The organism is Kordia antarctica (assembly GCF_009901525.1).
GTDB lineage: Bacteria > Bacteroidota > Bacteroidia > Flavobacteriales > Flavobacteriaceae > Kordia > Kordia antarctica.
The window spans coordinates 57,672-288,357 of sequence record NZ_CP019288.1; the positions used below are offsets into that span (position 1 = coordinate 57,672).

At 33.6% G+C, this 230,686-nt stretch carries 208 protein-coding genes, 1 other RNA gene, 1 pseudogene and 1 riboswitch (1 of these 211 running past the window's edge); of the genes and pseudogenes, 101 read left to right on the forward strand and 109 right to left on the reverse strand.

The genetic code is table 11. The features are described 5' to 3' along the window. On the reverse strand, window positions 1–860 hold the 5' portion of the coding sequence (gene fumC, locus IMCC3317_RS00260; protein ID WP_160127505.1) for a class II fumarate hydratase. The gene continues 538 nt to the left of window position 1, outside the view; 860 of the gene's 1,398 nt are visible here — the first part of the coding sequence; the start codon lies at window positions 858–860; its stop codon lies off the left edge, out of view. Between the two features lie 242 nt (window positions 861–1,102). Here fumC and IMCC3317_RS00265 point away from each other — a divergent pair, with 242 nt between their 5' ends. From IMCC3317_RS00265 to IMCC3317_RS23185, 3 genes are all read left to right on the forward strand, one after another. After that, window positions 1,103–2,470: a metallophosphoesterase gene (locus tag IMCC3317_RS00265; protein ID WP_160127506.1), complete on the forward strand. Its 1,368-nt coding sequence runs from the start codon at window positions 1,103–1,105 to the stop codon at window positions 2,468–2,470. A gap of 149 nt (window positions 2,471–2,619) precedes the next feature. Continuing rightward, a complete protein-coding gene (locus IMCC3317_RS00270) occupies window positions 2,620–3,654 on the forward strand; it encodes a hypothetical protein (protein WP_160127507.1) in 1,035 nt (344 codons plus the stop codon). A 103-nt stretch (window positions 3,655–3,757) separates the two neighbouring features. Beyond that, entirely contained in the window at window positions 3,758–3,922 is a 165-nt protein-coding gene (locus IMCC3317_RS23185; RefSeq protein WP_170293836.1) for a hypothetical protein, read from the forward strand. 91 nt (window positions 3,923–4,013) lie between these two features. Here IMCC3317_RS23185 and IMCC3317_RS00275 read toward each other — a convergent pair whose 3' ends face one another. The 3 genes from IMCC3317_RS00275 to IMCC3317_RS00285 form a co-directional block, all read right to left on the reverse strand. Continuing rightward, entirely contained in the window at window positions 4,014–4,805 is a 792-nt protein-coding gene (locus tag IMCC3317_RS00275) for a type 1 glutamine amidotransferase domain-containing protein (RefSeq protein WP_160127508.1), read from the reverse strand. A 65-nt stretch (window positions 4,806–4,870) separates the two neighbouring features. Further along, window positions 4,871–5,458: a Crp/Fnr family transcriptional regulator gene (locus IMCC3317_RS00280; protein WP_160127509.1), complete on the reverse strand. Its 588-nt coding sequence runs from the start codon at window positions 5,456–5,458 to the stop codon at window positions 4,871–4,873. Window positions 5,459–5,578: 120 nt separating this feature from the next. Continuing rightward, window positions 5,579–5,896 carry a hypothetical protein gene (locus IMCC3317_RS00285; RefSeq protein ID WP_160127510.1) on the reverse strand — a complete coding sequence of 106 codons (318 nt, stop codon included), beginning with the start codon at window positions 5,894–5,896 and terminating at the stop codon, window positions 5,579–5,581. 420 nt (window positions 5,897–6,316) lie between these two features. Between IMCC3317_RS00285 and IMCC3317_RS00290 the strand changes: the two genes are divergently transcribed. Together IMCC3317_RS00290 and IMCC3317_RS00295 are read left to right on the forward strand one after the other, a co-directional pair. Further along, window positions 6,317–7,954: an ABC-F family ATP-binding cassette domain-containing protein gene (locus IMCC3317_RS00290; RefSeq protein ID WP_160127511.1), complete on the forward strand. Its 1,638-nt coding sequence runs from the start codon at window positions 6,317–6,319 to the stop codon at window positions 7,952–7,954. A 115-nt stretch (window positions 7,955–8,069) separates the two neighbouring features. Then, a complete protein-coding gene (locus IMCC3317_RS00295; protein WP_160127512.1) occupies window positions 8,070–8,270 on the forward strand; it encodes a hypothetical protein in 201 nt (66 codons plus the stop codon). A 68-nt stretch (window positions 8,271–8,338) separates the two neighbouring features. Here IMCC3317_RS00295 and IMCC3317_RS00300 read toward each other — a convergent pair whose 3' ends face one another. From IMCC3317_RS00300 to IMCC3317_RS00310, 3 genes are all read right to left on the reverse strand, one after another. Next, window positions 8,339–8,788: a hypothetical protein gene (locus IMCC3317_RS00300; RefSeq protein WP_160127513.1), complete on the reverse strand. Its 450-nt coding sequence runs from the start codon at window positions 8,786–8,788 to the stop codon at window positions 8,339–8,341. A 272-nt stretch (window positions 8,789–9,060) separates the two neighbouring features. Beyond that, window positions 9,061–10,092 carry a FecCD family ABC transporter permease gene (locus IMCC3317_RS00305; RefSeq protein ID WP_160127514.1) on the reverse strand — a complete coding sequence of 344 codons (1,032 nt, stop codon included), beginning with the start codon at window positions 10,090–10,092 and terminating at the stop codon, window positions 9,061–9,063. A gap of 4 nt (window positions 10,093–10,096) precedes the next feature. After that, window positions 10,097–11,272, reverse strand: coding sequence for an ABC transporter substrate-binding protein (locus IMCC3317_RS00310; RefSeq protein ID WP_160127515.1), 1,176 nt, complete (start codon window positions 11,270–11,272; stop codon window positions 10,097–10,099). Between the two features lie 72 nt (window positions 11,273–11,344). Then, window positions 11,345–11,585, forward strand: a riboswitch (cobalamin riboswitch). A 65-nt stretch (window positions 11,586–11,650) separates the two neighbouring features. Here IMCC3317_RS00310 and IMCC3317_RS00315 point away from each other — a divergent pair. Continuing rightward, window positions 11,651–13,513: a TonB-dependent receptor plug domain-containing protein gene (locus IMCC3317_RS00315; protein WP_160127516.1), complete on the forward strand. Its 1,863-nt coding sequence runs from the start codon at window positions 11,651–11,653 to the stop codon at window positions 13,511–13,513. A 117-nt stretch (window positions 13,514–13,630) separates the two neighbouring features. On the opposite strand, the gene IMCC3317_RS00320 is transcribed toward IMCC3317_RS00315, so the two are convergent. Further along, window positions 13,631–15,124 carry a S41 family peptidase gene (locus tag IMCC3317_RS00320; protein WP_160127517.1) on the reverse strand — a complete coding sequence of 498 codons (1,494 nt, stop codon included), beginning with the start codon at window positions 15,122–15,124 and terminating at the stop codon, window positions 13,631–13,633. Between the two features lie 148 nt (window positions 15,125–15,272). On the opposite strand from IMCC3317_RS00320, the gene IMCC3317_RS00325 reads away from it, so the two are divergent. The 4 genes from IMCC3317_RS00325 to IMCC3317_RS00340 all read left to right on the forward strand — a co-directional run bounded on the left by IMCC3317_RS00325 (window position 15,273) and on the right by IMCC3317_RS00340 (window position 17,401). Then, window positions 15,273–15,782, forward strand: a complete 510-nt coding sequence (locus IMCC3317_RS00325) for an RNA polymerase sigma factor (RefSeq protein WP_160127518.1) — start codon at window positions 15,273–15,275, stop codon at window positions 15,780–15,782. Continuing rightward, a complete protein-coding gene (locus IMCC3317_RS00330) occupies window positions 15,769–16,206 on the forward strand; it encodes a hypothetical protein (RefSeq protein WP_160127519.1) in 438 nt (145 codons plus the stop codon). Before IMCC3317_RS00325 ends, IMCC3317_RS00330 begins: the two co-directional genes overlap by 14 nt. Window positions 16,207–16,209: 3 nt before the next feature. Further along, complete coding sequence (locus IMCC3317_RS00335; protein WP_160127520.1) at window positions 16,210–16,758, forward strand: DUF4252 domain-containing protein; 549 nt, start codon at window positions 16,210–16,212, stop codon at window positions 16,756–16,758. Window positions 16,759–16,855: 97 nt separating this feature from the next. Further along, window positions 16,856–17,401, forward strand: a complete 546-nt coding sequence (locus IMCC3317_RS00340) for a DUF4252 domain-containing protein (protein ID WP_160127521.1) — start codon at window positions 16,856–16,858, stop codon at window positions 17,399–17,401. Window positions 17,402–17,459: 58 nt separating this feature from the next. On the opposite strand, the gene IMCC3317_RS00345 is transcribed toward IMCC3317_RS00340, so the two are convergent. The 3 genes from IMCC3317_RS00345 to IMCC3317_RS00355 form a co-directional block, all read right to left on the reverse strand. Beyond that, window positions 17,460–18,002: a hypothetical protein gene (locus tag IMCC3317_RS00345; protein WP_160127522.1), complete on the reverse strand. Its 543-nt coding sequence runs from the start codon at window positions 18,000–18,002 to the stop codon at window positions 17,460–17,462. A gap of 70 nt (window positions 18,003–18,072) precedes the next feature. Next, complete coding sequence (gene purB / locus IMCC3317_RS00350; RefSeq protein ID WP_160127523.1) at window positions 18,073–19,416, reverse strand: adenylosuccinate lyase; 1,344 nt, start codon at window positions 19,414–19,416, stop codon at window positions 18,073–18,075. 59 nt (window positions 19,417–19,475) lie between these two features. Continuing rightward, window positions 19,476–20,045 carry an adenylosuccinate lyase gene (locus IMCC3317_RS00355; RefSeq protein WP_160127524.1) on the reverse strand — a complete coding sequence of 190 codons (570 nt, stop codon included), beginning with the start codon at window positions 20,043–20,045 and terminating at the stop codon, window positions 19,476–19,478. Window positions 20,046–20,078: 33 nt separating this feature from the next. On the opposite strand from IMCC3317_RS00355, the gene IMCC3317_RS00360 reads away from it, so the two are divergent. From IMCC3317_RS00360 to IMCC3317_RS00370, 3 genes are all read left to right on the forward strand, one after another. After that, window positions 20,079–20,558, forward strand: a complete 480-nt coding sequence (locus IMCC3317_RS00360) for a heme-binding domain-containing protein (protein WP_317172563.1) — start codon at window positions 20,079–20,081, stop codon at window positions 20,556–20,558. 380 nt (window positions 20,559–20,938) lie between these two features. Continuing rightward, window positions 20,939–21,250, forward strand: coding sequence for a transposase (locus IMCC3317_RS00365; RefSeq protein WP_160127525.1), 312 nt, complete (start codon window positions 20,939–20,941; stop codon window positions 21,248–21,250). Between the two features lie 11 nt (window positions 21,251–21,261). Then, on the forward strand, window positions 21,262–22,146 hold the full coding sequence (locus IMCC3317_RS00370; protein ID WP_262887060.1) for an IS3 family transposase: 885 nt from the start codon (window positions 21,262–21,264) through the stop codon (window positions 22,144–22,146). Window positions 22,147–22,426: 280 nt separating this feature from the next. On the opposite strand, the gene IMCC3317_RS00375 is transcribed toward IMCC3317_RS00370, so the two are convergent. Next, window positions 22,427–23,113 (reverse strand): SIR2 family NAD-dependent protein deacylase, encoded by a 687-nt coding sequence (locus IMCC3317_RS00375; protein ID WP_160127526.1) that lies wholly within the window; start codon window positions 23,111–23,113, stop codon window positions 22,427–22,429. Beyond that, window positions 23,095–24,282, reverse strand: coding sequence for a tetratricopeptide repeat protein (locus IMCC3317_RS00380; protein WP_160127527.1), 1,188 nt, complete (start codon window positions 24,280–24,282; stop codon window positions 23,095–23,097). The genes IMCC3317_RS00375 and IMCC3317_RS00380 overlap by 19 nt, the downstream gene beginning before the upstream one ends. Window positions 24,283–24,415: 133 nt before the next feature. Here IMCC3317_RS00380 and IMCC3317_RS00385 point away from each other — a divergent pair, with 133 nt between their 5' ends. Beyond that, a complete protein-coding gene (locus IMCC3317_RS00385) occupies window positions 24,416–25,075 on the forward strand; it encodes a TrmH family RNA methyltransferase (protein WP_160127528.1) in 660 nt (219 codons plus the stop codon). Window positions 25,076–25,185: 110 nt separating this feature from the next. On the opposite strand, the gene IMCC3317_RS00390 is transcribed toward IMCC3317_RS00385, so the two are convergent. The 7 genes from IMCC3317_RS00390 to IMCC3317_RS00420 all read right to left on the reverse strand — a co-directional run bounded on the left by IMCC3317_RS00390 (window position 25,186) and on the right by IMCC3317_RS00420 (window position 32,647). Continuing rightward, window positions 25,186–25,644, reverse strand: coding sequence for a DUF1801 domain-containing protein (locus IMCC3317_RS00390; RefSeq protein ID WP_160127529.1), 459 nt, complete (start codon window positions 25,642–25,644; stop codon window positions 25,186–25,188). A gap of 59 nt (window positions 25,645–25,703) precedes the next feature. Then, the gene (locus tag IMCC3317_RS00395) at window positions 25,704–26,114 is read right to left on the reverse strand and encodes a hypothetical protein (protein ID WP_160127530.1); all 411 of its coding nucleotides are present in this window, start codon (window positions 26,112–26,114) and stop codon (window positions 25,704–25,706) included. Continuing rightward, window positions 26,114–27,754, reverse strand: coding sequence for an alpha-amylase family glycosyl hydrolase (locus IMCC3317_RS00400; protein ID WP_160127531.1), 1,641 nt, complete (start codon window positions 27,752–27,754; stop codon window positions 26,114–26,116). The genes IMCC3317_RS00395 and IMCC3317_RS00400 overlap by 1 nt, the downstream gene beginning before the upstream one ends. 380 nt (window positions 27,755–28,134) lie before the next feature. Further along, complete coding sequence (locus IMCC3317_RS00405) at window positions 28,135–28,908, reverse strand: carboxypeptidase-like regulatory domain-containing protein (protein WP_160127532.1); 774 nt, start codon at window positions 28,906–28,908, stop codon at window positions 28,135–28,137. Window positions 28,909–29,022: 114 nt separating this feature from the next. Further along, complete coding sequence (locus IMCC3317_RS00410) at window positions 29,023–30,843, reverse strand: DEAD/DEAH box helicase (RefSeq protein ID WP_160127533.1); 1,821 nt, start codon at window positions 30,841–30,843, stop codon at window positions 29,023–29,025. Between the two features lie 211 nt (window positions 30,844–31,054). Continuing rightward, window positions 31,055–32,059 carry a hypothetical protein gene (locus tag IMCC3317_RS00415; RefSeq protein WP_160127534.1) on the reverse strand — a complete coding sequence of 335 codons (1,005 nt, stop codon included), beginning with the start codon at window positions 32,057–32,059 and terminating at the stop codon, window positions 31,055–31,057. 9 nt (window positions 32,060–32,068) lie between these two features. Further along, window positions 32,069–32,647, reverse strand: coding sequence for a non-canonical purine NTP diphosphatase (locus tag IMCC3317_RS00420; protein WP_160127535.1), 579 nt, complete (start codon window positions 32,645–32,647; stop codon window positions 32,069–32,071). Between the two features lie 118 nt (window positions 32,648–32,765). Here IMCC3317_RS00420 and IMCC3317_RS00425 point away from each other — a divergent pair, with 118 nt between their 5' ends. Beyond that, a complete protein-coding gene (locus IMCC3317_RS00425; protein WP_160127536.1) occupies window positions 32,766–35,018 on the forward strand; it encodes a CocE/NonD family hydrolase in 2,253 nt (750 codons plus the stop codon). Window positions 35,019–35,024: 6 nt separating this feature from the next. On the opposite strand, the gene rlmH is transcribed toward IMCC3317_RS00425, so the two are convergent. Further along, complete coding sequence (rlmH, locus tag IMCC3317_RS00430; RefSeq protein WP_160127537.1) at window positions 35,025–35,498, reverse strand: 23S rRNA (pseudouridine(1915)-N(3))-methyltransferase RlmH; 474 nt, start codon at window positions 35,496–35,498, stop codon at window positions 35,025–35,027. Window positions 35,499–35,687: 189 nt separating this feature from the next. On the opposite strand from rlmH, the gene IMCC3317_RS00435 reads away from it, so the two are divergent. After that, window positions 35,688–35,834 (forward strand): hypothetical protein, encoded by a 147-nt coding sequence (locus tag IMCC3317_RS00435; protein WP_160127538.1) that lies wholly within the window; start codon window positions 35,688–35,690, stop codon window positions 35,832–35,834. A 74-nt stretch (window positions 35,835–35,908) separates the two neighbouring features. Here the strand turns inward: IMCC3317_RS00435 and IMCC3317_RS23190 are convergent, their stop codons facing one another. Then, window positions 35,909–36,265 carry a hypothetical protein gene (locus IMCC3317_RS23190; protein ID WP_170293837.1) on the reverse strand — a complete coding sequence of 119 codons (357 nt, stop codon included), beginning with the start codon at window positions 36,263–36,265 and terminating at the stop codon, window positions 35,909–35,911. A gap of 254 nt (window positions 36,266–36,519) precedes the next feature. Between IMCC3317_RS23190 and IMCC3317_RS00445 the strand changes: the two genes are divergently transcribed. Further along, window positions 36,520–36,702, forward strand: coding sequence for a hypothetical protein (locus IMCC3317_RS00445; RefSeq protein ID WP_160127539.1), 183 nt, complete (start codon window positions 36,520–36,522; stop codon window positions 36,700–36,702). An 88-nt stretch (window positions 36,703–36,790) separates the two neighbouring features. Here IMCC3317_RS00445 and IMCC3317_RS00450 read toward each other — a convergent pair whose 3' ends face one another. The 4 genes from IMCC3317_RS00450 to IMCC3317_RS00465 form a co-directional block, all read right to left on the reverse strand. Continuing rightward, window positions 36,791–37,924 carry a beta-1,3-glucanase family protein gene (locus IMCC3317_RS00450; RefSeq protein WP_160127540.1) on the reverse strand — a complete coding sequence of 378 codons (1,134 nt, stop codon included), beginning with the start codon at window positions 37,922–37,924 and terminating at the stop codon, window positions 36,791–36,793. Between the two features lie 168 nt (window positions 37,925–38,092). Continuing rightward, window positions 38,093–39,646 carry a M28 family peptidase gene (locus IMCC3317_RS00455; protein WP_160127541.1) on the reverse strand — a complete coding sequence of 518 codons (1,554 nt, stop codon included), beginning with the start codon at window positions 39,644–39,646 and terminating at the stop codon, window positions 38,093–38,095. 128 nt (window positions 39,647–39,774) lie between these two features. Continuing rightward, on the reverse strand, window positions 39,775–40,113 hold the full coding sequence (locus IMCC3317_RS00460) for a hypothetical protein (protein ID WP_160127542.1): 339 nt from the start codon (window positions 40,111–40,113) through the stop codon (window positions 39,775–39,777). 25 nt (window positions 40,114–40,138) lie between these two features. Further along, window positions 40,139–40,927: a DUF3108 domain-containing protein gene (locus tag IMCC3317_RS00465; protein ID WP_228054895.1), complete on the reverse strand. Its 789-nt coding sequence runs from the start codon at window positions 40,925–40,927 to the stop codon at window positions 40,139–40,141. A gap of 128 nt (window positions 40,928–41,055) precedes the next feature. On the opposite strand from IMCC3317_RS00465, the gene IMCC3317_RS00470 reads away from it, so the two are divergent. After that, window positions 41,056–41,595 (forward strand): hypothetical protein, encoded by a 540-nt coding sequence (locus tag IMCC3317_RS00470; protein ID WP_160127543.1) that lies wholly within the window; start codon window positions 41,056–41,058, stop codon window positions 41,593–41,595. Window positions 41,596–41,893: 298 nt separating this feature from the next. On the opposite strand, the gene IMCC3317_RS00475 is transcribed toward IMCC3317_RS00470, so the two are convergent. From IMCC3317_RS00475 to IMCC3317_RS00495, 5 genes are all read right to left on the reverse strand, one after another. Then, on the reverse strand, window positions 41,894–42,508 hold the full coding sequence (locus tag IMCC3317_RS00475; RefSeq protein WP_160127544.1) for an IMPACT family protein: 615 nt from the start codon (window positions 42,506–42,508) through the stop codon (window positions 41,894–41,896). A gap of 287 nt (window positions 42,509–42,795) precedes the next feature. Next, the gene (locus tag IMCC3317_RS00480; RefSeq protein WP_160127545.1) at window positions 42,796–43,665 is read right to left on the reverse strand and encodes an EamA family transporter; all 870 of its coding nucleotides are present in this window, start codon (window positions 43,663–43,665) and stop codon (window positions 42,796–42,798) included. After that, entirely contained in the window at window positions 43,662–44,276 is a 615-nt protein-coding gene (locus IMCC3317_RS00485; RefSeq protein ID WP_160127546.1) for an HAD-IA family hydrolase, read from the reverse strand. The genes IMCC3317_RS00480 and IMCC3317_RS00485 overlap by 4 nt, the downstream gene beginning before the upstream one ends. Beyond that, the gene (gene ribD, locus IMCC3317_RS00490) at window positions 44,269–45,291 is read right to left on the reverse strand and encodes a bifunctional diaminohydroxyphosphoribosylaminopyrimidine deaminase/5-amino-6-(5-phosphoribosylamino)uracil reductase RibD (protein ID WP_160127547.1); all 1,023 of its coding nucleotides are present in this window, start codon (window positions 45,289–45,291) and stop codon (window positions 44,269–44,271) included. Before ribD ends, IMCC3317_RS00485 begins: the two co-directional genes overlap by 8 nt. Before the next feature lie 23 nt (window positions 45,292–45,314). Next, window positions 45,315–45,776, reverse strand: a complete 462-nt coding sequence (locus IMCC3317_RS00495) for a hypothetical protein (protein WP_160127548.1) — start codon at window positions 45,774–45,776, stop codon at window positions 45,315–45,317. Window positions 45,777–45,949: 173 nt separating this feature from the next. Here IMCC3317_RS00495 and IMCC3317_RS00500 point away from each other — a divergent pair, with 173 nt between their 5' ends. From IMCC3317_RS00500 to IMCC3317_RS00515, 4 genes are all read left to right on the forward strand, one after another. Then, window positions 45,950–46,525 carry a pentapeptide repeat-containing protein gene (locus IMCC3317_RS00500; protein WP_160127549.1) on the forward strand — a complete coding sequence of 192 codons (576 nt, stop codon included), beginning with the start codon at window positions 45,950–45,952 and terminating at the stop codon, window positions 46,523–46,525. Further along, window positions 46,525–47,001: a GNAT family N-acetyltransferase gene (locus IMCC3317_RS00505; RefSeq protein WP_160127550.1), complete on the forward strand. Its 477-nt coding sequence runs from the start codon at window positions 46,525–46,527 to the stop codon at window positions 46,999–47,001. The genes IMCC3317_RS00500 and IMCC3317_RS00505 overlap by 1 nt, the downstream gene beginning before the upstream one ends. Before the next feature lie 151 nt (window positions 47,002–47,152). Continuing rightward, a complete protein-coding gene (gene prmC / locus IMCC3317_RS00510; protein WP_160127551.1) occupies window positions 47,153–48,037 on the forward strand; it encodes a peptide chain release factor N(5)-glutamine methyltransferase in 885 nt (294 codons plus the stop codon). Window positions 48,038–48,185: 148 nt separating this feature from the next. Further along, window positions 48,186–48,764: an LOG family protein gene (locus IMCC3317_RS00515; protein WP_160127552.1), complete on the forward strand. Its 579-nt coding sequence runs from the start codon at window positions 48,186–48,188 to the stop codon at window positions 48,762–48,764. Window positions 48,765–48,771: 7 nt separating this feature from the next. On the opposite strand, the gene IMCC3317_RS00520 is transcribed toward IMCC3317_RS00515, so the two are convergent. The 8 genes from IMCC3317_RS00520 to IMCC3317_RS00555 form a co-directional block, all read right to left on the reverse strand. After that, a complete protein-coding gene (locus IMCC3317_RS00520; RefSeq protein ID WP_160127553.1) occupies window positions 48,772–49,284 on the reverse strand; it encodes a hypothetical protein in 513 nt (170 codons plus the stop codon). A 49-nt stretch (window positions 49,285–49,333) separates the two neighbouring features. Continuing rightward, window positions 49,334–49,858, reverse strand: coding sequence for a hypothetical protein (locus IMCC3317_RS00525; RefSeq protein ID WP_160127554.1), 525 nt, complete (start codon window positions 49,856–49,858; stop codon window positions 49,334–49,336). Between the two features lie 53 nt (window positions 49,859–49,911). Beyond that, window positions 49,912–50,409, reverse strand: a complete 498-nt coding sequence (locus tag IMCC3317_RS00530) for a hypothetical protein (protein ID WP_160127555.1) — start codon at window positions 50,407–50,409, stop codon at window positions 49,912–49,914. After that, window positions 50,406–52,967, reverse strand: coding sequence for a beta-mannosidase (locus IMCC3317_RS00535; RefSeq protein ID WP_160127556.1), 2,562 nt, complete (start codon window positions 52,965–52,967; stop codon window positions 50,406–50,408). Before IMCC3317_RS00535 ends, IMCC3317_RS00530 begins: the two co-directional genes overlap by 4 nt. Beyond that, entirely contained in the window at window positions 52,964–53,689 is a 726-nt protein-coding gene (locus IMCC3317_RS00540) for a copper homeostasis protein CutC (RefSeq protein ID WP_160127557.1), read from the reverse strand. Before IMCC3317_RS00540 ends, IMCC3317_RS00535 begins: the two co-directional genes overlap by 4 nt. A gap of 244 nt (window positions 53,690–53,933) precedes the next feature. Further along, window positions 53,934–54,710 (reverse strand): hypothetical protein, encoded by a 777-nt coding sequence (locus tag IMCC3317_RS00545; protein ID WP_160127558.1) that lies wholly within the window; start codon window positions 54,708–54,710, stop codon window positions 53,934–53,936. A 783-nt stretch (window positions 54,711–55,493) separates the two neighbouring features. Further along, the gene (locus IMCC3317_RS00550) at window positions 55,494–55,793 is read right to left on the reverse strand and encodes a GIY-YIG nuclease family protein (RefSeq protein WP_160127559.1); all 300 of its coding nucleotides are present in this window, start codon (window positions 55,791–55,793) and stop codon (window positions 55,494–55,496) included. Between the two features lie 524 nt (window positions 55,794–56,317). Then, window positions 56,318–58,600 carry a beta-N-acetylhexosaminidase gene (locus tag IMCC3317_RS00555; RefSeq protein WP_160127560.1) on the reverse strand — a complete coding sequence of 761 codons (2,283 nt, stop codon included), beginning with the start codon at window positions 58,598–58,600 and terminating at the stop codon, window positions 56,318–56,320. A gap of 40 nt (window positions 58,601–58,640) precedes the next feature. On the opposite strand from IMCC3317_RS00555, the gene IMCC3317_RS00560 reads away from it, so the two are divergent. The 5 genes from IMCC3317_RS00560 (at window position 58,641) to IMCC3317_RS00580 (ending at window position 67,044) form a co-directional block, all read left to right on the forward strand. Beyond that, window positions 58,641–61,652 carry a GH92 family glycosyl hydrolase gene (locus tag IMCC3317_RS00560; protein ID WP_160127561.1) on the forward strand — a complete coding sequence of 1,004 codons (3,012 nt, stop codon included), beginning with the start codon at window positions 58,641–58,643 and terminating at the stop codon, window positions 61,650–61,652. Between the two features lie 87 nt (window positions 61,653–61,739). Beyond that, window positions 61,740–62,753, forward strand: a complete 1,014-nt coding sequence (locus IMCC3317_RS00565; RefSeq protein WP_160127562.1) for a N(4)-(beta-N-acetylglucosaminyl)-L-asparaginase — start codon at window positions 61,740–61,742, stop codon at window positions 62,751–62,753. Between the two features lie 208 nt (window positions 62,754–62,961). Further along, window positions 62,962–64,284: a sugar MFS transporter gene (locus IMCC3317_RS00570; RefSeq protein ID WP_160127563.1), complete on the forward strand. Its 1,323-nt coding sequence runs from the start codon at window positions 62,962–62,964 to the stop codon at window positions 64,282–64,284. Between the two features lie 38 nt (window positions 64,285–64,322). Beyond that, window positions 64,323–66,320: an NAD-dependent DNA ligase LigA gene (gene ligA, locus IMCC3317_RS00575; protein WP_160127564.1), complete on the forward strand. Its 1,998-nt coding sequence runs from the start codon at window positions 64,323–64,325 to the stop codon at window positions 66,318–66,320. 4 nt (window positions 66,321–66,324) lie between these two features. After that, window positions 66,325–67,044, forward strand: a complete 720-nt coding sequence (locus tag IMCC3317_RS00580) for a hypothetical protein (RefSeq protein WP_160127565.1) — start codon at window positions 66,325–66,327, stop codon at window positions 67,042–67,044. A 300-nt stretch (window positions 67,045–67,344) separates the two neighbouring features. Here the strand turns inward: IMCC3317_RS00580 and IMCC3317_RS00585 are convergent, their stop codons facing one another. Continuing rightward, window positions 67,345–67,743, reverse strand: coding sequence for a DoxX family membrane protein (locus IMCC3317_RS00585; protein WP_160127566.1), 399 nt, complete (start codon window positions 67,741–67,743; stop codon window positions 67,345–67,347). 120 nt (window positions 67,744–67,863) lie between these two features. Between IMCC3317_RS00585 and IMCC3317_RS00590 the strand changes: the two genes are divergently transcribed. Continuing rightward, window positions 67,864–68,505, forward strand: coding sequence for a lysoplasmalogenase family protein (locus tag IMCC3317_RS00590; protein WP_160127567.1), 642 nt, complete (start codon window positions 67,864–67,866; stop codon window positions 68,503–68,505). A gap of 447 nt (window positions 68,506–68,952) precedes the next feature. Here the strand turns inward: IMCC3317_RS00590 and IMCC3317_RS00595 are convergent, their stop codons facing one another. Together IMCC3317_RS00595 and IMCC3317_RS00600 are read right to left on the reverse strand one after the other, a co-directional pair. Next, on the reverse strand, window positions 68,953–69,873 hold the full coding sequence (locus tag IMCC3317_RS00595; protein ID WP_160127568.1) for a bifunctional metallophosphatase/5'-nucleotidase: 921 nt from the start codon (window positions 69,871–69,873) through the stop codon (window positions 68,953–68,955). Between the two features lie 10 nt (window positions 69,874–69,883). After that, entirely contained in the window at window positions 69,884–70,636 is a 753-nt protein-coding gene (locus IMCC3317_RS00600) for a 5'-nucleotidase C-terminal domain-containing protein (RefSeq protein WP_160127569.1), read from the reverse strand. 282 nt (window positions 70,637–70,918) lie between these two features. Here IMCC3317_RS00600 and IMCC3317_RS00605 point away from each other — a divergent pair, with 282 nt between their 5' ends. The 18 genes from IMCC3317_RS00605 (at window position 70,919) to IMCC3317_RS00690 (ending at window position 96,017) form a co-directional block, all read left to right on the forward strand. Next, the gene (locus IMCC3317_RS00605; RefSeq protein ID WP_160127570.1) at window positions 70,919–71,449 is read left to right on the forward strand and encodes a DUF6913 domain-containing protein; all 531 of its coding nucleotides are present in this window, start codon (window positions 70,919–70,921) and stop codon (window positions 71,447–71,449) included. Between the two features lies 1 nt (window position 71,450). Next, window positions 71,451–72,332 carry a 4-hydroxy-tetrahydrodipicolinate synthase gene (gene dapA, locus IMCC3317_RS00610; RefSeq protein ID WP_160127571.1) on the forward strand — a complete coding sequence of 294 codons (882 nt, stop codon included), beginning with the start codon at window positions 71,451–71,453 and terminating at the stop codon, window positions 72,330–72,332. 444 nt (window positions 72,333–72,776) lie between these two features. Further along, window positions 72,777–73,571, forward strand: a complete 795-nt coding sequence (locus IMCC3317_RS00615) for an outer membrane protein assembly factor BamD (protein ID WP_160127572.1) — start codon at window positions 72,777–72,779, stop codon at window positions 73,569–73,571. 9 nt (window positions 73,572–73,580) lie between these two features. Continuing rightward, window positions 73,581–73,907 carry a DNA-directed RNA polymerase subunit omega gene (locus tag IMCC3317_RS00620; protein WP_160127573.1) on the forward strand — a complete coding sequence of 109 codons (327 nt, stop codon included), beginning with the start codon at window positions 73,581–73,583 and terminating at the stop codon, window positions 73,905–73,907. Window positions 73,908–73,910: 3 nt separating this feature from the next. After that, entirely contained in the window at window positions 73,911–75,122 is a 1,212-nt protein-coding gene (coaBC, locus tag IMCC3317_RS00625) for a bifunctional phosphopantothenoylcysteine decarboxylase/phosphopantothenate--cysteine ligase CoaBC (RefSeq protein WP_160127574.1), read from the forward strand. Then, a complete protein-coding gene (gene porD / locus IMCC3317_RS00630) occupies window positions 75,115–76,005 on the forward strand; it encodes a type IX secretion system protein PorD (RefSeq protein WP_160127575.1) in 891 nt (296 codons plus the stop codon). The genes coaBC and porD overlap by 8 nt, the downstream gene beginning before the upstream one ends. Window positions 76,006–76,074: 69 nt before the next feature. After that, entirely contained in the window at window positions 76,075–77,730 is a 1,656-nt protein-coding gene (recN, locus tag IMCC3317_RS00635; RefSeq protein ID WP_160127576.1) for a DNA repair protein RecN, read from the forward strand. An 83-nt stretch (window positions 77,731–77,813) separates the two neighbouring features. Next, window positions 77,814–78,629 carry an enoyl-ACP reductase FabI gene (locus IMCC3317_RS00640; protein ID WP_160127577.1) on the forward strand — a complete coding sequence of 272 codons (816 nt, stop codon included), beginning with the start codon at window positions 77,814–77,816 and terminating at the stop codon, window positions 78,627–78,629. A 95-nt stretch (window positions 78,630–78,724) separates the two neighbouring features. Further along, window positions 78,725–80,455, forward strand: coding sequence for an FG-GAP-like repeat-containing protein (locus IMCC3317_RS00645; RefSeq protein WP_160127578.1), 1,731 nt, complete (start codon window positions 78,725–78,727; stop codon window positions 80,453–80,455). 156 nt (window positions 80,456–80,611) lie between these two features. Next, complete coding sequence (locus IMCC3317_RS00650; protein ID WP_160127579.1) at window positions 80,612–83,485, forward strand: fibronectin type III domain-containing protein; 2,874 nt, start codon at window positions 80,612–80,614, stop codon at window positions 83,483–83,485. A 39-nt stretch (window positions 83,486–83,524) separates the two neighbouring features. After that, window positions 83,525–83,695 (forward strand): T9SS type A sorting domain-containing protein, encoded by a 171-nt coding sequence (locus IMCC3317_RS23865; protein ID WP_228054897.1) that lies wholly within the window; start codon window positions 83,525–83,527, stop codon window positions 83,693–83,695. Window positions 83,696–83,840: 145 nt separating this feature from the next. After that, entirely contained in the window at window positions 83,841–86,705 is a 2,865-nt protein-coding gene (locus tag IMCC3317_RS00660) for a fibronectin type III domain-containing protein (RefSeq protein ID WP_160127581.1), read from the forward strand. Between the two features lie 348 nt (window positions 86,706–87,053). Next, complete coding sequence (locus IMCC3317_RS00665; RefSeq protein ID WP_160127582.1) at window positions 87,054–91,007, forward strand: fibronectin type III domain-containing protein; 3,954 nt, start codon at window positions 87,054–87,056, stop codon at window positions 91,005–91,007. A gap of 74 nt (window positions 91,008–91,081) precedes the next feature. After that, on the forward strand, window positions 91,082–92,089 hold the full coding sequence (locus IMCC3317_RS00670; RefSeq protein WP_160127583.1) for a glycosyltransferase: 1,008 nt from the start codon (window positions 91,082–91,084) through the stop codon (window positions 92,087–92,089). 2 nt (window positions 92,090–92,091) lie between these two features. Further along, window positions 92,092–93,054 (forward strand): CdaR family protein, encoded by a 963-nt coding sequence (locus IMCC3317_RS00675; protein WP_160127584.1) that lies wholly within the window; start codon window positions 92,092–92,094, stop codon window positions 93,052–93,054. After that, window positions 93,051–93,644 (forward strand): dephospho-CoA kinase, encoded by a 594-nt coding sequence (gene coaE / locus IMCC3317_RS00680; protein WP_160127585.1) that lies wholly within the window; start codon window positions 93,051–93,053, stop codon window positions 93,642–93,644. Before IMCC3317_RS00675 ends, coaE begins: the two co-directional genes overlap by 4 nt. A 72-nt stretch (window positions 93,645–93,716) precedes the next feature. Further along, a complete protein-coding gene (locus tag IMCC3317_RS00685) occupies window positions 93,717–95,297 on the forward strand; it encodes a sensor histidine kinase (protein WP_160127586.1) in 1,581 nt (526 codons plus the stop codon). A 6-nt stretch (window positions 95,298–95,303) separates the two neighbouring features. Continuing rightward, on the forward strand, window positions 95,304–96,017 hold the full coding sequence (locus tag IMCC3317_RS00690; protein ID WP_160127587.1) for a response regulator transcription factor: 714 nt from the start codon (window positions 95,304–95,306) through the stop codon (window positions 96,015–96,017). Between the two features lie 69 nt (window positions 96,018–96,086). Here IMCC3317_RS00690 and IMCC3317_RS00695 read toward each other — a convergent pair whose 3' ends face one another. The 13 genes from IMCC3317_RS00695 to IMCC3317_RS00755 form a co-directional block, all read right to left on the reverse strand. Continuing rightward, window positions 96,087–96,593 carry a cupin domain-containing protein gene (locus IMCC3317_RS00695; protein WP_160127588.1) on the reverse strand — a complete coding sequence of 169 codons (507 nt, stop codon included), beginning with the start codon at window positions 96,591–96,593 and terminating at the stop codon, window positions 96,087–96,089. 499 nt (window positions 96,594–97,092) lie between these two features. After that, window positions 97,093–97,998 carry a tRNA (adenosine(37)-N6)-dimethylallyltransferase MiaA gene (gene miaA, locus IMCC3317_RS00700; protein ID WP_160127589.1) on the reverse strand — a complete coding sequence of 302 codons (906 nt, stop codon included), beginning with the start codon at window positions 97,996–97,998 and terminating at the stop codon, window positions 97,093–97,095. An 11-nt stretch (window positions 97,999–98,009) separates the two neighbouring features. Further along, complete coding sequence (locus IMCC3317_RS00705; RefSeq protein WP_160127590.1) at window positions 98,010–98,840, reverse strand: ion transporter; 831 nt, start codon at window positions 98,838–98,840, stop codon at window positions 98,010–98,012. 219 nt (window positions 98,841–99,059) lie between these two features. Continuing rightward, window positions 99,060–101,021: a DUF3857 domain-containing protein gene (locus IMCC3317_RS00710; protein ID WP_160127591.1), complete on the reverse strand. Its 1,962-nt coding sequence runs from the start codon at window positions 101,019–101,021 to the stop codon at window positions 99,060–99,062. Window positions 101,022–101,180: 159 nt separating this feature from the next. Next, complete coding sequence (locus IMCC3317_RS00715; protein ID WP_160127592.1) at window positions 101,181–102,545, reverse strand: exonuclease domain-containing protein; 1,365 nt, start codon at window positions 102,543–102,545, stop codon at window positions 101,181–101,183. 110 nt (window positions 102,546–102,655) lie between these two features. Continuing rightward, window positions 102,656–103,318: a YggS family pyridoxal phosphate-dependent enzyme gene (locus IMCC3317_RS00720; RefSeq protein ID WP_160127593.1), complete on the reverse strand. Its 663-nt coding sequence runs from the start codon at window positions 103,316–103,318 to the stop codon at window positions 102,656–102,658. 239 nt (window positions 103,319–103,557) lie between these two features. Continuing rightward, complete coding sequence (locus tag IMCC3317_RS00725; protein WP_160127594.1) at window positions 103,558–104,796, reverse strand: DUF1015 domain-containing protein; 1,239 nt, start codon at window positions 104,794–104,796, stop codon at window positions 103,558–103,560. 1 nt (window position 104,797) lies between these two features. Further along, entirely contained in the window at window positions 104,798–105,418 is a 621-nt protein-coding gene (locus IMCC3317_RS00730; RefSeq protein ID WP_160127595.1) for a M23 family metallopeptidase, read from the reverse strand. Then, entirely contained in the window at window positions 105,415–105,870 is a 456-nt protein-coding gene (locus tag IMCC3317_RS00735) for a YcxB family protein (protein ID WP_160127596.1), read from the reverse strand. Before IMCC3317_RS00735 ends, IMCC3317_RS00730 begins: the two co-directional genes overlap by 4 nt. Beyond that, entirely contained in the window at window positions 105,870–106,757 is an 888-nt protein-coding gene (locus IMCC3317_RS00740; protein WP_160127597.1) for a 3-hydroxybutyryl-CoA dehydrogenase, read from the reverse strand. The genes IMCC3317_RS00735 and IMCC3317_RS00740 overlap by 1 nt, the downstream gene beginning before the upstream one ends. A gap of 10 nt (window positions 106,758–106,767) precedes the next feature. Continuing rightward, a complete protein-coding gene (locus IMCC3317_RS00745; RefSeq protein WP_160127598.1) occupies window positions 106,768–107,457 on the reverse strand; it encodes a hypothetical protein in 690 nt (229 codons plus the stop codon). A gap of 7 nt (window positions 107,458–107,464) precedes the next feature. Next, on the reverse strand, window positions 107,465–108,430 hold the full coding sequence (locus IMCC3317_RS00750; RefSeq protein WP_160127599.1) for a Gfo/Idh/MocA family protein: 966 nt from the start codon (window positions 108,428–108,430) through the stop codon (window positions 107,465–107,467). Window positions 108,431–108,531: 101 nt separating this feature from the next. Continuing rightward, the gene (locus IMCC3317_RS00755; protein ID WP_160127600.1) at window positions 108,532–109,056 is read right to left on the reverse strand and encodes a DinB family protein; all 525 of its coding nucleotides are present in this window, start codon (window positions 109,054–109,056) and stop codon (window positions 108,532–108,534) included. Window positions 109,057–109,241: 185 nt separating this feature from the next. Here IMCC3317_RS00755 and IMCC3317_RS00760 point away from each other — a divergent pair, with 185 nt between their 5' ends. Beyond that, window positions 109,242–109,883 carry a protein-L-isoaspartate(D-aspartate) O-methyltransferase gene (locus tag IMCC3317_RS00760; protein ID WP_160127601.1) on the forward strand — a complete coding sequence of 214 codons (642 nt, stop codon included), beginning with the start codon at window positions 109,242–109,244 and terminating at the stop codon, window positions 109,881–109,883. A gap of 239 nt (window positions 109,884–110,122) precedes the next feature. Here IMCC3317_RS00760 and smpB read toward each other — a convergent pair whose 3' ends face one another. From smpB to IMCC3317_RS00790, 6 genes are all read right to left on the reverse strand, one after another. Beyond that, window positions 110,123–110,581, reverse strand: a complete 459-nt coding sequence (gene smpB, locus IMCC3317_RS00765; RefSeq protein WP_160127602.1) for an SsrA-binding protein SmpB — start codon at window positions 110,579–110,581, stop codon at window positions 110,123–110,125. A gap of 119 nt (window positions 110,582–110,700) precedes the next feature. After that, window positions 110,701–111,252, reverse strand: a complete 552-nt coding sequence (locus IMCC3317_RS00770; protein WP_160127603.1) for a SixA phosphatase family protein — start codon at window positions 111,250–111,252, stop codon at window positions 110,701–110,703. Between the two features lie 12 nt (window positions 111,253–111,264). Beyond that, entirely contained in the window at window positions 111,265–111,963 is a 699-nt protein-coding gene (gene deoD / locus IMCC3317_RS00775) for a purine-nucleoside phosphorylase (protein WP_160127604.1), read from the reverse strand. Window positions 111,964–111,966: 3 nt separating this feature from the next. Then, window positions 111,967–112,632 (reverse strand): deoxyribose-phosphate aldolase, encoded by a 666-nt coding sequence (gene deoC / locus IMCC3317_RS00780; RefSeq protein WP_160127605.1) that lies wholly within the window; start codon window positions 112,630–112,632, stop codon window positions 111,967–111,969. Between the two features lie 277 nt (window positions 112,633–112,909). Continuing rightward, on the reverse strand, window positions 112,910–113,398 hold the full coding sequence (locus IMCC3317_RS00785) for an acyl-CoA thioesterase (protein WP_160127606.1): 489 nt from the start codon (window positions 113,396–113,398) through the stop codon (window positions 112,910–112,912). 102 nt (window positions 113,399–113,500) lie between these two features. After that, window positions 113,501–114,097 (reverse strand): TetR/AcrR family transcriptional regulator, encoded by a 597-nt coding sequence (locus IMCC3317_RS00790; protein WP_160127607.1) that lies wholly within the window; start codon window positions 114,095–114,097, stop codon window positions 113,501–113,503. 137 nt (window positions 114,098–114,234) lie between these two features. On the opposite strand from IMCC3317_RS00790, the gene IMCC3317_RS00795 reads away from it, so the two are divergent. Both IMCC3317_RS00795 and mqo read left to right on the forward strand, forming a co-directional pair. Further along, window positions 114,235–114,417 (forward strand): hypothetical protein, encoded by a 183-nt coding sequence (locus IMCC3317_RS00795; protein WP_160127608.1) that lies wholly within the window; start codon window positions 114,235–114,237, stop codon window positions 114,415–114,417. 184 nt (window positions 114,418–114,601) lie between these two features. Further along, the gene (mqo, locus tag IMCC3317_RS00800) at window positions 114,602–116,095 is read left to right on the forward strand and encodes a malate dehydrogenase (quinone) (protein WP_160127609.1); all 1,494 of its coding nucleotides are present in this window, start codon (window positions 114,602–114,604) and stop codon (window positions 116,093–116,095) included. 305 nt (window positions 116,096–116,400) lie between these two features. Here mqo and IMCC3317_RS00805 read toward each other — a convergent pair whose 3' ends face one another. Both IMCC3317_RS00805 and IMCC3317_RS00810 read right to left on the reverse strand, forming a co-directional pair. Beyond that, window positions 116,401–116,697 carry a hypothetical protein gene (locus IMCC3317_RS00805; RefSeq protein ID WP_160127610.1) on the reverse strand — a complete coding sequence of 99 codons (297 nt, stop codon included), beginning with the start codon at window positions 116,695–116,697 and terminating at the stop codon, window positions 116,401–116,403. Window positions 116,698–116,902: 205 nt separating this feature from the next. Next, window positions 116,903–117,313: a hypothetical protein gene (locus tag IMCC3317_RS00810; protein ID WP_160127611.1), complete on the reverse strand. Its 411-nt coding sequence runs from the start codon at window positions 117,311–117,313 to the stop codon at window positions 116,903–116,905. Here IMCC3317_RS00810 and IMCC3317_RS00815 point away from each other — a divergent pair. Continuing rightward, window positions 117,312–117,479 (forward strand): hypothetical protein, encoded by a 168-nt coding sequence (locus tag IMCC3317_RS00815; RefSeq protein WP_160127612.1) that lies wholly within the window; start codon window positions 117,312–117,314, stop codon window positions 117,477–117,479. The genes IMCC3317_RS00810 and IMCC3317_RS00815 overlap by 2 nt on opposite strands. Before the next feature lie 233 nt (window positions 117,480–117,712). Here the strand turns inward: IMCC3317_RS00815 and clpB are convergent, their stop codons facing one another. After that, the gene (clpB, locus tag IMCC3317_RS00820) at window positions 117,713–120,316 is read right to left on the reverse strand and encodes an ATP-dependent chaperone ClpB (RefSeq protein ID WP_160127613.1); all 2,604 of its coding nucleotides are present in this window, start codon (window positions 120,314–120,316) and stop codon (window positions 117,713–117,715) included. Between the two features lie 180 nt (window positions 120,317–120,496). Between clpB and ytxJ the strand changes: the two genes are divergently transcribed. Then, window positions 120,497–120,892 (forward strand): bacillithiol system redox-active protein YtxJ, encoded by a 396-nt coding sequence (ytxJ, locus tag IMCC3317_RS00825; protein WP_160127614.1) that lies wholly within the window; start codon window positions 120,497–120,499, stop codon window positions 120,890–120,892. A gap of 81 nt (window positions 120,893–120,973) precedes the next feature. On the opposite strand, the gene IMCC3317_RS00830 is transcribed toward ytxJ, so the two are convergent. Then, window positions 120,974–122,161: a hypothetical protein gene (locus tag IMCC3317_RS00830; RefSeq protein ID WP_160127615.1), complete on the reverse strand. Its 1,188-nt coding sequence runs from the start codon at window positions 122,159–122,161 to the stop codon at window positions 120,974–120,976. Between the two features lie 169 nt (window positions 122,162–122,330). Between IMCC3317_RS00830 and IMCC3317_RS00835 the strand changes: the two genes are divergently transcribed. Continuing rightward, window positions 122,331–123,080: a sulfite exporter TauE/SafE family protein gene (locus tag IMCC3317_RS00835; RefSeq protein WP_160127616.1), complete on the forward strand. Its 750-nt coding sequence runs from the start codon at window positions 122,331–122,333 to the stop codon at window positions 123,078–123,080. A gap of 105 nt (window positions 123,081–123,185) precedes the next feature. Here the strand turns inward: IMCC3317_RS00835 and fahA are convergent, their stop codons facing one another. After that, complete coding sequence (gene fahA / locus IMCC3317_RS00840; protein WP_160127617.1) at window positions 123,186–124,478, reverse strand: fumarylacetoacetase; 1,293 nt, start codon at window positions 124,476–124,478, stop codon at window positions 123,186–123,188. Between the two features lie 119 nt (window positions 124,479–124,597). On the opposite strand from fahA, the gene glyA reads away from it, so the two are divergent. After that, window positions 124,598–125,872, forward strand: coding sequence for a serine hydroxymethyltransferase (gene glyA / locus IMCC3317_RS00845; RefSeq protein ID WP_160127618.1), 1,275 nt, complete (start codon window positions 124,598–124,600; stop codon window positions 125,870–125,872). A gap of 183 nt (window positions 125,873–126,055) precedes the next feature. Next, on the forward strand, window positions 126,056–127,768 hold the full coding sequence (locus IMCC3317_RS00850) for an FG-GAP-like repeat-containing protein (RefSeq protein ID WP_160127619.1): 1,713 nt from the start codon (window positions 126,056–126,058) through the stop codon (window positions 127,766–127,768). Window positions 127,769–127,780: 12 nt separating this feature from the next. Here the strand turns inward: IMCC3317_RS00850 and IMCC3317_RS00855 are convergent, their stop codons facing one another. From IMCC3317_RS00855 to IMCC3317_RS00875, 5 genes are all read right to left on the reverse strand, one after another. Continuing rightward, the gene (locus tag IMCC3317_RS00855) at window positions 127,781–128,140 is read right to left on the reverse strand and encodes a hypothetical protein (protein ID WP_160127620.1); all 360 of its coding nucleotides are present in this window, start codon (window positions 128,138–128,140) and stop codon (window positions 127,781–127,783) included. A gap of 134 nt (window positions 128,141–128,274) precedes the next feature. Next, the gene (locus IMCC3317_RS00860; protein ID WP_160127621.1) at window positions 128,275–128,754 is read right to left on the reverse strand and encodes a phosphoethanolamine transferase domain-containing protein; all 480 of its coding nucleotides are present in this window, start codon (window positions 128,752–128,754) and stop codon (window positions 128,275–128,277) included. A gap of 13 nt (window positions 128,755–128,767) precedes the next feature. Next, window positions 128,768–130,333 carry a hypothetical protein gene (locus IMCC3317_RS00865; protein WP_160127622.1) on the reverse strand — a complete coding sequence of 522 codons (1,566 nt, stop codon included), beginning with the start codon at window positions 130,331–130,333 and terminating at the stop codon, window positions 128,768–128,770. A gap of 474 nt (window positions 130,334–130,807) precedes the next feature. Continuing rightward, complete coding sequence (locus IMCC3317_RS00870; RefSeq protein WP_160127623.1) at window positions 130,808–131,665, reverse strand: carboxypeptidase-like regulatory domain-containing protein; 858 nt, start codon at window positions 131,663–131,665, stop codon at window positions 130,808–130,810. A gap of 157 nt (window positions 131,666–131,822) precedes the next feature. Further along, a complete protein-coding gene (locus IMCC3317_RS00875) occupies window positions 131,823–132,110 on the reverse strand; it encodes a hypothetical protein (protein ID WP_160127624.1) in 288 nt (95 codons plus the stop codon). Window positions 132,111–132,341: 231 nt separating this feature from the next. On the opposite strand from IMCC3317_RS00875, the gene IMCC3317_RS00880 reads away from it, so the two are divergent. Genes IMCC3317_RS00880 through IMCC3317_RS00895 form a run of 4 tightly spaced genes read left to right on the forward strand, consistent with a single transcriptional unit; the run spans window position 132,342 to window position 135,159 of the window. Further along, complete coding sequence (locus IMCC3317_RS00880; RefSeq protein WP_160127625.1) at window positions 132,342–133,073, forward strand: hypothetical protein; 732 nt, start codon at window positions 132,342–132,344, stop codon at window positions 133,071–133,073. A 13-nt stretch (window positions 133,074–133,086) separates the two neighbouring features. Continuing rightward, the gene (locus tag IMCC3317_RS00885) at window positions 133,087–133,749 is read left to right on the forward strand and encodes a hypothetical protein (protein ID WP_160127626.1); all 663 of its coding nucleotides are present in this window, start codon (window positions 133,087–133,089) and stop codon (window positions 133,747–133,749) included. After that, the gene (locus tag IMCC3317_RS00890) at window positions 133,716–134,528 is read left to right on the forward strand and encodes a sensor histidine kinase (protein WP_160127627.1); all 813 of its coding nucleotides are present in this window, start codon (window positions 133,716–133,718) and stop codon (window positions 134,526–134,528) included. The genes IMCC3317_RS00885 and IMCC3317_RS00890 overlap by 34 nt, the downstream gene beginning before the upstream one ends. Further along, on the forward strand, window positions 134,506–135,159 hold the full coding sequence (locus IMCC3317_RS00895) for a response regulator transcription factor (protein WP_160127628.1): 654 nt from the start codon (window positions 134,506–134,508) through the stop codon (window positions 135,157–135,159). The genes IMCC3317_RS00890 and IMCC3317_RS00895 overlap by 23 nt, the downstream gene beginning before the upstream one ends. A gap of 322 nt (window positions 135,160–135,481) precedes the next feature. Here IMCC3317_RS00895 and IMCC3317_RS00900 read toward each other — a convergent pair whose 3' ends face one another. Beyond that, a complete protein-coding gene (locus IMCC3317_RS00900) occupies window positions 135,482–136,546 on the reverse strand; it encodes a glutaminyl-peptide cyclotransferase (RefSeq protein WP_160127629.1) in 1,065 nt (354 codons plus the stop codon). Between the two features lie 86 nt (window positions 136,547–136,632). Here IMCC3317_RS00900 and ffs point away from each other — a divergent pair. The 8 genes from ffs (at window position 136,633) to fsa (ending at window position 140,919) form a co-directional block, all read left to right on the forward strand. Then, window positions 136,633–136,730, forward strand: an RNA gene (gene ffs / locus IMCC3317_RS00905) — signal recognition particle sRNA small type. 77 nt (window positions 136,731–136,807) lie between these two features. Further along, complete coding sequence (locus IMCC3317_RS00910) at window positions 136,808–137,614, forward strand: SDR family oxidoreductase (protein ID WP_160127630.1); 807 nt, start codon at window positions 136,808–136,810, stop codon at window positions 137,612–137,614. A 29-nt stretch (window positions 137,615–137,643) separates the two neighbouring features. Then, window positions 137,644–138,210 (forward strand): DinB family protein, encoded by a 567-nt coding sequence (locus IMCC3317_RS00915; RefSeq protein WP_160127631.1) that lies wholly within the window; start codon window positions 137,644–137,646, stop codon window positions 138,208–138,210. Window positions 138,211–138,223: 13 nt separating this feature from the next. Continuing rightward, on the forward strand, window positions 138,224–138,781 hold the full coding sequence (locus IMCC3317_RS00920) for a hypothetical protein (RefSeq protein ID WP_160127632.1): 558 nt from the start codon (window positions 138,224–138,226) through the stop codon (window positions 138,779–138,781). Window positions 138,782–138,795: 14 nt separating this feature from the next. Next, on the forward strand, window positions 138,796–139,170 hold the full coding sequence (locus IMCC3317_RS00925; protein WP_160127633.1) for a hypothetical protein: 375 nt from the start codon (window positions 138,796–138,798) through the stop codon (window positions 139,168–139,170). Between the two features lie 5 nt (window positions 139,171–139,175). Beyond that, window positions 139,176–139,403 carry a VF530 family protein gene (locus tag IMCC3317_RS00930; RefSeq protein WP_160127634.1) on the forward strand — a complete coding sequence of 76 codons (228 nt, stop codon included), beginning with the start codon at window positions 139,176–139,178 and terminating at the stop codon, window positions 139,401–139,403. Then, a complete protein-coding gene (locus IMCC3317_RS00935; protein ID WP_160127635.1) occupies window positions 139,400–139,858 on the forward strand; it encodes a cytochrome c oxidase assembly factor Coa1 family protein in 459 nt (152 codons plus the stop codon). Before IMCC3317_RS00930 ends, IMCC3317_RS00935 begins: the two co-directional genes overlap by 4 nt. 407 nt (window positions 139,859–140,265) lie before the next feature. Then, entirely contained in the window at window positions 140,266–140,919 is a 654-nt protein-coding gene (fsa, locus tag IMCC3317_RS00940) for a fructose-6-phosphate aldolase (protein WP_160127636.1), read from the forward strand. Between the two features lie 304 nt (window positions 140,920–141,223). Here the strand turns inward: fsa and IMCC3317_RS00945 are convergent, their stop codons facing one another. Further along, entirely contained in the window at window positions 141,224–142,642 is a 1,419-nt protein-coding gene (locus IMCC3317_RS00945) for a TlpA family protein disulfide reductase (RefSeq protein WP_160127637.1), read from the reverse strand. A gap of 375 nt (window positions 142,643–143,017) precedes the next feature. Between IMCC3317_RS00945 and IMCC3317_RS00950 the strand changes: the two genes are divergently transcribed. Then, window positions 143,018–144,649, forward strand: a complete 1,632-nt coding sequence (locus IMCC3317_RS00950; RefSeq protein WP_160127638.1) for an ABC-F family ATP-binding cassette domain-containing protein — start codon at window positions 143,018–143,020, stop codon at window positions 144,647–144,649. Between the two features lie 84 nt (window positions 144,650–144,733). On the opposite strand, the gene IMCC3317_RS00955 is transcribed toward IMCC3317_RS00950, so the two are convergent. The 6 genes from IMCC3317_RS00955 to IMCC3317_RS00980 form a co-directional block, all read right to left on the reverse strand. Continuing rightward, a complete protein-coding gene (locus tag IMCC3317_RS00955; RefSeq protein WP_160127639.1) occupies window positions 144,734–144,886 on the reverse strand; it encodes a hypothetical protein in 153 nt (50 codons plus the stop codon). A gap of 414 nt (window positions 144,887–145,300) precedes the next feature. Continuing rightward, on the reverse strand, window positions 145,301–145,456 hold the full coding sequence (locus tag IMCC3317_RS00960; RefSeq protein WP_160127640.1) for a hypothetical protein: 156 nt from the start codon (window positions 145,454–145,456) through the stop codon (window positions 145,301–145,303). 244 nt (window positions 145,457–145,700) lie between these two features. Continuing rightward, a complete protein-coding gene (gene pheT / locus IMCC3317_RS00965; protein WP_160127641.1) occupies window positions 145,701–148,133 on the reverse strand; it encodes a phenylalanine--tRNA ligase subunit beta in 2,433 nt (810 codons plus the stop codon). Between the two features lie 273 nt (window positions 148,134–148,406). Then, window positions 148,407–149,132 carry a LytR/AlgR family response regulator transcription factor gene (locus IMCC3317_RS00970; protein ID WP_160127642.1) on the reverse strand — a complete coding sequence of 242 codons (726 nt, stop codon included), beginning with the start codon at window positions 149,130–149,132 and terminating at the stop codon, window positions 148,407–148,409. After that, window positions 149,129–150,184: a sensor histidine kinase gene (locus tag IMCC3317_RS00975; protein WP_160127643.1), complete on the reverse strand. Its 1,056-nt coding sequence runs from the start codon at window positions 150,182–150,184 to the stop codon at window positions 149,129–149,131. Before IMCC3317_RS00975 ends, IMCC3317_RS00970 begins: the two co-directional genes overlap by 4 nt. Continuing rightward, entirely contained in the window at window positions 150,185–150,898 is a 714-nt protein-coding gene (locus IMCC3317_RS00980; protein ID WP_160127644.1) for a hypothetical protein, read from the reverse strand. It lies immediately after the preceding gene. 148 nt (window positions 150,899–151,046) lie between these two features. Between IMCC3317_RS00980 and IMCC3317_RS00985 the strand changes: the two genes are divergently transcribed. Beyond that, window positions 151,047–153,461 (forward strand): outer membrane beta-barrel family protein, encoded by a 2,415-nt coding sequence (locus IMCC3317_RS00985; RefSeq protein WP_160127645.1) that lies wholly within the window; start codon window positions 151,047–151,049, stop codon window positions 153,459–153,461. A 156-nt stretch (window positions 153,462–153,617) separates the two neighbouring features. Here the strand turns inward: IMCC3317_RS00985 and IMCC3317_RS00990 are convergent, their stop codons facing one another. Continuing rightward, window positions 153,618–153,989 carry a DUF2200 domain-containing protein gene (locus IMCC3317_RS00990; RefSeq protein WP_160127646.1) on the reverse strand — a complete coding sequence of 124 codons (372 nt, stop codon included), beginning with the start codon at window positions 153,987–153,989 and terminating at the stop codon, window positions 153,618–153,620. Between the two features lie 127 nt (window positions 153,990–154,116). Between IMCC3317_RS00990 and IMCC3317_RS00995 the strand changes: the two genes are divergently transcribed. From IMCC3317_RS00995 to IMCC3317_RS01015, 5 genes are all read left to right on the forward strand, one after another. Continuing rightward, window positions 154,117–155,337 (forward strand): TlpA family protein disulfide reductase, encoded by a 1,221-nt coding sequence (locus IMCC3317_RS00995; RefSeq protein ID WP_160127647.1) that lies wholly within the window; start codon window positions 154,117–154,119, stop codon window positions 155,335–155,337. 156 nt (window positions 155,338–155,493) lie between these two features. Further along, a complete protein-coding gene (locus IMCC3317_RS01000; protein ID WP_160127648.1) occupies window positions 155,494–157,851 on the forward strand; it encodes an endonuclease in 2,358 nt (785 codons plus the stop codon). Between the two features lie 447 nt (window positions 157,852–158,298). Further along, window positions 158,299–158,661 (forward strand): RDD family protein, encoded by a 363-nt coding sequence (locus IMCC3317_RS23625; protein ID WP_228054901.1) that lies wholly within the window; start codon window positions 158,299–158,301, stop codon window positions 158,659–158,661. Window positions 158,662–158,845: 184 nt separating this feature from the next. Continuing rightward, window positions 158,846–159,952, forward strand: a complete 1,107-nt coding sequence (locus IMCC3317_RS01010; protein ID WP_160127649.1) for a DUF2911 domain-containing protein — start codon at window positions 158,846–158,848, stop codon at window positions 159,950–159,952. Window positions 159,953–160,103: 151 nt separating this feature from the next. After that, complete coding sequence (locus tag IMCC3317_RS01015) at window positions 160,104–161,639, forward strand: T9SS type A sorting domain-containing protein (RefSeq protein ID WP_160127650.1); 1,536 nt, start codon at window positions 160,104–160,106, stop codon at window positions 161,637–161,639. Between the two features lie 237 nt (window positions 161,640–161,876). On the opposite strand, the gene IMCC3317_RS01020 is transcribed toward IMCC3317_RS01015, so the two are convergent. From IMCC3317_RS01020 to IMCC3317_RS01045, 6 genes are all read right to left on the reverse strand, one after another. Beyond that, complete coding sequence (locus IMCC3317_RS01020) at window positions 161,877–162,248, reverse strand: VOC family protein (RefSeq protein WP_160127651.1); 372 nt, start codon at window positions 162,246–162,248, stop codon at window positions 161,877–161,879. Window positions 162,249–162,709: 461 nt separating this feature from the next. Next, complete coding sequence (gene recG, locus IMCC3317_RS01025) at window positions 162,710–164,815, reverse strand: ATP-dependent DNA helicase RecG (protein WP_160127652.1); 2,106 nt, start codon at window positions 164,813–164,815, stop codon at window positions 162,710–162,712. A gap of 525 nt (window positions 164,816–165,340) precedes the next feature. Next, on the reverse strand, window positions 165,341–166,195 hold the full coding sequence (locus tag IMCC3317_RS01030; RefSeq protein WP_160127653.1) for a CPBP family intramembrane glutamic endopeptidase: 855 nt from the start codon (window positions 166,193–166,195) through the stop codon (window positions 165,341–165,343). A 357-nt stretch (window positions 166,196–166,552) separates the two neighbouring features. Continuing rightward, window positions 166,553–167,590, reverse strand: a complete 1,038-nt coding sequence (locus IMCC3317_RS01035; protein ID WP_160127654.1) for a serine hydrolase domain-containing protein — start codon at window positions 167,588–167,590, stop codon at window positions 166,553–166,555. Between the two features lie 21 nt (window positions 167,591–167,611). Then, complete coding sequence (locus IMCC3317_RS01040; RefSeq protein ID WP_160127655.1) at window positions 167,612–168,247, reverse strand: hypothetical protein; 636 nt, start codon at window positions 168,245–168,247, stop codon at window positions 167,612–167,614. Between the two features lie 134 nt (window positions 168,248–168,381). After that, entirely contained in the window at window positions 168,382–168,732 is a 351-nt protein-coding gene (locus IMCC3317_RS01045) for a ribose-5-phosphate isomerase (RefSeq protein WP_160127656.1), read from the reverse strand. Window positions 168,733–169,059: 327 nt separating this feature from the next. Between IMCC3317_RS01045 and IMCC3317_RS01050 the strand changes: the two genes are divergently transcribed. Both IMCC3317_RS01050 and IMCC3317_RS01055 read left to right on the forward strand, forming a co-directional pair. Then, window positions 169,060–170,718, forward strand: a complete 1,659-nt coding sequence (locus tag IMCC3317_RS01050; RefSeq protein WP_160127657.1) for an acetolactate synthase large subunit — start codon at window positions 169,060–169,062, stop codon at window positions 170,716–170,718. A 3-nt stretch (window positions 170,719–170,721) separates the two neighbouring features. Beyond that, entirely contained in the window at window positions 170,722–172,089 is a 1,368-nt protein-coding gene (locus IMCC3317_RS01055) for an NAD-dependent succinate-semialdehyde dehydrogenase (RefSeq protein ID WP_160127658.1), read from the forward strand. 183 nt (window positions 172,090–172,272) lie between these two features. Here IMCC3317_RS01055 and IMCC3317_RS01060 read toward each other — a convergent pair whose 3' ends face one another. From IMCC3317_RS01060 to IMCC3317_RS01070, 3 genes are all read right to left on the reverse strand, one after another. After that, window positions 172,273–173,787: a M20/M25/M40 family metallo-hydrolase gene (locus IMCC3317_RS01060; protein WP_160127659.1), complete on the reverse strand. Its 1,515-nt coding sequence runs from the start codon at window positions 173,785–173,787 to the stop codon at window positions 172,273–172,275. 342 nt (window positions 173,788–174,129) lie between these two features. Beyond that, window positions 174,130–174,513, reverse strand: coding sequence for a DUF3037 domain-containing protein (locus IMCC3317_RS01065; RefSeq protein WP_160127660.1), 384 nt, complete (start codon window positions 174,511–174,513; stop codon window positions 174,130–174,132). Then, on the reverse strand, window positions 174,503–175,282 hold the full coding sequence (locus tag IMCC3317_RS01070; RefSeq protein ID WP_160127661.1) for a HipA family kinase: 780 nt from the start codon (window positions 175,280–175,282) through the stop codon (window positions 174,503–174,505). Before IMCC3317_RS01070 ends, IMCC3317_RS01065 begins: the two co-directional genes overlap by 11 nt. A 103-nt stretch (window positions 175,283–175,385) precedes the next feature. On the opposite strand from IMCC3317_RS01070, the gene IMCC3317_RS01075 reads away from it, so the two are divergent. Together IMCC3317_RS01075 and IMCC3317_RS01080 are read left to right on the forward strand one after the other, a co-directional pair. Beyond that, the gene (locus IMCC3317_RS01075) at window positions 175,386–175,646 is read left to right on the forward strand and encodes a hypothetical protein (RefSeq protein WP_160127662.1); all 261 of its coding nucleotides are present in this window, start codon (window positions 175,386–175,388) and stop codon (window positions 175,644–175,646) included. A gap of 515 nt (window positions 175,647–176,161) precedes the next feature. Beyond that, the gene (locus IMCC3317_RS01080) at window positions 176,162–176,338 is read left to right on the forward strand and encodes a hypothetical protein (RefSeq protein ID WP_160127663.1); all 177 of its coding nucleotides are present in this window, start codon (window positions 176,162–176,164) and stop codon (window positions 176,336–176,338) included. 379 nt (window positions 176,339–176,717) lie between these two features. Here the strand turns inward: IMCC3317_RS01080 and IMCC3317_RS01085 are convergent, their stop codons facing one another. Continuing rightward, entirely contained in the window at window positions 176,718–177,527 is an 810-nt protein-coding gene (locus IMCC3317_RS01085; RefSeq protein ID WP_160127664.1) for a hypothetical protein, read from the reverse strand. 239 nt (window positions 177,528–177,766) lie between these two features. Between IMCC3317_RS01085 and IMCC3317_RS01090 the strand changes: the two genes are divergently transcribed. The 3 genes and pseudogenes from IMCC3317_RS01090 to IMCC3317_RS23630 all read left to right on the forward strand — a co-directional run bounded on the left by IMCC3317_RS01090 (window position 177,767) and on the right by IMCC3317_RS23630 (window position 181,698). Further along, window positions 177,767–180,064, forward strand: coding sequence for a TonB-dependent receptor (locus IMCC3317_RS01090; protein ID WP_160127665.1), 2,298 nt, complete (start codon window positions 177,767–177,769; stop codon window positions 180,062–180,064). 17 nt (window positions 180,065–180,081) lie between these two features. After that, a pseudogene (locus IMCC3317_RS01095) lies at window positions 180,082–181,245 on the forward strand (PQQ-dependent sugar dehydrogenase); the annotation flags it as partial. Between the two features lie 120 nt (window positions 181,246–181,365). Then, window positions 181,366–181,698 carry a c-type cytochrome gene (locus tag IMCC3317_RS23630; RefSeq protein ID WP_228055044.1) on the forward strand — a complete coding sequence of 111 codons (333 nt, stop codon included), beginning with the start codon at window positions 181,366–181,368 and terminating at the stop codon, window positions 181,696–181,698. A 216-nt stretch (window positions 181,699–181,914) separates the two neighbouring features. On the opposite strand, the gene IMCC3317_RS01100 is transcribed toward IMCC3317_RS23630, so the two are convergent. After that, window positions 181,915–182,133: a hypothetical protein gene (locus tag IMCC3317_RS01100; protein WP_160127667.1), complete on the reverse strand. Its 219-nt coding sequence runs from the start codon at window positions 182,131–182,133 to the stop codon at window positions 181,915–181,917. Window positions 182,134–182,410: 277 nt separating this feature from the next. Between IMCC3317_RS01100 and IMCC3317_RS01105 the strand changes: the two genes are divergently transcribed. The 3 genes from IMCC3317_RS01105 (at window position 182,411) to IMCC3317_RS01115 (ending at window position 186,484) form a co-directional block, all read left to right on the forward strand. Beyond that, window positions 182,411–184,588: a M1 family metallopeptidase gene (locus IMCC3317_RS01105; RefSeq protein WP_160127668.1), complete on the forward strand. Its 2,178-nt coding sequence runs from the start codon at window positions 182,411–182,413 to the stop codon at window positions 184,586–184,588. Then, on the forward strand, window positions 184,585–185,478 hold the full coding sequence (locus IMCC3317_RS01110) for a patatin-like phospholipase family protein (RefSeq protein WP_160127669.1): 894 nt from the start codon (window positions 184,585–184,587) through the stop codon (window positions 185,476–185,478). The genes IMCC3317_RS01105 and IMCC3317_RS01110 overlap by 4 nt, the downstream gene beginning before the upstream one ends. A 100-nt stretch (window positions 185,479–185,578) precedes the next feature. Then, window positions 185,579–186,484, forward strand: a complete 906-nt coding sequence (locus IMCC3317_RS01115; protein ID WP_160127670.1) for a T9SS type A sorting domain-containing protein — start codon at window positions 185,579–185,581, stop codon at window positions 186,482–186,484. A 21-nt stretch (window positions 186,485–186,505) separates the two neighbouring features. Here IMCC3317_RS01115 and IMCC3317_RS01120 read toward each other — a convergent pair whose 3' ends face one another. Next, a complete protein-coding gene (locus IMCC3317_RS01120; RefSeq protein ID WP_160127671.1) occupies window positions 186,506–187,030 on the reverse strand; it encodes a DUF7935 family protein in 525 nt (174 codons plus the stop codon). 178 nt (window positions 187,031–187,208) lie between these two features. Here IMCC3317_RS01120 and IMCC3317_RS01125 point away from each other — a divergent pair, with 178 nt between their 5' ends. The 6 genes from IMCC3317_RS01125 (at window position 187,209) to IMCC3317_RS01150 (ending at window position 194,710) form a co-directional block, all read left to right on the forward strand. Continuing rightward, window positions 187,209–189,110, forward strand: coding sequence for a T9SS type A sorting domain-containing protein (locus IMCC3317_RS01125; RefSeq protein WP_160127672.1), 1,902 nt, complete (start codon window positions 187,209–187,211; stop codon window positions 189,108–189,110). Window positions 189,111–189,116: 6 nt separating this feature from the next. Next, window positions 189,117–189,488 (forward strand): prolipoprotein diacylglyceryl transferase family protein, encoded by a 372-nt coding sequence (locus IMCC3317_RS01130; protein WP_160127673.1) that lies wholly within the window; start codon window positions 189,117–189,119, stop codon window positions 189,486–189,488. A gap of 74 nt (window positions 189,489–189,562) precedes the next feature. Continuing rightward, window positions 189,563–192,433, forward strand: a complete 2,871-nt coding sequence (locus IMCC3317_RS01135; RefSeq protein WP_160127674.1) for a sensor histidine kinase — start codon at window positions 189,563–189,565, stop codon at window positions 192,431–192,433. Window positions 192,434–192,436: 3 nt separating this feature from the next. Then, on the forward strand, window positions 192,437–193,177 hold the full coding sequence (locus IMCC3317_RS01140; protein ID WP_160127675.1) for a LytR/AlgR family response regulator transcription factor: 741 nt from the start codon (window positions 192,437–192,439) through the stop codon (window positions 193,175–193,177). A 127-nt stretch (window positions 193,178–193,304) separates the two neighbouring features. Continuing rightward, complete coding sequence (locus IMCC3317_RS01145; protein ID WP_160127676.1) at window positions 193,305–194,105, forward strand: hypothetical protein; 801 nt, start codon at window positions 193,305–193,307, stop codon at window positions 194,103–194,105. A gap of 128 nt (window positions 194,106–194,233) precedes the next feature. Beyond that, entirely contained in the window at window positions 194,234–194,710 is a 477-nt protein-coding gene (locus IMCC3317_RS01150) for a hypothetical protein (protein WP_160127677.1), read from the forward strand. A gap of 363 nt (window positions 194,711–195,073) precedes the next feature. On the opposite strand, the gene IMCC3317_RS01155 is transcribed toward IMCC3317_RS01150, so the two are convergent. Beyond that, a complete protein-coding gene (locus tag IMCC3317_RS01155; protein WP_160127678.1) occupies window positions 195,074–196,633 on the reverse strand; it encodes an FMN-binding glutamate synthase family protein in 1,560 nt (519 codons plus the stop codon). A 5-nt stretch (window positions 196,634–196,638) separates the two neighbouring features. Beyond that, window positions 196,639–197,907, reverse strand: a complete 1,269-nt coding sequence (locus IMCC3317_RS01160; protein WP_160127679.1) for an amidohydrolase — start codon at window positions 197,905–197,907, stop codon at window positions 196,639–196,641. A gap of 239 nt (window positions 197,908–198,146) precedes the next feature. Here IMCC3317_RS01160 and IMCC3317_RS01165 point away from each other — a divergent pair, with 239 nt between their 5' ends. Continuing rightward, window positions 198,147–198,605 (forward strand): TIR domain-containing protein, encoded by a 459-nt coding sequence (locus IMCC3317_RS01165; protein ID WP_160127680.1) that lies wholly within the window; start codon window positions 198,147–198,149, stop codon window positions 198,603–198,605. Window positions 198,606–198,686: 81 nt separating this feature from the next. On the opposite strand, the gene IMCC3317_RS01170 is transcribed toward IMCC3317_RS01165, so the two are convergent. Both IMCC3317_RS01170 and IMCC3317_RS01175 read right to left on the reverse strand, forming a co-directional pair. Further along, window positions 198,687–199,454, reverse strand: a complete 768-nt coding sequence (locus tag IMCC3317_RS01170; RefSeq protein ID WP_160127681.1) for a protein-tyrosine phosphatase family protein — start codon at window positions 199,452–199,454, stop codon at window positions 198,687–198,689. A gap of 33 nt (window positions 199,455–199,487) precedes the next feature. After that, complete coding sequence (locus tag IMCC3317_RS01175) at window positions 199,488–200,744, reverse strand: protein-tyrosine phosphatase family protein (RefSeq protein ID WP_160127682.1); 1,257 nt, start codon at window positions 200,742–200,744, stop codon at window positions 199,488–199,490. Between the two features lie 172 nt (window positions 200,745–200,916). Here IMCC3317_RS01175 and IMCC3317_RS01180 point away from each other — a divergent pair, with 172 nt between their 5' ends. Both IMCC3317_RS01180 and IMCC3317_RS01185 read left to right on the forward strand, forming a co-directional pair. After that, window positions 200,917–201,936, forward strand: coding sequence for a hypothetical protein (locus tag IMCC3317_RS01180; protein WP_160127683.1), 1,020 nt, complete (start codon window positions 200,917–200,919; stop codon window positions 201,934–201,936). Between the two features lie 192 nt (window positions 201,937–202,128). After that, complete coding sequence (locus tag IMCC3317_RS01185) at window positions 202,129–204,468, forward strand: ATP-dependent helicase (RefSeq protein WP_228054903.1); 2,340 nt, start codon at window positions 202,129–202,131, stop codon at window positions 204,466–204,468. 86 nt (window positions 204,469–204,554) lie between these two features. Here the strand turns inward: IMCC3317_RS01185 and IMCC3317_RS01190 are convergent, their stop codons facing one another. From IMCC3317_RS01190 to IMCC3317_RS01200, 3 genes are all read right to left on the reverse strand, one after another. Continuing rightward, a complete protein-coding gene (locus tag IMCC3317_RS01190) occupies window positions 204,555–205,061 on the reverse strand; it encodes a TlpA family protein disulfide reductase (RefSeq protein ID WP_160127684.1) in 507 nt (168 codons plus the stop codon). A 320-nt stretch (window positions 205,062–205,381) separates the two neighbouring features. Beyond that, window positions 205,382–208,621, reverse strand: a complete 3,240-nt coding sequence (locus IMCC3317_RS01195; RefSeq protein WP_160127685.1) for a VIT domain-containing protein — start codon at window positions 208,619–208,621, stop codon at window positions 205,382–205,384. A 376-nt stretch (window positions 208,622–208,997) separates the two neighbouring features. Then, on the reverse strand, window positions 208,998–209,870 hold the full coding sequence (locus IMCC3317_RS01200) for an alpha/beta hydrolase (protein WP_160127686.1): 873 nt from the start codon (window positions 209,868–209,870) through the stop codon (window positions 208,998–209,000). 229 nt (window positions 209,871–210,099) lie between these two features. Between IMCC3317_RS01200 and IMCC3317_RS01205 the strand changes: the two genes are divergently transcribed. Genes IMCC3317_RS01205 through IMCC3317_RS01215 form a run of 3 tightly spaced genes read left to right on the forward strand, consistent with a single transcriptional unit; the run spans window position 210,100 to window position 213,261 of the window. After that, window positions 210,100–210,723, forward strand: coding sequence for an L-threonylcarbamoyladenylate synthase (locus IMCC3317_RS01205; RefSeq protein WP_160127687.1), 624 nt, complete (start codon window positions 210,100–210,102; stop codon window positions 210,721–210,723). A gap of 19 nt (window positions 210,724–210,742) precedes the next feature. After that, the gene (gene mltG, locus IMCC3317_RS01210; protein ID WP_160127688.1) at window positions 210,743–211,798 is read left to right on the forward strand and encodes an endolytic transglycosylase MltG; all 1,056 of its coding nucleotides are present in this window, start codon (window positions 210,743–210,745) and stop codon (window positions 211,796–211,798) included. Next, the gene (locus IMCC3317_RS01215; protein WP_160127689.1) at window positions 211,798–213,261 is read left to right on the forward strand and encodes an FAD-dependent oxidoreductase; all 1,464 of its coding nucleotides are present in this window, start codon (window positions 211,798–211,800) and stop codon (window positions 213,259–213,261) included. The genes mltG and IMCC3317_RS01215 overlap by 1 nt, the downstream gene beginning before the upstream one ends. 315 nt (window positions 213,262–213,576) lie before the next feature. Here the strand turns inward: IMCC3317_RS01215 and IMCC3317_RS01220 are convergent, their stop codons facing one another. The 4 genes from IMCC3317_RS01220 to IMCC3317_RS01235 all read right to left on the reverse strand — a co-directional run bounded on the left by IMCC3317_RS01220 (window position 213,577) and on the right by IMCC3317_RS01235 (window position 216,810). Then, window positions 213,577–214,458, reverse strand: a complete 882-nt coding sequence (locus tag IMCC3317_RS01220; RefSeq protein ID WP_160127690.1) for an OmpA/MotB family protein — start codon at window positions 214,456–214,458, stop codon at window positions 213,577–213,579. Between the two features lie 207 nt (window positions 214,459–214,665). Continuing rightward, window positions 214,666–215,163: a hypothetical protein gene (locus IMCC3317_RS01225; protein ID WP_160127691.1), complete on the reverse strand. Its 498-nt coding sequence runs from the start codon at window positions 215,161–215,163 to the stop codon at window positions 214,666–214,668. Between the two features lie 78 nt (window positions 215,164–215,241). Continuing rightward, entirely contained in the window at window positions 215,242–216,231 is a 990-nt protein-coding gene (locus tag IMCC3317_RS01230; protein WP_160127692.1) for a glycosyltransferase family 2 protein, read from the reverse strand. Between the two features lie 132 nt (window positions 216,232–216,363). Then, window positions 216,364–216,810, reverse strand: coding sequence for a type I restriction enzyme HsdR N-terminal domain-containing protein (locus IMCC3317_RS01235; protein WP_160127693.1), 447 nt, complete (start codon window positions 216,808–216,810; stop codon window positions 216,364–216,366). Window positions 216,811–216,869: 59 nt separating this feature from the next. Between IMCC3317_RS01235 and holA the strand changes: the two genes are divergently transcribed. Next, window positions 216,870–217,874: a DNA polymerase III subunit delta gene (holA, locus tag IMCC3317_RS01240; RefSeq protein WP_160127694.1), complete on the forward strand. Its 1,005-nt coding sequence runs from the start codon at window positions 216,870–216,872 to the stop codon at window positions 217,872–217,874. Window positions 217,875–218,082: 208 nt separating this feature from the next. Here the strand turns inward: holA and IMCC3317_RS01245 are convergent, their stop codons facing one another. Both IMCC3317_RS01245 and IMCC3317_RS01250 read right to left on the reverse strand, forming a co-directional pair. Continuing rightward, window positions 218,083–218,976, reverse strand: coding sequence for a retron system putative HNH endonuclease (locus IMCC3317_RS01245; protein ID WP_160127695.1), 894 nt, complete (start codon window positions 218,974–218,976; stop codon window positions 218,083–218,085). Beyond that, on the reverse strand, window positions 218,973–221,336 hold the full coding sequence (locus IMCC3317_RS01250) for an AAA family ATPase (RefSeq protein WP_160127696.1): 2,364 nt from the start codon (window positions 221,334–221,336) through the stop codon (window positions 218,973–218,975). Before IMCC3317_RS01250 ends, IMCC3317_RS01245 begins: the two co-directional genes overlap by 4 nt. A 171-nt stretch (window positions 221,337–221,507) precedes the next feature. Here IMCC3317_RS01250 and IMCC3317_RS01255 point away from each other — a divergent pair, with 171 nt between their 5' ends. From IMCC3317_RS01255 to IMCC3317_RS01270, 4 genes are all read left to right on the forward strand, one after another. Then, complete coding sequence (locus IMCC3317_RS01255) at window positions 221,508–223,085, forward strand: eCIS core domain-containing protein (protein ID WP_160127697.1); 1,578 nt, start codon at window positions 221,508–221,510, stop codon at window positions 223,083–223,085. 76 nt (window positions 223,086–223,161) lie between these two features. Beyond that, on the forward strand, window positions 223,162–223,764 hold the full coding sequence (locus tag IMCC3317_RS01260) for a hypothetical protein (RefSeq protein ID WP_160127698.1): 603 nt from the start codon (window positions 223,162–223,164) through the stop codon (window positions 223,762–223,764). Between the two features lie 2 nt (window positions 223,765–223,766). Then, window positions 223,767–224,429, forward strand: coding sequence for a YkgJ family cysteine cluster protein (locus IMCC3317_RS01265; protein ID WP_160127699.1), 663 nt, complete (start codon window positions 223,767–223,769; stop codon window positions 224,427–224,429). Window positions 224,430–224,555: 126 nt separating this feature from the next. Next, the gene (locus IMCC3317_RS01270; protein ID WP_160127700.1) at window positions 224,556–225,185 is read left to right on the forward strand and encodes a YceI family protein; all 630 of its coding nucleotides are present in this window, start codon (window positions 224,556–224,558) and stop codon (window positions 225,183–225,185) included. A gap of 93 nt (window positions 225,186–225,278) precedes the next feature. On the opposite strand, the gene IMCC3317_RS01275 is transcribed toward IMCC3317_RS01270, so the two are convergent. The 4 genes from IMCC3317_RS01275 to IMCC3317_RS01290 all read right to left on the reverse strand — a co-directional run bounded on the left by IMCC3317_RS01275 (window position 225,279) and on the right by IMCC3317_RS01290 (window position 230,053). Continuing rightward, window positions 225,279–226,889 carry a hypothetical protein gene (locus IMCC3317_RS01275; RefSeq protein WP_160127701.1) on the reverse strand — a complete coding sequence of 537 codons (1,611 nt, stop codon included), beginning with the start codon at window positions 226,887–226,889 and terminating at the stop codon, window positions 225,279–225,281. Between the two features lie 180 nt (window positions 226,890–227,069). Continuing rightward, window positions 227,070–227,963 carry a GIN domain-containing protein gene (locus tag IMCC3317_RS01280; RefSeq protein ID WP_160127702.1) on the reverse strand — a complete coding sequence of 298 codons (894 nt, stop codon included), beginning with the start codon at window positions 227,961–227,963 and terminating at the stop codon, window positions 227,070–227,072. A gap of 338 nt (window positions 227,964–228,301) precedes the next feature. Next, window positions 228,302–228,733, reverse strand: a complete 432-nt coding sequence (locus IMCC3317_RS01285; RefSeq protein ID WP_160127703.1) for a cbb3-type cytochrome c oxidase subunit I — start codon at window positions 228,731–228,733, stop codon at window positions 228,302–228,304. 150 nt (window positions 228,734–228,883) lie between these two features. After that, window positions 228,884–230,053, reverse strand: a complete 1,170-nt coding sequence (locus tag IMCC3317_RS01290; protein WP_228054904.1) for a helix-turn-helix domain-containing protein — start codon at window positions 230,051–230,053, stop codon at window positions 228,884–228,886. A 239-nt stretch (window positions 230,054–230,292) separates the two neighbouring features. Here IMCC3317_RS01290 and IMCC3317_RS01295 point away from each other — a divergent pair, with 239 nt between their 5' ends. Next, a complete protein-coding gene (locus tag IMCC3317_RS01295; RefSeq protein WP_160127704.1) occupies window positions 230,293–230,514 on the forward strand; it encodes a hypothetical protein in 222 nt (73 codons plus the stop codon). Window positions 230,515–230,686 lie beyond the last annotated feature (172 nt).

Below are 230,686 nucleotides of genomic sequence, written 5' to 3' on the forward strand. Positions count from 1 at the left end.
ACGGCTAATTGTTTTAGTGCGCCGTGTGTTTCTACCATTGCATCATGCGCAGCTAAGGCTTCAAATTTATTTTCAGCAGTAACAAAAGGTAAATCTGTAAAACGTGCGATGAATTCAGAAACGCGTTTTGCATATCCTTTTGGAGTGTTTAATCCCGTTCCAACAGCACTTCCACCAAGCGCCAATTCACTTAAGTGCGGTAATGTATTTTCTAGGGCTTTTAAACCGTGATTTAATTGTGAAACATAACCAGAGAATTCTTGTCCTAGTGTTAACGGCGTTGCGTCCATTAAGTGTGTTCTTCCAATTTTTACAACATCTTTAAATTCTTCTGATTTCTTTTTTAATGTATCTCTTAATTGCGAAACACTTGGAATTGTGTTTTCTACAATTTTTTTATACGCTGCAATGTGCATTCCTGTTGGAAATGTATCGTTTGAAGATTGTGATTTGTTTACATCATCATTTGGCTGAATTGTTTTTTCGCCTTTACCAACAACATTTCCTGCTATTTGATGCGCTCTGTTGGCAATTACTTCATTCACATTCATGTTTGACTGCGTTCCAGAACCTGTTTGCCAAATGACTAACGGAAACTGATCGTCGTGTTTTCCTTCTAAGATTTCCTCGCAAACTTGTGCAATTAAATCTCTCTTTTCAATTGGTAACACACCTAATTCACAGTTTGTAAACGCTGCAGCTTTCTTCAAATATGCAAATCCGTACACAACTTCTAATGGCATACTTGCTGGCGCGCCAATTTTAAAATTATTTCTAGAACGTTCTGTTTGTGCTCCCCAAAGTTTATCTGAAGGAACTTGTACTTCGCCCATTGTATCTTTCTCTATTCTATATTCCATTACCCTGATAGTTATTTTTCGATTCGCAAAATTAAAGATTTTACATATAGTAACGCAGTTTTTTTATTTTTTTATGATTAATTATACACGCAAATTCATAATGCTGAAATGAACAGAAAAGTTATTTATCTATCACAAATGCAACAGATTACCCTTAAAACCACGTGAAATTACTTATTTATCTCTGCATCTATTTTCAGTATCTTGTAAATCAACTACTAACTAACTCAAAACGAAGAATGATGAAAAATAAGTATCTATACACATTATTAATTTGCGTATTATTTTTTGGATGTAAACATGATACTACAAAATGTGTTCCGTGTCCAGAATGTACAAAACCTCATGTTGAAGATGTTGTGGTAACTACAACAACTACGTCAAAATTTTTAGCATTATCAGATGTACATATTGATGGAAATTTGCCTCAAACTCGATTTGAAAAAAAAGGTAAAACAGATAGTAGTGTAACAAGTGATACGCTTTGGCAACGGACCAAGGCTAAGATTGAAAGTGTAGCGAAAGCTGAAAATCCAAAATTTATGGTGTATTTGGGCGATTTGCCAGGATATGATGATAGTGAAAGAAGAAATAATACACATTTAATGCTACAAAATTTACGAAACCTAGAGGTAAATGTTCCAATTTTGTATTTACCAGGAAATAATGACTCTTTAGAAGGCGATTATTATTCTTTTAGTAATGATTCTTTGAATACGGTATTGAATGAAGATGCAGATGCATCAAATCCTTGGCCAATTATTAATAGTAAATCATCAACAATTCAAGTTAAAAATCTTGATGATAATCAAAAACAGTTTGGTTATTATTCGGTTGATTTAATAGATGGAACAAATACTTTAAAAGTGATTGCGCTGAATACCGTAATTTTTTGTGCTCAAGGGAATCATAGATATATTGACAGTGATGGCGTATCACAACAAAAAGCAACGCAAGACCAAATGACTTGGTTAGAAACAAAACTGAATAGTTTAGGAACGAATGATCGGGTGATAATTATGATGCATATTCCTATAGGAATAGATGGATTTAGTGGAAAACAAATGTGGAAAAATGATCTTGAATTCATTGATAAGTCAGGAAACAAACAGACATTATATAATGGTTTTTTAGATTTAATTGCCGCACATCAAACTAATATTGTAGGCATATTAAACGGACATACACATACAGATGGTTTGCGAAGATTGTATACTTCTGATGCTAAAAGTGCGATGACGACATTCTCTGTTTCAACTCCTGGAATTGCAGTAAATCATGGAAACAATCCGTCTTTTAAAACATTTACATACGATACAACTACATTTGATTTACTAGATTTTGAAACCTATTATGCTTCGCCAACAGTGCATAAAACGTATAAACATAGTACACATTTGAAAAATACTGATTTTAAATTTTTAGATGCATCTTCATATACATTTCAACAATCGTATAAAGTTAGCACTCCAACACAGACTATCTTTAATACCTTAGAAAAACAACCAAAAGATTCTTTAGTAAAGTTTGTAAATAGTACGCTAGGAGCAAAAAGTAATCAAAACTCAAAACTTAAACATCCTGAAGCAGTAAATGTGTATAAAAACTAATTGCAAATTATTAATAATTATGAATGTTTCTAAGTGAGTATTTTAAAAAAAAAGGGGAAAACACTGATGTTTTTGGGTGATTATACTACTTAAATAGTTAATAAAATTAAAGATATTTATGATTATATGTTTCATCTTAAAATAATAATATGCAATCTAAAACGAAATCGTCAATTAATCTTCCCCAATCCATAACACTAAAAATAGAAACGAATACAGAACCTAGTTCTGAATTGACTAGAAGTTTGATTTTTGAAAACTTTGAAGGCAGACGTATTGAATTAGGTTTCAAACTAGTGAAAACTGCTTCCAAGACACTTGAAATTGCAGAGTTCACTGATACTACACATGATTTGCAGATATTAGGAAGTCTAAATCATCGGTCGTATTGGGATAAAATTTATTTGAGAAATAATCATGGAACAAGCGAAATAGACATTTATAAAATGTGCTTAACAATCCATTACCATCGCGTAGTTTCGGGAGGAGTTAAAGATATACCTATGTTATCTAAAACACGAATTAATGAAAAGTTGCCAGCCAATAGTGGAGAAATTTTTCTAACTCCACACATTGAAAAGCATTTGCTAAAACATGCAGGAATCTATAGAGGATATTTCCATCCAGTTGCAAAATTAGCCGTTAAGGATCTAGGAAAAAGTGGAACTAGTGATAAAGATTATGACGAATATGGTGATAACCCAAAATACAGAGGTTGGATAAGTTATGAATGCAGCGAATTTGTATCATGGTATTTGCATGAAACTGGTTGTTGGAAAAATTTTAATAATCAACCGAATACTGTATTTAGAGACATTACTTTTACTGGCGAATTGCATACTATATTTAAAGCAGCTTCCAAAACCTATTATTACCACAGTGGAAAAAAGAAATTTATAAATGAAGTTACTGGAGCAGAATATGTGCCAAAAGCTGGCGATCCATTGTTGAGAAAAGGAAATGGTATATTTGAACACTCTATGATTTTGTTGAAATGGGATTCCAAAAATTTGACAACTACTGTTATAGATGGTCCATATCCTGTATGTATACGAACAGTAGATATAGACGCTATGGAAACTAGAGCAAATGATCAAAAAGACTTTATAGTTTGTGAATTAGAAACAACGCAATATACAGCAACAATTAAAAGAGGAAGCATCCGAAGAGCTATTAAGAAATAGCATAAATTTTAATACGGAATTATTAATAATTATGAACGTTTCAGTATGAAAATTTAATTATAAACAATATCTTTGTAGCTAAATTCGATAAATTCCGGAAAATATGTTTGAATTTGATCAATATTTAGGCTTTTTAGCTTTCTTAACTATCTTAACCATTGGATTTTGGTTAATGATTCTTTTATTAACATTCATTGTACCTTATTGGGTTGGTGGAGCCTTAAAAGAACGTTTTGACGAGTGGAGAGAATCCAAAAAAGATTCCTAAATAACCAAAAGGATAAAAATAAAAAGGGAACTTACACGTGTAAGTTCCCTTTTTTAATGCTTTATACTTAAAGTTTTGCTTCTGAAAATTATTACTTCAACGCATCCAATAATAACTCAGCTACTTTCTCTGATGATGCAGGATTTTGCCCTGTAATCAACAAACCATCTTGTACAACATGTACATTCCAATCGTCAGTTTTAGAGTAAATTCCGCCATTCGCTTTCAGCATATCTTCTACTAAAAACGGAACTATATCAGTTAATTGAACAGCTTCTTCTTCAGAATTCGTAAAACCTGTAACTTTTTTTCCTTTTACCAAAGGCGTTCCATCTGTATTTTTAGTATTCTTAAAAACTGCGGGCGCATGACAAACTGCCGCAACAGGTTTGTTATTACTATAAAATGATTCAATCAGTTTTATAGAAGCTGGACTTTCTGATAAATCCCATAATGGACCATGTCCACCAGGATAAAACACTGCGTCATAATCAGCTTCGTTTACCGTTGCTAATTTCAATGTATTCGCTAAAACTGCTTGTGTTTCTTTATCATCATTAAAACGCTTCGTTGCTTCGGTTTGTGCACTTTCTTTCGTACTACTTGGGTCAATTGGCGGTTGTCCACCTTTTGGAGAAGCAAGTGTAATTAGTACATTCTTATCTTTTAATGTGTAATACGGAGCTGCAAACTCTTCAATCCAGAAACCAGTTTTCTCTCCTGTATTTCCTAATTGGTCATGACTCGTTAATACAAATAATACTTTTTTCATATTTTTTTCTGTTTTTTGATTTTCCGTTTCGCTTACGGTAGCTTTTTCTGATTTCGTTTTACACGCAGTAACTAAAATCATTACAGCAAATACGCTCAATATATATTTCATGGGGGAAATTTTATGAGGCAAAACTAAGCAAAGGTAAAAAGAAAAAAAATGATGTATGTTAAGAATTAGTTTTGAGCGATATCTTTTCGAATACGACTCAAACTTTCTGTGGTGATTCCGAGATAGGAAGCAATGTGGTAATTTTTTACGTATTGTTCAATATTTGGGTATTCTTTAGTAAAGCTTAAATAGCGCTCTTTGGCAGATTGCGAAAGATTTCTTAAGATTCTTTTCTGAAGCGTCGCGTAAGAGCGTTCTAGCTTTTTACGTGTAAATCGTTCCGTTTTCGGGATGTTTACATAAATTTCTTCAATGTCATCTCTTTGTATTTTATACATCATAGCATCTTCTAAACATTCAATATATAATACTGATTTTCCTTCTAAAAAGTAGCCGATATAATCACTAATCCACCAATCTTTAATCGCAAATTGAATCGTGTGTTCTTTTCCAGATTTTTCAATAAGATACGTTCGCAAACAACCAGTTGATACATAATATTGATAATTCATCTCTATTTCAGGGACTAAAATAATTTCACCTTTTTTGAATGTCACTTTTTCAAAACGATTTTCAATGAAAGTACGTTCTTCTTCCGTAAAAACGATTTCATCTTTATAAATTTCTTGAACAATAGAATTTGGTTCTTGCATGAAAACGGATAATGATTGAATTAAATGTCAGTATTGTGCGTATTTCATTGCAAATATAATGTAATTAACTGTAAGAAAAGACTTAAGTGCCTTGATGTTTATAAAACAAAACGAAAGATCTTAACACCATTCAATTACTTTTTTTCCAAAATCAATAGGAATTGGTCCGCCAGTACAACCGCCAAATTCATCAATCTGTGCATCAGTTTCTATATCGCCAATAATCCATTTACCAGATTTGTGCTTCATCAAAATACCTTCTGTAAGTAAATTTTCATCTGTAAGTTTTTCTTCTCCTTTTTTCTGTCTTACTACAATCTTGTTTCCAGAAATCGTAACGGTACACGTGCCGTTTTTCATTCTTCCACCAAACTCACTAAAATAAAGTTCGTATGTAAATGTTCCTTGCGGAATTTCATTCACTACATTTTCTACCATAACTACACTATTTTCGGTAGTTTTTCTTTTCTCAGATGTACACGACAAAAAAGAAAATAATATTACAAAACATAATATACTTTTCATAACGTGAAGATAATTAATAACGAGATTATTCAAACCTAAAATAAAAAAATAGTTTAAAAGTTGAAAGGTTTATAAGTTTATTTCATTGGTTAAATATTTTCATACTAACATACTAACATACTAACATACTAACAATCCAAGAGCAAAATTTCAGTTTAAAAGTTGAAAGGTTTATAAGTTTATTCCATTGGTTAAATATTTTCATACTAACATACTAACATACTAACATACTAACATACTAACATACTAACATACCAAAAATCCATAAAAAACCAAAACTTATATGCATTGCTGTTTGCTTTTTCTTAATTTCGCAATCTCAAAAAAGAATAGATGATTAGCGTAGATAATATTGCCGTAGAATTTAGTGGAACAACCTTGTTTAGCGATGTAAATTTCGTCATTAATGAAAATGATAAAATTGCCCTAATGGGGAAAAATGGCGCAGGAAAATCCACGATGATGAAAATTGTTGCGGGCGCACAAACTGCCACACGCGGAAAGGTAAATAGTCCAAAAGACACGGTAATTGCATATTTGCCACAGCATTTGTTGATGGAAGATGATTGCACTGTGTTTGATGAAGCGTCAAAAGCTTTTCAGCAGATTTTTACAATGCGCGATCAAATGGAAAAGCTCAATAAAGAACTGGAAACGCGCACCGATTACGAAAGTGATGCGTACATGAAAATCATTGAGCAAGTTTCAGAATTGGGCGAACAATTTTACGCATTAGAAGAAATAAATTATGATGCAGAAGTTGAAAAAGCATTAAAAGGACTTGGTTTTAAACAAGATGATTTTCAACGAATGACAAGCGAATTTAGTGGCGGATGGCGTATGCGAATTGAGCTAGCAAAAATTCTACTTCAAAAACCAGATTTAATTCTGCTTGATGAACCAACGAATCATATTGACATTGAATCTGTAATTTGGTTGGAAGATTTCTTAGTAAATAAAGCTAATGCTGTAATGGTAATTTCGCATGACAGAGCATTTATTGACAACATTACAAATCGTACAATTGAAGTTACGATGGGACGTATTTACGATTACAAAGCCAACTATTCACACTATATACAATTACGCGCTGATCGTAGAACGCATCAAATAAAAGCATACCAAGAACAACAAAGATATATTGCAGACAATCAGACGTTTATTGATCGTTTTAAAGGAACATTTTCGAAGACGAACCAAGTTGCTTCACGGGTTCGAATGTTGGAAAAATTGCAAATCATTGAAATTGATGAGGTTGATAATTCAGCATTAAAACTAAAATTTCCGCCTGCGCCACGTTCTGGAGATTATCCAATTATTGTAGAAGAACTGACAAAGAAATACGACGATCATATTGTATTTAAAAATGCAAGTTTCTCTATTGCACGTGGCGAAAAAGTATCGTTTGTTGGACGAAACGGAGAAGGAAAATCGACGATGATTAAATCTATTTTAGGCGAAATTGAGCAAGAAGGAAAATGCACGCTTGGGCACAATGTGAAAGTTGGGTATTTTGCGCAAAATCAAGCTTCTTTATTAGATCAAGATTTAACTATTTTCCAAACGGTTGATGACGTTGCAAAAGGAGATGTTCGTACGCAAATCAAAAATATATTAGGTCAATTCATGTTTAAAGGCGATGATATTGACAAAAAAGTAAGTGTACTTTCTGGAGGAGAAAAAACGCGTTTGGCAATGGTAAAATTATTGTTAGAACCTGTAAACCTCTTGATTTTGGATGAACCAACAAACCATTTAGACTTACGCTCAAAAGACATTTTAAAAGACGCTTTAAAAGCATTTGATGGAACATTAATCTTAGTTTCTCACGATCGTGATTTCTTGCAAGGATTATCTCAAAAAGTATTCGAATTCAAAGAAAAACGTGTACTTGAGCACTTTGAAACGATTGATGCTTTCTTGGAGCGAAATCGAATCAAAAGTATCAAAGAAATTGATTTGAAGGCGTAAGTTGTAAAATCAGTTTTTTATGTGTAAGATTTATAAATCCTGCACAAGTGTAATTTTTTCTCTCATAAATTGTTTTTAAATTCAATCATCATTAACATTTTAAAACCAATTTATTATGAAAAAAAAGGATCTTAAATTATTAAAACTCAACAAGAATTCCATTTCAAGTTTTGAAGATATTCATGTTTTGGGTGGAGCTACTGGTAAATGTAATTTTTCTATTAAACGATTATGTTCATCTCAGTTATATCAAGATTGTACAGTCACTTATGACGTTTGTGTAACTATGCTTAGATTCTCCTGTGGACAATTTTAAAAAGAATGCGAACTACGGTTCGCTTTTTTTACGACGCAACTAATTAATTAATAATTAGAAGATAAAAATCATTCCATAAAAATCATACTATCGCTATCAATATTTGTTTTTTTGTTGAATTGAAACTCAAAGAAATCAGCTTCTCCTTTTTTGGCAGAAACAAAAGTAGAAGTTCTACCCATTTCTAGATTTTCGTTGTCAAACACCTTAAGTGAAAGTGTTTCATCAAAATCTTGATCAAAAATTAGATACACATTCAGAATATTATCTGAACCGCCAACGGAATTACTCAATGTAATCTTACCAAAAGAAACACCTTTGTTAGTGATTTCTTCGCTTGCGCTGATATTTATTTTAAACGATTTCTCAACACCTTCTGACAAACCTTTTCCAAATTCGCCAACAGATTCACCAACGATTTTTCCACCTTCTTTAATAGCACTTTTTGTTGTCTCTTTCACTTTCGAACAAGAAAAACATACAAAACACATCAATAGTACAGCAAAAAAAGCTTTCATTTTCAAGGATTTTAATTTGAGTGGAAAGATACAAAATCACTCACGACTACAGTTTTAAATAACTCAAAATCTAGTTAGGAGTTAAAAGTTTAAAAGTTTATAAGTTTTTCTGAATTGTGAATAATTCAAATACCAAGAGCGTAGCGATCACTTCGACTCCGCTCAATGTCAGCAAACTTGGAAGTCTAAAAGCGAAGCGGTACTAAAGGCGAAGCCGTTTCCAAGAGATTCCCGTCTACGCGGGAACGAGTCCAAAAGCGAAGCGAGTCTAATTAAAAAATCATCTTTCGTTTTCTGACTAACAACCAAATCACAACAGGCGCGCCAATTATTGACGTAATCGCGTTAATTGGCAATGTAATTTCACTAAACGGAACTTGCGCAATACTATCACAAATTAGCATTAAAATTGCACCAATTAAACAAACACTTGGAACTAAAATTTTATGATTTGTCGTGTTAAAAAACAAGCGAGTTATATGCGGAACTGCCAAACCAATAAAAGCAATTGGTCCTACAAAAGCAGTACAACTTCCTGCCATAAAGCTAGTCGCAATAATAATTATATACCGAGAAGTTTTAATATTAATTCCTAAACTACGTGCGTAATTTTCGCCCAAAAGAAAGGCATTCAATGATTTTATAGAAACAATACTCAATCCAATTCCGGCAACAATCAAACTACCAAGAATACTCAGTTCTTCCCAATCTAAATTTCCTAATGAACCGAGTGTCCACATCATAAATTGCTTCAATTCGTCCGCATCACTAAAATAGGTCAAAACGCTTACAATTGCGCCAGTTATGCTTCCAAACATCAATCCGATAATAAGAATAGACATCGTATCTTTTACGCGATAAGAAACTGCAATTACCGTCAATAACACCAAAAAACTTCCCAAACTTGCCGCAATTACCAAACTGTAATCTGATAATAATAACGTTCCGAAAAATCCACCAAAAGCTGATGCGCCCATAATTAACAACGCAACTCCTAAACTTGCGCCAGAACTCAATCCTAAGACAAAAGGTCCAGCAAGTGGATTTCTGAATAATGTTTGCATCAATAATCCGCTTAGCGACAATCCAAAACCGACCAAAACTGCTGCAATGGCTTTTGGAAATCGAATGTCTAAAATGGTAATTCGCCACGTTTCTTTGTCAATTTCGCCACCTGTAAATGCTGCAAAAATTCCTTTCAACGGAATCGCTACTGAACCCAAACTAATATTAATCAGAAAACAACTAATCAATACAATACTGAGAATGATAAACGTGAGACGATATGATTTTTGAGTTGGCAAAAAATTATTTTAAAGGTTTAAAAAAGTAAGGTTCATAGTTTGGTAAAACTTCAGGATGTATTGCTTTTATGATGTCTTTTAGAACAATATCTGGTCGTGTTGGTGCCAATTCATAATAGATGGTTCCGCCAGTTTCTCCAAGCGTATTTGCCGCACTAAATATTTTTTTATTTTTAAAAGGAGCAAATTGTGCATAATGTTTGCTTGCTTCTCCCATTTCTTTATAACTTTTATAATGGTTTGGACCAATCCAAATTTCTGCTTCACTTGCTTTGTCTAAAACACTTTCTAAACTTAACGATAAACTTCCCGTTCCTTCAGAAGTTGACCAAATATAATCGGCATTTGCATCTTTCAAAAACTGCGCTTGAAAACTTTCGCCTGCAGGCAAATACCAAATATCTTTATACATTGCACCACTTAAAATAGTTGGTTTCGTAGTAGCTTTTTGCGCTAATTCTTTAGCTTCATTGTAATTTTCTTCAATCGCGTTAAAAACTTCGATAGCTTTTGCTTCTTTTTGGAAAAATGGTGCGAAAAATCGAATCCATTCAGCTCTTCCTAAAGGTGTTTTCTCTGTCCAATCGCCATTATAAACCACAGGAATATTCGCTTTTTGAATCGTTTTATACGTCGGATTAGTATTATTGATAGAAAAACCAATCACAAGTTCTGGTTGTAAATCAATCAATAATTCAATATTAATTTGATCGTTTTGCCCAATATCTTTTACGCTTCCAGCATCAATCAATGCGCGTGTTTTTTCAGAAGAAATATAACTAGTATCAGGAAAACCAACCAACGTTTTTTCTGCGCCAAGCATTTCCAACATTGGAATGTGCGTTGTAGAAGTTACTACAATGCGTTCAACTGGCGTCAACACAATTGCGTCATACGCGTCACGATCTAACACAATTGAAGCCGCTTTTTCTCTCGGAATTAACGCATATGTAAAATCTTTGTCAGCATCTGGCCAAGGTGAAAATACTTTTATAAGTGTGATATTTCCTTGTTTTTTAATCGTAAACCCCTTTGCATGTGAAATTGCATTCGTTGTTTTTTCAGTAACAGCAGGAGTTGGCAATTTGTTCTGAGGAGTTTCTTTCTTTTCCGTTTTACACGAAAAAATAAAAACACAGAAAAGGAAAAATAGGTAGTAAATAGATTTGAATTGTTGCATGATAGGTTAAGTTAAATTTCTTCAAAAGTAATATTATTTCATCTTTTAGTAGATAGATATTAAAGAATGTTTATTTTTGCGCCGAATTTTGGTTTCGAACCTACGTTAAGTATGCTCGAATTAAAAGGGAATCAAGTGAAAAAGCAACACGCTTTCATTCTTGAACTGTTCCCGCAACTGTAAGCATGTACTGGAAATTTTTTCAGTACCTCATTTTCAACAATGAGTTGTTATAACTACATGACCACTGAGTATTCGGGAAGGTATATAACAAATTGCAAGTCAGGAGACCTGCCACATTTCGCAATTAATGTCAAACTTTCGGGATAAGAGTTTGCGTATGGAAACCCATACTTTATTCCCATAAAACGAAAACAAATGAAAAAAACAGTACTATCTGTTAGTGCTTTGTTATTGGCGTGTACTTCGGTATTTGCACAACAGCAAGACGAAAAAGAACAATTGGATGAAGTTGTCATTTCAGATTCACGACATGCATTGAAACGTGAAAATTCTGGAAAAACCGTGATTACGATTTCTAGCGAAGAAATTACAAAGAATCAAGGAAAAACAGTTGCCGAAGTTATCAATACCAAAAGTGGAATTGAAATTTTGGGAAGTAGAAGTAACGCAGGACAAAACTTGAGTTATTTTGTGCGTGGCGGAAACAACCGACAAGTATTAATTTTGATTGATGGAATTCAGGTAAATGATCCTTCTTCTATTGCAAATGATTTCGATTTACGTTTGTTAGCATTGGATCAAATTGAATCTATCGAAATTGTAAAAGGTGCTTCGAGTACGCTCTACGGAAGTGGCGCGGCAACAGCAGTTATCAGTATTACAACTAAAAAAGCTTCGGAAGATTCGATTGCGTTGCGTGTGAATAGTTCTTTTGGAACGAATCAATCACAAGACGATTCCGATTATAATGTGAATGATTTTTCAAATAGTGTTCGAGTTGATGGAACTGCTGATAAATTGACATATGTTGTTGGTTTTGGTCATCAAAATACAGACGGATTATCTGCTGTTATTGGAAAAGAAAGCGATCGTTTTTCAAGAATCAATACAAATGTGAAGCTTGGATATAAATTTTCTAATGCTTTTGAAGCAAGTATTTTTGGAACTTTAGATAAATTTAAAAGTGATTATGATAATTCATTTCCAATAGCTGATGCTGATTTTACAAGTGAAAGCGAACAATTTCGTTTCGGAATCGCTCCAAAATACACCTACAAAAATGGTAGTGTAACGTTAAATGCGGCGTATACTAAAATTGATCGTGAGTTTAAATCAAATTTTCCATCTACGTTTGAAGGTGAAACAATTGCATTGGATATTTACAACAAATACGACTTCAATAACAAGTTTTACACTGTTGTTGGATTGAATTATATTGACAATCAAACTGAATTTATTGAAGAAAAATCTTCTTCAATTGTAGATCCATATGTAAATGTTGTCTATGTTTCTGAAGTTGGATTGAATGTAAACGCTGGCGCGCGAATGAACAATCATAGCGAATACGGAAGTCACTTTACGTACAATTTGAATCCATCGTACAGAATGCCATTCGGAAAAGGATATGCAAAAGTATTCGGTTCATATAGTACATCATTTATTGCGCCTTCATTGTCGCAATTATTTGGAAATTTTGGAGCAAATCCAGATTTAGCACCAGAAGAAAACACAACATTAGAAGGTGGAGTAGAAGTGAAGTTGTCTGATAATTTACGTCTAAGCGCTGTTTATTTCAACAGAAAAGAAGAAAATTTCATTGATTATGTAGTGACTGATTTTACTACGTTTGCAGGCGAATATCAAAATATTTCTGATGAGTTTACCGTAAATGGTTTCGAATTTGAAGTTACGGCTACGCCAATTGAAAATTTAACTGTGAACGCAAATTATACATTTACTGAGAAAAAAGATGTAAAGGTATTGCGAATTCCTAAGCACAAAGCAAACTTAAATGTTGCATATGCGTTTACGTCAAAAACAAATGCTGGTTTGTCATACCAATTTACATCAGATCGTTTGGATACAGATTTCTCAACATTTCAAGATGTAACCTTGGATTCTTTCAACTTGATTGGCGCAAATGTGAATCATCAATTTAGCAAGCATTTAAGTGGGTTTTTAACCGTTTCAAATATCTTTAATGAAGAGTATACAGAAATTATAGGATTTACTACAAGAGGAACAAACGTTCGCGTTGGATTTTCTTTGAATCTATAATGCTTATTTGATAGATTACATAAAGTTCAAACATAAAAAAAACGCTTCTAATTTCTTAGAAGCGTTTTTTGTGTTTTATAAATATCTCGACTGAGATCGATGTTACAAATTATAATATTAGTTCATAATCAATTTATGATTTTGTAATCCGTCGTCGCTATCGCCAACTTTTAAATCGATATACATACGATCTCCAGTAATTCTGAGCAATTTTGTATCTGTAATTGCTTCAATAGGAACTATTTTAGTTTGGTTGAAGTTTAATGGTCTTCCAGCCGCAGCGATATCTGCCAAAGCAGCTGCTAGTAAAGGTTCGTTTTCATCTCCTAGAACTCCTAAATTGGTTAAATCTTCTGAAAGTACAATATCTGGATTCAATCCATCTGTATAGTCTGAAAAACCTGCGCTATTTTCCAAGCGAGAAATTAACGGTTGCATTGCCCATTTGTGATTTGTATTCAATTGAGAATCGCCAAATGTCCAAGAAGGCGAATCGTATAAAGAAACGGAAGCTTCATTTTTTCCTCTTGACGTTGTTCCTATTTGTCTTACATCAATATAAGGTTCTAATGAATTAATCATTAATTCGCTTGCAGAAGCTGAACTTCCTGTAGTTAACACATATACTTTGGTTAAGTTTAGGCTGTTAATTGCCGCGCCAGTACTTAGTGAATTGGTGAAATACCGATTTTCTTGTTCGTCCGTTAGCTGTGGCTGAATTTTATCATTGTAACGGAATTTTGTAAACAATTGTCCATCAAACTGTCCTGTAACCATACTTCCCAATCGTATAGCTGTACTTACGAATCCTCCTGGATTGTACCGAAAATCTAATACTAATTCGGTTACGCCTTGTCCTTGAAAATCTGCGAAAGCAGCATTTAATTGTGTATCAAAGTCTGAAATAAATTGATTGTACATGATGTATCCAACTTTTTTTGGACCGACATCAATGGTTGCAGTTACCAAAATAGGATTTTCTGTAATGTTTGTTTTTGTTAGATCGATGTTTCTTCCGTTAGGAGAAAAAGAACGAACGCCGTTAGTTACAGTTAAATCCGCTAAATTGAATGTGTACGATGTAGGATCTAATAAATCTAAATTGTTATCTGTTTCAGAATTATAGAATAAACTTGTTCCGTTTACAGCATATACAATATCTCCACGACGAATATCTTTTCCGTCTGCATCTGAGTTTGGTACAATGTAACGCACATATCCAATAACTTCGGAGCTTCCACTATTTAAAAAGATGTACCGAATGTCAACACCATTTGATTCTGAAGTTCCTTGCTGCGAATTTTGTAAGATATCATAATCACTTACAATGACACTAAAACGATCATCTGGATCACGTAAATGTTCAAATAAATCGGCAGGATTTGGGTAACTGTTTAAAAAAGAAATGTAATTTTCACTGTTATCTAGCTTACTATCGGCTAAATCGGTTACTTCACCTTGCCAAAAATACCATAGATTTAATCCTTTCCAAACAAAGTCTTGCACTTCTAAATCAGATGATACACTAAACAGATTATCATCTTGATCTGTACAACTTATGGTAACTACAGAAGCAGCAACGAATAGGAAGAGCAATTTTTTTATATTCATAATTTTCTTTATCATAGCGGTGTCTTACTTTGGGTTTACTTTTATAAACACTAAAAATAGCGACATTATTGTAAAATAAAAAGTATTTGTAACAAATTCGTAACTCGTTCGTCTTCCTTATAACCAACCGAAATTAAGTATTGTCATTATGAAACAGGCAGATTTTTTACATATGATATTGCCTTTTAAAGACAAATTGTACCGATTGGCAAAGCGGTTGCTAGTTTCCAGTGAAGAAGCTGAAGACGCAACTCAAGAAGTATTATTGAAATTATGGTCGAAAAAAACGAAGATTGAAACGTATACTAATGTAGAAGCTTTTGCAATGACAATGACTAAAAATTACTGTTTGGACAAATTAAAATCAAAGCAAGCAAGCAATTTAAAGTTAGTTCACAGTAATTATACAGATGAAAATACATCGTTAGAACGAGAATTAGAATTAAAAGATAGTGTCAATTTTGTTCATGAAATTATGAATCAATTACCAGATCAGCAAAAAATCATTATTCAACTCAGAGATATTGAGCAATATGATTTTGAAGAAATTGCAAAAGTGGTAAATATGAATCCAACCGCAATACGCGTAGCATTATCAAGAGCAAGAAAGTACATAAGAGAAGAACTCACAAAAAAACACAACTATGGAGTTAGTTAACATAGAAAAATTATTAGAGAAGTATTTCGAAGCAACAACAACGGTTCAAGAAGAACAAGAGTTACAGCTGTATTTCACGCAAGAAAATGTGGCGCCGCATTTGCAAGAGTATCAGTCAATGTTTCAGCACTTTGCTAATTTAAAAGAAGAACGATTTACACGCAATGTTCCATTAAAACCTAGAAAAAACTATTTAAAATGGATTTCTGTTGCCGCCGTATTTGTTCTTATGAGTGGAATTGCAATTACACAGTTAGGTAGAACATCATCTTCAGAAAAAGATGAAGCACTTTTAGCGTATGCACAGTTCAAAGAAACAATGACACTAGTTTCTGAAAATTTTAATAGCGGAGCAAGTCAAATCAATCATTTAAATCAATTTACAGAAACAACAAACAAAATTTTTATAACAGAAAACAATTAAGATATGAGAAAAATAGCAATTTTAGTAATGTTAATGGTAATACCATTCATTACATTCGGACAAGATATTTTTGAAAAATATGCTGATAATGAAGAAGTAGCATACGTTTCTATTAAGCCAAAAATGTTTAAAATGCTCGCTACTATGGGCATAGATTCTGATGATCCAGACGCAAAAGAGTTTTTGAATATGGTAAATAGTATTACAAGCTTTAAAACTATTGCAACAAGCAATGTTAAAATTTCAGCAGATCTTCAAAAATGGGTTGGAAAGCATTCGAACAATTTAGAAGAATTAATGGAAGTACGAGAAGGAAGCTCACGTATGATGTTTTATGTGAAATCTGGAAAGAGTGATACACGTGTAGAAGAGTTATTGATGTATATCACCGGAATCGAAGATAAAGTGAAAATGGAAGATAGAAGTATCAATACCGTAGTGGTTTCATTAACTGGAGATATCGATTTAACGCAAATATCTAAGCTTACAAGTAAAATGGATATTCCAGGTGGAGAACATTTAAAAGATGCTAAGAGAAAGAAAAAGAACTAATTAGAGTACATTTTTCCAAGTGCGTCAATAGTTTTAGCTGTTGACGCACTTTTTTATACTACCCAAAATTCATCATTCATCATTCATCAAAAAACATATGAAAACTATACAATCAATTTTAGTCCTAGTTTTAATTTCCATCGGAATGAGTAGTTGTTCAGACAAGAATAGCTTGCAAAACTATATATTAAATAGCGCAGAAAAAGTAGGTTTCTCGTCGAGCAGTATTCCTAAAAGTATTATAAAACCTGCGGAGTTAAACTTAACTGCCGAACAACAAGTTGCTTTTGAAGCTGTTGATCGTATCAATGTATTAATCTATAAATACGATCCGACTAAAAAAGAAGAGTTTATTGCCGAAAACAAAAAGGTTAAGACAATCTTACAACAGAAAAAATATGAAGAACTCATCAATCTAGGAAACAAAGGAATTATTAAATTTTCTGGAGAAGAAGATTCTATTGATGAGATTATTATTTTCTTATCAAACAAAGAAACTGGTTTTGCTGTGGCAAGAATTATTGGTAATGATATGACTATGAATAAGTTTATGGAATTGTATAAAATTGCAGGACAGCGCGACCTTTCTGAAGGAGATATGAATCTTGGCGATCTTTCAAAATTTTTAATGCCAACAAACTAAAAAGAGGATACATGTAATTTTATACATGTATCCTCTTTTATAAATTATAATTTTGAAATTAAAATAACCTGTTAGAGAACAAGTATATTAAAACTAAAGCAATAATTGCTAATATTATAGAAACAGCAATCTCTTTAATTTCTCTTTTCTTTGTATACAAACGGTTTTCGTGTTCTTTTTCAGTAATTTCTGAATGCGCACTTTTATTGTACGTATTTAAAAATTCTGTCTTTAGTGTTTCAATTCCTTCCATAAACTTTTCTGAACTAATTCCTTCTTTTGCTAAAAAAGTACAGGTAAAGCTATCATACAAGTCAAAGTCAGCAAACTCATTATGATCGTCATTGACAACGGATAACGTATTAACATCAATCATTGGCAACTTCACAACTCCTCTCATTACATCATCTAGCGAAAGCTTTTTGAGAATTTCTTCTAAGTTATTGTTCATACTACCGAAATGAATTCCAGAGCCATAATTGGCTTTAATAAAAGATTTAAACGCTTTGTTGTAGATTACTTTTTTAATTTGTAATCGACCAATATTTTGAGTAGCGTTCAAACTTTGATCTACTTTCGAATGTGTAAGCTTGATATCCACAAGGATTTATATTTGTTAGTTTTTTGCTTTGCAAAATTAACAAAAAAAAGATGCCAATTGACAAGAAATATTAAATTCCTGTATAATTATTTGGATTTATACTTTTTAATTCAGATTTTATAGTGTCAGAAATGTTTAAAGTATCAATAAAATCCGCTATTGACGCTTTTGTGATTTTTTCATTAGTTCTTGTCAAACCTTTCAAAGCTTCGTACGGATTTGGGTAATTTTCTCTTCTTAAGATCGTTTGAATCGCTTCTGCAACAACTGCCCAGTTATTTTCTAAGTCTTCTGCAAACTTATCGGCATTCAATAATAACTTATTCAATCCTTTTAAAGTAGACTGAAATCCTATGATTGTATGACCAAACGGAACACCAACGTTTCTTAACACTGTTGAGTCTGTTAAATCACGCTGCAAACGCGAAATTGGAAGCTTTGCAGACAAATGAGTAAAAATTGCATTTGCGATTCCTAAATTTCCTTCGCTATTCTCAAAATCAATAGGATTTACTTTATGTGGCATTGCAGATGAACCAACTTCGCCTTCTTTAATTCTTTGTTTAAAATAATCCATAGAAATATACGTCCAGAAATCTCTATTCAAATCAATAAAAATTGTGTTGATACGTTTCAATCCGTCAAAAATTCCTGCTAAATGATCGTAATGTTCTATTTGTGTAGTTGGGAATGAATGGTGTAATCCTAAAATACGTTCCACAAAATCGTTTCCAAATGCTTTCCAATCAACCGAAGGATACGCAACTTTGTGCGCGTTAAAATTTCCAGTGGCGCCACCAAATTTTGCAGCATGTGGAATTCCAGCAATCGATGCTACTTGCGCTTCAATACGCGTAGTAAATACTTCAATTTCTTTTCCTAAACGTGTTGGAGATGCTGGCTGACCGTGTGTTCTGGCTAACATTGGAATAATTGCCCATTCGTTAGCTAAGGTTTTTAATTTATCCAAAACACGCATCAATTCTGGTAAATATACATCTTTCAAAGCTTCTTTAATAGAAAGCGGAATTGCTGTATTGTTAATATCTTGAGAAGTTAATCCGAAGTGGATAAACTCTTTATAATGTGAAATATCTAATTTTTCAAATTGGTCTTTAATAAAATATTCAACCGCTTTTACATCATGATTGGTTACTTTCTCAATCTCTTTGATGGCTTGTGCATCTTCTGAAGAAAAATTTTCATAAATATTGCGTAAATCATCAAACAAAGAAGCATCAAAATCTTTCAATTGTGGTAAAGGCAGATTGCACAAAGCAATAAAATATTCAACTTCGACTAAAACACGGTATTTTATTAGTGATTCTTCGCTAAAATAATTAGCTAAAGAGATAGTTTTAGTACGATAGCGTCCATCAATAGGGGAAATTGCATTAAGCGTAGTAAGCGTCATTGTAGTTGTGTTGTTGTTTAAGCGCACAAATATACTTGAAATAAAAATTTTACACTTTATTATCTTGCTTTTTTAATTCGCTTTATAAGGTCTCTTGCTCTCGCTTTGAATGCGGCACTTTGCGATAGATAATCGCGTTCTAAAATAAGGAGTAATTCTTCGTGAATCCAATCAAATTCGTTTCCCAATAAAAACAGCGAACTCATTGAATATGCTTTTACGGCTACTTTTTGATCGCTCATCATCCAATCAAAACAGACTTCTGCAATTTTTTCACGATGTTTTTTGGTTAATTTTTCTTGAGTTTTATTTGCTGTTTTATCGTAGTATGCGCCAATCAAATATTCGGCAACTTTCGCTATCGGACGAACTGCAGGATCTAAATGTACAGTTTGCATTTTTTCTGTGTAAACGTCTAAATGTGGGAGAATTGCGTCTAAATTTTCTCTGGCAACAAACTCAAATAACCATGCGGCTCTTGCCGAAATTTTATCGTCTACGGTAAACACAACTTTTAGTAATGTTGGCAGTAATGTTGCATCGTTTAAAACTATCGTTGCATAATACTTTCGCTTTTCGCGAGAATGATTAACATAATTTAGCTCCGAATAGAGTTGTTCAAATGTCATACTTTTTATATTTTTAGACCAAATAAGAATAACATGATGAAGATACTTAAAAAGATAGCAGTCTTAGCATTAATTGTATTGGTAATTTTACAATTTTTTGGACCCGAAAAAAATGAAGGCGATATTGCTGATTTGCAACCTTTTCTAACAGAGACAAATCCGTCAGCTTCTGTGCAAGCTACGTTGAAAGTTGCTTGTTTTGATTGTCATTCTAGCAATACTGAATATCCTTGGTACAGTAACATTGAACCAATTTCGTATTGGATGAACGATCATGTAAAACATGGAAAAGAAGAACTAAACTTCTCCGAATGGAGTACATATTCTTGGAAGCGAAAAGATCATAAATTAGAAGAAGTCATTGAAGAAATTGAAAAAGGACATATGCCAATAGATTCGTATTTGTGGACACATTCTGATGCAGAATTAACCGAAACACAAATTGAAGAAATAAGAGATTGGGTAAAAACATCAAGAGCGGTTATGGCTTTAAAAAAAGATGCTCCTCAATAATTTTTTAATTTGAAAGTTCTCTAATTTGAAAATTTGAAGATGTGTTAATTTGAAAATGTCACATTGAGCGCAGTTGAGATGATACATAATTTGAAAAGCACTAATTCTTTAATTTGAAAATTTGAAAATGTGTTAATTTGAAAATGTCACATCGAGTGCAGTTGAAATGCTACATAATTTGAAAAATACTAATTTGAGAATTTGAAAATGTGTTAATTTGAAAATGTCACATCGAGCGCAGTTGAAATGCTACATAATTTGAAAAATACTAATTCTTTAATTTGAAAATGTCACATCGAGCGCAGTCGAGATGATACATATACTTTAGCCCCAAATAATTTCGGAGTGTTCTTTTAAATTTCAAATAATACCTTTGAGAGATGAAATACAAGAAATGGAGTTTACAAGAAAAGTTAGAAATACTATCCTGTTCTGAGGAACTTGGTATTGTTGAGACTTGTCGTAAATATAGTGTTAGTACTGGCACTTTTTATAGTTGGAAGAAGAAACATGATACCCAAGGAGAAGCTGGCTTAAAAGTTACTTATGATACTCGTAGTAAGGAATTAAAGCATGCAGAAGAAGAAAATAGAATACTCCGTAAGCTATTGAGTAATAAAGAAATTGAATTAGAAATTCAACGAGAACTCTTAAAAAAAAAGTTTGGGACATCCGATCCAAGAAAGATTTAGTTGATGCTATTTTGAGTAAGCACAAGATTAGCAAAACTAAGGTAATTAATATGGTTGGTATTGTTCATAGCAGTTACTATCGTAAACCAAGTTTTGGAAAAAAAGGTAATAAACCAAGTAAATTTACCTATCATAATAACAATGGATTTGTCACTCAAGATATTGTGGTTGAATCTGTAAAGAAAATACTAAGTCATCCATTTATAGATTGTGGTTACAGGTTAATGACTTGCTATTTGAATCGGGATGGCTATACAATAAACCATAAAAAACTATATAGAATACTAAAACAAGCAAATCTATTGAAATTAAAAAATCGTATTAATAGGAGTGGTTCTGGACGTAAGTTTGTTAAATTCAGGAAAGTAAAAACCGTAAAACCCTTTGACTGCCTAGAGATGGACATAAAGATAGTTTGGATACCAAGTGCTGGTAAAAACGCTTATTTACTTTCTATAATAGATGTTCATACGCGAAGAATATTAATAGATCTATTTGCTTTTTCAATTAAACAAGCGCAAGTGATAGCGTTATTGTCTGAATTGTTTTTAAATTATCAATATCCAAATAATGTTGTTATTAGAAGTGATAACGGGAGTCAGTTTATTGCAAAAAATGTAAGAGAGTATTTAGAACTTATAGGTGTAAGTCAAGAATTTACGCATATAGCAACACCAGAAGAGAACGCTCATATAGAAGCTTATCATGGCATTTTGAAAAAAGAAGTTTTTCAGAGATTTGAATATAGAACCTTTGGAGAGATAGAAAAAATCCTTAAACAATATGTGCTGTTTTATAATAATGAAAGGCTACATGGATTACTAGGAAAAATAACCCCAATTGAAAAATGGAATCAAGATAAACACCTAATTTTAATGAAAAAATTAACCGCATAATTTAACTAACGAAATTTAAAAGAATACTCTTGTTTTACAGGGGTCAAAACAACATAATTTGAAAAGTACTAATTCTTTAATTTGAAAATATCACATCGAGCGAAGTTGAGATGCTACATAATTTGAAAATGTTGTTTTTGACCCAAAACCCAAAACCCAAAACCCAAAACCCAAAACCCAAAACCCAAAATAGCATAAAGCAAAGCGAGATGAGTAAGTCATTTTCAAATTTTCAAATCGACGAATTTTCAAATTGACAAATCTTCAAATTGAAAAATCTTCAAATTAATTCACGTACAACCTTAGCAACACCAACAGAAGCATTCTCAGCAATAACCGTTAAGTTTTCATATGAATTTCGTGGAAGCGAAGGTTTTGGATCTATAAAATATATTTTAGTATTTTCTGGAACATAATCTATCAAACTAGCAGCAGGATACACTTGCATTGAAGTTCCAATAATAATCAAAATTTCTGCCTGTGTACATTCGGCAACAGCCGATTCAATCATAGGAACAGCTTCGCCAAACCAAACAATGTGCGGACGTAATTGCGCGCCATTTTCACACAAATCGCCCAACGAAATATCATCGGAACAATCATAAATTTTATAAGGCGTTTTGGTACTTCTCGATTTTGACAATTCGCCATGTAAATGCATAATATTGGAGCTTCCTGCACGTTCATGTAAATTGTCTACGTTTTGTGTAATAATGGTAACATCGTATTTTTTTTCAAGCGCAACCAATGCTTTGTGACCTTCATTTGGAACAACATTTTTTAATTCTCTTCTACGTTGATTATAAAAATCTAACACCAACGCCGGATTTCTCTCAAAACCACCAGGCGATGCAACTTCCATAACATCATGTCCTTCCCACAAACCGTCAGCATCACGAAATGTTTGAATACCACTTTCGGCACTAATTCCTGCGCCTGTGAGCACAACTATTTTTTTTCTTTCCATTTTGTATAAATTGCAGCGTTTGGTAAGTTTATAAATTCATTTTCTTTATCGTCAATGAAATCGATCAACTCTTGTTTTGAAAATTCTTCACTATTTATAATTTTATTGAGTAATAAAATATTGTCTTCATGTTTCTCTAAAAAATCATACAAATATAACAGGTTTATTTTTGCCATTTGATAGTTAGGATATTCGTTCATGATATATGTGTAGGCTTTTTCAGCACCTTCATAATCTTCAAATTCCCATGCCATATTTCCTTTTACATATTCCACAAAATCATCTTCGGTGACTTCCTGTAATTGATTCAATGCGCCCATTGTTGCATTGTAATCTTTCAACATTACATAATAATCTACCGCCATTAATTGCGTAGAAGGATCATCTGGAAATTTTTTTAATAACTCATCAATCGCTTCCATATAATAGACTTCATTAATCTCAGAAGCAACTTGAATTTTTAGAATATAAAATATTTTTTGATTTCTAATATCGCCTTTTAAATTATTTAATAAATCAAGTGCTTTTTTGTATTCTTTCTTTGCTACTAAATTTTTATAGCCAAAAATGAAGACCATATTGCTAATTTGCTCTTTACTCATGTTGATGTCTTCCATGTAATTTTTTGGAATCGCCATAAGATATAATTGACGCAACGTATCACTCAAATATTCGCCTGTTGTATAAATATAAAGGTCTTCTATGAGGAATTTATTGTTGACATAATTTAACTGATAATCATGATAATTTAATCCTTCTTCATCAGAAAACATGCGGAATAGTAAATGATATTTTTTTTCATCTTCACTATAATAAAAATTGACAATATCATACGAATTGTCATTTTCCATGCTTTCAATAATTTTCGTCGGAAACGCATCGAATTTACTAAAAAAGCCTTTTTTGAATGATCCGTTGAATGCTTTCAAATCTTTACTATTGGCAATTTCTTCGTCGGTCAATACAATTTTTGAAGCAAAACCATCTTTATCAAAATTATCTAGAAAAAAGGTTGTTTCCTTTTCGTAAAAAGAGGCTTGAAGTTTTTTTCCAAAATCAATAACGGCGTTGTCATTAATAGTATCATTTTCAGCATAATTGAGAATTGCATCTTGCGCATACATACTACTGAAACAATAGGTTAGGAGTATTGTGAAGATATATTTCATTTCATTTTTTTTTGAAATACTAAAATAAGTAAATTATACCATTTCTACATTGAAATTGATGTCAAAGAAAGTGTTGATTTTATAAATGTGCTCCCTATTTTGCTTACAACAGTTTTTATGATAGTTTTGCAACATGATTGACAAAGATTTATTGGAACATTTAGAAGGTTTTCTCACCGAACGCAGAAGAGGTTTGTTCACCAAAGTATTAGCCGAACGTACGCGTCATTTTACAGTTGCTGTGGAAGATGTATATCAATTGCACAACACAAGTGCCGTATTGCGTAGTTGTGATGTTTTTGGCGTGCAAGATGTACATGTAGTTGAAGCGAGTTTGGGCAAAAAAATGGACAGAGAAATTGCGATGGGCGCACAGAAATGGGTTGATATTCAGCGGTATACAAACACACAAAAATGTATTGATACGTTAAAAAGCGAAGGATATCGTATCATTGCCACAACGCCACACAAAGATTCTCAATATTTACACGAGTTTGATGTCACACAAAAAGCAGCTTTCTTTTTTGGAAAAGAAACTGAAGGATTGAGCGAAGAAGTTTTGGCGCAAGCCGATGAATTTTTAAAAATTCCGATGGTTGGTTTTACTGAAAGTTTGAATATTTCAGTTTCCGCCGCAATAACGCTTCAACATGTTACCAACAAACTCCGAAATTCGGACATTTCTTGGCAATTAACAGAAGAAGAAATTTTAGAAAAACGATTTGATTGGTGCAAAAAAACAATTAAAAGCATTGATGATATTGTGAATCGGTATAAAGAAGAACGTTTTTAATTTGGTAGATCATTTCGATTTATCGAATGATTAAAATTTTACAGGTTCAGTAGCACATTCGATTTATCGAATATTCAAGAATTTATAAATTCAGTATTCAATATTTTCAATTATTTCTTAGCAACATTCTTATCATACAAATCAATCCAATCATTTGGTGACATTTTTTGAGCTAATTCTGCAATTAATTCATACGGAATATCGTCCATTTTTTTGAAACGAACACAGCTTTTTCCCATGTCTAATTTGCGTTTACAATGCTTTGGATATTCAGTTGTAAACCATTCCAGTAACTCAGGATTTGCGTAAATTCCCATGTGATACAATGCTACAAAATTCTTCTGTGAAGCAAAACTAATAAAAGGCAAAGGAAGTTTCGGATCGCAGTGATAACCGCCAGGATACATAGCATGTGAAACCACAAAAGATGGCATATCATAATTTATTTGTTCAGAGAAACCTTCTGGTAAATTTTCTGTAAGAACACTTCTAATTTTGGTGATTGCTTCTTTTCGATCTTCTGGAAGTTGTGCAATATATTCGTCAACGGAAGTTGCTTCGTATTTCATAGGTTGCTTCTTTTTTGAGGAATAAAAATACTAATTTTTTAATAAATGTAATTTAAGATTTAACGATTCATTTTCTTGTAAATCCAATTGATAGAAATTATTAAATATAGACTTAAAAAAATCATTGAAAACCATTGGTAATTAAATTGCCAACCTAAAGGTGTTCTTTGTTGATCTACATATTGTAAAATATTCATTAAAATGGCAAAAGTAAAGAGTGCCAAAATTGATGAAATTACTATTGTTAGTATTGTATATAAAAATGCTTTTAGAAAATGTTTTTTGTGCAAGAATATATTCAGAATGAAAAAATAAAGAAGCAACGCTAAATTACCATGTAAGTAATTAAATGTACGACCAAAATCAAAAGCAAAATATGTCATTTTATCCATTGCAGTTGTCTTGAATAATACAATCGCAACAACACTTACAACTATAAAAAATAGAATATTATGTTTTTTTAAATTCATTATTGATGCAATAACACAATTGAAAACTCAGAATCAATACTAACTTTTCCGCCCACAACTTTTGCCGTTTTTCCAGAATAATGATCGATTACAGTTACACCATTTTTAAACTGATCTGAAACATTGATTTCTTTACTTCCTTTCGCTAAATCCAATCCGATAACAACGTTGTCATTTTTGTAGTTTCTAGCGAATACATATGGACTTTTAGACAACATTTTATGTACTCCAGCGCCAATTGCAGGATGCGCTTTTCGGAATGTTCCTAGCTTTTGCCAATGTAATAATAAATCTTTAGTTTCAGGATTGTTGATATCTTCCCAATTCATAAACGAACGCAAGGTTGCATCGCCATTTGTTCCTTCAATAATCAGCGAACGTTTTGTTTCATCGCCATAATACACTTGTGAAATCCCTGGCGTTAAAAGTAGTTTAGTTGCAGATTCGTAGGTTTTACTTCGCTCTTTATCAAAAGGTTGTCCGTCGTCATGCGAGCTAATATAATTCATCACGCTTTTTCCTTTTAAGTCATTATGTAGAATTTCGTCATATTTAGAGAAGATGCTTTCATAATCGTTTTTTGCATCGTATTTGAATTGAAAATTGATCAAATTATCAAAACCATTTGCGTAGTAATCTACTTTTTTATCGCCAAAATCATAGAAACGTTTCGAGTCAATTCCGTAACCGTACAATTCGCCCAACATAAAAAAGTCATTTTCATCCAAAACCGCTTCAGGATTGTTAGTTTTCCATTCAGCGAAAGCGATTTTAGCTTGATTATTTAACGAATTCCAAGCACTTTCTTCCACATGTTTTACGGTATCAACTCGGAAACCATCTACGCCATATTCACGCACATAATCCGTTAGCCATTTGATGATATAATTTTTTGGATTTCTTTCTAAACCTGATTTTTCAAAAAATTCATCCAACTCTTTTACTTCTTGCTCATAACGACCTTCTGCTTTCCATTTTGCCATTAAAGGTGCTGGCAATGCAACAGCTTCGTTACTTTCTGTCAAAATATCTGGAAGATTTTCTACCAACGTACAACTCACCGCAGTTTCATAATTTTGATACGAACAGTTAGGCGAAGTACGAACCCAATTAGTGTCCCAAACAGGATCTTTTTCCGTTACAGGACCTGTATGATTTATGACAACATCCATTAAAATTCGGATTCCGTGTTTGTGAGCAGTTTCAATTAATGTCTTAAAATCTTCGGCTGTTCCAAAATTTGCATCGAAATTTGTCCAATCTTTTGTCCAATATCCGTGAAACGCATATGTGTTTCCTGTGCCTTCATTTGTACTATCGTGAATTTGCTCTAAGACAGGCGAAAACCAAATTGCGTTGATTCCTAAATCATCAAAATAGCCATCTTTTATTTTTTGTGTAATTCCTGCCATGTCGCCGCCCATAAAACCTCGGAGTTTTGCAGGTTCGTTTGTTCTATCAAAATTTAGATCATTTTCTTTGTTTCCATTATAGAAGCGATCTGTCAACATAAAATATACGTTTGCAGCTTCCCACACAAAAGGTTGTGCTTCGGTAGTTGTTTTGGTAACTTCTGAAGGTTTTATTTCGCAAGAAAAAATAAATAGAGAGACTATAAATAGTACCGATAATTGCTTCATAATTGTGTGTAATTGAATTTTGAACACTTGCAATATAAAGGTTACAATGCTATTTTCATATCGTGAAATTAAGATTCGACTAAAAAATAACTACTACAACGATTGAGTGTTGATTAGTTTTAATTAAAAGTGTGAATTTGTTTTAGAAAAAGATTGAAGTTGAAAGTGAAAAATTAAGAGTTAAGAGTTAAAAGTTGAAAGTTGAAAGTGAAAAGTTAAAAGTTAAAAACTAAAAGTGAAAATTAACAGTGAAAAACACAACTTTTAAATTATAAAGATTTTTTTACCTAATACCTAATACCTAATACCTAATACCTAATACCTAATACCTAATACCTAATACCTAATACCTAATACCTAATACCTAACACCCAAAAACACTACTTCTTCTTATCTCTACTCAAAACTTTATATTCTTCGTAACAATCATTGATTGCATCTAAGATTTGAAGATCGTTCGCATTCGTGATAAACGTTTTAGAATAGTTACATAACGAAAGAATTTCGTCAATATCTACACGTTCTACTTGAAGCAACTCACGCACCATTTGACGATCAAATTTTGAAGCTAATAAGTTTCTGATTTCATCATCTTCCTTCATTTGACGCAGTTTGCGCATTTGTTGTGGCTTTTTGCCGAATGTTTTCTGCAAGAAGTCAGCCGGATTAAATATGGCTCCTAAAACCGTAGAAATTGCTCCTGGTGCGTTTTCTCCAGCTTCGTAACCTGTGGAAAGTCCCGCAATTCGGTATCTGTAATTTGGACGATATGGAACATTTTTGGCGTCAATATCTAAATATCCTGTGAGCTGATACGGCGTTAATACAACTTTTTCAAGCGCATACGCTAATTCCGTCAATCGAATCGTAGATGAACCTTTGTATTTCAACATGTCATTCGTAACACGAACTTTGATCGATTTGAATCCTAAAAAAGAAAAGAATAATATATCTTCAGCTTTTGCGGTGAGTTCAAATTCTCCTTTAGCGTTTGTGATAACACCTTTTATATTTGTCAAATTTACTACATGCACATTTGGCATTGGTTTATCGTCTGCATCGTTCACAACTTTTGCATAGACTTTTTTATCAGTTTGGGCAGCAAGTGTCGTAATAGCTAAAAATAAAATTAGAAAAGTATATACTTTCTTCATGTAAGCAAATTTATAAAATCGTCTTATTGACTAATTTCTGGATAAAAATACTAAACAAAACTAAAAAAAGTGCGCCGTAGCGCACTTTTTGCTTAATATTAACAGTATTTGCTGTTATTTTCTTCTTGATCTTCCTCTGAATCCGCCGCCGCTATCTCCGCCGCTGCTTCTTCTTCTTCCACCATCAGATGATGAAGATGATGATGAACGATCTCTTCTTCTACGATCGCCACCGCCGCTATCTCCGCCGCCAGAACGTCTTCGGTTTCCGCCGCCACCACCGCCACTAGAGCGTCTTCGGTTTCCACCACCGCCGCCACCGCCAGTAGTAGATTCTTCAACATTTACAAAACGTCCGTCAACTTTAAAGTCTGTAAAGTGTTCTAAAACACGCTCTTTTTTGTCAACATCTGTATTGAAGAAAGAGAAACTTTCTTTTACATCCACTTTGTACACATCGTCGCGTCCTAAATCTAATGTTTCTTTTAAGAAATCTTTTAGACGCATCCAATCGTATCCGTCTTTTTCACCAACATTGATGAAATAACGTGTACTATTTGCATTTCCACCACCATTTGATGAATAGTGATTGTCTGATCCAGTATCAGAACTTGTGATTTGATTCGGATCTTTTGATTTTTTGTAGTAATTATAGAATCTGTTAAATTCAACAGAAACCATTCTTTTAATTAATTCTTCTTTAGAAGTATCTTCAAAAATTTCACTAATAGAAGGTAAAAACTTTTCTACTTCGTCATTTACTTCCGTATTGTGAATTTTGTTTGCTAAGTGAAACAATTGAATTTGACAAATTTCCATTCCTGATGGAATTGTTTTTTGTTCAAATTTTTGTTGAATTTTACGCTCGATCGATTTGATTTTACGCATTTCACTTTTCGTTACAATTACAATAGAAACCCCTGATTTTCCAGCTCTACCAGTACGACCACTTCGGTGTGTATAGGTTTCTACTTCGTCAGGAAGTTGATAGTTAATTACGTGTGTAATATCGTCTACATCAATACCACGCGCTGCAACATCTGTAGCAACTAACATTTGTATTTGACGAGATCGGAATGATTTCATCACTAAATCACGTTGATTCTGGCTTAAGTCACCATGAATCGCCGCAGCGTTGTAACCATCTTCAATTAATTTTTCAGCGACAGCTTGTGTATCACGTTTCGTTCTACAGAAAACTACTGAAAATATATCTGGATTGGCATCTGCTAAACGTTTTAATGCTAAATAACGATCTCTTCCGCTTACTGCGTAAAATTCGTGACTTACGGTATCTGTACCAGAGTTACGCGATCCAACCGTGATTTCTTTTGGCGAATGCATAAATTTCTTTGCAATTGCAGACACTTCTCTTGGCATTGTAGCCGAGAATAACCATGTGTTTTTTTCATCTGGCGTATGCGATAAAATAGCTGTAATGTCTTCATAGAATCCCATGTTCAACATTTCATCTGCTTCATCAAGAATACAGTATTCTATTTTAGAAATATCAACCAAGCGACGGTTAATCATATCTTGCATACGACCTGGAGTTGCTACCACAATTTGTGCACCTCTTTTTACTTGTCTTGCTTGATCGGTAATACTTGCACCACCATAAATAGCAACAACATTGATGTTTTCGTATTTAGAATAGTTTTTTAATTCGTTGGTGATTTGTAAACACAATTCACGCGTTGGAGAAAGGATTAATCCTTGTGTAGTTTTGCTGTTCGCATCAATTTTCTGAATTAGCGGAAAACCGAAAGCTGCTGTTTTACCAGTTCCTGTTTGTGCTAATGCAACAACATCAACGTCTTCGTTAAGTAATAATGGAATTGTTTTTTCTTGTACTTCACTAGGCGTTTCAAAGCCCATATCCTGAATTGCACGCAAAAGCGAGTCTTGAAGACCTAATTCTTCAAATTTTGTCATAATGTAATTTATAAGGTTCGTACAGCTTCTTGCTGTGTTGAGAAGTTACATGGAGCGCACGACCTTATTAAATACCTTGACGCTGCGTAACTTCATCCCGCTCTGGGATTTCAAGGCGCAAAGGTAGTGTTTTATTTTTATATATTATTATGTAAGCATAATAAATTTAAATTTAGGAAAAATTAAACATATTTAGCTGTAAATCAGTTGCTTATTTTTTGTTTTGAAGTGTTACTTTTAGTTGTGGATAATCTATACCGAATGCTTTTTCGTTTTTAAATGGAATTTTAAGTGTATCTTTTTCATTAATTGGTAGCCAAAGTTCTAAATCGTCTAACTTGTTTACTTCGTATTGAGAAAATTTGACTGTATATTTTGAAATGTATGGCGATTGTTGATCTTTATATTTTATATAGTATTCAAAATGATCTTTAGCATCGAAAGCAGTACCCGAAAATTGTACATATTGAGTATTACCAGCAATATCTTTGATAAATAATACAGGACTAACTGTGTATTCACTTTGAATCATTCCAATATAATATGTCTTGTTATTTGTAACAATGGACTTTATACTATTATTTGATGATAAAATATAATTGCCTTGTAAATCGAATAATTCATATGTATTTGTGCTTGTGCAGCAACCATATTGAGAAGAAAGAAAATAACCTTCATTAATATGCCTTTCAATCTCATTTCCATATGCTTGAATCTTGTATAGTGGCATATCAGAGACCTTGCCTTCTTGATTTACGGGAAATATTTGAATAGATATTTTAATATCTCCATTACCTTCAGCATAGACATTTCTATAATTTTGAGTTAGTTTTTTAACAATATAGCCTTGGTAATTATTTTTTTCAGGAAAACTGAATCTTTCATGTTTTATGGAAGCACTTTGAATAAACATTTCGCCTGAACCTAACGGAACAAGTTTACTTTCAAATATGTTTGTTGGTTTGTATTTTTTAAAAAGTGTTTCATATCTTAATTTATGATAATTTTCAAGTCTTTTGTATGTAATAAGTGAATCAACTTTTTCAATTTTCAACTCGTATTCAATCGCTTTTTTAGCTAAAATTTCTTGTGTTGCTATTTTGTTGTTCTCAGATTTTAAATAGGAATAATCCTTTTCCTTAGACGTATTCTTGACGGTTTCAGAACAAGAAAATATTGAGAAAGATATCAAACAAAGTAAAAAACGAAATTTCATACGAATTGATTATTTTTTAGTATTCAAAAAGTCAATCAATTTTTGTACCGCTTTTCCGCGATGTCCGACACGATTTTTTTCTTCCAAAGAAATCTGTGCAAATGTTTCCTCAAATCCATTTGCCATAAATATAGGATCGTAGCCAAAACCTTTTTCGCCTTTTTTTTCTTTAATAATAGTTCCTTTACAAATGCCTGAAAATGTATGTTGTTCGCCATTTAGAATCAACGCAACTACCGTTTTGAAATGTGCAGAACGATCTTTTTTATCTTGAAGCTCATTCAATAATTTGTTCATATTATCGTCCGAATTTCGCTGTTCGCCTGCATAACGTGCCGAAAAAACGCCTGGTTCGCCATTTAATGCGTTTACTTCTAAACCTGTATCATCTGCAAAGCAATCATATCCATAATGCTTTTTTACGTATTGCGCTTTCTGAATTGCGTTGCCTTCAATAGTTGGTTGCGTTTCAGGAATATCTTCTTCGCAACCAATATCTATTAGGCTTAAAATAGTAATATGATTTGGTAATAACGACTGAACTTCCTTGACTTTGTTTTGGTTGTTGGTTGCAAATACGAGTTTCATGAGTTGAATTTATTTGATGTTTCAAATGTAAAAAACTATTATCAGTTTTAAGATTAGAAAGGTTTAATACTGTGAAATTTTTCTGTTTCTTTGTGTAGATTGAATAAACAAAATACAAATGAGCTTTAGATTTTTAATTATCATTTTTTTAGTTTTCTTTTTTACAAATAGCTACAGTCAAGAAAAACAATTTCCAAAAATAACATTTGAGACTGAAGCTGAATTGGCACAGAAAATGGAAAGTTTAGCCATTGAACTTCAAAAGAGTTATAAATCGGAAAGTAGAAATGATAGTCTTCTGAAGGTAATTAGATTTCAACTTATTCAAAAAAAATATAAAAGTGCAATTTCTGTAATTGAATTATTAGAGAAGTACTATCACGATAAGTATCCAGCATATAAAGAATATTATGGAAAACGAAATTTGGTTTATGCAAAGGCTAAATTAAAAGCTGAAAATAATAGCCTTTCTTTTGAGGAAGCTTATGTTCAAGAGTTAAAACAGTATATAGAAAACATTAAAGTAGAATTACCAGGTCACTTAGATTATTTTTTTAATTTTTCAATTATGGATGAAGCAGAAAATTTTGAAAAGTTAATAAAAAATCAAAAGGATATGCAGAGTGAAGATGAAGCATATTTGATTTTTAGAACCTATATGAATGCTAAGTTACACAAGGAAACGAGTAATTTAGTTTCAAGATCGATTAAAGAATATGATGAGAATAAATATATAATTAAAGACAGTGTTAGTGTTGTTAACGGAAATGTCGTAATTCCTATTAGAATTGTGAGGAAAAGGTCGGTTAAAGGGAAACAACCTACATTGCTAATGTTTTCAATTTATGCGAGTGATTTTAGTATAGAATTAGCAAAATCTATTGCAAATAAAGGTTATGTGTCTGTGATTGCGAATACACGTGGCAAATGGTTTAGCGAAAATGAATTACATCCTTTTGAAGATGATGGGAAAGATGCATACAATGTTATCGATTGGATTAGCAAACAACCATGGAGTAATGGAAAAGTTGGTATGTTTGGCGGAAGTTATTTAGGATTTTCACAATGGGCAGCAGCAAAAAAACTTCATCCTGCGTTAAAAACAATTGTTCCGCAAGTAGCGGTTGGAGTTGGTGTAGATTACCCAATGTATAATAATGTCTTTATGTCCTATATGTTACGATGGATTCATTTGGTTGAAAACACCAAACTCATAGACCGAGAAGATTTTGGTAATGATGAAAAATGGGATAAAGCACACAGCAATTGGTTTACTTCAGGGAAATCGTTTCGTGCATTAGACAGTATTGAAGGAAGGCCAAATAAAACATTTCAACGTTGGTTAGATCATCCATCGCGAGATGAATTTTGGCAAAATATGGTTGCTGATAAAGAAGATTTCTCGAATATAAATATTCCTATATTAACGACAACTGGCTATTTTGACGATGACCAATTAGGTGCAATGTTCTACTTTAAAGAACATCATGCATACCACAAAAACCCAGAACATTATTTAGTAATTGGACCTTATGATCATAGTGGTGCGGCGGGAAATCCAGCAGTACTGTTGAAAAATTATGAAATAGATTCAGTTGCACAAATTAGTATTACTGAATTGGTTTATGATTGGTTTGATTATATATTAAAAGGAAAAGAAAAACCCACATTGCTGAAAGATAAAATCAATTACCAAGTGATGGAAACGAACACGTGGAAGCACACTTCTTCACTTAACGAAGTAAGTGTAAAACATCAAACTTATTATCTATCTAACAAAAAAGAAGGCGATTATTATAAACTTGAAACTACAGAAGAAGCTTCAAATAATTACGTTCAGCAAGAAATTGATTTTTCAGACAGAAAAAAAAGTCATGATTTTATAATTTTTGACACATTAAAAATTGCAGATACACTTTTAAATTCGAACAATGGACTGACATTTATATCTGATCCATTGGAAAAAGAAACAATTATGAGTGGATCTTTTTCAGGAGAACTTTCCGTAAAAATCAATAAAAAAGATATGGATTATACACTACTTTTATATGAATTAAAAGCTGATGGAACGTATTTTTATCTCAGTAATCATTTACAAAGAGCAAGTTATTCTGAAAGTAGAGAACACAGAGAATTACTAAAACCTAATGAAAAAACTATACTAAAATTTAAAGACACATATTTCACAAGTAAAAAATTGGAAAAAGGAAGTAGACTTATTTTGATTGTGAATATCAATAAAAACCTTGAATGGGAAATTAATTACGGAACAGGAAAAGAAGTAAGTCGAGAAACTATAAAAGATGCAGAAAAACCATTAGTTGTAAAATGGTTTACAGATAGTTTTATCAAAATTCCAATTGAAAAATAACAATTCTTACCGATGATGATACGGTTCATTCCGTAAAATCGTAAAGGCTCTATACAATTGTTCTACTACAAATAAACGCACCATTTGGTGCGAAAACGTCATTTTGGATAGGGAAATTTTTTGTTGCGCTTTCGCGTAAATGGCCTCAGAAAAACCATAAGGTCCGCCAATGACAAAAACCAATGTTTTGATACCTGCATTCATACGCTTTTGCAAATGGTTTGAAAAATCAACGGAAGAAAACTGTTTTCCGTTTTCATCTAACAATACTAAAACGTCTGTTGGCGAAAGTTTCTTAAGAATCAGTTCGCCTTCTTTTTCTTTTTGTTGTGCTTCGCTAAGATTTTTTGTGTTTTTTAAATCGGGAATTATCTCTAAATCAAACTTTATATAGTGTGACAAACGCTTTACATATTGATCAATCAATTGTAGTAATTGTTTGTCATCAGTTCGTCCAATAGCGAGCAACTTTATGTTCATTCAGCAAAAATAGGAGATTTTTTAGGAATACTTACCAATTGTGTTTGTTTGGTTTTTCATGAATCAGATCAATATCAATTTTAACCGTAGCAAAAGTATTTACTTTCATACGTCAACGATGGTTTCCCCGTAACGATTAAAAAAGCATTCTTATTATCTTTATTGCTTAACCTAAAAAACTTTTAAACCATGAAAAAAAAGAACTTACAATCGTTAAAGCTTAACAAAATGACAATTTCTTTGGCAACTATTATTGACCTAAAAGGTGGTGGTGTTACAGCAGGATCTGACTGTGTATCAGAATGTTTAGGTCATGAGTGTCAGGTTCACAAATAAGCGTCATTTTATTTCAAAATATAAAAGCGAACTGAGAAGTTCGCTTTTTTAGTATCTGTATTGAAGTAAGTGTTTTAACTCGCTTCCACAATTTCCATCGTATACATTGGATCTTCGGCATCATTCAGTGCAAATTCAACAGAAGTGACACCAAAACCTTCCCAATCACTTGGATCAATTGGCCAGCCACCAATTTGGTTGTAATCTTTGTCAAACACATTAAACATTGGATAATTATAATCAGCCGTTCCAACTGCAATTCCGCCAAATACAGAAACGCCATCAGAAAATTTTGCATACGAAGCTGCCATAAAATCGCCTTCGTTAACTCCTTCAGGTATTTTGAAATTTGATGGATTTTGCATCATATCTGTCCATATTTTGTGTCCATTTTTCGGAATCGTCATCGTTGCTTTTAAATTCGTTGCCATAATAAAGGTGTTTTAAATTGTTAGTAATCAAAGTTATAGATAATGATTCATTTGGAATAGCGTATAAATACCTTATTTTCAGTTTGGTAAGAAATGTAGTTACACGTTAGTTTTTTATCTTATGAAAGTATTTAAATCGTATTAAAAACTATTTAAAGTGAAAATTTGGGTAACAAAATGATCTTGAGAGTACTTATTTGTAAATAGTTCACATAGCTATTTTACTTTAGTATTAACTTGAAAATTTAAACATTATGAAAAAAAAGAATTTTAAAACATTAGCAATTCGCAAAGAAAACATTGTATCGCTTAATGATAGTGTTACTGGAGGCGCTTTGCCAACGACACAACAAACAACAGTTGTTAAAGTAACAAAAAAAGGATATTTGTGCGACATGACTCCAGCTGTTTGTCCAACTAATTGGTTTGATTGCTAGTCAGTAACACACACGTTTTATGAAAAAGAGGTTGTCTTAAAATTTTACTTTTTAGACAACCTCTTTTAATTTTTAGTTAAAAGTTTATTTAACTCCAATCTGATAATGTGATATTGAATTTTGTTGGATTTTGTACATCAATCAACGGATTGTTATTGCTACATACATCATCAAAAGGAAATGCATAGATTCCTGATTTGTAATTTTGGTGTACAATATTCGCATATTCGTTAGTAACTCCGTTTTGAACTTTATAAAATCCAGCTACATCGCAATTTGGCTGCGTATCATTCGCGCTATTGCTTAATGTTGTTCTGTTAAGAGAAGCACCTAAAATAGCTGCAATTTCTCCCAAAGGTGTATTATTCGGTGCATTTAGCGTACCAACACAACCAAAAATATCATATGCTTTTCCTGGTCCTGGTTTTTGAACAGTTACGTTCGCTTTTTTAGCTTGTGTAAATACGAATTCGTTCGAAGCATTTACCGTTCCTGTATATTTTCCAAATGTTGGACAGTTCATCGTAAGTGTATTTGTTTTAAAGTTTTTCCAGCAAGCATCTACATACGCATCATAAATTGTAGTAGGAATTGATGCAGGATTTGTTTGTACCGCATGTTGTGATCCTAATACACGAATGTTGTTTCCTGCTTTGTCTTTCATAACCAAGCTACTCCAAGGACTTCCTAATGCTGTAATTCCATCAAAAATTGAATCACGTGTACTCGTTGCTTTTAAAATTCCGTTTGATGCTGTAGTTTTTCCAACAACTTCAATAGAAACTGGAGCAGAGAAGTAGTCAACAATGGTACAATCGGCAAAAATTTCAGTTCCGATGTTTGTAAATTCTACTACTACAAATAAAGTGTCAGCATCTGCAGTTCCTGGCGTAAATGGTGGTGTTTGAACACCTAAATCGTGTTGCGCGCCAGTAACAACATTGAATACATTTGGCAATTTTTTGAAAGAGAATAAAAATTGACCAGACCACATTGCTGGTAATCCGTTAAATGTACTTAGCGTATCAACTGTATTGAAGAGCTTAGAACAGTCTTGTCCTTTTGTAAACTTTTTTAGAGAAGCATTTCCTTTAGCATCCACATCTACGTAACTCCAATATGGAGAACTTGTTGCTGGATCGCTGTCTAATCCGAAGCAAATCCAATGTACGTCACTTGATGAAATTCCGCTGCTGTTCGTAATATTAACTTGTAAACTCATAATAGGTAAGGGTTTTATAATTGAATGATAAAAGTAGTTGTTACAAAGAGTTTTTTTAAGCGAAAAATTACGTGACTTTAAAAAACACGGAATTCTACGTGATACGAATAGATCAAAAAAAAAGCTTCCAGTTACGGAAGCTTTTTAATTTTTTAGATGTAATATTATTTACTTTGCTGCTTTGTCTACAACAATTCTGTTTTCTCTGTTTGCCAATTCCCAAGCGGTGTAGAATACCAAACGCGTACGATTTGTCAATAAATCGTAGTTGATCTTATCAGGCGTATCTGTTGGCTTGTGGTAATCGTCATGTGTTCCGTTGAAATAGAAAATTACAGGAACATTGTTTTTTGCAAAGTTGTAATGATCAGAACGATAGTAATACCGATTCGGATCACTTTCGTCATTGTACTTATAATCTAACTCAATGTTTGCGTACTTTTTGTTTATTTCTTCAGAAATGTTATGAAGTTCCGTACTCAATTTATCAGCACCAATTAAATACACATAGTTACGATTGCCTTCCGTACGTTTAGGATCAATACGTCCAATCATGTCAATATTTAAATCAACGACTGTATCTTCTAATGGAAAAATTGGGTTATCTGTGTAATACTTCGAACCTAATAATCCTTTTTCTTCTCCAGTTACATGCAAAAATACAACAGAACGTTTTGGACCATTTCCTTCTTTTTGTGCTTTTCTGAATGCTTCTGCAATTTCAAGAATCGCCACAGTTCCAGAACCGTCATCATCGGCTCCATTATAAATTTCACCATTTTTTACACCTTCATGATCTAAATGCGCCGAAATTACAATGTATTCTTCTGGCGTATCCGAACCTTTTATAATAGCAACTACATTTTCTGAGTTGAGATCATTTGACTCATTATTATTTACCAATGTTGCATTTACCTTAACCGTTGTAGCGTTTTCATCTGTTGCAATTGTTGGATATATATCTGTCGCTAATTCATCATTCACAAAGTAACTATAAAAAGAATCTTCTTCTCCTTTTAAAGAAATTCTACTACTGTTTTTCACATAATTGAACCGCATTTTAAAACGTGGGTAATATTCATCTACATAAAATAAAACACCTTTTGCGTTATTTTCTTTAGCAGTCGCAATTTTTGAAGCCATTTCTTGTCTAATGTTTGCAGACCATTTGCTCGCATCTTTAGTTCCAGATATTACGTATGTTTCATCTTTTTGTGTTGGCTCTCCTAATTTTATTAAAATCATTTTACCAGCAACATCTTGTCCTTTATAATCAGAATACTTTTCGTCGTCAATTCCATATCCTACATATACAATTTCGGAAAAGTTAGTCGTACCGTTTGTATTCGCGCTAAGCGCTAAAAAATGATCTTCAAAAGTATATGCTTTTCCATTGATAGTTAACTCAGAATTTAGACTACTTCCTTTTTGTAGCGGTACATTTTGGAAATAATTTCCATCTTTTTGCGCTGCAGGAATGTTTAAATTCTTGTATTCGTCTCTTAAATAAGCTACAGCTTTCTTCTGTCCAGCTTCTCCAGTATTTCTACCTTCAAACTCATCAGATGCATAGATGTATAGATGCGTTTTCAGTTCAGCTTCTGTAATGGTATTCCCGTAAGGAACTGGATCCAAATTCCGAACCACTTTTTTATCCGCAGTTTTTTGGTTTGTACCACATCCAATTGCTACTAATAGCGCTAAGGATACTAATTTTTTCATATAGTAATTTTTAAGATTTTCAAATATATTAAAATACGCTTATTATAGTTCTTAAAAAACGTGAAAATGCTCACTATTAGGCATAAAAAAAATCCATCAGTTCTGTTTTTGATGAACTTTTCTATAATTTATTCTACTCCTTCAAGGTCTTCGAGTTCATTCTCAATTTCCTTAATATCTTCTTTTTCTTGTTGTTTCTTTTCTTCTGTGGTTTGCTTTACGTCTTCCGCAACTTTATTTTCTCTAAATAAATTCATTGTTGTAATGGCTGCCGCCAGAAATGACAATGCGATAATCAACTTAGGAACGCTTTCACGTAATCCATTTCTTTTAGAAATAATCAATGCTGCAATTCCAAAAGCAAATCCTAGAACAACAGGAATATATGCGAAATTATCTAAGAAAAATGAAAGTAGAAAACCTAATACGGCAGCAATGCTCCCGAGGATAATACATAATATTCTCATGATGTTAATTTTTTGGTTTTAATGATTAATTAGCCAAGCCAGAAGCGTTTGTTAACTGTAACGTTCCGCTTCCAATAGGAATTGTAAATCTTGCTTGTACAGGCACTTTGTTTGCATCTGCGGTAAGCCAAAGTGTTCCAGATTTTAAGAAATCGCCAGAAGTCAAAACTTGAAGTTTATAACATTCTTTTCGACCTAAATTTCCAGCATTTACCGTTTCTTTTCCAACATATTTAATAGTAATTGACGTTTCTTCTCGGTCAAACAAAACTTTAAATGTCTTTGTGTCACCAACTTTAGCGTTATCAATAGGCAAATTTCTCAAATTATATAAGGTCGAAATTACGTCCATTGCATCATTGCTAATGCTAAAATTTTTATCTTGAACCCAATCGGTACCATTTCCTCTACGTTTGGTTTGTGTACTTTTTACAGTTTTCGATTTCTGATTGTACACATATTTCATTTTCTTTTTATAACCACCTTCTTGAATGTCTCTTTTGTATAATAAAGGAAGCAATGAATATTTGCTTACATAAGATTCATATACATCACGAATTTTAAAGAAAGCGTCAAATTTTGTAAACGTATTTGCGCGACATTTAAAATGTAATAATGTATTGTTAGATGTTTTCACTTCCGATGTCTCCATGCTTACTTGAGCAAGCTGTGTCATAAAACCAGACATTTCGTAAGATGCTGTAAATGTTAGTTTTTCACCACTTTTAAAAGCCAAGCTTTCTTGTGCAGTTGCAACAACTTGAAACATACAAGTTACCAAAAACAGACATGCAATCTTTTTTATGTTCTTCATTCTTTTGTTCTTTATTCTTTAGTAATAACGCAGGTTAAATCACTTATTGTGCCAAACCTTTTTTTATCTATATAAACATCGCGTTACATTTTGTAGCTTTGACAAAAATAAACGGTTGCAAGGTACTAATGAAATTAAAATATACTTCACAAAATTTCTTTAAAAATACATATTGTGTATTCAAAACGGTTGATCCTGAAATCATAAAGGACAAAAAGCCGCAATATGTAAGCCAATCTGGTAGTCAGTATTTTTATACCAATGATGGCGTATATAGGATTTCTTCACATTGGGGAAGAGCCGCTACTTGTAAGTGGCGATTACAATCGGATGATTCGAATTCTCGAATTGATTCGAAAGTCGGTTTTGCCAAATGGACAAGTTTTTACAAGGACAATGAAGTCGAAAAGTTATATTTCATTAAGAAAAGTGAATTTGCCAACAAATACCAGTATTTTCATAAAGAAGAACCAAGTTATACGTCTAATTATATGTTGCGTACCGCAGAAGCAACTCGGAAAGTATTGCGGCAAATAAAAGTCATTACCACAGAAACCAAATGGGCAAAGTACGTTCCGCATGATGATTTAGATGATTTAAGAAATTATCTCATCAACGGATTAATTACATCTAACAAAAATTTGCAAGAACTCAAACGTTCATATTAATCAATTTAAGCTCAATAAAAATAACACGTTCTGGATTCTTTTTCCACAGAATAGGATGTATTTTTCGTTAAAAATCGCTGGAGCCTTCAAAAAATGTATATTTAGAAACTATAACCATTAAATTATTTAAAATGAAAACTATTGAAAATTTCAAAAAAGAAGAATTTTGCAAAGAAATAGCTAAAGTAGACCTGTTCCAAATTTGTGGAGGTTCTACTGGTGATACTGTGATAAATCTACTTAGATAATTAACAAAAGATGTTGAAGTCTTGGATTGTTTTGATTAAGAATCGTCAATTCAATCCAACTCTTTAACCTCAATCTCATACAAATTCTCAAACAATTCAAAAATCTGTTGCGCATCTTTTTGACGTACGGAAATCGTAATACGACAATCGAGTTCTAGTTTTTGTGTAATAATATTCAAATTTCGCTCTTTCACTACGCGCATGACTTTATTCATGTTTTTATAATCGAAAACGAGTAAATAATCAATATTAATAGTTTTTTCTAGAATTTCAGAAGCTTCTAATGCCAATTGTGCGCCTGTACGATACGCATTAATCAATCCGCCAACGCCAAGCTTTGTTCCACCAAAATAGCGGACAACTACAATTAGAATATCGGTAACATCAAACGACTGAATTTGTCCGTAAATCGGCATTCCTGCACTATTGGAAGGTTCGCCATCGTCATTCGCGCGAAAGCGAAACGGTTCAGTTTTACCAAATTGCCACGCATAACAAAAATGCCGTGCAGAATGATGACTCTTTTTCAATGCTTCCAACTGTTCTTTTACATCATCTTCATTGAAAACAGGAAACGCATAGCCAAAGAATTTACTATTTCTGTCTTTGAAAAGTACTTCTTCTGAAGGAATATCAATGGTTTTGTAGGTGTCTTTTGTCTCCAAGTATTTATAATTTTAATGAATTCGTTACTGATAAAATTTCCAGAGTCCAAGAGTAGTTTGTTTAAATTACTGACTCATCATTTTTTTATTTTCTTTTTCTTTGTTCGCCCAAAGAAAAGAAACAAAAGAAAGGGCACTTTTCCAGAGGTGTTTTTAGCTGAAAAAGCTAAAATCGCAATTATTTTTCTAAATTTTCTCCAAGGCTTCAAAAATTTTTAACGAAAAATAATTACTACACTGCAGAAAAGAAATGAGTGCTTCAATTTATATTGTGAACTTAGATAAAATTATAACTGTTGTGCCGAAATCGCAATCAGCACAATACTTAAAATCGCAATTCCAATTCCGATCCAGTTTTTCAAGATTAACTTCTCTTTAAAAAAAAGTATTCCAAAAATAGTGGATAACATTACAATCGCAACATTATTAATCGGAAAAACCGTAGAACTATCGCCCAATTGATCTGGTCGCAATGCTTTTAACAGAAAAATGATAGAGTAGAAGTTCGGAATTCCGAGGGCAATTCCGCCAAGGATTGTTTTGCCAGTAATCTTAAAATCGCGTCGAAGCGTTATTATAACAATTCCTATAACTGCCGCACACGAAAAAATTGCTGCTGAGAAAATAGGCGTTTCGCCGTCAACAACAGACGTTTTTTCAATATGTTTAATAGTAGTATCAATAATTCCCGAACCTACAAAAAGCAACGCAGGGAACAGTAATTTCTTTCGATCAAACGAACCGCCACCTTTTTTAACAGTTGTTAAATAAACAGCAACTAATGCTAAAATGATTCCAATAATTTTCAAGATACTCAACTGTTCTTTATAGACAATCACAGCAAAAACGACAGGAATTACAACTGACATTTTTCCGGAAACGGAAGCTACGGAAAGTCCATTTTGTTGTGCTGTGCGCGCCATTACGATGAAAATAGCAATAAACAGAAATCCTAAAATTACTGCGCCAACAATCCAGGGTTTTTGCGAGATTTCAGAAATTGTTGCGCCATTTCCATAAAAGAAAAATCCGCATGAAAATGCTACAAAATAGTTGATAACAATTGCTTGAAAGGTATTAATTTGGTATTTGTCAAAGAGTTTAAAAATGACAAATATCGAACTCGAAATTAAAATACTTAGGATGAGGTAAATCAAAATAACGATTTTTTAAGCGTGAACAAATCTATAACATCTTCTTCGCCTGGAATTAAGTTCCAAACGTGAATTCCCAAGTTTTCGGCGGAATCTGTATTTTCTTTTGTGTCGTCAATAAATAAAGTTTCGGAAGGTTTTAAATCGTTTTCACGCACTACAAATTCATAAATAGTTGCGTCAGGTTTTCTTAAATTCATTTCGTGAGAAAGGTAAAACTGCTCAAAACAGGCTACAAATTCAGTATATAATTCCATTCCCCAATTTTGCTGAATCCACGAAATATGCAAATCATTCGTATTACTCAATAACAACAAATGATACTTTTTGTCTTTGGCTAATTGTTTAATAAACTCCAACCGATGTGTCGGAAAATCTAATAAAATAGCGTTCCAAGCTTCGATTAAACCTTCTTTGGTTGTGTTTGGAAATTTTGTGTAATAAAAATCGACAAAATCTTCTGTGTTCATCAAACCTTTCTCGTATGCTTGATTCTTTTCTACCATTTCTGGCGTAAAATCAGTAATGCCAAGTTTTTCCAATTCGCGCGCAGTCGCAGGTTTATCTAAGTTGATAAAAATATCGCCAAAATCGAAAATAAGATTCTTAATCATTCGTAAAAATATATAATGAATTATCTAAAATAGTTTGTTCTGATTGAAGATTTCCTTCTAGTTTTGGTGCTTCAATTCCTTGCTGAAATTGAACATTTCCTTTAAAAATTCGTGCTTCATCCCAAAGATTACTATCAATAAACGTTTGCAAGGTTTGTTTTCCACCTTCAATTATAACCGATTGTAATTCGTGTTTGTATAAAACTTCACAAATTTGTTCGGCTATATTTTTTGAGAAATCGATAGTTTCAAAAATGATATTTTCTGAATTTTCTTTTAGTTGTTCCGTCAATGCAATTGTTTTTATAGTTTGATCGAACAAAGCATAACTTTCTGGAATTCGCAATGATTTATCCAACACAATTCGCACAGGATTTTTTCCATGCCAATCGCGTGTATTTAATTTCGGATTGTCCGTAATTGCAGTATTCGTTCCAACTAAAATTGCCGCTTCTTCACTTCGCCATTTATGAACTAATTGACGGGAAAATTTGTTCGTAATCCAATTTGGTTGAATCGGATCATTTTCATGTCGAATTTTATCAATAAAACCATCTTGCGTTTCTGCCCATTTCAAAATTATATACGGACGTTTGTGCTGATGAAACGTGAAAAATCGTTTGTTTGAAACTTTACATTCCGCTTCCAAAACGCCTAAAGTTACTTGACAACCGGAATCCTGAAGCCTAGCGATGCCTTTTCCAGCTACTTTTGCAAACGGATCAATCGTTCCAATGACAACTTTTGGAATTTTATGTTTGATGATGAATTCGCTACACGGCGGCGTTTTTCCAAAATGACTACATGGTTCGAGTGAAACATAAATTGTAGCATCTTTTAATAACGATTTGTCTTTTACCGAATGAATCGCATTTACTTCTGCATGATTTCCGCCAAATGCACTTGTGTAACCTTCGCCAATTATCACATCATTATACACAATCACAGCGCCAACCGAAGGATTTGGCATCGCGGTTTGCAAACCATTTGCAGCCAACTGCAAACAGCGTTTCATGTATGTTTCGTGTGAGTTTTGCACTAAAATTTTATATTTACATCTTGGGTTTTATCAACAATATAATCATACGAAAAACCAAACGTACTATACGTAATCGTTCCTTTATATTGAACTTTCATTTTTTTATTGACAATACTATTTAGAATTCCATCCAAAAGTCCATTTTTATTATTTTCATAGACTTCTTTTGTTGGAATAATCACTTTTAGGGGAATTGAAAATTCTTTTCGCGCAGGAACTTCAAAAGATTCAGAAGTCACATTTGCGACTGAAATATCATTTACAAATACTTCAATTCCTTTACTTTCCAAGCTTCCGCTGACATCATTTTGATTTATAAAATACGCATCTGCTGTCAACTCAATAGTTTCCAAAGTTGCATCTACAATAACAATATTGTCAACCTTTACAAAGAGCGGTTTTTCTTTTACTTTACAACTCACGATGAGCAATAGTATTGGAATAATGATGAGTTTTTTCATGTATTTTTAATTTTCGTCAGTTTGAGTGTTTTCATGCAATGAAAATGTATCGAAATGGCGCTTCGTAATTTATAATCTCGAACCAGCAACTAACAACTAGCAACAAACAACCAAATTTACTATCTTCACGGCATCGCAAAACTACATAATTTCTATTTGAAGCGCATACAAAAATGAGTCAAGAATTTCAGCAAGATCAAGTTTTTGAAAAGATCGATTACACACAACAAACTTTCCCGAAAGGAGAATACGACAATTGTACGTTTGTCGATTGTAAATTTGAAGGTGTTTATATGGACGCAATCTCGTTTTTAGAATGTACGTTTGATACGTGCGATATGACAAATGCGAAAGTGAAAAATGCCTCGTTTAATGAAGTCGATTTTTTGAATTGTAAGTTGTTAGGTGTTGATTTTAGCAAATGTACTGATTTTCTATTTTCGGTAACTTTTCAAGATTGTAGGTTGGAATTGGCTTCGTTTGCCGAATTAAAAATAAAGCAAACGACTTTTAGAACCTCTAATTTGCGTGAAGCAGATTTTACAGGAACTAATTTAGAAAATTCCGTTTTTGATGATTGCGATTTGACAGCCGCTATTTTTGAAAATACGAATTTGGGAAAGGCAGATTTTAGTTCCGCGTATAATTATAACATTGATCCAACAGTAAATCAAATCAAAAAAGCGAAGTTTTCACGTTCAGAAATTCACGGTTTATTGTATAAATACGATATTAAAATTACATCTTAATGATTATTAGAGAGATACAACAAAAAGACAATAAGGAAATAGCAATTTTTATCAGAGCGGCATTTCCTGAATATGACATTCCAAAAGTTGGAACTGCATATGAAGATCCAGAAACGGACGCAATGTTTGAAGCATATCAAGGCGAACGCGAAGTGTATTTTGTAATCGAAGTTGATGGAGAAGTTGTTGGCGGCGCAGGAATCAAGCAATTACGCGATACCAAAGACAATGTATGTGAATTGCAAAAAATGTACTTTTTAACCAAAACGAGAGGAAATGGATACGGGAAATTATTATTTACCAAATGTTTGGAAGCAGCGAAAAATTTTGGCTATGATCAATGTTATTTAGAATCGGCACCACAATTTAAAGCGGCAATTCATATTTATGAATCGTTCGGATTTAAACATTTAGACAAACCATTGGGAAATACAGGTCATTATTCGTGTGATGTTTGGATGTTGAAGGAATTGTAATTTTTAGGCATTAGGCATTAGGCATTAGGCATTAGGTATTTGTGACTTTTTGCCCAAAACCTAAATTTGAGTTTACAAGTTTAGAACAAACAAACAAATCCACAAAAAAAAACTAATAAGGAGCAAAGCAACTTAAAGAAATTCACAAGCCTTGAAACTAAAAGATATACAAGAAATATTCCACAAGGAATTAGACGAAATCTACGGGAAAGACGAAGTGAACAGCTTCTTTTTCATGTTGACAGAAGCGTATTTTGGATTGGAACGTTTTGCATTAGCGTTAGATCCTGAAATTGTAATTACAAAAGAACAGGAAACTCCTTTATTTTCCGCTTTGAGCGAATTAAAACTCCAAAAACCAATTCAGCATATTCTTGGCAAAGCACATTTTTTTGGATTGGAATTTACCGTGAATGAACACACATTAATTCCACGACCAGAAACCGAAGAATTGGTACAATGGATTCTTGACGATATCAAAACTGCAAACTCACCAACCAAAACCTATCGAATTTTAGATATTGGAACTGGAAGCGGTTGCATTCCGATTGCATTGAAAAAAAATATTCCAAATGCTGTAATTTCTGCAATTGATATTTCTGAAAAAGCATTGGAAGTTGCGAATGAAAATGCTATAACTAATGAAGTTCAGATTCAATTTGTGCAAGCAGATGTGTTGGTTTTAGACGATTTGAATTTGTTTGAAGAAGAAAATATACGTTTTGATATTATTGTGTCAAATCCGCCATATGTACGAAATCTGGAGAAAGAAGCCATGCATAAAAATGTATTAGATTTTGAACCAGATTCAGCGTTGTTCGTTGACGATCATGATCCGCTAATTTTTTACGACAAAATAGCTCATCTCGCGAAAGCGCACTTACAATCAAACGGAAGTTTATATTTTGAAATCAATCAGTATTTAGGCAAAGAAATGTTCGATCTCTTGAAGAAGAAAGAATTTAAAAACATCGAATTACGCAAAGATATTTTTGGCGTAGACCGAATGATGAAATGTGTTAAAAGAGAAAAGTGAAAAGTTGAAAATGAAAAGTGCGCCGCATTGAGCGAAGTCGAAATGAAAGTTGAAAATGAAAAGTGAAAGTGAAAGTGAAAAACACTTCGACTCCGCTCAGTGTAAACGAATAAACAAAAAGACGAACAAACAAACAAACCAACAACCAATGAAAAGTATCGCAGTCTATTGTGGAAGTAGTTTAGGAAATGATCCAAAAATTGTGATTGATGCGCAAAAATTAGGAACAGCATTAGCCGAACAAAAAATTACAATGATTTACGGCGGATCGAAGATTGGAATTATGGGAACTGTGGCAAATGCAGTGTTGGAAAATGGTGGAAAAGTTATTGGCGTGATTCCTGAATTTTTGAAGCGTAAAGAAATCGTGCATGATAGTGTTGATGAAATGTACACCACAAAAACAATGGTAGAACGCAAAATGAAAATGATTGACTTGTCTGAAGGTTTCATCGCTCTTCCTGGCGGATTTGGTACGTTGGAAGAACTTTTTGAAGTAATTACTGCGCTACAATTGGCACAAATTCCGCATCCTGTGGCAATTTTGAATAGCAATGGTTATTACGATGAACTCATTGCCATGATGAAAAAAATGATTCAAAAAGGATTGCTCAAAGAGAAAAATTTCGATATGCTAATTATAGAAACTGACATTTCTAAATTACTAGAACGCATGCGGAATTTTGTTCCGAACGCAGTTCCAAAATGGATTACAGCTAAAGAATAATCAATTTTTAGTCGGCACTTTTTCTCAATCTATTCAGTCTAATAATTGTATATATATCATCTATGAGTAAGGCAGAAACGTTTACAGTATACGTCGTATCATTGTGTTTGAATACTATTTTACCTTGTGTGCCATTCATATTATCTTCTTCTTTGGTTTCATATGTGTAATCTGAATATTCAATAGCGTTCCAAACAATACCATATTTTTCTGCTTCTTTTTTGATTTTCGTCAAATCGCCTTCCATTCTTCCATTATAATCTTCAGCGGTTAAACTGGCAATTTGTTTTGTAGCTTTTTCACCAATTTTTTCTGCATTATTTTTTCCAAATTCTTTAATTTCTTCAATCGTAAATATGGTTTTAAGATAATCTTCGTTGGATGTTTTATCGAACTTTTTTAGAATATCAAAAGCGTATTTCCCCATATCTTCTACTTTTTCAACGCCTTTAGCATTTTGGCAAGCAATGAAAAGTGTAGACGTAATTACTAAGATGAAGATGTAGTATGTTTTTTTCATTAGTGTTTAATTTTTATTGTTTTAAAAGATGTAAAATTTAGAATACAGCTTAGTAATTGCGTTCTCCAGTATTTTTTTTCAGTCGTTCCAATTCTATAATAGAATATCCTTCTCCAATATTAACGGTAGAAACAGACACAACATATGTTTGCGAATTATGACTAAAATACAATGTACCATCTGTACTTTTATCACCATTTTTTTCTTTGATTTTAAACGTATAATCAATGTATTTAATTTTATTCCAAACGATGTTATACTTAATAGCTTGCTTTTTTAGTTGATTATAATCGCGCTCTATTCTAGAATTATAATCTTCTTTGGTCATTCTCGTAATTTCATTTTTTGCTCTTTCGCTAAACCCATTTTCTTCTTTTTTAACAGCTTCGCGAAGTGTTTCAATAGTCAATAATTTAGTTAGAAACTCTTGCTTGGATGTGGTTTGAATATCTTTCAATATTTTAAAAGCATATTTTCCAATAGCATCAGGTTCTTTTATAGTAGATGAACTTCCACACGCCAAAAAAAGTGTCGTGAAACTACATAAGACAAAAAGGATCGTTATTTTTTTCATTTGGTATGATTGATTGTTAGTGTTTTTTAAAGATATAAAATTTAAGCAAATTATTATTGTGCAAGTTCAAAATTTGACAAAATAAACAAGCGTTGTTTCTCTTCATATTCAAACGAAACTACCTTTGCCATGTATTTTTTTGCGTTATGAGTAAACAATAAATAACCATCATTAAATGTAACGCCATTATCAAGTCTTAACTGAAAAGCATACTCTTCATACGTAATGTTTGCCCAATTGATTTGTTGTCTTTCGCCAGATTCTTTCAACATTTCATACGATTGCAACAATCCTTTTTTATACTTTTCTTTGGACATTTTAGTCATTGCATTTCTGAAATTTTCTTCAATCGTAGTATCTTTTACAAACTCGCGTAATTCTTCTAGCGATATAAAATAATTACCAAAATCGGCACTCGAAATTGTGTCTAGTTTTTGGAGTAACTCAAAGGTGTGTTTTCCAATTGGTTCATCTGCGGAAGCGTTAGAATTACAAGCGTTATACACAAGAGAAATACAAATTAATAAAGGGATGTAAATTGTTTTTTTCATGAAGGATTCTTTTCACTATTTGTATGAATACTATTTAATGTTTTTATCGCCAAATCATCAATATTCTCGGCTTCTGTGTGAAATATAATCGTTTTTGTTTCATTTGGCAAAAGATCGAAGAAATTATCTGAAAAATGTCCGTTCACTTTCGTGTGAAGAAACACATTTTTTTGCAATGTTTTTGAAGTTACATCAATCGCAAATCCTTGTGGTCGCGCTGTAATAAATGTATCAATCTCATGCGCAGGCAATGCTAAATCTTTCGGTTTTACCAAATAGAACAGGGAAGTAGCTTTATAAGGAATTGTACTTGAATCGAATCTTGTGTCTGAACTTGAATATTTAGATACTTTAGCATAGTCCAAAACAGCTTTTAGCACGGTTTGTTTATGATTGAATTTTAAATCAGTAATTGGCAATTGTACCATTAACTGACTCGTATTTGCTTTTATGGTTACTGTTTGATTGATTTTATGAAGTATGTTTCCATTAAAATCTAAAAAAGTAAGTTTCAATTCGCCTTCTTGTACTTTTAATTTATCAGAAACGATATACGTTTTTAGCGTATCATTTTCAATTACAGAAGAAACCAACATATCTTTAAACGATTCTTTCGCTTTGTAATGCAACGCTTTCCAGTTTCCCATGAAATCGATGCTCGACCATGAAACGACTGGCCAACAATCGTTCAATTGCCAATACAAACTTCCCATACAATACGGCATTGCGCGTCTTTGCGCTTCCATTCCCTTGGTAATTCCGCGGGCTTGCAATAACTGACTTACGTAGACATAATCGTCGCCATTTTCAGGAACTTTAAAATCACGTTCCATATATTCACGAATCAGCTGAAAACCTCTTGCATGTTTTTGATGTGTCACATAACTATCATGATTCAAATCAATACTATCTTGTTCAGTGAAATAACGAATCGTTTCATATGATGGAAATGACTGAAACCCAAATTCGCTCATAAATCGCGGTACTTTTTCCTCAAAATGTTCAAACGGATACGCGTCATGCCAAACCCACCAATCGTGCGCATCGCCTTCAAATTCATACTTCGGATTTCCGCGTCCGTACTTTGGCGAACTTTCCCAATAGGAAACCTCAGGATTCAGTTTTGCAATAGTTTTTGGCAATATACTATCAAAAACTTTCAAATAACCTTTCCAAATATCTTCCTTTTGCGTTTCGGTTTTATCATCTTTCCAGCCCCAACGTTTCCAACCTTCGGAGTTTTCATTATTTCCACACCAAAGTGCAATAGAAGCATATTTTCGCAAGCGCGTCACTTGATCGATTGCTTCTTGCTGTACGTTTTCTAAAAATGATTCATCGCCAGGATACATCGCGCAAGCGAACATAAAATCTTGCCAAATTAAAATTCCTTTTTCATCACACAATTCATAAAAAATATCATTTTCATAAATTCCGCCGCCCCAAACTCGGAGCATATTCATATTTGCGTCCACAACATCGTTTAGGATTTTTTCATAATGCGCATCTGTCACTTTCTCCTGAAAACTGTGTTGCGGAATGTAATTTGAGCCTTTCATAAACACAGGAACGCCGTTTAGCTTAAAATAAAAGGTTTCGCCTTTGGCATCTTTTTCCGTGACTAATTCAATAGTTCGAATCCCTTTTTTTACAGTACGTGTTGCTTTTACTGTTTCTCCTTGTTTCAAAGTAAAATCAAATGTATATAAATATGGTGTTCCTAAATTATGTGTCCACCAAAGTTCTGGTCTTTCGATTGTAGTTGATAATTTGTAGGTATGCGTACCTTTTTTTGGAATGAACATTTTCCGCATAAAGTACCTATCATTAGTATCAATTTCAAATTTAATTTCTTTCTCTGTGTCAGCCGTAATTGTATACTCAAAAGTCAAATACGCAACATCATTCACCAAACTATCTTGTTTAATATAAATATCTTCTAACAGAACATCGTCCCAAGCTTTTAACGTTACAGGTTTCCAAATTCCGGTAGTATTTAATTTCGGTCCCCAATCCCAACCGTACTGAAATTGTGCTTTTCTGGTAAATACGCGTGGACTTTCAGGCAATGCATAGGCTAGTTTTGAAGCTTCTTTTTCTTCATGAGTACTTGTTTTATTAAATACTATGCGTAGTTTATTCTGTGCTTTTGCTAACTTTTTAATGTCATAATTCCAAGTACGAAACGCATTATCGGTTTTTCCCAATACCGAATTATTGAGGTAAATAGTGGCGTAGGTGTCCAAACCTTCAAACGTAAGTTCAATATTTGATTTATTTAATGTTTTTGAGTCAAGCTCGAATGTTGTTTGGTAGTTCCAATCTTGTCCAGAAACCCATTGCACATTCAGTTCGTTTGTACCAACAAATGGATTTTTTATTTTCTCGTGATGCAACAAATCTGAAAACACATTTCCAGGAACTGTTGCCGAATTCCAAACTGTATCGGTTTGTTGTTTAAACTTCCAATTTTGATGAATTTCAGAAACTTGTTTGCTCTTATCTTTTACGCAGCTAACAATTGACAGAATAAGTAGAAATGTGAAAAATTTATTCATAAATTAATACGTTCTAAAAGTTGCTTTATTTTTTCTTTGTTGGAAGTTGCTATGCGCGTTTCGTTGAACAAATTCCCACTATTCAAACTAATCTTAGGATTATTTATAGATTGACGAATGCTCGTTGCCGACGCGTGAATTTCTTCAAAACCACTTTCCTTAAATAGATAGACATTACTCGGATTGATTCCGCCGCCAGGCATAATTATCAATTCATTTTCTGCGACTTTTTGTAATTCTTGTAATAGTAAAATTCCTTTATCGGCGCTTGAAGCTTGCCCAGAAGTCAACACACGATTCACGCCTAAAACAGCTAATTCCAAAATTGCTTCTATCGGATCTGGTGTCCAATCAAATGCACGATGAAACGTGAAATTCATTGGTTTTGCGAGTTCAATCAATTCTTTCGTTCGAACAGCATCAATCGTTTGATCTTGCAACAACACACCTGAAACAATTCCGGCGCAACCGAGTTCTTTACACAATAAAATATTAGCCTTCATAATCTCAAATTCACTTTTCGAATACGTAAAATCGCCACTTCTCGGGCGAATCAATACATGCACAGGAATTTTTATGTCTGACGTTACTTTTTTGAGCAATCCGTACGAAGGTGTAATTCCGCCAATAGCAAGTTCCGAACATAATTCAATACGTTGCGCGCCCGCTTTTTGGGCATTCATTGCAGATTCGTAGGAGTTGGCACAGATTTCTAGGAGCATGGTTTTGTTATCAGTTGTGGGTTATGGGTTTTGAGTTGTCAGTTTTCTTATAACTGATTTCAAAGATATTATTTATTCATTATTAATTGCTTATATGGTTAGAAATTAAAGCAACTCAGAATTTCTTGGAAACATTTTAAGTTACGGAAATTGTTCAAAATCATAACTGTTGAAAACTTATAAAAGCCCTTTTAAGGGCTTTCTATATATTGATTTTGTAGCGGTTACTGGTGTTATAGGCAGTTTATTTTGTTATAAAATCAATAAAACCTTTTCCAAAATCTGTTAATTCCATAATCTTATTATTCTTGTGTTCAATCGTTCCAATCATTTCATCAAATAATAAAGACTTAGAAACTAAATCTTGAATAAAAAAAGAAAAGTCTCCATTGCTTAAATCATAATATTTTTTAGTTCTGTATTGATTGTGATTTTCTAAATCGTCTTCTTTTTTTATCACATCTGATGTTAGTTTTCCTTCTTTCTTCTGAAAAACAGCTAATTGATTAAACTTTCCATTCTTTGCTTTTTCTTTCTCTTTTTCAATATCCTGCTTATGTTCTGATAATTTAGTTTTTGCTGTGCTAACCTCTGTTCTCTTATGTTTAGATATGGTAATTTTTAAATTATGTTCTTTTAGAATTTCAATTTGTTTTTCGTGTAAATTAACAATTAAATCAAGGTATATTTCTACAAAATCAGGTTTTGTAGATGGGTTATTAATTTCAGATTTAAGTATTTTTTTAAATAACTCTAATTTCTCCTCACTTCTGTTTTTAGAAACTTTCAAAATTAAACTTTCAAAAATATCACTAAATTCTTCAGATTTTATATGTTCAAAATCGATATCTAGTTTAGAGAAATTGTTTAAGTAATCGCTAAATGATTGGATGAATTTTTCAATTCTATTTTGTTTTATTCTTGAACGATGCTCAAAAGTTATTTCGTTTAGAAGTGTTCCTGCATATGGGATCATACCAATTAATCCCCTCATTGTAGTTTCTGTAATTTCTTTTTTCATTTATGTTATTTGTAATGTACGTGTATATATACCAAATTCCGTACATCATATTAATTTTAAGGAATAACAGGAACTAATTTCACAACTACTTCCAATTATTCCCCATAAATGTAAAACAAAGATTACACATATACAATACGGTTTTCCGTAAAATGGTAAAGAAATGATTAATGTGTATTTCATATTGCTAAGTTTATTAGCAGTTTTTTTAATGTAATATTTCTATTTTTTAAATAACAGATTACTTCGCTATCGCTCGTAAAGACGTATGCAAATAAAATTTAAGTAAGTATAACACCTAACACCTAACACCTAACACTCAAAAAATCAACCAAGTCTAAGAAGTCCAACATGTCTAACACGTTCCATACTAGTACGAAGCTATCTAATATAGAATATTTAATGTTCCATAAAGATTCATTTCGGTTGTAATAATAGTTGTTTGCGGTTAAATGATAATCATTTGGGGTTAGTTAAAGAATATTTTCGGTTTAGTAAGGGTTTTTATCTATTGACGAACCCATTATAGTCTACAATTTGTAGAGAATAGACGATAATTAGCTGCATCGAGATACTATCAATAAGGCTAACTATTATTACTGAACCCTAAAATAACAATAAACAACCCCAAAAAGATTGTAAACAACCGCTTTGAGTTACTTCTGGAAGGTTTTTGTATGGCAACTCGACTTCGTCACTGCGAGGAGTGAGCGACGTGGCAGTCTGTTTGTCGTTAAACGAGAATGAGATTACTTCGCTACCGCTCGCAATGACGTTGAATAGTTAATCAAAATAAAATAACCATCCATCAGATAAATCATTCCATTCGGGGTTTTCTATATTAATAAGTTCCTCTTTGCGTTTTCGATTTCCTGCTTTGAGTTGTTTTTCTCTAGCAATAGCTTCATTTATTGATTGAAATTCTTCAAAATAAACAAGCTTATCACAATTATATTTTGAGGTAAAACCTTTGTAAATCTTTGCTTTATGCTGATAAACTCTTTTTGTGAGATTTGAAGTGACACCAATGTAAATAACAGTATTGTTTTTGTTTGTTAAGAAATATACATATGGATGATTCATAGAAACGAATATAATAGTTTTTCTGATAATAAACTTAATTTCGTCACTGCGTACTTCGGCTATACTCAGCATACAAGGAGTGAGCGACGCGACAGTCTGTTTGAAGTATAACATTTCCGTTTCTTAAGTAACAGATTGCTTCGCTATCGCTCGCAAAGACGTAAAGGAGAATGTTTTGCAATGATTCTTGATTTCGTCACTGCGAGGAGTTTGCGACGTGGCAGTCTGTTTATAGTATAACCTTTTCGTTTTTTAAGTAGCAGATTGCTTCGCTATCGCTCGCAATGACGTATGCAAATAAAACTTAAGGAAGTCCAAGAAGTCTGATAACCAATCGAAACTAAAAAGGTTCTCGACTTTAATTTATCTTGAACGATAGTCGAAAGGCTAGAACTGACAACTCACAACCAATAGAAATTCATAAGGTTATCGACTGCGCTCGAACTCACAACCAACAACTCACAACCAAAAACCAACAACAAGCAGGCTGAAGTTTTCGAAAAGTAGGCTGAGGTTCTCGAAGCCTACCTCACCACAATCTCATCAATAAAAGTCCATGTTTTATTTCCTGCGCCTTGCAAACCATCTGGAATAGTTCCGTATGTTGGAATGTGGATTTCTATAAATTGTGTCGTTACTTCTTCAATTTCCAACGTAAAAGGAATTAAAATGGAATCGTCTACTGAAATTTGCGAAATTCTATTCAACGTTCTGCCATCTTCATCGTTCACAAAACTAAAACCAATTTCCTTTGGCGCGTAAATCCATTGTCCGCTGGCATTGTAAAAACGTGTTGAAATGCTGGTGATTTTTGTTGGTTTTCCTAAATCAATCTTAATCGTCACATCTCTTCCCCAAAAGCCAAGCCATTCTTTATCGCCATAACGAGAATCGTTTCCCGAAACGCCATTGATCAAGCCTTCTTTTCCGCTACCTGCATATGCTTTATGTGGTTTTGGATCGATTGCAATTACTTTTCCAACTGCTTTATGATTGTTAAAAACGAGTGTGAAATCGCGTCCTAATTTTTCTTTCTCATCAAAAACTGCCGCTTTAAAAACCGTAGAACCTTCAATTGGAAGATATTTTGTGTACTTTTCTGAATCTAAATTCGGAGACGATTCATCAGTTGTATAGCGAATGGTTTTGTCTTTAATTACAGTTTCTAAACCAAGCACTAATTGTTCATTTTCTTTCCCAATATTACCTTCAATCTCATACAAATGATTTGCATAATTCACATCTAAAGCATCTAACCATTTGTGAAAATGTGACAATCGATACGTAAAATCTTGGTAATCTCTTTTTCTAGGATTTGACCAATTTATTTCTGCCATAGCAATCATTCGTGGGAAAACCATGTACTCAGCTTTTTCAGAAGTCGAAATATATTCTGTCCATAAATTTCCTTGTGCGCCTAATACATATTTCGCTTCTTCTTGCGTTAATTCGTTCGGAATCGGGTTGAAACCATACACTTTTTCCAACGGTAAATAACCGCCAATTGCCAACGGTTCATCTTCATTATCCGTTTGATAGTAATCAAAATACGTATGCGAAGTTGGTGTCATAATTACATTGTGACCAGCTTTTGCAGCTTCCACAGCGCTTTTTGTGCCGCGCCAAGACATGACAGTTGCGTTTGGCGCCAATCCACCTTCTAGAATTTCGTCCCAACCAATAATACTTTTTCCTTTGGTATTAATATATTTTTCCATGCGTGCAATGAAATAGCTCTGCAAACCATGTTCGTCTTTTAAATCTTCCTTTTTGATCAATGCCTGACAATGTTCACAAGCTTTCCAGCGTGTTTTTGGCGCTTCATCGCCGCCAATATGAATGTACTTTCCAGGGAAAAGCGGCATCACTTCATCCAACACATTCTCTAAAAACGTAAAGGTTTCTTCTTTCGGACAGTAAATGTCCTCAAAAACGCCCCATTTTGTGGCAACCTTAGTTGGTTCGCCTGTACAGCCCAACTTCGGATAGGCAGCAATAGCAGCTTGTGAATGTCCTGGCATTTCAATTTCTGGAATTACGGTAATTTGTCGTTCGGAAGCGTATTTTACGATGTCTTTTACTTGTTCTTGTGTGTAGAATCCGCCATATTTCTTGCCATCAAATTTTTGCGGCGCATCGTTGTAATGACCAATCAGAGTTTCATCGCGAAAAGCAGCAACTTTCTGTAATTCAGGATATTGCTTTATTTCAATGCGCCAACCTTGATCGTCGGTTAAATGCCAATGAAATGTGTTCATTTTCAAAAAAGCCATCATATCAATGTACTTTTTAATAAAATCTACCGAAAATAGATGACGCGAAACATCTAAATGCATTCCGCGATACGTAAATCGTGGCGCATCTTTAATGTCTAAATTTCTGATGGAAACTTGGTCACTTTCTATAATTGGCGGTACTAATTGACGAAATGTTTGCATTGCATAAAAAGCGCCTTTTGCTGTTTTTGCTTTGATGATAATTTGAGAAGTATCAACCAAAAGTTCATAACCTTCTTCATTTTCAATCGTTTCATCAAGTTTAAATAGTATTGCTTTTGTAGTTGGTTTGCTGTGTATTTTCAGGCTGTAGCCTAATTTTTCTTTCAGATAATTATTGAAAAAATCTGCAACGGATTGCAATTCCGCATCAGCGTGAAGCAACACATCTTTATCCAAAATAAAAATTCCTTCTTGAAGTGTAAATTCGTTCGGAATCGGGATAATATGTGGTCTAATTGGCGGTTGCGGTTTGATACAACCAATGAAACAGAGGAAAATTATGCATTTGAAAAAAATATTGCTTCTCATTTTAGTATATTAGTTGCCATAAATTTAGCAATCTATTTTAATGAAACTCCAACACATGACTCTTTTTATTGTTTTAGTACTTTTTTTTAGCTGTACGAATGATGAAAAAATACACATTGCACAAAAAGAAAATCCACTTATTTCTTATGTAAATCCATTCATTGGAACTGGTGGACACGGACATACATATCCTGGCGCAACAATGCCGTTTGGTATGATGCAACTCAGTCCTGATACACGTTTGGATGGTTGGGACGGTTGTTCGGGTTATCACTATTCAGACGAGTATATTTATGGTTTTTCGCATACACATTTGAGCGGAACTGGCGTTTCCGATTATGGAGATATTTTATTAATGCCAACGAGTGAAATTAATTTCAACAACGGTGCTTCGACAGGCTCAGCAACCGTTACGACAAGCTCAGTAACAGCTTTGACTGGCTCAGTAAACCAAGGAAAAGGCTATCGCGCACATTTTTCTCATGACAATGAAATTGCAGAACCTGGCTATTACAAAGTACTTTTAGATAGTACAAATATTGAAGTAGAGTTGACAGTTTCCGAACGAAGCGGAATTCACAAATACAGCTATCCAACAGCAGAAAATCAAGTGGTGATGTTAGATTTGGTACATCGTGATAAAGTATTGGATGCAAAAATTGACAAGATTTCTGACACGGAAATCGTTGGCTATCGATTTTCGGAAGCTTGGGCAAGCGATCAACGTTTGTTTTATGTGATAAAAACATCACATTCGTTTACTGATATGTTACAATCGCCACCAAAACAAGGAATGCCAGGTGCGAGACGTTCAGCATTAACTTTTAAAAACCCAAACAACGAACCAATTATTATTAAGATTGGAATTTCGGCAGTTGATATTGAAGGTGCACGAAAAAATCTGGAAACAGAAATAGGAGAGAAGACATTTGAGGAAGTTAAAAAAATAGCACAAGATACTTGGGAAACACAACTTGAAAAGATTGTGATTGAAAGTGATGATCTCGATTATAAAACAAATTTCTACACAGCATTATATCACACGATGCTTGCACCAAATTTGTACCAAGATGTTGATGGACGTTATCGTGATATGGATATGAAAATTCATCAATCGAATGAGCATACACATTATACAGTTTTTTCTTTGTGGGATACGTATCGTGCGGCGCATCCGTTGTATACAATTATTGAACAAGAACGTACGAACGATTTTATCAAGACATTTATTAAGAAATATGAATCTGGCGGAATCATGCCAATTTGGGATTTATCAGCCAATTATACAGGTTGTATGATTGGTTATCACGCAGTTCCCGTAATTTCGGATGCATACATGAAAGGAATTCGCGATTATGATGTAGAGAAAGCGTTTGAAGCTATGAAACACAGTGCGACACGTGATAAATTAGGCTTGGACTATTATAAAGAAATCGGCTATATTCCTGTGGAAAAAGAATCAGAATCAGTCTCGAAAACCTTAGAATATGCGTATGACGATTGGACAATTGCCGAAATGGCAAAAGCACTAGGGAAAACCGAAGATTATGCCGAATTTACCAAACGAGCGCAATATTATAAGAATGTATTTGATCCTGAAACACAGTTTATGCGCGGACGTTTTCGTAACACTTGGTTTGCACCTTTTGATCCGTATGAAGTGAATTTTAATTACACAGAAGCAAACTCGTGGCAATATAGTTTTTATGTACCGCAAGATGTTTCAGGCTTTATTAAATTGCTTGGCGGAAAAGATAAATTAGAAGCGCAATTGGATAAATTATTCACAGCAAATAAAGAAACTTCTGGGCGAAATCAGGCAGATATTACAGGATTAATTGGACAATATGCACATGGAAACGAGCCAAGTCATCATATGGCATATTTGTATAATTTCATCAATAAACCGTCCAAAACACAAGAATATGTACATCAAATTCTAACTACATTATATAAAAACGAACCTGATGGCGTTTCGGGAAATGAAGATTGTGGACAAATGAGTGCTTGGTATGTATTGAGCAGTTTAGGGTTTTACTCCGTAACGCCTGGAACCAACGAATATATTATTGGAACGCCATTGTTTGATAAAGCAACGATTAATTTGGAGAATGGAAAAACGTTTACGATTACTGCGAGTAATATCTCGAAAGAGAATAAATATATTAAATCTGCAACGTTGAACGGCAAGAATTTTCCAAATACATTTATCAATCATCAAGATATTATGAATGGTGGAAATTTAGTGTTTGAAATGACAAATGTACCAACAGATTGGGGAACGAAAGACGAACACATTCCGGTCACGGAAATTAAAGAACACTTAATTGTTCCGCCGCCATTTATTGCAAAAGGAAATATTGCTTTTAAAGGTGAAACAGAAGTTACTTTGCAAACGGTTGACAAAGACGCGAATGTTTTTTATAGATTGATGCGATTTGATCAAGTAGCTGTACTTCCGTTTATAGAATATTCAACACCATTTATAATTTCTGAGAAAAGTACTTTAGAAGTTTATGCGCAACTTGGAGATTTGAAAAGTGCCGAAATTACTACAGAATTCTTCAAGATTGATCCAAATTTGAAGATTAAACTAGAAACCGAATACGCCAATCAATATAACGCTGGCGGAAAAAACGCGCTAATTGATGGAATTTTAGGAACAGAAGATTTCCGCACAGGAACTTGGCAAGGATATTTTGATAAAGATGTGATTGCTATTGTAGATTTAGGAAAAGTAAAACCTATACATACGATTGGAATAAACTTTTTAGAAGATCAAAAAAGTTGGATATTTTTACCAACCGAAGTAGAATGTTATGTAAGTGATAATCCGAGATCATTTTATAAATCATTACCAAAACAAAAATTCGACGCAACAAAACCTTCAGAAGTATCAAAAATAAATTCTGTACAATTCAATATGAACGGCTCTAGTGCTCGTTATGTGAAAATAGTAGCTAAGAAATTGGGTGTATTGCCCGAATGGCATTTAGGCTATAAACATGACGGACGCAGTTGGTTGTTTGTGGATGAAATAGAAATAAAATAACGCTTCGACTCCGCTCAGCGTGCTTTGCTTTAAGATAATTTGAAGCTCTGTCATTCCGAGCGCAGTCGAGATATAAATTCTAACAATTTGAAAAGAAGAAAATTTTTACAAAGTGCCGCTTTAACAGGGTTAGGACTTACTATAGGAAGTGCGTTAACTGCTTGTGCGGATGAAAAAAACAATGAAGTTAAAACCGCTGTTGCGGGAACGTCTACAACTGCAAAACCTATAATTCCGATAGTGATTGCTACGTGGAATGTACCAAATGCAACTCAAAAAGCTTGGGACGTTTTGCAAGAAGGGAAATCTGCGTTAGATGCCGTAGAACAAGGTGTTAGAGTAGAAGAAGCTGACGAAAATAATCAATCGGTTGGAATTGGTGGTTTGCCCGATAGAGACGGAAATGTAACGTTAGACGCGTGCATTATGGACAAAGAAGGCAATTATGGTGCGGTTGTTTGTATTGAAAATATAAAACATCCGATTTCGGTTGCCCGAAAAGTCATGGAAGATACACCACATGTGCTTTTAGCAGGAAATGGGGCAAAGCAATTTGCAGTTGAAAGTGGTTTTACACCAGAAAATTTACTCACAGAAAGCTCTAAAAAAGCGTGGGAAAAGTGGAAGATAGAAGCAAAGTATAAACCAATTATCAATGTAGAAAATCATGATACGATTGGAATGCTCGCAATTGACAAAAACGGCGATATTTCTGGCGCATGTACCACAAGTGGATTATCCTACAAAATGCAAGGTCGCGTGGGCGATTCGGCAATTATAGGTTCTGGATTATTCATTGACAACGAAATTGGAGGCGCAACCGCAACAGGAATGGGCGAAGAAGTCCTAAAAACAGTTGGAAGTTTCTTAATTGTAGAACTCATGCGACAAGGAAGAACGCCACAAGAAGCCTGTGAAGAAGCCGTAAAACGTGTTGTGAAGAAAAGTCCTAATTTTAAAGATTTTCAAGTTGGTTATATTGCGGTGAACAAACAAGGAGAAACTGGCGCATATTGTATTCATGAATGGTTTAATTATACGGTTTATCAAGACAATGAGAATAAAAATCATAAGTCGGATTATTATAGTAAAAAAAGTTAAAAGTGAATAGTTAAAAGTGAATAGTTAAAAGTTATGAGTTGAGTAAAAACAAAATAACAAATTCACAAAAAACGAATTCACAAAAAAAAGTTTAATAGTTTATGCTTTGATTTAGAATGTATTGCAAATAACTTAACAAGTAACAAGTAACCAGCAACTGTCACATTGAGCGCAGTCGAAATGCAAAACCCAAAACCCAAAACCCAACATGTCAACCAACAAATCATACAAAAGTGCCTTTATATTCCTAACTACTTTATTTTTCCTTTGGGGATTTATCACGGTTTTAGTAGATAGTTTAGTGCCAAGATTAAAAGATGTTTTCGAAATGACGTATGCAAGAACTGTGACGGTTCAGTTTGCCTTTTTCGTTGCTTTCTTTGTGTTTTCTATTCCTGCAAGTGCAATTTTGTCAAAAATAGGATACAAAAAAGGAATCATTTTAGGATTGGTCATTATGGCAATTGGTTGCTTATTATTTTATCCTGCGGCAGAATACAGAACATTTTATGTGTTTTTAATAGGATATTTTACGCTTGCCGCTGGAATTACCGTGTTGCAAGTTGCTGCAAATCCGTATGTTGCATTGTTAGGAAGTGAAGATGGCGCAAGTAGTCGATTAAATTTATCACAGGCATTCAATTCTTTAGGAACAACGATTGCGCCTGTTGTTGGCGCATTGTACTTGTTGAGTGATTCTGTAAAAACTTCGGAACAAATAAAAGCATTAAGTGATCTTGATAAAGAAGCATATTACATCGCAGAAGCGACAACTGTACAAACGCCTTTTTTGTTCATTGCAGGTTTCATAGGATTGTTATCAGTATCATTTTTCTTTATCAAATTACCAACAATTATAGAAAAAAGCCCAGAAGGTGGTTATGTAACCTTGTTTAAAAACAAAGCAATGTTATTGGGAGCTTTGGGAATCTTTGTCTACGTTGGCGCTGAGGTTTCTATTGGAAGCTTTTTAGTGAATTATTTTGACGATATGAATTTGGGCGCAATTGTCGCAGGAAACGAAACCATGATGAGCATTGCAAACACAATTGCGGACGTTTTTGGGAAAGATTTTGATGGAAAAGATCCGAAATCATTATTAGGTGTTTTCATTATATTTTATTGGGGCGGCGCAATGATTGGTCGTTTTGTTGGTGCATATTTGACAAAAATAATGTCGCCAGCAAAAGTATTGAGTACTTTTGCAATCTTGGCAATTTTGATGATCTTAATTTCAATAAGCACCACAGGATTAATCTCTATGTGGTCAATTTTGGCAGTAGGATTATTTAATTCAATTATGTTTCCAACTATATTTACGCTAAGTCTTGAAGGTTTAGGAGAATTAAAAGCACAAGCATCTGGATTGCTTTGTATGGCAATTGTTGGTGGCGCAATTATTCCATTCATTTTTGGGAATTTAATTGATGGATTTGGCTTTAAAACCGCATTTGTTTTAGCAATTGTTTGTTATGGATATATTATGTATTACGGATTTACGAAACGAAAAATGATTGCGTACAAATCATAAATAAAAAATAGATTTACAAAACGATTTTTAGAGATCAAATGAACGATATACAATTACAATTAAACGCTTTGCGCGATGAATTACGCGAACATAATTACAATTATTATGTATTAGATAATCCTACGATTGAGGATTACGACTTTGACATGAAACTCAAAGAATTACTAGCGTTAGAAGCAAAACATCCTGAATTTCACGATCCAAATTCGCCAACATTGCGCGTTGGTGGAACGATTACGAAGAACTTTAATACGATTCCGCATGAATATCGCATGTATTCATTGGAGAATTCGTATTCGAAAGAAGATTTACTCGATTGGGAAAAACGTATTGAAAAGATTCTTGATGTGGAAAATGTGGAGTTTACGTGTGAATTAAAGTATGATGGCGCCTCCATGAATTTGACATACGAAAATGGAAAATTGATAAAAGCTGTCACGCGTGGCGACGGTTTTCAAGGAGATGAGGTTACGAATAATATCAAAACCATCAAAACGGTTCCGTTACGTCTAAAAGGAGATTTTCCTCCAAAGTTTGATATTCGCGGCGAGATTATTCTTCCGCTTGACGGATTTAAAAAAATGAATGAAGAACGTGTCGAAAATGGTGAAGAACCGTATATGAATCCACGAAATACAGCTTCTGGAAGCTTAAAATTACAAGATAGTAGCGAAGTGGCAAAACGTCCGTTAGAATGTTTGTTATATAATATAAAAGGCGAAAATTTGCCAATTTCAACACAGTTTGAAAGTTTAGAGAAAGCTAGAAGTTGGGGATTTAAAGTGCCAACAGTCGCAAAAGTTGCCAAGAATGTAGATGAAATTTTGGAGTTTGTAAATTATTGGGAAGCCAATCGTCACGAACTTGAATATGAAATTGATGGCGTTGTGATAAAAGTCAACAATTTGCAGCATCAAGAAGAGTTAGGATATACTGCTAAAGCACCACGTTGGGCAATGGCGTATAAGTTTAAAGCGGAGCAAGTTTCGACGGTTTTAAACGAAATTACGTATCAAGTTGGGCGAACTGGCGCCATTACTCCTGTGGCAAATTTGGTTCCTGTTTTATTGGCTGGAACAACTGTAAAACGTGCTTCTTTGCATAATGCAGATCAAATAGAGAGATTGGATATTAGAGAACGCGATACCGTTTTTGTTGAAAAAGGTGGCGAAATTATTCCAAAAATAGTTGGTGTTAATTTGGAGTTACGACCTTCAGATTCTACCGAAACTGTATATAGAACCACGTGCCCTGAATGTGAAACGCCTTTGGAACGAAAAGAAGGCGAAGCGCAACATTATTGTCCAAATGTTTCTGGTTGTACGCCACAAATTGTCGGGAGAATTCAGCATTATATTTCGCGCAAAGCAATGGATATTGAAGGTTTAGGCGGCGAAACTGTTGCGTTATTAGTACATGAAGGTTTGATTACAAATTATGCTGATTTATACGAATTGACCAAAGAACAGGTAATTCCGCTAGAGCGAATGGCAGAGAAAAGTGCTGAAAATTTGGTGAATGGAATTGAGGAATCAAAGAAAATTCCGTTTGAACGTGTTTTGTACGCGTTAGGAATTAGATACGTAGGAGAAACTGTAGCTAAAAAATTGGCAAAACATTACAAATCTATTGAGGCTTTAATGAACGCTTCGTCGGAAGATTTAGTGAACGTCGACGAGATAGGAGTGAAGATCGCCGAAAGTGTGGCGCATTATTTCTCAGAAGAAGCTAACTTAGAAACCATTAATCGTTTGAAGCAATATGGAGTACAATTAGAGTTTTCTGCGGAACAGTTAGAAGGATTGACCGAAACTTTGTTAGGGAAATCATTTGTGGTTTCTGGAGTATTCGAAAAAGTATCGCGAAACGAACTTAAAAAACTCATAGAAAATAATGGAGGAAAAGTATCTTCTTCTATATCTTCTAAAACATCATTCGTTGTTGCAGGTGACAAAATGGGACCTAGCAAACGCGAGAAAGCAGAGAAATTAAACATAACGATAGTAACTGAAGATGAGTTTTTGAATATGATATAATTAAATGGATGTAACCAAACCAACGCATATTGCTTTTATCATTTCTGGAATTATTACGATGCTAGTGGCTATATTTTTTGAAAAGTTTAGTTTAATTTATGTGCAACCGTTTACAGTACTTACCATTTTAATCATTTATTTCACAGAAAAAAAAGAACCTACAAGCGTATTGTACATACTTTCTCAAATCATTGGAGTTATTGGCGGAATTCTATTAATTCTAGGCATGCGCGAGCATTTAAAAGCGGTTTCTATATTGTTTTCGTTCTTCTATATTTTTTACTTACGTATGATGTATGTCCGAAATGTGATGAAAAAAGGAGAATTGAAAACGTATTTTTATGTCGCGTTAATTTCATTGCCAGTTTTATACCTTTATTACAGCGTTATTCAAACAATTTCATCGGAACTTACCGAAGTTGTACTCTATTTTAGCGTCTTAATGTTCTTCATGTTAAGTTATTTCATGACCTCTTTGTACTATTACATAAAAGATAAAAATCAGTCGAATTTATGGATGTTGATTGCAGCTATTAACTTAGGTTTTATGAACATTATCATTGTTTTGAATGAATTGTACATGTACGAAACTATGTTTACAGTAATTGTCGTGCTTTGCAGTCTTTTTATACAGTTTTTTGTGTTGAAATTTATGTTGTATGACGAGAACGAAGACGATTATTCATTGATTAGTACATTGAATGATGAACTAAAGAATAGTTAGTAGCTGATGCTAAATAAGTTTCCTTAAATAAAATTTTTGAACATATTTTAAAAGAAGTGTTAAGTATTTGATTTTCGTTTTCTTTGTTCGCACAAAGAATACTGAATCAAGTTCAGCACTGGCGTCAACAAAAGAAAGTGCGCTTTTCCAGAGGTATTTTTAGTTTTTCTTTTAAGGAAAAACTAAAACCGCTAGAACTTTTCTAAATTTTCTCCAAGGATTCGAAAATTCTTAACGAAAAATTCCAGCTATACTACGGAAAAGACAAAAAATACTCTGAAATTATGGGCCGAACTCCTTTTAATTTAATTTCTTACCAATAATCGGAATGTTTTTGCGTTGCAACCAAAGTGTAATTGCACTTAAAATAAAAACAACGACTGCAGTAATAAATAAGGTGCCGCCATCAAGTTCGCCTTTAAACGGAACTTCAATACCTAAAACAGTTAAATGCATCATAATTGCGCCACCAATAATTCCTAAAGTAAGTATTGCGCCAAGCCAAGCAGTTCTTGGAATTAAAATTAAAATTGCAGCAATCAGTTCTGCAATTCCAATTCCGATGCGTCCAACAGGTTCTAAGCCTACTTTTTCAAAAATATAAACACTATCTTCAGCTCCAGAAAGTTTAAATCGTAACGTTTGAATTAAAATGATGGCAATAGCCAATCGGATGATAAATGGAATGTATTTTTTCATGAAAGTTGGTTTTTAGTTGCAATTATAGTCGATTAAAAAAAATATAGCTTACAAAATCATTTCTTTACTGAATCTTTAGAAAATATTTTGTAACTTAATTACTATTAAAAAAGTGATTGAATGTCGAAACGAAAAATTCTTACCTATCTATATTTTGCCTTCTTATTCTTAGATGTTTTTGGAGTATTATTTCCAGCTATTATTGATAGAAAGTATACAACTTTTTTACCATTACCAGTTTTACTGATTTTATATTTTGTCTCTGTAAAAAGAATCAATTGGTATTATGTAATTGCGTTAGTTTTTACATTTCTAGGGGTTATCTTTTTTTATAAGAGAACATATTTTGAAATTGGACTCGTATCTTATGCGGCAGGCGTGCTTTTTTATGTCATTATTAGTTTAAAACAAGCAACAGTTATTTCCATTAAAAGTGTATGTATCGCTATCGTTCCTTTTCTTATAATTTACTTAGTGCCATTAATTTTATATTCAGACGCAGTAGGAGGAGACGTATTTAATTATATTATGTTATACGTATTTTTTGTTGGTTTTTTCTTTTTAATTTCCTCTCTGATCTACATCAATCAAAGTAACAAACGTAATTTGTGGTTGCTCATTTCAGGAATGGTGTTTGTTGTGTCAACAATTATGCACGGATACAATTTGTTTTTTGGATATGTCGCTGAAGTAAAAATTGGTGTCATAATCACATTCTTATTGATGCATTATGCAATGTATCGATATGTTGAACTAGAGTAAAATTTCTATATAATTTGCATTTCATATAATAGCATACGTTGTTTTATTTCTCAATGAAACAACAAAGAAAAAGATAATAACTATCTTATAATTAGGTGTTTAACGTCAGTTCGATATAAGTTTACTCAAATAATATTTTGATCATATTTTCAAAATAAGTACTAAGTGTTTGATTTTCATTTGATTATTTTCGTTTTCTTTGCTCGCACAAAGAATACTGAATCAAGTTCAGCACAGGCTTCAACAAAAGAAAGTGCGCTTTTCCAGAGGTATTTTTAGTTTTTCTTTTAGGGAAAAACTAAAACCGCATGAATTTTTCTAAATTTTCTCCAAGGATTCGAAAATTCTTAACGAAAAATCCCTGCTATACTGCGGAAAAGACAAAAAAACACTCTGAAATTTTATATCGAATTCACGTTATTTAAAGTGTTTTTGGAAGTATAAAAATTATTCCACAATAATCGATTTTCCATTGGCGATTACATTCTTTTCATCATCAAAATAAAAGTCAATTCGACCAACATACAAACCATATGCACCAACTTGATTTACTAAAACAGATTCTCCATCAATATTCTTTTCAATCGTTGGTTTTGGCAAAAAAGTATGTGTATGTCCACCAATAATCAAGTCAATATTCTTGGTTTTTTTAGCCAAAATTAAATCTGAAGGTCGCTCAGGATTTTTTCTATAATTATAACCCAAATGTGACAAACAAATGACCAAATCGCACTTTTCATCTTCTTTCAAAATTCGACTCATATCTTGCGCAGATTCAATAGGCTCGTTGTATACAGTTTCCTTGTACATACGTTTGTCAACCAAACCTTCCAACTTCACACCAAGGCCGAAAATTCCAATCTTAATTCCGTCTTTCATAAAGATTTTATACGGTTTCACATGCGTGTCCATTACTGTGTTTTTGAAGTCATAATTTGCCGAAACAAAATCAAACTTCGCATTTGGCAATTGCGCGTACAATCCGTCAACGCCATTATCAAAATCGTGGTTTCCAATCGTTGCCAAATCGTACTTCATCATGCTCATTAGCTTAAATTCCAATTCGCCACCGTAATAATTAAAATACGGAGTTCCTTGAAAAATATCGCCTGCATCCAATAATAACGTATTTGGATTTTCCTTTCTAATTTTAGAAATCAATGTCGCTCTACGTGCTGCTCCACCTTGATTCGGATTTCGAGCATCATTTGCATCAAAAGGATCAATGTGACTGTGAACGTCATTTGTATGTAAAATAGTAATATGTTTCTTTGCTGATTTCGCTGTAAAACTTTGTAAAGACAAACCTCCTAAAGTTACAAAAGCACTTGTGGCTAACGAATGTTGTATAAAATCTCTTCTTTTCATCTGTTTGTTGTTATTGCTTTACAAATCTGCCATCCAATCGTGCAGGAATTGTGTCTACGCTTTTAAAATAATCAATCATTGCATTTCTAATCTTGTAATCTAGGACTTCTAAAGACACAACATCATTTTTCAAAAAATTCATTCCGTCACCGCCATTTTGCAAATAATCGGAAGTCACAACTGTATACGTTTTTCCGTTTTCAATAGGTTTTCCGTTGACTAATGCTTCAAGCACGTTATCATTTTTATCTAATTTAATGGTCAAGCCAGAAATTGGATGTGCTCTTTTGGCTTCCACCAGATAATCCACTAACGCATTCATGTTTTCGGAAGTTAGTTCCGCTACCACAATCGAATTCTCAAATGGCATTACATTAAAAGCGGTTCTTGTATTAATTGGTCCTTTCGGAATTGCTGCTCTAATTCCGCCATGATTCAACAAGCAAAGATCAATACTTTTTCCTGTACGTTTTTTATATACTGGCTCACTTTGCGATTTCACAAAATCTGCCATCAAATTACCAATCGTAGATTCGAGTTCGCCGTCATTCTTGTTCATATCCATTGGTGCGTAACTCAGCACTTTCTCCATATCTTCCTGAATCCGCTCCCGAAAGGGTTTTATATACGCTTCAATTTCTTCATTTGCGGTTAAGGAATCGCTAATGGTAATTCGTTTTCCTTCAATTCGGGAAACACCTTGTTTTTCTTCTGCGCAAGCAAAAACTAAAAAAACAGCAAATAGTGCAACAATCTTTCTCATAAAAATTAAATATGTCGCAAATTAGGAAAAATCACAGATACAATTGGCGCGATTTATACTAAAAAAATGTCAACACACACACTTTTTTTGTGAATCCTTGCCAAAAAATGACGTTTGTTGTTAAAAAACGACGTTTACAAAAAATGTCTTTTATTCTGCTAACTGACTCGTATATTGCGGTATAACTAACGTTAAAAAGGGTAAAAGTTAGCTTATTGAATATCATGAAGAGATGTATACATATGTATGTGTCTCTTTTTTTTGTTGAAAAAGATTATTTTTGTGGAGAATCAAACAGAATACATGTTTTTAAAAGCATTACAATATAAATCGGCTAAGAAAGCTTTGGCTAAAAAACTTGACAATTCAAGTGTGAGAGAAGTCAATACAAAACCGATACAAACAGTCGGAATTGTCATAAATGCTGATGAAACGAATGAAGTTGCGCAAATTGTAGCGGGTTTGAAACTTAATGCAGAAATTGACGTTTTGTGTTATCATAAAGATTTTAAGAAAACGCGTGAACTAAAGTATCCTGTTTTTTATGAAAAAGATTTTGGCTGGAAAGGAAAACCAAAAACAGAAGCGTTGCAAAATTTCTTAGACAAACCATTTGATGTATTAATCAGTTATTACAGTACAAATGTAGTACCATTGCAATTAGTTTCAGGTTTGCACAACGCAAATTTTAAAGTTGGTATTGCAGGAAGCGATCAAGAAATTCATGATTTAATTATTCAAACAACAACAAACGAAATAGCAACTTTTACAAAGGAACTACATACATATTTACACATACTAAACAAACTATAACATGAAGAAATTCATAGGAACTGGAGTCGCATTGGTTACACCTTTTCACGCAAATACTTCCGTAGATACAAACGCACTTGCAAACATTGTGGAGCATGTGATTAAAGGCGGAATTAACTATTTGGTTGTTTTAGGAACGACTGCAGAAAGCGTTGTGTTAACCGCAGATGAAAAAATACGTGTAGTTGACACCATTGTAAAAGCGAATAATAAACGGTTACCAATTGTTTTAGGAATTGGCGGAAATAATACGGCGGCAGTTGTAAACGAGCTAAAAACAACCGATTTAGAACATATTGATGCCATATTATCGGTTTCTCCATATTATAACAGACCTACGCAGGAAGGAATTTATCAGCATTTCAAAGCGATTGCGGAAGCAAGTCCAAAACCTATAATTTTATATAATGTTCCAGGAAGAACGTCAAGTAATATGTTGCCAGAAACTGTAATTCGGTTGGCAACCGATTTTGATAACATTATTGCTGTCAAAGAAGCCGCTGGCGATATTGTACAAGCGATGCGATTGCTAAAAGATGTTCCAAAAGATTTCTTAGTGATTTCGGGCGATGATATGATTTCATTGCCGATGGTTTTTGCAGGTGGCGCAGGCGTGATTTCAGTAATTGGACAAGGATATCCGAAAGAATTTTCAGAAATGATTCGTTTAGGATTGACAGGAAGCGTGAAAGAAGCAAACAAATTACACTACAAAATAATGCCTGCTATTGATTATATTTTTGAAGAAGGAAATCCGGCAGGAATCAAAGCGGTTTTCGAAAAACTGAATTTGTCTAGAGCAACTGTGCGTTTGCCGTTGGTGGAAGCTTCGGATGCGCTGAAACAAAAAATCAGCACTTTTACTGACGGATTAAATTCATAACTGAATGGCAAGAAAAGGAAAAGAATTAGGATTTTAGTATCAAGATTTTTTGTGTGTATTGGTTACTATTTTATGAAATAAATGCGCTTCATTTTCGTTCATATTGACATAATTATTCGATGACAATCGTCAAAAAACCTCAACCTCAAACCGTAAAGAGATTCATTAAACAAAAAAATAACAATAAAAACCATCAAACTGAATACGTTGAGATGAATAATATGTCTGCTAAAGTCTAAAAATCTAAGAAGTTCAACAAACTAAAGATCATTAAGAAAGTCCAGTAAATTAGCGGTTTAGCAGGAATCTATCCAAAGTAATTTCGACAAAAAAGTTAAAACTCTGCTAAAGAATATGAAAATCAGATTTCTAAAGTTATTTTAGCGGCTTAAAATGTTTTCATAATACATAATAAATACCTATTTTTGCAAGATGTTTAAAAAGATGAGGAAATTTCTATACATAGTTTTAATAACTGGAACGCTAGCTTCGTGTAGTGAATACCAAAAAGCGCTGAAATCGGAAGATACGAAAGTAAAATACCAATTAGCAGAACGCTTTTTTAAGGAAGCAAAGTACAAGAAGGCAAGTAGACTTTTTGAACAAATAGTTCCAAAATACAGAGGAAAACCACAAGGCGAGCGTGTTACTTATTTATATGCAAGATCATTATTTGAAACTGGATATTACTTTACGTCCGCATATCAATTTGAGCGTTTTGTAAAAACTTATCCAAAAAGTGATAGCTTACAAACAGCTTCTTTTTTAGAAGCGAAAAGTTATTACATGGAATCGCCTCGGTATAGTATTGATCAAAAAGAAACGATTAAGGCAGTTGATAAGTTGCAATCATTCATCAACAATTATCCAGATTCAAAACATTTATCAGACGCAAACGTTATGGTAGATGAGTTGACAACGAAAATTGAGAAGAAAGCATACGAAATTGCAAAACAATACAATACGATTTCTGATTACAAATCATCGATCAAAGCAACGGAAAATTTCCTTTCAGATTATCCAGGAACTAGCTTCAGAGAAGATGCAATGTTCTTAAAATTAAGCGCGACGTACAATTTGGCAACAAAAAGTTTCAAAACGTTAATGGAAGATCGTTTTGGTGAAGCAGCATCAGCATACAGATCGTTGGTAAAGTTTTATCCTGAATCGAAATATAGAGAAGAAGCCGACGAAATTATGGCTACAATAACAGAAGAATTAGCAAAATTTACAAAATAATCCTGAATTATGGTTGATATAAAAAACTTAGAAGCTCCAATTAGCACAGTAACAATTGAAAGAAATCAATTTGATGCGCCAACGGACAATATTTATGAAGCGATTTCTGTGGTAGCTAAAAGAGCAATCCAGATCAATTCAGAAATTAAAAAAGAATTAATCGAAAAGTTAGATGAATTTGCTACACACAACGACAGTTTAGAAGAAATCTTCGAAAACAAAGAGCAAATTGAAGTATCTAAATTCTACGAAAAACTTCCAAAACCACATGCAATTGCAGTACAAGAATGGTTAGAAGATAAAATATATTACCGTAACACAAAAGAAGAAGCATAACATATGTCAATTCTAAGAGGCAAAAAAGTAGTATTAGGCGTTACCGCTGGAATTGCCGCTTATAAAACAGCTTCTCTAGTTCGGTTATTTATAAAAGCAGGCGCAGAAATCCAAGTGATTATGACGCCTGCTGCTAAAGACTTCATTACGCCGTTAACGCTCTCCACGCTATCAAAAAATCCAGTACATTCATCATTCACAAATCAAGATGATGAAAACGATATGTGGACAAATCATGTGGAACTTGGTTTGTGGGCAGATTTTATGCTAATTGCGCCAGCAACAGCAAATACACTGTCCAAAATGGCAACAGGAAACAGCGATAACTTATTATTAGCTACCTATTTATCTGCAAAATGTCCTGTATACTTTGCGCCAGCAATGGACTTAGATATGTACAAACATCCATCCACTAAAAACTCTTTTGAAAAACTTTCCAGTTATGGAAATGTCATGATTCCTGCAACAAGTGGCGAATTGGCAAGTGGTTTGGTTGGCGAAGGTAGAATGGCAGAACCCGAAGACATCATAACTTTTATTGAAAATAATATACTAGAACAGCTTCCGCTGAAAGGAAAAAAAGTAATCATTACCGCTGGCCCAACCTACGAAGCAATTGATCCTGTGCGTTTTATCGGGAATCATTCTTCAGGGAAAATGGGCTTTGAATTAGCGCGTACGGCTGCAAATTTAGGCGCTGATGTCGTTTTAATTGCAGGTCCAAACCATCAAAGTATTTCACATTCATCTGTAAAAGTTGTCAATGTAATAAGTGCGGAAGACATGTATATTGCGGCACACGAAGATTTTCCTTCGGCAGATATTGCAATTCTAGCAGCAGCAGTTGCAGATTACAAATCAAAAGATGTAGCTTCTCAGAAAATAAAAAAGAAGGATTCAACGTTAACTATAGAATTGATTAAAACAAAAGACGTCTTAGCTTCTTTAGGAGCCATTAAAAAAGATCAGTTTTTAGTTGGTTTTGCATTAGAAACGAATAATGAACTAGAAAATGCAAAAGGAAAGTTGACGAAGAAAAATTTAGACATGATTGTGCTAAATTCCTTAAATGATAAAGGAGCAGGATTCGGAAAACCAACGAATAAAGTAACCATTATTGACAAAAAAATGAATACCTTAGCTTTTGGACTTAAGTCGAAAGCTGAAGTTGCCAACGATATATTTAGTGAAATTTTAAAACGAATCCATGCGTAATCTTGTTTTAAGTATCTTATTTTTAAGTGTAACGACATTTAGTGTTGCACAAGAATTGAATTGTCAAATTAAGATTGATGCACAACAAGTGAATCAGACAAATCAGCAAATTTTCAAAACGTTAGAGCGTTCTTTGAACGATTTTGTAAATAAAACACAGTGGACAAATAAAAAATACGCACCGCAAGAACGGATCAATTGTAGCATGGTGATCAATGTATCAGAATACAGTTCTGATCAATTTATTGCTACGATTCAAGTACAATCTTCACGACCAATTTACAGCTCATCATTTGAATCGCCAGTATTCAACTTCAATGACAAACAATTTAGATTCATCTATCAAGAATTTCAGCCAATCGTTTACAATCCAAATGCATTTACCACAAATTTAGTGGCAGTAGTTGCGTATTATGTACATGTAATTTTAGGAATTGATGCAGATACATTTTCGCTTCGTGGCGGATCTGACTATTATGCACAAGCGCAACAAATTGTAAATCTTGCGCAATCGAGTGGATTTTTAGGTTGGCAAGAAGCAGACGGAAATCGCACACGTTGGAAATTGTTAGATAATATGTTGAACAATACTTACAAAGAATACAGAACCGTAATGTACAACTACCACAGAGTAGGAATGGACATGATGGCAGACGATCCGAGCGCGGCAAAACAGTCTATTAGTGGCGTTATGGAAATATTTAAAGCATTAAGCAATAGAAGACCAAATTCTTTTTTGATGCAAACGTTTTTTGATGCGAAAGCCGAAGAAATGCAAAGTATATTTTCTGGCGGACCAAAAGTTAACGTAACTCAATTGGTAGAAACACTAAATAGCATAGCTCCATTTCACGCTTCGAAGTGGGAAAAAATTAAATTCTGATTCTTACGAAAACTTAGTGCAATAGTCTACTTTTGTAGTTGAACAAACACCATCTAAAACACGACTGCATTGCTCACACAATTATCTATAAAAAACTTTGCGTTAATCGATTCTTTACAGGTCGAATTTGACAAAGGATTAACTATTATTACAGGTGAAACTGGTGCTGGAAAATCAATTCTTCTAGGCGGTTTGGCATTGATATTAGGAAAACGTGCAGATTTATCTTCTTTAAAAGATAAAGAACGTAAATGTGTGATTGAAGCTGAATTTGCTGTAAAAAAATATAAATTAAAAGATTTTTTTTCTGCGAATGATCTTGATTACGATGACCAAACTATTATTCGTCGGGAAATATTACCTTCTGGGAAATCGCGCGCATTTGTAAATGATGTTCCTGTCCGATTGGATGTGTTAAATGCTTTGGGCGATCAATTAATAGATATTCATTCGCAACATCAAACTTTACAACTTACAGATAATCAATTTCAATTTCAAGTCATTGATACCTTAGCAACTATTACTGACGAAGTATTTTCGTATCAAGAATTGCTAAAAACATATCAAACTACACAAAAAGAATTAAAAAAGACACGTGAAACTCAAGCCGATCTAGAAAAAGAACATGATTATAATATGTTCTTATTGAAAGAATTGGAAGAAGCAAAACTTGAGAAAGTAGTGCTGACAGATTTGGAAGCGCAATACGAACGCTTGAATAATGCGGAAGATATTAAAACAAATTTAAGTGCTTCTGAACAACTTCTCTCGGATGAAAATGTTGGAATTTTGAATTTACTTTCAGAATTGCAAGTCTCTTCAGGGAAACTAGCGAATATTGCACCTGAATTTGATTCGCTAGCAGAACGCATCAAAAGTTCCTATATTGAATTGGATGATGTGTATAATGAAATCATGAATTTGCAAGGCGACGTTGAGTTCAATCCAGAGCAACTGGAAGAAATCTCAGGAAAACTTCAAAAAATATTCGATCTACAAAAAAAGCATAATGTACTTGCCGTAGAAGAATTACTAGCGATTCAGGCTGAACTTTCCGAAAAAGCACAGATTTCCGAAAGTATTGAAGATGTTATTCTTGCGAAAGAAAAAGAGCTTTCTGCAATCAGTAAACAATTAAAAGAAGCTGCAAAAATAATTCATAAAAAACGTTCGGAAGGAATTCCAATATTGGTGCAACAGCTAGAAAAAATATTAGCGACACTTGGTATGCCAAACGCACGATTTAACATAAAAGCACAGTTAACCGATCAATTCTACACAAACGGAATGGACGATTTACAATTTTTATTTTCTGCAAATAAAGGTGGAAACTTTAACGAATTGAAAAAAGCGGCTTCTGGCGGAGAATTGTCACGAGTTATGTTGTGTATCAAAGCAATTTTATCAAAATACATGCAATTGCCAACTATTATGTTTGACGAAATTGACACAGGAGTTTCGGGCGAAGTGGCAAGCAAAATGGCAAGAATAATGCAGCATATGGGAAAAAGTATGCAAGTATTTTCGATAACGCATTTACCACAAATTGCTGCAAAAGGAAAGCAACATTTTAAAGTATATAAACAAGATATCAACGAAATTACAACCACGCATTTAAAGCAATTGCACGAAGAAGAACGCGTACAGGAAATTGCGCAAATGTTAAGTGGCGCTAAAATATCCGATTCGGCGTTGGCAAATGCGAAAGAATTATTGAAATCGTAAAAGATAATTTCGATCTTAAGAAATGGCTCAATTAAATCTTTTACCATATATTTGAACTACCAAAACGACTAAAAACAACAAGCATGTCATATAATTTATTAAAAGGAAAAAGAGGAATCATCTTTGGTGCTTTAGACGAAAACTCTATTGCATGGAAAACTGCGGTACGAGTTCATGAAGAAGGCGGAACATTTGTATTAACTAATGCGCCAATTGCATTGCGTATGGGAACTATAAAAAACTTAGCGGAGCAAACTGGTTCTGAAGTTATTCCTGCGGATGCAACAAGTTTAGAAGATCTTGAAAACTTAGTGACGAAATCTATGGAAATCCTTGGCGGGAAAATTGACTTCGTATTGCATTCTATTGGAATGTCTGTAAATGTTCGTAAAGGAAGACATTACACAGATATGAACTACGATTGGACAACTAAAGGTTGGGACATTTCTGCGGTATCTTTTCATAAAGTAATGCAAACATTATACAAAGCAGACGCAATGAGCGAATGGGGAAGTATTGTGGCATTGACATACATGGCAGCGCAACGTACATTCCCAGATTATAATGATATGGCGGATAATAAATCATACTTAGAATCCATTGCACGTAGTTTTGGTTATTTCTTTGGGAAAGAGAAAAAAGTGCGTGTCAATACCATCTCTCAATCACCAACGCCAACAACGGCTGGACAAGGTGTAAAAGGATTTGACGGATTCATTTCGTATGCTGAAAAAATGTCGCCACTAGGAAACGCAACTGCTTTAGATTGTGCAAACTATACCGTAACATTATTCTCTGACTTAACAAAGAGAGTTACGATGCAAAACCTTTACAATGATGGAGGATTCTCTAACACTGGCGTGAGTCAGGAAGTTATTGAGCGTTTCACAGAAGAATAAAATAATACCTTATATAGAATAAAAAATGCTGCTAATCTTTTAGCGGCATTTTTTTATGGAAAAAATCAGTATTTTAGCTAGATAAAAAATTGTCTATGAATAAATTACTACGTTTTCCCCTTTTATTAGTAATATATAATCTCTGTTTGAATTTAAATGCGCAAGCATATTTTGAGGAACAGGCAACGGCTCTTGGTGTTGGTGATAGCAGTGGAACAATTTTCTTGGGTGCCGGAATCTCTTTTTGTGACTTTAATAGTGATGGATGGGATGATATTACCATTGCTACTCAAAGTGGCGATCCATTAAAAATTTATAAAAACAATGGAAACGGAACGTTCTCGCTTGAAACTACACTGAATCCTAACAACAATTCGCAACAAAAACAAGTTATTTGGGTTGATATTGACAATGATGGAGACAAAGACTTGTATGTGGCTAGCGATACAGGCGGCAGTCGTTTGTATAGAAATGATGTAACTTCTCTTGTTGATATTTCAGTTGCTAGTGGTTTGCCAACGGATGCAATACACAATTATGGTGCTTCTTGGGGCGATTATGATAATGACGGAAACTTAGATGTATTTCTATGTAATAGAGATCCAAACGGTTTGGAACCAAATTACCTTTATAAAAATAATGGAAACGGTACCTTTACAAATGTAAGTGCAGCTGCGGGAATTGATACAGGAAGTCATTTATCATTCTGTTCCGCATTTTTTGACTATAATAATGATGGTTGGCAAGATATTTACATGGCTAATGACAAAGTGAGTACAACCAACATTCTTTACAAAAACAACGGAGATGGAACATTTACCGATGTAAGTGTAGCATCAGGAACTGACTTGGCTATTGATGCGATGTCAGTAACTATAGCAGATTACAACAATGACACTTGGTTTGACATTTATGTAACAAATGGAACTGATGGAAACTATTTCTTAAAAAATAATGGGAACGGAACATTTACAAACATTGCTTCAGAAACAGGTACGATGTTTAATAGTGTCGCTTGGGGATCTGTATTTTTAGATGCTGAAAATGATGGAGATTTAGATTTATATGTAAGTGGATCATTTGATGGAAGCAATCCAAACTTTGAATCTGCGGCATTTTATACAAATAACGGAAATGATACATTTAGTATTGAAGCTAGTTCTGGATTTGTAAATGATACAGGACAAAGTTATTCAAATGCTATTGGAGATGTTGATAATGATGGATTTCCCGAAATAGTAGTAAGCAATTCTGGAGGTGGCAATATCTTTCTTTGGAAAAATGAAACGACAAGCACAAACAATTGGTTAAAAGTTGGATTAGAAGGTATTACAAGTAATAAACAAGGAATAGGAGCAACTATTGAACTCAAAAGTGGCGGCGTTTCACAATACAGATACACAGTTTGCGGAGAAGGATATTTAGCGCAAAACTCTGGAACAGAATTTTTTGGTATCGCAGGAAATACAGTCATAGATTATGTAAAAGTCACCTGGCTTGGTGGAGCGCAAGACATACTATATAATGTAATGCCAAATCAGAAAATCAATATTTTGGAAGGAAGTAGTCCATTAAGTACTGAAGAGTTTGCAGCAAACAATGAAATTCAGGTATATCCAAATCCTACAACGGGAAAACTATGGGTTCATTTTAATACAACTGAAAACTATACCTATTCACTTTTTGATAGCAAAGGAATGCTTGTAAAAAGTGGGCACATAACTTCGCAAGAATATATAAATATAACCAATCTATCTTCTGGTTATTACCTACTTAAAATTTTGAGTGAAAACACAGTGATTACTAAAAAAATACTGTTAAAATAATCTAAAAAAAATGTTAAAATAACTTGTAAGAAACACCGCTTTTTGTGTTACTTACCGATTATAGATACTCTCTTATCGATATTTATGTGTATCATTCAAAAAAAAGGAGGTTCTTTCAATTGATATTCAACTAAGTAACAAAAAATCAAACTTTTTATGAAAAAAATTACATTTAAATTTTTTATGATTATGTGTTTACTAGGTACCTATGTAGGTATCTCTCAAACCTTAAATCAGGCTGCAAGTTGGCCCAATGCAGGATGGACTTTATCTGGTACATTTGATGGTGCTGGAGTAACTGGTACTCCAGCAGCATCTACTACATTTGGCTTTGACGATGATGCTGCTGGTAACGGTTCTTTTGATGATGTGCGAGCAACATCGCCAGTAATTGATCTTACTGCTGCTAGTGGAGCAGGAGAAACGTGGATTACAGTTAGCGGTAGTTTTGTATACAGAGCATTTGGTGGCGATGTTTTAGCAATTGAAACGTATGATGCTGATGCAATGACTTGGTCTGCGTTACAAACGTTTTCAGGAAACTCTACAAATGCGGATTATCAAACTTGTGCAGGTACTGCAGCATACACAACTCCGGTGCTAGATATTTCAGGATTTACTGCAACGCAATTGTCAGGGTTTCAATATCGTATTATCTATGATGATAATAATGGTTGGCAATATGGATTTTGTGTTACTTCGCCAACAATTACGTCGGCAACACCACCTGCATGTTCTCCTCCAACTGCATTAACTGCAACTAACATTGACGGTTTTTCTGCTGATTTAGGATGGACAGAAAATGGTACAGCTACGTTGTGGAATGTTGAATTGGTAAATATTACTGCTGCAGGAACTCAAACAATGACTGCAACAGCTACTGGCGTTGCAAATCCATACAATCAAACAGGATTAACGCCTTCTAATAACTACGAATTTTATGTACAAGCAGATTGTGGTGTTGATGGAACATCTGCATGGGTTGGACCATTTGCATTTACAACAACAGTTGCATGTCCAGCACCTTCTGCACTTACAGCAACAAATATTACGACTACTTCTGCCGACCTTGGATGGACTGCAGGAAACGCACAAACACTTTGGGATGTTGAATTAGTAGATATTACTGCTGCAGGAACTCAAACAATGACTGCGACTGCTACTGGAGTTGCAAACCCATACAATCAAACTGGATTAACAGCTAATAATGATTATGAATTTTATGTAAGAGCAGATTGTGTTGCTAATGGAACATCTCCTTGGGCTGGACCATTTGCATTTACGACTCAATGTACAACGTTTACTGCACCATATTCTGAAGATTTTGAAAGTGGAGGCGCATTGCCAGACTGCTGGACATTAGGCGGAGATGAAGATTGGAGATTTACAAATACTGGAACAGGAAATCACATTGGAGACAATGGAAACATAACAGGAACTTCAGCTTCGGGAGCATTTTTTGCCTATGTAGATGATTCTGATCCAAATGCAACAAATGCAGAATTAACTTCTCCATTTGTAGATGTTTCTGGTTTAACAACACCAGCACTTATTTTCTACGAAATTAGTAATAATGAAATAGGCTTTAACGCAACGTTAACGGTTAGTGTATATGATGGAGCTGCATGGAATGTAGTTGGAATCTACAATACAAACACTGCCTTAAATGGATGGGAAAAAAAAGTAGTAGACCTTAGTGGATTAACTTTCACAGGACCAGCACAAGTACGTTTCTCTATTGCAGATTCAGGAAGTTTCTATGACGATATCGCTATTGATGATGTTTCTCTTGAAGAATTACCAACGTGTCCAGATCCATCAACATTAACAGCTACAAACATCACAGATGATAGTGCTGATTTAGGATGGACAGAAACTGGTACAGCTACGTTATGGAATGTTGAATTAATTGATGTAACTGGTGGAGGAACTCAAACAATGACTGCCACTGCTACTGGCGTTGCAAATCCATACAATCAAACAGGATTAACAGAGAACAATAACTATTCGTTCTATGTACAATCTGAGTGTGGACCAGGCGGAACTTCAGCATGGGTTGGACCGTTTGCGTTTACTACAATGGAAACATGTCCTATACCATCAGTGTTAACTGCTACAAACATTATGGAGACAAGTGCTGATCTTGGTTGGACAGAAAACGGAGTAGCTACGTTATGGAACATCGAATTAATAGATGTTACAGCAGGTGGAACTCAAACAATGACTGCAACTGCAACTGGCGTTATGAACCCGTATGCCGCTACTGGTTTAGTAGGAGATAATTCGTATCAATTTTACGTACAGGCAGATTGTGGTGTTGATGGAACTTCTGCATGGGTAGGACCATTTTCATTTGCAACACCGTATGTTGCGGTACCGCCAACGTGTTCAAGCGGAACATTCTTAGATTCAGGTGGAACTTCAGGAGATTACTCAGCAAGTTCAAACATTACCTATACAATTTGTCCAGATATGGCTGGAGATGTAGTAGAAGTTGAATTTACAGCGTTCTCATCAGAAAATATTTCAGGATCAGATTGTTATGATGGATTAACCATACATAATGGTGCAGATGCAACGGCTACAACAATTGATCCTCCAGGAGGTGGAGCAGCTGTTTGGTGTTGGGATGAAGTTGATGTACCAGCAGAAGGAACAGGAGATTTAGAAGGTATGACAATCACTTCTTCAGATGCTTCTGGATGTTTAACATTTGTATTTACATCAGATGGTTCTGTACAAAGAGAAGGATGGGAAGCAATCGTAAACTGTACTACGCTATCTGTAGATTCTTCGGAAGTTAGAGGTTTCTTACACTATGTAGATACAGTAAACAATAGTTTTGTTGTAAATGCACAAAGTAATATCCAATCTATTGAAGTATACAATTTAGTTGGGCAGATAATTACAACTGCTAAACCAAATGATCCTTCAGGAGAAGCAAACTTAGGTTCAGTTAAAAATGGAGTGTACTTTGCAAGAGTAACATTGCAAAATGGAAACGCTTCAGTTGTAAAATTCGTGAAGTAATTCTATAAAAAAATAATTATCATTAAAAGCTGTTCTTCATTGAACAGCTTTTTTTGTTTCTTCTATATCTATGGTAAAGAAATGCATATAAAAAGTGGAAAAATTGTGAATCAAAAATTTATAAATCTTTCCAACTTATCTTCTGGTTATTACCTACTTAAAATTTTTAGTAAAAACACAGTGATTACTAAAAAAATAATGTTAAAGTAATCTAAAAATAATCTGTAAGAAACACCGCTTTTTATGTATTTCATCGATAATAAACGTTTCTTTATCGATATTTATGTGTTTGATTCAAAAAAAAGGTGGTTCTTTCAATTGATATTCAACTAACTAACGAAAAATCAGACTTTTTATGAAAAAAATTACATTTAAAATTTTTATGATTATGTGTTTATTAGGTACCTATGTAGGTATCTCTCAAACCTTAAATCAAGCTGCGAGTTGGCCTAACGCAGGTTGGACTTTATCAGGTACGTTCACCGCTGGTGGATTACTCGGTGACCCAACAATAGATGCTACCTTTGGTTTCGACGATGATAGTGCTGGTAACGGTTCTGCCGATGATTTGCAAGCCACCTCACCAGTGATTGACTTAACTGCGGCTAGTGGAGCTGGAGAAACATGGATTACCATCAGTGGTGACGTTGTATACAGAGAACTTGGAGGAGATGTTTTAGCAATTGAAACGTATGATGCTGATGCAATGACTTGGTCAGCATTAGAAACATTCGCAGGAAACTCTACAAACACGGACTATCAAACATGTGCTGGTACTGCAGCATACACGACTCCGGTGCTCAATATTTCAGGATTTACAGCAACACAATTGTCAGGCTTCCAATATCGTATTACATATAACGATCAAGCTGGATGGCAATGGGGATTTTGTGTAACGTCACCAACAATTACGTCGGCTGTACCACCTGCATGTCCAGATCCATCGGCATTAACCGCAACAAACATTGATGGTTTTTCTGCTGATTTAGGTTGGACAGAAAGCGGTACAGCTACCTTGTGGAATGTAGAATTAGTAGACATTACTGCTGCTGGAACTCCAACTGGAACTCCAACTGCTACAGGCGTTGCAAATCCATATATGGCTACAGGATTAACACCTTCTAACAATTATGAGTTTTATGTACAAGCTGATTGTGGAGGAAGTACTTCTACATGGGTTGGGCCATTTGCATTCGCAACTACGGTTGCGTGTCCAGCACCAAGTGCATTAACAGCGACTAACATTCTAACAACTACTGTAGACCTTGGATGGACTGCTGGAGGCGCAGAAACATTATGGGATGTTGAAATCGTAGACATTACTGCTGCAGGAGCTGCAACAGGAACACCAACAGCTACTGGCGTTTCAAATCCATATATGGCAACAGGATTAACAGCTAATAATAATTATGAATTTTATGTAAGAGCAGATTGTGCTGCAAATGGAACTTCTACTTGGACAGGACCTTTTGCATTTACAACTGCATGTACAACATTTACAGCACCATATTCTGAAGATTTTGAAAGCGGAGGCGCATTGCCAGACTGCTGGACATTAGGTGGAGATGAAGACTGGGTATTCAATACTGCAGGACCTAACCATGTTGGTAATGGAGGAACACTTTCAGGAAGTACGGCTTCCGGAGGTTATTATGCAGTTGTAGATGATTCTGACCCAACAGCAGCAAATGCAGAATTGACTTCTCCATTTGTAGATGTTTCTGGTTTAACAACACCAGCACTTACTTTTTATGAAATTAGTAATAATGAAGGAAATCCTAATGCTACCTTAACAGTTAGTGTGTATGATGGAGCTGTATGGAATGTAGTTGGAACCTACAATACAAACACTATTGCAGGTGGATGGGAACAAAAAGTATTGGATTTAAGTGGATTAACATTTACTGGACCAGCACAAGTACGATTCTCAATTGCAGATTCTGGAAGTTTCTATGATGACATCGCTATTGATGATGTTTCTCTAGATGAATTACCAACATGTCCAGATCCTTCAACTTTAACAGCTACAAACATAACAGATGATAGTGCTGATTTAGGATGGACTGAAACTGGTTCTGCTACCTTATGGAATGTAGAATTCATTGATGTAACTGGTGGAGGAACTGTAACAGGAACAGCAACTGCTTCAGGCGTTGCAAATCCATACATGGTAACAGGATTAACAGAGAACAATAACTATTCGTTTTATGTACAAGCAGATTGTGGCGTAGGTGGAACTTCAAATTGGGTTGGACCATTCGCATTTACTACAATGGAAACATGTCCTAGACCATCAGCGTTAAATGCTACAAATATTATGGAGACAAGTGCTGATTTCAGTTGGACAGAAAATGGAGTTGCTACTTCTTGGAATATAGAATTAATAGATGTAACAGCTGGAGGAACTGTAACAGGAACTGCAACTGCATCAGGAGTTATGAACCCTTATGCCGCTACTGGTTTAACAGGAGATAATAGCTACCAATTCTATGTACAGGCAGACTGTGGAGTAGATGGAGTTTCTGCTTGGGTAGGGCCGTTTGGTTTTGCAACAACGTATGTAGCGGTACCGCCAACGTGTACGAATGATACATTCTTAGATTCAGGTGGAGTTTCTGGAGAATACTCAGCGAGTGAAAACATTACATACACTATTTGTCCAGATATGGCTGGCGATGTAGTAAATGTAGAATTTACATTCTTTTCAACAGAAAACAACGGAGCTGCTGCTTGTTATGATGGACTAACAATTCATAACGGTGCAGATAATTTGGCAACAACTGTTGATCCTCCAGGAGGTGGAACAATTTGGTGTTGGGATGAAGTTGATGCACCAGCAGAAGGAACAGGAGATTTAGAGGGGATGACAATTATCTCTTCGGATGCTTCAGGATGTTTAACATTTGTATTTACTTCTGATGGATCTGTTCAAAGAGATGGTTGGCAAGCAAATATTACATGTACACCATTATCAGTTGAATCTGCAGAAGCTAGAGGTTTCTTACACTATGTAGATACAGTAAACAACAGTTTTGTGGTTAATGCACAAAGCAATATCCAATCTATTGAAGTATACAATTTAGTTGGGCAGATAATTACAACTGCTAAACCAAATGATCCTTCAGGAGCTGCTTATTTAGGTTCAGCTAAGAATGGAGTGTACTTTGCAAGAGTAACATTGCAAAATGGAAACGCTTCAGTTGTAAAATTCGTGAAGTAATTCTATAAAAATATATGTTTTATTAAAAGCTGTTCTTCATTGAACAGCTTTTTTTTGTTTTCTATATTTATAACAAATACATAAGGTTTTCAATAATTGCTCCTCAATACAACATTTTAGGAGCACAAGTTATGTCAACTTCTACTAATGCGTTAACGAATGAATTAGATACATTTTCATCACAAACAATAATGTGCTTTGTGCAAGTAACTGTTGATGGATTTACGGATACAATCAAAATTATTAAAAAATAATATTTTAAAGATCATTAAGAAAAGCCACCAATCGTTGGCTTATTTTTATTTTATTTTCTTATATTTATCGTATTCTAACTAACTTTTATATAAAATGAAAAAAACTACAATCAAAATTTTGTTTATAATGTTTTTTGTCACTGCCTACACGGGCATGGCGCAAACATTAAATCAAAATGCAGCGTGGCCTAACGGGGCTTGGTCCGTTACAGGAACATACAACGCAGACCCAACAGCTTTTGAGGCAAACCCTACGGTGGATGCTAATTTTGCATTCGATGATGACGATGCTGGAAACGGAAGTGACGATGATATTGCTGCGGAATCGCCAGTAATAGATTTAACAGCAGCTCATGGAGCAGGAGAAACTTGGATTTCAATTTCTGGAAATCTTGTTTACAATTATAATAATGATGATATCTTACAATTCGAATATTGGGATGCAGATGGAGCTACATGGAACATAATTGGTGTTCCTATTGATGCTGATACAGCTGGAGCTCCAACAGATAATTTTTGTACAGGAACTTCGGAAGCATATACATCAGCTATCCTTAATATTGCAGGATTTACAGCTACACAATTATCAGGATTCAGATATAGAATCTATTTTGATGATTTAGTAGGTGGCGCAGGTTATGAGTGGGGATTTTGTTTTGATGCTCCAACAATTACCTCTGCAACACCGCCAACCTGTCCAGACCCTGTGGCATTAACCGCAACAAACATTGACGGTTTTTCAGCAGATTTAGGATGGTCAGAAACAGGAAGTGCTACACTATGGAATATAGAATTAGTAGACATTACTGGAGGCGGAACTGTTACAGGAACGGCAACAGCTTCTGGAGTTACAAATCCATATAATCAATCAGGACTAGATCCTTCAACTAATTATGAATTTTATGTGCAATCAGATTGTGGAGTAAATGGAACTTCTACTTGGGTTGGACCTTTAGCATTCTCAACAACAGTTGCATGTCCAGATCCTTCTGCACTAAATGCAATAAATATTACAACAACTACTGCTGACTTAGGTTGGACAGCTGGCGGATCAGAAACACTTTGGGATGTTGAAATCGTTGATATTACTGCTGCTGGAACAGCAACGGGAACACCAACTGCTTCTGGAGTTGCAAACCCATATATGGCTACTGGCTTAAGTGATGCAAATAGTTATGAATTTTATGTAAGAGCAGATTGTGCTGCAAATGGAACATCTGCATGGGTTGGACCATTCGCATTTACAACTGCATGTAACACTTTTACAGCACCATATACAGAAGCTTTTGAAAACGCAGGAGCATTGCCAAATTGTTGGGCATTAGGTGGAGATGAAGATTGGAGATTTTCAAACACAGGAGCAGGAAATCATATTGGAAACAACGGAACAATAACAGGAACTTCTGATTCAGGAGGTTACTTTGCTTGGGTTGATGATTCAACACCAGATGCAGCCAATGCACAATTAGATTCACCGTTTGTAGATCTATCAGGATTAACAACACCTGCATTATCTTTCTATGAACTTAGTAATAATGAAGGGCAACCAAGTGCAACGTTAACAGTTAGTGTTTGGGATGGAGCTGCATGGAATGTAGTAGGAACTTATAACACAAACACTCCAGGATGGGAGCAAAAAGTAATTGATCTTAGTGGATTAACATTCACAGGACCAGCACAAGCAAGATTCGCTATTACTGATTCAGGATCATTCTATGATGATATTGCTATAGATGATGTTTCTTTTGACGAATTACCATCATGTTTAGATCCTTCTGCATTAACAGCTACAAATATAGATGGTTTCTCTGCTGATTTAGGTTGGACAGAAAACGGAACAGCTACACTATGGAATATAGAATTAGTAGATATCACTGGAGGTGGAACTGTTACAGGAACACCAACGGCTTCTGGCGTTACAAATCCATACAATCAATCAGGATTAGACCCTTCAACTAATTACGAATTTTATGTACAAGCAGATTGTGGAGTAAATGGAACTTCAGCTTGGGCTGGACCATTTGCATTCTCAACAACAGTTGCGTGTCCAGCACCTTCTGCACTAACAGCAACAAATATTATGACTACTACAGCTGACTTAGGTTGGACGGCAGGAGCATCAGAAACACTTTGGGATGTTGAAATCGTAGATATTACTGCTGCTGGAACGGCAACGGGAACACCAACTGCTACTGGAGTTGCAAACCCATATATGGCTACTGGCTTAACTGATTCAAATAATTATGAATTTTATGTAAGAGCAGATTGTGCTGCTAATGGAATATCTGCATGGGCAGGACCATTTGCCTTTACAACGGCATGTACAACTTTCACGGCACCATATACAGAAACTTTTGAAAACGGAGGCGCAGTGCCAGCATGTTGGACATTAGGTGGAGATGAAAACTGGTTGTTTGCAAACACAGGCGCAGGAAATCATATTGGAAACAATGGAACCATAACAGGATCCAGTACCTCAGGTGGATACTTTGCTTGGGTAGATGATTCTACACCAGATGCTGCTAATGCACAGATGGACTCACCATTTGTAGATGTATCAGGATTGACAGTACCTGCATTATCTTTCTATGAACTAAGTAATAATGAAGGACAACCAAATGCAACGTTAACAGTTAGTGTTTGGGATGGAGCTGCATGGAATGTAGTTGGAACGTATAATACAAATACAACTGGATGGGAACAAAAAGTAATTGACCTAAGTGGATTAACATTCACAGGACCTGCACAAGTAAGATTCTCAATTGCAGATTCAACAAGCTTCTATGATGACATCGCTATTGATGATGTAACTTTGGATGAATTGCCTACATGTGTAGATCCATCAACGTTAACAGCTACAAGTATTACAAATGCTGCTGCTGATTTGGGTTGGACAGAAAACGGAACAGCTACTTTATGGAATATAGAATTAGTAGACGTAACTGCTAGTGGAACGCCAACAGGTACGCCAACAGCTTCTGGAGTTACAAATCCATACGCAGCAACAGGATTAGCACAAAACAATAACTATGCGTTCTATGTACAATCTGATTGTGGACCAGGAGGACTTTCTTCTTGGGTTGGACCATTTAATTTCACGACACTAGAAACTTGTCCTGCACCATCAGGATTATCAGCAACAAGTGTTATGGAAACTAGTGCTGACTTAGGTTGGGCAGAAAATGGAACATCGACTTCATGGAACATTGAATTAGTAGATGTTACTGCAGGTGGAACCCAAACAATGACTGCAACGGCATCAGGAGTTACAAACCCATACAACCAAACTGGTTTAGTTGGAGATAACACGTATCAGTTTTATGTGCAAGCAGATTGTGGTGTTGATGGAGTTTCTGCATGGGCAGGACCATTTACATTTGCTACACCTTATGTAGCAGTACCACCATCATGTACTAATGATACATTCCTAGATTCAGGAGGACAGAGCGGAGATTACTCAAGCAGTGAAAATATTACATATACAATTTGCCCTGATGTGGCAGGTAATGTAGTAACTGTAAGCTTTACATCTTTTTCAACAGAAAATAACGGAGCTGCTGCTTGTTATGATGGATTAACAATTCATGATGGAGCAGACAACACAGCAACAACTATTGATCCTGTAGGAGGTGGAACAATTTGGTGTTGGGATGAAGATGATACACCAGCAGTTGGAACAGGAGATTTAGAAGGAATGATGATTACTTCTTCGGATGCTTCAGGATGTTTAACATTTGTATTTACATCAGATGGTTCAGTTACAAGAGAAGGATGGAAAGCAGATATTGGATGTGTATTATCTGTTGAATCAGCAGAAGCTAGAGGTTTCTTACACTATGTAAATACTGTAGATAATAGTTTTAATGTAAATGCGCAAAGCAATATTGCTTCAATTGAAGTATACAATTTAATTGGGCAGATAATTACAACTGCCAAGCCAAATGATCCTTCAGGAGCTGCCTATTTAGGTTCAGCTAAGAATGGAGTATACTTTGCAAAAGTAACTTTAGAAAATGGAAGAACTTCAGTTGTGAAATTCGTGAAGTAATTTTCTAAACATATTTATAACATTAAAAGCTGTTCTTCATTGAACAGCTTTTTTTGTTTCGCTATATTTGCGATATGCAACTAAAATTTTCAATAATTGTTCCTGTCTACAATAGACCTGATGAGGTAGAAGAATTACTCGAAAGCATCACGCAACAAACATTTCAAAATGATTTTGAAGTGGTCATTGTTGAAGATGGTTCTACAATTCCTGCAAAAGAAATTATTGAAAAGTATACAGACAGACTAAATATTAATTACTATTTCAAAGAAAATTCAGGCCCAGGCGATTCTCGAAATTACGGAATGGAACGCGCACAAGGAAATTATTACTTAATATTTGATTCAGATTGTATCTTACCATCACAGTATTTAAGCGAAGTATCAAAAGCTTTACAAAATAAGTATGTAGATTGTTTTGGTGGACCAGATGCTGCACATCATTCGTTTACAAACATTCAAAAAGCAATTAGTTATGCAATGACAGCTTTCTTAACTACTGGAGGAATCAGAGGAAGCAAAAATGCTGTCAACAAATTTCAACCGCGAAGTTTTAACATGGGAATCTCAAAAGAAGTCTTTGAAAAAACAAAGGGTTTTGGACAAATTCATCCAGGAGAAGATCCAGATTTAACCATTCGCATCTGGAATGAAGGCTACGAAACCATACTAATACCAGAAGCATTTGTATATCACAAACGAAGAATTTCTTGGAAAAAATTTCATACGCAAGTCAATAAATTCGGAATGGTACGTCCAATCTTAAATCTTTGGCATCCAGAAACAGCAAAACTTACGTATTGGTTTCCGACACTATTCTGTTTAGGATTTGTGGTTTCTACAGTGCTAAGTATATTTTTAGGATTTCATTGGTTTTTAATTGCATATGGCGTATATTTTGTAACCATATTGTTAGATGCATTTCGAACAACCAAAAGTATAAAAATTGCTTTATTGACAATAGTTGCCGTTTGTATTCAGTTTTACGGATATGGAGTTGGGTTTTTAAAATCAACAATTGCATTGAAAATTTTCAAACACAAACCACAAGAAAAATTTCCAAAACTATTCTTTAAAAAATAACAATGCCAAAAGGAATTAGAAGTCTACTATCAGCAACGTTCAAAGGAAAAAAGATCAATGTATTTTTTATCTTCTTTGTGGTTTCATTTATTGTATGGACTTTGGTGAAACTATCTAATGTATATACGGATACTATAAAAATGACCGTTCAATATACAAATCTCTCTGACGATAAAATTCTATTAGGAAGTCAAGAAAACAGCATTGAAGTACGCGTAAAAACAACAGGTTTTCGCATGTTGCGTCAAAAATTATTTGCATCAGTAATAGAAGTCGATCTCAAAAAGGTTAACAAAATGAAAGCTGACGAAACACATTATGTACTTTCAGATGATGCTATCAACAAACACATTTATCAACACATTGAAATACTAAAAGTTTCGCCCGATACCTTATTTTTAAAATTAGGAAAAAATAAAACAAAACAAGTTCCTGTAATTCATCAACTGGAATTAGTATTTGAAAATGGATATAACTTATACGATTCATTACAAGTACAACCCAAAACCATTGAAATTTCTGGACCTGAAGATGTGGTAGACAAATTAAAAGTGGTGTACACGGAAATTAAACAACTAGAAGATATCAATAAAGATGTGAATATAGCGCTTCAAATTTTAAAAAATGATACCTTAAAACGTCTAAAATATTCACAACCAACTGTAAAAGCAATTGCAAAAGTGGATAAATTTACAGAAGGAAAACTGAAAATTCCATTGCGTGTTCAAAATCTTCCGCAAGGATATTCTATCAAATTATTTCCAAAAGAAGTAACGATTACGTATACGGCGAATGTATCCGATTTTAATAAAATTACAGAAAATGACTTTTCAATCTATTGTGATTACAAAGACATTGAAAATGAAGAAACCTCCTTTTTTATTCCAAAATTGGCTAAATTTCCAAAAACGGTAAAAACACATCGCATCGAAAACAAAAAAATTAACTTTTTAATCAAAAAATGATTGTAGGACTTACAGGCGGAATTGGTAGCGGAAAAACAACTATTGCCAATATGTTTCAAGAATTAGGCGTTTCTATCTATATAGCTGATATAGAAGCTAAAAAATTGATGCATACTTCAAAAGAAATCCAACACGATTTAATTGCAGCTTTTGGAGAGGAAACCTATATAAATGGTGAGCTTAACAGAAGTTACTTGTCTAACATTGTTTTCAATCAGCCAGAAGAATTACAAAAAATAAATTCCATTGTACATCCGCGTGTTGGACAGCATTTCAAAGATTGGTATAAAGCACGAATTACTGAAAAATATGTCATAAAAGAAGTAGCTATACTTTTTGAAAATGACTCTTATAAGCACTGTGATAAAATTATTACGGTTGTTGCACCAATAGAAGAACGTTTTCGTCGTATCTTAGTAAGAGATGAAACAACGAGAGAAGCTATTCAAAACAGAATGAATAATCAATGGAGCGACGAAAAAAAAATTGTACGCTCTGATTATGTTATCCACAATGAAGACTTAGCGAAAGCAAAAGCTGAAGTTTTAAAAATACACCAAGAAATCTCGCTGTTATGCTCGAAAATCTGATGAAATTAACATATTTGTTAAGGTTTGGTTAAAAAGTTATTATAACCGAGATTATACCTTAATTTTGATCAAATGAGTAAACGATTATTTGTTGTTCTAGTCATTTTGATGAGTTTATCGCTCATCGGAATTATATTTGTTCAAGGATATTGGATCGCTTCTGGTGTAAAAGAAAAACAAGAATCTTTTTCCCTTAATGCTAAACAAATCTTAGCGAAGGTTGCCGATAGAGTTGCAGATTCTGAAGATCGAAGATTTTATTTGAAGTTTCAGAAACTAATTGATAGTGTAGGTGAACCTAAAGATGTTCAACTTACCAATGTTTTTCTAATTCAAAGTAGAGACGAGAAAAAGAATGAAACAAGTATTTACACTAGAGGAATATTAGAAGAAAATTACAATATTTTTCCCACGTTCATTGACAGTGCTACAGAAGACGACAGTACCTCTATAAAAAGTTTTAAACGTTATGAAACGCAAACCATTTATAGTGAAGATCTATTAGATAATGCAAATGTGGAACTCTCACCTGTGCAAAAATTTAAAAAGATCAGCAACGTCTCTAGAGTAATGGTAGAGTACAAGGATATTATTAATAAATTAACACGACAAATTCCAATTCATGAACGTATAACACCTGGAACACTTGACTTTTTAGTAAAAGCGTATTTAGTTGAGAAAGATTTGGAGTTAGACTTTGAATTTGGTGTCTATGATGACGGATTGGCAACAATAGTAAAGTCGGATAACTTTAAAATTACAAATGAAGGAATGTATAATGTTCCACTTTTTGAAGAAGAAGATCATCAAAGTGGCTATACACTATTTGTAAGTTTCCCAAAAAGAAACAAATATGTATTATCGTCCATCATGGGAATGGCAATTTTGTCTATCGTTTTTACGTTAATTATAATCATAGCATATTCAAGTGCGTTGTATCAATTAATAAAGCAAAAGCAAATTTCTGAAATCAAAACAGATTTCATTAACAATATGACACACGAATTCAAAACACCAATTGCTACGATAAACTTAGCGTTAGATGCCATAAAGAATCCGAAAATCATAGATGACAAAGAAAAGGTAAAACGATATTTGAGAATGATTCGTGAAGAAAATAAGCGAATGCACGCACAAGTAGAAAATGTATTGCAAATTTCGAAACTGGAAAAAAATCAGTTAGAAATTAGTAAGGAAGAAATAGACGTTCACGACTTAATCCAAGATGCAATGTCGCATATAGAGTTAATAGTAGAAGACAAAAAAGGATACATAAAAACACACCTAACTGCTACTGATTCTATGATTATGGCAAATGATACGCATTTTACCAACGTATTGGTAAACATTTTGGACAATGCCGTAAAGTACACAGAAGGTGAACCAAAAATTGACATATACACTGAAACAGTGAAAAATAATATACAGATTAAAGTGAAAGATCACGGACAAGGAATGTCTAAATCTGTACAAAAGAGAATATTTGAAAAATTTTATAGAGAACATACAGGTGACATACATAATGTAAAAGGGCACGGACTAGGCTTGGCTTACGTAAAACGGATTGTAGACGACCACGAAGGTCAAATATCTGTTGAAAGTGAAAAAGGCAAAGGAAGTACATTCATTATCAAATTACCTTTAATATCGTAACTAAATATGGAGATTCAAAACAAAAAAATTTTACTAGTAGAAGATGATCCGAATTTTGGAACTGTATTGAAAGACTATCTATCAATGAACGATTATGACGTTGTTCATGCAAAGAACGGAATGGAAGGATTTGAAAAATTCAAAAAAGACAATTACGACCTTTGCATACTTGACGTTATGATGCCGTACAAGGATGGTTTTACATTAGCGAAAGAAATTCGTGAAAAAAATGCAGAAGTTCCAATCATTTTCTTAACCGCGAAAGCATTAAAAGAAGATGTAATGAAAGGCTACAAAGTAGGCGCAGACGACTACTTAAACAAACCTTTCGATTCGGAAGTATTATTGATGAAAATCAAAGCAATGATGCAACGCAAAACATCTGATTCCGTAGCGGACAGCAAACAATTTGAGTTTGTCATTGGAAGATTTAATCTAAATTCTAAACTTCGTTTCTTAACATTTGACAAGGAAGAACCAATTAAACTTTCGCCAAAGGAAAACGAATTGCTACGCTTATTAGCATTGCACGAAAATGATTTAATGCCAAGAGAATTAGCATTAACAAAAATTTGGAGAGATGATAATTATTTCACCTCAAGATCAATGGATGTATATATTGCCAAATTGCGTAAATATCTCAAAAGAGATGAAGACGCTGAAATCTTAAACATTCATGGTGAAGGATTTAGATTGGTAGTTAAAAACAAAGCAGAGTAGTACAAAACTACTTGTGTTTCCTCAGAATAATTGAAAAAATAGTCGACAATAAACTGTCGACTTTTTCATTTATTCTCTAGTTAGTCTATGGATAATATCCTTGTGTTTTGGGTAGCTATCTGTAAGTGCCGAACGTGTAGCCAATTCAAAATCATCAAAGTCAAATCCTGGTGCAACGGTACAACCTACAAACGCATACGAATCTTTTTTTGTCACGCTTGACGCGAACCAACAACCTGCAGGAACAACTAATTGTGGCTCTTCGCCATTTCTAAAATCCATTCCGACTTTATATTCTGTGTAATTTCCTTTTTTGTCAATAACATGCACGCTCAGTGAAGTTCCACTGTAAAAATGCCAAATTTCATCTTGCTTAATTCTATGAAAAGCAGAAAAATTACCAGAAGTCAACAAAAAATAAATACTCGTACAATAACTACGATCGCCTGAAAAATTGTCGGGCAAAGCTTCTTTCGAAATTACCTTTTCGCTTCTATACACTTCTTTGTAAAATCCGCCTTCAGGATGCGGGAACAATTGTAAATTTTCTACTAATCTGTTTATTTCTTGGGTCATTTTTTTAGTTTATCAGTTGTGGGTTTTGTGTTGTGAGTTGTCGGTTATCTTATTTATTTGTTAATTCTTCTTTACCTATTGTTAATTCAAGTGACAAATTTACGATTTTTTGTATTTCAATACAATCAGAAAAATAGCTTTGATGTTTTTATTTTTTTCGCTTACGCTAGATTTTTCTTGTTATTATTACAATCGTCAGTTCGAGTTGAGTCGAATACGAAGTATCGAGAACAGCTTTGAAATAGTATGTTTCATTGACTTCTCATATCAAAAAACATTTCTCGATACAATTTTCTCACGAAAATCACTCGAAGTGACGTTTGCGATAATCCAACTCATTTTCAAATTAAATAATTATTAAATTAATAGATCACCATATATAAGATTTTTTTGATCCAAATAAACAGATTACTTCACTACCGTTCGTACTAACGTAATCCAACAAATCCAACAATCCAAGTCAGTCCAACAATCTAAGAAGTCCAAAAATCTAACAAATCTAAGCAAGTCTATTTTCAATTTCTTTCACAATCGTTTCAATACGATCTTGATATTCAAACCAACGTGTTGTTTCATCTTTTCGAAACCAAGTTCCTTGTCGTTTGGCAAAACGTCGTGTATTTTTCTTAATTTCGCTGATAGCGAAATCTAAAGTCCAATTTCCATCAAAATACTCAAAAAGCTCACGATAACCAACGGTTTTCAAAGCATTCAATGATTTATGCGGATACAACGCTTTTGCTTCTTCCAGTAAACCTTCTTTCAACATAATAGCTACGCGCTGATTGATGCGATCGTAAATAACTGGACGACTTGCCGTTAAACCAATTTTTATCGCTGTAAAATTTCTAGCGGAAGCTTTATCTTTCAAAAAACTAGAATACGGTTTTCCGCTTCCAACACATATTTCCAAAGCACGAATTAGACGATGCGGATTTCCAAGTGCAACTCGTTTATAATATTCAGGATCAAGCTCAAGTAATTGATTTTGAAGTGAATCGATTCCGTTTAATTCTAGTTGTTTGTTTAAATTTTCTCGAATTTGTGGATCTACTTTTGGAAACTCATCCAAACCTTTCAAAACAGCATCAACATACAAACCGCTTCCGCCAACCATAATAACAATATCATGCTGTTGAAACAATTCGTCTAGTTTTGCAATGGCGTCTTTTTCAAACTGACCAACATTATATGTGTCAAAAATGCTAATATGTTGTACAAAATGATGTGTAGCTGCATTTAGTTCTTCTTTCGAAGGAACCGCAGTGCCAATTGTCATTTCTTTAAAAAACTGTCGTGAATCGCACGAAATAATTTCTGTATGGAAATGATTTGCAAGTTGTATGCTCAAAGCCGTTTTACCGATAGCCGTTGCGCCAACAATAGAAATAAGGTATTTAGACATGAAATAGTTTATTAATCGGTTTCTTCTGGATGTAAACTTTCGCCACAATGAAAACAATAATCAGCATTTGCTTTATGACCTTCCGCGGCACAATGCTGACACGATTGCGTATTCAAATCAATTTTAGTCTTGTCCATAGTGGCGAATTCTGCCGTAACAATTCCCGTAGGAACAGCAATAATTCCATATCCTAAAATCATAACAATTGAAGCTATAAGTTGACCTAAAGCCGTGTGTGGCGCAATGTCTCCGTAACCAACAGTTGTCAGCGTTACAATTGCCCAATAAATGCTTCGTGGAATACTAGTAAAACCACTTTCTTCACCACTTTCCACTAAATACATCACGGAACCTAAAATGGTACATAAAATTAAAATAAACATAATAAATACGCCTATTTTAGTTTTACTGGCTTTTAATGCTTTCATCAAATTGTTGGATGCTCCAATGTAACGCGCAAGTTTTAGCACTCTAAAAACACGTAGCAAACGTAAAGCACGCAAGGCAACCAAGGATTGTGAACCGACAATAAAAACAGATAGATATTTTGGAATTGTAGAGAGAAAATCTATAATTCCGTAGAAGCTAAAAATATATTCTTTTGGTTTTCGAATAGAAATGATTCTGGCAAAATATTCAAGCGTGAATAAAACAGTAATTATCCATTCTGCAATATTTAGAAGTTTCCCATGTGATTCTGCAAATTCATTGACGCTTTCCAGCATTACCAAGAGAATACTCGCAAAAATCAATATCATCAAAACGATATCAAATAGTTTTCCAGCAGGAGTATCTGCTTCATAAATAACTTCGTGAAGTTTGGCTTTCCAATCTTTCTTCATGCTGCTAATTTACTATTAATTTAGGAATTTTTCTTTTTAATAGTCAAGAGTGTATTTTTTTGAATTTTCACCAAGTCATTAAAGAACAATTTCAAGGTTTCATATTCGTCAGTTATGTAGTGAAATTCATTGATTTAAAAGGAAGTACCATTTGCTGGAAAGAACATACAGAAAATAAATAGATTAATATTTACATAAGACTAAACTTCCAAATTATATTTATTTCTTCTTAATAGTAAGTCGTGTGTTTTTTTGTAAAACCGCTAATTTTTTAAAAAACTCTTTTAATTCTTGATATTCATCTGCGTCAAAATAGAAACTGTTTAGTACTAACTTAAACGACATATTTAGCTGTCCGTTTTGTTGCACTATTTTCATTCCACAAATAGCTTTTCCGTCAGCAATTGAAAATGTTTGATCTTCTGGAATGTTTGTAAATTCATAAGTATCAGGAAGCGACATTAAAAAACGTGTTGTATAAATTCGTGAATATGCAAAATCCACAGGATACTGTCGTTCTTCTAATTTAAAAGGATTTGTTGAGAATATTTTCATGAAAAACGGATCTAAAAATGTATCCGAACTCGAAAATCCATCTTCGTCAAACGCCAATGTAAATAACTCTTTTATTGGCTTTTGAACATTTGTGCGTTCTTCCACAGTATATTCTTCTACTTCTAAAAATGGTAAGCTCTTTTCGAAGTCGTCCAAATAACTTTCGGTACTTTGCTCATCAAGTTCTTCTCGTTTTTCATAGGCTAAATAACCTGTACTAATCTGTGCAATTTTTCCTTGCGCGATTCCATCATCATTCACAGAAAGGCTTATAATCGTATTCTGACGATTTTCTGCATACGGAGCAATTGTGAGCCAATAACTAGGTTTTTTAAAATCCATTGCGCGTCCGTTGTAATTAAGCGCTCTAATTGGCAACAAACCGAACGAAAGTAATTTCTCGGTAGCATCTAACAAAAACGTTTCTTCGCCAATAGTAACTTTTGCAATTACATAATTAAAATCGGACATTACAGGATGTAATTTTGTCGGCAAACCTTTCGCTCGTGAGGCTAGCATAACGCTTTCTGCTTTAATATCAGCCGCTAACAAACTACTAACTAATGATAAGTTTATTTCCGCTACATTTCCGCCTTTATCTTGAAATGCTTGTCGGACGTTTGCATCGCCAAAAAGTCCATATTTTCCATTCCATGAATAATGATTTTTAATAAATTCATATACTTTTTGAGCTTTTTTTAGGTCCGATGATTCTTTTAAAATTTCATCAGAAAGATGATTCTTAAAGAAACTAGTTTTTCGGACTTGCGCGCCAATATCTTTGTCTTTTCGCATTTCCTTATCAACGGCTTTCCATGATTTGGTGTAGACATCTTTTCCGCCATCAAATCGAATGAATTCAGACAATTCAAAAGCAATTTTAGACAAATAATTATTTCGCGAAAGCATATACGATTCTTCAACAAACGCAGGAATATCTTTCATTACGTATTTTAATACTTCGCAATCGGCTTTGGTAGAAAAACCTGGAACTTGGAAACATTTTTTCTCTAAAGAAGCTTCATTAATCGCTAGTTTTTGAAAGCCTTTCAAGGTTCTATTATACCGGTAATTACCTGGGATTTTCGCATTAAATTCACTATAAATTTTTGGAATATTTGACTGAAAATCCCAACCTTCAAAGTTGTATATAAAAGGCGATTGCAATGTATATTGATATTCAATAACGCTTCCAACTTTTACATTGGGAAACGTAAATCGTTTTTCGCCATAATAATTATTTACATCCACCGAGAAAATTTGATCTTCTGCTAAATGATCTATTTTGTCAGCATTATGTGTAATGGCTTTGATGTTTTTAATGTATTCAGTCGATTTTTTACCTTTGTAGAATGGAATTTCAATATTTGCTTCTTCAATTCCTTGTTTGTCTAAAATTTTGATTTTGGCATAATAATGTTTTATCAACCGAATCCGATCATTAATTACATCAAAATAATTTTCTCCATATTCTTCTAAAACAACGGCATGCGCTGTCGTATCTTTATCGTAAACAGTCATGTTTAATTCATCTGGAGAAATTTTATTAAACTTTTCATTCATAGAATTTTGTCCATAACACATTGCAGTGCATAGAAAGGTAAAGAATAGGTAAATCGGTTTCATCTGTTTATTTTTAATTTGGTAAGATTAAATTCAGTACTAATTATACCATACTAGTATCAAATTAGTTGATTTCGATACAAAATTCTTCCAGAATTTCACTCAATCGGACGTCATTTGGATTCAAAAAACGTCAATTCGAGTTGTTTTTCATCAAAAAATTTAATCTAACGATATGATTTTAAATCTATTTTTTCGGCGAAGTTGACTTTGAATTATGTGTTGGACATCTCGGTTGTTTTGCATTGGCGTAATGATAGATTTCAGTACGTCAGCATTTGTTATTTGGTAATTCAAACTATAAAAACCAAAGCCTTTATATTGTCCGTCTTCAATCAAAATTACGCTGCGTTCGTCATGATGGCGACCTTTATCAATGATCAACATGTTTTTAGTGGCGTAACTATATTTTTCAATGGCTTCTAGTGCGCGTTTGTTATAAGAATCAACGTCTTCTTCCTTAATACATGCGCCATCGCAATCCTTAATTGTATATTGAAAGCAATGCGATTTTGTAGTGTATAATTCATTTATTTTTTGACACAATTTAAAATCTTCGGTAAGCTTAAACATGATATGTTTTGCCTGTGACATATTTGTAAATGTCGTGATGCTTTTTTTGCGTCCGTCAGCTTTTTCAATGCGTAAACCAATATAACCATCTTCATTTTTATAGGAAGCCATTGCAAACTGAAAAACCGTTTTTCGTTGCGCACGATTGTAGATTGGTTTTTTAAGTTTGATTTCTTCACTTTCTTTTAAAAGCGCCACCAATTCACTTCCTGTACGTTCAAATGTAACGGCTGCGACTTGTTTCTGAATTTTTCTACCTTTAGTATTAGTACCAGTAAAATGTTGATTGACACGTTTTTTGATATTTTTACTTTTCCCAATATAAATAATATCGCCTTTTGCATTGTGCATATAATATACGCCAGTTACAGAAGGTAAACTTTCAATAATATCGAGTAGGCGTGGAGCCACTTTTTTCTTGATTTCTGATTTTACAGCTTGTTGAATGATGTCTTTTTCAGAATCTTTATCGAGCAATAGCTGAAAAAGTTTTACAGTCGCTAATGCATCGCCAGAAGCTCTATGTCTGTCACTCATTGGAATTCCGAGAGCGCGCACGAGTTTTCCTAGTTTATAGGATTCCATTTCTGGGATTAATTTTTTGGATAATTCAACCGTACACAAGGATTTACGTTTGTAATCGAACCCTAAACGTTTGTATTCCATTTGAAGAATGCGGTAATCAAAAACGGCATTATGTGCAACTAAGATACAATCTTGAGTAATTTCGACAATGCGTTTGGCTACTTCGTAGAATTTTGGCGCATCGCGAAGCATTTTGTTGTTAATTCCTGTCAAATTTACCACAAAAGGTTGAATTGCCTTTTCAGGATTTACCAAGCTAATAAATTGATCTACAACTTCATGACCATCAAATTTATAGATTGCAATTTCCGTAACTCCTTCTTCATTGTATTTTCCACCTGTGGTTTCTATGTCTACTATTGCGTACAATCTATATGCGTTGTTTTTGGATTAGGGTATAAATATAAAAATATCTTAAGGATTAATTTAGGTTGGTGACGTATAATACGAACTAAATTTTAAAATGATTGCTATAAAATTTAGTTGGTATAGTTTCGCGCACCAAAAATACTACTTCCAATTCTTACCATCGTACTTCCTTCGGCAATTGCCAATTCGTAATCGCCACTCATTCCCATAGAAATGATTTCTAAAGATGTATGTGTTGGTTGTAAATTGTTAAAAGTAGTTTTTAAGTGTTTAAATTCTTTTTGAACTTGCATAGCATCATCTGTAAATGTTGCCATTCCCATGAGCCCAACAATGGAAATGTTTTCTAGCTGTGTAAATTCTGCGGAAGCGAGCAAAGTAGTAGCATCTTCGGCAGACATTCCAAATTTAGAATCTTCTTCAGCAATTTTTATCTGAAGTAAACATTTAATCGTTCTATCGTATTTTTTCGCTTGCTTGTTAATCTCTTTCAATAATTTAAAATTGTCAACTCCATGAATCAAATCTACAAATTCTGCCATGTATTTTACTTTATTTCGTTGCACATGTCCAATCATATGCCAAGAAATATCTTTGGGTAAAACTTCCCATTTCTCCGTCATTTCTTGAATTTTATTTTCGCCAAATACGCGTTGTCCAGCATCATACGCTTCTTGTAAATCTGCAATTGGCTTCGTTTTAGAAACTGCTACAAGCGTAACATCTTCGGGTAAAGTATCGTGTAATTCTTTAATTTTTTCTGTAATAGACATGTGTATATATGTAAATTTTAAATTTTAAATGCTAAATGCTAAATGCCAAATGCTAAATTTTAAATGTATGCATTTCAAACAAGCGACGAACAACAAACAACGAACAACAAACAACGAACAACAAATATCGAATATCGAATATCGAATATCGAAATTTAAAATGTAAAACTCAAAATGTAAAATAAAAAAGTATTTTCCCTAATCCCTAATCCCTAATCCCTAATCCCTAATCCCAAACACTAAAATTCATAAATAGTAACACCACTACGCAATTTCGGTTCTATAAAAGTACTTTTTGGCGGCATTGTTAAACCTTCGTCTGCAATCCGTTTCATTTCTTCTACATTGACAGGAACTAGTCCAAAACCAACGGCAAATTCACCTGAATCAATTCGGTTTTTCATTTCAATGACATTATGTTTGTCAGATCCGTAATCAATTCGATTATCATTTCGTAAATCTATAATGTTTAAAATCGGCTTTAAAATCGTTACATATAAAATATGCGTGTCCAATTCGCTTAACGAATCGGTAAATTCATAACTCGTTTTACGCAAGTGCAATGAGTAAAATTCGCCATCTAAATACATGCTAAAGTGATGTTTTCTAGACGGTTTGTACAACTCGTGAACTCTGTTTTCTATTCGGAAAGATTCATCTAATTTTAATAAAAATTGCTCTTTAGACAATCCGTTTAAGTCTTTTATCAAACGATTAAATTCGGAAATACGCAATTCAGATTCTGGAATCAGATAACTCATGAATGCATTATATGCTTCATTTCCAGTATGATTTGGATTGGAATTTTTTAAATCTTCGCCTAATAAAAATGAAGATGCCGAACGATGATGTCCGTCGGCAATGTAAATAGCGTCCATCTTTGAAAATTCATCTTGAATCATTTTGATGTCTTCTGTATTTTCAACCAACCATAAATAATGTGTGTCTCTGTAGGTTGTGGTAAATTCAAATTCGGCACGCGTTTCTGTGTATGATTTCAAAACACGTTTTATCACAGAAGAATCAGGATACGTAAGCAATACTGGTTCCGCGTTGAAACCAACCGTTTTTAGGTATTCTTTAAATATTTGCTCTCTATATTCAATGGTATCTTCATGACGTTTGATGACGTTGTTTTTGTAATCTTCTGTACTCGCAGCGGCAACAATTCCAGTAAAAACTTTCTGTTCACGATTCACAACTCTGTAAATGTAAAAACAAGGTTTCTCGTCTTGCACAAAAATATCATCTTCTTTAAATTCCAAATAGCGATTTCGAACCAAACCATAGCGTTCTTTTCCAGAAATTTCTTTGTGATATTTATAGCCAGGATTTATAATATGCAAAAACGAAAACGGATTGTGGTCCAAGCGCGCTTCACGTTCGTCTTGTGTATAACTTTGATAAGATCGTGCAGCAACTAAGCTTACTTTGTCGCGTGTTGGACGCACTGCTTTGAAAGGTTTTATTTTAGCCACGTTACTTTCTGTTAGATTTAATAAATGTTGTCGGATTCAAATATCCTGTGGTATTTTCACTATATCCGCCACCAATATCCATGAGAATACTGTCGCGAATTTCCAGATGCAAATGTGCAAAATATGCGCCATTTGCGTTTCCAATAGTTCCTATTTGCGTTCCTTTGGTTACAAAGCTACCTTTTTTTACAGAGATTTTGTCACAATGTGCGTACAACGATTCGTAATAGTTGTTTTTATACTGATGAATAATGCGAATTACATTTCCCCAACCGCCACCAATGTTTTCTGAAAAATTGACATATCCATTTCCAATCGCATAAATTGGATCGCCTAAATCGGTGTTTCCGCCATTTTTTCCGTTCCAATCGTCACCTAAGTGATTGTTTACCGTAAATTTTTGTGCGTTGTAATAACCGTTTGCGTTTGGTTTCCCGACAGGAAAGTCAAAATCAGAAGCTTTATAACTTGGTTTTTGTTTAAATATAGAATCAAAAAAGACGAGCGGATTTTGAGGTTCGTTCGTCTTTTGTATTGTGTTTTCAGCTATACTTGCGCTACTTTTAGTCGTTTCCGTACAACTAAATAAACACAAGCATAGTATGAATACGAATTGTTTCAATCGTTTATATAGGTTAGAAACATGATAAAATCGTCTTCTGTATGAAATATATTTTTTGGTACATATATAAAATTTGTTTTAGAAATATATAACAACCAATACTTCTCATAATCTTCTAAGCGAATAATATTTTTGTATGGAATTTTAATTTCGTTATCATTCTTTTTGAATAGCATGGTTGCGTCATCAAATTCTAAATTGGTTTCGGCTAAAAGGCCTTTATGATTTTTTGATCGACTCCAATAAAAAGTATATCCAATGTAAAATAGCGGATAACCAAATATCAAAAATGTCAAGAAAGAATCTGCTACAGATTGATTATCGGCGAATAAATAATAACATATTGCTAAAAGAAACAATGCGAAAATCCACCATTTTTTTATAAAAAGTCGCTGCATTACAATTTTAGTAAATGTATCTTGTGTAAGTTGATACGCTTTTGTTTCAATCATTAACGAAACATTTTAGCTACGTTTTCTGCTTTTCTACTTTCCGAATAGTCATAAAATCCTTCGCCCGATTTTACACCCAATTTCCCAGCATTTACCATGTTTACTAATAGTGGACATGGCGCGTATTTTGGATTTTTGAATCCTTCATACATTACATTCAAGATAGATAAACAAACGTCTAAACCAATAAAATCGGCTAATTGTAATGGTCCCATTGGATGCGCCATTCCTAATTTCATAACGGTATCAATTTCGGAAACGCCAGCAACACCATTATACAACGTTTCAATAGATTCGTTAATCATTGGCATTAAGATTCTGTTTGCTACAAATCCTGGATAATCATTTACTTCCGTTGGAACTTTGTCTAATTGCTTAGAAAGCTCCATAATCGTGTTGGTAACTTCGTCAGAAGTGTTATAACCACGAATGATTTCGACCAATTTCATAATTGGTACAGGATTCATAAAGTGCATTCCGATTACCATTTCAGGACGCGAAGTCACAGCTGCAATTTGCGTAATTGAGATGGAAGATGTATTCGTCGCCAAAATGGTATTTTTTGGACATAACGCGTCTAAATCTCTAAATATTTTTAATTTTAAATCTACATTTTCTGTCGCAGCTTCTACTACCAAACCAGCAGTTGCGACACCTTCTTTTGTAGACGTAAATGTTGTAATATTATTTAATGTTTGTTGTTTATCTTCTTCCGAGATCCTTTCTTTTGTCACCATACGATCTAAGTTTTTCGTAATGGTTGCAATTCCTTTGTCTAAAGAAGCTTGAGAAATATCTATTAATTGAACTTTAAAGCCAAATTGAGCAAACGTATGTGCAATTCCGTTGCCCATTGTTCCTGCTCCGATAACAGCTATATTTTTCATAAAATGGAGTTTATTTAGTCTGTAATTTTAATTTTTTTCCGTGCCACGGACAGAATTCCCAATTCCCATTGAGCAATTCGCCATCTTTTGGACATTCTTTCTTTTCTACCAATGAACTTAACGGAAGTTTAAATTTGAATTCTTCAGTCTCGTTAAAAAGTACAGTAAATTCGCCTTTGCTCAATGGTGCTGCCATTAAAGTTCCATCTTTTGCTTTCTCTGGAAACACATGAAATTCCATTTGTTTTCCAAATTGCCCTAACATTTGTGCCATTGCGGGTTTCATTGAGGTAAGCATACTTTCATATTCATCAGGAATTTCTTCGTCCTTGATTTCGTCATATATATTGCCTTTCGTATCTTTTAATTGAATCTTTGAAGATTTCTTTATTAAACCGCCAAAAGGAGAAATATCAGTATTTATAGTGCATACTAATGTGTATCCTTCAAAAATACGTGTAATTTGTTCCAAAACACCAGATTGTCCCAAGTTACTATCACCAATTGATACTTCCCAATATTCAAGAGGAATCCACCAAACCATTTTGAAGTTGTCTTCATTCTTTCGAATAATCTGTACATCTTTCACCATATCAGCAATATCTACCTTTTTTGCAGGTACAATTTTATCTTCTTGTGCAAACGAAAAGGTTATCGTGAATACAAATAGCACTAAAAGCACTTGTTTGATTTTTAACATAATGTCTTTATTTTTTAAATTTTTCAATAATTTTGATTGCAATGCGTAACGCTTCCGTTCCTTGTGCTAACGAAACAATTGGCGTTGTATCATTATTGATAGCGTCTGCAAATGTTTCCAATTCTTCCAAAATAGCGTTGTTTTCGTCAATCTCAGGATTTTCAAAATAGATTTGCTTTTTTACGCCTTCTGCATTTTGAAGAATTAATGCAAATTCATCTACTTTTTTTGGTGCATCTTTCATCTTTACGACTTCCACTTTCTTTTCCAAAAAATCTACAGCAATGTATGCATCACGCTGAAAGAAACGACTTTTACGCATGTTTTTCATGGAAATACGACTTGACGTCAGATTGGCAACGCAACCATTTTCAAACTCCAAACGTGCATTGGCAATGTCTGGCGAGTTACTAATGACAGAAACTCCACTTGCGTTAATTTTGACCACTTTAGATTTTACAACACTTAAAATTGCGTCAATATCATGAATCATTAAATCTAATACTACAGGAACATCAGTTCCGCGCGGATTAAATTCTGCCAAACGATGTGTTTCAATAAACATTGGCGAAATAATTTGGTCTTTTACTGCCTTGAATGCCGGATTGAAACGTTCTACATGTCCAACTTGCCCTTTTACTTTGTGCTTTTTTACCAACTTAATCAATTCCTCAGCTTCTGCAACCGTGTTGGTAATTGGTTTTTCAATGAAAACATGCTTTCCTTTGAGAATCGCTTTTTTGGCACATTCGTGATGTGAAAGCGTTGGAGTTACAATATCAACGACATCAACGGCATCAATCAAAGCATCAATCGTATCAAAATATTTGTATCCAAATTCCTTTACTATTTTCTGAGCATATTCAGGATTTGCATCATAAAAACCAATAAGTTCGTATTGAGAAGATTGTTGTAATAATCGAAGATGAATTTTGCCTAAGTGTCCTGCACCTAAAACTCCAGCTTTTAACATAGAAAGTGTTTTGAACAAAAATAATTTATTTTTCTAGAACCTTTGGAGTTCTTAGAAACAATTATGCATTATTTCTATTTTTAAGTGTTGATTTTTGAGAATTATTTATTTAAAATTCCTAAATACGCTTTCCAAGATCCAACATTAGAATCATATTGTTTTGCCATAACTCTTGAAATTTGCGCAATGTGACCTAAATCGTGTACAACCCAAGCCGAAATTAATTGTTGAAGTGTTATTTCTCCGAGTTCAGGATGCGTTGCTTTAAGCGCAAGTTTATCACTTGTAATGTGTAAAGATTTTAATTCTTGCAGATTGCTTTTTCTTAAGTCTTTAAACTTTGCAATTAAATCTGATATTTGTAGGTTTTGATTTTCTTTAAATTGAGCAAAACGATCAAAAGATTCAAACGTTTTATTTTCAGATTGAGATACTATTATTTTTGCTCTAACAATCCAATCTGTTTTTTCTCCATAAATTAAATGTCCAATTATATCATATGGACTCCACGTGTTTTCGCCTTCATTATTTTTTATCCAATTGCTTGATAAATTACTCAAAAAAGATTCTAAAATTAGTGGCGTTCTTTCTAAAATTTCAATTGAATTATTGAGTTCGAAATTCATTTGTAAAGTATTTTATACTAACAAAGCTACTTCATTTTTTTGATTCCGTTTTAAAATATTTTCTCAAAAAAGACACTTGTTATATTTCAGAAAAAGAACGAATTACAGAAAGTTTACTATTATTTTAAATCGAACTTAGGTTAAGTAGGCATTTAGACAAAAAATAAAACTATTTTTGTGACAACATGAAAGATACGTTTAAACATAAAGGAATGCGAAATCAGTTAGCACAAATCGTTGCTGACAAAGGAATTACAGACGAAAATGTACTGAATGGAATTCGAAAAATTCCGCGTCATTTGTTTATGGATTCTAGTTTTGAATCGCATGCGTATCAAGACAAAGCATTTCCTATTGGCGCCGATCAAACCATTTCGCAACCGTTTACTGTAGCGTTTCAAACTCAATTACTCGAACTGGCTTCTGGCGCAAAAATTCTAGAAATTGGTACAGGAAGTGGTTATCAAACAGCAATGTTGCTCGAATTAGGCGCAAAAGTATACAGTATTGAACGTCAAAAAGAATTGTTTAAAAAGACGAGTTTATTCTTGCCAAAGTTAGGCTACCGACCTAAAAAACTAATCTTTGGCGACGGTTACAAAGGATTGCCAACGGAAGCTCCTTTTGACGGAATTGTTGTCACGGCTGGTGCGCCATTTGTACCAAAACCATTATTAGCGCAATTAAAAATAGGAGGAAAGCTAGTGATTCCTGTTGGTAAAAATGAACAGATTATGACACTTTTTGTTCGAACTTCTGAAAAAGAATTTACTAAAAAAGAATTTGGAGAATTTCGCTTTGTGCCAATGTTGGAGAATAAGAATTAACATTTCCTTGCACTGCGTTACTTTTTCCGCAGTATAGCAGGCATTTTTCGTTAAGAATTTTTGAAGCCTTGGAAAAAATTTAGAAAAATGAATGCGGTTTTAGTTTTTCAGAGAAAAAACTAAAAATACCTCTGGAAAAATGCACTTTCTTTTGTTTCTTTTCTTTGTGCGAGCAAAGAAAATAATAAATTAAAAATGTGGTTTTTAACTTAAAGCAGAAGTAAATTATTTAATAAAAACTAACGGAAATTCTTCTTCACACGGTCTAAGTCTCGTTTATTATCACGATCTCTCATCGTTTCACGCTTGTCATGAATCTTTTTACCTTTTGCAAGTGCAATAGATATTTTTGCCAAGCCTTTTTCATTGATAAACAAACGCAACGGAACTATTGTTAATCCTGCATTTTTGACACTTTTATGCAAGCTTCGAAGTTCTTTTTTATTCAATAATAATTTCCGAGAACTACGAGGTTGGTGATTGTAATGTGTTCCAAAAGCGTATTCTTCAATATACATATTTATCACAAAAAGTTCGCCGCGTTCACTGAATTCACAGAAACTTTCGGCAATGGAAGCTTTGCTCAAACGAATAGATTTAATCTCCGTACCAGACAGCACAATTCCTGCGGTAAATTTCTCTAAGAGTTCATATTCGAAGCGCGCCCTCTTATTTTGTATGTTGATGTTTTTTTGCATAAATGAGGGCAAATATAGCGAATTTACTGTGATTTCTAATGATTTTTATTAAGCAAAAAAAAGATCAATGCTAGTTTTAATACCATTGATCTTTTCTTGTGTTTATTTTGGGTGAAAATCTAATTAAGTGTCAACAATTGTACAGTTTTAGAATCTCCTGTAATCGTTACAATGTATAGATTTCCATTGTTCTTATCGTCAATATGTTCAAATTCTTCTTCGTTCAATAATCTATTAACAAAATCGGGTGTTGTATTACTATGTCCGACAATTAGTGTAGTTTCTCCTTCGGTATCCGCTAGAAATTGTTTAAAATCAATTTTAAATGGATGGTACGATGTTATTTCCAATTGGTTCGCTTCAGCTGTTGGAATAGCAGTTTCTCGCGTTCTGTTGTAATCTGTAGAATACACCGCATCAAATTTTACATTTTTAAAAACTTCTGCCCAATATATTGCTCTATTGTTTCCTGCTTTGGTTAATTTAGGATCTTTATCTTTCTTGTCACTACGATTTTTTTCTGCATGACGAATTAAATAATACACAGAAGTTTCAACTTCAACTTCGGTTTCATTTTCAGTTTCAGTTTCGTTTTCAGTTTCTTCTGATTCTTGCGCAAAGCAATTCATGACTAAGAATAAACTTAATACTAGTAAGATGTTTTTTTTCATTCGTTTTTTTGTTTAAATAATCGCCAATGCAATTTCAATCATTTCTTTAAAAGTTTCTGCTCGTTCTTCCGATGTTGTAGTTTCGTGAGTCACCAAACTATCAGAAATAGTCAATAAAGATAGTGCTTTTACATTAAATCGCGCTGCTAACGTATATAAAGCTGCAGTTTCCATTTCTACGCAAAGTACGCCGTATTTCGCCCATTTTTTATAATAATCAGCATCTTCTTGATAAAATATGTCACTCGTTAAAATGTTTCCAGCTTTTACAGGAATGTTTCTTTCGTTGGCAGCATTTATCGCAGCTAAGAACAATTCGGCATGAGCCGTAGGAGCAAAATTTTCTCCCTGAAAAGGTAAATTATTAAAACTACTGTTTGATGAAGCCGCCATTGCAATCACAATATCACGAATGTTTACTTCTTTTTGATACGAACCAGCACTTCCAACACGAATGAGTTTTTGCACATCATATTTTTTGATTAATTCGTGCGCGTAAATTCCAATAGATGGCGCGCCCATTCCAGTTCCTTGTACGGAAACTAGTTTGCCTTTGTAGGTTCCTGTGTAGCCAAACATTCCGCGAACATCATTGTATAACGTTGGGTTTTCAAAGTATGTTTCTGCAATCCATTTGGCACGCATTGGATCGCCAGGTAATAAAACCGTAGGCGCAATTTCGCCATTTTTTGCTTCAATATGTATGCTCATAATTTAATAAGTATTTTTTGATGCTGTTCCGTTTACAATAGCAATTCCGTTCGATGTTCCTAATCGGGAAACGCCTAAATCGATATATTTTTTAGCCGTTTCGTAATCTCTAATTCCGCCAGAAGCTTTCAATTTCGCTTTTCCGTTTACTGCATTTTTCATCAGTGAAATATCTTCTACTGTTGCGCCGCCAGTTCCAAATCCTGTGGACGTTTTCACAAAATCTGCGCCAGCTTCTACGGCAAGTTTGGACGCTTTTATTTTTTCTTCATCCGAAAGATAACACGTTTCAACAATTACTTTTAGAATTTTAGTTCCAGCCGCTATTTTTAATTGTTTAATTTCTTCTTTGATTAAATTTTCTTTGCCAGATTTCAGCCAGCCAATATTAATAACCATATCAAATTCGTCAGCGCCATCTTCTTTTGCTTGAAGTAACTCCGCAATTTTCCCTTCGGTACTCATCGCACCAAGCGGAAAACCAATTACGCTACAAACGTGTACAGATTCGTTAGAAGCGACACACTTTTTAGCCAATTTTACATGCGAACTATTTACGCAAACTGAAAAGAAATTATGTTCAACTGCTTCTTTACAAAGTTGTTCAATATCAGTAATTGTAGTTGTTGGTTTTAATAATGTATGATCTATATATCTGTTGATGTTCATGTTATATTTTATAAAATATGATGTAAATAACCCGTTGTGCATTTTGATAAAATTCGTCAATTCGAGTGAATTTTACGATTGAAAATGAGTAAAATTTGTATCGAGAATAGAATTTTTTACACTAAACAGGTTCTCGATACAATTTTTCGTGCCTCAAAATCACTCGAACTGACGCTTCAGTATGCTTTTGAATTCAAAATGCACAACGAGTTAAAAAATAGTATATTTTATTCGTTTCAAAGATACTTAAAAACCAAACTCGAAAAGCTGATATTTATCACGAAACCGTTGACAATCGTAAACTTTTAACACGTTCGTCAAAATTAGTTTCTGTAACAGGCAACACTACACTCTCAAACAAATTGATATATTTTTCGTTGTGTTCATGTGCTTTTCCTTTTAGGATGTTAAAGTGAATAAATGAACTCCACATGATCGATTTTAATTCTGTTTTGTGTTCGTTCCACATACGAATTTCTACTAATAATTGTTTTTTATTGAAGTAAAGTAATTGAGAATCAATTGTTACGGTTTCCATTACAAACGCTGGTCGTACATACGCAATTTGATGCGAACCAACAACCCAAGTTGTACCAGTTTTTTTGGCGGTTTCAAAAATATCCAAATCGTAATGATCAATCAATTGATCTTCTCTGGCATTAATCAAATAATCTAAATATTTGCTATTATTCAAGTGATTTAGCGGATCGCAATCTTGAAATCGTATTTTGCTTTTACTTTCTAAAATTTTTGGTAAATCTTCCATTGTAAATTGTTTTATATGAACTCGGTTAAATTTTTTATCAATTTGAAAAAGCTAAAGCGAGTTCAATATACCAATCGGTATATTTTTGATTAAAAAAATAGGTTATACTCTTAATTCTTCATTGATCATTTTATCAACGAGATTCATCATGTCTTTCATATAAAAATCATCATCCATAGTATATGTCATAAAAACCGCACCTTGAATCATCGTGTCAATGCGTTTGGCGGCGTTCATTGCGTTTACTTCCGTAGAAATTTCTCCGATTTCAATTCCATCTTCAATAATTGTTGCCAATTGATCTTGAATCCGTTGAATAATAATACGTACTTTTTCTAGTAAATATGAATTTTGATTGTTCGCGTCCACGCCAACATTTAAAATAGGACAACCACCCATTTTATTTGTATATAAATAATAATTTCGATAAAAATCAGAGATTAATAATAGCTTTTCAATGGGCGAATCACTTTTATTCATGTGTTTCACAATTTCTGACATCAAACTTTTCACCATGAATTTAAACGCTGCAACTGCCAACTGTTCTTTGTTTTCAAAGTTGCCGTAAATCGCACCTTTTGTCAAGCCTGTTGCTTTGGTAATGTCCGAAATGCTGGTTGCTGCGTATCCATTTTTGTTAAAAATAGGCGCAACAGTTTCTATAATAAAGGCAGCGGTTTTTTCAGCTTTGCGTGTCATTCGTCAAATATACAAAAAATATACCAATCGGTATAAAATAATAATTTTATAGTAAAAACGTAGCGGAAGTAATGTTTTTGTGTATGTATAAGTGTTTGATTATTAGTAAATTTATGAAATACAAATAAAATTCAATCATGAAAAAACAGCATCTGAATACCAAATTATATTTAAAAAAGAAAAAAATTGCTTCTTTAGATTTTAAAAATATAAAAGGAGGAAATAGAACTTCAGACGAAACAACTGTTGATAATTCATTAGGAAAACAGAGTACGTGTCCAATTGAAACCTGTACATGCGCAGATCCTGTTAGGTTATAAGGAGATAATGCGAAATAATAAAAAAGCTCTTTTTAATAGAAAATCAAAGTTATACCTACCATAATTATAAATTTTGAGTTAGTTAAAAGAAGATAGAAGTTTGTGTCCGCAAAAGCTTCTATCTTTTTTGTTTTGTAATTATTTTTTATTGTTTGATTTCTTTACTTTAGAAAAAAATTAATGAATGACTTCTGAAAAGATAAATGTAAATACCGATTACGATCTTATTTGTGTTGGTGGCGGAATAATGAGTGCTTCTTTGGCATTATTGGTAAAGTTGATTCAACCGAAATTAAAAGTGCTGATTTTAGAACGATTGGATGCCGTTGCTTTAGAAAGTTCAGCCGATTGGAACAATGCAGGAACAGGACATTCCGCTTTATGCGAATTGAATTACACACCTGAAAATGAAGATGGTTCTATTGATATTAGCAAAGCGTTGAAAGTTTGCGAACAGTTTGAAATTTCAAAGCAATTTTGGTCGTATTTGGTTCAGCATAATTTGCTTGATAATCCAAAAACATTCATTCAAAAAACACCACATTATAGTTGGGTAACTGGCGAAGAAAACGCAACATATCTTAAAAAACGGTATAAAGCGATGAAAGCGCATTTTATGTTTGATACGATGGAATTCACTAATGATATTTCAAAAATGGCTGAATGGTTTCCACTAATTGCAAACGATAGAAGCAAAGATGAAGTCTTAGCCGCAAGCAAGATGGAACGTGGAACTGGCGTAAATTTTGGCAATTTAACCAAAAAGCTATTCGAAATACTTGAAAATGAATATAGTACAAAAGTACAATGCAATCACGATGTATTAGATATTGATCCAGATGATGATGTGGAATGGTCTGTAAAAGTGAAAAACATAATAACAGATGAAATTCAACATTTAGATGCGAAACATGTGTTTATTGGCGCTGGCGGCGGAAGTTTATTGCTACTACAAAAAGTGGAAATTGACGAAAAAGATGGTTATGGTGGTTTTCCTGTAAGTGGCGAATGGCTCGTTTGCAAGAATGAAGAAATCATTCAGCAACATTTAGGAAAAGTATATAGCAAAGCTGGAGTTGGCGATCCGCCAATGTCAACACCGCATTTGGATACGCGTTATATTAACGGAAAGCGTGAGTTGTTGTTTGGACCTTTTGCTGGGTTTAGTCCGAAGTTTTTGAAAGAAGGTTCTAATTTTGATTTATTCAAGTCGATTAGTTTTGACAATTTACCTGCGATGTTTGGCGCGTTTTGGCACAATTTACCTTTGACAAAGTATTTGGTAGAACAAGTTTTAATGTCGCACAATGATCGCATGAACGATTTGCGAAAGTTTGTAAAAAACGCCAAAAACGAAGATTGGGAAATTATGGTTGCGGGACAACGTGTTCAAATCATTAAAAAAGACGAATTTGAAGGTGGGATATTGCAATTCGGAACAGAAGTCGTTCATTGCAAAGATGGAAGTATTACGGCATTGTTAGGTGCATCGCCTGGCGCATCTACGGCAGTACCAATTATGTTAGAAGTCTTAGAAATTGCATTTCCAGAAGAAGTACATTCCGATCACGGAAAGAAAATTTTAGCTGAATTAGTTCCTTTTTGGAAACAGGAATTGACGAAGGAATTGTTTAATGAGCAGTTGGGAATTTCTAATGAGGTTTTGGGATTGGAGTAAGAATTAGATATTAGTATTGAGAAGTGAGTATTTAGCTATGTTTAGAACTTCTTACTTCATTTTGGATTTATTTGTCATTCCTGCGTAGATAGGATTTAGTTTAGTTTGCTTACGGTCACAAGTTATCAAACTTGCGCTAGCGTTGAAGAAGTGAGTATTTGGAGTATTTCTCGATACAATTTTTTATCTCGCTATGCTCAATATAAAATTACTCGAAATGACGTTTTGAACTTCTAACCGTCATTTCGAGTGAAATTCTGAAAGAATTTTGTATCGAGAAATAGTTAGAATTTCAAAAGGCACTATTATTTTCTCGCCTCTCTACCTTGATACTTATCATCAATAAAAACCAAATAATTCGACATTCCTAAAACATCATAATTTCCTTTGATTTTAGTAATAAAATACCATTTTTCGTTTTCAAAAGTTCGTGGATCTTCCCAATCAATTTCTATATAATCTGGTTGTAATTTTTGTACGTTTTCAATAGTTGTTCCACTTTCAATATTATTTGCCCAAGCTAGTGTATCATTATAATAGTTTTTACAACTGATTAGTATAATTGAAAAGAATATGAATGTGAAAATTTTTGTGTGTTTCATTTTACTTTATGTTGTTAATCGTCACATCCTTTGCTAGCACGAGTTTTTCAACTCGTGCCGTAACAGAAATTAACATTATATTTTCAAATAAATATAACTTAATTTTCGATAATTCATATACAGGTGAAGTTTAAGTAATTACTGAAAACAATATTTAGCTTATTTGACGTCACAAGTTGCAAACTTGTGCTAACGTGGTTTTTTTTTACTTATCAGATATAATATCTTCACTCAGATACAAAACATACTTTCTAATTTTCTTCTCAGAATCATTTTCCTTAATATTTTCTGTATTGAATTCGAAATAATACGTATCGTCAGCGGTTAAACTCTCTTTATTGAATTTACGTTCATTATAGGTTGCATAATAAGGTTTTTCATTTTTGTAATATATGATCGTTTTTATTTGCTCTTTAGTATGATCAATATTTTTACTTGCATCGTAAATATAATTGATTGTCTGACTGTAATCTGCCTTAACTACTTCATCTTTCTCTTGATTAGTGTACATATTTCTTAAAAAGCTTCCGGTACCAATTTCAATTTTTAAACTATCAAAAATTTTCAGTGAACCTTCTGTAATTCTTTTGACTACTGGTTTTGTTGAATATTCCATGGATTCAGATATTCTTATTAAACTATCTACTTCAAGAATTAACTTTTTTGCTTCAAAAGATGCTGTTTTATTTTTAGATTTTGGTGATTTATTGAGTGTAGTAGCGCAATTAGTAAACAGAGAAAAGAGTAAAAGTAAAGTAGATATCTTGAAGATAGTTTTGTAATTCATAAATCTAAAATTAAAAGTTGAAACAATTTAATAAAAATATCAATCATGTGTTGTTGCAGGAAGTAAATACTTCACACAACTTTAACTTTTCCAATAAAATAAACACTTTCCAATAGCGTTTATAGTATGAATCTTGTAGTTTAGGAATTATACAATTGTTCCTGAATTTGTTAGTAAAAGCAAAGCGCAACTAAATTAGTTGCGCTTTGTTGCTATTATAACTGTTGATTATGCTTCCACAATCAAATCTGTCTGATTTCTAAAAACGAGTTCATCATCAAATTCATCCAATAAAATAATACTATCTACGGTGACTTTTCCAGCGAGAATTTCTTTGGAAAGTTCATTCAACACTTTTCGCTGAATCACTCGTTTTACAGGTCGCGCACCAAACTGCGGATCGTATCCTTTTTGTGCTAAATATGAAATTGCTTCTTCCGTAGCATCTAAGGTAATTTGCTGTTTTGCTAACATTTTCGTTACATTTTTCAATTGCAAACGAACAATTTCTTTAATGTTTTCCTGTGAAAGTGGCGTAAACAAGACAATATCATCAATCCGATTTAAAAATTCTGGGCGAACCGTTTGTTTCAATAATCCTAAAACTTCTACTTTTGCGGCTTCCATTGCTGTATCAATATCTTTTACAGCTTTGAATTTTTCTTCAATAATATGACTTCCCGTATTTGACGTCATTATGATGATTGCATTTTTAAAATCGGCAACTCTTCCTTTATTATCTGTCAAACGACCTTCATCCAACACTTGTAATAAAACATTGAAGGTATCAGGATGCGCTTTTTCAATTTCGTCTAATAAAACCACCGAATATGGTTTTCTACGCACAGCTTCCGTCAATTGTCCGCCTTCGTCATACCCAACATATCCTGGAGGAGCGCCAACCAATCTACTTACCGAATGCGATTCTTGGTATTCGCTCATATCAATTCGCGTCATCGCGCTTTCATCATCAAATAAATAGGAGGCAAGTGCTTTTGCCAATTCGGTTTTTCCAACGCCAGTTGTTCCTAAAAATAGAAACGAACCTATTGGACGATTAGCATCTTGCAATCCTGCGCGACTTCTGCGAACAGCATCCGAAACGGCAACAATTGCTTCTTCTTGTCCAACGACACGTTTGTGCAATTCAGCTTCTAATTGTAATAACTTTTCACGATCGCTTTGCAACATTTTGGTTACAGGAATTCCTGTCCATTTTGCCACAACTTCCGCAATATCTTCGGTGGTAACTTCTTCTTTAATTAACGAAGTTCCTTCTAATGTTGCGTGTTCTTGTTGTAATGTATTTAACTTTACTTGCGCTTCTTTTATCTTTCCGTAACGTAATTCTGCAACTTTTCCATAATCTCCGTCACGTTCCGCTCTTTCCGCTTCCGCGCGATAATTCTCAATGGCTTCTTTCGTTGCTTGTACGTTATCTACAATATCTTTTTCGGTTTGCCATTTGGCGAAAATTTCATTGCGCTCATCTTTGATATTGGCTAAGTCTGCATTTAATGATTTCAGTTTGACTTCATCTTTTTCACGCTTTATCGCTTCAATTTCAATTTCCAATTGCATGATTCTTCTGTCCAAAACATCTAAATTTTCAGGCTTGGAATTGATTTCCATGCGCAATTTAGAAGCTGCTTCATCAATTAAATCAATTGCTTTATCTGGCAAGAAACGATTCGTTATATAACGTTGCGATAATTCAACCGCCGCAATAATCGCTTCATCTTTGATTCGAACTTTGTGATGTGTTTCATATTTTTCTTTAATTCCTCTCAGAATAGAAATTGCACTTTCCGTATCAGGTTCGTTCACTATAATTTTCTGAAAACGACGTTCTAAAGCTTTGTCTTTTTCAAAATATTTTTGATATTCGTCCAATGTCGTTGCGCCAATTGCTCTGAGTTCGCCACGTGCCAACGCAGGTTTTAGAATATTTGCTGCGTCCATTGCGCCTTGTCCGCCGCCAGCACCAACAAGTGTGTGAATTTCATCAATAAAAAGAACAATATCGCCATCAGCCGATGTTACTTCTTTGATAACGGCTTTTAAACGTTCTTCGAATTCTCCTTTAAATTTTGCGCCTGCAATTAATGCGCCCATATCGAGCGAAAATATTTGTTTGTCTTTCAAATTTTCTGGAACATCACCTTGTATGATTCTGTGCGCTAAACCTTCCGCAATAGCGGTTTTACCAACGCCAGGTTCACCAACCAAAATTGGATTATTTTTCGTTCTACGCGAAAGAATTTGCAAAACTCTGCGGATTTCTTCATCTCTTCCAATTACAGGATCGAGTTTTCCGTCGTTCGCCAATTTATTCAAGTTGTTTGCGTATTTGTTCAACGAATTATACGTTTCTTCCGCATTCGCAGATGTGACGCGTTCGCCTTTGCTGAGTTCTAAAATGGCAGCTTTGAGTCCTTTTTCGGTAACTCCTTGATCTTTTAATATTTGTGCAATTTTACTTTTCGATTTGAATATTGCCAAAACTAAATGCGACGTTGAAACAAATTCATCATTCATATCTTTGGCAATAATGCTCGCGTTTGTCAAGGTTTTTCCCGTTTCCGGAGATAGTACAATGTTTGCGCCAGTCACTTTTGAAAAACTATTCAGCGTACTTTCTAGTATTTGTTCCAATAAAGAAACATTTACATTTAATTTTTTAAGTAAAAAAGGCAAGACATTCTCATCAACTTCCATGATCGCTTTAAAAAGATGCTCATTTTCAATTTGCTGATGTCCGTATGTTTGCGTCAGTTGCTGCGCTTGTTGCACGGCTTCCTGTGATTTTATGGTATAATTGTTAAAATTCATAGCTGTATGTTATGTGTTTTTAATAATTTTGCAATTCTTATTCCAATTGTGAATAGGAGACAAAATGTCGGTTAAAGCGTGTATTTACAAGACATTTTGTCATTTTGAAAGTTTTTAGATAGACTTTCGACTCATTAAGAAAGTAAAAACGAGTTCATTCTATAAATTTACAATTTACCTATGGGAATATTCAATAAATTATTCAGTAGTTCTGATGCTTCTGAAACTCCAGTGCCTTCAAAACTAAAATGGACGCCATTGACAAACGTTGATCAGTTGGACACTATTGTGGAAGAATCAAAAACGCAGCCAGTTGCTATTTTCAAACACAGTACGCGTTGCGGAATTAGTAGAATGGTCATAAAACAATTTGAAGGTTCGTATGATTTGGAGGAAAATCAGATGAAAGTTTATTATTTAGATTTGTTGAATTATCGTCCAATTTCAGAAGAAATCGCTGCAAAGTTCCAAGTATGGCACGAAAGTCCACAATTAATTGTACTTAAAAATGGAATTTCTGTTGCGCATGCTTCTCATAGTGGAATTAATTCTATAGAGTTAGAAAAGTTCGTATAAATGGAATTACTATTCAAATTGAAATGATATAAAAAAGCCCGAAAACTATTGTTTTCGGGCTTTTTAGTATGTCAGATATTATCATCTAAATTTATTTCTGGTGATAATAGATTTTAGTTTTGCTTTTAAATCTTCTCCGGTGTCATATACCATTTGTTCATTGCTTGGAAATGGAACTGCTTTATTATTTGTCAAGTCTATATATTGTTGTTCTAAGGCTCTACGATCGCCATCAAAATTCGCATAGATGTGTTCAAAGGCAAATTCACTGCTTATTGGAAACGCTTCGATAAGTTGTTTTGACTTATAATTTATATACTTTACTTGTCCAGCAACTCTGGTCGATTTAAACTGTGTAAATTCATACAGTTCGCAGCGGATCATTTTGAATTTATCTATTTTGATTTTATTTCCTAAGCTATCTTTTAAAACATTTCCATTATCATTCGTTGCATATTCCCAACCATCTTTTATTTGCTTTTCTTTTATGATTTGTTTTTCTCTTATTTGTTCAGGAGAAATATTGATTTCTCTCAAATCCAGAATTAAACCAAAATCATATTGTTTTTGAGCAATTTCATTTGCATGATAAACTGTCCATAAGTCATTTAATCCGTAGGTATTAAAATTGAGTAAGTCATCTTCTAAACGCTTTGGAATTACTTTATCGGTATTATTGTTCAAAGTGACCAATACAAAATCAGTTCCTTTAACGTGCGCTTCTTCCATTAATTGACGAACATTTTTATAGTTGGGAGAAATATCATTAATATATTTGAAATCGTCATAAACCTTTCTATAGTCATATTTCTGCTTCGTAGTATTTAATAATGATGTTGCATTCGTATATAAATATTCAGACAACTGATTTTTTGTATTAATAATTTTAGACGAATAGTCTTGCATCTTGAATTTCGCATTTGTTCCTTTTTCCAAAATAGGCAACGGAAGTAATGGTTTTATAGTTTCTTGTCTATTTCTTATGGCTAGATACGTATTATATAAATCTTCTAATTTTTCAGGATTTCCATCAGCTTTTAAGAATTTAATTGTAGATAAATCTCTATTTAAAGCTTTCGCATACGCTTCTTGTAATAAAATAACATATTGCTGTTTTCTTTTACTTGTTTTATTCTTTTTGAGTTGATCTATAGCGTTCTGAATCACCAAATCATAATTACCCGTGTTCAACGCTTCTTGTGTTTTTTTGACACCACCACAAGCGATTAAAAATAAAAATGTGGTTATTATAAGTAGTATTTTTTTCATACGTTATATGTTAGGTTTGTTATGGGTATGCAATTTAGATACCAAACTTAACCAAAACTATCTATTATTTAATAACTATAAAAAAACGAAACCACAAATTTTATAAAAAAGCCAGTATAAATTTCATGAAATTTTATAAAAACAATGTATAGAACCTTAACTTCGCAGCATGTGTGATCCACTTATTTATGTGCTTTTAGGACTTGTTGTTGGCTATATTGGCGGATTTGCAGGAATTGGCGGCGGACCATTTTTAGTCTCTTTTTTAGTATTGTATTGTGGAATGTCGCAATTGGTAGCGCAAGGAAATGTACTCACAATGATGTTAGGACCCATGAGTTTACTCGGTGTAATGTCATTATATGAATACGTAAAAAAACAATGGCTCAACATTACAATTGGTGTGATTGCGTATTGTATTTTCTCGTATTTTGGAGCTGTTTTTGCCTTTTATATTGGCGAAACAGATTTAAAATATTACTTCGCCATTTTATTGATTATGATTGCGTTGATGCAGTTTGCGTCGTATTTAAAGAAAAATGCGCAAACACCTTACAAGGAACATGTTTCTCCATATTTGATACTTATTTTGGCAGCTTGTACAGGAATTTTGGGCGGAATGTTCGGAATTGGCGCAGGCATATTAATGGTGCCAGTTCTAATTGGAGTTTTTAAACTGAAAAAAGAATATGCACGCGCTTTAAGTCTGGCAATTTTAATTCCACCAGTAAGTTACGGAGCATTTATAAAATACAACGTTGAAAATCCTGTCGATTGGCAATTGGTTGGAATTCTGTTTGGAACCTATTTTGTCGCCAACTTTTTTGGAGCAAAAATGGGAAGTAAAATATCAGGAAAATCGTTTACGTTGATTTATGGTGTACTTCTTCTTTCGATTGCTGTACTTTATTTGGTTTAATTTTTTTTGAAATCATAGGTTTTTTAATTATTGAATCTTTAAATTATTTAATAAAAAAAAGCACCAACAATAGTTGATGCTTTTTGAATATATGTGAACCTATAATTACTTTTTCTTCGGTTGAAATACAGGTAATAATTTTGAAGAAACTTCTCCAAAACCAATTCGAACATAATTATCATTTGTACAATAACCGCGCATCGTAACTGTGTCGCCGTCGTTGATAAATGTTCGTTCAGAACCATCATTTAATTTTACAGGATTTTTTCCTGCCCAAGACAATTCCAACATAGAACCATACGAATCAGGAGTTTTTCCAGATAAAGTTCCACTTCCCATCATATCACCAGAATTTACAGGACAACCATTCACCGTATGATGCGTTAATTGTTGTGCCATATTCCAGTACATGTACTTAAAGTTAGAACGTGCAACAACTGTTTCTGTACTGTTTTCTGGCTGAATAGCTACTTCTAAATTTATATTGTAGCTTTTCTTTCCAGTGTATTGTAAATATTCCAGTTGTGGTTTTAACGGCTTTGGGCTTTCAACTTTGAAAGGTTCTAATGCGTCCATTGTTACAATCCAAGGAGAAATTGACGAAGCAAAACTTTTTCCTAAAAACGGTCCTAATGGAACGTATTCCCACTTCTGAATGTCGCGCGCGCTCCAATCATTAAACAAAACAATACCAAAAATATAATCTTCAGCTTCTTCAATAGGAATTGGTTCTCCTAAATGATTTGCATCTGTGGTAATAAACGCCATTTCTAATTCGAAATCGACACGTTTTGAAGGCCCAAATACAGGAGTTTCAGCACCAGCTGGCAACGTCTGTCCTTGTGGACGATGAATTGGAATTCCCGATGGAATAATAGAAGAACTTCTTCCGTGGTAACCAACAGGCATGTGAAGCCAGTTTGGCATTAATGCGTTGTCTTCACCTCTAAACATCGTACCAACATTGGTTGCATGTTCTATACTTGAATAAAAATCTGTATAATCGCCAATCTGAACAGGCAATTGCATTTCTATTTCATTTAAGGTGAAAATAATTGTATTTCTGTGTTCTTTGTTGTCTCTTAAACTCGCATTGTTTTCGTCGAAAATATCTCCAATACGGTTTCGAACCAATCTCCAAGTCTTTTTTCCATCAGAAATGAAATCATTCAAAGTATCTTGAAGAAAAATATCGTCTGTTAATGGAATTCCTTTAAAATATCCAAGTTGATGTAATGCACCTAAATCAATAGCATAATTACCAATTCGAGTACCGATGGTAATTACATCATCTCTAGTAAGGAAAACACCAAAAGGAATGTTTTGGATAGGAAAATCGCTATCAGCAGCTACGTCAAGCCACGTTTTTCTATTTGGATTATTAGTAGTATTTGGCATAGTTATGTTGTGTGTTTATAATTTAAAAAAATATTTTTCTAGTCAAATATATGAGTTTTCTATATGAGTTTTCATATCTATATCATATTTTTGGATTTTATTAACATAGACTCAAAATAATGCAACGCGACGAACAAATTTTTGAATTAATTCAAGCCGAAAAGGAAAGACAAATTGAAGGACTAGAGTTGATCGCTTCTGAGAATTTTGTAAGTGAACAAGTTATGGAAGCTGTTGGTTCTGTACTTACCAATAAATACGCAGAAGGATATCCTGGAAAACGCTATTATGGCGGCTGTGAAGTCGTTGACGAAGTAGAAACTATTGCTATTGATAGAGCAAAAGCTTTATTTGGAGCATCATGGGTAAATGTACAACCACATAGTGGAAGTCAAGCCAACACAGCAGTTTTTGCAGCATGTTTGAAACCTGGAGATAAAATTTTAGGATTCGATTTATCGCACGGCGGACATTTAACACATGGTTCTCCAGTAAACTTTTCTGGAAAATTATACGATCCTGTATTTTACGGAGTAGAAGAGGAAACTGGTATTTTGAATTATGATAAAATTCAAGAAATAGCTACAAAAGAGCAACCAAAAATGATTATTGCTGGCGCGTCTGCATATTCTAGAGATATTGATTTTGAACGCTTTCGCAAGATTGCTGATAGTGTGAATGCTTTATTATTAGCAGATATTTCACATCCTGCAGGATTGATTGCAAAAGGATTATTAAACGATCCAATTCCACATTGTCATATTGTAACAACCACAACGCATAAAACATTGCGTGGACCACGTGGAGGAATGATTATGATCGGAACAGATTTTGACAATCCATTTGGACTAAAATTGAAGAACGGAAACTTAAAAAAGATGTCTTCATTGTTAGATAGCTCCGTTTTTCCAGGAAATCAAGGCGGACCATTGGAACACGTTATTGCAGGAAAAGCAATTGCTTTTGGAGAAGCGTTAACGGATGAATTTATGCATTATATTTTACAAGTTCAGAAAAATGCCAAAGCAATGGCGGCTGTATTTGTTGAAAAAGGATATAATATTATTTCTGGCGGAACGGACAATCACATGATGTTGATTGATCTTCGCAATAAAAATATTACTGGAAAAGATGCTGAAAAAGCATTAGAAAAAGCGGATATTACAGTAAATAAAAATATGGTTCCTTTTGACGATAAAAGTCCATTTGTAACTTCAGGAATTCGTATCGGAACAGCTGCAATTACTACAAGAGGTTTGAAAGAAAAAGATATGGAACTGATAGTGGAATATATTGATGAAGCTATCCTGAACTATGAAAGTGATGAAGCATTAGAGAACATTTCATTTAAAGTAAATGTGATGATGTCTGATAGACCTTTGTTTGACTCTTAATTAAAGGATGCAAGATCGCTTACTTCGACTTCGCTCAGTACAAGTTCCTTTTAGATTTAAGAATCAACACTTGATGTTAACTATCTGAAAAGTAGATGTAATTTAGAAAATAAGCAATAGCATAACTTCTTAGTATAAAACTAAGATTCCTTATATTTGCCACGATATGAAAAAGTTGCAACTATGAAAAGTTATACTATTGCTGTATTATTTTGCTTTTGTTTTTCCCTAACAAATGCACAAATTCTCTTCGAAAATAAAGCGTTCGACTTAGGAATTAATATCACAGGAAACTTCAACACACAACTTGGTGGCGTTAGTTTTTATGATTATGATAATGATGGTTGGGACGATTTAACATTTGCAAGTAAAGAAAATTTTCCAGTACGATTTTTCAAAAATAATTCAGGAACGTATGTAGAAGAAACGTTCAATATCACAATTCCGAATCATTCCAAACAAGTATTATGGGTTGATTACGATAATGATGGTGATAATGATTTGTTTGTGACACGATTTGATGATTCCAACAAATTATACAATAACGACGGAAACTTCAATTTTACAGATGTTTCTCTAGTTGCTGGATTTCCAAACACTACTTTATTTACCTATGGCGCTTCTTTTGGCGATTATGATAATGATGGCGATTTAGATTTGTTTTTAAGTAATAAAGATGATTCTAAAGTCATTCCAAATCAACTATATAGAAATAACGGAAACGGAACATTTACAGATGTTTCTTTCATTGCAGGAATAAGTTCTGTGGGACATTTATCGTTCTGTTCGGCATTTTTCGATTATGATAATGATGGTTTTTTAGATATTTATATTTCTAATGATCGATTCGCAAATACAAATATTCTCTATAAAAATAACGGAAACGGAACATTTACAGACGTAAGTGCTGCTTCTGGTGCAGGAGTTGCCGCAAATGCAATGTCTACTACGATTGACGATTATAATTACGATGGTTTTTTAGATATTTATGTCACAAATACTACCGAAGGAAATCATTTGTTACAGAATAACGGCGATGGCACTTTTACAGATGTTGCTACAGCAACAGGAACTATTTTTAATAGTATAGGTTGGGGAGCGAATTTCTTTGATGCCGACAATGATTCAGATTTAGATTTGTATGTAAGTAGCATGATTAGTGATCCAAATTCTCCGTTAATCACATCTGGATTTTACGAATGTGACGCAGGATATAATTATACAATTCCTTCCTCGGCTGGTTTTGCAAATGATACGTTTACAAGTTTTTCAAATGCTATTGGCGATATTAATAATGATGGTTACCAAGATTTTATTGTGGTAAATCAAGCACCAGAAAATTATGCATTGTGGAGAAGTACTGGCGGCACAAATAATTGGTTAAAAGTCAAGCTTGATGGAACAAGCAGTAATAAAGCGGGAATTGGCGCCAGCATTAAAGCAACTGTGAACGGACAAGCATTGTATAGATATGTGTTGTGTGGAGAAGCTTTTTTAGGACAAAATTCAGCCACAGAACTTTTCGGAATAGGAACTGCAACTACGATTGATATGTTAGAAATTTTCTGGCCAAGCGGCATAACAGATACATATACAAATGTAACATCAAACCAACGATTGACAGTTACCGAAGGAAGTACGTTAGGTATAAACGAAGAAAACGCTGAAAAGTTCAGCGTTTATCCAAATCCGGCATCGGATTATATTGTAGTTTCCACAACGTTATCGCAACCGTATACAGTTACTATTTTTGATAGTTTGGGTAAGCAAGTGTTGTTTCAAAAGCAACAAAATATGCAAGCTACCATTGATGTTTCAAACATATCAAGTGGAATTTTCTTTTTAGAAATTCGCACCGAAAAAAGCAAAACAGTTCAAAAAGTTGTGATTAATTAATCGTTTTATCTTCTAAAAAAGGCTTAAAATCGCAAGTATTAAAAGAGCAATTCCAACAATCACTTTAAAAGGCATTAATTTTTTTGATATTTTTACTAATGTTTCTCCAATTGTAGGAACTTGACTTAATACGTGTGTTAATAATAACAATCCACCAACTATAGCAACAAGTTCATATAGTAAACCACCTTTGTAAAATAATAAAAAGAAGATACCAAGTCCTAAAGAAGCTCCACCAATAATAGTTGTGAATGGCATTAACTTTTTAGCGATTTTGTTAAAAAAATCACTTTCTCCATCAAGTTTGTCTAAAGCAGTAATTCCAAGTAAGATTCCTGCTAAAATGTTAGCAATTGTAAAAATGAGTCCCATAATTTTAATGTGATTAAGTGTTAAGTTATTCTTAGTTTTATTGTTCTTACCAATATACGTATAAAAACAGCATCATAAAATAGTGTATTTTTTTTATGATTCTTTTCGGTAAGAAGTTATTTTTTACAGTTATTTTACCTGTTTACTTTTTCTAAGAATTGACGCAATTCTGTTTCTTTTTGAGTTCCGATGAGAAATTTTTCCCCGTTTTTGAGTTCAATGGCAAGTCCTTTGTTGCCTTTTGTATTGTAAACCGTTCCGTATGTTGTCCAAAGTCTAATTCCCCAACCGCCAACAAAACCGTAGTTTAATACTTCCGCACTTTTAATTTCTGTCCAAAGCACTCGTTTTTTAGCAAAAGGGAAAAAGCGCATTCGTATTTCATGTTGGTCAATTTCGGTGTTGAGTTTCATTAACCAAAATAATAGTAAAATTCCAAAAACAACGACAGCAAAAATAATCAATCCAATAGTTGACATTGGTTTGTCTCCAAAATGTTCATTTAGAAAAACCTGTTTGTAAATTCCGTAAGTTGGTAACATTCCTATTCCGATGAGAAGTATCCAAAGCCACCATTGTGTGAATTTTTGTGTTTCTTTAAATTGGGTTTTCATGAAGTTTTTTTCATCAATCATCAAAAGTAATGTGATTATACGCGCCAACATCCGAAGGATTTGTTCTTGGATTTCCTAAAATGTCACTCTGAATCGCAGGCGGCATGTTTGGTGTATTTCCAATTCCTATGGCAACAGAAGTTTCTCCAATTATGAATTCATCTTTTGAGGTATCTTTAAATTCGATAGTCGTAGAATTTGTAACTCTTAAAACATCATCAAATATCATATCGTTTGTAAAATTATATAATTCATTGTTACTGAATCGATTGTTGAAATCGTCAAATTTCAGCAAACAGTTTGTAAAGTTGTATTCGAACATTGTAGTAGTGTCGTCATGTTTGTCTAGAAACAATTCAACTCCGTTAAGTCCATCAATAATACAGTTAGAAAAATCAGCTTGAACTAAATCTTCAGTCAAAACCGTTCCATTTCCTAAATCTAAATAGTTATCTAGTAAAACTGCTGGAAAAACTCTAAAACTATTGTTCCAATAATTCGCAAATGTGCAATGTCTAAACGTGTATTTTCCACCTAAATTAAGATATAAAGATGATTGCCCGGCACTTCCAAAAACGGAATTATTTGCTTCTACAAAACCTGTTCGTGCTAATAATCCGGCAGTTGAACTGTTGTATATTTTTGAATTGTTTAGTGTTAATGTCGGATTTGTAGTTCCGTCACTATTTTCCGTCAAAATTCCAACAGAAGCATTTTTAATGGTTGCGTAATTGATGTTATTATTTGTACTTCCGTCAGTCAACCAAATCGTTCCCCATTGTCCTGGAACATTTGCAAAACCAGGTTCTAATCGGTCACTTTCAAAAATCACTTCATTTTCTAATTCTTCGGTAGTACTTAGCATTCCGTTGACTTGTAACGAACCTAAGTTTCCGACAATCAGACCAGAATCTGCATGAAAATGAACTCTTGCGCCAGCTTCAATAGTTAAAATTTTATTCTGTCCAACAGCCGCATATCCATAAATTACATACGGTTTTTCGTTTGTCCAATTGAGCTCGGAATCTTCCAAAAAGAAACCTTCAATACGTGTTTCGTTGCCTTCATCATCTACGCCAAGTAATAAAGTTTCAATAGTTCCATCATTAAATTGTTGCGGAAAGAGAAAAACGGCATCTTGAACTAGCGTTACCAATTCTACTTTTTGTTGATTGTTTCCTGTATCAAACTCAATAGCATCTGTATATAAAAATTGATTGCCACTTGCAAAATCGTTGATATCCAGCGTAGTTTCTACAAAAATAAATAGACTATCATTGGCTAATAATTCAATGTCTTGGAATGTTCTTCCTGCAATTCCATCTACATTTAAGCGATATTTTGAACTTTCGCCTTCGCCTAATTGAATCGTTGGAATGTGAATATCATCGTCACTTCGGTTGTACACTTTTAAGTTGTACGTACTTGAGCCAATATTGGTAAAAATGGTGTCGAGATATACAGTATCTTTTGAAAATTGAAGTTGCCCCGAACTTGCAACCGTCACAAAATCTTTACGACATGAACTCCAAAGTATGATTGTGGCAAGAATTAAAAAAGTATATAAAAATTTCTTCATTTTGATATTTTAATTGAGATATATCGTATTCAGATACGCGTAGCTGTAAAAATATAACTTTTTGAAGTTCTAATTATTGTTTTGAAGGTATAATTTTTAACTATTGAACTACTTAATTCATGATTTAGAATTTGGTAAAAGTTAAAAATAAGTGTTGTTCACAGAAATGCAGACAGTAATTTATCTTAATTGCAAACATTTTAATAAGTATTGGGTAACATAATTTAAAATTGTGAACTTAGAAGCAGTTAGTAAAATTTTAGGTTCGTGTTTAGAATCAAAAAATCATAGAATATCAAGTTTTAGGGACCTATTAATGTGGGATATTGCCATGAAAAAACAACCTAACATTTAAGTAAGCCATTGAAGTTAGCTTTTGTGTATCATAAGCAAATTTCGCTACGCAATTATAATTATTGCAAGACTTGATTATAGAGAAACTCCTTTTATTCGTAAGAGGAGTTTTTTTTTGATTTAATTTTTCTCAGCTTTTCGTTTTGCTCTTGCCAGTTTTCGTGCGGCTCTTTTTTCTTTCCATTTTTTCTTTTCAAACGCAAAATAATTTTTGGTGCGTTTTTCTTTTTCTTTGATTTCAGTTTCAGACATTGGAGTTGTATAATAATCATCAGAAGAACAAGTTACTACCATTCCAGCTACGCCACCAAGCATCATATCTAATTCTCCCATAACTTCAGCTATTAAAGTAATATTGTAGACATGTTGATTATCAACTATTTTTATGGTAACGGTTTCATAACCTAAAGATGAAATCAATACAGTGTCGTTTCTTTTAACTCTAAGAGAATAAAATCCATCAAAGTCATTTGTTACAACTATTTTCGTTCCTTGAATCTTTATATATGCAATTGGTAATGGCAATCCTGTATCATCAGTGACAATACCTTTTATTGTAATACTATCATTTTGAATTACGGAAGCAATTTCTCCTTGTTTGTGTAATGAACCAATGTTTAATGATTTGAAACTTGAAGTATTAATTTGTTCTATTTTTGGAAGTTTCTGAATCTCGCTTTTTGCTTCTTGTGAAAATAACGCAAACGGAAATAGGAGCGAAGCCGCATACGAAAGCCAATGATTGCGTTCTTTTCTGTAAATAATTAATTTTCGATCTAATTGCGAAGCGTGAAACCGTCCACAAAGATTTTTATGCTTCAAGCTATGCTTTATAATTTCTTCATCACTTTTTGAAGTAAAATCAACGACTTCTTTGGTGCAAACATCACAGAATTTCCCCTTATCTGTTGGCGTCATGTTGTTCCAATCTTCATGACATGGTTCAGGAATGCTTACCTTTAGTTGTGGATATTTCATTGTTTCATCTTTAATTAAATCAAATAAAAGACAAAAATCATCTCAAAAAAACCTACAATGAGTAAACAGGCATTTTTGATGAGTAAACGCACTAAAACACAAAAAACTCCTTCACTTCAATATAGAAATAAAGGAGTTTAAAATAAAAATACATGTGTTACTCAATCTCTTTTACGATAAAGTTAACGCTACTCGAAACAGGTGTATAAACACCGTCTACATTTTGAAAGACTTGCACGGTAAATCCTCCTGTATACGTATATAAAATATTAGATAATCCAGGCGTTTGCAATGTTGGCGATACGACTGCCATATTTGGACTTTCAACATGTCCGTTGTAATCTACAGTGTATTTTTTTTGGTCAGAATCGTAAGCGCATGAAAATTTACTTTTAGTACATGTAATTTGACCATCTGATGCGATTGTTCCACAATAAGTTGACATAATTTTAAGGTTTTAAATGATTAATATTAATTTGTTTTTGATATCACTTGTTGTACTTGGCGCCAAGTTTACAATTTGATACACTCCAAAATTAAACCCTTTTTAATCTCTATAAAAGATAGCTTATACGTGATTTAAAACGCTAGTTTTCAGACAGTAAATGCGTAGAAATACGTATCTTAAACAAAGTCAAAACCCGTAATTTAGTATCAAACTTAAAAACAATGAATCATGGCTCTAGAAACAATTAAAAATTTTGAAGAAGTTGACCTCGAACTTGCACAAGTGTACGCAGGCGCATGGCAACTAAATGTTGATCTGAAAGCATTCTTTTTTCATAAAAATGATATTGAATGTGTCGTAAATGAAGGAGCCGCAGTTGGCGTTCGTTTCTACATGGGAATTAAAGATGATGGAGAAATTAAATGCCCAGATATGATGCTTGTTGGCGTTAATGAAAATAATGAAGACCTTATTAATGAAAAAGGAGAAAACAGCCGAATTTATAATTTCACATTGCCTTGTCCGCGAACTTGTGATAATACAAGCGATTTATACATTCACACCGGACCAGGTATTATAGGAAGTGCTAAATGCGGATTGCCCAATGAAGGTAGAACACCAAGTACGCCAGATGTTTGCAATATAAAAGGATACGAAATTGTGGCTTCTACGGCGGAAACTTCAGCTCAAAATTGGCAAAATACTTTCGACTTAATTGCTGTTTTATTTGATAAAGATGAACTCATCGCAATTTTTGATGAACTTAACGTGGAATCAATGAGAGTGTATTTTGGAATTGATGAAGATGAAAGACAAAGAATAATTCTGGTTGGAGTTAACGCTAACGGAATAGATCAAACAGCTGGTGAAAATGACAAACTATTTGTCAACGAAATTCCTTTATGCACAAAAAATGATGCAACTTCTTGCGACACTAAAAGTATGCTCTACACGCTGTAAAAAATAAATTTTTATGTTCTCTAAATCAACATTATTGGCAATCATGAGTGTAGCTCAGTTGGTTATTTTGATTCCATTAGGTACAATTTGCTTTCGATTTAAACGATTCAATACCATTCATAAACTATTAAGTATTTTGCTCATTTGTGCTGGAATTTTATCGTTTATCGCGTACATAATGCATGGAAAAAAGATGAATAACATGATCATTTCACATTTCTATACTATTATAGAATATTTGTTATGGAGCTTAATTTACATGCGATTATTTGATAATAGAACGATCAAAAAGTTGATACAAATTTCCATATTCATTGTCATCACGTTTACCATTATAAATATGATTTTTTGGCAACCGCTAGAAACGTATAATTCATACAGTAAATCTGTGGAAAGTGCATTTTTAGTCTGTTTTTCAATAGGTTGGTTTTATAAAGTCTTTGTAGATCAATCAATTAAGCGGTTAGAAACACATCCTATATTTTGGATCAATGCGGCTGTATTAATCTACTTTGCAGGTTCTTTTTTATTATTTATTACGAATAATTTTTTGATGGAAATTCCATTGATTGAATTCTTTGAAGCGTGGACATTACATGGAATATTCATAATGATTCATTATCTTTTCATCTCAATAGGATTATGGTTGATCAAACGCAAGAAGGAACTTCGCTAATACTTTTCATTGGCATGCTAGGAATGTTTTTCCTCGCCATTGCTATTGTTGGTTTTGTATTAATTTACAAAAGAAGATTGCTAAAACAACAAATGAAGCTTCAAGAACAGCAAATTGCACATCAACAACAATTACTAAACAGTGCAATAAAAATTCAAGATGAAGAGCGAAAACGCTTTGCTGCCGATTTACACGACGAAATTGGTGGCGGAATTTCTACCATACTATTACAAGTTTCAAAATTGAAAAAAGAGCAAGCGGAGAATATTTTTGTAAATAATCAATCTGATGAAATCAAAAAGCAATTAAACAATCTATTAAAAAAAGTCCGTGAGATTTCATACAATATCATGCCGCCAACGTTGGAAGATTTTGGTTTAAATGAAGCATTGAGCGATTTATGTTTTACAATCGCTGAAGCTGGAATTATCACTGTAAATTACAATTGGAATGGAAGTGAAAACCGATTGAACTTTTCGAGTGAATTGGCTTTATATCGAATCATAAAAGAAACTTTAGTCAATGTCGTAAAACATGCAAAAGCCACAAAAGTGAGCGTTTCTATTGAAAATACTACGAAATGTTTCAAACTATTAGTTTCAGATAATGGCAAAGGATTCAATACAAAAACCATCAAAAAAGGCGCAGGATTGCGAAATATAAAAGATCGTGCGTTAATCTTAGGTGCGGAATTTAGTATTTCATCAGAAACAACTAATGGAACAACGATTCGTTTACAATTAAACAAACAAAAAAATGATACAAATAGCATTAGTTGACGATCATTTACTCTTTAGAGAAGGCATCAAAGCGATATTTCAAGAAGAAAAAAACATGGAAATCAGCTTGGAAGCTTCAGATGGTGAAGAATTTTTGAACTCTTTAAAAAACTCGGTGATCAAACCAAATGTGGTTTTATTAGACATTCGAATGCCAAATTTGGATGGCTACGCTACGGCAGAAATACTATTGAAAGAATATCCAGAAATGAAAATAATCATTCTTACGATGCATGAAGAAGAACGGCACATTATCCGAATGATAGAATTAGGTGTAAATGGATATCTCATGAAAAATGCAAGTCCTGATGAAGTCGTAGAATGTATTGAATGTGTGCTAGAACACGATTATTATTTCAACAATAAAATCACGAATATCATGCGTAAAATACTAATGTACAAAGGAAAACGGACAGTTGATAACATGATATATGATCTTACCGAACGCGAAAAAGAAGTACTGGAATTAATCTGTAAAGAATTCACAGCCAAAGAAATAGGAGAGAAGCTGTTCATCAGTTTCCGTACGGTAGAAGGTCATCGAAAAAAACTACTTGCAAAACTCAATGTCAAAAACACCGCAGGATTGGTTGTATTTGCTTTGAAAAATGAGATTGTGAGTTTTGAGTGAAAAGTGCGCCGCATTGAGCGGAGTCGAAATGAAAAGTGAAAAGTGAAAAGTGAAAAGTGAAAAGTGAAAAGTGAAAAGTGAAAAGTGAAAAGTGAAAAGTGGAAAGTGAAAAGTGGAAAGTGAAAAGTGAAAAGTGAAAAGTGAAAAGTGAAAAATTTTACTAATAACATCAAGAAAAGCAAAAAACAAATACACAGAAAAACAAATAAACGAATAAACAAAAAACGAAGCGCTACCAAAATACCAAAAGCGAAGCGTGACCAACAATCTAAGAGCGACAGCGATACTAAGAGATTCCCGCCTACGCGGGAACGAGTCTAAACTACTTCTCCAAAATCTCCACTTCAAAAAGCTTATCCCAATACTTTCCAGTTACAAAATACGTATTCGTTTTAGCGTTAAAAGCAATTCCGTTAAACACATCAATTTGTGAATGATTCGTCACTTTCTCTTTCAATCCTCTAAAATCAACAATACCTTCTAGCGCACCATTTTTAGGATTAATAATCATCATACTTGGATTTTGATAGCTATTCGCAAAAATCTTTCCATCAATAAATTCCAATTCGTTAGCCTTGATATATGTTTGTTTATGATCACAAATTTGAATCGCGTATTGTTCTTTTAAGGTCGAAGGATCCAAAATCCAAATCTTTTCTGTTCCGTCACTTTTAAACAACTTTTCGCCGTCGTTACACAATCCCCAACCTTGTTTACTATTTTGATACGTAAAAGTGCTCAAACGTTCCAAATTATCAGGATTATACACAAAACCAGTATTTGATTCCCAAGTAAGCATGTATAACTTATCATTCAAAATGGTAATTCCTTCGCCAAAATACTTGCGATCTAAATCAACTTTCTGATATATTTTTCCAGTCTTATAATCTACTTTTCGTAATGATGATTGTCCACGCCTTCCCGTACTTTCAAATAAAGTATCTCTAAAAAACTCCAAACCTTGTGTGTATGCTTTTATATCGTGCGGAAACGTATTTACAATCTTATACGTGTAAATTTTAGGTTTTATGTTTGATAAAATTGTCAATTGATCGCTGACAACTTTAGTTTTTCCATCATCATATGTAATCGTAGCTTTCAAAACTTGCTTTCCTAATAAGGTATTTTTAGGAATTGTAGTTTCTAACATTAACAGATTTTTGCTCAAATTGATCAACTTTTCATCGTTAATAGTATAATCAACATTCGTGATAACTAGCTTTTCTTTGTTCAAAATCTCCGCTTTTAGCGTTGTATTAAGCGGGAATTTCTCCGTTTTTCCATCAATCTTTAACGAAAAAGGAGGTAATGTTGATTTTTTTTCATCGCCACAGGCAAAAACCATCAAACTTAAAAATGTGATTATGAATATATTATGTAATTTCATTGGGAAACTTTATTTCTGGCAAGTTAATTCATAAAAATCAGTTTAAAAAATGGTTGCGTAAATGTAAAAACATTTTATCTTTGCAGCGGCAAGTCCTACACAACTAGCTCCTGTTGAATCCTCCAGGGCGGGAACGCAGCAAAGGTAGATGGTTGAGCAGTGTGATGTAGGTAGCTTGCCATTTTTTATTCTCCAAAGTCAAAACTTACTTTCTCCTTTTTTTTAAGCATATTTGTAAAAAAATAACCAAAAACATACTATATGTCTAAAGTTGTATTAATTACTGGTGGCTCATCAGGAATTGGAAAATCTATTGGAATTTTATTAGTTGAACAAGGCTATACTGTATACGGAACTAGCAGAAATCCTGATAAATTCAACGATTTTACAGCTTTTAAACTCATCGCACTTGATGTCCGAAATACGGAAAGTATTCAAAAAGCATTCGCTTCAATTATAGCAGCAGAAGGTCGTTTGGATGTTTTGATAAATAATGCAGGCGTCGGAATTACAGGACCGATTGAAGAAACGCCCGATGAAGAAATCCACAAAGCTTTTCAAACCAATTTATACGGACCAATAGCTGTTATGAAAGCGGTTTTGCCACAAATGCGCGCACAAAAAAGCGGTCATATTATCAATGTAACTTCCATTGCAGGTTATATGGGTTTGCCGTATCGCGGAATTTACTCAGCTAGCAAAGGCGCTTTAGAGTTAGTCACAGAAGCAATGCGCATGGAAGTTAAGATGTTTGGCATTGAAATTGCAAATGTTGCACCAGGTGATTTTGCAACGAATATTGCCGCAGGACGTTATCATACGCCAGTTTTTGATGATTCTCCGTACAAAGAAGTTTACGAAAATATGTTGGAAGAAATGAATTCACATGTTGATAGTGGTTCAGATCCTAAAGAAATGGCAGATGCAGTTTTGAAAATTATTCAAACCAAAAAACCAAAAATTCATTACAAAGTTGGCGCGTTTATGCAAAAATTTTCTATTGTATTAAAACGAATTTTGCCAGATAAAATGTATGAGAAAATGTTAATGAATCATTATAAGTTGTAAATTCAGTTAATTTTAAAAATCAATCAAGAATGAAAAAACAAATCAAATACATTTCGGCTTCTTTAGTACTATTATTTCTATGTAATTTCTCTGTAAATGCACAAAAAATTGAAGCACCAAAAGGATACGATACACAAATAGGAAATGTGGTTTCTATGCTTGAAGACTTAAAAAGTCGTGTCACGAGAAGTGTTTCCAGATTATCACAAGAAGAAACAGATTTTTTATTAGATGAAAATGCCAACAGAATTGGCGCTATGATTTATCATTTAGCGGCAACAGAAAAATATTATCAACTCTATACATTTGAAAATAGAGGATTTAATAAAGATGAAAAAGCATGGGAAACTGCGTTGGGTTTAGGAGATAATGGGCGAGAAGCTTTTATAAACAAGCCAATCAGTTATTATTTAGATATTTGGAATGAAGTCAGAAATGAAACCTTACGACTCTTAAAAACGAAAGATGATGCTTGGTTTACTTCTGATGTGAAAGGTAGTAGTATGAATAATCATTGGGCTTGGTATCATGTAATGGAACATCAAGCAAATCATATGGGACAAATTCGGTTGATTATTAAGAGAATTGACAATTAGTAGCATTCAAATTATGACAAACAACTCAAATACTTTTCTTCTAGAATCTAAACTAAAACGTTTAAAAATTTCGTTTGCCAAAGTAAATGGGAAGATTACTATTGGAAAACCAAAAGTTGATTATACACAACTTTTTGGATTAATTATTCTTCCTATATTCTTAGGATTAGCGGCTTCTATATTTCTCATTACTTCAGCACCTGAATTCAGAGAATCATATAGTGGGAAAATTTTTGGCGGAATAGTTCTCTTTTTTTCAATTGGTGTGATAAATATATTGCGAATATTAGCTAAAATGAAAGCGAATAAAGAGCTTAAAATTTTAGAGTACAAAACAATCATTATAAAAACAAAAGAAGTTTCAAAACGTTTTGACGCTAATAATACCAAAGATTTTGAGTATACGATCAAAAAGGTTGATAAAGAAACTTACGAAGGAAAGCTGTTTCTTATAGATACTACAAGTCAAAAACACCTAATTTTAGGCTTTGACGATGAAAATGAACAATACGTTACCGATGATTTGTCATGGTTTTCCGATTACTTTAAAAAACACTTACAGCAAAATTAATAACATAAAATAACATGCGAATACTAACTTTAATTTTTCTATTTTTTGGATTCAACTTTTCTTCAGCACAAACAGAAGCTAATGGAATTATCGGAACGTGGCAATTAACGATCACAAAAGGGAATGAAGGGAAAACACTGAATTATGAATTAAAAAATAATAAACCAGATCCGCTCATTGATCAAGATACAATACTCACCTTTGAAGATGCTGAAACTATTCTTATTGGAATGGAAGGATTTGTGTTGAATGCTACGTATACGCTAAAAGATACGCTATTAACCATTGGAAATCGTGAATTTATAATTCAGAAAATCACGAAAGACGAATTGGTTTTCAAAGAGACAAATGACGATTCAGGCATGGAACATACGTACGTACGAATATAATAACGATGAGCAACGAACAAGTAAATAATCCGTTACACGGTGTAAAATTGGCTGAAATTGTAGAGAAATTAGTCGATTATTATGGTTTTGAAGAATTATCGGAACGCATTAATATCAACTGTTTTAAAAGTAATCCGTCGGTAAAATCGAGTTTAAAGTTTTTGCGACGAACACCTTGGGCGCGCGAAAAAGTTGAAGTTTTATATCTTCGAGTTATTAAAAAAGACTCATGAATACCAATATTATTGAATCAAAACCTTGGTGGAAACGAAACTGGAAATCGTCTCTAGGATTGGTAATTATCATGTTAATCTTATTGTCGTATGTGTTTTCGTCAAACTTTGGAGCAATCGTTTCTGATTACACAAAAGCATATGCAGATCCTACTTTATTTGAACTTCCGTTAGAAAAAGTACGCGCCAACAAACGTGTGCAAGAAACACTTGGAACTATTGAACCGATTGATAATATGACAATCCTAAACGGAGAAGTTCAGTATTCAAATGATAACAAAATGGTAACTTCTACTATTAAAATTACAGGCGAACACGGAAAAGCAATGTTGGATATTTTTGCAACATTCGAAAATAATAGTTGGTTATACAAAAAGATTATTGTTAGAATCAAAAATCCGCCAGAAAAAAAAGAAACGATTCAAATTTTAGAAACTGCAATTGTTGATGAATAAAGCATCATTGAAATGCGTTGCATTGAATTAAGTCAGAAATGCGTTGCATTAAGCGAAGTCAGAAATGCGTTGCATTGAGCGAAGTCAGAAATGCGTTGCATTGAGCGAAGTCGAAATGTTAATAACTCACCAACTATTCTAAAGTGCAAGTTTCTTATCGCATCTTATAATAGTGTAATTTTGCACTACATTGCGTTAAGGATTGATGCGGCATCCTTTTTTTGAAATTTTGATACGTCATTACGAGGAGGAACGACGAAGTAATCTGTTTGTTGAATGAACAGATTGCCACGAATTTTCTAAAAATTCTCGCAAAGACGTTTTGTTTCAAAAAAAGATACAGCGGAAAGCCTGTTAAAACGCCCAAAACAGCAAACACAACTTTTATATATTAAACTAAAGAACACATGAAATTTTTTATTGACACAGCTAACTTAGATCAAATTCGCGAAGCGCAAGCATTAGGAATTTTGGATGGTGTAACGACAAATCCTTCGCTTATGGCGAAAGAAGGAATTACAGGAAAAGAAAATATTATCAATCATTACAAAGCAATTTGCGAGATTGTTGATGGAGATGTTTCTGCTGAGGTAATTGCGACTGATTTTGACGGAATGGTCAGAGAAGGCGAAGAATTAGCGGCGTTACACACACAAATTGTAGTGAAACTTCCAATGATTGCAGATGGAATTAAAGCGTGTAAATATTTCTCTGATAAAGGCGTTAAAACAAATGTAACTTTAGTGTTTTCGGCAGGTCAGGCATTATTAGCTGCAAAAGCTGGTGCAACGTATGTATCACCATTTATTGGACGTTTGGACGATATTTCTACAGACGGTTTGAACTTGGTTGCGGAAATTAGAATGATTTATGATAACTACGGATATGAAACGCAAATTTTGGCAGCTTCTGTACGTCACACAATGCATATTATTGATTGTGCAAAAATTGGCGCAGATGTAATGACAGGTCCATTATCGTCAATTACTGGTTTGTTAAAACATCCATTAACGGACATCGGATTGGCTAAATTTTTAGCAGATTACAAGAAAGGAAACTAAACTAATTCTAGCGTCACTTCGAGTTAAATTCTGAAAGAATTTTGTATCGAGAAGTGCTTGGAAATATGTATTTATTTCACAAAAAAAGCGTCTTTGAAATTTCAAAGACGCTTTTTTTTATTGTAGCCCGTTGTTCATTTTGAATTCAAAAGTAGGCGTAATGGACAAAATGGTTGGTCTTTTTACTGCTATTTTTATACGTCTATTTTCAATCGTAAAATTCACTCGAATTGACGAATTTTATCAAAATGTACAACGGATTATTATAGTATAGTAAAATGTCACATCGAGCAGAGTAGAGATGCTACTTTAATTGCTCTTTCAAGTCATTATTAAAAATACTAGCAAATGCATTTACAAAATGTCCGCTTTGATCTATGATAATTAATTTGTTAATATCAATCAACGCAAAATCTTTCAACAGACTTTCTTTATCGCCAACTCGGTATTGTTTACTTTCTTTAAAATCAAGTTCTTCTACGGCTTTTTTCCAATATTTATGATCGGTATCTAAGCTAATTCCGACAATATTTAAGTTTGGATAGCTTTCTGCCAACGCTTTAATTTTCATCGTAATCGATTGCTTGTGTCTTAATTGTTTAGACGTCCAAAAGTATAAAATAGTTTTCCCTCGATCAGAACTTAATCTATTCATCAGAATTCTATTATGAGTTTCGTCGTACACATAAATAGTATTAGAAAACTTATTTCCAGTTTGTAAATTTTTGATTCCAGTATGAAGGTTTGAAATTTCTTCTTTAGATTCTTCGTCAGTTGCTACATTTTGGTACAGTTTGAAGAATTCGTTATTCTTAGCAGTATCTAACGTATTATCACTATAATAGGAATACGCTGTGTAGCGAAGCAATTCGTTGCGTAAATATGGATACGTTACCAAACTATCAATCAATGCTAATTTATTCTTATTATAGGTCAAAGAAGTATTGACCTTACGATCCTTTTTCCATGATTTTTTCATACATTCACTATAAGATGCGTTGTTAATAAATCGCATTATATAGCGTGTATAAGGTGTATAATAACTCATAGTAGAATCATTCATATTGACACCTTTCTTATACTCAGAAAATGAGTCTTTAATCGTTAAGGTAGAATCTTTGAGTCTTCGCTTATTGAACATATTTTGATATGTTTCACGATATTCATAATCATAATACTGGATTACTTTATCTGTAAAATCTTTAAAATCACTAGAAACAGTTGGGTTACCAATCAAGAATTTCTTCTGTTTGTTCAACTTTATATGTTGTAAGGAGTCTATTTTTTGTAAAAAATCATCACTATTCAATTGAGAATATTGATAAACAGGTCGTTCATGTTTTTCATTCAACAAGAATAACTCAATATAAAAGGTGTTTTTTTCGGCACCTTTTCCGGTAAAAGATAAAGATTCATCAAATGCATATGTATTCAAACGTAACAACAAACTGTCACCTTTTTCGATATTAATATACTGATGTTCGCGATTGTGAGAGAACTTATATAATCCGTTTTGGTGATTTTTTAATTTCGCCAAAAAACGATTCTTTTCATCTAGTTTTAAGGAGTCTACGAGTTTTCCTTTGTAATAAAGCATCACAAATTCGTCCGTTGGATTTATAATTTCTCCACCAAAATATGCTACATCTTCTGCATTTTTTTTAGTGGTATCATTACAACCAAAACAAATCAATATAAGTAATAATGGGGTAATATATTTCATAGTAATTTGGTCAACCTTTTCAAGTTTTAACAAAACTAACTATCACAAATGCAATACGCTGTTAACAGGCTGTTAAAAATATGTGGTAAAACGTTAAGACTAACTAATACCAATTATCACTTAAAATGAACCTAATAATTTGTTTCTATTGCGTCCATATTTCGACTCCGCTCAACACAGGTACTTCACTATAAAATAAAACCGTAACGATGCTATGCTTTAATTTTCAATTTTATCTGGACGCACTATAATTCAAATTATTTTAGGCTCATTTCAAATAACAATTGGTATAAGATAATATTCGATGTAAATCTTAGTATTATTCAATGTAATTCTTACTTTTGCGCAATATATAAAGATTAAAAAAGTAAAAGAATGTTATCAGTATCTAACTTATCCGTACAATTTGGTAAACGTATATTATTTGACGATGTAAATACGTCATTCAATCAAGGAAATTGTTATGGTGTTATCGGAGCTAACGGCGCTGGTAAATCTACGTTTCTAAAAATTATTTCAGGAAAAATGGACCCAACTTCGGGACATGTCCATTTGGAACCTGGCAAACGAATGTCTGTATTAGAGCAAGATCACTATGCTTATGACGATCATACAGTACTTGAAACGGTCATTAAAGGAAACAAACCTTTATTTGCTATCAAAAAGCAAATGGATGATATCTATGCGAAAGAAGATTTCTCTGATAAAGATGGAGAACGCGTAGGAGAGTTGCAAGTGGAATTTGAAGAAATGAATGGCTGGAATGCCGATTCGGATGCAGCAGCATTGCTTTCTAACTTAGGAATCCCAGAATCCAATCATTACACATTAATGGGTGAACTTGATGGAAAACAAAAAGTACGTGTATTATTAGCACAAGCACTTTTTGGAAATCCTGATGTATTAATCATGGATGAGCCAACAAACGACTTGGATTTTGAAACTATTTCTTGGTTGGAAAACTTCTTGGCAAATTATGACAATTGTGTCATTGTGGTTTCGCATGATAGACACTTTTTAGATTCTGTATGTACACACATTTCAGATATCGATTTCTCTAAAATAAACCACTACAGTGGAAACTATACATTCTGGTATGAAAGTAGTCAACTAGCTGCCAGACAACGTGCACAACAAAATAAAAAATCAGAAGATAAAGCAAAAGAATTGCAAGAATTTATCCTTCGGTTTAGCGCAAACGTAGCAAAATCAAAGCAAGCAACGTCGCGTAAAAAAATGTTGGAACGTTTAAAAATTGAAGACATCAGACCTTCAAGTCGTCGTTATCCTGCCATTATTTTTGACCGAGAACGCGAAGCTGGAGATCAAATATTACATGTAGAAGGATTATCAGCTAAAGCCGATGGCGAAATATTATTCCAAGATGTAAACATTAACCTTGCAAAAGGAGACAAAGTGGCTATTATTTCTAAAAATTCTCGTGCTACGACTGCTTTTTATGAAATAATTAATGGAAATGTAAAGGCTAACGCCGGAACGTATAATTGGGGAGTTACTACTTCGCAAGCATATTTGCCAGTTGATAACGCACCATTCTTTGACAATGATATGACTTTGGTAGATTGGTTACGTCAATGGTCAAAAACAGAAGAAGAACGCGAAGAAGTATTCGTTCGTGGATTCTTAGGAAAAATGATTTTTAGTGGAGAAGAAGCGTTAAAAACGGCAAGAGTACTTTCGGGAGGAGAAAAAGTTCGTTGTATGTTATCACGAATGATGATGATTAGAGCAAACGTATTAATGCTTGATGAACCTACAAACCACTTAGACTTAGAAAGTATTACAGCGTTTAACAACTCGTTAAAAAACTTCAAAGGAACAGTGTTGTTCACAACACACGATCATGAGTTTGCACAAACAGTTGCCAACAGAATCATTGAATTAACTCCAACAGGCGTTATTGACAGATACTCAACGTTTGAAGATTATATGGAAGACGATAAAATAAAAGAACAACGTGATAAAATGTATAGTGTAGAAGCATAATCACGAAAGTTTACATATAAAAAAGTCCCTTGAAATATATAAATTCAAGGGACTTTTTTGTTTAGACTTTTTAAAATTTTACGATTAAGGAAGTCTACAAATTCCATTATAACATGCATATGGAAAATCGCACGGTCTTCTGTGATTACAATAGCGCAATTTACCACCAATGATGTTTCGTTGCCCTTTTTTATTTATAAAAGAAAATCCGTCAAGATTTGAAATTTTATCTAACATACTTTATAATTTTAATCGAAAGACTAAATATACGAAAAAATATATTAAGATGAATTACGGTTTTACCGTATAGTTTTTAGACTCGCTTCGCTCTTGGATTTTTAGACTCGCTTTCGCTTTTGGAAACGGCTTTGCCTTTAGTATCGCTTCACTTCGGATTCGCTCAGTTCAGGTGCTTTTGGTATTTTAGTATGTGAATTACTTGCACATTTGATAAACTTATAAACCTTTCAACTTTTAAACTAAAATTTTGTTGTTGGATTGTTGGGCTCGCTTCGCTTTTGGATTGTTAGACTTTCTTAGATCGTTGAGTTTTTAGATATATCAGACTTCCGTCAAGCAAAATTTGATTCAGTTTCGCATAATCAAGATTAATAGGCGAGATACTGACTAAATTTTACAATAGTTTTGCAATTATGGAATTCTTTTACAAATACCACCATAACACGCATATGGAAGATCACACGGTCTGCGATGACTACAATAGCGTTGCGAACCACCTAAAATTGTTTGTTGTTGTTTCTTTTCAAGAGCAATAAACCCTTCTAAATTTAAAATTTTGTGTAACATGATAAAAGTTTTTTTGGTTATACCTAAACTTAAAAAAACTAATTGTCAGTTAATTACGGTTTTGCCATATTTTTTTTTAGGCTTACTAATATTTTTTAGCTTAGTACATTATTAAAGCAAAAAAATCCCCGCTAGCGCAAGTTTCACAACTTGTGCCGACAAACAAGCTAAAATGTCTAAGAAAGTCTGAAAATCCAAGCAAGTCTAAGTTGGTCTAAAAAGGTTACTGAGCGAAGTCAAAGTATTATCGCAACTCAGCACCAAGTTGTTTCTCAAAACTCTGTTGAAGTTTATTCATAATCTTATCAATCTGTTTGTCAGTCAATGTTTTATGTTCATCTTGAAGCGTAAAACTTACCGCATAACTTTTCTTGCCTTTTGGCAGATTATCTCCTTGATACACATCAAACAGACTTACTTCTTTCAGCAAATTTCGTTCGCTTTGTTTGGCAATAGTGTCAATTTCGGCAAACGTTGTTGCTTCATCAATTAATAGCGCAAAATCTCTACGAACTTTCGGAAATTTAGGAATTTCTTTAAACTTAATCTTTCTATTTTTAGCAACTTCAATTACGTTATCCCAATTGAAATCTGCATAAATTACTTCTTGTTTTATATCGAATGATTTCAAAACCTTTCGTTTCACAATACCGAATTCTACCAACTTCGTTTTACCTAAACTTAGCATCAATCCTTCCGTAAACAAGTCATTCTTAATAGGCGATACTTTTAATGAATTCAATCCTAAGCGTTCTAAAATTGCCGTAACAATTCCTTTCGCATAGAAAAAATCACTAGAAACTGCATTGTTTGGTCGCCACGTTTCTGCGGTTGTATTTCCTGTAATTAATACTGATAAATGTTTGTCTTCTTCCCGATTTTCTTCGCTATACGCGTGATATGTTTTCCCAAATTCAAAAAACTTCAAATCGCTTTGTCTTCTGTTGATATTATGTGAAATTGCTTCCAATCCAGAAAATAATAATGATTGACGCATTACTGATAAATCATTACTCAACGGATTCAACATCGTTACATTATGTTCCGCTTTCAATTGTTCTGAAAGTTCTACATACGAAGCAGTTGTCAATGAATTCGTCATAATTTCATAAAAACCTTGTGAAACCAATTGCGCACCAACAACATCTTGTAATTTATAATCTTCGTAACGAGACGTATCAGAAATAGAAGTATGCCATTTTTCATCAAACTTGATGTTGTTATACCCATACACACGTAAAATTTCTTCAATTACGTCTGCTTCCCGTTGTACATCAACTCTATATGCGGGAATTGTTAATCCTAATCCGCCATCAGTTACCGAATTAATTTTTATCTCTAAAGAAGATAAAATATTCTTAATGGTTTCTTTTGGCAATTCTTCTCCAATCAATTTTGCAACATTTTCGAAAGAAACACGTACTTGAAAATCTTCTATTTTTACTGGATAACTGTCGGTAAGATCACTTGTAATTTCTCCGCCAGCCAATTCTTGAATTAATAATGCGGCTCTTTTCAGCGCATATTCAGTAATATTTGGATCAATTCCACGCTCAAAACGGAACGAAGCATCAGTATTCAATCCGTGGCGTTTGGCTGTTTTACGAACCGAAATAGGATTAAAATACGCACTTTCTAGGAAAATATTAGTGGTTTCTTCGGTCACGCCAGATTTTAAACCGCCAAAAACACCTGCAATACACAATGGTTTTTCAGCATCGCAAATCATTAAATCATCTTCATGCAATTCGCGTTCAACTTCATCTAACGTGATAAATTTTGTGCCAGCTTCTAACGTTTTTACAACGATTTTGTTTCCAGAAATATAATTCGCGTCAAACGCGTGTAATGGTTGCCCTAATTCGTGCAATACATAATTTGTAACATCAACAACATTATTTTTTGGTGTCAAACCAATCGCTTTCAAACGATGTTGCAACCATTCTGGCGAAGTTTTCACTTGTATTCCAGAAATTGTAACACCACAATAACGTGGCGCTAAGGTTTTATCTTCAACTTCAACGTCCATTTTTAAAGTTCTGTTATCAACTCTAAAACTACTCGTAGAAGGTGTAATGAATTCTAATTTAATATCTTGTTGAGACAATCCAGCTTTCAAATCTCTCGCAACACCATGATGACTCATTGCATCAGCTCTATTGGGCGTTAATCCAATTTCAAAAACCGTATCATTTTCAATCGAAAAGACTTCGCTAGCAAGCGTTCCAGGAACAAGTTCATCGTCTAAAACTAGAATTCCGTCATGACTTTCGCCTAAGCCAAGTTCGTCTTCGGCGCAAATCATTCCAAGAGATTCTTCTCCACGAATTTTACCTTTTTTTATTTTAAATCCGTTGCCTTCTGCGTCATACAAAGTCGTTCCAACAGTTGCCACAGGTACTTTTTGTCCTGCTGCTACATTTGGTGCGCCACAAACTATTTGTACAGGTTCGCCGGAACCTAAATCTACAGTTGTAATTTTTAGGCGATCTGCATTCGGATGTTGCACACATGTCAATACGTGTCCTACAACAATTCCTTCCAATCCACCTTTCACAGATTCATATTTCTCAATACCTTCAACTTCTAAGCCTAAATCGGTTAGTAGTTCTCCAGTTTTCTCAGCATTCCAGTCGAGTTGAATAAATTGCTTTACCCAATTGTATGATATTTTCATTCTTGTCAGTATTCAATAATCGACAAAGATAAGATAATGCGGTAAGTTGACAAATAACAACGCATCAAAGATGGATTAAATTAGATTCTAGATTTTAGAACGCTTTGCTGATGGAATATAGTTGGTTTTGCGTGTGTTTTATTTATTGAACTAATCATTGAAAGGCTAATTATGATTAAATTATGATATTGAAATAAAAGATAAATTAAGGTGCTTAAGTCTAACATCTAAAAGCGAAGCGTTCTAGCATCTAACAGCCAAGCGGTCTAATGTCTATAGAATTAACTCTTTAACCTTATTCGCATAACTTCGACTTACTTTCAATTTTTGATCGTTTTTTAGCACAAGAATATAGCTTTTTCCATATTTCGAAACTTCTTTGATAGACGGAAGATTCACAATAATACTGCGATGAATGCGCATAAATTGTTCAGGATTTAGTTTTTCTTCCAATTGTGAAATCCCACGATTACTCAAATAACCTTCTTTAGCGTCATAAATTTTTGAATAACTTCCGTACGCTTCTATATAACTAATATCTGCAGTGGCTAGCGTGACATATTTTGTGCCTTTTTCTACAATAATCCGATCAGGAAATGTTGGTTTGGAGAGAATATGCTCATTTGCCAACGGCGCAATTTGACTTGGAGAATTGTCTTTGAGTTTGCTAATTGCTTTGTCAAAACGTTCTTTTGTATACGGTTTTAGTAAATAATCGACTGCGTGGACTTCAAACGCTTTTAAGGCATATTTATCATACGCAGTGCTAAAAATAATCGTTGGTATTTCATTTAAGTGTTCCAACACATCAAAGCCTGTTAATCCTGGCATTTGAATGTCCATAAATACCAAATCTGGCTTAAATTCATTGATTATTTTTATAGCATCAACTCCATTATTTGCTTCCCCAACTAAGATTAATTCCTTATGATATTCCAAATATTCTTTGATGAGCGTTCTTCCAGATTTTTCATCGTCTACAATAACTACTTTCTTCATAATTCAAAATATACTTTTAGTCCAGTTGGTACATTATCAGAAAACGTCAACGTAGAGTTATACATTTTTTGTAATCTTTTTTGAGTATTGCCTAAACCAACACCAAGTTCAAAAATATGTTCTTTGTTTGCAATGCCAACTCCAGTATCGTTGATTTCAAAAATTAAGGTATCCTCCTTTTCTTTGATGATAATATCGATTATTCCGCCTTCTACCAAAGGAGAAATTCCATGTTTTACGGAGTTCTCCACTAATGGCTGTAAAATCATTGGTGGAATTTTACGCGTCAGTAAATCATCCGACACATCGATATTAATTTTAAGCCGATCTTCAAAACGTCTTTGTTCAAGTTTTAAATATTTCTTTACAAAATCGAGTTCTTCTTCTAACGTTACAAAATCTTCACGGCTAGCTTTTAATTGATATCGAAAAAGGTCTGAAAGTTCAGCAATCATTTCCCGTGTTTCTTCCATTTCTTTAGGAACACTTGCATTGATCGTATTAAATACATTATACAAAAAATGTGGATTTAGTTGCGCTTTGATGGCGCTAAGTTCACTTTTGAGTGCAGCATTTGTCAATTCTACCTCATTTTGTATTTTCCGTTGATTAATTATATAATATTCATATGCATGAATGAGTGAAAATTGTATCAAATAGATTAATGTCGGAATGTAAATATCCCAAACTTGCCCCGGACCGTTCATATGCCAATATCCGATAGATTCACAAATAAGGTAGAATACTTTCCATGAACAAAATATAAAAAAAGGCAATCCAAGAAAATGTAATAAAAGGCGTTGCCATAATTTCCAATGTCTAAAAATTTTGAAAATAACTATCCAAACAACCGAAGTTGCCACGAACATTATTACATATTGTAATCCTTCGTTGTTAAACCAACTTTCTATATTTAGAAGATCTGAATAGAGTCTATAATCTGAAGTTCTATTAAACCACAACGTGACATGATAGCCGATAGATAGTACAATATATGTGCTTATTAAGGCAACGATCTCAAAAATTTTTACACCAAAAATACGTCTGTTCATCTATTTGTCTTTTTCAAAAACCCACCACATTTCTTTCGTCTTTGGACGGTAACTTATCTTAAATAATCCATCAGCAGTTTTTACAAGATACTTTCCTTTAATGTCAAGTACATTTCCATCTTGCCAAGCTGTTGCTTTTCCATCACGATAATAAAAAACAACGCCGTTTGAAAACTCAAGACTCGCATTATAACCTGTTTTTTCGTCGTAGCTAAAATACCTTTCTTTCGTTATATAAACTTTATGATTTTTCTTTTTATTAGATTTTTCATTTTTAATACTACGCGCATAATCGCCATCTGTAGGACGACTAAAGTGATCTTTTGGCGGAGTTTTATCTTTTTTTGGAGAAGATTTTTTATAACTTCTATTCGTCTTTCCTAATACTAATTTACCACTTTTAAGTTCGTGCACATCTGGCTCGTCATTCCAGGAGACAAACACAAATAATGTAATAGGTTGTACGATGTTATAAATTTTTAATTGTTCTAAATCGTCGGGACTTAAAACCGTATTTCCTTGTACATCTTGCGCTATGAAACTAGTTCCTGGCGGATAGCTAATCGTTTCTTGATTATTTAAAATGATCTTTAAATAGCTATATTCATTGGTTTCAGCAACGCATGTACACAAAATAAAAAACAATAGAATACTAGATACATATGTTTTCTTCATGATGATTTCTTTTATAGTTTCATTCAAAACTACAATCATTTGATACAATTTAAAACGAACTTCTGACGAGTCGCCCTATACATGCACGAATGGTCCAAGGGCAACTCATCAATTTATAGTACCGTTGGTGAGTTTTAGGTTGCATACTATTGCAAAACTGTCCATTTTTGTTAAAAATTAAACTCTTATGAAAATAAAGTATACTTTTTTGGCTTTCATGCTATTTCTGTCTTTTACGAATGCTGTTCAAAGTCAAACACAAGAAAAAATATCAATACAAGGAAACATCGTTTCAGAAACGAAAGAATCGTTACCTTTTGTAAATATATTATTGAATTCTCCAGAAGGAACGCTCATTAAAGCCACAATTACGGATATTGATGGGAATTTTATGATTAAAGATTTACAGCCTAAAAAATATCTTTTAAAGATTTCTTTTGTTGGATATGAAACATTGACAAAAGAAATAACCCTGACAAGCGGAAGAAACGAATTAGGCGCAATTCAACTCAAAATTTCTTCAGAATCTTTAGAAGCTGTAACGATTATTGCCGAAAGACCTATTATTCAGGTTGAACCTGATAAAACAATTTTTAATGTAGCAAATACAATCAGTAGTGCTGGAAATAATGGACTCGAAATATTACGAAAAGCACCTGGCGTGCGATTGGATAATAATAATAATGTTATTGTTGAAGGAAAATCAGGTGTGTTAATTTACATTGATGGTCGTCAAAATTATTTACAAGGCGATGATTTGACTGCATTTTTACAATCGTTACAGGCAGATACGATTGACAGTATAGAAATCATTACGCAACCTTCCTCCAAATATGATGCGGCTGGAAATGCAGGAATCATTAATATAAAACTCATTAGAGAAAAAGGATTGGGTACGCGCGGAAGCATTTCTAGCACGTTAACAATAGGCGATTTTGCTCGAACAAACAATTCGGTATCAGTAAATAGCCGATTTAAAAAGTGGAATGTTTTCGGTACATATTCTAATTATTTAGGTCGATCCACAGGATTTATAGACTTATATAGAACGCAAGGAAACAAAATATTTGATGCGCAAAATGACTCAGAATTTGATGGTTTTTCAAATAATTTTAGAACTGGCGCAGATTATTATCTTTCAAAGAAAAGTACATTAGGAACGGTAATTACGCTCAACTTGCGAGATTCTGAATCTCGTTCAAACAATAGAACACCAATTATAGATAGGAATACAGGAATTACGGACAGTATTTTGCGTTCTCCGAATAGCTCAAATAACAATAGCACAAATTTAAATGCAAACCTTAATTATCGTTATCAAGATACACTTGGTACAAGTTTTAATGCCGATTTAGATTACGGTCGTTACAGTCGTGAACGATTCAACAACCAACCAAATTTTTATACAACACCAAACGGAGAAGTGCTAAATGCGATTATTACGAATCAAGAAACACCAATCGACATTAATATTTATGCGGCTAAAGTTGATTACGGACAAAAAATTGGAAGCGGCACTTTTGAAACAGGTTTTAAGGTTTCTCAAGTAATTACAGATAATATTTTTAACTTTTTTGATGTCATCAACGGAAACAACATTCTCAATACAGCACGAAGCAATCAATTCAAATATGACGAAAAAATCTACGCAGTATATTCAAAATACAATTTCGGATTCAACAATTGGAAATTTCAAGCAGGATTGCGTGTGGAAAGAACAAATTCTCAAGGAAATCTAACTGCAGAAGACACAAGCAAAAACCAAGTAGTTTCCAGAAAATATACAGATTTTTTTCCATCTGCGGGCGTTTCTTATCAAGCAGGCGCAAACAATTCTTTGGGACTAGGTTACAGCCGACGAATTCAACGACCAGACTATCAGATTTTAAATCCGTTCGAATATCAATTAGATGAACTCAGTTTCAGTCGCGGAAATCCTTTTTTACAACCACAATACACGGATAATTTCAAACTTTCTCACACATATAAATACACATTAACCACAAGTATAAGTTATTCGTACGTGTCCGATTTTTTTGCACAAGTTACTGAAGCTGTTGGAGATAATAGGAACTTTTTGAGTACGCGTAATGTTGCAGATCAAGAAGTGTATAATTTGAGTATTTCCTATCCTTTTAAAGTATCCGATTGGTGGCGTGTATACGCAAATGTATATGGTTCTTATAACAAATATACTGCGACAAATGCTGCGTTTATTTCAACTGCTCAGGAAACTTTTGGTTTCTATGCTCAAAACACATTTACATTGCCAAAAGACATAAAACTTGAAGTCAGCGGTTGGTATAGCAGTCCTTCAATTTGGGGCGGAACGTATGAAACCAAAAGTTTGGGTTCGCTCAATTTGGCTGTGCAAAAATCGTGGAAAAACTGGACAGGAAAAATAGCTATCAATGACGTATTGTATACAAGTCCGTGGCAAGGTACAACGCAATTTGGTAATTTACGCATCGATGGTCGTGGCGGAAGTGATAGCCGAAACGTAAATTTTTACATTCGCTATTCGTTTGGGAACAGTGAAGTCAAAGAAGCTAAAAAACGTGATGGAAGTTTAGAAGATGAAAAGGGAAGAATTGGTGGGTGAAACATTTTTAGTAGTGTATTAAATTTTGTCCTTACTAGAATCAAGATTCTAGACCGCTTACTTCTACTTCGCTCAGTACAAGTCGCTGTTGGATTTTAGATATTTTCTTAAATAAAACTATGTAAAGGAATATTTGAAATGATATAGTATACTGATTTAGGATTTTTCTTTTCTTAAAATTTTCTCCATTTTTCTTCCTTTTGCGAGTTCGTCAACCAATTTATCCAAATACCGAACGTTTCGTGTGAGTTCATTATCAATTTCCTCAATTCTATAACCGCAAATCACACCTTTAATAAGATGCGCGTTTGAATGTAAAGTTGCTTCTTCAAAAAACGTTTCAAAAGTTATAGTACTTTCAATGAGTTCTTTTATTTTAGAATCGTTAAATCCTGTGAGCCAATTAATTACTTCGTGTAATTCCGCAATAGTTCTTCCTTTCTTTTCAACTTTAGTAACATAATGCGGATACACAGAGGCAAACTTCATAGTTGCAATTCGATTGATATGTGCTTCAGTAACTTTCATGTTTGCGAGTTTTTATGTTTAAAATTAACCGAAATCTATCTCAAAACAAAATCATCTCGCTTTTTATTGTAATTTGTGAATAATTGTGCGAACTAACGTTCAACTACAACATCATAAAACCAATTACATGCAAAAAATATATATCCTATTTCTAGGAATCTTGTTGGTTTCCTGCGGAAAAAAAGAAACTAAAACTGCAACATTTTCACTAAAAGATGGATCTTGGCACGTTGCATTAACGGTTCAGGATGAAAAAGAATTGCCGTTTATTTTCACAACAACTGCCAAAGGAATTGAAATTCACAACGCAGAAGAACGAATTTCGGTAGACGATATTACGATCAAAGAAGATTCAATCACGATTAAAATGGATGTGTATGAAGGTGTTTTAAAAGGAAAGTTTACAGATTCAAACACAATTAAAGGAGAATTTGTAAAAGTTTCTTTAGACAGAACTGTTCCGTTTACGGCTACTTTTGGCGAAACAAATCGCTTTCCAAAATTAAAAACTGATGCAAAAGCGAACATCGCAGGAAACTGGGAAACTGTTTTTAGTCCAAATTCAGAAGATGATTGTTATGTTGCGAAAGGAATCTTCAAGCAAAATGGAAACATAGTTATAGGAACATTCCGAACTACGACAGGCGATTATCGGTATTTGGAAGGAACTTTAAATGGAGATCAATTGCAACTTTCAGTATTTGACGGCGCGCATGCGTTTCTATTCACAGCAACAGTTACAGATGATTCAATGAATGGAGAATTTCAATCGGGAAATCATTGGAAAGAACCATTTATGGCAAAACGTAACGAAACGTATGAATTGCCTGACGCTAAAAGCTTAACGTATATTAAAGAAGGTTATGACGAATTCAACTTTTCGTTTCCAGACGCAAATAATAACATGATTTCGCTTTCAGATGTAACTCTTCAAGGAAAAGTGCGAATTGTTCAAATTATGGGAACTTGGTGTCCAAATTGTTTAGATGAATCAAAATACTATTCAAATTACGCAAAAAATAATCCAGATATAAAATTTATAGCACTTGCGTTTGAATATACAAAAACGAAGGAAAAAGCAGTTGCTAATATGGAACGTTTACAAAAACGACTCAACATTCCGTATCCAATCTTATTGGCACAATTTGGAACATCTGATAAGAAAAAAGCACAAGAAAAATTACCAATGTTAAATCATGTATTATCGTATCCGACCACAATTTTTATAGATAAACAAGGAAAAGTCCGACGTATTCATACAGGTTTTAATGGACCTGCAACTGGCGATAAATATGTTGCGTTTAAAAAAGACTTTGAAAATTTCGTTTCGGAGCTTCAAAACGAGTAAAAGCTACGGTTTAAAAGTTTGATACGTAAGGGATAAACGTAAAAATCATTTCTAAAGAGTAACGAAAACAATTTAGTGTCATAAAATAATGAGTAATCTGTTTTATAACAGTATTTTTAAAGGGTAGAAAATAACCTTAACCCAAAAATTACCCACATGAAACAACTTTTACTCTGGCTATTTTTAGCCGTAAGCATTACTGCGTATGCGCAGGTCCCTTCGTATTATAATGATGTAAATTTATCGCAATCGGGAACAGATTTAAAAGATGATCTGGCAACTAAAATCATCTCAACACACACAACCTATTTATCGTATACGCCAGGCGTTTGGAACGCTTTGGAACAATCGGACGTAGATCCGAATAACAATTCAGATGTTATTTTAATTTACGGACATAATGACACTGATGGAAATTTTAAAACAGACAGAACACGCGATAAATACCAGCATGGTGGAAGCGTTGGCGATTGGAACAGAGAACACGTTTTTGCAAAATCATTAGCAGATCCGGCGTTAGGAACTTCAGGTGCTGGCGCAGATGCTCATAACTTGCGTCCGTGCGATATGCAACAAAATTCGTCACGTAACAACCGAAAGTTTGGAACAGGAAGCGGAGTTGCGTACATAGTTCCTAGTGGCGATTGGTATCCTGGAGACGAATGGAAAGGTGATACAGCTCGTATGATTATGTTTATGTACTTGCGTTACGGAAACCGTTGTTTGCCAACATTTGTCGGAACAGGAAGTTCGGTAAGTAGTGATAATAACATGATTGATTTGTTTTTACAATGGAATGTTGACGATCCAGTTTCTGCGTTTGAAACACAACGTAATGGTGTTATAGCAAACATTCAAGGAAATAGAAATCCTTTTGTAGACAATCCTGCGTTTGCAACTCAAATTTGGGGCGGACCACAAGCCGAAGATAAGTTTGGAAATGGCGGAAGTGACACGCAAGCTCCAACAGTTCCACAAAGTTTAGTAGCATCTAACACGACAACTTCAGCAACGACTTTAAATTGGGCTTTTTCAACAGATAATACAGCAGTAACATCTTATGAGATATTTCAAAATAGTGTATTCATTGGGAACACAGCTAATACAACATATAATGTATCGGGACTTTCAGAAAACACAAGTTATACATTTACAGTCACGGCTAAAGATGCCGCAGGAAATACATCGAGTGCTAGTTCAGGAGTAACCATTACGACAACAACTGGCGGAGGAAATCCTGGTGGAAGTACGGACGATTTATTCTTTTCAGAATACATTGAAGGTTCATCAAACAATAAAGCATTAGAAATTGCAAACTTTACCGGAAGCAGTGTCAATTTATCGATTTATACGATCAAAAAACAAACAAATGGCGCAGGAAGTTGGTCATCAGCGTATGCGTTATCAGGAAATTTAAATGATGGAAATGTATATGTAATTGCGAATAGTTCAGCGAATTCAACCATCCAAAATCAAGCTGACGTAACTACAGGAGGCGCGGTTGCGACTTTTAATGGAAATGATCCTGTCGGATTGTTCAAAAATAATGTGCTCATTGATATTATCGGAACGTTCAATGGTGGAAGTTCTAATTTTGCTCAGAATGTTACGTTAGTGCGAAAATCGAGTGTTACAAGTCCAAACACAAATTATGCAGTTGCGGAATGGGATTCGTTTGCAACTGACACTTTTTCAAACTTAGGAACACATTCTGTAGATGGAGGAAGTTCAGGAACAGCAGGAAGCACAACTGTTTTGCATGAAGGATTCTTTGAATCTGGCTTAGACGGTTGGGTTGATGGTGGAAGCGATTGCTACCGATATTCAGGAAGCAATTCATACGAAGGAAATTATTCTATACGTCTTCGTGATAATTCAGGAACAAAATCTTCAATGACATTAAACGATGTAGATGTTTCTCCGTATGATGAGGTAGAAGTTGAATTCTATTTCTATTCATACAGTATGGAAACGGGAGAAGATTTTTGGTTGCGTTATTACAATGGTTCTAGCTGGCAAACAGTTCGTACGTATGTAAGTGGAACCGATTTCCAAAATAATAACTTCTTTAGCTCAAAAGTAACCTTAAGCAAATCAAGTTATAATTTTGTAAGCGATGCGAAGTTTAGATTCCAAGCAGATGCTTCGGCAAATGCGGATCAAATCTATATAGATCAGGTTACGATTACTGGTATTGTGAACGCTTCCGCGAGAATGAACTCGGAGCCAACAAAATCAGATATCATAGTACACTCAGCTTTTTCTGAAGAAGATGGTTTATTTGTAGACGAAGATTTTACGGTATATCCGAATCCTGTTAGAAGTCAATTGCAAGTAAAAATCTTTGCAGATGCAACGGCTGAATATCAAATTCATTCGTTACTTGGACAAGTTGTAAAAGTTGGAACGTTAACAAACAAAACGATTAATGTAGCAAACCTAAAAGCTGGAATCTACATATTACAGATCAACGATGGCGATGAAATTTTAACTAAGAAATTCATCAAACAGTAAATCATCAGCATACATTTAAGAATAAGAAAGCCTTGCAATTTGCAGGGCTTTTTTGATTACAATCGCAATTAAAAACACTGGATAATTTTGATTTTAGTAGAGATTCTTATAGTTTTAGCAGGAACTAAACTTTAATGATATACTCAAAGATTGGTATAAGAAATATAACGGAAACTACTTTTATATATGTTGACATCAATATAAACAAACCGAATGGAAAACGAATTTAAACGAGTAATGTCAGAACGATCTGATGAAGAATTAATAAAAATAGTAACTATTGAAAGAAATGGTTACAATCCAATCGCAATTGAGGCGGCTGAATTGTAAATTAATAAACGAAATATTGACGCTAATAATTTTGAAAGAATAAAAGAAAAAGCAACTATTGAAAAAGAACAAGAATTAAAAGTAGCCACTAATGTAGTTGGTTCAGGAATTAGATTTGTGAATTTTATAATTGACTCTATAGCTTGGTTATTTTCAGTATTTGTAATCAGTTTTGTAATAGGTTTTTTTGTTCAACTAAATGACCAACGAATGTTAACTATTATTAATTTCATTGTGATTATCGGAACATTTATTGCCTACTATGCGATTATGGAAATCAAATTTCAAAAAACTATTGGGAAATTTGTGACTAAAACAAAAGTTGTAAAAATCAATGGAGAAAAACCTGAAAATAGAGATATTATTTATCGCAGTTTTTACCGATTAATCCCATTTGACCGAATTTCATTTCTGTTTACAAAAAATGGAATTCATGATCTTTTATCACAAACAAAAGTTATAAAAGACTCAGTGGAATAAAAAATACAAATAGAATACATATAGAACTTCTAAAAGGAACTTTTTTCTTTTTGAAGAATTAGAACTTAGTCATACAAATGTTAATTAACATATCTAACGTCAACATTAACAAAGCTATAACAAACACACTGTATTTGAAGACTTATCTTGTTAAAATAAACTTAACTGACTAACACCAAATTATATGAAATCAAAAATTACACACGTTGCTAGTGTTGCTGTTTTTATGTGCTTCCTCTTCACTTCAACAGCATTTGCACAGATAAATACGCCGCGCGGAAGTCAAAAAGCTACAGTTTCTCAAACGGTTGGAATTACAAATATCAGCGTAACATATTCAAGACCTAGCGTTCGCGGGCGTGAAATTTGGGGAAAATTGGTTCCTTACGGAATGAACAATTTCGGATTCGGAACTGCAAAGGAATCTCCTTGGCGCGCTGGCGCTGATGAAAACACAGTAATTACATTCTCTAACGATGTAAAAATTGAAGGAAAGCCAATCAAAGCAGGAACGTACGGATTACACATGGAAGTCAAAGAAAATGGGAGCGTAACGCTTATTTTTTCAAACAACAGTACTTCTTGGGGAAGTTACTTTTATGAGCCATCGGAAGATGCTTTGCGCGTAGAAGTTCAATCAAAAGAAATTCCAACTAAAGAATTATTAACCTTTGATTTTATTGAGGTAAAGCCGAATAGTACAACATTGGCATTACAATGGGAAAAGAAAGAAATTCCGTTTGCCATTGAAGTAGATGTTACAACTATTGTATTGGCTAATATTCGCAAAACAATGCAAGATCAACTAGGATTCAATCGTCAAACTTGGGAAGATGCGGCAGCATTTTCACTTAATAATGGTGGCGATTTAGACGAAGCATTAGCGTGGATTAATAATGCAATTGCAGGACAATTTTATAGCCAACAAACATTTGCCAATACACAAATAAAAGCGGCTATATTAATGAAGCAAGGTAAAAATGATGAAGCTTTAGCAGCAATAGATCAAGCATTACCATTGGCAACTGTTATTGAAATTCATCAATATGGACGTCAATTATTAGCACAAAAGATGAACGACAGAGCAATGGAAATCTTCACCTATAATGCAAAAAAACACAAAGGAACTTGGCCTGTACATTACGGAATGGCAAGAGCATATTCTGCAAAAGGAGATTTCAAACCTGCAATAAAACATCTTAAAAAAGCATTAGAAAATGCGCCAAATGCCGCAAGTAAAAGTAGAGTACAAGCTAATTTGGACAAATTGAAAAAAGGAGAAGCTATTTAAAAATATTAAAGAAAAATTGCTGTATGAATGAGAAACTATCGCAGTCATTCATCACAAAAAAAGCGTTTATTTCATAATAGACGCTTTTCTTATATTTGCAAGCATAAATTTTAATTTTTACTACCAATTCATTTACAAAATCGTTCATATTATGAAAAAAATAGCATGTATATTTTTACTGTTTTTTATCGCTAAACTATCTAGTCAAAACATAAGTTTAGATACCACTTTCGGAACCGATGGTTTTCAAGATTCATTGTCAAATGGTAACTTTTTAAATAGTGCTATTTTGTTACCTGACGGAAAAATTTTAATATCAGGAACACTAAATGCAAGCACTGAATTTTTTATAGCGAAATACAATGTTGACGGTTCTCCAGATACTTCATTTGGAACGAATGGTTTCATCATAACGAATTCTATCAGCAATCAAAAAGAAACTATTTATGGAATGGATGTGCAATCAGATGGTAAAATTATTGTCGTTGGACAATCTGATATAAATCCTTCATTATCTGGGTTTTATTATCATGCTTTATTAGCTCGTTTTAATGCAGATGGAAGTACAGATACTACATTTGGAACGAATGGATATGTAAAAACAGAATTAGGTTCAGATGACGATTATTTAAGCGATATTCAAATTACTGCAACAGGCGATATATACGTTGTTGGTTACAGCAAAGAAACTGCCACAGGTTATAGCACGGCAAAAATTGCAAAATATGATGCTTTAGGAAACTTAGATACAGCTTTTGCAACCAATGGAATTCAAACAGTTTCATTGGCAAAAGGAGTAAATCTTAACGAAATTTCTGTGCAAAATGATGGCACACTATTCTTGTCAGGTTCATCAATTGACCTAAATGATAATAAAGATACTTTGCTTGTAAAGCTTGACGTTACGGGTAATTTTGATGCTTCTTTTGGTACAAACGGAATGCAGTTAACAGATATTGGTTATACAAACGAATACATAACAGATTTTGTACTTCATAACAATAAGATTTTAGCAACAGGAACTGTTTCTGGAACAAGCTTTTTGCCTCATACCATATTGATGCGTTTTAATTTAGATGGAACTTTGGATACAACTTTCAGTATTGACGGATTTCATATAGAAACTCCAGATGCTTCTAATTATAGCACGAGTTTTGGTAAAAAAATAAGTGTATTACCTGATGGAACTATTTTAGCTTCTGGTCATGCAATTGGAAATAATAATTACGATTTATTTTTAATCGCTTTTAATGATGATGGAACGCGCGTCACCAATTTTGGAACTAACGGACAATATTTACATCAAGTTAGCGCTCGACAAGATTATTCGAGCGATTTATTAATTCAGCCAGATGGAAAAATAATTGTCACAGGCGCGTACTCTTCCACAAGTACGAATAAAAGAAATATGTTAATTCGTTTCAAAGATGCCTATGTTTTAAGCAATGCTGAATTTGAATTAGAAGACACGGTTGTAATGTATCCAAATCCAACAGCAAATACACTTCATATCAAAACGAATACATCAATTGAAAAAATTATAATTCATACCCTTTCTGGTCAATTAGTAAAAGAAATAATTAGTTCTGAAAATACAGTTGCTATTGATTTCTTAGCATCTGGAACGTATATTATTAAAGTCATTTCTTCACAAGGAACGATTGTTTCTAAATTTATAAAATTGTAAAAAGTTGTGAAGCATCTAACAGAAAATTTTAATTTAAAAGTTAAAAGTTAAAAGTTAAAAGTTAAAAGTTAAAAGTTAAAAGAGTTGAAAGATTTATCTAATGTGTAAATAATTCACATACCAAAATCCCAAGAGCGAAGCCGTTTCTAAAAGCGAAGCGTGTCTAAGAGCAAAGCGATACCAAAGGCAAAGCCGTATCTAAAAGCGAAGCGAGTCCAAGAGCAAAGCGATTCCAAACTACACATGCTGATCTATCAAAATAACATTCCCATCAGGATCTGTAATCGAAAAACTTGCTGGACCTTTTGTAGTTTCGTCTGCTTCAGTAGAAAAAGCAACATTTTCGCCTTTTAATTTCTTTTGAATATCTCTTACATCAGTAAATGATTCCAATGGCTGTGCATCTTGATTCCAACCTGGATTAAATGTCAACAAATTGCCTTCAAACATACCTTGAAACAATCCAATAATAGTTTCGCCATTTTTCATAATCAACCAGTTTTGATCAATTTCTCCATGAAAAACAGTAAAACCTAAATTCTCATAAAAAGCTTTCGAAACGTGAATATCTTTCACAGCAAGACTCACAGAAAATGCACCTAATTTCATAATGTTGTGTGTTGGTTAAAATGAATTGATTAAAGTTACATAATTTTATTGAAATGCGATTTGACTTTGCTTAATGTGATGTTTGTTTATTCGTTTGTGTGTTTGTTTGTTGGAACGTCATTCCGAACTTGATTCGGAATCTCATAAGAATTGATACATACTGTTATGTGAAGCTGAATCAAGTTCAGCTTGACGAATGTCTACTATATCTAAAATTTGATGATCTAAGCAAGTCTAATAATCTAAAAGTGAATCGCATCTAACAGATTCCCGCCTACGCGGAAACAAGTCTAACTCCAAAGTTTCTAAAGTCTAACTTTTTGATAGATGATTTAAAAGCTATCAACTTATTTACAAAAGAAAATGTTGATTTGCAAATTATTTCTTGAAATCAAAAAACAATGTCGATAAACAACCTTGAATAATTGAATTTTTAAATTCTTGAATTGAGCGAAGCGAGTCTAACTAATATAATTCCAAATATTCTTATGTTTCACCAATTGCGCAAACGTATACCGAACTGCTTTATGTGCTTCTAATCTCAAACTCGGATCAGCTTTTAAAATTTGCATCGCGTAATAACGAGCCGTTTTCAGAATGTCGTTGTCTTTTACAATATCTGCTATTTTTAGGTTTAACACACCACTTTGTTGCGTTCCCATAATATTTCCTGGTCCGCGAAGTTTCAAATCGACTTCTGCAATTTCAAATCCATCACTGGTACGAACCATCGTTTCTAAACGTGTTTTTCCGTCTGCACTTAATTTGTGACTCGTCATGAGAATACAAAAACTCTGTTCTGCGCCACGACCAACTCGACCGCGTAATTGATGCAATTGTGACAATCCAAAACGTTCGGCACTTTCCACAATCATTACGGAAGCGTTTGGAACATTTACACCAACTTCAATTACAGTAGTTGCCACCATAATTTGGGTTTCACCTTTGATAAAACGATTCATTTCAAAATCTTTATCCGCAGGTTTCATCTTTCCGTGTACAATGGAAATTTGATATTCTGGCATTGGAAATTCTCGTGAAATGCTTTCATAACCGTCCATCAAATCCTTATAGTCCAACTGTTCCGATTCTTGAATCAGCGGATAAACTATATAAATTTGTCTACCTTTTTTTATTTCATCTCGAATAAATTTAAACACTTTCAACCGATTGCTATCATAGCGATGCACGGTTTTAATCGCTTTTCTGCCAGGCGGCAATTCATCAATCACAGAAATATCCAAATCGCCATACAAACTCATCGCTAATGTTCGCGGAATCGGCGTTGCGGTCATAACCAAAATATGCGGCGGAAACGTATTTTTATGCCACAATTTTGAACGTTGTTCTACACCAAACCGATGTTGCTCATCAATAATTGCCAATCCAAGATTTTTGAACTTGACTTTATCTTCTAAAACGGCGTGTGTTCCAATGAGAATGTGCAACGAACCATCTTCTAACATTTCGTGAATGATGCGCCTATCTTTCTTTTTAACCGAACCTGTCAAGAGTTTCACTTGTAAACCTAGCGGTTCTACTAACTCCATAATTCCATTATAATGCTGTGTGGATAAAATTTCCGTTGGTGCCATGATACATGCCTGAAAATCGTTGTCAATCGCTAATAACATTGACATCAGCGCGACAATTGTTTTTCCCGAACCAACATCACCTTGCAAAAGCCGATTCATTTGTGCATTGCTGCCTAAATCGTTTCGAATTTCTTTAATTACTCGTTTTTGCGCGTTTGTTAAGTCGAATGGCAAATGATTCGCATAAAAATCATTAAATTTTTCGCCAACTTGATCAAACGGAAAACCTTTTATTTTACTTTTATGGATGAGGTTTTTAGTGATGAGTTGTATTTGAATGTAAAATAGTTCTTCAAATTTCAAACGATATTGCGCTTTCGCCAATAATTCTTGACTTTTCGGAAAGTGAATGTTGAATAATGCTTCACTTTTTGAAATCAATTTGAGTTCCTCCAAAATAGAAGGCGGCAAGGTTTCATAAAATTGCGTGCGCGATTCCGTAAACAATTGCTGCATCAACTTATTGACAACTCTATTCGTAATGCCTTTATTGCTGAGTTTTTCCGTTGATGGATATACAGGTTGCATCGCAGTTCGCAAGCTTTGTTCGTGTTCTTGCAATAATTCCATTTCTGGATGTGGCAAAGAAAATAAACCGTTATACCAATTCGTTTTGCCGAAAATCACGTATGGCGTATTCAGTTTTATGCTATCTTTTATCCATTTGTGACCGCGAAACCAGATGAGTTCCATTTCGCCAGTTCCATCAGTGAAAGTTGCAACCAAACGCTTTCCACGTTGCTGTTGCACCATTTTGATATGCGTAATTTTCCCCACAACTTGTACTTCAGAAGAATTTCGTTGCAACTCCGCAATTTTAAAATAGCGTGTTTTGTCAATATACCGATTGGGAAATAGGTTGATAAAATCCTGATATGTATGTATTCCCAGTTCTTTACGAAGCAAATCGGCACGGTTTGGACCAACGCCTTTGAGGTAATCTATGGGAGTTTGTAATACATTTTGATTCATCAATTCAAAAATAGGTTTTTTGATTGAAAAATTAAATGATTGAAGGATTGAATGGTTGAAAAACTTTCTTCTGTCATTCCTGCGTAGGCAGGAATCTATTTAGTGATGAAAAACTAAAGCCAATCGTAATGCATTTAGTAATCTATAAAAGAAGCCACGAATGCACGAATGCTTTTTTAGTTTGTTTATCGGCACGAGTTGAAAAACTCGCGCTAGTTATCTATTGGAGTTTGTAATACATTTTGATTCATCAATTCAAAAGTAAGTTTTTGACGAAAGTTTCCCAAATAAAGTCAACTTTCTTTCGTCATGCTGAACTTGATTCAGCATCTATTTATTTTTTATCCAGAATTAAATGATTGAAGGATTGAATTATTGAAAAACTAAAAGCGTCACTTCGAGTGAATTTGTGAAACAAATTTGTATCGAGAAGTGCTTAGAAAACAAGATAGACTTTATAGTTGCGAGTTGTTATCGATACAACGAATCACAGATTCGCCACTCGAACTGACGGTTTATGCTTTGCTATAAATTCTCTTTTTCAGCTTTTCTCCAAAAGTAAATTGCAAAAAGAGTGGTTACAATTGGAATCATAAAACCATATTCATCAATCCAAAATATAGTTTTATCATTAGAAATAGTTAATGGTGTACAAATTTTTTGAATGTAAATATTATGAATAGAATGATACACCGCGGCTGGCCATAAACTATTGGATTTAAAGGTGTAATAGGCTAAGATTACAGATATTCCAATGATCATAATTGTAAATGCACTCATGTGAAGTATCAAATTTTCACTTCTTCCATACATTAAATTTATTATCGGATAATGCCAAATAGCCCAAATTAGTCCGCTTACAATAGCGAGTGCTTTGAACGGCATTACTTTTCTTAATTCGAATATTAAAAAGCCGCGCCATCCAATTTCTTCTCCCAAAGTAGAACCTAAATTTTTGATTACACCAACAGTTAATAACAGAAAAACCATTACTATGATAACGAGTGCTTTATTAGAACTTTCAATGCCTAATTCATTACTCCATTCGATAAGTTGTTCGGTATTGATAAACTGACCAAAACCAAGGAGCCAAATTAATAGGTATGCAATTGAAACATATAGAATAGGAGTGAAGTAGGAGCGTTTTAAATAGCTGAGTTCTTTTAAACTCCAAGGTAAACTAGCAATCGGTCTTTTCTTAATTTTTAAAGTAATGAAAGCTGCTAAAGCAGGAGATATCATTAAAGCTCCAACGTAAATACTGGTTGGGTTTAATTTTAAAATCACATAATATGCTACTAAACTTAAAGCTGTGAGTAGTATTAAAAATAAAATGATAGTATTCCAAGCTTCTTTAATTTCCGATACAGATTTTGACATGTTCTTCTTTGGTTGGTTGTAAAGAAGACGAAATTAAGCTGGTTTTGTTACATTTTGATCGATTTGAAGGTAATTTAGGGGAGTTTGTAATACATTTTGATTGAAAAATTAAAGGATTGAATAACTGAAAGCGTCGCTTCAAGTGGTTTTTCGGAATGAAATGGAGAAAAATTGTACTTCGGTAAACTCAGCAGAACTATTGAGAAGTTGCCACGAATGTTTTTAGTTTGTTTATCGACACGAGTTAAAAAACTCGCGCTAGCATTAGGAACTTAACGATCAACAGATTACTTCACTCTCGCTCGTAATGACACAATCTAACGATCTAAGCAAGTCCAAAAATCTAACAATCTATTTTCAATCAACTTTCTCGTTCCGCATTATTTTAACAATACGATTAATGACAATTTCCGATAAATTCCATTCGTAGCCATTAAAATCAGTAGTGTTTATAAATTGAACAACAACCGTGTCAATGTCTTTGTGATATTCCGCAAGACTTTGATAACCAGGAACCAAACCGCCATGTTCGTATACATAAATAGAAGCGTATATTTCCTGTTCGCCTTCATCTAACACAGAACCATCGTTTAATGCTCTTAAAAATATACCTACATCTTCTGCGGTAGCTAGCATTCCGTTTTCATTTGTTTTTAAATCGGCGTCAATTCCAACATAATAACCACTCATTACATCGTCGATATTGACTTCATTTAGTGAAAAGAATGTATTTTTTAGTCCGAGCGGAATCAAAATTTCTTCTTTTATATATTGTTGATGACTGTAACCAACTACTTTCTTAATGATTTTACGCAGTAATAAATAATTCGTATTTGAATATTCATAACCTTCATCTGGTTCAAAACTTGCAGGTAAGTCGAGTGCAAAATCCAGTGCCTTTTTTCCGTTTTCTTGTTCGTTTTCCCAAAATTTAGGATTACTGGTAAAATTAGGAATTCCACTTCGATGTTGAACCATTAATTTTAGTGTGATTTTTTCTGCATTTTCAATGCTGCCAACAAGTTCTGGAAAGTAATCGGCGAGTGTTTCATCTAACGATAAGCGTTTGTCATTGACCAATTTAGCAATAGAAACAGCAACATATAATTTGCTAATGCTCGCAATTTTAAATAACGATTTTGGATCGGCAGGTATTTTGTTTTCACGATTTTTCCAACCGCCTGTATAAAATGCTGGCGGTTTTCCGGCTTCATCAACATACACAATCATTCCGTCAAATCCATGTCCAATTGCTTCATCTACCTGTTCTTGAACCGTATTTGGTAGTGGTAATATCCAAGCTTTTACTAAAATCCATGGTACAAACCACAAAGAAGCGATGCTTGCACTAATGAATAGTATTTTGAGAATTCGTTTTGTTAATTTTTTTTTCATGCTATAATCGAAATAAAGTTCTCAATTAGATGGCTTCATAATAATTTCACTAAGAATCAAATTTGCTTTTTGAGCAATTTTCGAAGAACTTTCAATCGTATGATCGCCGTGTAAATCCATAAAATCTTCAGGCATTGAATCCGTTGGATAAGCCAAACTTCCAAAAATATTTCGTTCCTCAAGATAACCATCTTTCCAATCAATAGCTCCAGCATAATCCCATTCTAAACCAAAAAATCCAAAAGGTTGCTTGTTTAAAGTTTCAAGCGTTTTCATATCGGTACCAATAGTAATGCCTTCTTTTGTTTTCCAATCCGTCTGTTTTCCAGCTAATCTAATGTATTGAAGTTTATTATAATGGATTGAATCATCTTCCCACACAAACTCAACTTGGTTTTTAGAATCAGGAAATAATACTGTAGTTGCATATTCGCCCATTCCTTCAGGATAATAGCCAACGGATCTTTTCACATGTTCTCCATAAACTTTTTTTAAAGCTACTTCAGAATCATATGATAACAAGCTATCTAGCGGATATTCTATTTTAGAAACATCTTTCGTTTCAACTTTTGTTTCTTTTGAAGCTTCTTTTTTTGTTCCATTAGAACAACTATTCAATAGAAATATGATAAGTAAAGCTTGAAGTATTTTTTTCATAAGTGATTTTTATGCTTGATAAAACTATCACAAAGATACTATATAAAAAAGATGGTTTCCGTAATGACTGAAAAATCTGAGCAAATCCAACACTTCGACTCCGCTCAGTGTAAAACGATCTAAGCAGTCCAAAATCAATTAAACCAAACTGCATACCGTTTTCTTCGCAATTCTAACGCAAGTATTTTTTCCATCTTCAACGCTTGCAATCGTGTAGTGAATGCGTCAATATGATTGTACAAACTCGGACGCAAGTACAATCCGTATTTTTCAACAATATTGGACGATAATTTGTGTCCTTTTTGGTTTCGATAGCCTGTTTTATGTTGCAAAAAACGTTCTTTCGGTGTTTTGCTAGTCATGCCAACATACAAACATTCCAATACGCCATTAAACTGCGGATTCGCCAAACGAAATTTTGTATTTTCCGTAAACACTCGTTTAGACAACTCTACAACGTACACACGATATTCTATTCTTGGCATGGATTTTCGGGATCAATGATTTTAATTAATGTGGATTCTTAAAAATACAAAAAAATATAAAAGGTAGTTGAGAAACATCGAAGCTAATAATTTCGTTTTTTTAATTTTACTAGAAACTAGAAACTAGAAACTAGAAACTAGAAACTAGAAACTAGAAACTAGAAACTACGAAAACAGCTAATGAAAAACCCGATACAGTTAAGTTTCCAAAAGAACAAGTAGTATCTTCAATTTTTAAACAAACAAACAAACAAACAACAAACAAACAACAAACAAACAACAAGCAACAAACAAACAAACAAACAAAATCAACAATAAAAACAACCAATGAAAGCATCAGACCTATTTATAAAAGCATTAGAAAATGAAGGCGTAGAATATATATTTGGACTTCCAGGCGAGGAAAACTTAGATATGTTAGACTCCATTCGTAAATCTGACAAAATAAATTTCGTACTCACACGACACGAACAAGGCGCAGGATTTATGGCAGCAACGTACGGAAGACTCACAGGAAAAGCTGGAGTTTGTATGTCAACATTAGGTCCTGGCGCAACAAATATGGTTACGCCAGCCGCGTATGCACAACTTGGCGCGATGCCGCTTGTCATTATATCTGGTCAAAAACCGATTAACAGAAGTAAACAGGGAAACTTTCAAATCATTGATGTGGTGGAAATGATGAAACCGCTGACTAAATATACAAAACAAATTACCAACGGCGATCAAGTTTCTTCTATCATACGTGAAGCATTTCGACGCGCACAAGAAGAACGTCCAGGAGCTGTACATATTGAATTTCCAGAAGATGTTGCACAAGAAATAGTAGAATCACCACGAATTTTTGATGTAGTAGATGCTAAAATGCCACACGCAGAAACAAATGCTATTGAAAATGCAGCAAAAATGATTGAAGCCGCAAAAATGCCTTTATTATTAATTGGCGCTGGCGCGAATAGAAAACGGGCAAGTAACTCGTTAGCCGAATTTGTAGATACGATCGGAATTCCGTTTTTCAATACGCAAATGGGCAAAGGAATCATCGACGAACGTCATCCGTTGTATCTAGGAACAGCTGCATTATCTGATAATGATTTTATTCATGAAGCGATTAAAAGTGCGGACTTAATTATTAATGTTGGACACGATACAATCGAGAAACCACCTTTTTTCATGCATCCAGAAGACGAACGAAAAGTGATTCACGTAAATTTCTTTCCGGCTGAAATTGATGAAGTTTATTTTCCGCAGCTAAATGTAATAGGCGACATCGCGACAAGCATTCAACAATTGACAAAAGCATTGAAACCGATTGCGAAATCGTGGAATACGGATTTCTTCATGAAAATAAAAAAGAACGTTTCAGAACATTTGGCAAAATATGAAGCCGATGATCGTTTTCCAATATTGCCACAACGTACAGTCAAAATTGTTCGCGATATATTACCAGATGACGGAATTGTGACACTTGACAATGGAATTTATAAAATATGGTTTGCCCGAAATTATCCTGCGTATGTACCAAATGGTTTATTACTAGACAATGCACTTGCCACGATGAGCGCAGGTTTGCCGTCTGCCATGATGGTGAGCGAATTGTATCCAGATAAAAAAGTAATTTCCATTAATGGCGATGGTGGATTTATGATGAATTCGCAAGAATTAGAAACCGCCGTACGACTCAATCTAAATTTAGTTGTGATTATTTTGAATGATAACGCATACGGAATGATTCAATGGAAGCAAGAAAAAGAAGAATTGGAAAAATACAGTCTCGATTTTGGAAATCCTGATTTTGTAAAATATGCAGAAAGTTTTGGTGCTTCAGGCTATCGTCCAGAATCAGTAGAAGATTTTAAATACGATTTGGAAACTTCTCTAAATTCAGATGGAGTACACGTGATTGATTTAGCTGTAGATTACTCTCTAAATCATAAAATATTAAATGTATTACTCAAAGAATATTCAGAAAACATAAAAAAATAAAACATGGAAACCGCAAAAAGTATAAATCCCGCAACTGGCGAACAAATAGCTGAATACAATCGTATTAGCACAAAAGAAGCAGAAAATAAAGTCGCAAAAGCAAACGAAGTATATCAAACTTGGAGAAACAAAAATTTTGAAGAACGTGCGAAATTAATGCACAAACTTGCAGACGTTTTAGAAGATAATAAAGAAGAATATGCGCAGTTGGCAACCAAAGAAATGGGGAAAATCATTGGGCAATCGCGCGGAGAAGTAGAAAAATGCGCTAACATTTGTCGCTATTATGCTGATAATGCAGCAGAATTATTAGCAGATACAAATGTAGACACAGAAGCCTCTAAAAGTTATGTGACGTTTCAACCGATTGGCGTTGTATTGGCGGTAATGCCTTGGAATTTCCCGTTTTATCAAGTCATTCGTTTTGCCGCACCAGCAATTATGGCAGGAAATACAGGCGTTTTAAAACATGCATCCAACGTACAAGGTTGTGCATTTGCATTGGAAGAAGCGTTTGAAAAGGCAGGTTTCCCGAAAGGAATTTTTGCAAACCTAAATATTGGTTCAGATGCTGTAAAAGCAGTGATTGAAAACAAACATATCAAAGCTGTCACCTTAACAGGAAGTGAACCTGCTGGACGTTCTGTTGCTTCCATTGCTGGAGAAAACTTAAAGAAAACCGTGATGGAATTGGGCGGAAGCGACGCGTATATCATTCTAGAAGATGCCGATTTGGAAGAAGCAACCGATTTGGCAACATTCGGACGTTTGCAAAACAACGGACAAACGTGTATTGCCGCAAAACGTTTTGTAGTGTTGGATGAAATTTACGATGATTTCTTGACCATATTCACGAAGAAGATGAAAGATAAGAAAATGGGCGAACCAACCGAAAAAGACACGTTTTTAGGACCAATGGCACGAAAAGATTTGCGTGACGAGTTACACGAACAAGTAGGAAAAAGTGTTTCGCAAGGTGCACGATTGGTTTTAGGAGGAAACATTCCTGATAGTAATGGCGCGTATTATCCTGCGACAATTTTGGCAGAAGTAAAACCAGGAATGGAAGCATTTGATAATGAACTTTTTGGTCCTGTAGCTTCGGTTATTAAAGCGAAAAATGAGAAACATGCTATTGAACTTGCCAATAATTCTAATTACGGTTTAGGTTCAGGTGTGATTACTGGAGATAAAAAACGCGGCGAAAAAGTTGCATTGCAATTGGAAGCAGGAAGCAGTTTTGTAAACAAACTCGTAGTTTCTGATCCAAGGTTACCATTTGGTGGAATTAAAAATAGTGGTTACGGACGCGAACTTTCTAGTTACGGAATTAGAGAATTTACGAATACAAAGTCTATTTGGATTGATTAGATTTAGTATTGAGATTTCTTTGTACTAAATTCAGTATCACATAACAAATCTAAAAGCAAAATTTTAGTTTAAAAGTTTAGAGGTTTATAAGGTTATTCCATCGAGTAAATAATTCATTTATCAACATATCAACATATCAACATATCAACAATCCAAAAGCGAAGCGAGTCTAAGAAGTCTAAATCAAATTTTCATTGACAAAATCGCCAAACACATTTTAATTCCTTGCGAAATATTTCCAATTCGAATATTTTCATTTGGATTGTGTTGATTGTTGTCCATATTTACCATCGGAACTATAATCGCAGGAATATTTAAGACTTTTATCGCAGGCGTAATCGGAACAGTTCCGCCCATAGTTCGAATTAGAATTGGAGTTTCGCCAAATTCAGCTTCTAACGTTTCTCGCAGTTTTGTACCAATAAACGAATTGATATCTGTTCGAAAAGCATTTACACCAGCATTCATTTTCAGCGTAGCAATTCTTGAATATTGTAACCGTTCTGCATCAGTTGGTTCGCGATCTAACACTAAATATCCTTGATTTTCTATGTGCTTTTTTATTTTTTCTAATTGATTTTCGCCGTCAGTTTCTTTTACCAAACGAATATCTAAATACGCGGTTGCAATTTCTGGAATAATCGTTTTCAACCCTGGACCTTTCCAAGAAGTTTCTATATGACGCACATTTAATGACGGATATTGCAATGATTCTTGGTAACTGCGTCCAACACTATCTATCTCTACAATTCCCAAATCAGCTTTCATCTTTTCGTTATCATCTGGAACTTGCGAAAGTAATTGTTGTGTTTTTTCATCTAAAGTAATTCCATCATAAAAACCATCAATTAATACTTTTCCATCGTCACTTTTCATACTTGCTAATAAATGCGACATGTTAAACACAGGATTTGGCGCATAGTTTCCATAATGTCCACTATGTTGCGGCAATTTAGCGCCGTAAATTGTTATAGAACACGTAGCAATCCCTCTGCAACCAAACGTTAACGTAGGTTTGTTGGTTGGATGCGCTGGTCCGTCCATAATAATCATATAATCGGCGGCGTAGCGATTTTTATACGTTTCAAGTGTGCTTAAAAAAGCTTCAGATTGTGTTTCTTCTTGTAAATCAAGAATAATTTTTACATTATATTTTAATTCTTGTTGTTGCTTTCGCAAGAATTCCAACGCGGAAAGCATCATAATAATTGGTGCTTTGTCATCTGCTGCTGCGCGACCAAATACACGCCAATCTGGATTTATATGCGTTTTAATTCGCGACCAATTGATAATTTGCCAAACGCCTTCTGCATCTTGTTCTTTCAATACAGGACGAAACGGATCTTTCTGATTCCACTTTGCAGGATTCACGGCTTGTCCATCCAAATGCAGATAAAATAAGATCGTTTTCGCGTTTTTATCAACTTGCTTTTCAGCCAGAAACACAGGTAAAGTTGTTGTTTCTAACAGCGAAACTTCAAAATTGAGTTTTTCAAATTCTTTCGTCACCCAAGCTACATTTTTTAGCATGTTTTCTTCATCCGAAGCAACATTTGGAATACTAACCAATTCTCGATGTTTTTGAAGAATACTAGGAAGTTCTTGCTGAATTTTTTCATCCCAATTTGTTTGTGAAAACGCCAAATTACTACCTAGAAAAACGAGTGAAATGAGGCAGATTTTAAATTGAATTTTCATAGTTGTAAAGTATATATTTTTAATATTCGAGCACTTCTCGATAGCTCTGCTGAGTTTATCGAAGTGCAATTTTTTATCAAAAATCACTCGAAGTGACGTTTGGTTATTAGTATTGAGATGTTAGTTTCCAGTATTAAGAGATCTTACGATTCACCTTCACATCTATATTTTCAGAGCACTTCTCGATACAATTTTTTTCAAAAATCACTCGAAGTAACGTTTGAAATCATCAAGAAAAATTAACTTTCATTAAACATTAAACATTAAACATTAAACATTAAACATTAAACATTAAACATTAAACATTAAACATTAAACATTAAACATTAAACATTAAACCAATTACAATACATACTTCTCAAAAATATCTTCCAATTCAATCGAAGGATCATGACATAAGCCAGAATGTGTTGGCGAGCATAATATCATCGTGCTTTTTGAAGCTGCCAACCAACGAAAACGATCAGAAATTTCAAATGCTCCAATTGCGCCGCCATTTGGAGTTCCTTTACAGATGAATTCCCAAGCTTTTAGATATTCGGTTAACTCTTTCCGAGTGATTTCGCATGAAAATGCAGCTAATTTTTCAGCATCAATATGATATTTTAAGCCTAGAAATTTCTTTCGTTTCGAGAATACGATCACACCAATATTAAAGAATTCTTCACGCTCTACTTTAGGCATGAATCGTATAATTGCGTATTCGAAAGTGACTTTATCTTGCATGTTCCGCTTCTTTTACGAGTGAATCAATCATAGCAAGTTTTGCTTCCAAATATGTAATATATGCAGTTCTCATTTCGTCAGGCGACAAATCATCGGATTCGTGTTCTAGCCAATCTTCAGGAATTGCCTGAATGATTTCTGCTATTTTTTCTTTCGTAAGTATCTCCAAAAAATCTTTCGCAACTTCCTTTAATTCTGTTGCTTGCGCCAATAATACATGATCTTTAATTAATGGAAATGTGCGTGTCAAATGGTTTTCCCAAGTTGCCCAATTGTGATGAAAGTAAAAACTTGCGCCGTTGTCAATAATCCACAATTCAGTATTCCAAGTGAGTAAATTGGTGTTTTTTACGGTTCTATCAATATTACTAATCAAACTATCTAGCAAAACCACTTTGGAAGCAGTTTTTGCATCTACAGTAGTGACTAAAGGATCAAATGTAATGGCGCTTGATAAAAAATGTAATCCCAAATTAAGTCCTACACTAAATTTCAGCAAATCTTGAATTTCCTCATCGGGTTCGGTTTTACTGAATGAATCATCTAAATTCATAAAGACCAATTCAGGAATTTTCAAACCTAGCGCACGCGCCAATTCACCACCAATCAATTCGGAAACGAGCGGTTTTTTGCCTTGTCCTGCGCCTCTAAACTTTAAGACATACAAAAAGCCATCATCAGCTTTTACAATAGCAGGAAGCGATCCGCCTTCGCGCAACGGTTTTATATATTGAACCACATTTACGGTTCTGATATCAATAGTTTTCATTACTGCTAAGATAGAAAAAGTTCAGAGTTTGTTTTGAATGAAAAAATATTCATTTTGTAATATGCTTTATTCGTGAATAATAATTATTTATATTTGATTCCTTATGAAGAAAATTTTTGGATATATATTTTTAGTATTAGGCGTTTTTTTTGGTTTATCATTGGTAGTACAATTACCAAAAATGATTATAAACATCATGAATGTGTTTAGATCTGGAACAAGCAACGATTTCGCTTATATTATGGGGCAACTATCTTTTTTCCTTGTATTTTCAGCCGTAATTTTCTTATTAATTAGAGTTGGATTGAAATGGATTTCTAAAAAAGATACGACAAAAGAAATCCATGATATTGGGCGTAAGTAATGTTTGTTTTTCATACACAATATTGCTTTAAATTTATTTCTTGGTATCTATAATTGTTTGAATTTCAGTAGCTTATTAAATTTCTTGATTAAAAGTTTGAATAAAAATATCTCCTGTTCAAATGTTAATTACGGTATTCCCGTAAGTGGTTATTATTTTAGTTTTATAACTTTATTCTAAATTAACTTTAAATTCTATATCATGTTAAAAAACATTTCAAATTTGGGTTCTGTTTTGAATAAATCTGAACAAAAATCTATTAATGGAGGAAAAGCTAAATGTACTCTAAATTATTTATGGTGTCCACCAGGATGTGTATGTTACGTGGATCAAGTAAATTGTGTACTTGTACAAAAATGCGACACAAACTCTTCTTCTTCTTAAAATTTCGTAAAGCGATCTTCGGATCGCTTTCTTGTTTTATTATTCTACTGATTAAGTGTTAATTACGGTGTTCCCGTAAGTGGTTAATGTTTTGTTTTTGTACTTTTATTATCAAACCAAAACTATCTATCATGAAAAAAAGAAATTTAAAAACATTAAAGCTTAACAAAGATTCTGTTTCTTCATTAGCGAATGAAGTAGTAAAAGGCGGAGCTTTTTCTGACGGTCCAATGTGTCAGACTCAAGAACCCGAATTTTGTAATTGGACATACAATAATTGGTGTTGCGGTGATACTGTTCCAAGATAATTTTCAATATTAAAAGCGATCTTCGGATCGCTTTTCTTTTGCTTTCTGTTTTCATAATTACCGATTTATTAGGCATATTTTAACAATTTGCAGGTCAGAAGTTAATCATGTGTTAAGTAATTATAAATGTGTAACATTCTACATCATATTTCGTCTATTAAGTGTAAATAAAAATTATCATTTAAGCGAAATAATTAAAAAACATTAATATGAAAACAATAAGTAATATAGTACCTGCAGAGACTAAAATAGGAGTCACGACAAAAGTATTCAGTAACTCAAATTCTATTGCATGGAATTTGAAAAGGCGTTTTAGATAATTCTAACTTTTATAAGCGATCTTCGGATCGCTTATTTTTTCACATTAAAAGAACGCTAATTATTTTTTACTCTCCGATTTATTACTACCAATACTACTTCGACCTAAAATATAACCAGAAATACCACCAATTAGCGCAGAAATCTCTTTTCCTCCAAGAACTCCCGTAATTCCGAATAGAATAATAGCAATAATAATAGAGAAAATGGTGATGAATTGTAAACCAGCATCTCCAGAAAAAATCGTTTTTCGAATCTCGTCATCTCTATACGCTATAATAAAAAAGCCAATAATCACAATCGCAACCAAAAGCGCAAATGACCAACTGATTTGCTTTTTAAAATTTTGACTCACATAAGACGTATTATTCAATTCTGTAACCTTTGTTCCAACACTAGAAAGTTGATCCGTTTTCTTTAAAATTTCCTGTACCTTATTTTCAATAATTCTTCGAAATCCTTCGGTTACGGTCATAGATTCCATATCATGTAATTCTTGTCCGCCAACACTTCTGAGCTCAGGAAGTACAATTTTTGACTTAATTTCTTCCAAACGCTGAATATACTCTTTGTGTTTTTTCGAAATAGAATCTAAATTATTCTCTTTAGTATTTAATCGATTGTACTGTCTAATCAATCTTTCAAGACTTTGCGATCGTTCTAACTCAGTAAAAAGCCCGCTGATTTCATACATACTAGCATACATATCTCCAATAATTCGTAACCTTTCATCTTCTAATTTACTAAAATCATTTATATTATTGACATTTTCTTCTAACTCCATAGATTCATTATCTATTTGGGAATAAAGAGGATTGTGAATCATTATTAATGCAATGATAATCAGTAGTTGGGTGGTTAGTTTTTTCATTTTTAAAATAAGTTTATTAGTAAAGTTGAACGTTTGATATATCTATTTTCTAAATGTATTGATTTCTTTCACACTGATACTCTTTTTGTTACAATAACAGAACAGAACCTATTATTTGTAATCATTTATTGAATCTACACGTTTTAAAAGACCACATATGACATTAAGATGTTAAATTTACACAGACAATAAAAAGATTATCTAAAATCTGCGTAATTTCACAATCTAAAATCAAAAGCTTGCCAACACTATCCAAACACATTAGTTCCTGTATTCTACTACTTTTAGGATTTTCAACAACTGTATTTGCGCAGTTTTCCGTTTCCGGAATTGTCATAGATCAATCCAATACAATTCCCTTAGCCAATGCGACAATCACAGATTTTGATACGAAAGTAAGTGTGCAATCTGATGCTAAAGGAAAATTTTCAATCATAACTAAAACAATTGATGTTCGGTTAGTTATTTCATATAAAGGTTATCAAACACAAATTATACAAATCTCATCTGGAGAAAATCCAATCATTGCGTTGTATGCAACTTCAAATGCATTGGACGAAATTGTGATCAACGCGAATACAATCAATCAAAAACTTCAGAAAGCTTCGGAAGCTATTACAATTGTTACTTCATCAGAAATTAACAGTGAAAATACAGTACAATTAGCTCCAATATTAAACAGAGTTCCCGGTGTTTATATGCAAAGTGGTTCGTTAAATACAAACAGAATCACAATCAGAGGAATTGGCGCAAGAAGTCCTTTTGGAACGGCAAACATTCGTGCATATTATGCAGACATTCCATTAACAGACGGAAATGGCGAATCGGCAATTGAAGACTTAGAATTGGCTTCTATTTCGCGCATGGAAATTCACAAAGGTCCGTCTTCAAGTAGTTATGGCGTTGGTTTAGGCGGAACAATTTTGTTATATCCTGAATATGCAAAATTTAATGCGTCAAGCGCGAATATATACAGCACGATTGGAAGTTACGGATTATTCAGAACCGTTGCCAAACTCTCGCATGGTGGCGAAAAAGCGAATGTAAACGTTATTTATAGCAACACACATTCCGATGGTTATCGTGATAACAATTCCTTAGACAAAGCAACTGCGACAATAACAGCTAATTGGTTTATAGATGATAAAAATGAACTTTCGTTTATCGGAAACTACACAAGTCTTAAAGCGTTTATTCCAAGTTCATTAAATAGAGAAGATTACGAAAACTCACCAAGAAATGCCGCAACTTTCTGGAAAAATGCACGTGGTTTTGAAGATTTCAAAAAAACACTATTTGGCATAAACTGGAAACATGATTACAACGAAACATACACACAAAAAACGAGTGTTTTTACAAGTTTCAATAACAATTACGAACCGAGACCTTTCAATATTTTGGAAGAAAAAGCAAGTACTTTTGGCGTACGAACACGTTTATTAGCAACAAAAAACTTTGATGAAAGTTCACTAAAATGGTCGGTTGGCGGCGAATTGTTTTTCAATAATTACAATGGAAAGCAATTTGACAATTTATACCAAGATTTCCCTGATGGAACAGGAAGTGTTGCAGGCGATATCTTATCAAACATAGACGAAAACAGAAACTATTTCAATCTCTTTGCGGAAGCAATTTATACACGAAAAAAACTGTCAATTAGCTTAGGATTACATTTAAATCAAACCAACTATACAGTTGAAAATCAAATTAATACTTCGGAAGGTGAACAAGCGTATAAATTTGACGCGATTATTTCCCCAAAACTTGGAATCAACTATGAAGTTTCAAACAATTTCAATCTATTTGGAAGTGTGGCGCATGGTTTTTCTACACCAACCACGGAAGAAACATTATTGCCCAATGGCGTTTTTAATCCAAACATAAAAGCAGCACGTGGCTGGAATTTTGAAATTGGTTCTCGTTTTCATACAACTAACAGAAAATTATCAGGTTCAGTTTCCATCTATACAATGGCTGTGAGCGATTTATTAGTGAATCGCAGAACTGAAACAGATCAAAACATAACACTTAACGCAGGAAAAACTTCGCATAACGGAATTGAAGCTGCAATTCGGTATGAACTCTTTAAAAGTGAGCATTTCACGCTCAATTCGCATGTAAATGCAAGCATAAACGATTACACATTCAAAGAATTTACGGAAACAACTGCAAATTTTTCTGGTAATGACTTAACAGGAGTTCCAAAATCTGTTGTAAATTTAGGAATTGAAATAACAACGACGAAAGGTTTTTATGGACGACTCGATTTTCAAGCCGTTGGAAAAATGCCCGCGAATGATGAAAATAGCGTTTATAGTGAAGCTTTTGAGTTGTTAAATGGTAAAATTGGCTATCAAAATACAATTGGTTCTCAGTTTTCCTATGACATTTCGCTTGGCGCGAATAATATTTTTGACACCAAATACGTATCACAATTACAAGTAAATGCATTTGGAAATGACACAAATGCACGTTATTTTTATCCTGGACTTCCGTTGAATGCATATGGCGGAATTCAATTAAATTATAGATTTTAAAACTTAACTATACAACCATGAAATTATCAATACGTTTACTCATCTTAGCTGGATTGTTCTTTATTTCTTGTGGAAAAAAACAAAAAGAAGTTGCGAAAGTAGAAATTGAACCTGAAATTCCATTAGTTGCTGTTCAAACAACAGAAGAAATTGTAACAGATCAACAAAACTACACGACCGAATTAGTCGTTGACGGAATTGATATTCCGTGGGGAATGACTTGGTTGCCCGACGGAAGTATGTTGATAACGGAACGAGCAGGAACGTTGTATCATGTAAAAGACGGAAACAAAACAGCGATTAAAAATGTGCCTGAAGTTTTTGCGAAAAATCAAGGCGGATTGTTAGATATAACATTGCATCCAAAGTACACTGAAAATGGCTGGATTTACATCACATATTCTATCGTAGCTAAAAAAGGAAATGGAAGTCATACGGCGTTAATCAGAGCAAAATTGAAAGATAATGCGTTAGTGTCAATTGAAAAATTATATCAAGGAAGTCCAAATATAAAAACGGCGCATCATTTTGGTTCGCGAATTGTGTTTGACAATGACGGTTATGTTTATTTTTCTATTGGCGATCGCGGAAAACGTGACGAAAATCCACAAGATATCACAAAAGATGGCGGAAAAGTATATCGTTTGCACGATGATGGACGCGTTCCGACAGACAATCCTTTTGTTGGAGAGAAAGATGCAAAAACAGCTATTTACTCGTACGGACATCGGAATCCGCAAGGAATGGCGTTACATCCGCGAACAGGACAAATTTGGGTTCATGAACATGGACCACGCGGCGGAGATGAGATTAATCCTGTGACGAAAGCCGTAAATTATGGTTGGCCAGTTATTACGTATGGAATCAATTATAGCGGAACTACGATTACAGAAGAAACTGCTCGTGAAGGCATGGAACAACCTTTATATTATTGGGTTCCATCAATCGCGCCAAGCGGAATGGCATTTGTAACGAGTGATGTTTATCCTGAGTTAAAAGGACATTTATTAGTTGGTTCGTTAAAGTTTCAATATTTAGAATTTTTAACGTTGACAAACGATGAAAAAGTTGCCAACAGAGAAAAACTACTCGACGGATTTGGTCGTGTGCGTTCGGTTCGTCAAGGTCCAGATGGATTTATTTATGTTGGAATTGATGGAAAAGGAGTGTATAAATTAGTATTGAATTCTGGTAAGAAAGAAGCACCAAAAACTACGGAAGATACAGTTGAAACAGAAAAAATTACAGAAGAAATTCCCGTTGAAACTCCAATCGTAACACAAGAATTTGATCCAAAAGAAATGGCAGCAAGTACAAAACGTGGAAAAGTTATTTATGACAACGTTTGTGTGCAATGTCATATGGCAAATGGAGAAGGCGTTGCGAATGTATTTCCGCCTTTGGCAAAATCTAATTGGTTAAAAGATAAAGTAACTGAAAGCATCCGATCTATTAAATACGGATTGCAAGGAGAAATTACCGTGAATGGTGAAAAATACAACAGCGTCATGTCGCCACTTGGACTCAGCGATCAAGAAGTTGCAGATGTAATGAATTATACGTCTAATGTTTGGGGAAATATCAGCGACCAAATGTTTACTGCGGAACAAGTGAGTAAGGTGAAAAAGAAGTAGCTTCGGCTCCGCTCAGCTACCTTTTTTTTTGAAACGTTAGTATGAAGAATTTTTAATTTTGAAGTAATCTGTGACTTTTATGTAACAGATTGCTTCATTTCGGTTCAACTCAATGTAAAACATTTCATTCATAATGTCAACTATTTATAACCTCTTTTTTAGATGGTTTTTTTATAATTTTCCAAGATCGCGATAGAATTTGAAATCGGTTTTCTATTACAACATGGCAAGTACAATTTCTTTGTTGAGTTTTATCATTTGTGCATCAACATCTAACTTTTCTAATCCTTTTGAAGTAATAATTTCGAGTTCAACATTCATCTTTCTTGGGATGTATTTTCGTAAAAAGCGTACTGTTTTTTTTAGAGCATCTGATGTTGACGCATTTGCAGAGCTAAGTTCACCCAAAATAGACGTATTTACAATTAATACCAAATAAGCTTACATTTTCATCATTCATAGAATTCGATTGATTTTTTGAGTGACTTCATGTAATTGATAAATGAATTTTTGACACTAATCTTTCATCACAAAAACACAGTAATAATTATAGTTTATTTTAACTGAAAACTTTCTAAAATGAACGCAATCGAAACAATTTTAGACTTATACCATTTGAAAATGTTGTTTACTAAAAATGTAGAAAAACAATTTTTTTGTTCTAGAATAAGTAATAACTTGAAACCTTTGAAATTCATCAATATTATTTTCCATGATAAAACAAATTCTGCTTTTATGTCTGTTGCTTTTGAACAGTTTGCTTTTTGCACAACAAACCGAAATTGTAGATTTTAAAACCGCCAAAGTAGATGTTGTATTGCGTCCACAATTGAAAGAAATTGGCATTGATGTTTTGTATGAGTTTGAGATTTTGAAAGATACAGATTCTATTTATTTAGACTTGCGAACGTTAGATACCTATAAAGTGTATCAACAAAGTTTTGAAGGAACACATCGTTATTCAGACAAAAAAATCATTTTTAAAAGTAAGTTTAAAAAAGGCGAAAAACATTCTGTCGGATTGGCTGCTTTTACACATCCGACAAAAGCAATGTATTTTATTGATTGGAATGAAAAAGAAGGCAGAAAGCAAGTGTGGACGCAAGGTCAAGGAAAATATATAAGCAATTGGTTGCCAAGTTTTGACGATGTGAATGAGAAAGTTGAATTTGATTTTAGCATTACGTTTGATAAAGATTTCGAAGTGATTGCTAATGGGAAATTACTTAAAAAAGAATCGCCCAATGATTCGTTGACGAAATGGTATTTTGACATGAAGCAACCGATGAGTAGTTATTTGGCGGCAATTGCGATTGGAAAATACAAAAAGAAGATTGAAATTTCTAAGAGTGGAATTCCGCTAGAAATGTATTATTATCCAGAAGATGAAGCAAAATTTGAACCTACATATCGCTATACAAAACAAATTTTTGATTTTTTGGAAGAAGAAATTGGCGTTGCATATCCGTGGCAAAATTATAAGCAAGTTCCTGTAAAAGATTTTTTGTATGCAGGAATGGAAAATACAAGCACGACACTATTTTCAGATAGTTTTGTAGTTGATAGTATTGGTTTTGTAGATAAGAATTATGTAAACGTTAATGCGCACGAATTGGCGCATCAATGGTTTGGCGATTTGGTCACTGCAAAAAGCGGCGAACATCATTGGTTGCAAGAAGGTTTTGCTACGTATTATGCGTTATTAGCTGAGAAAGAAGTTTTTGGAGACGATTATTTTTATTGGAAATTATACACATCTGCATTGCAATTACAAAAATTGAATGACGGAAAAGGCGAATCGGTAATGAATCCGAAAGCAAGTAGTTTGACGTTTTATCAAAAAGGAGCTTGGGTTTTGCATGCATTGCGAACAAAAGTAGGAGAGAAGCCTTTTAAAAAATCGGTTCAGCGATATTTGAATCTGTATAAATTTAAAAGTGCAGAAACCAATGATTTTATCAAAATTGTAGAGGAAGAAAGTGGACAAAATTTAGATGCGTTTGTGAAAACTTGGTTGGTAAAAAAGCAGTTGCCTGATTATTTTTATAGTTTTGAACGATTATTAGCAATAGATTCAAGTCCCGATTTTAGTATGTATCAGTACTTAGGCGGAATGCCAGGCGCACCAGCACAAGTAGCTTCTTTTAGAAAATTTAAAACTTCAAAGGAAAGTGCTACAACTTGTGTCAATATTTCTCAGATATTCAAATTGTCACAGAATGAATTGGTTCAAAAAGAAGTGCCTATTTCTGAGGAATTGTTAGTGAATTTAGTTAAAAACGCACCAAAAGATAGTCCTTTAGCTAGTATTCAAGTATACAAAGAAGCTTTCAAAACCAACAACATCAAAATTCGTCAAGCAATTGCACAAACCTTAACTAAGATTCCTCTAGATTTGAAATTGGAATATGAAGATTTACTCAACGATGATTCGTATGTAACCAAAGAAGCTGCATTGTATAATTTGTGGTCGAATTTTCCAGAAAACCGTAAAAAATATTTAGAAGATACCAAAAATATACAAGGATTTAACGATCAAAGTTTCCGAATTCTGTGGCTTACATTGGCAATTGTAACGAAGAATTATAGCGGACATGACACGCCGCTTTTTTATAATGAACTTTCAGGTTATACACATACGAAATACCATTTTGAAGTACGCCAAAATGCGTTTGTTTTTATTAATGAATTGCAATCTTTTACAGATAAAAATCTCGCAAATTTAGTAAATGGCGCATTGCATCATAATTGGCGATTTGCAACGTTTTGCCGAAATTTATTAGATGATCTTATTAAAAAAGAAATTTATAAAACCAATTTTGAGCGCACTATGAATCTTCTCACAGAAAAAGAAAAAGCATATTTAATCAAAAAAATGAATACTAAATGAAAGCAATAGTCATTTCCGGTGGCGGAAGTAAAGGTGCATTTGCTGGCGGAGTTGCTCAATATCTTATAGAGGAACAAGATAAGAAATACGATATGTTTTTAGGAACTTCTACAGGCAGCATTATTGCGCCTTTGTTGGGTTTGGATGATGTGCCAAAATTGAAAGAAATATATACTTCTGTTAACCAACGAAGCATTTTTAGTAGAAATCCTTTTGTAGTGCGAAAGAAGAAAGGAATCACATTTGTAAGTATTAATTATTTGAATGTTTTTTTGCAACAGTTGAAAGGAAAACGAACCTTTGGCGAAACAAAAAATCTTCGAAAACTGATTAAAACAAAATTTTCAAAAGAAGAATTTACAAGTCTCAAAGCTTCAGGAAAAGAAGTCGTAGTAACCGTTACAAATCTTACTAAGAATAAAGTTGAGTATAAATCAATTAAGGATTATGCGTATGAAGATTTTTGTGATTGGATTTGGATTTCATGTAATTATGTTCCGTTTATGAGTTTGGTTACAAAAAATGGCGATGAATATGCGGATGGAGGTTTTGGCTGTATTGTGCCAATTCATGAAGCAATTAAAAGAGGCGCAACCGAAATAGATGCTATTATTTTAGAAGCAGAAACGGATGTAGAAAATAAAATTTTAGGAAGAAACCCGTTTTCGCTCATGGCAAATTTGTTTAGATTTATGATCAATCAAATAGAACGACATGATATTACTATAGGAAAGTTATCTGCTAAATTTAGAGACGTAAAGCTCAACCTTTATTTTACACCTACAAAACTCACCGATAATTCATTAGTTTTTAATAAAAAGCAAATGGCTGAATGGTGGGAACAAGGTTATGAATATGCAAAAATTAAGAATGAAACCGTTAAGGATTAACATATAAAGTAAGTGTTTACACCTAATTTTATAAAAATAATTAAAATAAACTTTTTTATAAGCTGTAAAAATTACTATTTTTAAGTTAAAATAAAAACCGATGCTAAAAAAATCTACCTTCTTTATTGTGCTATTTGCCTTCTTTCAATGTGCATTTGGACAGAATTTCAAATACATTCAAATAGAAATGTTTGACCAAACACCAAGTTTTAGTTTTGTTGGAGCACCAACTTATTATTATGATGCGCCACCTGGAGCTACGAATTATTCTAACGACGCAGGATTAAATGCGATACTGACAGGCAACAATGTAAATGCTTACGACAACATTGAATCAATACCACAAACAAGTGTTAATGGTTTTGCCAATTGGACATTAGTAGTGTGTGATAACTGCGATAATGTACAATTAGCCTCGGATTTAAATGCATATTCTTCAGTTATTAGAAATGCGTATCCATTAAATGATCGGATTTCATATAACCATATGTATGTAAGTATTCAAGATATTGCTATAGGAATTCCGACAGGAACAGATAATGGCGTAATTACTACAAATGACGCTGGACTCAATGCAATATTTGCAGCCAATAATGTATATTTTTATGAACAAGCAATTCCTGCATCATCACAAAATGCATTATTGAGAGTTTATAATTTAATGTGTGATTGTGATGCTAGTATGCTTGAAACACAATTGACAGCTTATAATACAGTTATAGAATTTGCAGAACGAAGGTATATTCAGTCACAAGCGTTAAGCACTACTGAAGTTACTTTTAGTGATGTAAACGTGTATCCAAATCCTGTTGAGAATACACTTTATATTAGCAAAACAAGTGCAATTGAAACATTAGAAATTTATTCGATTCAAGGACAAATGATACTCAAAAAAACGAATCAATTTGAAACCATTGATGTGAGTACTTTAAAAAGTGGATTGTACTTTTTAAAATTAACCGATAGTACTAATAGAAGCACTACTTTTAAAATAGTTAAGAATTAATTCTGGGATAAACCCGATTGATTACGTATTCAAAAAATCACCTACTTCTTTTTTAATAAACGCTAACGCTGTACTGCTTGGCGATTCTTGTTCCATCATTTCGGTGAGAATCACTTCGCGTAATTTATCGGCAGAAGTCACTTTTTCAGATAAACTAGCTTTTCTAACCAACTGAATCGTCGTATTTTTTGAAGCAATAATGATATTCCAACATTGATCGCTCATATAAATTTGTTGTGATAAGTTGTGATCAAACTCTTGTTCAATGCTCATAATGAGCAAACGCTCATACTCATTTACATCAGAAGAAGCTGGTGTTACGCGAATTAATAATTTTGTTGGTGTAATGCGTTCTAAAAATAACGAAAGTCGCTCATAGGCTTGCAAACGAATTGGCAAGGCTTCTTTTTGTGCATCTTTGTGCAATAAATAACGTCTTCTTTTGTCTTCATTCAACATGTGATCTCTAAAGAAAAAATAAGCAATTCCTCCAGTAATAATGGCAGGAACTGTATACATTAACAAATCAAAAATTTTATCTTCCATAAAAAATAGCAGTTTTAGCAAACTTAATACGTTTTTACTAACTGGGCAAATAAACATTTATTGTATGAAAGTGCTATTTAAATAAATGAAACACATGTTTCTTTCAATGGCGAGTTTGTTTGTGATACATAAGTTTTATATTTGAGTTGTACTTATTAATTCATAAAAATCCTCTCTCATGAAAGTAAAACTACATTGCATGTATGCATTCTTGTGCATATTATTTTTTAATGCTGTAACAGCACAAAACATTAATATTCCTAACTATGATTTTGCAACCGATTTAAATGGTTGGTCAATTGCAGGAAATAATATTAGCATGTCCAATTCTAATTCTTCCTACACAAGCGGCGTTTTGGCTATTGAAAATTCAAGTTTTAATCAAGAAACATTTGTAATAACGTCACCAACCTTTCCTTTATTCGCAAGTGATAACTATGTATTTTTTACAGAATACGGTCATTATTTCTTTGATGCAATGATGGGCGCATTTCAGATAAGTCAACTTTCTAGTGTTGTATTAAAAAATTCGGCAGGAACTGTTGTACAATCATTCAATCTAACCTGTTCAAATTATGGAGGCGGACCAGGCGCAATGGACTTTTGCGAGAGTTCTCCTTTTCTAATTGATACTACCGATAATTATTATCTAGAACTCACAGGAAGCGTCGGTAATTTAGATAGTAATAATTATGATGAAACCTATAATTTTGGAACTATCAACTTATACAAAGACAATTCGCCACACAGCGTACAAGGAAAAGTTACGTATGATGAAAATGCTGATAATTGTGCGACATCAACCTATACACCTTCTAATATTCTAGTAAAAAGTACGGCTTCAACAAGTGGAAATGTATTTTATTCAAACACAAATACCTTAGGGAATTATGGTTTTACTTTTGATGAAAATGGAACCGTTACAACGGAAATAGCGAACGCATCAATTACTTCAACTCCAGCAAATTATTCAAATACATTTTCGTCACCACAAACTATTAGTAATCAAAATTTTTGTATTACTTCTAGCATTGTTGGAACTGATGTTTCGGTAATTATTGTTCCGACAACAGATGCGCGACCTGGTTTTAATAGTAATTACAGCATTGTATACACCAATAATGGAGGAACTACCGCAAGTGGCGCAATTGATTTAATGTATGATAATACGTTGGTGAATCATTTGTCATCTTCTCCAACAGAAAATAGTTCAACGGCAAATTCTTTAAGCTGGAATTATACAAACTTAGCACCTTTTGAAACGAGAGTAATTAATGTGTTTTTTAACATTAATACACCACCAACGGTTAATAATGGTGATATTTTATCTTTTCAGGCTAACATAACTCCAATAGCAGAAACAAATACGGCAAACAACACATTCGAATTGCAACAAATTACCATTGGTTCGTATGATCCTAATGATGCACTCGTTTTACAAGGTCCATTACTAAACTATACGCAAGCATATGAAGATTTGTATTTCAGAATTCGTTTTCAGAATACGGGAACAGCTTCCGCGATTAACATTAATGTAAACACCATTTTAGATGCTGATTTAGATTGGTCAACATTTACGCCAGTATATGCTTCTCACGCATATGTTACAAACCTAAGTGGTAATAAAGTAAACTTTCAGTTTGATAATATAAATTTAGCAGATAGCACTTCTGATGAACCAAATAGTCACGGTCTTATTGTGTTCAAAGCGCGAACGACTCCAAGTTTTACCGTTGGAGATGTTGTAGAATGCAAAGCAGATATCTATTTTGATTACAACTTACCAATTATCACAAATACGGCGACAACTCAAATAGATGGAACACTTTCTTTAGAGAATGCGTCTGATAATGAAGCTACTTTTACAATGTATCCGAATCCTGTGAGAGATCAGTTTGAGGTTTCAATCAAAGAAGCAGCTACATTTACAATTACAAATATGAACGGACAAGAACTTCAAAAAGGTGTTTTACATACTGGAAATAATACACTTAATATGACAAACGCTTCAAGCGGAATTTACTTTCTAAAAGTGGTTTCAGCGAGTGGTTTTTCGACTAAAAAAATAATTAAGCACTAATTGAAAATGCATTCAGCACTGTTCATTTTTCAATTACCGAAGCTGTTGTCTAACTTTTCTGGTTCGCAGGAAATAACAATTTATAGCTATGTAATTTGCATTGTTATAGGAACAATAGTAGCCGCAGTATATACTTTATGGAACTCAAAAATAGGATTTGAAACAGCAAAACTATCAAACACCTTTTTTTATCTCATATTCGTAGCTGGATTTTTAGGAGGAAAGTTTTTCTATTACATGCAAAATCCTATGTTATACATAGATAATCCGGCTTTACTATTTGATAATTTTTCAGGCGGATTTGTGTTTTATGGATCGGTAATCACCATAATTCCTTCTATTATTTGGTATTTAAAAAGTGAAAAATCAAAGTTTTAACTGTGCTAATTATTTGTAACAATACGCTAATTAAAAACGCCTACATTTGTAACAAACGCCTAAAATACATTCTATTGAAACCAAAAAAACTCCATATCACTATATTCTGTATACTGTTATGGAGTTTTTCTTTTGCGCAACAATACACAAATTACACCACCAAAGATGGTTTACCTAGCAATCATGTGTATACAATTTTACAAGATGCGCAAGGCTTTATGTGGTTTTTGACCGATAAAGGAATGGTGAAATATAATGGCAGTAATTTTACAACTTTTACGACAAAAGATGGTTTGTCTAACAACGATGTTTGGGAAGCTTTTACAACGCCAGATGGAAAAATATGGTACTTTTCTAAAGCTTCTTCACTTGGATACATAAAGAATGATAGCGTCGTTTCTTTTCCAAACTCCACGAGAGGAGAAATCATAAATCCAACATATTCATTTCAACTAGGAAACGACATTTATCCTATGGGAACTAATAAACTGTATCATCTAAAAAATGGTACATGGAAAATTTTTTACACATTAAAAAATATTACTGATGATGAAGATGCTTACATACATGATTATACTAAAATCTTTCATGAAAATATAAATTATTTAAAGGTTCATTACAAAAATGAAAAATTTAGTATTCACGATCATGATCAGAAAAAACTTAAAGAAATTTATGCAAAAGAAATTTTACACAAACATACTGTCAGAGGTCAAATTACGGATAGTTTATTTTTTTGGACTTCAAATAAAATGTATTCGATATTAAATTTGAATACGCTAAAATTTAGCAGTTACAATTTTAAGGATGAAGTAGGAATTGAAGTAGTAAATTATTCAAGAATCAACTTAGTTGGCGATCAATTGCAAATTACGGGTACTGGTTTTGTGGGTTTTTTAGATGCTGATCTTCACATCAAAAATCCTTTCTATTTTCCATCAACGCTACATGCACATTTTGGTTTTGTAGACAACCTTAATACGGTTTGGCTTTCAACATTTAACAAAGGAATATACAAACTGCCATATCTGCAACAGCAAATAAAATATCTATTCAACGAAGATAAAATTCAAGGTTTTAATGTATTGAATGGCGAATTATATGCAAATATTTTCAACAAAGGAATTTACAAATTCGATCCGTTAAGAAAAGAATTTAATGAATTTATAAAGGTTGAAGAATATATTTTTAGTGCGAATGAAATAGAAGAACTTGGCAAAAATTATTTTACAACAAAGACAAAAATTTTCATTGAACATCACAATCAACTCACAACGGTAGATTTTAACGAGGGTCAAAAACAATCTGGTATACTGAACAGTTTGGCGCGAAAATTTATATTCTTTGAAGATTATTTATATGGCAATTTTTCTTTCGGAATTAACAAAATAAATACCAATGATGTATCTATTGAAAAAGAATACATTCAAAAAGGGACTACCGATATTCTAACCTTTAAAAATCGTTTGTTAATTGCTACTACAAACGGTTTGAGAGAGCTGAAAAATGATTCAATTCATTCCATATATTTCAAAAATAATACGCTTGATACATCTATTTTAAATCTAACAAAAATAACCGATCAATTACTTTTGATAAATACGGACGGATTTGGCTCATATCTCACAAATTTAGAAACCATACAGCCATTAAAAGGTTCGGAATTCTTAATTGTGCAAGATGCTTTTATTGAAGATAAATCGTTGTGGTTAGCTACAAATACTGGTGTTTTGCACTTTATTAAAAAAGATGAAAGCTACAAATTAAACCGAACATACAATCAGAATGATGGTTTACCAAATAACAATATCAATTCGGTATATGTAAACGAAACCGATTTGATCGTTGCTACAAATAGCGGATTGGCGATTCTGCCAAAAAATCAGAAAAAGCAAAGTCTTTTATTGGACGTTTTCATAAAAAAAGCAAGTTACAATTCGGAAACAATTACAACCGAAAATAATAGCTTTGCGTATGTAAATAACAATACGTTAAGTGTTGAGGTTTCGCGCATCGATTTCTCTGAAGATCAACATACAAGTTACACCTATAAATTAGAACCGATACAAAAAACGTGGAGTACTTCTGTTACGAATGTGTTCAACTTTAACGACTTACAACCAAATACGTATACGTTAAAAATTGCGTCAAATACGATTGAAAAACAAATCAGTTTTACCATAAAACCATTATGGTGGCAAACATTGTGGGCAAAAATAGGCGGAATATTTTTGCTATTGATTGGAATCGTATTTACGGTTTGGCGCATCAGTAAAAAAAGTCAAGAAAAGAAAAATGAAAAATTACTACAAGAAAAGCAGCTTTCCGAAATACAACTCAAAGCATTGCGTTCGCAGATGAATCCGCACTTTGTATTCAACTCGTTGGCTGCGATTCAATATTACATTAATAACAATGAAATAAAGGCTTCCGAAACATATTTAGTGAAATTTTCAAAGCTTATCAGACAGTTTTTTGAACTTTCAAAAGAAACCGAAATCAACTTGGAACAAGAAATAAAACTCATCAAAAACTATTTAGACATTGAAAAATTACGTTTCAAGGAAAAATTTGAATATCAAATCCATATTGATGATTTGCTAAATACAAAAACAAACAAAATACCAACGATGTTGTTGCAACCAATTGTTGAAAATGCGGTAAATCACGGAATTTTCAATAAAATGGACAACGGAAAAATTGATATTTATTTCAAATTTATTGATGAAAAAAACTTTCAAATTGAAATCGTTGACGATGGAGTAGGCGTTGTAAACACGCAAAACAAAGCAACTAAAAAAGTGAAATCTTCCAATGTGTTGGATGATCGCCTGAAATATTTAAACCAATCTGAAAACTGGAAAATTATATACAAAACAGAAGAATTGCATCCAGAATTGACAGATAAAGGAAACAAATCAACTTTTATAATTACACAATTATAAGCCATGAAAACATTGACTGCCATACTTATTGATGACGAAATTTCTAATCTAAAAGGATTAGCGCAAAAACTAGGAAAACTGTTCTCAGGTATTGAAATCACAGCTACATTTCAAAAACCAGAAGATGCTGTAAAAGCATTAAAAAACCAGCAACCCGATTTGGTTTTCTTAGACATTGAAATGCCTAGAATCAACGGTTTTGAATTGCTAGCGAAGTTAAAAGAAATACAATTTCAGGTCATATTTGTAACTGCGTATAGTGAATATGCAATTGAAGCATTCAAACAAAATGCGATCGATTATGTCCTAAAACCAATTGATGATGAAGATTTAATAATCGCTGTGAACAAAGCAATTACGGTGATTCAGACGAAAAATGATTTAGAAAATAACTCAAAACTCGTTAATCTACTGACGAATATAATCTCCAATAATAACAAAATAATTGTGCCAACAGCAAAAGGCTTGTCGTTCATTCCTGAAGAAGAAGTCATGCATTTAGAAGGATTTAGCGGTTATACCAAAATTCATCTCACAAACACAACTACACTCACGAGTTCATACAATCTTGGGAAATTTGAAAAATTATTAAACCCGAAGTTCTTCAAATGCCACAAATCGCATATCGTAAACTTGGAAAAAGTACGCCATTTCGAAAACGAAGGCTATTTAGTATTGGATACTGACGAACGCATTCCGATTTCCAAAGCCAACAAAAAAGCCTTCTTGGAACTTTTTCAATAAATAGCTTCAATCATTTTGATTATTGGTGGGATTCTTTTAGATTTAGGGGTAATTGAATTATAAGATTTGGTTGTATTAGAAATGACAGTGATTCTTGTTATACATATATACGTTACTACACATTTGAATGAATATCGACAGCAGAGATAAATTAGAAGAATGGCTCACCCAAAACTATTGGTTTGAAGATGGATTTATATCTGAAATTAATGTATCCAAAAATGGACTTGAAATTGTAGCTGGATATCAGATAGTTGGAACATATGTCGCAGGTGAAAAGCGGAAATTAAAGGAGTTTTGTTTAAAACCAATCGGGCTTACGAATTGGACTTATAAAAAAGAGCAATTTACACCAACAGAAGAATCTTATATTAATGGAATTGACTTGATAGAAAAGGGTATTGGTTTAAAATTTGATACAGGAAGTCTATTTGAAATGAGTTGTGAATCCATAGAAATTAGCGAACCTAAAATCACTCAAACCTACACGAAACCTTGGATTAGTAATTATGAAATTCATTTAAGCGTATTTGGAAAAGAAATTCCAAGACCTAATTATTGGATTAAGAAATTTGAGGAATACAATCTTAGAATAGGTTTTAGATACTTTTCGAGTGAATTTATCCAACTCGAAAAGGTTCCATATCCAGATTATAGTGGATATTTTATACAAATTTTAAATAAAATTAACGAAACTCAAAAAGGACTCTTTTTTAAATTTATAGATTTGGAAAATGATGAATTAACAATTGGAATTGAAAATCAGGACGAAAATGAAGAGTTATTCAAAACGGTTCAGTCAATAATTTCAGGTTGGAAAAACACCACAATTAATTCTGGGAATGTAAACTTTACAGGAGAGGAATTTAAAGAGTTTTTAGAAAACGGAAATTATCCCGAACAAATCGAAAAAATAAAAAACGTGTAGTAATATTGTAAACAATCGAAACTTCTCAATAAAAAAATATATACCATTCTCATTAAGAAACTTCGCAAAATCCATCAATTTAAAATTCCCGTTCTTTACATATAAATTACCCCGAAATTATTGCATACATGAAGCCAGTTACCGTAACAATATTAAAAAAAGAATTAAAGCAACATTCTCATGAAGAACTCATTGAAATTTGTTTAAAACTGGCAAAATTTAAAAAAGAGAACAAAGAATTACTTACCTATGCGCTGTTTGATTCTCATGATGAAGATGCATACATTCGTGAAATTAAAGAAGAAATCGATGTAGAATTTTCAAAACTAAATTATGACAGTTTGTATTACATCAAAAAAGGTGTGCGCAAAATTTTACGTTTTATCAAAAAGTACATCAGATATTCCAAAAAGAAAGAAACCGAAGCAGATATTCTCCTATACTTTTGCAGTAAGTTGCAAGAATTAAAGCCAGCACACATGCGAAGTCTACAAATGATAAACATATATGATCGACAATTAGCTATGGCGAAAAAAGCAATTAGTACGCTTCATGAAGACTTACAATACGACCTTAATTTGGAGTTGGAAAAATTGGAAGATTAGACTCGCTTCATTTCGACAAGCTCAATGTGAATGCTTTTGGACTCGTTCCCGCGTAGGCGGGAATCTCTTGGATCGCTGCGCTTTTAGAAACGGCTTTGCCTTTTAGTATCGCTTTGTTCTTGGTATTTTAGTAGTTGAGTCCTTAAGTAATTTTCAAATCATCACATTTTCCTCACGCTAGCGCGAGTTTCACAACTCGTGCCGATAAACAAGCTAAAAAAACATTCGTGCATTCATGACAACATCTCGATACAATTTTTCTTCATTTCATTACGAAAAACCACTCGATGTGACGCTAGTATTATAACAATTAATAAATACTTCACAAGTATTGAAAGTCTTGACTCTTTAAGCAGAGCGATCTTACTTCTTCACATTTCCTCCCAAATACTCACAATCTCTTAAGGATTGCATTCCAGTAAATGGTACAACTGTTTTTTCATACATATACGTGCTGTCTAATTCTTTTGACAAATTATGATCGTCTACATTTACTTCCACATCTTTCATATTAAATTGACATGGATGCTCGTGACCTGCGGCATGTGTAATCTCAACAAATTCTTTTCTAAAAGTCTTAAAATATTGCGCCAAACGGACTGATTTCAACGTCGGATCAATTCCAGCTTGCAACCATTTACTTTGCGTTGCAACTCCTGAAGGACATTTATTTGTATGACAAACTTTTGCCTGAATACAACCAATACTCATCATCGCTTCACGCGCCACATTAATACAATCAACGCCCATAGCGAAAGCCATTGCTGCTTTGGCAGGAAACCCTAATTTTCCACTTCCTACAAATACAATTCGCTCAGAAAGACCTTTGCGTTGGAATAATTTATACAAATCTGCAAATCCGTAGACCCAAGGTAATGACACATGATCTGCAAAACTTGGTGGCGCAGCTCCAGTTCCACCTTCGCCGCCATCAACAGTAATAAAATCTGGTCCTTTTCCAGTTGCTTTCATAATATCAGCCAACTCTTCCCATTGATCCAATTTTCCAATGGCAGCTTTTACGCCAACAGGCAAACCTGTCGCTTCGGCAATTGCTTCCACAAAATCCATTAGTTCAGGGACATTTGAAAATGCTTTATGATTTGGTGGCGATAATACATCTTTTCCAACTTCAACACCTCTAATTTTTGCAATTTCTGGTGTAATCTTTGCGCCAGGTAACACACCACCTTTTCCAGGTTTTGCACCTTGTGATAACTTTACTTCAATGGCTCTGATAAAAGGATTTTCTTCTACCAACTTGACCATTTTTTCCATAGAAAAGCCACCATCTTCCGAACGAACTCCAAAATATCCTGTTCCAAAATGAAACACAACATCGCCACCATGACTATGATGTGGAGACAATCCGCCTTCGCCAGTGTTGTGATATGCGTTCGCCATTTTAATACCTTTATTCATGGATTCTACTGCTTTCGCTGATAAAGAACCAAAACTCATTGCAGACACATTTATAATTGAAGCTGGACGATATGGACGTTTTCTTTTGTTGAATTCTCCCATTATTTTTGCACACGGTAAAAATGTCATATCCGTTGCATGTGGATGATTTTCAGGTACTTTATACGGCATCATGGCATTATTTATAAACACATATTGATGCGCATAAATATCTCTGTCGGTTCCAAAACCTTCGTAATTGTTTTCTTTTTTCGCGGAAGCGTAAATCCAGCCACGTTCAATACGGTTAAAAGGCAATTCTTCGCGATTGTTTGCTACAAAATATTGTCTAATTTCGGGTCCAATACTTTCAAGCATGTATCGAAAATGACCAACTATTGGGTAATTGTGACTTATAGTGTGACTTTTTTGTAAAACGTCTCTAATTGCGACGAGTAAAAGTCCAATTAAAATCCACATCCACCACGTAATACTTCCTAAAAAGGATAAAACTGTGTCCATATAATTTAGTTATTTAGGTAATCTATACTTAATTGAATAAAAGCTTTTACGCCTAGTTTCATTCCGCTTTCATCAATATAAAAATCGGGCGTATGATGTGAAGTTGCTTCTTTTCCAACAGGTTTTCCTCCTAAGAAGAAATACAAACCTGGCACTTCTTTCTGGAAGAATGAAAAATCTTCCGCGCCTGTAATTGCTTTAATTTCTATCACATTTTTTGTTCCTGCTGCTTTTTGTAAAGATGGCAACATTTGCGCTGTTAAACTCGGATCATTATACGTAATAGGATATCCTTTTTCGATGTCAATTGTTGCTTCTGCTCTGTATGCTTTCGCGATTGCTGGCACCATTTCTTTCATTCGTTTGTTGATAAAAGCTTGCATGTCATAATCTAACGTACGAATAGTTCCGATCATAATAGCTTCTTCAGGAATGATATTACTACGAACGCCACTTGTAATTTTACCAATCGTAATGACTGCACCTTCTTTCGTAAGTTCAGATTCTCTACTGATAATGGTTTGCAATCCGTCAATAATTTTTACACTTGCCATAATTGGATCTACACTAGACCAAGGTCGTGAACCGTGACTTTGTTTTCCCTTCACTTTAATTTCAAAACTCTGTGAAGCTGCCATAATTCCGCCAGGTTTATAACTGATGGTTCCAACATCATATCCAGCGCTAATGTGTAATCCGAAAATAGCGTCTACATCAGGGTTTTTTAAAACACCTTCTTTTACCATCATTTCTGCGCCACCTTCTTCGCCTTTTGGCGCGCCTTCTTCCGCAGGTTGAAAAATGAATTTAATCGTTCCTCTAATTTTATCTTTATGTTTAGAAAAAATTTCGGCAACGCCCATTAATATCGAAATATGTGTATCGTGTCCGCAGGCATGCATTACGCCAGTATCGACACCATCAAACGTAGTTGTAACGGTTGATTTAAAAGGAACATCGGTGCGTTCTGTTACGGGAAGTGCATCAATATCAGCACGTAATGCTAATACTTTTCCGGGAAGATCGCCTTTTAAAATGGCAACAACACCAGTATGTGCAACATTGGTTTGTACTTCTAAGCCTAAAGCTCTCAGGTGTTTTGCTATTTTTTCAGCGGTTTTAAATTCTCTATTAGATAATTCTGGATTTTGGTGAAAATCACGTCGCCATTCAATTAATTTTGCTTCAATAGCATCAATATCTTTTTCAAATACGTCTTGTGCTTGCGCGAAAGAAAAGGATAGAAAAAAGATTGCGAAAAGTAGTTTTTTCATAGTATTGTAAGATTGGATAGTTATAAACATAGTTTGTGCGTACAATTTCAAAGATATTCAATTTTTTTGTTTGTCAAACTTCATTTAGAAAAGATAATAAGTATTCTTATTATAACCAAGACTATATTTAATTAACAAATAACATTTTTTTGTGGAAAAGGCAGTTAACAACATTAATTATTACTTAATAAAATTTCACACATTAATTCTTACATTGTTTTATGTAAAATAATCAAAATATGTTACCATTTTTATTAGGACTAGGAGCAATTGCTGTTATAGCTAAAGTGATTTATAATAATTCAGAAGAAGAAGTTGAAGATAAAAAAGTCTTTATAAGTTTTTCAATGAAGGACGTAAAATATAGAGATTATCTTGTGGAACAATCTGAAAATGATAGATCACCGTTCTCTTTTGTTGATATGTCAGTTAGAGAAGCTTGGGATGATGATAAATGGAAAGCAGAGTGCAAGAAAAGGATAGAAACCTGTGATGGATTGTTGGTTTTGATAAGTGATAATTTGGAACAATCTAAAGGTGCAATATGGGAAATAAAGTGCGCGAAAGAAGAAGCAATACCAGTTTACGGAATGCATATTTTTAAGCATAAAAAATGTAAAATTCCTAAAGAATTAAAAGGGCATAAAATTATAAAATGGTCTTGGGATAATTTGAAAGATATAGTAAACTCAATTTAGGACTAGGCTTATCTATTAGAAAAAAAGCCTCCAGTTTCGTGAAAGTTCTTTTGTTTTTTTAAATTATAATAGGTTGCATTCTTAGTTGCAAACTGGTTTCGGAAATAATTCTTTATATCTACTTAAAACTTCGTATGCATTCTCACAAATTCCTTGCGTTGGCACATGGTTTGTGGCTTCAAGATAGCGTGCACAAATAACTTCCTGATATACTTCTTGAAAAGTATATTGTCCAACAAAAAACTTGTAATAAATATATAAGGCTGTAATAGTTACCGAACGACTTCCGCCATCATGACAATGAATGAATAGATTTCCTTGCTGATAAAAATTAGTCATCGGATCTCCAGGGTTTTTAGTAGTTTCTTGTGTTTGCTCCGTAAGTGAAGGAAAATTTAACAACTGATCTGCCATATAAATAGCAGATACCAATGTCATCATTTCATTTTCATTTCCATCAACAAGTGCAACTTTACTAAGCAATGATGGAAAATACCAAATACCAAGTTCCTCATCAAAAATTTTTATGATTTCTGGGTCAGTAGGATCATATGCATTTTGTAAATCAGCAGGATCATTCACATCATAAGCAACATTTAAAACACCAGCAATAGTATTAGGAGATATTAGATTCTGTTCCAAACCATAACCAATACCAACATAAATATATTGTACTTCAAGTCCTTTAGGTACTGATGCATTTGGTATTTGAAAAATAGGCGTCATTATGTTTGACTCTTGAAGATTCGTAGGTCGTATCCAAGGTTGCTTAACAGAACAAAAACCTGGTAAATCAGGAGAATCTTGTTGTTTAATGTTATATAATTCTTCACAAAATGTTTGTGACATAATAGTGTAGTTTTAGTTGGTTGTTTTTTCAGTTTAAACTTTCGACATTTTACGAATTGGTTCTGGAAATAACGCTTCAAACGTATTCAATACTTCATATGCATTTTCGCAAATTCCTTGTGTTGGATGATTATTAGTAGAATAATTCCAGCGCAAGCAAATAATACTTTTATATACTTGTTGGAAAGTAGTGTCCGTATTTACATAAAATTTGTAATATAAATACAATGCGGTAATTGTTACCGAACGACTTCCGCCATCATGACAATGAATCATTAAATTTCCTTGCGCATAAAAGTTTACCATTCCATCATCTTTTTGTTTTGTTGGCGATGGAAAATTCAACAATTGATCTGCTTCAAAAACCGCCGAAACCAATGTCATCATATCATTTTCGTTTCCATCAACCAAACCAACCTTTGCCAATTGATTCAAATAATACTTCTCGTTTGAAGCCAACGGAAAAGGCAAAGCGGCTCTTTTATCTACTGCTGGATCAGAGAATGGGATTTGCAAATCTTCTGCATCATTTACATCGTACGCAACGTTTAAAACCGCAGCAATTTCATTGTTGATAATAGCAGTTTCACTCAATAAAAAACCGGCACCAACAAAAATATATTGTTCCGTCATTCCTTTTGGAAGATGTGAATCTGGAATTTTAAAAATACAAGTCATTGCAATATTCGGAAAATTCCCTGCAGGTTGCATAGGTTTCATTCCGCATAAATCCAATGCACTAATGGTCTGTAGTTCTTCACAGAAAGAAAACTTTACAGGATCTACAATAATATCGTCTGAGTCTCCATGCATTAACAACTGCGGAATTTGTGTCAAGGCATAACTTTTATCTTCATTCAGTGTAAGTTTCCAAACCAAATCAAAACAATCTTCTGGCCATTTCTTGGTTGGAACTTTTTGCGCGCCAAATGCTGTTGAAATATCCTCAATATCAGTATGTTGCCAAGCAATTGCAATAGTTGAATCTGTATACGTATCATCACCAAAAATATGATCAATCATCTCTTGATATTGATACTTTAAATAACTGTCATGTATTTTTTTGCCAAGTCGTTTTGCCAATGGTGTAATAGTTTCACGTGGACGTTCGCTATGACTTTTAAGTCCAACGCCAGCCGCAAAAATATGATCAACAGTACCGAAAGCATCAGGCAAATAATAGGCGAGTGCCGCCGCACGTTCATATCCTTTAATAGATAAGTTTTCATTACTTGCATCAGCAGGTTTTTCAGCATGTCTGAGAATCAAGATTTCTTTTGGATAACCCATGTAATTATTTTTTTCTAAAATTAATGAAATATTTGAGAGTTCTTGCAACGTAGTTTTACGTAATTTTTGAATACATTAAGAATCACCAACTATTTATTTCAAAATCAATATATGTAGTGATTGTATTCATTCCTAAAAACAATACTTTTACAAAGTCCAAAATACTGCCATCATGAAAAAAATAGTATTCATCTTTCTATTAATAGGAATTATCTTTACGGGTTTTTCTCAAAACAATAATGAAGCTGATAACAATGCGTTTACAGATTACTATCCGATTGTAGTAAAACCAACATTTGGATTTTTGACGAATAATAACGCAAAGGAAGATATACTTTTCGACGCAAAACCAACGGTATATTATAGTATTTACAATGATATGCGAAGCGTGATGCAAAACAGTATTGAAAAACCGAGCGACGCTATATACATTACATTTCAACCACATATTCGCATGTATGCAGAAGATTCCAAACCAGTAAAAACGCCTTCGTATCGTTTTATGTTTGGTTGGCAACGTTTGGTAAAAACGAAAAGTAACAACTTTTTTGCTTGGGCAGTTGAAAGCGGTCATTATTCCAACGGACAATCTGGTTGTGCTTTTTTAGCTGGTGAAGATGACGAATCTGTCGCGTGTACTGACTTTCATGCAACAATTACAGATGATACAAATTTATCCGATTTGCTAAATAGAAATAACGGAAACTTCTCTACAAACACAACAAAGTTTTCTTTTAATTTTAGATTCAATAATTTGAATGAATTTGACAAACCATACAAAGTACATTCGTTTACAACTTCTTGGGAACTATATCACAATCGATTTTTATGGCTGTTTGATTTTGGTGGTTTTTCAGACTTTGACATTAATATTTATGGTAGAAATAGATTCAGTTTAGGATATGAATTTGTGCATGCGTGGAAACCTGATTTACGCTATGCTTTTGAACAAAAATTTGAAATCATTCAAGGTGCGCATCCTTTTGTTGAACCGTTACGAAGTGAAACTACACTAACACTTTATCCATTTGATAGTAACATAGGAATCTTTGCGAGTTACATCTATGGACATGACAATTACAACTATCGTTTTGTCGATTCGGGCAATCAAATTTCCGTTGGAATCAGTTGGGATTGGTTTACACCATTTCAAATAAAACGCGCAGAGAAAATTAGAGAACGCTCTTTGTAAATGCTAAATGTTAAAGTCTAAATTTTAAATATAAAAGTGCAGTAGGCAGTTTTCAGTTAACAGTTTTTTTAATTCTTCAATCATTTAATCTTTCAATTCCGTAATCATTTAATCGTTCAATTCTTTAATCTTTCAATAAAGAATAAAAAACAGTTGTAATAGCGAGTTGAGTGTTTTATTTTTGGAGTAATTATGGAGCAAGACATTCAACACTACATTTCTCAACTAAATGATGCACAACGCGCGCCGGCAATTCACAAAGATGGTGCGTTAATGGTCATTGCAGGCGCAGGTTCTGGAAAAACGAGAGTACTTACATATCGCATTGCGTATTTAATGAGTCAAGGCGTAGATGCGTTTAGTATATTGGCGTTAACGTTTACCAACAAAGCCGCGCGTGAAATGAAAAAGCGTATTGCGGATATTGTTGGTGGAAGCGAAGCAAAAAATCTGTGGATGGGAACATTTCACTCCATTTTTGCAAAAATATTACGTTTTGAAGCGGACAAACTCGGTTATCCAAGCAACTTTACCATTTACGATACACAAGATTCTGAACGTCTAATTCGTTCCATCATCAAGGAAATGCAACTTGACAAAGATATTTATAAATATAAACAAGTGCGTTCGCGAATTTCTTCTTTCAAGAACAATTTAATTACAGTTAGAGCATATTTTAACAATGCAGATTTAGTCGAAGCTGACGCGATGGCAAAACGTCCGAGAATGGGCGAGATTTACAAAGAATATGTAGATCGATGTTTTAAAGCTGGCGCGATGGATTTTGATGATTTACTACTCAGAACCAACGAATTACTAAACCGTTTTCCAGATGTGTTGGCGAAATATCAAAACCGTTTTCGCTACATTTTGGTAGATGAGTATCAAGATACAAACCATTCGCAATACTTGATTGTTAAGGCTTTGGCAGATCGTTTTCAAAATATTTGTGTCGTTGGAGATGATTCTCAAAGTATCTATGCCTTTCGTGGTGCAAACATCAACAACATTCTAAACTTCCAGAAAGATTATGACAATGTTGAAATGTATCGTTTGGAACAAAATTACCGTTCGACCAAAAACATTGTAGAAGCGGCAAATTCAGTAATTGAGCAGAATAAAACTAGAATTGATAAAGTCGTTTGGACTGCAAATGATGATGGCGGAAAAATAAAAGTCAACCGAAGTGCAACCGATGGAGAAGAAGGACGTTTTGTAGCAGGTTCTATCTTTGAAACCAAAATGCGCGAACAATTACACAATGGCGATTTTGCTATTTTATATCGCACCAATGCACAATCGAGAGCAATGGAAGATGCGTTGCGAAAGCGTGACATTCCGTATCGAATTTATGGCGGTTTATCATTCTATCAACGGAAAGAAATCAAAGATGTGTTGGCATATTTGCGTTTAATTGTGAATCCGAAAGATGAAGAAAGTTTAAAACGTGTGATTAATTATCCTGCGCGTGGAATTGGGCAAACTACGATTGATAAATTAGTCGTTGCAGCCAAACATTACGGACGTTCTATGTTCGAAGTAATGGAAAACATTTCTAAGATCGATCTAAAAATAAATAGCGGAACCAAAAATAAATTAGAAAACTTTACCACGATGGTTAAAAGTTTTCAGATTATGAGTGAAGGTGCAAATGCATTCGAATTAACGGAGCATGTTACTAAAAAAACAGGATTAGTTCAAGAACTTAAAAAAGATGGAACGCCTGAAGGAATTGCACGTATTGAGAATATAGAAGAATTACTAAATGGGATCAAAGATTTCGTAGAAGGACAAATAGAAGTCGTTGATGCGACAGGAGCTTTGGCAGAATTTCTAGAAGATGTTGCACTTGCTACGGACATGGATAATGACAAAGGAGACGACGACAGAGTTGCTTTAATGACGATTCACTTGGCAAAAGGACTAGAATTTCCGCATGTATATATTGTCGGAATGGAAGAAGATTTATTTCCTTCCGGAATGAGTATGAATACACGAAGCGAACTGGAAGAAGAACGTCGTTTATTCTATGTGGCGTTGACGCGCGCAGAAAAACAAGCGTATCTAACGTATACGTTAAGTCGTTATCGATGGGGAAAATTGGTCGATGCCGAACCAAGTAGATTCATTCAAGAAATTGATGATAAATATTTAGATTACATCACGCCAATTGATAGTTATCGTTACAAGCCATTAATTGACAATGATATTTTTGGCGAAGTAGACAAAAGCAAATTGCGTTTACAAAAACCCAAAACAGGTCGTCCGCCAGTTGTTGGTAGTCCATCACCAGAACAAGTTCGGAAACTACGTAAACTAAAACCATCTTCTTCGGATGCTGCTCCAGCAAGTCCAAGTTTATTTGATGGCGATTTAACTCCAGGAACCATCGTAGAACACACGCGATTTGGGCGTGGAGAAATTCTAAAAATTGATGGCGTTGGCGCAGACAGAAAAGCAGAAATTAATTTTCAAGTTGGCGGAATCAAGAAGTTATTATTGCGTTTTGCGAAGTTGAAAGTTGTTTCTTGAGTTTATTAGTTTATGAGTGAGAAAATTAATTTAAAATTTAGCATTTAACATTTAAAATAAGGAAAGTGAATTGTTTCCACAATGTATTATTCTTTTAAAAGTGTATCCAACAATTCAATCATATTTTCAAATTCTTCTTCTGAAAACCCGGTAGAAGCATAAACGATTTTACCATTTTTAATAATATAATTTCGTGGAATATATTTCGTTGCAAAATTGTTGTAAATCGCTTTGGAAGCATCTGGATGCATTGGAAATGTAGCTTTAAAATCTTTTTGAAATTTTCGCACTTTCGCTAGATTATCTCCGCGACCAAATCCAAACATGGCAAAATTCTTATTGTCTTTATGTTTTAACCAAACATGTTTTTCTAAATATGGCATTTCTAATTTGCAAGGTCCACACCAATTCGCGAAAAAGTTAATAAATACGACTTTATCTTTATAATCGGATAATTTAATTTCTTTGCCATTTTCTACTGTAAATACTAGGTCAGAAACGTCTTGTCCTTTTTTGGCAACGTCGCCATCTTGAGAATATCCTACTAAAATGAAAAGACTAAAAAATAGAGTTGTAATGAATTTTAAACGCATGTTAAGTTTGTTTTAATGTTTGATGTAAGATATGATTTTTTTTGATTTGAATATTATTGTTTTTCTTAATAGCACAAACCGTCAGTTCGAGTGAATTTGTGGAACAAATTTGTATCGAGAACAGCTCAGAAATCCAAAGTTGTTCTCGATACAAAATCTTTTCAAGATTTTACTCGAACGGACGTTTAGTTATACTTCAGAAGCGTCATTGCGAGCGATAGCAAAGCAATCTTTTTATTGAGCAACAGATTACTTCGTTCATCGCAATGACGTTTCTAAAAACCTAAAAGCAGTACACTGAGCGGAGTCGAAGTGAATACCTAAAACCTCAATTTCGCTACAATCAACTTCTCATTAGATTCCGCCAAACGAATAATTTTCACTTCTTTGGTTTCTTTCTTCGTTCCGTAATATTTGTATAAAGTCACTTTCATAAAAGTTGGATTCTCTATTTTTTGATAACGATCACCAAAGTATTTAATCTTCACAAAATAATCGCCTTTTATAGCGTTTTTCAACGTGAATTCTTCTGGACCAAAACCTTGCGTCATGTCTTGCGAAATTTTCCCACCAATCTTTGTTCTAGTGTGTTTATACGAGCATTCTTCCAAATTCGGATCAATCACGTGTAAATCAATATCTGTATCATTATGATTCCAATCGACTACGATTCTGACATCAAAAGTTTCTTTCGGAACGCTTGTTTTATCGAGCGCACTCGTATCGATATCACCTTTATAATTTTCAGTCAAATGATGAATTTCGTTCAATGCAATTTGTTTCACACTTGCAAAATTACGTCTGTGTGCATTCTTGTAAATTTCCCCAGAAATAATACCTTCAAACAAATCAAAAGCTTCCTGACATTTGCCTACATTTTCATACGCCAATGCCAAATCACGATATGATTGTGAATCTTCCGAACGCAATTCCAACACACGTTTAAATATAAAAACGGCTAACCAATTTTGATTATTTTCTTGTAATTGATAGCCGTATACTTTCAATAATTCATAATTATCAAAGTCGGTTTCGGCAATATTTGAGGCAATTCGCTCCGAAAAATCATGCGCTTTAAATTCATCTCTAAAAAGATTAGAAACATCTACATAATACGCAGGAATACCAACATATTTTGTACGCTGAATTAGGTAAAAATCATACGCTTCTTCTTTGGTTTTAAACTGACGCAATTCTTTGACATATACTGTGTTTACTGTTAAATCATCAACTTGAAATCGAATTTTAGGTTTGCGAGGTTTTTTTATAACAGTTTCATTTTGTTGTGATTGTGCTGTTTGCGTAATCGTATTTCCGTTTGCATTTATAGTAAAAATAATCGGTAATGTATATCGAACACTTACCTTTTTTCCCCGTTGTTGTCCAGGTGTCATTTGTGGTAATAAACGCAACACACGCTTTACTTCTTCTGAAATACGTTCATGTGACGATCGAACCAAAATAGTTTCAATAGTTCCAGTTTCAGTAATCGTAAACATTGCAGTTGCACGTTGTCTTCCTTCAGGTAAATTGAGCGTGCTAACTAAAGCCATATTAAAATTAGCTTCCACGTGTTTTTGTATTTTTTGAGAAAAACAGCGTTTACGATCGCTTCTATTACCAATACTTTCACAACCTGGGAAAACTGGCGAATCTTCTATGATAGAAAATGGAACTTCTTCAATTTCTATATCTTTATCAGCTTCCACATTTAAAATTCTGTTTGGTACTAAACTTTGCGTTTGTACTTCATCGGTAGTATCGAACTGAAATGAAGTTTGAGTATTTGTATTTCCTCTAAAAGAATTTGTACTTCTAAATTCTATTACAGATTCTTCAATTTCCATATCATCTTCAACAACATCAATTAACTCATGAATTGGCGGCGGCATTCCGTTAGGATATTTCTTTTTATTCAATTCAATATCAGCTAAAATTTTATTGTATTCTTCTAATAATTCTGCTGGCGGTTCAATTTTATAACGAACATAATCCATCACAGCTTCCAACACAATCAACGAAGTATAATCGGTAACCAAACCATAGTTAGTTCCTAAATTGACAATTTGAGATTTATTTTCTTTAGCATTTTTCTGTAAATACACCAACTTTTTTTGCGCCCACATTCGTGGAACAGTTGTTACATTTTTCTGTCCATCTTTTAGGTTTAACACAACACTTTGTTCCACCGTTGTTCCGTATCCAAAATGTAAAATAACACTATCGCTATTGTTGATATTTTTTCCAGCAATGGAAAACGTATTTCCAACATTGACAGGCATATTAGGATAAACATCTATGTTTTTTGCATTGGATGTAAAACCTAAAAAACGATATTGTTCATATTTTAAATCAGAAAAAGCTTCTAACGCAGTTTTTGAAGTTAAATTTAGATACGTTCCATTTGAAATTTGCGCCATCTTGTTCAAAGCTGCATGATTCGATTTTGTCAAACTATTTACAGCAATTAATGGAATTGTTGAAGTATACGTTTCATCACTTAACGACTGAATTCCATCAGAAAATAATAATACAAGATCAACATTTTTATGTTTAGCATCTTTAATCGTATAATTTGTTCCGCCATCGTAGATAGTATTTTTGAGTTCAGATTTTAAATCGTTCCAATTTCCATTGCGAATGTTATATGTTTTTTCTGTAACTAACACATTACTAAACGATTTGAAATGAACTTTTACATTTTCTATGTATGAAAAATACCTGTCTAAAAGTTCAATTTCTTTAGCAAGATCTCTATCTTTCATGGAAAGAGAAGCGTCCCAAAAAATGGTAATTTCGGTTGCTTTCTTTCTAATTTTTTTCTTAGGATTTAAGATGGTATGTGCATAAAAATAATCATCGAAAATAACTATTTTTTTAGAATCTACTTTCGTTGGAATTTTAATGAGAATGCTCTTATTTGGTGTATAATTTTCCTTTTGAACTTTCGTTCTAAAATTACGTTGCCAGTTTTCAAATTTCAAGCCAGAAACATTTCCCTCTTCAATAACCGGAGAATCTTCTTGTTCAAAAACGGTAATTTCTAGGTTGAATTTGTCTAGTTTATTTTTAAAATTTAAAGGTAAATCAAAATAAAAACCATCTTTTTTATTAATGAGTTCCTGTTCATACGCCAACACAACACGTTTGTAACCTTTGGCAGGAATAGGATAAATGCGTGCTTTGTAATTATTTCCCGTTCCTTTTTCAAGCAACGCAGGATCAACTCTTCGGCGAACGACAGCTTCAAAAGCAATTCTACCTAATTCTTTATCAACCACAACAGCTTCTCGGAGTTTGCCATTTACATCTAGCGCAAAGCGAGAAACATTAAAATTTTCTCCTAAAGGAAAAGACAATTCGCCTTCCAATACTTCGTTTTTGGGATTGTAATACAACATGTCAAACGTTGTGGTGGCAATATTTCCAACAATTTCGACAGTAATATCTAAAGAAGATAATCCAACTTGTGTTTTCCCTGTTTTCAATACAGGCGGTTCTTGTGCGTTGCTGAATGTGGTAAGTAATAGCAAGCAAATTAATAGTAAAAAATTTTTCATAAAATCGGTTTTTGAGACTAATGTGTTTTGAATAGCAATCAATTTTTATACCATTTTTAAGAAAACTTTAAGATTTTAATCTTTCCGTCATTGCGAAAGTTTTGAAAAAACTTGTGGCAATCTGTTTCTCGACTAGCAGATTGCTTCGCTATCGCTCGCAATGACGTTTTTTAAATTGTAAATGTAAAACTCAAAATATTAAATGTAAAAGTGAAGAAACAAATGAACAAAAACACAAATAACGAAAAAACTAACAGCAAATTATAGTTTAAAAGTTGAAGGGTTTATAAGTTTATTCAATCGAGAAATAATTCACATACTAAAATACCAAGAGCGAAGCGATCTAACAGCGCAGCGTTTCTAAAAGCGAAGCGATCTAATGATTTTCAATAACAAAAGCCTTCAATTTCGTCCACGTATCAAACAAATTCTGTCCTGTCCAACCGTGACCTTCTTGCGGATAAAATGTAAATTCATGCGATACGCCAAGTTGCGTTAAACGATCACTTAAATCCATTCCTTGCGAATTTGGAATCAACGGATCTTGTCCGCCATAAAATAAAGTAGTTGGTGGCGCAGCTGCCGTAACTTTGTGATATGGACTAAAATTTTCTAAAAAAGGGATCACTAAATCAATTCCAAACAAATCAATATATGCTTGAATCGTTGTATCGGCATTATTCAAATACGCTTCATCCGCTAAATTTGTAGGTCCAACAATACTTGCCACCATATTTACATCTGCTTGCGTATCGTAGGCATAACTCCACAAAAGTGACAAATGCCCGCCAGCACTAATACCAACAAATCCATAATCTTCTGAAATAATATATGTTTCATTTTTCGTTTTTAAGTCGTTTACAATCGTAGTAATATCGTCTAATTGCATTGGAAAAGGCGAAGTAGTTTGGTTTGCCAATCGATAATTAATATTTACAATTGCATACGTTGGTAACTCTTGTTGTATTTGTTCAACATAATCATTCATATCGGTTTTATCGCCAGTTGTCCAACCGCCGCCATGTACTAAAATCATCACTTTCGTAGAAAGCGTTCTGTTTTGCGGTAAATAAATATCATATACTTGATCCGAATCTGAGCCATACGAAACATTCAACAATGTTGCTGCTGTAATCGTAGAAGAAGTAGGATCTGAAGGTGTAATATTCAAATCAGAATCTTCTGAATTGCATGAATAATTCAATAAAATAAAAAGACTTAAAATCCCTGTGTACACAAATTTTCTCATAACGTAGAATTGATTGTATTATAAAACGCAATATCTTAAAAAAAAGTATGGCAAACTCTTAATATTGACTTAAAGTTATTTTTAACTATAATTACACCAACAGTATTCATAATCAAGTTCTTAAATTCCTAATAATCATTATTTTTTAATACAGAAATATTGATTAATTTGACACTGTGTATTATTACCAAAAATCAATTACTTTTGTGAAACCTATATACATTATGGTATGGCTGAATTTATAAAATTATATAACGAAAATCCAAATCCGAAGGAAATCAAGAAAGTTGTGGACATTCTCCGCAAAGGTGGATTGATTATTTATCCTACCGACACAGTGTATGGTTTGGGTTGCGATATTACAAACACAAAAGCGTTGGAACGCGTTGCGCGTATAAAAGGAGTCAAGCTCGAAAAGGCAAATTTTTCTTTTATCTGTAATGATTTAAGTCATATTAGCGATTTTGTGCGTCAGATTGATACAGCGACGTACAAGATTCTTAAAAAAGCATTGCCAGGTCCGTACACATTTATTTTGCCTGGAAATAACAATCTTCCAAAAGTATTCAAAAAGAAAAAAACAGTCGGAATTCGTGTGCCAGATAACAATATTGCACGTGCCATTGTACAAGCTTTGGGAAATCCTATTGTTTCTACTTCCATTCGTGATGAAGATGATATTATTGAATATACAACCGATCCAGAGTTGATTTTGGAAAAGTGGGACAATTTAGTTGATGCCGTAATTGACGGCGGATACGGAGACAATATTGCGTCTACAATTATAGATTTATCTGGTGACGAACCAGAAATTATTCGAGAAGGAAAAGGAGATATTGATATCATTCTTTAAAATTGATTTATAGATATTTATGAATAAAAAAAGTAGTAAAATAGCAGTTGTGACAATAATTATGGCTGTAATTATAGGAATTGCATCTGTATTTGTATATCCAAAAGCATCTATGTATTTCTACGGAAATAAAACGGTTTCTATTACTGAAGACACGAATTTTTATGTGTCATCTGGTGCAACGTTTGCCGAAGTTTTAGATAGTTTAAAAGTAAAAGGAATTGTTGCTGATGTTGAAAAATTTAAAGCATATGCCGCTTTTCGTAATTTGAAACAAGAAACGCTTGAAGCTGGAAAATATACGTTTCCAAAAGATGTAACGTACAGCAAAGTGCTTGAAGATTTACGTCAAGGAAATGGCGAACAAGAAACGCAAGTTACGTTCAACAACGCGCGAACAAAGAAAGAATTGGCGGAAAAAATTGCGATTACTATTGAGTTGACTGCCGACGACATTCTTAAACTAATTACAGACGAAAACTACACCAGCAAGTTCGGATTTACGCCAACAACCATAAATACAATGTTTATTCCGAATACATATAATGTATATTGGGATATTTCTGCAGATGATTTACTTGCCAAATTAGCCAAAGAATACAAACGTTTTTGGACAGCAGAACGCAAAGCGAAAGCAAAAGAACTTGGTTTATCACAAGCAGAAGTTTCAACATTGGCTTCCATTGTGGTTTGTGAAACCATTAAAATGGACGAAGCACCAACAATTGCAGGCGTTTATGTGAACAGACTTCGCAGAGGAATTCCGCTAGATGCAGATCCGACATTAAAGTGGGTTTTGGGCGATTTTGAAATCAAAAGAATTTTAAATAAAGATAAAGAACTCGATTCTCCATACAATACCTATAAAAATTTAGGATTGCCGCCAGGACCAATTTATATTCCATCGGTGCAATATATTGATGCAGTTTTGAATTATGAAAAGCACGAGTATATCTTTTTCTGTGCAAAAGAAGATTTTTCTGGATATTCCAATTTTGCCAAAACAAATCGTCAGCATGAAAGAAACGCCGCGAAATACCATAAAGCACTAAACGAACGAAATATTTATCGCTAATGGCAAATTATAATCGAAGAGACTTTTCAAAATTAATTTTATTAGGCGGAATCGGTTATACAGTTTGGTCATGTGCAAATGATGCAAAACAGCAAAAAGGAACATCTTCTGAAAAAGAAATTGAAAAAGAAGAAGTTCCAACAATGCCTGAATTGCTTCCAGAAAACATAAAACTCTACCAAAAAGCGGATGCAGAATATCAAGATTTAGCAATTCGATTTAACAAACGAATTCAGCAAGCACCAACGTTTATTGCGCAATGTTTCAGCACACAAGGTGTTGTAGATGCTATAAAATTTGCAAATTCTAAAGATTTAAAAGTTGTCGTCAAAAGTGGCGGACATAGCTTTGAAGGATTTTCAAGTACCAACGACGGTTTGGTTGTTGACGTTTCTTCCATGAAAAAAATGCAATGGAATCCAGATCATAGTTTGACTGTGGAAACAGGTTGTATTTTGAAAGAATTGTACAACGAACTATTACCAAAACAGCGAATTTTGCCTTCAGGTTCGTGTGCAACTGTTGGAATTGCAGGTTTGACATTAGGTGGCGGATACGGCTTTTTTAGTCGTAAATATGGCTTAACGTGCGATAGTTTAGAAGCAATTACTTTGGTAGATGGAAAAGGAAACATTCATCACGAAAGTGGAACTTCTGCTATTTTAAAAGCCTGTAAAGGTGGAGGAAACGGAAATTTTGGTGTTGTTACTAAAATGAAATTTAGAACCTACCAAGCACCAATATTTTTTCAAGCGTATCGATGTAAAGCGTATAAACTCACAACTGACAGAGCAAAAAAATTACTAGAAACTTGGTTTACATATACCAAAAAATTGCCAAATACTGCTTTTGCGGCATTTGTATTGAACGGAAAAACATTGACGGTTTTGATTACAAATTACGCTGACGACAATAAAGGCGTATTAGAAATGTACAATGCGCTCAAAGAAATTTCAGATAAAGCAACTATTGGAAGCAAAAGACCTTTAGCAAGAGCGTTAAAAACATTTTATGGCGTACAAACTCCGTTGTATTTTAAAAATGCTTGCGCAGGATTGTACAAAGATTTCGCTGAAATTGAAGGTTGTTTGGATGATGTTATTTCCAAAGTAATTTCAACAAGAGGATTGATTTATCAAGTGAATACGCTTGGTGGAAATATAAATTCGGCTTCCTCAGAAAAACGTTCGGTATTTCCACACAGAAGCTATCCGTATTTGTCAGAATTACAATCGTATTGGGATAAACCTTCGCAAGAAGCGAGTAGACTAGAAGCGTTTCAAACCGTGCAAGATCGTTTTTACAAACATGGAATTCGCGCGCATTATCGCAATTATCCTGATATTAATTTTAAAGATTTTGAAACTTCATATTACGGAAAGTATCTTCCTGAATTAAAAAAAATAAAGCAACAATTAGATCCTGAGAATCGCATTCAGCATCCGCAGAGTATTTCGGTTTAGTATCGCTTTCGCTCAATTCAAAAATTCAATGATTCAATAATTCAAGGTTTTGACGACACACCGCTAGAACAATTTTGTTTAAACTTGTTCTAGCATGGCTCGAATTCTTAGATATGCTTCGCTCTTAGATTATTAGAATCGCTAATGCTCTTAGAATTTTAGCCTTTCACTAGCGTAACTTTGTAATTTATACCGATAACTCAACTAAAAATAATTAGTGAATTCGTGGCAGAAATAAATTTTCAATTAGATTTAAAACAAAAAAAGAGCGTCCAAATCAATTTGAACGCTCTTTTCAATAATTTTAATTTTAGATTACTTTCCTTCCGCAGAAAGACTTTTCATTTCTTTTTCAATCATTTCATAGAACTGATCAATTTTTGGCAATACAACAATACGCGTACGTCTGTTTATCGCTTTGTTAGCTGCGGTATCGTTTTCCACCAATGGAACATAATGACTTCTTCCAGCCGCAATTAATTGACTTGGGTTTACACCCAATTCTTGCAATACACGAATAATTGAAGTAGATCGTTTTACACTTAAATCCCAGTTGTCAATCAAAACACCTTTGTTATATGGAACGTTGTCTGTGTGACCTTCCACCATGCATTCAAAATCGGGCTTGCTGTTTACAACTTTCGCTACTTTTGCTAATACTTCTTTCGCTCTTGTAGTTACGTTGTAGCTTCCGCTTGTAAATAATAATTTATCAGCAATTGAGATAAATACAACGCCTTTTTCAACGTTGATTTCAATATCTGGATCATCAATTCCAACGGCTTTTTTCAAGCTAGAAACAATTGCTAAGGTTACACTGTCTTTTTTGTTCAGTGCATCTTGCAAACGTGAAATTTTCAAATCTTTCTCTTTCATGCTTTCCAATGATTTCTCAAGGTTTTCAGCACCTTTCGTTGTCAAAACAGTCATATCTCTTGTGTTTTGAATCAAACTTTGAGTGTTTTCCTTTAAATCACTGTTTGCTTTTCTCAAATCTACAACCTGATCTTGTAATGCATTTGCTCTTGCAGAAGAAGATGCTTTTTCTTCCAAACAAGAATTTAATTTTACAGTTGCGGAATTTAATAAATCTTTGGTCTCTTTGTGTCTTGCTTCTAAAGCTATAAACTCTTTCTTAGAAACACACGATGATACTAAAATGGACAGCGTTACTGTCAGGAAAAGTATTTTCTTCATAAATCTTAATTTTATATGTTAAAACGGTTTTTTCAAATTTTACTCAAAAGTATTAAAAAAGCGAGTCACTTAACAAGTATTAACAAAGTTTTAGAACTATAATGACAAGTTTTTTTAACATTTCAGAAAACAGTATTTTTTATTGCCAAAATGGTAGACAATTCGATACTTAACGGTATTATTTTATTGATATTGTTTAGTACGATTTCAATTATTTTTTATTCCAGCATTTTGTTCATTGTCCAACTCATCTAGTCTCATATCTACTAATTCGAAAGTACTGTATTGTTCAAAGGGAATTTTGCTATAATCCAAATAAAATCTTTTCGCCTTTCCTTTATACTTTTTCTTAATTCTTTTATCTTTACTTTTTACCACATACAACAGTAAGTTGTAATTTGTTAGTTTGTCAATAATAAACTTTCTCAATGAAATTCTACCATGTATTCCCTGCATAAATTGACCTCCATATTGTTGATCAAAATTTGAATTAGTAAAAAAATCTGGTAACACACAGCTATCAGTAACTTTAAAATTATTTAGAGAATCAACATGACGGTTAACAAATAGGTTTCGTTTTTCGTTATTTTTTTTTCTCTCAATTACCCGCCGATCCTTTTTCTTCACTTCAATAATAACGGGGTTTTGAGCAAATACTGAATTTGCAAAAACGACCATCAAAAAAACTTGAATTACTATTTTCATTTAGTTCACTATTATTTATTCAAAATTCATCATGGATTCTTGCCTGCGCAGGAATGACAACAGTGCAAAAAAAACAAATTACAACTCCGAATACGTTTTCTTTCCCTTTAAGAAATAAGAATACACAATTGATTTCTCTTGGAAGTATGCTGATTGTTGACTTTCTCCACGTTTTTTCAACATTTTAGGCAATCGTGCATAAAAGTGAAAATGTGCTTTCAAAACCGCAACGAAATGCTTGAATTGTAATTTTGCAAGAAACTGAATTGCGGCAATTCCATCTAAAAATAAGCGTGAAACTATAATTGGAATTAATTTTCCTTTCGGAAGATTCTTCGCAAGCATGCATAATGAATTTCTAAAATTCAAATACGTTTTCTTAGGATTTGTACTATTCAATGTTGCGCCACCAACGTGAAACACCACACATTCAGAAATATATTTTGTTTTATAACCTAAGTTAAATGCGCGCCAACATAAATCGATTTCTTCTTGATGCGCAAAAAAGTCTTCATCAAAACCATTTAATTCGTGAAAAACGTCCTTTCGAATGAAAAAACACGCGCCAGAAGCCCAAAAAATAGTTGCATTGTCATTGTATTGATTGGTATCTTTTTCTAAGGTGTGAAAAATTCGTCCGCGACAAAATGGATAACCATATTTGTCAACAAACCCGCCAGCCGCGCCAGCATATTCAAAATGTGTTTTTTGTTTAAAGTCTAAAATTTTTGGTTGAATAATCGCAGTTTGAGGATTCGATTCAAATTCGGGTAGAATGGGAGCAAGCCAATTTTCGGTGACTTCAATATCTGAATTTAACAAACAAAAAATTGCTTCTTCAACTTGTGGTAATGAATCATTATAACCTTTTGCATATCCTCCATTTTCAGCATTTTGAATGATTCTCACATTCGGAAAATGATTTTTTACATATTGTACAGAATCGTCGGAAGACGCATTGTCAGCCACATAAATTGTTGCTTCTCGCGAAAATGCAATCACAGAAGGCAAAAACTGTTCTAATAACTGTTTTCCGTTCCAATTTAGTATGATAATGGCAATTTTCATTTTGAAATTATAAATGCTAAATTTGAAATTTCTCGATACAAAATTCTTTCAGAATTTCACTCGAAATGACGTTTGGTTATTAATTAAAATATTTTTCTCACAACTCACAACTCACAACTCACAACTCACAACTCACAACTGATAATCAGGTAATTCTCTCAAAAAATCATACTTTTTCGCTTCATAATCCATGGTGCAATAAAAATGATTCAAACCGTTTGTAACCATTAAATATTGCGCTTCCAATACCATATTATAGCGTGCAATTTGGTCAAATGTGTTTTGTTTGATGGCAATTGCACTTCGTTTACATTCAACAACTAAAAAAATACTTCCGTCAGAATTGAAAATTACAATGTCATAACGTCTCTTTAAATCATTGAATATGAGTTCTTTCTCAACATTAATTAAGCTTATCGGATAGTTTTTTTCTTGAATTAGAAATTGCACTGTATGTTGTCGAACCCATTCTTCAGGAGTTAAGACCACAAACTTTTTCCGAATCGCATCAAAAATATAGATTTTATTTTCCCTATTTTTGAAGCGGAAAGTATATTTTGGAAAATTTAAGAGTTCCATAGCACAAAACTAATGATTCGTGCATCGAAAACCAATACAATTCCGCATTTGTCTGAACAATGGAAGAAGCTAAACAAATTGTCATCGATATACAAAAGGGAAACATCAAACCTGTTTATTTTTTAATGGGCGAAGAAGCTTATTATATTGATAAAATTGCCGAATATATTGAAGAAAAAGTACTTGCTGAGGAAGAAAAAAGTTTCAACCAAATGGTTTTGTACGGACGCGATGTTACGATTGATGATATTGTAGCGAATGCCAAACGCTATCCGATGATGGCGGAACGACAAGTGGTTATTGTGAAAGAAGCGCAAGATTTGTCACGAACTATTGAAAAACTTGCTCCGTATATTGAAAATCCGCAACCTTCTACGGTTTTGGTCATTTGTTATAAATACAAAAAGATTGATAAACGTAAGAAGCTTTATAAAGTCACAGCGAAAAATGGCGTGATGTATGAAAGCAAGAAATTATACGAGAATCAAGTTGCCGATTGGATTCGCAGAGTTTTGGCAGGAAAGAAATATAGTATTACGCCGAAAGCCGCGCAAATGTTGGTAGAGTTTTTGGGAACGAATTTGAGTAAAATCAATAATGAACTCGAAAAACTACAGTTAATTTTACCAAAAGGAAGTGAAATCACACCAATTCTGATTGAAGAAAACATCGGAATTAGTAAAGATTATAACAATTTTGAGTTGCGAAAAGCAATTGGCGATAGAGATGTTGTAAAAGCATTCCGAATTATCACGTACTTCGCTGAAAACCCAAAAGATAATCCTACGGTTGTAACGGTTTCGTTGTTGTTTAATTTCTTCTCGCAATTGTTGCAATATCATGGTTTACTGGATCAAACACCGCGAAATGTGGCTTCGATACTTCGAATTAACCCGTATTTTGTGAAAGAATATCAAGCTGCCGCACGCAATTATCCAATGAAAAAAGTCAGCGGAATTATTGCAACGTTACGGGAAATGGACGTAAAAAGTAAAGGTGTTGGCGCAAGTAATTTACCAAATGGAGATTTGTTGAAAGAGTTATTGGTGCGAATTATGAACTAGGTTCGCTACGCTTAATCGCTGCGCTCAATTCAAGGATTCAAGGTTCAAAAATTTAAGGTTTTATCTTGTTATTGTGTTTCGCTTTGCTCAACTTTCTTTATTCTTTATTCTTTATTCTTTTGTTTCGCTTTGCTCAATTTTCATTGAAACTGAATAGTAATTTTCAAATTAATACATCTTCAAATTTTCAAATTGATACATCATTTCATCAAGCTGCATTAATGTCTATTTGAAAATTTTTCTTCAAAAACATACCAATCATTTGTCGTGCTAAGCCTAAATATTCTTCTTCGGGTTTTAAGAAATCTTGAATAACTACTAATTCTCGTTGTAATACTTCCGAGAATCGCTTAGAGCGAATTGGATCGTTTATGAAATCATTAAAATTAAATAATGCTTCTTCTACGCGTTGCATTTGCGCGCTGATAAGAATAGCTTTTTTCTCACGTTCTTGCACTAACAAAACACGTTGCAGCGCAAATACCTTGATTGATGACAATGCACGTTGTTTTAAAAATTTTTTTCGTTTTCTAGGTTTCATCACGCCAGAATTGATATAATATTTGAAATAATCTTCTGGATTTTCTTTACACGGATTGAGCAATAAACGTACTTTTTCTTCTTCTTTCAAATCAGTATCATGAGATCTTGCTCTTTTTGCTTCATCAAATAAAGGAAACTGATTCATTTTTCCCATACTTTTTGCTTCTTCCACATTTAAGGTAGATTGTTTTGACTTTTGATTACAGTTTCTGCAGGATAATAATAGATTATCCCAACTCGCTGCCAACCAATAATAACCTGGTTTTGAGTCGCCTGAAGCTTTTAATTCTTCTATTTCTCCTTTAGGACGAAAATGCTCAATATCACCAACATACGTTTTTAAAAATGTACTTTCGCAATAGGCGCATTTGCCTTTTCCCATTTTTATCAACTTCTTTTTTACAGATGAATCTCGGTAAACTTTAAATTTTTTATACGTTTTAAGCTTATCTAAACCTGTAAAGTGTTCGATTACTTCTTTTAATTCTTTTTTTGATTTGACACTTCCATTTTCAAGGATTTTTGGAATTGTCACCAAATTTCTATCTATGAAAATCATAATTTATTTTTTGCGGATATATTTTTCCAAATATCTTGTACTTTGAGTATGGTTTCTTTCTTTATGTTATCGTCATCAATTTTGAGCTTTTTGCTTTTCATTTTCTTGGCAAGTAACTCATCAATAGCGTGATACATTAAGTCTTCACGCGCATCTTTTCCTAAACGTTTCTTTTGTGGTAGTATTTTTTGTAACGCTTTAACTTCGTTTTTTTCGCCTTTTGTGCGTTTCGATTCATCAATAGCGAGCAATTCGTAATAGCGCTCAAATTCTTTTTCTGTTTTGGAATCCATCGTGCTATTCAATCCAAAAAATTCAGAGGTTAGTAATTGATCAATTCGCAAACTACTCGGATTTGGTAAATCGCTAATTGCAATGATTGCATTTTCTTCGTCACGTTTCAAAACCACAACTTCATTTTCCTTTAAACCTCGTAAACATAAAGGTTCATGTGTGGTAATAATGAATTGAATTTTAGGAAATGTTTTGCGCAAGCGTTCTACAATTTCCATTTTCCATCGTGGATGTAAGTGTGTGCCAATTTCGTCGATGAGTACAATTCCTTCTGCCAATTCATACACTACATTTTCTTGCGAAAGTGTATAAATCATATCAATTGCAACGGCAAATATGGATTTGTAACCATCGCTTAAATGATTAATATCTATATTATCTTTTGTTTTATCATATTTGATGAAGATTTGTTTTTTCTTCACATTTCGCTCAATGGAATCTAAATCGTCCAATAACAAGAGACTTTTCAGAGTTTTTGCAACTTGATCGAACGTTTTTTGTTTGCTATTTAAAAACCATTCTTTTGCATTTGATAATGAAATAGAAGCATCAAACAGGTTTTTTACCTTTAAATAACTTGGATGATTTTTCTCAGGTTGCAAATTTCCAATTGGTAATAATCGGGTAGAGCCGTAGCCAATAATAAATGCTGGCGGTTTTTCAATACTAGCGATTATTTTATTGTCTTTATTGTTGAATTTAATTTCAAAAAATTCATCACTTCCTTTTCCATATACTTGAATAAAACCGCTTGTTTCATCGTATTTGAGTAAATCGTCAACAGTGATACCGAGCTTGTCCAAATACGTTTGTCCCATTAATGCAAGCGCGATGGCTTTTAAAACAGAACTTTTTCCAACGCCATTTTCTCCTAGAAATACGAGCCAAGGTTCGGAAGTTGTATCTTCTGCATAATCAGGTATTTGAAGTGTTAAGTCGGAGAAACATTTAAAGTTATGTAATACAATTTTATCTAGATATATATTTTTGAGAATACTCGCATAAAAGGTATCGTCTTTCTTTTTTGAAGTCGTTTTTTTAGGACTTTCAGGAGTTGGTTTTACTATATTACTTGGACTGATGCTTTCTAATGTATCATCAGGAATATTTAGATTAAAGCCTTTTATTTGTCCTTGCTGCTGTTGCTGCTGTTGCTGTTGCTGCTGTTGTATTTGTTGCTGTTGTTGATCGTAATAAGATTGTATTTGATCTGTAAAATTAGACAGAATACTAAATAGTTTTTTATCTTCTAAATAATAATCAATTAATGCTTTTCGGAATGCCAGATGGTTTTTTTTGGAAGTTCCTTTTAAGACTTCATTCCATTCTTCGGCAATTGCATGCGAATTTTTGATGCCTTTTCGTAAACCTTCAATTTCTTTTTTGGTGTCGTCAACAATATTTTGTCGCTCGTTTACCAAATCTTTTCGGTTCAATCCTAATATCTGAATCGTTGCTTCTGCTTTTTGCTTGACCATTTCGCCAATAACTGGCGAGAATTTTATTTTTGAAAAGAAAGAAATATTTTTTAATTCTAAAGGCATAATTTCACCAGTACCGAAATTAAACGTGAAAAATTGACTCGGATCATCTACGCAAGGATCAATTAAGTACGCATCTTCTTTCTCTGAAATTACTTCAATATTGGTTTCAATTGCCGCTCTTTTTCCTTCCACAGGAAATACATTTGACTTGAATCGACTGCAACTATGACACGTAGCATATAGGTTTCCCCATTCATACGTTAGCCACCAATAATGATCGTAGTCAATTTCTTTGCTATCAAAACCTTGTGCATTGTTACTTGGACGAAAACGACTCAAGTAGGATTCATAACCCGATTTTGTTCCCGCTAAGTGCGATTCACAAAAGGCACATTTGTGATCAAATAGTTTCATCAATTCATTAATTACTTCATCAGGAAAGTAATTGACATTATACGAACGTTGCGCGCGTGAGCTTTTGTTCAGTTTATAAAAGTCATTAATTTCTTGTTGCAAACTTTCATATTCTTTGGAATGAAAATAGGCGGGTTTTGCAATTATATGTCTGTCAATTTTGATCAAAATAGATAGTTTTTAGAAGGTTTTTTTATTAGAATCACATAAAGTACGTGAAAATTGAGAGAAAATAAAAGAGTTTATGTAAAATACGGGGTTTTTCCCCTACCATAATCTTCAAGAAAACAATACATTGTATCGTTGTTGTTTTTTGCATCAGCATATAAAAAGTATCTTATGAAAGGGAAAAAAGTAAATGCTAAAGATGAGAAAGGAACAAACCAGATTATACAACGAAAAGAAGGAAAGTCGTTTGTAAAACCTAAAGGCGCACAAGATAGTTTTACGCCACCAAAATCTTCAGGAAAATCAAATAAGAGCTTACCAAGTAAATTACAATCCAACATGGAAAGTTCCCTTGGGCACGATTTCTCAAATGTAGGAATTCATACAAACTCAGAAAAAGCGGTTCAAATGAATGCACGTGCTTTTACACAAGGTGAACAAGTTCATTTTGCGCCAGGCGAATTTAATCCAAGTTCAACTTCAGGAAAAAACTTAATTGGACATGAGTTTACACACGTTGCACAACAACGCGCAGGAGTTGTAAAACCTACGAAAGTATTGCAAAAAGGTGTTGCTATAAATGATAATAAAGGTTTGGAAAGCGAGGCAGATAACTTTGGTCAGAAAGCGGCTAGAGGAGAAGCGGTTTCAAAATACAGATCATCTAGTTTAGGAATTAGAAGTTCGTTACGAACTGCACAAGCTAAAAGTAATGTGGTTCAGATGGCAATGCAAGAAACAAATTTTGGTAAGTTTTATGATGATACTTATGCTTTAACCTCAGGCGCTGGAGGGCGCAGAGGTTTAGATATTATATTACGTTTTGAACCTAAAAATACTGTTGATGCGGAATTAATAGGTTTAACTCAAACACATCATGCCATTAATAACGGGACTCCTTTTTATTTAAACTCAGATAATTTTTATAAAGGGCATGCAATTCAGAGTGGTGATGCGACGAATCTACCAGATCAAGGAGTATCTAACGAAGGTACACATATTGACAGGCTGAAAGCTAGAAATAATCCTATATATGGGTCTAGAATTATGAATGCAGGAGAAACATTAAAAGATACTCCATTGGATAATAATACAACGGCAAACCCAACTAAAGTAGGATTGACTAAACTTGACCCAACTTCGAATGCAACATATCAGTTAGGGTATAATTATACGGATGCTGGAGGAACCCATAAAAATAAGGCGGCTATATTATCTGATGCTCCAAGTGTGGGAAGTGTAAATATGAGTAGCAACTCTTCTCAAATTTTTGAAACAACAGCATTAGCAATTAAAGGAAACCATGAAGGTACATATTATGGATCAGTCAGATGGGGCTGGAAAACAAATGCTAAGGGCTTACATTCTATAATTCCATTTAAAGTATTAACTAAGGAGTTACCAAGTCCAACCTTTATGAAAGCAGCTAAAATTTGGAATAACTCGAAGAACTCTGCAGGAGCAGATACACTAGATTTACCAGTTCAATGGCCAGCTACGATTCATAACACACCATTGGCAGCATTGAGAACAGGAAAGTCGGTAGCTTCTCAAATTTTAGCAGATATACCTAGAGGTGCTACATTGACGGTATTAAATGATTCATCCAATTGGTTACATGTACAGTTAGATAAAACTCAGCCTGGAATTATATTAAATAGTCATGGTAGAGCAGCTGTAATGTCTGGAAATCTAATAAGAGGTTATGTATCTCGAAGTTTAGTTAATAAAGATGCAAGTTATATATAAAAGTAATAAAGCGAAAAGCTTAGTATGCTTACTACTAATTATAGTGTTTGCATGTGAAAAAAATGAATCGAAAAAAATGAATGAACAATTTGATAATATACTTGAGAAAAGGATAAGAGAATTAGGCTATAGATCCTTATTTCTAACTGATTTGGAAGTTACAGATAAAGAAATATGGAATTTTGGAGCTAACGAACAAGAATTGAAAATTATCGCATATTCAGAAAAAACTTCAGATTTTTCTAGATTTTTAACCGTCGAGTTGTTAAGACATTATGATGTAAAAATAAATTCTAAGTATCATTCTTTGATAGCAAAATCATACGCCTATGCGCTATCAAACAGTGCTACAGATAATCCACATTTTTTTGGGGTTGTTGGAAACTTGTGGGGATTATTATATGAAGAAGATGATTTAGGGAAATTAGGCAGCTTTTATGTGTCTTTAGGAGATAAGGCAGTGCTATCTTTATCAAATTTATTAGATAATAAAAATGATAAAATTTTCTATGATGGAAGCGAAGAAGCAACCATTGGAAACTCATACCAATACCGAGTAAAAGATTTCGCAGCATTTTACATTTCTAAAATTAAAAACATTCCAATTACGTTTTATCAAGATTTTGATCAAAGAGACGCAGAAATTGAACGATTAAAAGAAATTTTAGCAAACGAATAAGTATGGACGCATTAAATCAAGACCGAGAAATAGTGGAAGAACTGGAACGTCAATTAGAACGTTCAGGCTATTTTGCGCATAGTTCGCTGAGTAATCAGGCAGAACGCATCAACGAAATTGAGTCTTTCTTATATGGTTTGATTGATACATTAATCGATGACGGAAAAGTAAATAAAGAAAAGCTTGAAGAAGTTGTTCAAAAAGTACGAAAAGAAACCGTTGAACATAAAGAACATTTTCACGCAGGAATTGCGATTAGAGTTGATGGAAAAGAAAAGAAAGATGTTTTTATTCCTGTCAATTGTGATGAGCGCATGCATATTTGCAAAGGTGTGTGTTGTAAACTCAGTTTTGCACTTTCGGTAGATGAAATAGAAGATGGAAAATCGAAGTGGGATTTAGGACAACCATATTATATTCGACAAAAATCAACAGGATATTGTACACATTTAAACGAAAATAAACAATGTTGTTCTATTTATGATGATCGTCCAAAAGTCTGTAGAAAATACAGTTGTGCAGGCGATGAACGTATTTGGAAAAATTTTGATAAGATGGAATTAAACTCTGAATGGATTGAGAATAACCTACAAGAACGAAAAGTTCAGTTACAAGGTATCTATATGATTCCAGAAGCTACGATTGAATATAAAGCGAAAAGTTAATGATTCAAACACAAGCAACCTGTTTATTAACAAGCTTTACATATTTTTTGACACTTTTTTCACAATTCATTGACATATGTAACGCTAAACTCGCCATATATTCGTAGAAACATTAAATTTAGCATCATGAATAAATTCAAATATATTGTACTTTCATTTGTTGCATTGGGAATTATAGTGGTTTCTAGTAGTTATACTAACAACACTGTAACGAATGAAAAAAACGAAGACGTTAAAGTATTAGAAAATAAAGAAAATCAGACTATTAATTTGTTTGTAACACATGGACATTGTAGCACACCGTTTAGTGGTGTTGTAAATGATTTGAAAGTAACTTATTCCAAACGAAACGACTTGGGAAATCCTTTAGAAAATATGAAAATTTCGTTTGATGTAGATCCTAATTCATTTAATGTTTGTGCAAATGACGACTTAACAGCAAAAATTAAAACACCTGATTTATTTATTAGTATGAATAATGAAAAAATCACCTTTAGATCTACTGATGTGTATACTATGGGATTGGATTGGTATCAAGTTAACGGTAAACTTTCGATTAAAGGAATCGAAAAAGATGTAAAGTTTTTTGTAACAGGAATTAGAGATCCAAAAGAGGCAATGGCAAGTTCACTTGTGTTGGAAGGTCAAATGAATTTGTTCGATTGGGGAATTGATTATGATAAGATTGTTAATGGCACATCGGACAACGTTCCTACGAAATTGATGCATATGAATATGAAAATTACAATGCCTTAAGTTCGTATGGATTGAAGTAGAAATTGAATAAGGCTTTCGAGTTTATACAGCGTGTTTCTTTAAACAGAAAAACCAAAAATACTACAATATCATTCACTCAAGCTCCAATCCTTCTAAAAGTCGCTCAATATTCTTTTTTGTGTCTTCATTGGGTTCAATTTCTTTTAAACGATTCACCTTTTGTGTAATTTCGTTTGACCAATTTTCAAGTTTCCAAGTAGCCAAAACGCTGAGTGTTGCATTTCTATTACTAGTTACCGGACTATCCAACCCAACAAGAATAAGTGCTGCTCCTTTTGCCGGATAGTTTTCCAAAAATGTGATCACAAAACCAAATGAAGAATGCTTTTGATAATCTTCACCCAATCCCATCCAATCTCTCGGACCAGATCCTAATTCTTCTAACGGAAGATTATTTTTTGCAAAATCAATGATTTCATCTACGTTTTCTTCTTTCGCATACGTGGTAACATCATACCAAGCTAAACTATCCAAAGAATTCTTTTGCAGTTTATTCCAAACAACATCCCATAATTCAATACCGAGTTTTTCGGCAGCTTGTTTTCCATTCCAGTATAAAACAGAATCATCGCTTTTTAATGCGATTTCAGCTTGTTCTTTCCAGTCTTTATTTTTTAAATTTTCATTAATATCTATCAAACAATTTGAAATAATATTTTGATTCCAACCATTTTTTTTATGCTCTCCAAGATCTTCTTGAAGTTCTATAAGAAAATCTTTAATAGCATTTAATGTGATAAAATCCGTAATATCTTTTACATGCGTTTTTCCATGTCTGATGAAGTTTTCAACGGTTTCAGGCGCGAATTCGTAGTCAGAAATATCTTCTGCTGGTCCATCGGAAAGTAATGCTTGAATAATTTCTCCAGTAGCTTTGAATAGTTTGACATCTATTTTTTCACGTTGAAGCTTTATATGTAATTCTCCATTTACAGCACATGTATACGCCAAATATTCAATCATGATGCTATTTTTGTAGCCTTCAAGAAGTAGCCAATCTTTTAGTTCTTCGGACAATTCCATGTGCGCTATTCTATCTACAAGTTGAATTTTCCCCCAACCATCAACTTTAGTAGCCAATTCCCATAAATCTTCAACTATATTATCTGATAAATTAGACAGCGCAACCATTGAAAAAACCGTAAATTCATCATGTAAACCAAGTATTTTAATTTCATTGATGACTGATTTTTTCTGGCAAAGACCTAAAATAGCAATTCCAATTTTGACACTATTTCGATGACTTGTTTTTGTTGCTAAATCTTTAGCAAAGCTGAAAAGATATGGATCTATCGGTAACGATTGATTGACTATTTCTTCAAGAAATTCATCTATAATTCCAATAACGCCATCACTTTCAGTTAGGATTTTATAGAACTCCGATTTACTTCCTTCATCACCTTTTTTTGCGATTGTTTTTATAAGTTTTGAAAGTTCTTTTATTTTTTCTCTGGATTCATCAGATTCATCCGCTCCAAACATGGAATCCATTAAACCTGGCGCAAACCGAATTCCGCTTTCTTCAGATTTTTTTTCATCAGGTAAACTGTCGGCAGTCTCGTTCAGCGTACCATTAGCATTTATATTATCACTTAAAAACTGCAAAATAGAAGTGTTAGTTTTCCATTCAGTAACTTCTAATTTCTGTTTATTTTCAAGTAAATTCTTAATCCAATCTAACATATATGTAAAAGGTTTCTTTGTATAAAACACAACGATTTTTATGTAAAACGTAGCGCGTTAAAGATACTAATTTTTAGGTTTAGGACTGAATTACATTTTTAAATTTTCTTTTTGATTTTCTTCTCCTAGAGAACAAAAAAGAAACGTTTTAAGCTTGTTTTTTACAAAAATACGCAGTGTTTAGAATAATTTTACAGTCGTATCAGCGTCTTCTTTTTTAATGGTAATTAATAGGTTTCGAATCCCTAAACTATTGGTTTTGTATATTTTAGTGCCAACTGTCCAATTTTCTTTTCGGACTGCATTTGGCATCATAGGAAAGCCATAACTGAACTTTGTACCGTCTTTTTTTGGACCAACTACAAAAAAATGATTCCTATTAGAGTTATTATTTTTTATTTTAAAATGAATCCATTCCGCATCAGGATTTTTAATAGTTTCATTTGCTGCAAGACTTACAATTTGTCCATCATTCTTCGTTTTCTTTTGAATATTTTTTGGCGAATTTACATAGATTAATTTCCCGCTATTGCTCACTTCTGCATGCAGCATATTGGTAACGTTTACTTTTGCATTTCCCCAACTCCAAATATTTATAAACGCATTTTCTGCAATTAATTTTGAAGCATCTACGCTAGCTAATTCGATTCCTAAACGTAATTCTTTAGTTTTTCGTTCCAAAATAACTGTTCCAATAGGAGAAGTCAATTGCAAATACTCGTTGTCTACATTGATGATTTTTGTAACATCGTGCGTTCCTGTTTCTACATGCCGAATATTTGGCGCACCAATCGTAATAATTGCTTTTTGAGAAGGCTGAATCCATTCTTTCTGATCTAAATGCAAGGTGTTTCCAACCAATTCTGTATCAATCAAATCAAAAAGATTTTCGTCCGTAGTAATTGTCATGCCTTCTTTTGCAGATTGATCTATCGTGACTTTCGCATAAAAATTAATCTTAATTCTTTGAACGTTTTCTAATGGAAATGTTCGCGTTATAATTTTCTTATTTCCTTTGGTTTGCGCCATTCCTGAGAATCCGATCAGTAAAAGTAGTAGTAGTAATTTTTTCATGATGTTAGAATTTATATCGTTTTGTTTGATACAAATTTGCAACATGAAACACCGAATCACGACTTATAACGTATTGAGAAGACTTATGCTACGATTTGAGACGGCTTTTTTTGGACTCGCTTTGCTTTTAGATTTTTAGACTCGCTTCGCTTTTTGAAACGGCTTCGCCTTTAGTATCGCTACGCTCTTGGATTGTTGGTATCGCTTACGCTCTTGGTATTTTAGTATGTGAATTATTTATCGTTTGTTAAACTTATAAACTTATAAACTTATAAACCTTTCAACTTTTAAACTAAAATTTTGATCTTCGAATGTGGACACTGAGCGGAATCGAAGTGTTAGACTGAATTCTGCTTTTTTAGGAATCCACTAATTACATTTATCGGAAAGATAAGTTGACCAAGAATTACAATTACTGCAATGAAGTAAATTGCTGTAGTAAGGTTTTCATTGAAACGATATTCCATAACTGACTTTCTGAAGAATTCATTCAAAATTATAATTAGGAAAATTCCACCAAAAGTGAGTATAATGTGAATCAGGTTTAATCGTTTGGATAGTTTTCGATTCACTTTTTCCATAATCCAATAAATACTACCAATTATTCCGAAGAATATTGAAATCAACGTTGTAAGATGATAGTTACTTATGACGAAATAAGTGTCGTGGATATTTATATCAATTCCTCCATCTGCATTGAATCCAACACTAAAAGCGATGATTGCAAATACAAGAAAAATGATGTGAGGTTTTTTAATTAATAAGTTCATGTAGATTGTGGTTAAGATAAACGATCAATTTTGAACTAAGTTAAGTCGTTATTTTTATTAATTTATCTCATGTAGGAAATAATTGAATGAAATTTAAAATCAATATAAAATTTTCATAAGAAAAAACACTATTTCACGATTTGAGACGTCTTAATTTCTTTGCGATTGCAAATATTGCGTAGGAGAGAAGCTTGTCAATTTTTTGAATACTCTGTTAAAGGTTGCTTTACTGTTAAATCCGCATTCATAGGCAATTCCGAGTAAGGAAAGTTGTTTGTGTTTGCCTTCTTTTAGCATACTTTTAAATTCATTTACGCGATATGAATTCACGAAATCATTGAAATTCATCTGAAAACCATTGTTGATGATTTCAGATAATTGTCCGCGTGTTACATTTGCTTGTTTTGCCAATTCGGATAAATTCAAATCAGGATTTAGATATGGTTTTTCTTCTTCCATTAACGCAGCAATTGCTTCAATGGAAGTTTCTGCGATTTCTTTTTTGACTTCTTTGGTATCTTCAGGAATTGAGATTTCTTTTGGAGAAAAGCTAACATCTAGTTTGTTGAGTTTGGTTGTATCTGTAAAATAACCTTTCAAACCAACGTAAATGGTGCAAATTGCCATTGCCAAATTGAGCCACCAACGTTCTTGATAACCTAAATCTATTAGTAAACTGCCTACAAATGTTTGTATGGAACTGTATAAAAATAGTAATGAAAAAACCAAGAGAAAGTTCCGAATCCAATTCAGCTCCAGCTTAAAAATATTAGAAAAATATTGCTTTATTTTTTGACGATAATTTATATATAATTGAATGGTAAATGCAAGGTAGAGCAGCGTTACAGAGAAATCTAACACATTTAGTATGGGAAGTACAATTGCTTCATCTAACGAAAGTTTTAAGACACCATTTTGCGTTTCGTTGAATCCAGGTTGCAACGCATCATATGTGAAAATTGCCAGACGATAAATCATTAAACTAATAGGAATCACAAAATGATAGCTATGAACTTTCTGAAATTTGAAATTCGATTTTGTTATCGATTTGATATATAAATATATCAGCGGAGAAATCGCAGTTGCCGCAGGAATGAGAAAATAATTTATTTTTGTGTTGCGAAATGTGTCATACCAACCCATGAATCCAATCGTATAACATATTTGCTGGTAACTAGTAATGAGCAACAGAATTGCCAAAATAGCGTCAGAAGCGTTCTTTTTTTCAAGATATCTTTTTAGCAATAATCCAACTAAAATCAATCCTTGTATGACAAGAATTAATAGTGGCGTACTGTATATATTGAAATTTGGAAACATTTATTGAATACCTTATATTGAATTCAAAATTACTGAACTTTTTCAGTTTTTCCACGTGTAAAGTGACTCATGATACGATTTGAGACCTTGTTTTGGTAGATTTTGAGCACCTAAATTTATATTTATAAGTAAACAAAAGGTTAAATCTATGCTGAAATAAGGTTTATCAATAGTAATTAATTGTTAATTAAGATCTGTTTAACTATATTTGATATAATTTAAACAAATATATTATAGATATGGACATTTTAGAAGAAGCAACAATCTTTGAAAATGCCAAAATGAGTCACATGACTACTAGCGATAGAGTGGCAGCTTCTAGAGAAGCAAAACGACTTATTTTAGCAATTAACGAGATTTATAAGCAAACAAAATCGACAATGTTAATGGATGTTATGAAGCGTTTAACTGTCAAGAAAAAAAGAATTGATATTCGATTGAAAGGTAGACCAAGTTCGTAAATACAATTACATTTATTAAGTTAAATGTGTTTACAAAACACCTTTCGTGGTTCTTGATGCAACGCACAAAAACTAAAACATTAACAGATACATAATTACTTCACGAAGATGAAGTTGTAGCGTAACGTTACTAAATACTACTTTCAAAAGAAATGGTATTTAGTAACGTTTT

Excerpts from the sequence above, each read along its gene's own strand:
- IMCC3317_RS00590 (WP_160127567.1), top strand. The coding sequence starts at position 67,864 with ATGTCGAAACGAAAAATTCTTACCTATCTATATTTTGCCTTCTTATTC.
- IMCC3317_RS00285 (WP_160127510.1), bottom strand. The coding sequence starts at position 5,896 with ATGGTAGAAAATGTAGTGAATGAAATTCCGCAAGGAACATTTACATAC.
- IMCC3317_RS00960 (WP_160127640.1), bottom strand. The coding sequence starts at position 145,456 with ATGTTACACAAAATTTTAAATTTAGAAGGGTTTATTGCTCTTGAAAAG.
- IMCC3317_RS01280 (WP_160127702.1), bottom strand. The coding sequence starts at position 227,963 with ATGAAAAAATTACTACTACTACTTTTACTGATCGGATTCTCAGGAATG.
- IMCC3317_RS01015 (WP_160127650.1), top strand. The coding sequence starts at position 160,104 with ATGAAAAAAATAGCATGTATATTTTTACTGTTTTTTATCGCTAAACTA.
- IMCC3317_RS00275 (WP_160127508.1), bottom strand. The coding sequence starts at position 4,805 with ATGAAATATATATTGAGCGTATTTGCTGTAATGATTTTAGTTACTGCG.
- IMCC3317_RS01245 (WP_160127695.1), bottom strand. The coding sequence starts at position 218,976 with ATGATTTTCATAGATAGAAATTTGGTGACAATTCCAAAAATCCTTGAA.
- IMCC3317_RS00670 (WP_160127583.1), top strand. The coding sequence starts at position 91,082 with ATGCAACTAAAATTTTCAATAATTGTTCCTGTCTACAATAGACCTGAT.
- fsa (WP_160127636.1), top strand. The coding sequence starts at position 140,266 with ATGAAATTTTTTATTGACACAGCTAACTTAGATCAAATTCGCGAAGCG.
- IMCC3317_RS01000 (WP_160127648.1), top strand. The coding sequence starts at position 155,494 with ATGAAACAACTTTTACTCTGGCTATTTTTAGCCGTAAGCATTACTGCG.
- IMCC3317_RS01110 (WP_160127669.1), top strand. The coding sequence starts at position 184,585 with ATGAAAGCAATAGTCATTTCCGGTGGCGGAAGTAAAGGTGCATTTGCT.
- IMCC3317_RS00360 (WP_317172563.1), top strand. The coding sequence starts at position 20,079 with ATGATGAAGATACTTAAAAAGATAGCAGTCTTAGCATTAATTGTATTG.
- fahA (WP_160127617.1), bottom strand. The coding sequence starts at position 124,478 with ATGCCAAATACTACTAATAATCCAAATAGAAAAACGTGGCTTGACGTA.
- glyA (WP_160127618.1), top strand. The coding sequence starts at position 124,598 with ATGCAACGCGACGAACAAATTTTTGAATTAATTCAAGCCGAAAAGGAA.
- IMCC3317_RS00790 (WP_160127607.1), bottom strand. The coding sequence starts at position 114,097 with ATGACACGCAAAGCTGAAAAAACCGCTGCCTTTATTATAGAAACTGTT.
- deoD (WP_160127604.1), bottom strand. The coding sequence starts at position 111,963 with ATGAGCATACATATTGAAGCAAAAAATGGCGAAATTGCGCCTACGGTT.
- ligA (WP_160127564.1), top strand. The coding sequence starts at position 64,323 with ATGAACGATATACAATTACAATTAAACGCTTTGCGCGATGAATTACGC.
- IMCC3317_RS00355 (WP_160127524.1), bottom strand. The coding sequence starts at position 20,045 with ATGACATTTGAACAACTCTATTCGGAGCTAAATTATGTTAATCATTCT.
- IMCC3317_RS01105 (WP_160127668.1), top strand. The coding sequence starts at position 182,411 with ATGATAAAACAAATTCTGCTTTTATGTCTGTTGCTTTTGAACAGTTTG.
- IMCC3317_RS01145 (WP_160127676.1), top strand. The coding sequence starts at position 193,305 with ATGAATATCGACAGCAGAGATAAATTAGAAGAATGGCTCACCCAAAAC.
- IMCC3317_RS00265 (WP_160127506.1), top strand. The coding sequence starts at position 1,103 with ATGAAAAATAAGTATCTATACACATTATTAATTTGCGTATTATTTTTT.
- IMCC3317_RS00535 (WP_160127556.1), bottom strand. The coding sequence starts at position 52,967 with ATGAATAAATTTTTCACATTTCTACTTATTCTGTCAATTGTTAGCTGC.
- IMCC3317_RS00660 (WP_160127581.1), top strand. The coding sequence starts at position 83,841 with ATGAAAAAAATTACATTTAAAATTTTTATGATTATGTGTTTATTAGGT.
- IMCC3317_RS00385 (WP_160127528.1), top strand. The coding sequence starts at position 24,416 with ATGATTGACAAAGATTTATTGGAACATTTAGAAGGTTTTCTCACCGAA.
- deoC (WP_160127605.1), bottom strand. The coding sequence starts at position 112,632 with ATGAACATCAACAGATATATAGATCATACATTATTAAAACCAACAACT.
- IMCC3317_RS00710 (WP_160127591.1), bottom strand. The coding sequence starts at position 101,021 with ATGAAACCGATTTACCTATTCTTTACCTTTCTATGCACTGCAATGTGT.
- IMCC3317_RS00855 (WP_160127620.1), bottom strand. The coding sequence starts at position 128,140 with ATGGGACTCATTTTTACAATTGCTAACATTTTAGCAGGAATCTTACTT.
- IMCC3317_RS00675 (WP_160127584.1), top strand. The coding sequence starts at position 92,092 with ATGCCAAAAGGAATTAGAAGTCTACTATCAGCAACGTTCAAAGGAAAA.
- IMCC3317_RS00850 (WP_160127619.1), top strand. The coding sequence starts at position 126,056 with ATGAAAAGTTATACTATTGCTGTATTATTTTGCTTTTGTTTTTCCCTA.
- IMCC3317_RS01190 (WP_160127684.1), bottom strand. The coding sequence starts at position 205,061 with ATGCGTTTAAAATTCATTACAACTCTATTTTTTAGTCTTTTCATTTTA.
- IMCC3317_RS00320 (WP_160127517.1), bottom strand. The coding sequence starts at position 15,124 with ATGAATATAAAAAAATTGCTCTTCCTATTCGTTGCTGCTTCTGTAGTT.
- IMCC3317_RS00545 (WP_160127558.1), bottom strand. The coding sequence starts at position 54,710 with ATGAAAAAAGAAATTACAGAAACTACAATGAGGGGATTAATTGGTATG.
- IMCC3317_RS00985 (WP_160127645.1), top strand. The coding sequence starts at position 151,047 with ATGAAAATAAAGTATACTTTTTTGGCTTTCATGCTATTTCTGTCTTTT.
- mqo (WP_160127609.1), top strand. The coding sequence starts at position 114,602 with ATGACTTCTGAAAAGATAAATGTAAATACCGATTACGATCTTATTTGT.
- IMCC3317_RS00435 (WP_160127538.1), top strand. The coding sequence starts at position 35,688 with ATGAAAAAAAAGAACTTACAATCGTTAAAGCTTAACAAAATGACAATT.
- IMCC3317_RS00470 (WP_160127543.1), top strand. The coding sequence starts at position 41,056 with ATGAAATTAAAATATACTTCACAAAATTTCTTTAAAAATACATATTGT.
- IMCC3317_RS00990 (WP_160127646.1), bottom strand. The coding sequence starts at position 153,989 with ATGAAAGTTACTGAAGCACATATCAATCGAATTGCAACTATGAAGTTT.
- IMCC3317_RS01195 (WP_160127685.1), bottom strand. The coding sequence starts at position 208,621 with ATGAAAAATTTTTTACTATTAATTTGCTTGCTATTACTTACCACATTC.
- IMCC3317_RS00405 (WP_160127532.1), bottom strand. The coding sequence starts at position 28,908 with ATGAAGAAAGTATATACTTTTCTAATTTTATTTTTAGCTATTACGACA.
- IMCC3317_RS00395 (WP_160127530.1), bottom strand. The coding sequence starts at position 26,114 with ATGAATTTAAAAAAACATAATATTCTATTTTTTATAGTTGTAAGTGTT.
- IMCC3317_RS00300 (WP_160127513.1), bottom strand. The coding sequence starts at position 8,788 with ATGAAAGCTTTTTTTGCTGTACTATTGATGTGTTTTGTATGTTTTTCT.
- IMCC3317_RS00870 (WP_160127623.1), bottom strand. The coding sequence starts at position 131,665 with ATGAAATATCCACAACTAAAGGTAAGCATTCCTGAACCATGTCATGAA.
- IMCC3317_RS00420 (WP_160127535.1), bottom strand. The coding sequence starts at position 32,647 with ATGAAACTCGTATTTGCAACCAACAACCAAAACAAAGTCAAGGAAGTT.
- IMCC3317_RS01070 (WP_160127661.1), bottom strand. The coding sequence starts at position 175,282 with ATGAAAACTATTGATATCAGAACCGTAAATGTGGTTCAATATATAAAA.
- coaBC (WP_160127574.1), top strand. The coding sequence starts at position 73,911 with ATGTCAATTCTAAGAGGCAAAAAAGTAGTATTAGGCGTTACCGCTGGA.
- IMCC3317_RS01230 (WP_160127692.1), bottom strand. The coding sequence starts at position 216,231 with ATGAAAATTGCCATTATCATACTAAATTGGAACGGAAAACAGTTATTA.
- IMCC3317_RS00560 (WP_160127561.1), top strand. The coding sequence starts at position 58,641 with ATGAAACTCCAACACATGACTCTTTTTATTGTTTTAGTACTTTTTTTT.
- IMCC3317_RS01020 (WP_160127651.1), bottom strand. The coding sequence starts at position 162,248 with ATGAAATTAGGTGCATTTTCTGTGAGTCTTGCTGTGAAAGATATTCAC.
- IMCC3317_RS00805 (WP_160127610.1), bottom strand. The coding sequence starts at position 116,697 with ATGAAACACACAAAAATTTTCACATTCATATTCTTTTCAATTATACTA.
- IMCC3317_RS00325 (WP_160127518.1), top strand. The coding sequence starts at position 15,273 with ATGAAACAGGCAGATTTTTTACATATGATATTGCCTTTTAAAGACAAA.
- IMCC3317_RS00810 (WP_160127611.1), bottom strand. The coding sequence starts at position 117,313 with ATGGAATATTCAACAAAACCAGTAGTCAAAAGAATTACAGAAGGTTCA.
- IMCC3317_RS00280 (WP_160127509.1), bottom strand. The coding sequence starts at position 5,458 with ATGCAAGAACCAAATTCTATTGTTCAAGAAATTTATAAAGATGAAATC.
- IMCC3317_RS01115 (WP_160127670.1), top strand. The coding sequence starts at position 185,579 with ATGCTAAAAAAATCTACCTTCTTTATTGTGCTATTTGCCTTCTTTCAA.
- IMCC3317_RS00550 (WP_160127559.1), bottom strand. The coding sequence starts at position 55,793 with ATGAATCATCCATATGTATATTTCTTAACAAACAAAAACAATACTGTT.
- IMCC3317_RS00995 (WP_160127647.1), top strand. The coding sequence starts at position 154,117 with ATGCAAAAAATATATATCCTATTTCTAGGAATCTTGTTGGTTTCCTGC.
- porD (WP_160127575.1), top strand. The coding sequence starts at position 75,115 with ATGCGTAATCTTGTTTTAAGTATCTTATTTTTAAGTGTAACGACATTT.
- IMCC3317_RS00745 (WP_160127598.1), bottom strand. The coding sequence starts at position 107,457 with ATGTTAAAAATCAAACAAGTGCTTTTAGTGCTATTTGTATTCACGATA.
- IMCC3317_RS00290 (WP_160127511.1), top strand. The coding sequence starts at position 6,317 with ATGATTAGCGTAGATAATATTGCCGTAGAATTTAGTGGAACAACCTTG.
- IMCC3317_RS00690 (WP_160127587.1), top strand. The coding sequence starts at position 95,304 with ATGGAGATTCAAAACAAAAAAATTTTACTAGTAGAAGATGATCCGAAT.
- IMCC3317_RS00915 (WP_160127631.1), top strand. The coding sequence starts at position 137,644 with ATGAAAAAACAAATCAAATACATTTCGGCTTCTTTAGTACTATTATTT.
- IMCC3317_RS01260 (WP_160127698.1), top strand. The coding sequence starts at position 223,162 with ATGAATGAACAATTTGATAATATACTTGAGAAAAGGATAAGAGAATTA.
- IMCC3317_RS00925 (WP_160127633.1), top strand. The coding sequence starts at position 138,796 with ATGCGAATACTAACTTTAATTTTTCTATTTTTTGGATTCAACTTTTCT.
- IMCC3317_RS00900 (WP_160127629.1), bottom strand. The coding sequence starts at position 136,546 with ATGAAATTACATAATATATTCATAATCACATTTTTAAGTTTGATGGTT.
- IMCC3317_RS00595 (WP_160127568.1), bottom strand. The coding sequence starts at position 69,873 with ATGAAAAGAAGAGATTTTATACAACATTCGTTAGCCACAAGTGCTTTT.
- pheT (WP_160127641.1), bottom strand. The coding sequence starts at position 148,133 with ATGAAAATATCATACAATTGGGTAAAGCAATTTATTCAACTCGACTGG.
- IMCC3317_RS00615 (WP_160127572.1), top strand. The coding sequence starts at position 72,777 with ATGAGGAAATTTCTATACATAGTTTTAATAACTGGAACGCTAGCTTCG.
- IMCC3317_RS01140 (WP_160127675.1), top strand. The coding sequence starts at position 192,437 with ATGAAAACATTGACTGCCATACTTATTGATGACGAAATTTCTAATCTA.
- IMCC3317_RS00600 (WP_160127569.1), bottom strand. The coding sequence starts at position 70,636 with ATGAGAAAGATTGTTGCACTATTTGCTGTTTTTTTAGTTTTTGCTTGC.
- IMCC3317_RS00295 (WP_160127512.1), top strand. The coding sequence starts at position 8,070 with ATGAAAAAAAAGGATCTTAAATTATTAAAACTCAACAAGAATTCCATT.
- IMCC3317_RS00735 (WP_160127596.1), bottom strand. The coding sequence starts at position 105,870 with ATGATTGAAACAAAAGCGTATCAACTTACACAAGATACATTTACTAAA.
- IMCC3317_RS01155 (WP_160127678.1), bottom strand. The coding sequence starts at position 196,633 with ATGGACACAGTTTTATCCTTTTTAGGAAGTATTACGTGGTGGATGTGG.
- IMCC3317_RS00980 (WP_160127644.1), bottom strand. The coding sequence starts at position 150,898 with ATGATTGTAGTTTTGAATGAAACTATAAAAGAAATCATCATGAAGAAA.
- IMCC3317_RS00270 (WP_160127507.1), top strand. The coding sequence starts at position 2,620 with ATGCAATCTAAAACGAAATCGTCAATTAATCTTCCCCAATCCATAACA.
- IMCC3317_RS00720 (WP_160127593.1), bottom strand. The coding sequence starts at position 103,318 with ATGTCTATTACAGAAAAAATTAAAGAATTACACGATACTTTACCCGAA.
- IMCC3317_RS00865 (WP_160127622.1), bottom strand. The coding sequence starts at position 130,333 with ATGAAGAAATTTTTATATACTTTTTTAATTCTTGCCACAATCATACTT.
- IMCC3317_RS01085 (WP_160127664.1), bottom strand. The coding sequence starts at position 177,527 with ATGAAAAAACTAACCACCCAACTACTGATTATCATTGCATTAATAATG.
- IMCC3317_RS01275 (WP_160127701.1), bottom strand. The coding sequence starts at position 226,889 with ATGTTAGATTGGATTAAGAATTTACTTGAAAATAAACAGAAATTAGAA.
- IMCC3317_RS01075 (WP_160127662.1), top strand. The coding sequence starts at position 175,386 with ATGAAGAAAATTTTTGGATATATATTTTTAGTATTAGGCGTTTTTTTT.
- IMCC3317_RS00450 (WP_160127540.1), bottom strand. The coding sequence starts at position 37,924 with ATGAGTTTACAAGTTAATATTACGAACAGCAGCGGAATTTCATCAAGT.
- IMCC3317_RS00315 (WP_160127516.1), top strand. The coding sequence starts at position 11,651 with ATGAAAAAAACAGTACTATCTGTTAGTGCTTTGTTATTGGCGTGTACT.
- IMCC3317_RS00580 (WP_160127565.1), top strand. The coding sequence starts at position 66,325 with ATGGATGTAACCAAACCAACGCATATTGCTTTTATCATTTCTGGAATT.
- IMCC3317_RS00740 (WP_160127597.1), bottom strand. The coding sequence starts at position 106,757 with ATGAAAAATATAGCTGTTATCGGAGCAGGAACAATGGGCAACGGAATT.
- IMCC3317_RS00860 (WP_160127621.1), bottom strand. The coding sequence starts at position 128,754 with ATGAAAACCCAATTTAAAGAAACACAAAAATTCACACAATGGTGGCTT.
- IMCC3317_RS00515 (WP_160127552.1), top strand. The coding sequence starts at position 48,186 with ATGAAAAGTATCGCAGTCTATTGTGGAAGTAGTTTAGGAAATGATCCA.
- IMCC3317_RS00770 (WP_160127603.1), bottom strand. The coding sequence starts at position 111,252 with ATGAAAAAAAACATCTTACTAGTATTAAGTTTATTCTTAGTCATGAAT.
- IMCC3317_RS01035 (WP_160127654.1), bottom strand. The coding sequence starts at position 167,590 with ATGAAAAAAAAATTAACAAAACGAATTCTCAAAATACTATTCATTAGT.
- IMCC3317_RS00755 (WP_160127600.1), bottom strand. The coding sequence starts at position 109,056 with ATGAATTTCGAACTCAATAATTCAATTGAAATTTTAGAAAGAACGCCA.
- IMCC3317_RS01290 (WP_228054904.1), bottom strand. The coding sequence starts at position 230,053 with ATGTTTCCAAATTTCAATATATACAGTACGCCACTATTAATTCTTGTC.
- IMCC3317_RS01150 (WP_160127677.1), top strand. The coding sequence starts at position 194,234 with ATGAAGCCAGTTACCGTAACAATATTAAAAAAAGAATTAAAGCAACAT.
- IMCC3317_RS01125 (WP_160127672.1), top strand. The coding sequence starts at position 187,209 with ATGAAAGTAAAACTACATTGCATGTATGCATTCTTGTGCATATTATTT.
- IMCC3317_RS01285 (WP_160127703.1), bottom strand. The coding sequence starts at position 228,733 with ATGAACTTATTAATTAAAAAACCTCACATCATTTTTCTTGTATTTGCA.
- IMCC3317_RS01040 (WP_160127655.1), bottom strand. The coding sequence starts at position 168,247 with ATGAAAAAAATACTTCAAGCTTTACTTATCATATTTCTATTGAATAGT.
- IMCC3317_RS00920 (WP_160127632.1), top strand. The coding sequence starts at position 138,224 with ATGACAAACAACTCAAATACTTTTCTTCTAGAATCTAAACTAAAACGT.
- IMCC3317_RS01205 (WP_160127687.1), top strand. The coding sequence starts at position 210,100 with ATGGCTGAATTTATAAAATTATATAACGAAAATCCAAATCCGAAGGAA.
- IMCC3317_RS01060 (WP_160127659.1), bottom strand. The coding sequence starts at position 173,787 with ATGAAAATTCAATTTAAAATCTGCCTCATTTCACTCGTTTTTCTAGGT.
- holA (WP_160127694.1), top strand. The coding sequence starts at position 216,870 with ATGGAAGAAGCTAAACAAATTGTCATCGATATACAAAAGGGAAACATC.
- IMCC3317_RS23190 (WP_170293837.1), bottom strand. The coding sequence starts at position 36,265 with ATGGCAACGAATTTAAAAGCAACGATGACGATTCCGAAAAATGGACAC.
- IMCC3317_RS01185 (WP_228054903.1), top strand. The coding sequence starts at position 202,129 with ATGGAGCAAGACATTCAACACTACATTTCTCAACTAAATGATGCACAA.
- IMCC3317_RS01045 (WP_160127656.1), bottom strand. The coding sequence starts at position 168,732 with ATGCCAAGAATAGAATATCGTGTGTACGTTGTAGAGTTGTCTAAACGA.
- IMCC3317_RS01270 (WP_160127700.1), top strand. The coding sequence starts at position 224,556 with ATGAATAAATTCAAATATATTGTACTTTCATTTGTTGCATTGGGAATT.
- IMCC3317_RS00375 (WP_160127526.1), bottom strand. The coding sequence starts at position 23,113 with ATGGAAAGAAAAAAAATAGTTGTGCTCACAGGCGCAGGAATTAGTGCC.
- ribD (WP_160127547.1), bottom strand. The coding sequence starts at position 45,291 with ATGAAACGCTGTTTGCAGTTGGCTGCAAATGGTTTGCAAACCGCGATG.
- IMCC3317_RS00330 (WP_160127519.1), top strand. The coding sequence starts at position 15,769 with ATGGAGTTAGTTAACATAGAAAAATTATTAGAGAAGTATTTCGAAGCA.
- IMCC3317_RS00705 (WP_160127590.1), bottom strand. The coding sequence starts at position 98,840 with ATGAAGAAAGATTGGAAAGCCAAACTTCACGAAGTTATTTATGAAGCA.
- IMCC3317_RS00365 (WP_160127525.1), top strand. The coding sequence starts at position 20,939 with ATGAAATACAAGAAATGGAGTTTACAAGAAAAGTTAGAAATACTATCC.
- IMCC3317_RS01235 (WP_160127693.1), bottom strand. The coding sequence starts at position 216,810 with ATGGAACTCTTAAATTTTCCAAAATATACTTTCCGCTTCAAAAATAGG.
- IMCC3317_RS00520 (WP_160127553.1), bottom strand. The coding sequence starts at position 49,284 with ATGAAAAAAACATACTACATCTTCATCTTAGTAATTACGTCTACACTT.
- IMCC3317_RS01175 (WP_160127682.1), bottom strand. The coding sequence starts at position 200,744 with ATGGGTTATCCAAAAGAAATCTTGATTCTCAGACATGCTGAAAAACCT.
- IMCC3317_RS01180 (WP_160127683.1), top strand. The coding sequence starts at position 200,917 with ATGAAAAAAATAGTATTCATCTTTCTATTAATAGGAATTATCTTTACG.
- IMCC3317_RS01130 (WP_160127673.1), top strand. The coding sequence starts at position 189,117 with ATGCATTCAGCACTGTTCATTTTTCAATTACCGAAGCTGTTGTCTAAC.
- coaE (WP_160127585.1), top strand. The coding sequence starts at position 93,051 with ATGATTGTAGGACTTACAGGCGGAATTGGTAGCGGAAAAACAACTATT.
- smpB (WP_160127602.1), bottom strand. The coding sequence starts at position 110,581 with ATGCAAAAAAACATCAACATACAAAATAAGAGGGCGCGCTTCGAATAT.
- IMCC3317_RS00945 (WP_160127637.1), bottom strand. The coding sequence starts at position 142,642 with ATGAAATATATTACCCCATTATTACTTATATTGATTTGTTTTGGTTGT.
- IMCC3317_RS00975 (WP_160127643.1), bottom strand. The coding sequence starts at position 150,184 with ATGAACAGACGTATTTTTGGTGTAAAAATTTTTGAGATCGTTGCCTTA.
- IMCC3317_RS00760 (WP_160127601.1), top strand. The coding sequence starts at position 109,242 with ATGAAAGATACGTTTAAACATAAAGGAATGCGAAATCAGTTAGCACAA.
- IMCC3317_RS01165 (WP_160127680.1), top strand. The coding sequence starts at position 198,147 with ATGTTACCATTTTTATTAGGACTAGGAGCAATTGCTGTTATAGCTAAA.
- IMCC3317_RS00460 (WP_160127542.1), bottom strand. The coding sequence starts at position 40,113 with ATGAGAATATTATGTATTATCCTCGGGAGCATTGCTGCCGTATTAGGT.
- IMCC3317_RS00645 (WP_160127578.1), top strand. The coding sequence starts at position 78,725 with ATGAATAAATTACTACGTTTTCCCCTTTTATTAGTAATATATAATCTC.
- rlmH (WP_160127537.1), bottom strand. The coding sequence starts at position 35,498 with ATGAACATAAAGTTGCTCGCTATTGGACGAACTGATGACAAACAATTA.
- IMCC3317_RS01080 (WP_160127663.1), top strand. The coding sequence starts at position 176,162 with ATGAAAAAAAGAAATTTAAAAACATTAAAGCTTAACAAAGATTCTGTT.
- purB (WP_160127523.1), bottom strand. The coding sequence starts at position 19,416 with ATGACGCTTACTACGCTTAATGCAATTTCCCCTATTGATGGACGCTAT.
- IMCC3317_RS00795 (WP_160127608.1), top strand. The coding sequence starts at position 114,235 with ATGAAAAAACAGCATCTGAATACCAAATTATATTTAAAAAAGAAAAAA.
- dapA (WP_160127571.1), top strand. The coding sequence starts at position 71,451 with ATGAAGAAATTCATAGGAACTGGAGTCGCATTGGTTACACCTTTTCAC.
- IMCC3317_RS01295 (WP_160127704.1), top strand. The coding sequence starts at position 230,293 with ATGGACATTTTAGAAGAAGCAACAATCTTTGAAAATGCCAAAATGAGT.
- IMCC3317_RS01055 (WP_160127658.1), top strand. The coding sequence starts at position 170,722 with ATGGAAACCGCAAAAAGTATAAATCCCGCAACTGGCGAACAAATAGCT.
- IMCC3317_RS00650 (WP_160127579.1), top strand. The coding sequence starts at position 80,612 with ATGAAAAAAATTACATTTAAATTTTTTATGATTATGTGTTTACTAGGT.
- IMCC3317_RS00585 (WP_160127566.1), bottom strand. The coding sequence starts at position 67,743 with ATGAAAAAATACATTCCATTTATCATCCGATTGGCTATTGCCATCATT.
- IMCC3317_RS00830 (WP_160127615.1), bottom strand. The coding sequence starts at position 122,161 with ATGAAAAAAATACTACTTATAATAACCACATTTTTATTTTTAATCGCT.
- IMCC3317_RS00935 (WP_160127635.1), top strand. The coding sequence starts at position 139,400 with ATGAATACCAATATTATTGAATCAAAACCTTGGTGGAAACGAAACTGG.
- IMCC3317_RS00885 (WP_160127626.1), top strand. The coding sequence starts at position 133,087 with ATGTTCTCTAAATCAACATTATTGGCAATCATGAGTGTAGCTCAGTTG.
- IMCC3317_RS00750 (WP_160127599.1), bottom strand. The coding sequence starts at position 108,430 with ATGTTAAAAGCTGGAGTTTTAGGTGCAGGACACTTAGGCAAAATTCAT.
- IMCC3317_RS00530 (WP_160127555.1), bottom strand. The coding sequence starts at position 50,409 with ATGAAAAAAACAATTTACATCCCTTTATTAATTTGTATTTCTCTTGTG.
- IMCC3317_RS01160 (WP_160127679.1), bottom strand. The coding sequence starts at position 197,907 with ATGAAAAAACTACTTTTCGCAATCTTTTTTCTATCCTTTTCTTTCGCG.
- IMCC3317_RS00785 (WP_160127606.1), bottom strand. The coding sequence starts at position 113,398 with ATGGAAGATTTACCAAAAATTTTAGAAAGTAAAAGCAAAATACGATTT.
- IMCC3317_RS00525 (WP_160127554.1), bottom strand. The coding sequence starts at position 49,858 with ATGAAAAAAATAACGATCCTTTTTGTCTTATGTAGTTTCACGACACTT.
- IMCC3317_RS00970 (WP_160127642.1), bottom strand. The coding sequence starts at position 149,132 with ATGAAGAAAGTAGTTATTGTAGACGATGAAAAATCTGGAAGAACGCTC.
- IMCC3317_RS00400 (WP_160127531.1), bottom strand. The coding sequence starts at position 27,754 with ATGAAGCAATTATCGGTACTATTTATAGTCTCTCTATTTATTTTTTCT.
- IMCC3317_RS01050 (WP_160127657.1), top strand. The coding sequence starts at position 169,060 with ATGAAAGCATCAGACCTATTTATAAAAGCATTAGAAAATGAAGGCGTA.
- IMCC3317_RS00640 (WP_160127577.1), top strand. The coding sequence starts at position 77,814 with ATGTCATATAATTTATTAAAAGGAAAAAGAGGAATCATCTTTGGTGCT.
- miaA (WP_160127589.1), bottom strand. The coding sequence starts at position 97,998 with ATGTCTAAATACCTTATTTCTATTGTTGGCGCAACGGCTATCGGTAAA.
- IMCC3317_RS00835 (WP_160127616.1), top strand. The coding sequence starts at position 122,331 with ATGTGTGATCCACTTATTTATGTGCTTTTAGGACTTGTTGTTGGCTAT.
- ytxJ (WP_160127614.1), top strand. The coding sequence starts at position 120,497 with ATGGGAATATTCAATAAATTATTCAGTAGTTCTGATGCTTCTGAAACT.
- IMCC3317_RS01200 (WP_160127686.1), bottom strand. The coding sequence starts at position 209,870 with ATGAGAAAATTTGTGTACACAGGGATTTTAAGTCTTTTTATTTTATTG.
- IMCC3317_RS00665 (WP_160127582.1), top strand. The coding sequence starts at position 87,054 with ATGAAAAAAACTACAATCAAAATTTTGTTTATAATGTTTTTTGTCACT.
- clpB (WP_160127613.1), bottom strand. The coding sequence starts at position 120,316 with ATGAATTTTAACAATTATACCATAAAATCACAGGAAGCCGTGCAACAA.
- IMCC3317_RS00540 (WP_160127557.1), bottom strand. The coding sequence starts at position 53,689 with ATGCTCCTAGAAATCTGTGCCAACTCCTACGAATCTGCAATGAATGCC.
- IMCC3317_RS00570 (WP_160127563.1), top strand. The coding sequence starts at position 62,962 with ATGTCAACCAACAAATCATACAAAAGTGCCTTTATATTCCTAACTACT.
- IMCC3317_RS00930 (WP_160127634.1), top strand. The coding sequence starts at position 139,176 with ATGAGCAACGAACAAGTAAATAATCCGTTACACGGTGTAAAATTGGCT.
- IMCC3317_RS00310 (WP_160127515.1), bottom strand. The coding sequence starts at position 11,272 with ATGCAACAATTCAAATCTATTTACTACCTATTTTTCCTTTTCTGTGTT.
- IMCC3317_RS00815 (WP_160127612.1), top strand. The coding sequence starts at position 117,312 with ATGGATTCAGATATTCTTATTAAACTATCTACTTCAAGAATTAACTTT.
- IMCC3317_RS00410 (WP_160127533.1), bottom strand. The coding sequence starts at position 30,843 with ATGACAAAATTTGAAGAATTAGGTCTTCAAGACTCGCTTTTGCGTGCA.
- IMCC3317_RS00505 (WP_160127550.1), top strand. The coding sequence starts at position 46,525 with ATGATTATTAGAGAGATACAACAAAAAGACAATAAGGAAATAGCAATT.
- IMCC3317_RS00445 (WP_160127539.1), top strand. The coding sequence starts at position 36,520 with ATGAAAAAAAAGAATTTTAAAACATTAGCAATTCGCAAAGAAAACATT.
- IMCC3317_RS00485 (WP_160127546.1), bottom strand. The coding sequence starts at position 44,276 with ATGATTAAGAATCTTATTTTCGATTTTGGCGATATTTTTATCAACTTA.
- recG (WP_160127652.1), bottom strand. The coding sequence starts at position 164,815 with ATGAATCAAAATGTATTACAAACTCCCATAGATTACCTCAAAGGCGTT.
- IMCC3317_RS00500 (WP_160127549.1), top strand. The coding sequence starts at position 45,950 with ATGAGTCAAGAATTTCAGCAAGATCAAGTTTTTGAAAAGATCGATTAC.
- IMCC3317_RS00340 (WP_160127521.1), top strand. The coding sequence starts at position 16,856 with ATGAAAACTATACAATCAATTTTAGTCCTAGTTTTAATTTCCATCGGA.
- IMCC3317_RS00555 (WP_160127560.1), bottom strand. The coding sequence starts at position 58,600 with ATGAGAAGCAATATTTTTTTCAAATGCATAATTTTCCTCTGTTTCATT.
- IMCC3317_RS01170 (WP_160127681.1), bottom strand. The coding sequence starts at position 199,454 with ATGTCACAAACATTTTGTGAAGAATTATATAACATTAAACAACAAGAT.
- IMCC3317_RS00890 (WP_160127627.1), top strand. The coding sequence starts at position 133,716 with ATGGTTGATCAAACGCAAGAAGGAACTTCGCTAATACTTTTCATTGGC.
- IMCC3317_RS00875 (WP_160127624.1), bottom strand. The coding sequence starts at position 132,110 with ATGTCAACTTATTGTGGAACAATCGCATCAGATGGTCAAATTACATGT.
- IMCC3317_RS00950 (WP_160127638.1), top strand. The coding sequence starts at position 143,018 with ATGTTATCAGTATCTAACTTATCCGTACAATTTGGTAAACGTATATTA.
- IMCC3317_RS00495 (WP_160127548.1), bottom strand. The coding sequence starts at position 45,776 with ATGAAAAAACTCATCATTATTCCAATACTATTGCTCATCGTGAGTTGT.
- IMCC3317_RS00910 (WP_160127630.1), top strand. The coding sequence starts at position 136,808 with ATGTCTAAAGTTGTATTAATTACTGGTGGCTCATCAGGAATTGGAAAA.
- IMCC3317_RS00380 (WP_160127527.1), bottom strand. The coding sequence starts at position 24,282 with ATGAAATATATCTTCACAATACTCCTAACCTATTGTTTCAGTAGTATG.
- IMCC3317_RS00390 (WP_160127529.1), bottom strand. The coding sequence starts at position 25,644 with ATGAAATACGAAGCAACTTCCGTTGACGAATATATTGCACAACTTCCA.
- IMCC3317_RS00880 (WP_160127625.1), top strand. The coding sequence starts at position 132,342 with ATGGCTCTAGAAACAATTAAAAATTTTGAAGAAGTTGACCTCGAACTT.
- IMCC3317_RS00455 (WP_160127541.1), bottom strand. The coding sequence starts at position 39,646 with ATGAAAAAATTAGTATCCTTAGCGCTATTAGTAGCAATTGGATGTGGT.
- IMCC3317_RS01265 (WP_160127699.1), top strand. The coding sequence starts at position 223,767 with ATGGACGCATTAAATCAAGACCGAGAAATAGTGGAAGAACTGGAACGT.
- IMCC3317_RS01120 (WP_160127671.1), bottom strand. The coding sequence starts at position 187,030 with ATGGAAGATAAAATTTTTGATTTGTTAATGTATACAGTTCCTGCCATT.
- IMCC3317_RS23630 (WP_228055044.1), top strand. The coding sequence starts at position 181,366 with ATGGCAGCAAGTACAAAACGTGGAAAAGTTATTTATGACAACGTTTGT.
- IMCC3317_RS00895 (WP_160127628.1), top strand. The coding sequence starts at position 134,506 with ATGATACAAATAGCATTAGTTGACGATCATTTACTCTTTAGAGAAGGC.
- IMCC3317_RS01220 (WP_160127690.1), bottom strand. The coding sequence starts at position 214,458 with ATGAAGAAAATACTTTTCCTGACAGTAACGCTGTCCATTTTAGTATCA.
- IMCC3317_RS23185 (WP_170293836.1), top strand. The coding sequence starts at position 3,758 with ATGTTTGAATTTGATCAATATTTAGGCTTTTTAGCTTTCTTAACTATC.
- IMCC3317_RS01215 (WP_160127689.1), top strand. The coding sequence starts at position 211,798 with ATGGCAAATTATAATCGAAGAGACTTTTCAAAATTAATTTTATTAGGC.
- IMCC3317_RS00415 (WP_160127534.1), bottom strand. The coding sequence starts at position 32,059 with ATGAAATTTCGTTTTTTACTTTGTTTGATATCTTTCTCAATATTTTCT.
- IMCC3317_RS01225 (WP_160127691.1), bottom strand. The coding sequence starts at position 215,163 with ATGAAAATAGTAATTCAAGTTTTTTTGATGGTCGTTTTTGCAAATTCA.
- mltG (WP_160127688.1), top strand. The coding sequence starts at position 210,743 with ATGAATAAAAAAAGTAGTAAAATAGCAGTTGTGACAATAATTATGGCT.
- IMCC3317_RS00955 (WP_160127639.1), bottom strand. The coding sequence starts at position 144,886 with ATGTTAGATAAAATTTCAAATCTTGACGGATTTTCTTTTATAAATAAA.
- IMCC3317_RS00335 (WP_160127520.1), top strand. The coding sequence starts at position 16,210 with ATGAGAAAAATAGCAATTTTAGTAATGTTAATGGTAATACCATTCATT.
- IMCC3317_RS01030 (WP_160127653.1), bottom strand. The coding sequence starts at position 166,195 with ATGTCAAAATCTGTATCGGAAATTAAAGAAGCTTGGAATACTATCATT.
- IMCC3317_RS00425 (WP_160127536.1), top strand. The coding sequence starts at position 32,766 with ATGAGCTTTAGATTTTTAATTATCATTTTTTTAGTTTTCTTTTTTACA.
- IMCC3317_RS00695 (WP_160127588.1), bottom strand. The coding sequence starts at position 96,593 with ATGACCCAAGAAATAAACAGATTAGTAGAAAATTTACAATTGTTCCCG.
- IMCC3317_RS00465 (WP_228054895.1), bottom strand. The coding sequence starts at position 40,927 with ATGAAGAACATAAAAAAGATTGCATGTCTGTTTTTGGTAACTTGTATG.
- IMCC3317_RS01010 (WP_160127649.1), top strand. The coding sequence starts at position 158,846 with ATGAAATCAAAAATTACACACGTTGCTAGTGTTGCTGTTTTTATGTGC.
- IMCC3317_RS00620 (WP_160127573.1), top strand. The coding sequence starts at position 73,581 with ATGGTTGATATAAAAAACTTAGAAGCTCCAATTAGCACAGTAACAATT.
- IMCC3317_RS01255 (WP_160127697.1), top strand. The coding sequence starts at position 221,508 with ATGAAAGGGAAAAAAGTAAATGCTAAAGATGAGAAAGGAACAAACCAG.
- IMCC3317_RS01065 (WP_160127660.1), bottom strand. The coding sequence starts at position 174,513 with ATGCAAGATAAAGTCACTTTCGAATACGCAATTATACGATTCATGCCT.
- IMCC3317_RS00685 (WP_160127586.1), top strand. The coding sequence starts at position 93,717 with ATGAGTAAACGATTATTTGTTGTTCTAGTCATTTTGATGAGTTTATCG.